Origin of the sequence: Escherichia sp. SCLE84, from assembly GCF_012584495.1 — a bacterium.
GTDB lineage: Bacteria > Pseudomonadota > Gammaproteobacteria > Enterobacterales > Enterobacteriaceae > ECMA0423.
The window spans coordinates 57,672-283,800 of sequence record NZ_CP051430.1 but is presented as its reverse complement, the minus strand read 5'-3'; the positions used below and the strand labels follow the sequence as shown (position 1 = coordinate 283,800).

The following is a 226,129-nucleotide window of genomic DNA, read 5'->3' as shown; positions in this document are numbered from 1 at the left end:
AAATCACATAAATACCCCTTTAATGTTATAAAAATGATAATCAAAAAACAGCCCCCCTATTTCTGACACCTACAGATGGCAAGAAATAGCGCCTGCCAGGCGTCTTTTCCGGCCATTGTCGCAGCACTGTAACGCGTAAAATAGTGCTTTCTCTTACTCTTCTGGCTGGACCATGAGACTTCTGATTCTGACTCTTTCATTAATAACGCTGGCGGGGTGTACGGTTACTCGCCAAGCCCATGTGAGCGAAGTTGACGCGGCAACAGGTATTGTACGGTTAGTTTATGACCAGGCTTTTTTGCAGCATGCCCATACCGATCGTTATGTCAGTCGCGGGATCGCCGATCGCGCATGCCAGCAGGAAGGCTATACCCACGCGGTCCCCTTTGGTCAGCCAGTAGGCAACTGTAGCCTTTTTGCGGGTTCCTTATGTTTGAATACGGAATTCACTTTGTCATATCAGTGCCATCATTCCGCCTTCCCTGTCTTTCTCTAAATATTTTAATCAGCGAGGGGATCTTCGCTGATTAAAGAAATAGCGGTAATGCGTTTTATTCCCATTCGTATTTTTAATAATTGAAGTTTATATTTTACCTTTTGCAAATAATAAAATAACAAATTATAGTGACGCCACAGCAACAAATATAACCTTTGTGGAGCACTATCATGCTGAAACCAGAAATGATTGAAAAACTTAATGAGCAGATGAACCTGGAACTGTACTCTTCACTGCTTTATCAGCAAATGAGCGCCTGGTGCAGCTATCATACCTTCGAAGGTGCTGCCGCGTTCCTGCGCCGTCACGCCCAGGAAGAGATGACGCATATGCAGCGTCTGTTTGATTACCTGACTGATACCGGCAATTTACCGCGTATTAATACCGTTGAATCTCCGTTTGCTGAATATTCCTCACTTGATGAATTATTCCAGGAAACCTATAAACACGAACAATTAATCACCCAGAAAATTAACGAACTGGCTCATGCTGCAATGACCAATCAGGACTACCCAACATTTAATTTCCTGCAATGGTATGTTTCTGAGCAGCATGAAGAAGAGAAACTGTTCAAATCGATTATTGATAAATTAAGCCTGGCAGGCAAAAGCGGCGAAGGTCTGTATTTTATCGACAAAGAACTCTCTACCCTCGACACACAAAACTAATGCTCTCCGGCGGCAGGTTTACTGCCGCCGTTTCAAATCAGTGACGGCAAATCTTACTCTGATCGGTCGAAAAACCGTCTTTCGAAGGTATAAATTTGCCTTTTGCTGCCAGAAACGCTACCAGCTCTCCCGCTGTCATCCCTTCTGCCGAGCAGGTGTGAAAACGTGCCTGTTCACCAAAACGCGCTTTAATCGCAGCTTCCAGACTGGCATGCGTATATTGCTCGCCTGATTCAATCATCATATTTAACACTTCATGACCGTGAATAGAGTCCATCGTCCCTCCTCAAAAAAAGCCTAGCGTAGCGATTGCCGCTTATGAAGACTTTGCGCCAGCGCAGGACTGAATGCTTTTTATTGTACATTTATATTTACACCATATGTAACGTCAGTTTGACGAAGCAGCCGTTATGCCTTAACCTGCGCCGCAGATATCACTCATAAAGATCGTCAGGACAGAAGAAAGCGTGAAAAACAGAACCCTGGGAAGTGTTTTTATCGTGGCGGGAACCACAATTGGCGCAGGCATGCTGGCAATGCCGCTGGCTGCGGCCGGTGTTGGTTTTAGCGTTACGTTAATCTTGTTGATTGGGCTTTGGGCGTTGATGTGCTACACGGCGCTATTACTGCTGGAGGTGTACCAGCATGTTCCGGCAGATACCGGTCTGGGCACGCTGGCAAAACGCTATCTGGGACGCTACGGTCAATGGCTGACGGGCTTCAGTATGATGTTCTTAATGTATGCTCTGACTGCGGCATACATCAGCGGTGCCGGTGAATTGTTGGCCTCCAGCATCAGCGACTGGACAGGTATTTCAATGTCGGCAACCGCTGGCGTGCTGTTGTTCACTTTTGTTGCCGGTGGCGTGGTTTGTGTCGGAACTTCACTGGTCGATTTATTTAACCGTTTTCTGTTCAGCGCCAAGATTATTTTTCTGGTGGTAATGCTGGTACTACTGCTGCCGCATATTCACAAAGTGAATCTTTTAACCCTGCCGTTGCAACAGGGGCTGGCTCTGTCTGCAATCCCGGTGATTTTTACCTCATTTGGTTTTCACGGTAGCGTGCCGAGTATTGTCAGCTATATGGATGGCAACGTTCGTAAGCTACGCTGGGTGTTTATAACCGGTAGTGCGATCCCCCTGGTGGCATATATTTTCTGGCAGGTGGCAACGCTTGGCAGCATTGATTCAACAACCTTTATGGGATTGCTGGCTAATCATGCCGGATTAAACGGGCTGTTACAGGCATTACGCGAAATGGTGGCCTCTCCGCATGTTGAGCTGGCAGTGCATTTATTTGCTGATTTAGCCCTCGCCACGTCATTTCTCGGCGTTGCGTTAGGCTTATTTGATTATCTGGCTGATTTATTTCAGCGTTCAAATACCGTTGGTGGACGGTTGCAAACTGGTGCAATTACCTTTCTGCCGCCGTTGGCGTTTGCACTGTTTTATCCACGAGGATTTGTGATGGCGCTGGGTTACGCCGGTGTGGCGCTGGCGGTACTGGCATTGATTATCCCTTCGCTGTTGACCTGGCAAAGCAGAAAGCACAATCCTCAGGCGGGTTACCGGGTGAAAGGTGGTCGTCCGGCGCTGGTGGTGGTGTTTCTCTGTGGTATTGCTGTGATTGGCGTGCAATTTTTGATTGCGGCAGGGTTGTTACCAGAAGTGGGGTGATCAGATAGCCTCAAATTCCTTATTGGGTGCCAGAATTAACGCTGACACCCAATTTGACCTCTTAATGCAGGCAGCACTGCTTAAATTTCTTACCACTACCGCACGGGCAAGGATCGTTACGCCCCGGTTTCTCTTCTGCTTTGATCGGTTGCTGAACAGCTTTTTCCTGCGGATGCGCCATCCAGTACGCATGTAGATCAAGCTCCGCCAGTCGAATGGCATCTACGCTCTCTTCAAACGCTTCTGGCGACATTTTCTCTACCCGCTCGAAGTTTTCCTCAGTACCGTGCAGCGCAATCGCCTCCAGCGCTGGTTTTAACGAATCGGGCAACGTTGACCAGTCAGAAAGTGCCACGCCCCGCATATAGCCAAAGCACCACTCCTCAACAATCGTCAGCTCGCTGCCATCAACTTCTCGCAAGCCGAATAACGGCTCAAACTGCTCCGGGAATTCGTTCAGACGCTCTGCGGTATCGGCCATATGTTGAAAAGCCAGATTCATAAAGCGCGTCATCTCTTTCTCTGACGCCCAGCGCGGCACATAGTCAGCCCCACCCCACACGGCAACCAGCCACTGTTCCGGTTCAATCTCTTGCGGAGAACTCAACACCGCCGTCAATAAACCGTCCAGCTCCGCCACATCAAGGATGGCGTGGTCAGTGTTGTATTTGGTCAGAATATCGTCCAGCCATTCCAACTCACTTTCGTTTAACGGTCCCGTTTTCATACGCTTTTCCTTGTGGATCTCAACTCGCCAGCACCTATCTTACATGCCGGTCCGTATCAGAGATACTTTTTGAGTGGCTTTGCTGGTGATTAAAAATTAGGGAGGGTGTAACGACAAGTTGCAGGCACAAAAAAACCACCCGAAGGTGGTTTCACGACACTGCTTATTGCTTTGATTTTATTCTTATCTTTCCCATGGTACCCGGAGCGGGACTTGAACCCGCACAGCGCGAACGCCGAGGGATTTTAAAAACTATCAACCACCATTTATAAATCATAACCTTATGATTTTATTAACTTTGAAAATGGCTCTATACAACGCCATTTGAATCTATTGTCACTTTTTATCGCCACTTTTTACCCTCTATTGTCAAAAGGGTTCAATTCAACAGCAGCCTCTAAATGACCTGGAGCAAAATGCGCATAACGCATAGTCATTTTTATATCGCTATGCCCCAGTATTTTTTGCAACACAAGAATATTTCCGCCCCGCATCATAAAATGACTGGCAAACGTGTGACGTAGCACATGAGTTAATTGCCCATCAGGAAGCTCGATCTTCGCTCTCTTAATTGCAGCGTCAAAAGCCTCATAACATGGTGAAAATAGCGCTCCTCGTTTTTTAGGAAGCATAGCTTGCAATTGAGGTGAAATCGGTACAGTGCGGTTCTTCTTTCCTTTAGTTTTAACAAATGTGATTCGACCGGGCAGTACTTGAGATTGCTTTAATCCTTCTGCTTCACTCCACCGAGCACCAGTCGCAAGCCCAATACGGACAACAACCCCCAAATCTTTATTCCGTGACTCATCACACGCAATCAGAAGGCGTTCAATCTCATCTACATACAGAAACGCCAGTTCCTTTTCTTCCTCACGAAACTTGCGAATACCAGTCAGGGGGTTTTCACCAGACCACTCTCCAAGGCGCTTCAGTTCGGCAAAAACAGCATGTAGATATGACTGCTCGCGATTAACGGTTGCTTCACTAAGTTTTTTCTTCCCCTTGGGATTCCATTCTCCTGATAGCCTTCTTTCCCGATAAGTAGCAAACATATTTTTGTCAAACTGAGAAGCAAATGGATCTCCCAGCCTGGAACAAATCGCCTCAAGTTTGACTTTGCGCTCTGCACCAGAGGACAAGGTTTTACCGTACATCTCAAACCAACGAGCAATCAACTCAGAAAGACGAGGACCAGAACCATCTTGAAACTCGTCTCCAACTCTACTATTCATTAAACGGCGCTCATAAGAGAGCGCCTCACTTTTTGTCGCAAACTGTTTACGAATGCGTTTTCCCGATGCCCCGTAGGGATAACATTCGCAAAGCCATTTACCTGATGGAATCTTACGAACCGACATTTTAGTTACTTATCACATAAATCAAATGCAGCCTTAGTGACATCCCCCAGACTCTTTTTTAACCCTGGGGCGGCATCATTATCTAGCCAAAATGGATTATTGTTATCTAACGGTAACGCACCAAATGTTTTACCTTTTATTCGAGCCAAACCTGTAAGTGCATATAACTTATTATCGTCAAAATTCATCACATAAGGATTACCATCAAGACACTGTAATTGAACCTCATCAGTATTAAATGGCCATACCCCATTGAAACTCTCACGTTCAATAGTTTTAAAAGGCATTGCGACGGCGGAAAAAGAAAACATAGATAAAAAAGTAACTAATAGTTGAACCTTTTTTACTTTCATATCATTACCTCAATTTAGCTCAAGTAAGATTACAAATTAAAAAACGCCCTAGAAATGACACCGCCTACCAAAACCCCTACGCAGATAAAGAATATTATTTCTTTTGGATAAAGTCGGATTAATTCTGAAGCACGAAGTCGGACTTCTGGTAAGGTCGAACTCTCTGTGTGGCTTGATGCCGATTGTTGCTCTAACCACGACAATGCAGACTGTAACTGAGAACGAGTAAGATCGTTTAAACGTCCTGTACCGAAATTGATATGGCAATACCGCAGAAGTTTTTGTCGAAGTCCACAGTCTTCACTGTTACGTAGTAATAAACTTACAAGAGCCTTACAGGCATCATGATCTTTACATCGCTCAAGCATTGCATGCAGAAAACTCTCCGCTGTTTTATATTGATTTACTGTCATATCATCAATACCAGCTACACCAATCTCCGCATGTACTTTTTGCCAAATAATAAACGCTTCAGTATTGCTAGCTTCTGCAATAGCAGCAACCAAGCTATTTAGCTCCTTACGCTGAGCCTTAAGCAAAGGGCGATCGTCATCATCATTATTCGAAGGGATTGCGATATTTACGGTATGAGAACCATCATATCGCTCTATCTGAATATTCTTTTCGTGAAAATCACGCCCAGCAACGCGATTGTTTGAACCGTTTGAGTTGACGGCCATGTCACCTCCCTACTATCACCTACCCTTAGTTTCGTTATAGTCACGACCAGCGATACGGTTATTACCACCAGAAATATTTAACTCACGTCCTGATGGCTGAGTTTCCTTTTCACTGATCGCACCTTTTAAAGCCCCAATCACCGCGTTTTTCACATCTAACGAAGCTGCTCGAAAGCGAGTAATCAATTCCTGCTCATCATCGTTATAAGTTTCAGGTGAGTGAATTCCCAACACAACATACTGAACATCAAGGCCAAAACGAGACAGCGCTGCCAAATACGCAGCATCAGGAAAGCTATCTCCTTTCTCATATCTAAGCTGAGTTAGCTTTTTGACTCCACCAATGTCGCTCATGGCAACTTGACTAAGTCCCAATCTTTCCCTTTCCTCACGCAACCGCTGACCAATATCATTTTTCATACAAAAACCTTGACAGGTATCTTTTTTGATACCAAAATGATTTCACGAGCTATTAGATGATCACAATATACCACTATGAAACAAGTTCTTCACGATACCAGATCACGCATTCCGCGTAACACCGCCACAGGTCCAAGACTGGCACTTCGGCTGTCCCTCGAGGAGCGAGCCGTCATTGATGAAATGGCAGCTAAAGAACAACGCTCATCCTCTAACATGGCGCGCATGATCTTCCTTCGCGGCCTAGAGCTAACCCAGAAAGAACAAAACAAATCTTCCTGATCAGGAGGCTAGTGGGATGTCAGGTATAACCATCAATATCAATGTGAATGCCCCCTATGTATCCCTGCAGAAATATGCAGAGATAACAGGTATCCCTCTTAATACATGCAAAAAGATGTTGGCTGACGGTCGAATTATTATCCGCCCCAAACGCGCCAAAATGGAAAAGCCTGAAGTAAACCTTGTGGCGATGTTAAAAGACGCTTTGGCTAACAGCTAAAACAATGAACAGAGCACCATCATGAAAAAAAACGCTAATAATCCATACTCCAAATTTCGTAATGGCGTAGAACGCCATGTACACCACGTCGCTACCAGTGCATCACGTAGTAACAGTCGCTATAACCTGAACGAGACGCACGCAACACCGGATGGCCACGCTGTAAAACAAATCGGCGAACATGCCTGGCTGATTGAGAAAGCTGGAATCGTGGTCCACAAATGCCCACGCAATCCGTTTACCGGAAACCGCATTTTTGCATTGAACTGCGGCGACAATCACTTCGGGCAGGATTTCACATTATACGAAGCACTTCGCACGGTTGATCGTCTGCTTCGCGGGCAAAGTTTTATTAAACAGGCTGATTTTTAACAGGTGCTTTATGACCAAAGAGCATGCACAAGGTGTATTTATCCGTTTTATTGATTTTCGCGGTGAACTGTTATTACGCGCATCAGCCATTGACGGAGTTGTTCCATCCGAAAAAAACGCAGCTACTTACGTTTATCTGAACGGTACGCGCCTGACTGTGGAGCTTCCGTACCAGACCGTACGAGAAATCATTAGCGAAGCTGAAAAGGCACGTCAGGTTAATGGCGATGAACCCTATATCGAAATTATTTGTATGGATTCAGAAGCTGAAATTCAGAAAGCAGATTAAAGGGCGTTGCGATGGGCAAAGAATATAAAACTCTCATTAATAAAGCACTTGAACGATTTTATTTTCGCTTAAGTGCATCAGGCGCTCATGCTGAACGTGCAGCCCGTGACTCATTGACCAGGGCAATCCGGAGTTTGTATGACGTCGCTTTTTACGCTGATGATCTGGATGCACTTAACGAACTTTCCGAGCTGATCTGTGCCGCAGAATGCGGGGAACATATTGAACCGTATAAGCTGGGGAATATCGCATGAGTATATTTATCTCATGGCTTGTTCTGATTATTTCGGTGGCCTGCGCCATTGGGATTATGCGAATTATTCATTCAGTAAAAAAGATTGAACGCTTTTTCACTGACGAATAACAGCTTAAACAAAACACCAGATTAAACCCGAAAACCTGAAAACTATCCGCATTCGCGGAGGTATTCGCACACGTAAATAACGGAGATATAAAATGAACGCAAAAGAAGAAGGCATTATCGACACATTAAAAAAAATATCAGAAGCGGAAGATGAAATGGCTAAAGATGCCGTGAAGCGTAGCCAACATATGGCAGCACTTCACGCACTGACCATTGCAAAAATCACCGCTGACGCAGCCAAAATTATTGAGGAACAGAGCAAAGAAATCGACACTCTTAAAACACAGTCAACAGTTGCAGCCATGAATCCGTCCAGCATTGGACGCTGCATTTATATTCTTGGTTCAGCAATGATGCTGCAATACACCATTATTGCCGAACTGCACGGCAAATACCTGATAACGTCTTACCACACAAAAGAGTCAGAGCTTCTGACAAATCTCCGCCTGATAGAACGCTCTCAAGCTGTATTCATTGATGACGCGCAACGTGCCGTATTTAACGCATAGGGTTACTGGACAAAGGGGGCGCAATGGCAATTAAGCATTTTTCCGTCGTTCGCTTTACCTCCAGAGGGCGCGAATACGAGGTCGACGAACGCCTGATTACCACTATCGACAAACATCGTTCGGAAAAGGATGCACACCACATCTACCTCACTGACGGCACTTACTTCTGCGCCACCAACGTGGCGCGAGTAAATCTTATCCGACAGGTACAGGAGCCACGCAGATGACCATTCTGGACTACATCGCTACTCATCCGGGGTGTAGCGGCGGAGAGATCGCCGCAGCACTGAATACCCCAACCACAGCCATTAATGCTGAGTTACGCCGACTTTGGCGCGGCGGCTTAGTCATCAGAACAAACCGCAGCACAGGTGGTCGCGCTCGCAAAACAGGAGGCCAGGCTTCTTACCACGTAAACCCGATGCCGTTCGGGTGTAGCAATCCACTTACTCACATGTTTAACCAGCTACTGAAGGAAGCCAGAGCATGAGCACCATCAACCACCAGAAGCTACGCGAACTGGCATTTGCCCTGCAACGAATGGCAACGCCTCAAAAATTACTGGCATTTCGCGCAATGCTCTCGCCGTCTGCTGTGCTGGCACTGCTGGATGAGCTGGAGCACGCCAGAACCACGGCTCCTGCCATTCGCCTGACGCTCCATCATGAAATCGCTGATTTCTGCGCGACGTTGGAGGCGCCGGGCGAACCGGAAACGCCGGAAGCAATACAGCAAGAGCTGCTGCAACGCATTGACAAGGTTTTTGATTTTTTTCTGAACCAGTAAGAAACCAGAACATGCACACACAAAAAAACCGCTTGCCATGCCTCAATCGGTCAGGTTACATTTCCGCTGCACCTCATAAAACGGGTGCCGGGATTCTCAACCCGATACAGAGCAAAGCGCATAACCGCGCAAGCGGTTTTTTTGTGCGTACTGTATTGCCACGTCTTTTTCGCGTCAGAATTATGGCGGGGCGTACGGGGCCGACTTCGGTCGGGCCGGATTCTTTGCTCTCCGGTGTTGAGAACCCTGTACGTCTCGCCACCCCGAGATTCTCAACTCTGGATGGTGAGTTATTTCTATCACCGAGCAAAGAGGCCACACCATGGCAGACCGCAAACAGCACCGCGCTATCGCGGAGCGTCGTCACATCCAGACTGAAATCAACCGCAGACTTTCCCGCGCATCACGCGTCGCGCAAATCATGCACATCAATATGCTGCATGAGCGCAGCCACGCACTATCAAACATTTATTCCGCCTCTGTTTTCAGCTATCTGGCGGATGATCTGCACGAGCTTCAACAGCTCATCCAGCAGCAAAACAAACTCCATTAATTCCTGTTCCGGGCCTTTCCTGCACCTTGCGGCGGGAGGCCTTCGCACATCTGTAGTAAAGAGAATTGCAGCATGATTGACGCTCATGACTTCACAAGATGGGTGCGCACACAGGACACCCGTCTGGCTCCCGTTCTTCAGGGGTTATTTGATCTCTACATCCGTGGTCGTGACAACAGAGCACGCACCACAAAACCGGAGAATGCAGACACCCTTTATTTCACAGTAGACGACTGCTACCGCGTGGATTTCACACCACACGGACTGGCGTTGCACTGCCTGACACCGCACGGCGAATCACTGCTGGCGTATTACGACTCCCCGGCCTCCGTGTTTGCAGCAATGCTGGCGCATCGCACTGCTGGCGGGTGTGCCTCGCTGAGTGAATACACCGCTGAATTTAACCGCCTTTCCGCCCTCTTCTCGCAGGAGTGGCAGCGCGTGACGGGATACCAGCCATGAGTGCGTTTGCATGGAGCTGGAATGAACCACGACCAGCTATTGATCCGGCCAGATTTACGGAGCGCAGGCAGGAAACTGAAACCGACCTGCAACGCGCCATCCGTTACTACCTTGAGGCGGACAAAAGGGCACAGGAAGAACAGGAAGCGAAGGAAGAAGCCTTTTTCGCACAATCCGCCATGGGTAAAAAACTCATGGCATCCCTTGAGGAAGCCGGACAGCGTGAAAAGCTGGCACAGAGCATCATCAGTAAGCGCCGGGCAACAGAACAAGACCCGGTAGCCCGTGCCTTTGCCACACTGAAGGCGCTTCCCGTTTATCTGCGAGAACCTCTGAGCCGCCACCTCTCTTTCCTGCGCAAGAAGCAGGAAGCCGATCGTCAGAAAGGCAAAAAGAGCTGGCAGGCGGAACGCTATACACGCGGAACCCTGCGCAAAATATTCGAACGTCTGGATCGCACTGACGGGCGCTGGCTGACACCTGGTTATCGCTCCCTTGCCGGACGCGAACGCCTGGACGATTTGCTTTACCTGCCGCAGCTCAACAAACACCAGATACAGACGCTGGCCACCATGACGGCGGCGATGTTCAGCAGCACCTTCGAAAAACTCTGCGATGGCTTTGGCGCGACCGATGGCGAACTGACCATGGATGTAACGCTGAAGGCGTATCAGATGCTGGCCCGCATGGCGTTACACCTGCACATCATGCCCCCACATTATGACGCACTGACAACAGATAAAGACCGGAGGAACGAACCGGACACGGAGCTGCTGCCGGGCGCAATCCTTCGCCTGACCTGTACGGAATGGTGGAAACGCAAACTGTGGCTGTTACGTTGCGAGTGGAGAGAAGAACAACTCCGCGCCGCCTGTCTGGTTTCCAGAAAAACATCGCCCTATCTGAGCCAGGACGCATTAAGCGAGTTTCGCGCACAGCGCGAGAAAACACGCGATTTCCTGACAAGTTTCATGCTGGAAAACGAAGATGGGTTCACGATTGATCTCGAGACAGTGTATTACGCGGGAGTAAGTAACCCGGTTCACCGTAAGGCAGAAATGATGGCCACCATGAAGGGGCTGGAACTTCTGGCCGAAGCCCGTGGCGACAAAGCGGTGTTTCTGACTGTCACCTGCCCGTCAAAATACCACGCCACAACAGAGAACGGTCATCCGAATCCCAAATGGAACGGGGCCACCATGCGCGACTCCAGCGATTACCTGGTTAACACGTTTTTTGCGGCGGTCCGCAAGAAACTGAACCGCGACGGCCTGCGCTGGTATGGCATCCGCACGGTGGAGCCTCACCATGACGGCACCGTGCACTGGCATATGATGGTCTTTGCTCATCCGGAAGAAATCGACACTATTGTGTCCCACACCCGCGATATTGCCATTCAGGAAGATCGTCACGAGCTGGGTGATGATATTACCCCACGCTTTAAGGCGGAGTACGTCGACGGCTCAAAAGGCACACCGACCAGCTACATCGCCACCTACATCGGGAAAAACCTGGACAGCCGTGCCGTGGATGGCATCGACCCGAAAACGGGCAAGCCACGCGTTGACCACGAAACCGGAAAATCAATGGCCGAGAGCGTGGAACGCGCCATCGGCTGGGCGCGCCTTCACCGGGTCCGCCAGTTCCAGTTCTTTGGCATCCCCTCCCGCCAGGTATGGCGTGAACTGCGCCGCCTTGCCAGCCAGATGGCACGCAACCCAGAAGGCCCGCAACGGCTGAAGGATGACGCAATGGATGCGGTTCTTGCCGCCGCTGATGCCGGATGTTTTGCCACCTACATAGAGAAACAGGGCGGCGTACTTGTTCCACGCAAAGACTACCTGATTCGCACCGCCTACGACCTCGCCGATGAGCTGAACGATTACGGCGAACAGAGCGTACAGATTTACGGGATCTGGTCACCACTCATCGGGGAATCCTCCCGTGTGTGCACGCATCCGGATAACTGGAAGCTGGTAAGACGCAAACCGGAAGCGGAAGACAGTGCCCGCGAAAATGGTTTTGACCTTCAGGGCGGCCCTGCCGCCCCTTGGACTCGTGGCAATAACTGTCCCCGTGTACAGGAAACGGACAACAACGGGACAGAACAGCCGGAAGAACGGCCAGCACCGTGGCCGCAGCTCCCTGACGGCGTTGAAGTGAACGAATGGATGCGCTCACTGAAACGGCACGAACGCCGGGCGCTGATGCGTTCGCTTCGTGACAAACAGGCAAAAAACAGCAGTGATGAAATGCAGAGCTGGACACAGAGCCGCAAACAGCAGCGGCCTTTGCCTGATAACCACGAATTACTCGCTAAAGAATGGCGGGAATCTGCCGAATCTCTCGGCCTGCATATCGGTGAACAGCAGATGCAGCACCTGTTACGAGGCGGCAGTCTGTACGTTGACGGCAGCATCATTGCACCGCAGGGATTTGAAATTGTACGCAAACCAGATACCCGACCGGACAGCCGAATCACGCAGCTCTGGCAGCGCCTGAGCCGTAATCACGGCGTAAACAGCACGGAAATCCGCCATAACCCGGTTTCCAGCTATCTGAAACAGCTCGGGGCATCAGACCCTGAAGCCGCTGCACGCCTGGCATCCACAATTCAGCAGGACCAGAACACCATGAAAACTCCCGTTACCGTGCTTTCTGACATGCTGCGCGCCATCCGTGACGCAGAGCACGCACAGAGAATCAATGAAACCACTGAACGCGCACGTCACAAGGCGGGTCTGTTGCAGGACAAAGGCAATAGCGAGAAGAAAAAATAACCAAGAAAGAAATCATCAATTGTATGAAGCAAGAATTCAAGTACCAGCCGATTGCGTTAATGCTCTTGCTGTTGGTGCTTGTGATACAGTTAATGATACGGAATGGAAACGAGCACCATATAGCGCCATTGGGCCAGGCAGAAGTCCTGGCGTGATGAAACCGGATTTAGTTGCGTTTGGTGGTGACACAGACGAGTACTTTCATGTTTTAGGTAAAGGTAAGAAGCCTGTAATCATACCCCAGCTAGGAACAAGCTTTGCCTCTCCTTACGCCTTACGAGCAGCTGTTGGTGTTCGGGCAATTTTAGGGAACGATTTGAGCCTACTAGCAATCAAAGCTTTGTTAATTCATGCGTCAAAACAGCTTGATCATCCTTGTACAGAAGTTGGCTGGGGAAAACTTCCTGAAGACTTGAACGACATTATAGTCAGCCCTGATGGTGTTGCCCGTATCGTCTACCAAGGTGAATTGAAACCAGGAAAATACTTACGCGCTCCTCTTCCAATACCTGAAGGTGGCTTGAAAGGTAGAATAAACTTAGCGGCAACTTTCTGTTATGCAACAACCACTGATCCACAAGACCCAGCTTCCTATACAAAAGCTGGTTTGGAAGTGACATTCCGGCCAAATGATTCAAAAATCAAAGACGGAAAACAAAATGCTGAAACCAAGGGATTCTTTGAACTGGCCAAATATTCAACTGAAAGTGAGCGACGTTCTGACATGGGCAAATGGGAGACCGTCTTACATAATTCGAAGAACATGCTAGGTTCAACTCTAAAAAATCCTGTATTTGACATTCATTATAACGCTCGTGAGGCCGGTGCAAGCATAGCCAGCCATAAGGCAGAAAAAATCAAGTATGCTCTTATAATTACCATTAAGGCATCAAAGCACCAAGACCTGTATAACGAAATTTTACGTACTTATAATCAGGTGCTCGTGCCAATTCAACCGCAAACATCAATTCCTATTCGTTCGTAATCCTTCAAGACATAATGCCCCTCAATTTGAGGGGCATTTCTTTGCACAAAAGCGCACAAATTTGCACAATTTTTTTGAACGACTTTTTGCCCTTCCGGCCCGCATGGCGGCTGGATCGGTCAAGGATCCGTGCGTGCACAAAAAAACGCGCTTTTTCTGCGCGCAGGTGACGGGGGAACAGCCCGCGTTTCAGGGGGTAAATAGCGTCCCCTTAACGATGTCGCAGCGACACGACAGAATGGCCGTATTTCTCACGCTGAGCGTGAAAAATACGTGAGGGATTCTGATTTGATGGGGTGAAAGGTAAGGCCGTCAAAATCGCACTGAGGCGGCGAGAACATGCAGTCAACGCGGTGGGATTGCGTAAGAGTCTGACCGTCGATGGTGGCGATAAGCTGGAAGACGTCGTGAAATTATCTGACTGATACAGGAGCTGGAGAGTCGGGGCATAAATTTTTTATGCCCCGGCGAAGCAGCAGACAAGCGAAGCGCGTCAGGATGTGGGCTGAGTGTCCAGCAGTGCGTAAGGGTTAAAGCGGATCACCTCTTCGCCAAGCCAGTCATTGATATGCTTCATGGCCTCCATTACGGGCATCAGCTCGTTAATTGCATAAACCCGCGCTGCCTTCTCCACATCACCAAACGCACTTTTTTCGCCCGGCATCGCCCCCATCAGTTGCGGCGGAACGCGGTGCGCAGCCAGCACATCATCACGGGATGCCGCCTTAACATTCATGAACTCATCCTTTGCGGTGATCTGCTGGAACGGCAAAATTTGCACCCCCTCTTTGCCCCCGTTGGGCGCATGAATGAGCACGTTTTTAAACGCACCACCACCACGCGCACCCTGTAGCGTTTCTTTCAGGGAGTCCATGCTTTCGCGGTTTACCTGCGCTGCACCGATGTAGATGATGCACCCGGCGTGGGATCCGTTGTCGTAATACAGTTTTCTGAACATGTCCGCCGAATGAGACAGGCTGGCCGAGAGTAATGCGCCGAGATATTCCGGCATGCCGTAGATTTCCTGGTTAATGTCAGGATTCATCAGGTGACACACTTTGCCAGGGCGAAACTGAAACGCGTCCTTGCCATCCTGCACATACCACCATGATTCAAGATCGCTTCCGCGTCGCATGTATTTCGCCAGGGCGTGCCGTAATTTAAGCGGTTCGCCGAGCATATTGCTTCGAAGCTCAAGAAATGCGTTACCGAACACAAACCAGTCCAGCGCCAGCGCCGAGAAATCCTGCCGGGAAAGCAGCGGGTGCGGGATGTAGCAACCGAGTAATACATTGCGCTTAAAGTAAAGCGCAGACTGATGCCAGGACGTTTGCCGGGCAGCTCTTGCCAGACCGTACCAGTCCACCGGGGTTTCATACCACCGACCGTTATCAGCACAGTACATATTGTCCAGCAGGTCATGCCCGGTCAGGCGGTAAGGACCATCAAATGTGAATGCACTGAGCGATGATTCTTTCCTGAGCGCATCAGCGAGATCAATGCGTGAACTCATGCGCACTTTTTTATTTTTTCTGCTCATCAGAACTCCATAACCGTGAAACGCTCGTTTTCTCCTTCGCCGCCAATCGGTTCGTTAATGACAGCAAGCATGGTCGCCCACGCAAGGTCGCCGTGGCTGATCCCCCTCGCGCGGTCCGTTTCGTAAGTGATAAAGCCGCCCGGTGTTTTCACCTTACGCACGGCGTTAAAGGCCGCGACCAGTTCGCGTTCGGCGCGATCGTATTCCCACCGCCCGGCACGCATTATTTGCAGCATTTTCAGTACCAGCGACCGTTTTGATGACAGCGTGAAGGTGTACGGAATAGCAGCAGGGAAAAACCGTTTCACTATCTGATAAACAGCCTCCCCGTTCCCGCCCGTCACATCAATGCCGATGTGTTCCACGTTGTAGCGACACGTGAACTCTTCAATGACTCTGGCCTGTTCTTCAAACTCCAGCCCCTGAACGCGTCGCGTCTCCACCGTTCGAAAACGGCCACCAGGAACAGCCGGAGGAACCACCACGGACACCGCGCCGCTGTCGCCGTTGCCACTGCTGCCGTTTGCGTCATACCCAATCCATACCGGACGATTTCCCATCGGGCGGGGAGCAAAAGGTTTCCAGTCTTTCCAGTCGTCGTATCCGTCAACGCCGCAGCCAATCAGGATATTCAGGTTAAATGCCGATTCCCCTTCGCGGACAAACTCACACATGTAGAGATTGAGGAACTCGTCTTCGGTGTTTTCATCGCGGATTTCGTCAATATCGGTGTGTTTCCAGCCGTGATTAACCACATCTTCCAGCGTGACAATCTGCCGCCATGTCCGGTCAGGGCAGATAAGTCCGTTATGCAGCGTTTTCCAGTCCACAGAAAAACGCTGGCGTTTATGCGAGGCCTTTTTCTCGTTCCAGCGGTCGCCGTTCCAGTAGGCGTATGCCTCGTGCGTTTCGGTGGATGGCGTGGAGAAGTAGGTGCGCCGCAGTCCGCTGAGGGTTGCCATAGCGCCAGCCACCTTGCGCAGTTCAGCAAAGCGACTGACCCAGAAAAATTCATCAAAATAAAAATTGCCCGTATAGGACTGTGCCGACGCAGCAGAAGTGCCGAGAAAATGCAGCTCTGCGCCGTTGGAGAGGATGATTTTATCGCCCCCTTTCAGCTCCACATCAACTTCAGCCGCGGCCTTCTGAATAATGCTTTTAAACTGGAACGCCTGACGACGCGACGCAGACAAAAAAATCTGGTTACGCTGGTAAGGTTGCGCCACATCGTCACGCAGCGCCATCAGCAGCGCTTCCTGTGCAAAATACCAGGTCGCCCCAATCTGTCGGGATTTCAGGATCATCCTGTTACGTATCCCGGCTTCCCTGCAAAGGGTCAGGGAGTCAAACCAGCCCCGCTGATGCCACTCCAGCCTGCTGATGATTTTTTCCCGCAGTGCGGCAATCTGTTCCGGCGTGAAATGATTTTTGAGTTTTTTCGCCCGGCCTTTCTTTCCTGCGGCCATCACATCCGGCTGGCCATCATGCAGCTTTTTAAGCTGCCGGGTCAGCAGGTCTATTTCCTTAAAGTCACCGCCTGTTTTATTCTGTTTTTCAGTAAGCTGGATGAGGCGCGCATCAATGGACTGCGTGACACGCTGCACGGGTGGCGTTTCATCCCACTGGTCGCGTTTTTTCCACGCATAAATCGTGTTCGGGTTTATTCCCATCAGACGTGATATTTCTGCGGGCGGATAACCCTGCCAGTAAAGTTGCCGCGCACGCTGGCGCACAAAAGCGTCCTGAATCATTGCTCCCCCTGAGTAATTACAGGAAGATTACCCGCGCGCGAAACCGTTCTCCTTAACCCCCTGTTCTGGCCGTTTTCTTACAACAAAAGCCCTTTGTATCAGCCTGTTACGCTTTGCCATCATGACTGAAGAACCAGTCAGAGGGGCAAAAACTATGGCTAATGAAAAAAAAGACATCCCGCAAAAAGTTTCGCGTGGCTGTCTCCGGATCAACTGTTGATGGCCGCGAAATCAGTCCGGTACATCTGCGTGAAGCCGCCGAGAACTTCAACCCGGATGTTTACGCTGCCCGCGTGAACGTTGAGCACTATCTCTCGCCATGCCCGTCAAGCGAATTTTCCGCAATGGGCGATGTCACCGCGCTGAGTACGGAAGATATTACGGAAGGCCCGCTGGCCGGACGTACTGCGCTGTATGCAGAAATCGAACCGACCGAGCGCATGAAGCAGCTTGTCGCTGACGGCAAGAAAATCTATTCCAGTATCGAACTGCACCCGCAGTTCTCCGTTAACGGGCGCGCCTATCTGGTCGGGCTGGCGATGACCGACACCCCGGCAAGCCTGGGCACTGAGCGCCTGAAATTCACGGCACAGCAACGTCAGGCGGTGATGACGTTCAACAGTGTCCAGGGTGAAGCACCGCTTATCTCCGAAGCCATCGAGTCTGAAATCATCGAAATGGCAGAACAACGCCAGGAAGAAGGCACCCAGTGGTTTAACCGCGTAATGGGGATTATTGGCCGTGGCCGCAAAGCGGATGACGCCAGTTTCTCCCGCATTCAGGAAGCGGTGGAAGGCGTCGCAACGTCACAGGCCGACATTATCGACCGTTTTAATGCACTGGAAACCCGCCATCAGCAGGACAGCCAGAAAATCACTTCACTGACCACAGAGCTGGCAGCACTGAAGGAAAAACTGCGCACGCAGGACGGCGATCCGCAGAACCGGTTCACCGCAACGGGCGCAGCCTCCGACCAGCTGGCTGACTTCTGATAAGACAAAGGAGCAAATTTTTTATGAATCTGGTGATGTCAGATATTACCCGCAACAAGCTGGGTTGCTATATGGCGCAGCAGGCGTCGCTTAACAATATCCCGGTTTCCGCACTGGTATCGCGATTTACCGTGGAACCCTCGGTACAGCAGCGTTTTGAAAACGCCTCAAAGGAAAGCACCGAATTTACAAAAAGAATTAACGTGATCGGCGTGACCGACCAGAAAGGCGAAAAAATCCTCCTGGACACCACCGGGCCAATTGCACGCACGAATACCAGTTATGACGGAACAAAACGCCGTAACCCGAATAACGTGGTTGATCTGAAAAACCGCAAATACCAGTGCGAACAGGTGAACTACGACACGTTTATTTCGTATCCGCAGCTTGATGCCTGGTCGGCACACCCTGATTTTCAGTCCCGCATCAGCGCACAGATTGCCCGACAGGTGGCGCTTGACCGCATCATGATCGGTTTCAACGGCACGTCTCACGCGGATGAGTCCAACTTCAGCACCAACAAGCTGCTTCAGGACGTTAACGTGGGATGGCTGGAGCACATCAGAACCGACGCCAGCGAACGCGTTATGAATGACGTGACGCTGACCTCCCGCAACATGGACAACACCGTGGCGCACGCGGGTAAGTATGCGAACGCTGATGCACTGGTACAGGACGCGCGTTCATCCCTGCTGGATGAATGGCACAAGGAAGCTGACGACCTCGTGGTGATTATGGGGCGCAATCTGTTTAACTCGCTGCGTCTGCCCGTGCTGAACAGCATCAGCGGCCAGAATCCCAATGCGGAATTACTTGCCGGGCAGCTCATCCTGTCATCGCGCACCATTGGCGGGCTGGGCGTGTTCCTTGCGCCATTCTTCCCGGATGCAACGATGCTGATCACCTCGTTCAACAACCTGTCGATTTACTGGCAGAAAGGTTCAATGCGTCGTCTGATGAAAGACGAACCGGAATACAACCGCATCGCCACCTACCAGTCCATCAATGACGCTTATGTCGTTGAAGACTATGGCAAGTGCGCGATGGTCACTGGCCTGAAGTTCGCCGACAGCTAATCAACTCACGGCGGGAATCATGCCCGCCTGTAACGGAGAGAAAAAATGATTACTCCTGCACAGCAACACTGGCAGAACGTGATGGCACAGCGCGCAGGCCGGGCGAATGAAGGCGTGGACCACGCCGCGCGTACCGCGCATGAAGAGGTGCTGTATCGTCTGCGTCTGGCACAGGCCCGGCTTAAGGGCGTACAGGCCAGAAGCGCGAAAGCCGCCATCAAAAAAGAGTTGTTGCCGGACTTTTCCGGCTGGATTGAAGGAACGCTGGAGGCTGACGGCGGGCAGCAGGATGAAGTGATTGCCACGCTGATGGTGTGGGCAATTGACTGCGGCGATCTTCCGCTGGCGCTGCGTATTGGTACGTATGTGGTCCGTCACAACCTCATCATGCCGGATAACTTTGGACGTACTGCTGCCACGGTACTGACCGAAGAAATCTGCAACCCGGTACTGACGCAGGCCGGGACGGATGCCGACGCGGATTTATCCGCCTTTATCGAACCACTGGATACCCTCCGGGAGATTGTCACCGACCAGGACATGCCGGACGAAGTGCGCGCCAAATTATGCAAAGCGTGCGCCTTTGCCCGTCGTGGTCTGAGTGATGCGGACGGCATGGCCCTGTCACTGAAGCTGCTGCGCGAAGCAATGCACCTGAACCCGAACGCAGGTGTGAAACGCGAGATTGCAACCCTTTCCCGCGCCCTGAAAAAAGCCGATTCCGCAGCCGCACCAGAAGACGCCAGCGCACAGCAGACGCAGGACGAAAGCAGCAAAAGTAAAAAGACAACGCGGAAGCCTGCAACACGAAAAACCACCGCGACGCAGAAGGCGAAGCGCGGTTAACGACTGACCCCGTCAGCGGGCGGCGTGCGCGGTGTTCCGGTTTGACTCCGTGACCGTTTACACCGCGCACCCACCGCCCGATTTTTTTCAGGAGTGAACCCCATGAGTATGGTTGCCAGAAATGAACCCGGACCCGCAGAGGACGACATCACCGATACCGATGATGGCGATACCCGCATTTCAGCGGGTGCATTCTGGCCGGATATTGTGCTGCGCGAGCTGCGTCTGGCGGTACGACTGCCGGGCCGCGTGACCACCTCCCGCCTGCTGCATACTGCCACCGGGGCTGTGGCACACGTTACCCGCGAGCTGGAAGCATGGCAGCAGGAACAGCAGGCAGCTGGCCATCAGACGCTGGCCGATGTTCCGGCACCCGTAATTAACGGAGAAAGCGTCAATCTCTGGCACTGGCGCAATGCTGTTTATACCGCCACGCGCGCCCTGATTCTGGAGCGTTACCGCGATGCGGACACAACGGACAAGGGCGACCGCCGGGCGGACGCACTGGATATACAGACATCGGATTTGTGGCGCGATGTGAGCTGGGCCATCTCTGACATTCTGCGCCGCCCGCGAATCTTTGCGGAATTGTGCTGATGAAAGTGAAGGCACTGGAAAGCGACACCGTGGATTCGCTCTGTTTCCGGTACTACGGCACGACGCAGGGCGTCACCGAAAAGGTGCTGGATGCCAACCCCGGACTCTGTCAGCAGGTATTTCTGGACGCCGGGCAGGAAGTGGAGATGCCGGAGCCGGAGAAGAAGAAACGAGAAATGATTCAGTTGTGGGGGGAGTAGCAGTGAGCACCATTCAAACAGGGATCACAGAGCAGGTTATTGCGTGGCTCTTTGACCACCTGCCAACGGTGTATGCAGTAGGCGCGGCGGTCAGCATTTCCGCGCTGATGAGTCTTTATGACGGACGAACACTGGTTCAGACCGTAACGGGATCGCTGGCGTGCGGCGTTCTTGCCATGGCCGTGGCCGGGTCGTTGCGCTTCTTCGGGTTTCCTGAAGATGCCGTGACGTTTATCGGCGCATCAATCGGTTTTATGGGTGCAGAGAAAGCACGCGACAAGGTTATTGCGGCCTTTAATCGCAGGGTGAAGGAGAAGGACGAATGAGCAACACATTTAAATTCAGCAGCCGGAGCGAAAAGAATTTGCAGGGCGTAAATCCTGATCTGGTGAAAGTGACCCGACGGGCACTGGAAATCTCGGAAGTGGATTTTGGTATCACCGAAGGGTTGCGCAGCCGTTACCGCCAGAAGCAACTGGTGGCCACGGGTAAGAGCCAGACCATGAACAGCCGCCACCTTACGGGACATGCCGTGGATGTTGTGGCTTATATCGGTAGCCAGGTGTCATGGGAATGGCCGCTGTACGAAAAAATCGCAGCAGCATTCAGACAGGCCAGCCGGGAACTGAATATTCCGGTGGAATGGGGCGGCGACTGGAAGACCCTGAAAGACGGACCGCATTTTCAGTTACCACACGGAGCCTATCCGGCATGAAGCTCTGGCCCACGCTGGGCGTCGCTTTCCTTCTGATTGCTGGATGGGGAACATCCATGCGTCTGTCGTGGTCGCTGGGCCGGGAGAACGCCAGAAACGAAGCGCAGGCCAGCACCCTGAAAAGTACCGCCGACACCCTGAATATTATCAGCGCTGGGGTACAGGATATGCAGCAGGTGCTGGCGCAACTCCGCGTGGAAAATCAGCAACGCAATCAGGACGGAGAGGTAAGACGTGAACAGCTACGCAACGATATTGCAAAAGATGAATGCGCCCACGCTTTGCCTGACGCTCGTTTTACTGACAGGCTGCGCAGGCACGCAGAACGCGCCACGGCCAGCGCCGTCAGTCCGGCTTATACCGCAGACGCTGACCATACCGGTAACGCCTCCCCCCTTCCCTGATACTCCCACATGGGGAAATCTCGGTATATGGGGCGACCGCCTTCTGGATGCACTGGAAACCTGTAACGCGGATAAACGGGCCATTGAATTACTGGAACAGCGCAGGCTGCAACGACTGAACAACGAGGATAACAACCATGCTGAAAACTGATTCCCTGCGTGAAGCCATGACCCGTTCATGCCGATGGTGTCAGGCCAACCCGGAAAAATTCACCATTTTCGTGGAGAGCGGCAACATTGAAACGACCGGAGAAACCCCATCGTTTGTTTACCGCTATCAGATGGTGATGTTTGTCATGGATTACGCCGGGGAGCTGGATGACCTCACGCTGCCGCTGCTGGCGTGGTTATCCCAAAATCAGCCACAGTTGTTGCTCAACCCTGAGCGTAATCAGGACATCAAATTCTCCGCCGTTATCAATGACGATGACAGCGCCGATCTCCTGTTTACGCTCCCCTTGCGGGAACGCGTTCGCATCACGCGCAGCAGTCAGGGCACACCGCAGGCAGAACACCTGCCGGAGCCAAAACCCCGCCTGCCATCTTCCGAAGGCGACTGGTCGCATGTATTCCAGGATGTGACGTGGGGTGAAAGCGATGGATAAGGCATTCACCCGCGTGGATGAAACCTTTGAGGCCATCCGCGACAGCCTGAATCAGCAGGCCATCAATAACATCGCCAGAAAGCTGGCACAGGATTTACGTCGCACCCAGCAGGCACGTATCCGGTCACAGAAAGCGCCGGACGGGACCGCATGGGCACCACGCAGACGCCGCGTAACCCGGATACAGGAACGCATTCGCTTTATCTGGAATAACGAAGCACGCACGCTGAAAAACTGGCATCACGACACGGGGAAATACGGGCGAACCATCACCGGGTGGGATGAGGATAAAAACAACATCCGCACGTTTTACCGGGATGACATCGACCGCTTTCTGGAAATACGCACCCGGCGCATCAACCAGGACAGCACAAAGCGCGTCCCCATGTTCGTAAAACTGCGCACCGCCCGCTACCTGAAAGCCCGTGCGGATACTTCCGGTGTGACGGTGGGTTACAGCGGCGTGGCTGCACGTATTGCACGCGTTCATCAGTTCGGTGAGCGCGATCAGGTTGCGCCGGGCATTTTCACCGATTACCCGGTACGTGAGCTGTTGGGCATCAGTCAGGCAGATGAACGCCTGATTTATAACACGGTGCTGGGCCGGATTGCGGAGGCTGTACGGTGAGCGCAGAACTCATGCGACTGCTGAGCAATATCATCCGCACCGGGATCATCTCTGAAGTTGATGAGAAGTCCTGGCGCGTGCGCGTTCGCAGCGGCGAACTGGAGACAGGCTGGTTGCGCTGGAACACCACGCGCGCGGGAGCCTTCAATGTGTGGCTGCCGCCATCACCAGGCGAACAGGTGGTAATTGCCTGCATTGGCGGCAACCCGGAAACCGCCATGATAATTGGCAGCCTGTGGAGTGATGCCAATCCGGCCCCCGGCAAAAGCCTGAAAGAAATCGTGATCAGCGCGCCGGACGGCGCGGTGTTCCGCTACGACGCGGACGCAGGCGCACTGAGCGCCAGCGGCATGAAAACGGCCACTTTACAGGCATCCGTCAGCGTGACACTGGACACGCCCGTCGTGGAATGCACAAACCTTCTGAGAACGGCGACGCTTGACGTCACAAAAGGGGGAAAGATGAGCGGCAATATCACGCACAGCGGCGGCGATTTCACCTCAAACGGCATTACCGTGCATACGCATAAACACGGTGGCGTGAAAGGTGGCAGCGATTCGACAGGAGGCCCGCAGTGACAACCCGCTACACAGGAATGAACCCGGACGGAACGGGAAACCTGAACGATATGGAGCACCTGAAACAGTCAGTCAGGGACATCCTGACCACCCCACTGGCAAGCCGGGTTATGCGACGGGAATATGGCAGCCTTGTGCCTGATTTGATTGACGAACCCATGAATAACACCACGCGTCTGCAATGCATGAGTGCTGCCGTGATTGCGCTGACACGATGGGAACCCCGCATTGCCCTGGATGCCATCGACGTTGTCTGGAAAGCGGGAGGCCGCGCCGGGGTGACGCTGTCGGGCACTGTCATGCAGACCATGCAGAATGTTGAATTAACCATCACGCTGAGGGAGTAAATCATGCCCGCCGTTGACCTTTCACAGTTACCGGACCCCGCCATCATCGCGGAGCCTGACTTTGAGGCAATTCTGGCTGACACAAAGGCCATGATGATTGCGGCTTATCCCGCCGAACAGCGTGAAGCCGTTTCCGCCGCGCTGGAGCTGGAATCGGAACCCCTTAACGTTATCGCTCAAACCATGTCGTTTCGTGAAATGCTGTTACGCCAGCGGGTTAACGAGGGGGCACGCGCCTGCATGTTAAGCCACAGCGCCGGGACAGACCTGGACAACCTCGCGGGCAATATGAACACAAAACGCCTGGTTATCACTCCGGCAACGGATACCACCGACGCGGTGATGGAGAGCGACACCTCGCTGAGACTGCGGGCGCAGCGGGCGTACGACGGCCTGAGTGTTGCTGGCCCGTCAGGTGCATACGAGTATTTTGCACGCAGCGCCAGCGGTCTGGTGCGTGATGCGCGGGCTATCAGTCCGTCTCCGGCAAATGTGACGGTTTCCATTCTGTCCACTGAAGGCGACGGCACAGCAACGGAGGCGTTGCTTAATACCGTTCGCGCCGTTCTGAATGCAGAGGACACCCGCCCGGTGGCCGACCGCCTGACCGTACAGAGCGCCAGAATCGTGACATGGCGGCTGAATGCAAAACTGTACTTTTACCCCGGCCCGGAATCCGAACCTATTCTGGCTGCGGCGGAATCGTCGTTCAGGAAGTGGCTGGCTGAGCAGGGGCTTATCGGTCAGGACGTGGCGTTGTCCGCCATTGCTGCCGCACTGCATGTGCACGGTGTGCAACGCGTGGAGATAATCGAACCCACACAGAATATGGCCATCAGCGACATACAGGCGGCGCGCTGTGAGTCGTTCACCATCAGCGAAGGTGGGCGCAATGAGTAATTCACTGTTACCACCATCAGCCAGCAGTTTCATGCGTTGTGCCGAAGCTGTCGGAACGCGCATTACAGACATCCCGGTAGACCTCAACACGCTGTGGTCGCCGGACACCTGCCCGGTGCACCTGCTGCCTTATCTCGCCTGGGCATTTTCCGTTGACCGCTGGGATCGCAACTGGCCGGAAGAGACAAAGCGACAGGTGATTCGTGATGCATGGCTGATACACCGACACAAAGGGACCATCAGCGCACTGCGAAGAGCCGTAGAGCCTCTCGGCTACCTGATTGAAGTAAAGGAGTGGTGGCAACTCAACGAGGAGCCGGGAACATTTCGCATTGTTGTCGGAGTACTTGATCAGGGCATCACCGATGAAATGTATCAGGAACTTGAGCGCCTTATTGCGGATGCAAAACCAGTAAGTCGCCATCTGACAGGGCTGGCGATCAGCCTGAGTGTGAACGGAAATATTTTCGTTGGTACGGGATGCTATCACGGCGATGCCCTGACGGTTTATCCCTACACCCCGGAGTCCATTATTGTCGAAGGGGATTATTTCCCTGCCCCGGCCATTCATTTAATTGATAATCTGAGAGTAAACGCATGACAGTGAAATACTACGCCATTCTGACTAATCAGGGCGCGGCACGACTGGCTAACGCGACGATGCTCGGCAGTAAGCTGAATCTGACGCAAATGGCCGTTGGTGATGCAAATGGTGTGTTACCAACACCAGACCCTGCACAAACAAAACTGATTAACCAGAAACGCATTGCGCCGCTGAATCTTCTGAGTGTTGACCCTAACAATCAGAGCCAGATTATTGCGGAACAAATCATCCCTGAAAACGAGGGAGGATTCTGGATCCGTGAGATTGGTCTTTATGATGATGAAGGCGTACTTATTGCGGTGGCAAACTGCCCGGAAACGTACAAACCGCAGTTGCAGGAAGGCAGTGGACGCACCCAGACTATCCGCATGATTCTGGTTGTCACGAACACCGAAGCCATCACGCTGAAAATCGACCCGTCTGTGGTTCTGGCAACCCGCAAATATGTGGATGACAAAATCTCAGAGCACGAACAGTCACGACGTCACCCGGACGCCTCGCTGACCGCAAAAGGTTTTACTCAGTTAAGCAGCGCAACCAACAGCACGTCTGAAACACTGGCCGCAACGCCGAAAGCGGTAAAGATCGCGTATGACCTTGCTAATGGGAAATATACCGCACAGGACGCGACCACAGCACGAAAAGGCCTTGTTCAGCTCAGTAGCGCTACAAGCAGCACGTCAGAAACGCAGGCTGCCACACCAAAGGCAGTGAAGGCGGCATATGACCTTGCAGCAGGTAAGGCACCTGTCAGTCACACGCACCCGTGGAGCCAGATAACGGATGTGCCTGCAGCTTCACTGACGGTAAAAGGCACCGTGCAACTCAGCAGCGCCACTAACAGCACGTCAGAAACGCAGGCTGCCACACCAAAGGCTGTGAAGGCGGCATATGACCTTGCAGCAGGTAAGGCACCTGTCAGTCACACGCACCCGTGGAGCCAGATAACGGATGTGCCTGCAGCTTCACTGACGGTAAAAGGTACCGTGCAACTCAGCAGCGCCACTAACAGCACGTCAGAAACGCAGGCTGCCACACCAAAAGCCGTGAAGGCTGTATATGACCTTGCCAATGGAAAACAACCTGCCGACGCCACACTGACCGCACTGGCAGGCCTTGCCACTGCGGCAGACAAACTTCCGTATTTTACGGGGAATGATACAGCCAGCCTGACAACCCTGACTAACGTTGGACGGAATATTCTGGCTAAAGCAAGCACACAGGCGGTTATTCAATATCTTGGTCTGAGCGATGCAAGTGGATACGTTGGACGCTGGCTGAATACCAGGGTTTTCACCTCATCAGGTACATACACCCCGACGCCAGGAACAAAACGGATCAGGGTCACAATAACGGGCGGCGGTGGCGGAGGGGGCGGCTGCAAGGCTGCATCCAATAATGAAACGTTTTTCGGTGCTGGCGGTGGGGCCGGTGGAACAATAATTTCAATAATGACCCCGACACAGAATAGTTATCCAGTCACTATCGGCGCAGGTGGGGCCGGTGGTGTTAGTGCGACGAACGGCACCAGGGGCGGGAATAGCGTATTCGCATCGTTAATTGCTCCTGGTGGCGAAGGTGGCGGGAAAGTGGGTGTTACAAACACAAACGGCGGTAACGGAGGTGTGCCGAGTACTGGCGATATCCGCATCACTGGTGGAGATGGAGGCGACGGTCAGTCCGGAAATATCGGCGTCAGCGGTGAAGGCGGAACATCGTACTGGGGCGGCGGTGGACGTGCAGGCGCTGGCGGTGGTGTTATCGGTAAAGCATATGGTTCAGGCGGAGGTGGCGCATACGATGCCGGTTATAGCGGAACCAGTATGACGGGCGGGAAAGGCGCTTCAGGGATTTGTATTATCGAGGAGTTTGCATAATGAATACGTCATATGCAGTTATTGAAAATGGGATGGTTGTGAATGTCATTGTCTGGGATGGCGAGGCTGAATTCACAGTGCCGGATAATCAGCAGCTCATTAATATTTCTGATATCAGTGAGCAGCCCGGAATCGGCTGGGTGTATTCAGACGGGGGATTTACTGCGCCACCCACTCCGGAACGTTCTCATGATGAACTGGTAGCTGACGCTGAACAGAAAAAACAGTCGCTGTTAGACGCAGCAATGGTCAATATCAGCGTGATTCAGTTAAAGCTGCAGGCCGGGCGCAAACTGACGCAAGAGGAAACTACCCGACTTAACGTTGTGCTGGATTATATCGACGCTGTGACGGCAACAGATACCAGCACCGCACCGGATGTCATCTGGCCTGAACTGCCGGAGGCGTAGGCTATTCTCCTGCTCCCTGATAAGAAATTTTAATCTTCTCAGGAGGAATACGTTTTATCAGCTCCAGAGAAACACTTTCAGAAAGAACCGCTAATCTGACCATTAGCGGTTTTGCGTTAATCAGAACAGCCCTTTAACTGAACTGGCCGCGCTGTTAAGAGATGATGTCACCTTATCTTTGAAGCCGGACAGCATATCGCTGAACGATGAGGATTGCAGGCGTTCCCGCAAATCCTCATCACAGCGTTCAAGGGTTAGTGAAAATTCTATCTTTTTCGCCTTACCGTAGCGATCAAACTCGGAACGGGTCGTATTCGTTCCGGTCAGGACATACATGCCGTAAATCTGCCCGACGCCATCAATCAAAGGCCAGGGTCGTCCTGTATACGCCTGCGTGGTCAGCAGCGACAGCGACACTTCGCCACCTGTAATTTCAGGATAAAGCACACCAGAAAGAACGATGCGATCATCACCTGCACCGATATACTGCCAGCTTGCTGAACGGTTAACGCGTTCATTTTTCACATGCCGCCAGCTTTTGTTTTGCTGTAACTGCTGATGCGGCAGCGTGCGCAGCTCAAAAACAAACATGCCGTAGATCATCATCATGGCCATGACTCCTCAATCTTTATCGTAAAAACTGCCACGCCCGGCACGGGCGCGCCGTTCCATTTCTGCCCTGACCATTTCACCGACCAGTTTCGCCAGTTCGCGGGGATTCTGCGTAACAACGTTATGCAGATGAACATGAATTTCACCGCCAAATCCTGAGGCAACAGGTTCCCGGTTACGCGAAGGTGTTGGGGCTGATGCCACTGGCGATCGTATGGCCTCCGCCACCGGGCGGGAGCTGGCCGCAACAACAGGGACCAGCGCCGGAGGCAGCGGGGCCGGAACCACAGGCGTGATATTAATTGCGGGGGCAGGCTTACTGACCTGCGCAATCTTCCGCTCCTGCCACTCCCCACGAACGGCAAGTGCGCGGGGCAGGTTCTTAAAGACAATATCGCCGGGGCCAATGCGTTTTTTCGTCTCATCAACCAGCTTACCTGTGTTATCAGCAATTTTGCTGAGCCTGCGTAGCGTACCGGTATTGCTGTCTGTGAGCGGTTTATTATCTTTGGGTTTATCACCTCCGGTGCCATTGCCATTTTCTACAGGCTTCGGCGGATTGATTTTCGCCAGGTCCCCCTGAAGCAAGGCAACCTTGTCCTGGAGAATAGCCGCACGCTGTGCGTCTTCGATTTTCTTTCTCGCCCTTTCCGCTTCATCCGGAAGCACACCGAGTTTTTCAAGTATCCACGCCAGCGTATCCAGCAACATTTTTGCAGGCGTCAGAACAAGCTGTAACGCGCCACCAAGAACGTTACCGAATATCTCGCCAGCACTGGTACATTTATCCAGCGTTTCCTTGCTGGACTCCATCGGTGACAACAGCGATTTAAACCAGTTAAACACCTGGCTGATCCCGCTTCCGATTGCGTCAAAAACAGGACCAAACCGTTCAAAGGTTTCGCGCAACGGGGTCAGCCTTTCCATAATCCCGCTGAACACCCCGGCAAAAAATGCCCTGATGGGATCCCAGTATTTCCAGATGAGAACGGCAGCTCCGGCAAGCGCAGCCACGATAAGACCGACCGGACTGAACAACGCCCCGATAGCGCCCCCCAGTAACGAAACGGAACCCGTCACCATTCCCCATAGTGCTGGCAGGAGTCTGACAGCATTCATTGAACCAGTCAGGAGGGAAAAACCAAGACGCAGTTTTGCCAGTGGGCCAGCAAGCACACCAAGAGCAAGCGACAACGAGCCTACGGTTGCAGTCACTGCCAGCAGCGCACCGCCTGCAATCAGTAGCTGGCGCGTCAGTACAGGATGGGCCTGCGCCAGTGCCGTCACCTTTGAGACCACCCGCGTTAGCCACTGCGTGACAGAACGCAGCGGACCGTCAACCAGATCACTGATGCGAATACGAAGACCTTCCCATGCGCTGTCGAGATTTTTCAGGTCGCCATCAAGGTTGTCGGCCATAACCTTTGCCGTGCGTTCAGCCTCACCGCGTGCGCCCTTAAGTTCTTTTCTCAGTTTGGGTAAGGAACCGTCACCCGCCGCATCAACGAGTGCCATAAACGATGTGAAAGCCTCTTCCCCGGCGATGTCCTTAAAGAAGGATACCCGGTCAACTTCCCCGTATTTGCGGGTAGCTTTATAAAGGTCAGCCAGCAGATCTTCCATCGGGCGCATTTTGCCCCCGGCATCCGAGACGGACACGCCCAGCTCTTTCAGAGCTTCTGCCGCCGCCTTTGGCGGTGATGCCAGACGAGCCAGGCTGGCACGCATTGCCGTCCCGGCATCACTCCCTCTGATGCCCATATTCGCCAGCACGCCCGCCATCGCTGCGGCCTGCTCCAGCGATATTCCCAGCTTACCCGCCACCGGACCTGCATATTTCATGGTTTCGCCCAGTGCGCGAAGGTCAGTGTTGGTACGGGTAAACGCTGCGGTGAGTGTGTCACCGACCCGGTCCATCTGGTCAGCAGAAAGGCCGAACTGCGTCAGGATATTTGAGCCAATATCTGCCGTTTCGCCGAGATCCATACCGCCAGCCGTTGCCATGCTCAGTACGCCGGGAAGCGCAGCCTGAATGGCCTGCGGAGTGAAGCCAGCCATTGCAAGAAATGCCTGCCCACTGGCGGCATCGCCTGCAGTGAACTGCGTTTCAGAGCCAAGTTTTAACGCCTGCTCACGCAGCGCCTTAAACTGCGGGCTGTTTTTGTCGATTCGCGTCAGAGCCTGAACGCGGGACATCTCTTTCCCGAACCCAATCGCGGGCTGCAAAAAACGCCCGGCAGCATAGCCGCCCGCCGCTGCCGCACCTATAGCCAGTGCACCACCTGTTTTCAGTTTTCCCGCGGTTTCCTGCGCACGCGAATACCGCTCACGCGCCCGCGTTACACGCGCAAGCGCCTGCCGTTCGTGTTCAAGCTGGTTGTTGTACTGTTCGGTGCGTCTGATGGCCTGCTGGATGGTGTTATCGCTGCCTGTCAGGGAAATGCCGTGGCGTTTCAGCTCTCCGCCAAGCTCCCGCATTTTCTGAATTTCCCGTGTGCGCGATTCATTCAGGCGTTCAAGCCGGGTGCTTAACTGCTGCATCAGCTTTTGTTGTTTTTCGCTGAGCACTGTACCCGTACGTTGTAACTGATTAAGGGCGTTAAGCTGGCGTCGTGCTTTCACGATACCCGTATCCGCTTTACTGACAGCGTCGCGGGCGCGCTCAAATGATCGCGCCTGACGCTCGAGATTTTTGATCGCCCCCTGCGTTCGCTGGATGGAGTCACCAAACTGCCCCATCAGGCGGCGGGCGTTTTCGGCAGGCCGGGTCAGCCTGTCAACGGCGCTGAAAGCGACCCGGATATCAAGAGTCTTCATTATCTGCATTCCCGCTGCGAAGTGCCGCCCGCTCGCGCCAGCTAACCACTTCGCCGGGCGTCATCATGAAGATTTCGGCGGGCGACCAGTTAAAAATGGCGGCAATATCCGCCACAAAGTCTTCTATGTGCTCAAAGCACACAACCGTGATCAGGCTTCCGTCGCCTGTTCGTTCTTCCCGCCAGAGTCCGCACCACTCAAAAAATTTACGGCAACCACACATAACTGAATAAAGTCACGGGATGCCATTTTTTTGATCGTCACTTCATCCAGTCGCGGTGATGTCACGCGTGACAGCAGCGTAAACATGGATTCCGCTTTCAGATTCAGCACATCAGACAGCGACAAATCTCGCAGAGATCCAGCCTGCTCAATAGCCCCGGTGATCTCCACATACGTGATTTTTTCGCCGCCTCGCTCAATTGGTTGGGTAAGTTTTACGCCACGCTCACTGGTTTCTTTCACAGTGTCAGTAACTACCGTGTTATCGATGTTTTTCGTCTCTTTCATCAGGAAACTCCTTTCAGTCAGAGGCGACGCACTGCGCCGCCTGCATATTACTTATCAGCCAAGCCCAAGCGCGGAACGGATGCGATCGGGCACAATGTCCTTGCCGTCCTTCCGGTAAATGAAGTTCAGTAGGTCAATCTCCCACAACGGGCGATCGTTAACACTCAGCTTGTAGTAGGTGTTTTTAATGGCGTAAGTGTGTGATGTGGCTTCGCCCTGTTTGGCTTCCCCCATATCAATTTCCGTCACACGTCCGCGCATTTCGACTTCATACAGGTCGCTTTCTGCATCGGTGTAGTATTCACCCGCAAAACGCAGCAGCGTGCCGTCAATCGTGCCGCCATACTTAAGGAACAGCTCACGAACTGCGCCCCCCATGACAAAGCTCGCATCAAGCGCGGAGTCGTCCAGGCCGAGATCAATACTTACCGCCCCCATCATGCCACCACCCCGGTAGCTGTCGGTTTTGCGCGTCAGCTTAGGCAAAGTGACGGACGTCACCTTACCCACTTCGTTTTCACCATCCACAAACAGCGTAAAAAAGCGAAGATGTTTTGGCACAGCCATCAGGCACCTCCCAGCACCGCAAATGCGGGTTCAAAGTATTCATCAGTAAACGTCTGGTAAAGCTCCATGTCTTCCAGTGGCGGAACGGGCGTATATTTGTAGCGAATACGCACACGCCCCTGACGTAAATCCGTGGTGCTGTTATCCACCACGTCATACCAGCACTCCGCGCCAATCAGTTTCCCGGCAGTCACCAGTGAATCCAGTTTTGCCCTGATGGCACTGATAACATCCTTCACGTTCGCAGGCGTCAGTGGACTGTCGATGGTTTCAAACTGCGCTTCCGCAATTGAATCAGCCAGCACCTGTGCGGTTCGGGTATACACCTCAAAGATGTAGGCGTTCGTTTCCGGTGTGCGGTTGCCCCAGAAGCGGAACCCGTTGCGACGAATAATGGTCGTGATTTCTTTGTTGTTGAGGCTGTTGGCATCGCTGTCTTCGGCCTGCAACGACCAGAACACATGCCTCGACATCCCCAGCACATTTTTAACCGGAACGTTGGACAATGATTTGTGCCAGCCCTGCTCATGGTCAATGTACGCACGAAGGCCGCACGCATAGGCAGGCGCGGGGAACGTTTCGTTTTTGCCACTTTTCGGGTTGTAGGCGATGAAGTCCGGCCATAAGAGCATCACCTCACGTTCGTTGAATTTCTGGCGGTAGGTAATCGCCTCAGCCATCGTGTTACAGCCGTGACATGAGGCATACACAAACGCGCGCAGTTTACCTGCAATCACGCACAGGGATTTTGTTACAGCCTCCGTGTCCAGCTCCGGCGCGGCCAGAATACGCGGACGGTATCCGATGCTTTCATCCTGCTCTGCAACAAGCAGCGCATACATCCCCGTATAGCTGCCGTCATCCTCAGAACCACCGATAACCAGTTGATCCTGCGTCTTTCCGTCTTCTTCTTTGTGTTCAGCCACGCGAACGACGACCACCTTTGTGCTCACCTGGTCTGCGATGGCCTTAAGCGCACGATAAAGCGTCCCCGTTGTCCCGCATTTTCCCAGCACATCATTGACGCGGGTCAGCAGTGTGGGCTTGTTCAGCGGGAACAGCTCCGCGTCCGCATCATCCGCCGTTGCCACGATACCGATAACGCTGGAATCAACATCGTTAATCGCTGTTACCAGGTCGGTATTTTCCGTAACACGGGCACCATGAAAACGAGTTTCACTCATAGCTTCAGCCCCTTGTATCCGTTAAATGATTCGGCAACAATCATCACCCACCACGCGCGTAATCTCACCCCTGCGCCGTTCTCCCGACCCGGCGACAACAAAAAGCAGTAACCCCCTCTGCACGCACATGCGACCATGCCGCACAGGGAGGGAACAGATGACCGACACCACCATGCAATTGCTCAGTCAGGGCACAGACCCCGTGAAAATGCCAGATTTTGATATTCTCGCGGAGGGTAAAACGCTGTCAGGCGTGGCAGAGCGCCTGATGAGCCTGTCACTGACCGACAACCGGGGATTTGAGGCGGACCAGCTCACCATCACGCTGGATGATGCGGATGGTCAGTTGCAGCTACCGCCACGGGGCGCGCGCCTGACGGTTCTCATTGGCTGGAAAGGAGAACCGCTGACAGAAAAAGGCACTTACATTGTTGATGAAATCGCTCACGAAGGACCGCCGGACAGGCTGACTGTTTCAGCCAGAAGCGCAGATTTTCGGGATGAATTTAACGTTAAACGTGAAGTGTCCTGGCATGATGTGACCGTTGAGCGCGTGGTATCCGCCATCGCTCATCGGTACGGCCTGAAACCGCAAATCAGCGAAATGCTGATGGATATCGAAATCGACCACGCCGACCAGACCGAAGAAAGCGACATGTCCTTCCTCACGCGCATGGCGGAAATGCTGGGCGCAATCACCACGGTAAAAAGCGGTAACCTGTTATTCATCATGCCCGGCGGTGGCGTGAACGCACAGGGCCAGCCGTTGCCCTCGTTCGCCATCACACGCAGCAGCGGCGATCGCCATCAGTTCCGCATTGCTGACCGCGAAGCGTATACGGGGGTACGCGCTTACTGGCTTGATCTTAATTACGGGAAAAAGAAAAAAGTCAGCGTGAAACGCCGCAAACCGCCAAAACCCAAAAAGGAGAAAAGCAGCAGCCGTGAAGGTGATTATATGGAAGGCGCAGAAGGCAATGTGTTTGTGTTACGCAAGACTTATCAGAACGAGCAGGCAGCAAGACGCGCAGCGGCGGCAAAGTGGCAGCAGCTACAACGCGGAGCCGCATCATTTTCCATCACGCTGGCGCGTGGACGTGCAGAACTCTACCCCGAAATGCATGGCACGGTAACAGGATTTAAAAGCGAGATTGATAATCAGGACTGGATTATTGCAAAAGCCGAGCACACTATTGATGACAGTGGCTTTACCACACAGCTTGAGCTTGAAGCAAAAATCCCGGAATGGATAGCGGAAACAGAATGAGCAAATTAGATGTATTGACTCAAACCAGAACTGACACACTCACAGCACAGTGCCAGACCCAATCTGGTAGCCCGCTTTGTGCCTAGAGCAGGTGTTGCTTATGTAACAGTTAATCCACGGATAGTGGTCATGAATGCTGGTTGAAGTTGTATTGCCATGAGTGGTCAATTAGGGACTCACTTATTATCGCGTGCTCACCATTGATGGGTAAGATCATGCATTTCGGCTACTGTACTTCGCGAATCCTCCACACACAGGCAACACCTGATTTAAGAACAGAGGGAGATGATGACGCAAGGAAGATTTATTATCGTGCATGTGGCAGATGATCTTTTAGCTGCCGGAGTGATAAATTACACCTATTTTCGATAAGTGTTTTTGTTATAGAACATTAATTTCGTGGGAAACAATAAAGTGAAATTAGGAAGAAATGATAAGTGCTGGTGTAATTCAGGACTTAAGTATAAAAAGTGCCATCTTGGTCGAGACCGTGAAACTCCGGTATCCAAAGCCGAGGCACTGAAATTTTCAAAGTCTCTCTCGCAGAGAAAGGCATGTTATGCGCCAGCATCCATGCACGAAGATTGTGATAAACGCATCGTTCAGGCGCATACGATATCTAAGAGCAGTAGCCTTAAGGCGATCGCCGACTCCAGCAATCACGTCATGGGGGTGATAATGAACTTAGCAAGCCTGATGAGAAACAACGGAAAATGGCTTCCCGAGAAGATCGGTATCAATCAGGCATCCACTTTTACAGGATTTTGTGCAGTTCATGACAGAATCTTGTTTTCATGCCTAGAGAACGAAAAATTTACAGGCACGGACGAGCAGTGCTTTGCCTTAATGTTTCGTTCATTGTCTAAAGAAATTTACGCCAAAGAAGGGGGAGTGCTATCTTCCGATTTTGCTAAAAATGCCGATAAAGGAAAGCTACAAGTTGAACAGTATTATATTCAGAAATTAATCGACCAGCACCAAAGTGGCTTAAATGCAGCAATAATTGAATTAAATAATCTTAAAACTAGCCTCGACCGCATCCTACTTAGCAGGCAATTTTCAGAAATTGAAAGTGTTATCTTCACTTTTGCAGAGCCTTTACCAATTGTAGTTTCGTCAATTCTTTCACCGGAGAGGGATTTCGATGGGACCAAAATTCAGGATTTGAGCGATCTTACAGTGTCGGCGGAACAAGTATGTTTCAATGCTTTTTCCTGCGGAGGTAAGGGATATGTAGTGTTCAGTTGGCTGAGAACTTCAACAATTATCAGACGTTTTATACGGACACTAATTAAGATCCCGGCTAACAGGATGTTCAATACCCTTCTGTATTTTTTCTTCACAAAGGCCGAAAATACATATTCATCCCCTGAGTGGTGGGACAGGCTCAGTGATAAACAGCGAGAGAATATCGGCAACATGATTATGTCAGGGGTTGAATTTTTTGGCAGACCTACATCACAGGTTGATCATTCCGTTGATTATAACGCCGCTGCACTTGAAGAGATAACATGCAGCAACAACGAAATTTGCAGTTGAATGTTTACATGCTGTTAGAAAAAGCGGGCTGAACAATCATTTCGGGATTGTAACAGATAAGATGGCACTGCCCGCTTGCTTCCCGATATGTACCTCAGCCAATAAACTTATGTAAGCAACCGATTTCCATTTATGCGGAGGTTATCAAAGTTGTTGGAGTTGCGAACTTCCGCTCTTCGCACAAAGCGTACCGCTAGGTTTGATTGTATTCTGGCTGCGCAAACTGTCAGTTGGAGTCTGAGCTATTACAACTTAGAATAGCGGCAGCACCACGTTAAGGGAGGTCGCTATGTTCCGTTGTCCGCTTTGTGGCGCATCTGCCCGAATCCGCACCAGTCGTCCGGAAAACGATTCAAACACTGTGCGGCAAAAGTATTACCAGTGTAACAACCTGGAATGCGGCGTATGCTTCTCAACACTGGAAGCTTTCCATAAATTCACATCAAAACACGCCTCCGGCGTTCACTCTTCGGAAGGTATCCCGTGGCATGAGCTGCCAGCTTCACACAGGGGAAACAATCAGATGAGTTTGCCTTTACCTCAGAATTAACAGGCAGAATTGCCGGAGTAACAAAAAAACGATAGATTACCCGCGGGTGCCTTTCGGCTGATGGTCGGAGGGAATACCCGAAGGCCGGATGTGGAAAGGCCCCGGAAAACATTTCTGTTTAACCGAGGCCCTAACATATCTACCTTAAGCAAGTGATAGGTTAGCGCCTCTCCAACAAAGGAGCAAGCGCTATGTCGCAAAAATCGCTTACGGCCATCACGTTCTGCGTGACGGTAATCCTCATCATCTGGATGCTACACGGTTCGCTGTGTGAAATACGGATGAGCTTCTGGGGAGCGGAGTTTGCGGCGTTCTTACAGTGTAAGCAGTAAGGAAACCGCGACGGGGGAGCAATCCCCCGTCAATCGGTTGCTAAGGTTGGCTGAAGTGGCACCCTATCTCACAGACATGAACAACAAACCCGCAGCGTAAGAACTGCGGGTTTTCTTTTTGGAACTATCACTAGCTAGTGTACCGTTAACGGCACATAATGCTCGCACAACAAACCTGTTAAAAGAGATTACTCAGCATTCTCCTGCTTCCATTGCCGGATCATTTCATCGGTAACATCACCCTCATAACATACCACGTCATACCCTCCATTACGGCTATATGCACTGCGTCCACCACATCTACTACCATTCCTTGCATGATTATAAGGACACGCACAATTGCCTGGATAAGATTCAATGGATTCTTTAATTATTTCTTTTTTGATCTGAGCATCAGACTTTCCTGTTGCTGCATATCCACTAAAAGATACTAAACAAAGGCAGATTGCCATTAATAAACCACATCGCATACCGATACACTCTATTACTAACCAATCATAGCCCACATCATAAAATCGAGATGAGGAGCACAATACCTTTAACAAGAAGGTGTCATAACGATAATATGTCGTGCAATTCATCAAAAAAAAGATCTATATCAAAGAGATAGAACTCTTATCAGTGCTTCAGACATCGGCATTCGAGGCAGCAGAAAAACAGTAAATCTGACGAATTTGCCTTTTCCCAAGATGTTGTCAGATTAAAAAGATAGATTAGCGCAGGTACCTGTTGGGGGATTGCAGGAGGAAAAATGAAGTCGAGTGGAAAAATCCCAGAAAAATTTTTGTTTAACAGAGGTCCTGGTTCACTATACGAAATACGGAAGAGCTGCAGAAGAATTCTGCTTCATCCTTAGAGTTTAAACAGCACGTGCACTACCACTGTTTCTGCATATCGCCACACCATCGCCACTCTACCGCCATTGCACAAAATACAAATACGAAAAAACCACCCGAAGGTGGTTTCACGACACTGCTTATTGCTTTGATTTTATTCTTATCTTTCCCATGGTACCCGGAGCGGGACTTGAACCCGCACAGCGCGAACGCCGAGGGATTTTAAATCCCTTGTGTCTACCGATTCCACCATCCGGGCTCGGGAAGAAAGTGGAGGCGCGTTCCGGAGTCGAACCGGACTAGACGGATTTGCAATCCGCTACATAACCGCTTTGTTAACGCGCCAAATTCTTCAGGCCTTTCAGCCAGACATCCGCTTGACGCCGATGTCTTTTAAACTGGAGCGGGAAACGAGACTCGAACTCGCGACCCCGACCTTGGCAAGGTCGTGCTCTACCAACTGAGCTATTCCCGCATTCATCAAGCAATCAGTTAATCACTTGATTTTATTATCGTCTGGCAATCAGTGCCGCCGTTCGATGCGTTGCATTCTACTTACCTGGCGCGATGAGTCAACGATATTTTTCACCACTTTTGATCGTTTGCTGAAAATTACGCCGAAACGATCACTGATCAAGCAAATCTGCACGCGCAGCGCTCAAATATTGCAACATTGACCACAGAGTCAGTACCGCAGCCACAAAGAAAAGTGCAATACCGGCGTACTCAACCCAAATGTTCGGACGCCACAGCAGCCAGGCCAACGCCACCATCTGGGCAGTGGTTTTCACTTTCCCAATCCAGGAGACAGCCACGCTACTGCGTTTACCCAACTCCGCCATCCATTCGCGTAGCGCAGAAATAATAATTTCACGGGCGATCATCGTTGCCGCCGGTAGGGTCACCCACCAGCTGTGATAATGCTCGGTTACCAGCACCATGGCGATAGCCACGAGAACTTTATCTGCTACAGGGTCAAGGAAAGCACCAAACCGGGTACTCTGGTTCCAGCGGCGTGCCAGAAAACCATCGAACCAGTCAGTCACCGCCGCGACGCAGAAAATGAGCGCGGCGGCAAACGGCGACCAGGTGACAGGCAGATAAAAGACCAATACAAAGAATGGGATAAGGATGACACGGAACAGTGTAAGCAACGTAGGGATATTAAATTGCATAATGACGGGTAACTATCTGTTGTCAGTAAGATTACCCCTATGTTGCTACAGAGACATCAATGTTTCAACGACCAGAAGATCTTTTCTGCCAGACCTTGCGAAATACCCGGCACTTTTGCAATTTCCTCGACGCTGGCGTTACGTAAACCTTGCAAACCGCCCATATATTTCAACAACATTTGCCGACGTTTTGGCCCGACGCCTTCAATGGTTTCCAGGGAGCTGGTATTTTTGACCTTCGCCCGTTTTTTACGGTGCCCGCCAATCGCGTGATCGTGTGATTCATCGCGAATATGCTGGATAACATGCAGCGCGGGAGAATCTGGCGGCAAACTGAATCCCTCACCTTCCGGCTCAAAGAACAGTGTTTCCAGCCCAGCCTTACGATCTACTCCTTTGGCAACGCCAAGTAGCAGTGGATGATTTTTATCCCATGAGACATCCAGTTCGGCGAAGACATTTTTCGCCTGCGCAAGCTGGCCTTTGCCGCCGTCGATAAGGATCACATCCGGGATCTTACTGTCGTCAATGGCTTTACCATAACGCCGACGCAGCACCTGATTCATCGCCGCATAATCATCGCCCGGCGTGATGCCTGTAATGTTATAGCGCCGATACTCCGCACGCAGCGGGCCGTTAGCATCAAACACCACACAGGAAGCGACGGTTTGTTCGCCCATGGTATGGCTGATGTCAAAGCACTCCATCCGCTTCACTTCCGGCAATTTCAACACGCTGGCAAGCGCGGTCAGTCGCTGGTGAACGGTAGATTGCTGCGAAAGTTTGCTGGTTAAGGCCGTCGCCGCATTGGTGCGCGCGAGTTTCAGATAACGCGCCCTATCGCCGCGAGGTTTGGTTTGAACATTAATCTTGCGTCCCGCCAGTTCTGAAAGGGAATCGGCGAGCAGCGTTTTATCGCTAAGATTAAAATCGAGCAGGATCTCACCCGGTAAGGTGCGCATCTGGCTGCCTTGTAAATAGAACTGGCCTACGAAGGTTTCTACCACCTCGCTCAGTTCCGTACCGCCAGGCACTTTCGGGAAATAGCTGCGGCTGCCGAGCACTTTGCCCTGACGAATGAACAATACGTGGACACAAGCCATGCCCGCATCGAACGCCACACCAATAACGTCGAGGTCGTCGCCGGTATTGGAAACGAATTGTTTTTCGGTGACGCGTCGCACCGCCTGAATTTGGTCGCGAATACGTGCAGCTTCTTCAAACTCCAGATTCTGGCTGGCAGTTTCCATACGACTAATGAGTTGCGTAAGCACCTGATCATCTTTGCCAGACAAAAACAGGCGCACATACTCGACCTGCTGAGCGTATTCTTCTTCACTCACCAGTCCTTCAACGCACGGTCCCAGACAGCGCCCTATCTGGTATTGCAGACACGGACGCGAGCGATTGCGATAAACACTATTTTCGCACTGGCGAATGGGGAAAATCTTTTGCAGTAGCGCCAGTGTTTCACGTACGGCATAGCCATTCGGGAACGGGCCGAAATATTCACCTTTGGCATGCTTCGCACCACGATGCATCGCCAGACGCGGGTGGGTATCACCACTCAGGAAGATAAAAGGATATGATTTATCATCGCGTAGCAAAACGTTGTAACGCGGCTGATAGAGTTTGATGTAGTTGTGTTCCAGCAACAGCGCTTCGGTTTCTGTGTGAGTAACCGTTACATCAATTTGCTGGATCTGGGCGACCAGCGCTTCGGTTTTGCGCGAAGCGAGGTTGCTACGGAAATAGCTGGAAAGCCGTTTTTTCAGGTCTTTCGCTTTGCCGACATAGATAACCGTACCACCAGCATCGTACATGCGATAAACGCCTGGCTGGCTGGTTACGGTTTTTAAAAACGCTTTTGCGTCAAACTGATCACTCACTGACTTGATAATGTCTCCGCATTACACAGACCATGGCGAATTGCCAGGTGAGTCAGCTCAACATCGCCATGAATGTTTAGTTTACTGAACATACGATAGCGGTAGCTGTTCACCGTTTTCGGACTGAGATTGAGCTGTTCTGAGATCTCATTGACCTTCTGGCCCTTGGTGATCATCAGCATAATCTGCAATTCACGTTCAGACAAACTGGCAAATGGGCTTTCTGTTTTTTCTGGTTCGATCTGGCTTAACGCCATTTGTTGAGCGATGTCAGAAGCAATGTAACGCTGCCCTGAATAGACAGAACGAATCGCACTCACGACTTCCTGCGGAGCCGCGCCTTTGCTGAGGTAGCCCGCAGCACCGGCCTGCATGACTTTCGCTGGTAAAGGGTTTTCTGTATGGACGGTAAGCATGATGATTTTGACATCAGCTGTGGAACGCGCGATTTTACGCGTCGCCTCAAGACCGCCAATGCCCGGCATACTCATGTCCATTAGCACCACGTCAACGGCATTTGTCCGGCACCACTTAACGGCGTCTTCACCGCACGATGCCTCACCGACGACTTTTATACCCTTTATATCTTCCAGAATGCGTCGTATCCCTGCGCGCACCAGTTCGTGGTCATCAACAAGTAGAACGTTGATCAAAGGAATATCTCCAGAAATAGGGATAACGCTACTGATAGTTAGTCATTCGTATATTAGCGGTTTTTATTGCAACTTTGAAACGTTAAAAATGGTGGGTATTCGATTTTTCTCTCGTTTTTGTCAATTCGATTGTCCACAGTTATGGTCACGCCCGTCACCAACGGCTTACCGGATCGTTTCACAGTAAGCCCTACGATGAAATGTGACAAAAATTGACTTTATTCAGCAAAAATGAAAATCAGCCCGCTGAATATGTAACATTAATTAACCCGAACAATACGGGCAAAAAACATTCATGATAAAAATATTTATTGGTCATTATATTAACGTATTTTATAGCACTGCCGATATCACGCTCAAAAAACAACCACTGCTATTTTTAGCAAAGCTTATGGTATACTCCGCCGCCTTAACATTTTTCACCGCAAATTTTCATTGCAACATGACGAGGAAAATAAATGAGTACGCCTGATTTTTCTACTGCCGAGAATAATCAAGAACTGGCAAATGAAGTCTCCTGCCTGAAAGCGATGCTGACGCTGATGCTGCAGGCGATGGGACAAGCTGACGCGGGCCGCGTGATGTTAAAGATGGAAAAACAGCTTGCGCTGATCGAAGACGAAACCCAGGCTGCAGTATTTTCCAAAACGGTTAAGCAAATTAAACAAGCCTACCGTCAGTAATATAAAACCGGCTGAGAGCGTGCCTTTCAGCCGGTTTTTGCATCTGGCACGCAGAAAGAAAAGCGATCAAATTAAGCCAGTAGCGGCCGCGTAACAGGCCACCTGGGTCTTATTTGGTGCATTGATTTTTTTCTGCATGTTTTTCTGATGGAAATTGACCGTATTCTCAGAGATTGACAAAATCATCGCTATCTCTGCTGATGTCTTCCCTTCCGCCGTCCATTTCAGAATTTCTTTTTCGCGCTTGCTGAAATTCATCTCTGGCGTCATCACTATTTCATCATTTAAACGCATCAGAGCCATCAGACTTTCGCGCACCAGTAACTGCATTTTTAATTGCAGTTCATCACTAAGAATGGGTATTTCGCGAGCGCTGCAACGGGAAAAGGACAAAAAGCCCAACGCCCGATTTGGCAGCATTAAATACTGAGTGACACCGCGGCGTAAACCATGTGCGCGCGCGGCTTCCCATAACGGCTGTGCTTCGCTGAATAAGTCATCATTCCACATTAAATGGCCCTGACTAAAGTTTTCAGGGTTCAGCACCGGATCAATTGCGAGAAAATTTTTTGCCTGATAATAACTAACCCACGACTCAGGGTAATTGGTGTAGAAAGCCACTTTAGGTCGCGTGAATGGTACCGGGTGGCGAACACATAACGAATAGTAATCGTACTCCAGCTGCTGAGCCTGAAGCTCTATTTCATGGTAGACCTCTTCTGCGGCCTCCATCCTCTGAAAACGCAACAGCATCGTGCGACGCCAGCTGAAAAAATCCGTATCCTGCATAGTAAACCGCAACGCCCCTGAGAGTGAGTATCATTTATAATGATAATTCAAACTATCACATAAATAAGATTTATATATAATTTATATTATTCAGGCAATGAATTACTTTTGCAAGCCATCGCATTCTCTTATGTTATTAATGAGTTATGCTGATTTGTTAAGCAGTTTTATCACGCTTGAAATGGCGTCCCGCCCCGACAGGTGAATCGTCGGGGCTGATTTTTTCTTATTATTGCAGCAGAAACTTCTCGAGGAACTGGCGGGTGCGAGGCTGCTGGGGATCAGCAAATAACGCTTTTGCTGTCCCCTGCTCGACTATCCGCCCCTGGTCCATAAAAATCGCCCGGTCCGCAACATCCCGGGCAAAGCTCATTTCGTGCGTCACAATCACCATCGTGCGCTTTTCCTGCGCCAGCTGGCGGATTGTGTTCAGGACTTCGCCCACCAGCTCTGGATCCAGCGCTGACGTTGGCTCGTCAAACAAAATCACCTCAGGACGCATTGCCAGCGCACGCGCAATCGCAACACGCTGCTGTTGACCGCCAGACAAACGACGTGGATAGCTGGTTTCTTTACCGGCCAGCCCAACTTTCGCCAGCAGCTCGCGAGCGCGCGCCGTGGCCTCTTCTTTCGGTTCGCCTTTGACGATCACCGGCCCTTCAATAATGTTTTCCAGCACCGTACGATGCGGAAACAAATTAAAGTTCTGGAAGACAAACCCGACGTGCTGACGCAACTGGCGAATCAGCGATTTTTGCTGACTTAATGAACGTGCAGTATCAATAGTGATATCGCCAACGGTGATCGTTCCCGCTTCCGGTTGTTCCAGCAGATTTATGCTGCGTAGCAACGTGGTTTTGCCGGAACCACTCGGACCGATAATTGCCACCACTTCGCCAGGCTTTACCTCGAGGTCGATACCGTGCAGCACCGTCTGACCGTGAAATTTTTTCACCAGGTTCTTAACTTCAATGGCACTCATTTTGGTTCTCTCTCCTGGCGATTAAGTTGATTCTCAAAATGGTTCTGCAACGTCGATAATACTGTCGCCATGATCCAGTAGATGAGCGAAGCCGCCAGGTACATGGTGAACACCTCCAGCGTGCGCGAGGTAATCAACTGCGCCTGACGGAACAGCTCCGGCACCTGGATTGTCGCGGCCAGCGACGTATCTTTTACCAGACTGATAAAGCTGTTCGACAGCGGCGGCAACGCCACCCGCGCCGCCTGTGGCAAAATCGCGCGACGCATGGTCTGCCACGGCGTCATACCAATACTGGCAGCGGCTTCCCACTGACCTTTATCAATAGAAGAAATGGCGGCGCGCAGCGTTTCGGCGGCATAGGCGGCAGTGTTCAGCGACAGACCAATCATTGCTGACGGAATGGGATCTAATTCGATACCAAACTGCGGCAGGCCGTAATAGATCATAAACAGTTGTGCGATGAGCGGCGTACCACGAAAAATAGAGATATAAAAACGCGCCAGCCAGCGCACGGGCCAGATTGGCGACAGGCGCATCAGCGCGAGAATAAACCCGAGCAGTAAGCCAAAAAACATGCCGCCGATACTGAGTTGCAGCGTATACCCAGCCCCTTTCAACAGGAACGGCAAGGAATCAATAACCAGTTGTATACTTTCTTGCATGAGCGTTCCCGGAGCTAAACGTGGGGATGATAGGCGAACAGCGCAGGCGCGCCGCCGGTATGAATAAACAGAATCGGCCCTTCATCTTTGAAGCGTTTCTGACTGATACCGTCAATCAGCCCCGCCATCGCTTTTCCGGTATACACAGGATCAAGCAGAATGCCTTCCAGACGCGCCAGCAATTTCACTGCTTCCATGCCTTCGTCGTTCGGCACGCCGTAGCCAGGTGCAAAATAGTCATCCCAGAGTAAAATTTCCGCTGATGCGGTCAGCTCCAGTTCTTTCGCAATCGCCTGTTGTAGGTTAACCACTTTCGGCAATTGATCGGCAACGGAACGCGACACGGTCACGCCAATCAGTTCGCTTTCAGGCATCAGGTGTTCCAGCCCAACAGCCAATCCGGCGTGAGTTCCGGCACTGCCCGATGCGACCACCACCGACGAAATATTAACCGCCCCTTCACACTGTTGCGCGATTTCCAGCGCACTCTCCACATAACCCAGCGCGCCCAGAGCATTAGAACCGCCAACCGGAATGACATACGGGCGAAAGCCTTGTGCTTCGACTCGCGTCGCCAGCTCTTCCAGTTGGGCATTGGGATCGGTCAGTGCGTCGCACATTTCAATCTGGGTATTGAACAGATCCAGCAACAAACGATTGCCGTTGGTTAAATAGTTTTCTGCGGTTGTGCCAATAGGATTTTCCAGCAGCGCCACGCAGTGCAGACCGAGTTTCGCCGCGACTGCGGCAGTCTGGCGCACATGGTTAGACTGGATCGCGCCGGCAGTAATCAGCGTATCGGCACCTTCGCGCAGGGCATCTGCCGCGAGAAATTCCAGCTTACGTAATTTATTGCCGCCCATTGCCATGGGTGTGACGTCATCCCGTTTGATGAAAATTTCCCGTCCAAGATAATCAGAAAAGCGCGGCAGATATTCGAGCGGCGTTGGCGCGCCGATAAACTCCAACCGTGGAAAACGGGTTAAATTATGCAGTGGCATAACAGCCTCCGATGTGTGTTGTTGTGATTTTCTTATTATGCACGCTGAAAACGCGTAAATAAAAAAGGCGCTAGTGAAAGCGCCCTTTTTTGTCATTATGCTGATTATTTGGTCACATCAGCACCAAACCATTTTTCGGAAAGAGCTTGCAGAGTGCCGTCTTTTTGCATTTCCGCAATTGCATCATTCACCGCTTTCAGCAGGTCTTCATTTCCTTTACGCAGCGCCACGCCAGACTCCTGACGGGAGAATGCTTCACCGGTTACTGCCAGCGTATCGTTGGTTTTCTTCACCAGATCCAGCGCCGCCAGACGATCAACGAGGATCGCATCGATACGGCCTACGCGCAGATCCTGATATTTGGTCGGGTCATCATCATAGGTACGCACATCGACGCCCTGAACATTCTGCCGCAGCCACTCTTCATAGTTGGTGCCCAGACCGACACCCACTTTTTTGCCTTTCAGATCAGCAGCCGTTTTAATGGTGCCTTCGTTACCTTTTTTCACCAGCGCCTGAATACCGGAAATGGTGTAAGGGGTAGAGAAATCGTATTTTTTCTTGCGCTCGTCAGAAATGGTGACCTGATTAATCACCACATCAATGCGTTTAGAGTCCAGCGACGCCAGCATACCGTCCCATTTGGTCGGTTTTAGTGACGCCTCAACGCCAAGATGTTTTGCCAGCTGTTGGGCAAATTCCACTTCAAAACCGGTTAATTTGCCGTCATCCCCCTGAAAACTGAACGGCGGATAAGTTCCTTCCAGCCCTACCAGCAGCGTGCCGCGCTCTTTGACTTTATTAAGCAGACCTTCATCTGCAAAACTTTTAACGCTCATGCCCGCAACCAGCGCCACGGCCATCACACCCATCAATGCCTGACGTCCCAGATGTGCTAATTTCATATTCACCCCGAATGTTGTTATGTCTGTTTGCAGTGTAGAGCCATTGTTTGTAAACACAAAAACAACTCCGCTACATCTTATTCTTATTTAATATATATCAGAAGCAGGCAGGCTGGAGGATTTCTGCACAAGTCCGGTACACGTTTGACGCTGATAGTGTTGATACTTCCGTAATGCGATGCGGTAATTGTTGGTGCTGGTGGTGGGCAGCCACGGGGCGAGGATTTCATCAAGGAAACCGTCCTGCAGCTGATCGAGGGAAATATTTTGCTCGTGTAGATGATTCCCCAAACGGCGCAGACGAACGACATATTCACGCACCGTACCTGGGCTCATTTCAGTTTGCTCAAAAAGAAATTGCTTAAAGCCGATAATATCGAAAAAATCACTCTGCGTTTTGCAATGTAAATCACCGCAAAATCGGCACAATGCCGCCCATGATTGTTGTTCCACTTGCCAGCCATTTTCATCAAGCAGCGTGTCCAGGCGGGAAATCTCGATTTTATTCACTATTTTGCCGTCGCGAACTAAGGTAATGCGATCGAGTAATTTACGGCAATGCGCGCAATGGGTCTGGCTGTGTTTAAAGTCTTTAAGATAGCGGCTTAATGGCCGTCTTTTCAGGTGCTGCACCATCATTAAGAACTCCTGGTAGTCAAAATTAAAGTGCGGCATTTACTGACGTTATAACTTACCCAGTTTAGTGCGTAACCGTTTAATGGCCTGGCTGTGTAACTGACTGACCCGCGATTCCCCGACCTCCAGCACCGCGCCAATCTCTTTGAGATTCAGCTCTTCCTGGTAATAGAGGGTTAATACCAGTTTTTCGCGCTCCGGCAACGTTTCGATAGCTTCCATCACTCGCTGGCGCAGATTACTGTCCAGCAGTTGTTGTAGCGGGTTTTCTCGCTGATGATCATCAGTAACCAGTTCGATGCTATCGCCGTGCTCTTCGCGCCACTCATCGTAGGAGAAGAGCTGGCTGTTATTGGTGTCGAGCAACATTTGGCGATAATCGGCAATATCGATCCCTAAACGTTCCGCTACCTCAGTTTCCGTGGCGTTGCGGCCAAGTTCCTGCTCCAGTTGCCCTATTGCCTGTGCCACTTCACGCGCGTTGCGTCGCACGCTGCGCGGCACCCAGTCACGGCTGCGAAGTTCATCCAGCATAGCGCCACGGATACGCTGCACTGCGTAAGTTGTAAATGCCGTTCCTTGTAGGGCGTCATAGCGTTCGACGGCATTAAGTAACCCAATGCCGCCCGCCTGTAGCAGATCGTCAAGTTCCACGCTCGCGGGCAGTCGAACCTGCAGGCGCAATGCTTCGTGACGCACCAGCGGGACATAACGCTGCCACAGCGAGTGTTTATCCATTACACCTTCAGCGGTATAGAGTGAATTCACGATAAACAGCCCTGCGTTATATGAGTTATCGGCATGATTATCCGTTTCTGCAGGGTTTTTAATCGGACGATTAGTGGGTGAAATGAGGGGTTATTTGGGGGTTACCGGTAAATTCCATGCAGAAAAAACCCCGCCGGTGGCGGGGTTTGAGCGATAAGTGTAAATTAACGCAGCAGAGACAGTACGTTCTGCGTGGTCTGGTTAGCCTGTGCCAGAACAGAGGTACCCGCTTGTTGCAGGATCTGCGCACGAGACATGTTAGACACTTCGGTTGCGTAGTCAGCATCTTCTATACGGCTACGGGCAGAAGACAGGTTGTTTACGGTGTTGCCAAGGTTGGTGATGGCAGAGTCGAAACGGTTTTGTACTGCACCCAAAGAACTGCGCAACTTATCAACTTTTGCCAAAGCTTCGTCTAATTTGGATAATGGATTTGTGGTTGCTAAGGCTTTCAAATCTGAGGCACTGAGTTCAGCACCTTTGGTTGCCGTCTTATTCGTGATATTGGCTGTATAAACCTTATCATCTTCACGCATAATTGCCTGTGCAGAACCATCATTTTTTACTGCCCATTCAACTGCCTTACCATTAGGATCAGTAATAACAGACGTGTTACCTGTAGCGGCATCTACATTTACTGCAATGTAGGTGCCGTCTGATGTTTTAGCAGCAAATGAATTAGGTACAGGATTCCCTTGGGTATCTTGTACTTGGTGGACATCTAGGTTTTTTCCCCCAAAATAAACAGACATTGGTGCATCATTATAAGCTAATGCTTTACCCATTTTACCCGCAGCTAAATCAACTGATGTGGCAGAACCATTATCTTCAACAAATGCAGTTACACGACCACCAAAGTTTGCTAACTGAACATCCTTACCACCCACCTGAACTTTTTCATAACCTGTAGAGTTTTGTTTCAATAATGTAAAACCGTTCGTGTTGGTATTATTCTCTTGACCAACAAAATAAGTCTGCCCTTCCACCTGTACTTGATAAACTTTTGTTCCTGCAGTACCGGTCGCATCAGTTGTATCCTTTGTATCTTGTACATTACCGGTACCAAAATAAGTTTTAACATCAGCATTTTTATAATTGCTACCGAATGCTTTAGCACCTCCCACACTACCATCAGTTGCATTTACCTTAGTTAAGTTAGGAGCGGCTTCGCTCTTAAGTGCAACCGCAGAGGACATTGGAACTTTTCCTGGTGCTACGCTAAAGTTATCAAGCCCCAAGGTTTTAGCATCAATTTTATCAAGGGCAATCTCAATGGTTTCACCATCGTTCGCACCTACTTGAATTTTCATAGTCTGATCAGAAGCCAGAACTTTTACACCATTAAATTGTGTCTGGTTAGAAACACGATCAATTTCACTAAGGCGTTGTGTAATTTCATCCTGAATTGAATTCAGGTCGGAGTCAGAGTTTGTACCATTAGTGGCCTGTACTGACAATTCACGAATACGCTGTAAGTTATTGTTGATTTCAGAAAGCGCACCTTCAGTGGTCTGCGCAACAGAAATACCATCATTCGCGTTACGGGAAGCCTGAGTCAGACCTTTAATATTTGCTGTAAAACGGTTAGCAATCGCCTGACCTGCTGCGTCATCTTTAGCACTGTTAATACGCAGGCCAGAAGAGAGACGTTCAATGGCGGAGCTCAGAGAAGACTGAGATTTGTTCAGGTTATTCTGGGTCAACAGCGACAGGCTGTTTGTATTAATGACTTGTGCCATGATCTTTTCCTTATCAATTACAACTTGATGTTATTGGGCTGTTGCCCACGGTTTCTCACCGTACCCCTTGTATCGGCACCTGAATTTCGAACTTTAGAAAATTTTAGTTTCTCTCCTGTTTTTTCTTAACGGCTGAAATATCCGTAATATACAACTCTACTCTGCGCATCATCTTCGTGAATCAACTATTAAACTTTGCGCACAAATTGCCGATAACCCGCTTATCTACTGTTTGCAATCAAAAGGAATTAGGTATGGCTTCATTTACATCTCTTGGCGTTGGTTCGAATCTGCCGCTGGATACATTGCTAAACAACCTGACCATCGCTGAAAAAAAACGCTTAAACCCAATTACTCAGCAACAGAGTGACAATACCGCACGTCTGACAGCCTATGGCACATTAAAAAGTGCATTAGAAAAATTCCAGACTGCAAATACTGCGTTAAATAAAGCCGATCTGTTCAAAAGCACTACCGTTACCAGTAGCAATGAAGACCTTAAAGTTTCCACCGAAGCAGGTGCTGCTCCCGGTATCTATACCATCAGCGTAACCCAACTGGCGCAGGCGCAATCTTTACGAACTGATTCGCCGACAATCATTGCATCAACAAAAGATGCACTGGGTGATGAGTCATCAGATACACGCACAATAAAAATTACCCAAGACGGTCGTAAAGAGCCGCTGGAAATCAAGCTCAATAAAGATCAGACGTCATTGGATGAGATCAGCAAAGCCATTAACGATGCCGATAGTGGAATTTCCGCTAGTATCGTTAAAGTCAAAGATGGTAACTATCAATTGGTATTGACCGCCAGTGAAGGTCTGGCCAATAAAATGACCATATCTGTTGAGGGTGACAGTAAATTAAATGATCTGCTGGCTTATGACAGCAAGACCAACACCGGGAATATGAAGGAACTGGTTAACGCGCAAAATGCACAGCTAAACGTTAACGGTATCGATATTGAACGTTCAAGTAACAAAATTACCGATGCTCCTCAGGGAGTGACTCTCGATTTGACCAAAAAAGTCACTGACGTCCGGGTCACGGTGACAAAAAGCAACGATAAAGCAACCGAAGCAATTAAAGGCTGGGTGGATTCATATAACTCCCTCATTGACACCTTTAACACCCTGACAAAATATAAAGAAGTAGACCCAGGTGCTGAAGCACAAGATAAAAATAATGGTGCACTTCTCGGAGACAGCGTTGTACGTACAATTCAAAGCGGCATCCGCGCACAATTTGCAAACGGTGCCAGCGACGGTGCCTTCAAAACATTAAACGAGATCGGGATTAAGCAGGACGGCACGACGGGTAAGCTGAAAATTGATGATGATAAACTCAAAAAAGTCCTGAATGAAAATACAGCATCCGTACGTGAATTGCTGGTAGGCGATGGTAAAGAAACAGGAATTACCACCAAAATTGCCACCGAGGTAAAAGGTTACCTTGCCGATGATGGCATTATTGATAGCGCACAGGACAGTATTAACGCCACACTGAAAAAACTGACCAAACAGTATCTATCCGTCAGTGCCAGCATTGATGACACCGTGGCGCGTTACACTGCACAGTTTACGCAATTAGATACCATGATGAGCAAACTGAATAACACCAGTACCTATCTCAGCCAACAATTTACTGCAATGAGTAATTCCTGATCACGGAGGTCAGCATGTATACCGCGAGCGGCTCAAAAGCCTATGCACAAATTGGCGTCGAAAGCGCCGTAATGAGCGCCAGCCAGCAGCAGCTGGTCACCATGCTATTTGATGGAGTGCTGAGCGCACTGGTTAGAGCGCGCCTGTTTATGCAGGACAACAATCAGCAAGGCAAAGGCGTCTCTTTGTCAAAAGCGATCAACATCATTGAGAACGGACTGCGGGTGAGTCTTGATGAAGAGAGCAAAGACGAATTAACCCAAAACTTGATTGCTCTTTATAGCTATATGGTCAGGCGCTTGCTGCAAGCCAATTTACGCAACGATGTCTCCGCAGTCGAAGAAGTGGAAGCATTAATGCGCAATATTGCCGATGCCTGGAAAGAGTCGTTACTCTCCCCTTCTTTGATTCAGGACCCAGTCTGATGAACCACGCACCGCATTTGTATTTCGCCTGGCAACAACTCGTCGAAAAAAGCCAGCTCATGTTACGCCTGGCAACGGAAGAACAATGGGACGAACTCATCGCCAGCGAAATGGCGTATGTTAATGCGGTGCAGGAGATTGCACATTTGACTGAAGAGATTGACCCGTCCACCACGATGCAGGAGCAGCTCCGCCCGATGCTGCGCCTGATTCTCGACAACGAAAGCAAGGTAAAGCAGTTATTACAGATTCGGATGGATGAACTGGCGAAACTGGTCGGTCAGTCATCGGTGCAAAAATCGGTGTTAAGTGCCTATGGCGATCAGGGCGGCTTTGTGCTGGCTCCGCAGGATAACCTCTTTTGAATCTGAATGAGTCGATGGCTCGCGAATAATCCGATTACGGCTACGCTTCTAATGTTCCCCTTGAATGGAGTCGAAGAATGCGTAATCCCACGCTGTTACAATGTTTTCACTGGTATTACCCGGAAGGCGGTAAGCTCTGGCCTGAACTGGCCGAGCGCGCCGACGGTTTTAATGATATTGGTATCAATATGGTCTGGTTGCCGCCCGCCTATAAAGGCGCATCGGGCGGGTATTCGGTCGGCTACGACTCCTATGATTTATTTGATTTAGGTGAGTTTGATCAGAAAGGCAGCATCCCTACTAAATATGGCGATAAAGCACAACTGCTGGCCGCCATTGACGCCCTGAAACGTAATGACATTGCGGTGCTGTTGGACGTGGTAGTCAACCACAAAATGGGCGCGGATGAAAAAGAAGCTATTCGCGTGCAGCGTGTAAATGCTGATGACCGTACGCAAATTGACGAAGAAATCATTGAGTGTGAAGGCTGGACGCGTTACACCTTCCCCGCTCGTGCCGGGCAATACTCGCAGTTTATCTGGGATTTCAAATGTTTTAGCGGTATCGACCATATCGAAAACCCTGATGAAGATGGCATATTTAAAATTGTTAACGACTACACCGGCGAAGGCTGGAACGATCAGGTTGATGATGAATTAGGTAATTTCGATTATCTGATGGGCGAGAATATCGATTTCCGCAATCATGCCGTGACGGAAGAGATTAAATACTGGGCGCGCTGGGTGATGGAACAAACGCAATGCGACGGTTTTCGTCTTGATGCGGTCAAACATATTCCGGCGTGGTTTTATAAAGAGTGGATCGAACACGTACAAGAAGTTGCGCCAAAGCCGCTGTTTATTGTGGCGGAATACTGGTCGCATGAAGTCGATAAACTGCAAACGTATATTGATCAGGTGGAGGGCAAAACCATGCTGTTCGATGCGCCGCTGCAGATGAAATTCCATGAAGCATCGCGCATGGGGCGCGACTACGACATGACGCAGATTTTCACGGGTACATTAGTGGAAGCCGATCCTTTCCACGCCGTGACGCTCGTTGCCAACCACGACACCCAACCGTTGCAAGCTCTCGAAGCGCCGGTCGAACCGTGGTTTAAACCGCTGGCGTATGCCTTAATTTTGTTGCGGGAAAATGGCGTTCCTTCGGTGTTCTATCCGGACCTCTACGGTGCGCATTACGAAGATGTCGGTGGTGACGGGCAAACCTATCCGATAGATATGCCAATAATCGAACAGCTTGATGAGTTAATTCTCGCCCGTCAGCGTTTCGCCCACGGTGTACAGACGTTATTTTTCGACCATCCGAACTGCATTGCCTTTAGCCGCAGTGGCACCGACGAATATCCCGGCTGCGTGGTGGTCATGTCGAATGGGGATGATGGCGAAAAAACCATTCATCTGGGAGAGAATTACGGCAATAAAACCTGGCGTGATTTTCTGGGGAACCGGCAAGAGAGCGTAGTGACCGACGAAAACGGCGAAGCAACCTTCTTTTGCAACGGCGGCAGCGTCAGCGTGTGGGTTATCGAAGAGGTGATTTAAATTCATCCCCGGCGGCAAGCCGGGGAGATTTCATTACGGCAGTGGCGTCGGTAACGGCGCTTTATCCAGCGCGGCGGCACACTCTGCTGTCGGGCGATCCACACGCTCCATCGTCATACCATCGTACTCAATGGTGTTACCATCACGCTCAACCTCGTACAGCTCACGTTTTACGGTAACGTTAGTGAGATCATCAGACATCAATGTCAACTTACCCGGTACGGCAATCACCCGCTGCCACTGACGGCAATCGAGGGTATCGCCCTCTTTAGTGACAATCAGGCTGCCTATTGCTTCCGGACTGACCAGCGCACGTTGCGGCCCTTTGGTCTGCCAGTAGCCCGCCAGCCAGTCCGGCGCGGGGGTTTTCACGACATTGTTATAGTTTTCGACTTCGGCACAGCCCGCCAGCAACATGAGCGCGCCTGCAATTGCGAGTTTTTTCATCATTCGTCCTGCATGAGAAGAAAAGAGGATTGTGGCATTAAAGCCCTGATGTCGCCAGCCTTTCCAGGTTCAGAGAGAAATTTGATCTAACTATTATTTTTGTGAATTATTACCCCGAAAATAAATTTGCATGGTGTATGATTCGCGACTCTTGTTTCAAACCTTCTGAGTTCAGAGGCTACATTCATGTCATGGCAGCAATTCAAACACGCCTGGTTGATTAAATTCTGGGCGCCCATCCCCGCGGTCATCGCGGCGGGTATTCTCTCCACTTACTATTTTGGCATTACTGGCACCTTTTGGGCTGTCACGGGTGAATTTACCCGTTGGGGCGGCCAGCTCCTGCAACTGTTCGGCGTCCATGCTGAAGAGTGGGGTTACTTTAAAATTATCCATCTGGAAGGATCGCCATTAACCCGCATCGACGGGATGATGATCCTCGGTATGTTTGGCGGCTGCTTTGCCGCAGCGCTGTGGGCCAACAATGTCAAACTGCGAATGCCGCGCAGCCGTATCCGCATTATGCAGGCCATCATTGGCGGCATTATCGCCGGTTTTGGCGCGCGTCTGGCAATGGGCTGTAACCTGGCGGCGTTCTTTACCGGTATTCCTCAGTTCTCGCTGCATGCCTGGTTCTTTGCCATCGCCACTGCCATTGGTTCATGGTTTGGCGCGCGCTTTACCCTGCTGCCCATCTTCCGTATTCCCGTGAAAATGCAGAAAGTTTCTGCCGCCTCACCGCTGACGCAAAAACCGGATCAGGCGCGGCGTCGTTTTCGTCTCGGGATGGTGGTCTTTTTCGGCATGCTGGGCTGGGCGCTGCTCACAGCGATGAACCAACCCAAACTGGGGCTGGCAATGCTGTTTGGCGTCGGCTTTGGTTTACTGATTGAACGTGCGCAAATCTGCTTTACTTCGGCGTTCCGCGATATGTGGATCACCGGACGTACCCATATGGCGAAAGCAATCATTATTGGTATGGCGGTGAGTGCCATCGGGATCTTCAGTTACGTACAGTTAGGCGTTGAACCCAAAATCATGTGGGCGGGACCAAACGCGGTAATTGGTGGTTTACTGTTTGGTTTTGGCATCGTGCTGGCTGGCGGCTGCGAAACCGGCTGGATGTACCGCGCGGTAGAAGGCCAGGTGCACTACTGGTGGGTCGGTCTGGGCAATGTGATCGGCTCAACGATTCTGGCGTATTACTGGGATGATTTCGCTCCGGCGCTGGCCACCGACTGGGACAAAATCAACCTGCTGAAAACCTTTGGTCCGATGGGTGGCCTGCTGGTGACATATTTGCTGTTGTTTGCTGCGCTGATGTTGATTATCGGCTGGGAAAAACGCTTCTTCCGCCGTGCGGCACCGCAGACTGCTAAGGAGATCGCATGAAAAATATCGTTCCTGATTACCGCCTTGATATGGTGGGTGAACCCTGCCCTTATCCGGCAGTCGCAACCCTTGAGGCGATGCCGCAGTTAAAAAAAGGGGAAATCCTGGAAGTGGTGAGCGACTGTCCGCAGTCGATCAATAATATTCCACTGGATGCGCGTAATCACGGCTATACGGTGCTGGATATTCAGCAAGACGGGCCGACCATTCGTTATTTAATTCAGAAGTAATCCCTCATTCCCGCTGTGACCCACAGCGGGAACATCGTTACCTTTGTATCACATAGATTTTACCCACCCCCTCTCCTATTCTTTTCAGTATGATCTCAGGAGGTTTCTATGTGTGGACGCTTTGCCCAATCCCAAACGCGTGAAGATTACCTTGCGCTTCTCGCGGAAGATATTGAACGCGATATTCCCTACGATCCCGAACCCATTGGCAGATACAACGTCGCGCCGGGAACCAAAGTTCTTCTGCTCAGTGAACGTGATGAACACCTTCATCTGGATCCGGTTTTCTGGGGATATGCTCCCGGATGGTGGGATAAACCGCCGCTGATTAACGCCCGCGTAGAAACTGCGGCCACCAGTCGTATGTTTAAACCGCTCTGGCAACATGGTCGGGCAATCTGTTTTGCCGATGGCTGGTTTGAGTGGAAAAAAGAAGGCGACAAAAAACAGCCTTATTTTATCTATCGCGCTGATGGGCAACCTATTTTTATGGCCGCGATAGGTAGCACACCATTTGAGCGTGGTGACGAAGCCGAAGGATTTTTAATTGTCACTGCTGCAGCAGACCAGGGTCTGGTAGACATTCATGACCGCCGCCCACTGGTACTGTCGCCAGAAGCTGCGCGGGAATGGATGCGGCAAGACATTGGCGGTAAAGAAGCCTCAGAAATCGCGGCCAGTGGCTGTGTGCCAGCAAACCAGTTCTCCTGGCACCCGGTATCGCGCGCGGTAGGTAATGTCAAAAACCAGGGCGCGGAGTTAATTCAACCTGTTTGTTGACATCCTCCACAGGCAAGAACGGCGTGCCCCGCCGCTAAAATGTTACGAGCGCCGTTTACATCGGCGTTCGCTGTATATCCACATACCTGGCATCTGAATTTACTTTGTGACAGGCGGTTTTCTTTCGCTGTATGACCACAGCACGCGCAACGCTGGCTTGTGTACGCTGGCGGAACAGCAAGCACCTGACCGCCACGCCAGAGCTGCTTGTACGCAAGCTGGCGGCGCATTTCATACCAGCCCTGATCCAGTATCGAACGGTTTAAACCTGATTTTGCCCGGACATTGCGCCCCGGCTGGCTGACCGTACCCGCTGCTGACTTTGACATGTTGCTGACCTTCAAATCCTCAATGACTATCATTGCGTGGTTTTTGCTGACGGTCGTTGTGACTTTGTGAAGGTAGTCCCTGCGGATATTTGCGATACAGGAATGCAGTCGCTGTATTTTGCGTTTCTGCTTCTGCCAGTTGTTGCTGAATTTGACCTTGCGGCTTAACTGTCGCTGAAGTCTCGCCAGCTTCTTCTGGTTTTTCTGAAAACTGTTTACAGGCTCAAAGACTGTGCCATCTGACAGCGTGGCGAGTTTAGCCACGCCAGCATCCAGCCCGACCATTGATGCTGAAGGGTGAACCGGAGTTGATACTTCACTTTCTGTCTGAATACTGATGTACCACTTACCGCAGGACTGGCTGACAGTGACATTTTTCACAACACCCGTGACCTGACGGCTGTTCCGGTAGCGCATCCAGCCCAGTTTCGGCAGAAAAATACGGCTGTTTTCCTGATCGAGCTTAACGCCCTGCGGGTAGCGGAATACATCATTCTGTCCCCGCTTTTTGAATCGGGGAAAAGCAGCCCGATTCTGGAAGAAGTTTTTGTAAGCCCGCTCAAGGTCTTTCAGTGACTGTTGCAATGGCTGTGACGGGGCATCTTTAAGCCATTGCGTTTCAGTGGCATTTTTCCACTCAACCAGCCAGGAAGCCATTTTCCCGTAAGGGATGTATTTATTACCGGCCTCATGATTCTCATTCTGACGTGCCAGAGCACGATTGAAAACGAAACGACATGCGCCTGCGAAGCGCCTCATTTCACGCTCCTGTTGACCACCGGGTCTTAACTGGAATTTAAATGCCTGTAGTCGTTTCACAGGCCAAATGATACTTTGGTCTGTGAAAAAAGAAACAGATATCTGGCGTGGAAGGCATTGTGTTTTCCTGATGCATGTTCACCTGGTCTTTGTCACCAGATACCGACGTCAGATTTTTGACCATGACGCGACAGAAAAACTACGCACTTACTTTTCAAATGTATGTGCTGATTTTGAAGCTGAACTGGTTGAAATGGATGGCGAACCAGATCACGTCCATTTGTTAATTAACTATCCTCCCAAACTGGCGATATCCAGTCTGGTAAACAGCCTCAAAGGCGTATCGGGTAGGTGACTGCGACGAGATCGACCAGATATTGCAGTCAGGTATTACTACAAAGGCGTTTTGTGGAGTGCTGGCTATTTTGCCAGTAGCTGCGGAGGTGCGCCAATATCCGTCATCCGCCAATACATTGAACAACAGCAAACACCTGGTTAGGTGGAAAACCGCGCCTTATATCCCTGCCCTGAAGGACGGGGTTTTACGGCGCACCGGATAAGCCTGGAGATTATCTACACCAGCATGGACATCATTGTACTATGCCCCGTACATGCCCCATCACATCCTCAACATCAAAGTATTAGAGCCTTGCAAACCATTATGCGTCTCAGTTTGTCTCATCTATCTTACGCAAAAAAAATAGAACTAATATCAAGCGGCGCTATATTGCGTATTAAATAAAACCACCTCAATTACATTAATAAATCCAAACAAACATCATGCAAATAATTTCCATGGTTATTTCTAGGCTATTTAAATTAAATAAATTATGAGTCAATCATAAATAACAACCTTTAATATGATTTGACTACCAAATTTATATTCGTTCACAAAATAGTCATGCATTGTGTGCAATAGAAACAGTTCAGATAAAGATAGGGATCTACTTCACAATTTAAATGAGAAACTAAAACTTACATCTTGAAATAATCTCATTGATTGGATGAATATTTATAGTGCAGTGACATCATTTTTAAATAATAGTTCAAATAAAAGGGCTCACGATGAAAAAATTAACAGTGGCAATTTCTGCTGTAGCTGCATCTTAACGTATAAACCAGATTTAATAACAACGAACTAGATTTAATAACAACGATATCCGTACCTATCCGGATATCTAATGTCATAAGCATCCCTTTAATTATCCCCTCAACCTCTTGTAACTTTCCCACTCTTGAACTCCACATAGTCCAAACGCCGGATGCAAAAAAATCACACGTGCATTTCTGAAATTGTGATGGAGGAAGATAGTATCAATTATATGTGCTTATAAACGTCCCCGATTAGCGCAGAAGTCACCGGATTGTTCAGGCTCCAATAGGTTGAGTATGCTGTATTTATTTTCCAAAATAAAAATCGATGCTGTTGCTCCTTCATAAAATACTTTTACTCTCTGGACGCTTTTCTTAGCTCTCTTGGTGTTATCTTAAAACGATTATGGAACCTTTCAGTAAAACGAGAAGGACACTTGTAACCATTTTCCCTGGCAATCTCGCTGATGGGTTTTACTGTCGTTTGTATAGCAGACAACGCATTATTTAACCTCACGTCGTCCAATATACTTTGAAAACTTACTCCCTCGCTTGCCAGACGGCGATGCAATGTGGAAACAGAAATGTAGAGATATCTCGCTACCTTGTTTGCTGTCCATTTTGTTCCAGGTTCGGATAGCATTAGGTTATAACAACGACTTATTAATGATTGTTTACTATCTGATAAAAGTAAACAATTAACATGATGTGCTCCTAATGAAAGTAGAACGCCCATTGCTAAGTGTTCCTGAATTTGCGTTGAGAAACCTCGGGAAATAGATGTTTTTAGTTGCTCCCAACAATATATTAACTCGGGATTCTGAGGTAAGCAGAAACCTGTCGTGTTACGAATTTGATCGGTTATCGCATAAAGATTTTGGAACTTTTCAATTAGATCAATGGGATAATAAAGCATTTCTGCAAGATAAAGACCTGCTTCTGGGTAATTCGCAATATAAAATTCATATCCACAGGGAAATAATATTATCTGATTATTATCAACAGTTAGACTATGCGTCTCCCAATTGATAACTTTTTTTCCCTGACGGATACGACATAAAGCTGGCATAAGAGGCTTAACCCTGTGAATCTCATGATGTTTATGCATCCGTATTTCTTCAATCTTTAGGTTAGTCCTATCTTTTGCCAGCATACTCTTATCCTACTTTACCTCATAAACGGGTATTATCTCAGCGGTTGCAATTTTATTGGCATTAAGCATATAACCAACTAACGCTCCGCTGGAATTAGAATCCACAGGAATCTTATCAGTTTTTAGAGCCCATATTTTAAACTGGTAATGATGGGGTTTATCTCCTTTGGGAGGACATGCTCCACCAAATCCCGCATAGCCAAAATCATTTCGGCCTTGGACAGCACCAGTCGGAAGTTTTGTACCATCACGTCTTCCTGCATCAGCGGGCAAATATGTTACCGTTGCTGGAATATTAGCAACAGTCCAGTGCCACCATCCGCTGCCTGTAGGCGCATCTGGATCATACACAGTTACGGCAAAGCTTTTGGTGCCTTCTGGAGCACCAGACCAGGTTAATGAGGGCGATGTATTACCCCCCTCACACCCAAATCCAGAAAATACATGAGACGTTGTAAGTTGCTCTCCTGTTTTTATTTCATTACTAGTGACCTGAAATGCTGCGGCCTGCGCAGAAAATGTTATGAATGCCAATACACTTGAAACGATAAGTTTTTTCATAAAAACCTCTTTGTTGTGACCTATCGTTATTTTATTTGATGTGCATTGATCTCATTATGCAAAAAGGCGCAATGATCGCGCAAATGCAATCATAATTATAAAGTTGCCCCGAACATTAGCCATAATATGCACAAATCAGATTCCTGTTATCTCAAGGATGATTATTTTTTAATTCGGTGCGCTTCGTGACAACAAGTTAATGACTAACACACCGGCACAAATCAACATCATGCCTATGATGGCTGGCAGGTCCAGTCGTTGGCCAAAAAATCCCCAGGAAAGCAAACTAATCAGAACGATACCGACTCCTGACCAGATAGCATAAGCAATCCCTGTAGGTATATAAGCCAGTGTCTGAGCTAATAACCAAAATGATGCACAATAGCAAATAATTGTGCCAACAGAGGGCCATAACCGTGTAAACCCCTCTGAAAACTTCATTAAGGTTGTACCAATGACCTCTGCAAGTATTGCGCCACCAAGATAAATATAAGGGTTCATAGCATATTCTTTCCTGTTCATACTGGAGAGAATTGTACTACAGTTTGAACACAACTCACCGTTTTCATCCTGGTGTATGTGTATCCAGGGGGCTCTGGCGTGGCAAGAGATAAAGGCAGGAACAATAATGATCAGAAGGAACCCCAGGCTAACAAAAGAGTTCACTCTTCCTATGAGCAAAGCGAAGACAAAACATATTATCGCGTTTACGGATCGTGGATGGCAGAAAACTTTCAGGATCAGGTATCCATTTTAAACCAGAAATTAAGTGAGTTTGCCCCATCCATGCCCCACGCGGGCAGATGGGATGTAATTAACAACAGGTTACAAAACCTACACCTGCATGGACATCACTTCCTGATACGCCGCCACCAGCTTATTACGCACCTGAATCCCCATTTGCATAGAAACTGAGGCTTTTTGCATATCGGTCATCACATCGTTTAACGCCACGCCGGGTTCACCGAGGGTGAATTTTTCTGCCTGCGTGCGGGCAGCTGTTTGTGTATCGCTAATGCGATCGAGCGCGGCGTGCAGCTGCCCGGCAAAACTAATGGTCGGTTGCGGCAGTGAATCCTGCGCACGCGCACTCATCGCCGTAGCCTGTAACAGGCTGATAACCCCTTCAATCCCCTGTATCGCTGACATTTTCGTCTCCTGGATAATTTCTGGTAGCAAAGCCTACCAGTAAGTCAATAAGACAAAGGCGCTAAATAGCAACAAAAAAACGGGTTTATTGGCGGATAGAAAAAAACGAAAGCACAAATAATGGCAGCGTCAATTTTTCGAGTTTGCTGACCCGGGAGTGAGTCTTGTTCCACTTTGCCAATAACGCCGTCCATAATCAGCCACGAGGTGCGCGATGAATGCGACTGCAGCCCAGACAAAATCTCTTGAGTGGCTTAATCGCCTGCGTGCGAATCCGAAAATTCCATTGATTGTTGCCGGTTCCGCGGCAGTGGCGGTCATGGTCGCACTGATCCTGTGGGCGAAAGCCCCCGACTACCGCACATTATTCAGCAATCTTTCCGATCAGGATGGTGGCGCAATTGTCAACCAACTGACGCAAATGAATATTCCTTACCGCTTCAGCGAAGCCAGCGGCGCTATTGAAGTTCCGGCAGATAAAGTTCACGAACTGCGTCTGCGCCTGGCACAACAAGGTTTGCCCAAAGGCGGCGCGGTCGGTTTCGAACTACTCGATCAGGAAAAGTTTGGTATCAGCCAGTTCAGCGAACAGGTGAATTATCAGCGGGCGCTGGAAGGCGAGCTTTCTCGTACCATCGCAACTATCGGCCCGGTAAAAGGGGCGCGCGTACATCTGGCAATGCCGAAACCGTCTTTATTCGTCCGTGAACAAAAATCCCCTTCTGCATCGGTGACGGTAAATCTGTTACCCGGCCGCGCACTCGATGAAGGGCAAATTAGCGCCATTGTGCATCTGGTTTCCAGCGCCGTTGCTGGTCTGCCGCCGGGAAACGTCACGCTGGTGGATCAGGGCGGACATCTGTTAACCCAGTCCAATACCAGCGGGCGCGATCTTAATGATGCTCAGTTGAAATATGCCAGCGATGTCGAAGGCCGTATTCAGCGGCGTATTGAAGCAATCCTGTCGCCTATTGTTGGTAACGGTAATATTCACGCCCAGGTCACGGCGCAGCTGGACTTCGCCAGTAAAGAACAAACGGAAGAACAGTATCGCCCTAACGGTGATGAATCTCATGCGGCGCTTCGTTCACGCCAGCTTAATGAGAGCGAGCAAAGCGGTTCCGGTTATCCGGGCGGCGTACCGGGGGCGTTGTCGAATCAACCGGCACCTGCGAATAACGCGCCAATCAGCACGCCTCCGGCAAATCAAAATAACCGCCAGCAGCAGGCGAGCACCACCAGCAATAGCGGGCCGCGTAGCACACAGCGGAATGAAACCAGTAACTACGAAGTCGATCGCACCATTCGTCATACCAAAATGAACGTGGGCGATGTGCAACGTCTGTCAGTCGCGGTAGTGGTGAATTACAAAACCTTGCCAGACGGTAAACCATTGCCTCTCAGCAACGAACAGATGAAGCAAATTGAAGATCTGACCCGCGAGGCGATGGGCTTTTCTGAAAAACGCGGTGACTCGCTCAATGTCGTTAACTCGCCGTTCAATAGCAGTGACGAAAGCGGCGGAGAACTGCCGTTCTGGCAACAGCAAGCGTTTATCGATCAGTTGCTGGCTGCCGGTCGCTGGTTGCTGGTACTGCTGGTGGCGTGGCTGCTGTGGCGGAAAGCGGTACGCCCGCAGTTAACACGTCGCGCCGAGGCGATGAAAGCTGTACAGCAACAGGCGCAGGCCCGTGAGGAAGTGGAAGATGCGGTGGAAGTCCGCCTGAGCAAAGACGAACAACTCCAACAACGACGCGCTAACCAACGTCTGGGGGCAGAAGTCATGAGCCAGCGTATCCGTGAAATGTCTGATAACGATCCGCGCGTGGTGGCGCTGGTCATTCGCCAGTGGATAAATAACGATCATGAGTAACCTGACAGGCACCGATAAAAGCGTCATCCTGCTGATGACCATTGGCGAAGACCGGGCGGCAGAGGTGTTCAAGCACCTCTCCCAGCGCGAAGTGCAAACCCTGAGCGCTGCAATGGCGAACGTCACGCAGATCTCCAACAAGCAGCTAACCGATGTGCTGGCGGAGTTTGAGCAAGAAGCTGAACAGTTTGCCGCACTGAATATCAACGCCAACGATTATCTGCGTTCGGTATTGGTCAAAGCTCTGGGTGAGGAACGTGCCGCCAGCCTGCTGGAAGATATTCTCGAAACTCGCGATACCGCCAGCGGTATTGAAACGCTCAACTTTATGGAGCCGCAGAGTGCCGCCGATCTGATTCGCGATGAGCATCCGCAAATTATCGCCACCATTCTGGTGCATCTGAAGCGCGCCCAGGCCGCCGATATTCTGGCGTTGTTCGATGAACGTCTGCGCCACGACGTGATGTTGCGTATCGCCACCTTTGGCGGCGTGCAGCCAGCCGCGCTGGCGGAACTGACCGAAGTACTGAATGGCTTGCTCGACGGTCAGAATCTCAAGCGCAGCAAAATGGGCGGCGTGAGAACGGCAGCCGAAATTATCAACCTGATGAAAACTCAGCAGGAAGAAGCCGTTATTACCGCCGTGCGCGAATTCGACGGCGAGCTGGCGCAAAAAATTATCGACGAGATGTTCCTGTTCGAAAATCTGGTGGATGTCGACGATCGCAGCATTCAGCGTCTGTTGCAGGAAGTGGATTCCGAATCGCTGTTGATCGCGCTGAAAGGGGCCGAGCAGCCACTGCGCGAGAAATTCCTGCGCAATATGTCGCAGCGTGCCGCCGATATTCTGCGCGACGATCTCGCCAACCGTGGTCCGGTGCGTCTGTCGCAGGTGGAAAACGAACAGAAAGCGATTCTGCTGATTGTGCGCCGCCTTGCCGAAACTGGCGAGATGGTAATTGGCAGCGGCGAGGATACCTATGTCTGATAATCTGCCGTGGAAAACCTGGACGCCGGACGATCTCGCGCCACCACAGGCAGAGTTTGTGCCCATGGTCGAGCCGGAAGAAACCATCATTGAAGAGGCCGAACCCAGCCTTGAGCAGCAACTGGCGCAACTGCAAATGCAGGCCCATGAGCAAGGTTATCAGGCGGGGATTGCCGAAGGTCGCCAGCAAGGTCATGAGCAGGGCTATCAGGAAGGACTGGCCCGGGGGCTGGAGCAAGGTCTGGCAGAGGCGAAGTCTCAACAAGCGCCAATTCATGCCCGGATGCAGCAACTGGTCAGCGAATTTCAAACTACCCTTGATGCGCTTGATAGTGTGATTGCTTCGCGCCTGATGCAGATGGCGCTGGAGGCGGCACGTCAGGTGATCGGTCAGACGCCAACAGTGGATAACTCGGCACTGATCAAACAGATCCAACAGTTGTTGCAGCAAGAACCGTTATTCAGCGGTAAACCACAGCTGCGCGTGCACCCGGATGATCTGCAACGTGTGGATGATATGCTCGGCGCAACCTTAAGTTTGCATGGCTGGCGCTTGCGGGGCGATCCCACACTCCATCCTGGCGGTTGCAAAGTCTCCGCCGATGAAGGCGATCTCGACGCCAGTGTCGCCACTCGCTGGCAAGAACTCTGCCGTCTGGCAGCACCAGGAGTGGTGTAATGACCACGCGCCTGACTCGCTGGCTAACCACGCTGGATAACTTTGAAGCCAAAATGGCGCAGTTGCCTGCGGTACGTCGCTATGGGCGATTAACTCGCGCTACCGGGCTGGTGCTGGAAGCCACCGGATTACAATTGCCGCTCGGCGCAACCTGTGTCATTGAGCGCCAGAACGGCAGCGAAACGCACGAAGTAGAAAGCGAAGTCGTTGGCTTTAACGGTCAACGGCTGTTTTTAATGCCGCTGGAGGAAGTCGAAGGTGTCCTGCCCGGCGCGCGTGTTTATGCCAAAAACATTTCGGCAGAAGGGCTGCAAAGCGGCAAGCAGTTACCGCTCGGTCCGGCGTTATTAGGTCGTGTTCTGGACGGCAGCGGTAAACCGCTCGATGGCCTCCCCTCCCCCGATACGACGGAAACCGGTGCGCTGATTACCCCGCCATTTAACCCGTTGCAACGTACACCGATTGAACATGTGCTGGACACCGGCGTGCGCCCAATCAATGCCCTGCTTACCGTTGGGCGCGGGCAGCGTATGGGGCTGTTTGCCGGATCTGGCGTTGGTAAAAGTGTGCTGCTGGGGATGATGGCCCGTTACACCCGCGCCGATGTCATTGTCGTGGGTTTGATTGGTGAACGTGGGCGTGAAGTAAAAGATTTTATTGAGAATATCCTCGGTGCTGAAGGGCGTGCACGCTCAGTAGTGATTGCCGCTCCGGCGGATGTTTCTCCTCTCCTGCGAATGCAGGGTGCCGCCTATGCCACGCGCATTGCCGAAGATTTTCGCGATCGTGGTCAGCATGTGTTGCTGATTATGGACTCCCTCACCCGCTACGCGATGGCCCAGCGTGAAATTGCGCTGGCGATTGGCGAACCACCCGCCACTAAAGGTTATCCCCCGTCGGTGTTTGCCAAATTACCGGCACTGGTCGAGCGTGCCGGAAATGGCATTAGCGGCGGCGGCTCGATTACCGCGTTTTATACCGTGCTCACCGAGGGCGATGACCAGCAGGACCCCATTGCCGACTCCGCGCGGGCAATCCTCGACGGTCACATTGTGCTGTCTCGCCGACTGGCGGAAGCCGGGCACTATCCGGCTATCGATATTGAAGCGTCGATCAGCCGCGCAATGACGGCGTTGATCAGTGAGCAACATTACGCGCGAGTGCGCACCTTCAAACAGCTGTTGTCGAGTTTTCAGCGTAACCGCGATCTGGTTAGCGTCGGCGCGTATGCCAAAGGCAGTGATCCGATGCTCGATAAAGCCATCGCCCTGTGGCCGCAGCTGGAGGGCTATTTACAACAAGGCATTTTTGAACGTGCGGACTGGGAAGCGTCTCTCCAGGGGCTGGAGCGTATTTTCCCGACAGTGTCATAACCCAGGAGATAACGGCAGATGGCAGAACATGGCGCGCTGGCGACCCTGAAAGATCTGGCAGAAAAAGAGGTAGAGGATGCCGCGCGCCTGCTGGGTGAAATGCGTCGCGGGTGTCAGCAGGCGGAAGAACAGCTCAAAATGCTGATCGATTATCAGAATGAATATCGCAATAACCTCAACAGCGATATGAGTGCCGGGATGACCAGCAACCGCTGGATCAACTATCAGCAGTTTATCCAGACGTTGGAAAAAGCCATTACTCAGCATCGCCAGCAACTTAATCAGTGGACGCAGAAAGTTGACATTGCCCTGAACAGCTGGCGAGAAAAGAAACAACGTTTGCAGGCCTGGCAGACACTGCAGGAACGGCAATCCACGGCGGCACTGCTTGTAGAAAACCGCCTCGATCAGAAAAAGATGGATGAGTTCGCCCAGCGCGCCGCCATGAGGAAACCTGAATGATTCGCTTAGCGCCCTTGATTACCGCCGACGTTGACACCACCACATTGCCTGGCGGCAAAGCCAGCGATGCTGCACAAGATTTTCTCGCGTTGTTGAGCGAAGCATTAGCAGGCGAGACAACTACCGACAAAGCGGCCCCCCAGTTGCTGGTGGCAACAGATAAGCCCACGACAAAAGGCGAGCCGCTGGTCAGCGAGATTCTTGCCGATGCGCAACAAGCGGATTTACTGATCCCTGTGGATGAAACACCGCCTGTCATCAACGACGAACAATCCACATCAACACCATTAACCACCGCTCAAACGATGACGTTGGCTGCGGTGGCTGGCAACAATACGGCAAAAGACGAAAAAGCGGATGATCTGAATGAAGACGTCACCGCAAGCCTGAGCGCCCTTTTTGCGATGTTGCCGGGTTTTGACAATACGCCCAAAGTGACTGATGCGCCGTCAACCGTGTTACCGACAGAGAAACCAACGCTCTTCACAAAACTGACTTCTGCGCAACTCACAACAGCACAGCCTGATGATGCCCCTGGCACGCCAGCTCAGCCATTAACACCGCTGGTAGCAGAAGCCCAGAGTAAAGCGGAAGTCATCAGCACACCGTCACCGGTGACCGCTGCCGCCAGCCCGCTAATTACTCCACACCAGACACAGCCACTGCCCACCGTCGCCGCGCCTGTGTTGAGTGCACCGCTGGGTTCTCACGAATGGCAACAATCATTAAGCCAGCATATTTCGCTGTTCACCCGCCAGGGGCAACAAAGTGCAGAGTTGCGTCTGCACCCGCAGGATTTAGGTGAAGTGCAAATCTCCCTCAAAGTGGATGATAACCAGGCACAAATCCAGATGGTTTCACCGCATCAGCATGTACGCGCCGCCCTGGAAGCAGCGCTGCCGGTACTGCGTACGCAGCTGGCCGAAAGTGGCATTCAGTTAGGGCAAAGCAACATCAGTGGCGAAAGCTTTAGTGGTCAGCAGCAGGCCGCTTCCCAACAACAGCAAAGCCAACGCACAGTAAACCATGAACCTCTGGCGGGGGAAGAAGACGATACGCTTCCGGTTCCCGTCTCTTTACAAGGGCGCGTAACAGGCAACAGCGGCGTTGATATTTTCGCCTAACGTCAGAGGTAGCACCGTAATCCGCGTCTTTTCCCCGCTTTGTTGCGCTCAAGACGCAGGATAATTAGCCGATAAGCAGTAGCGACACAGGAAGACCGCAACACATGACTGATTACGCGATAAGCAAGAAAAGCAAGCGATCGCTTTGGATCCAGATTCTGGTATTCATTACTCTCGCGGCCTGTGCCAGCGCAGGTTACAGCTACTGGCATTCGCATCAGGTTGCCGCTGAAGACAAAGCGCAGCAACGCGTCGTGCCCTCCCCGGTCTTTTATGCGCTGGATACCTTTACGGTCAATCTGGGCGATGCAGATCGCGTACTTTATATCGGCATAACCCTGCGCCTGAAAGATGAAGCTACCCGCTCGCGGCTGAGTGAGTATTTGCCGGAAGTCCGTAGCCGTTTGCTGTTACTGTTTTCGCGTCAGGATGCTGCCGTACTGGCGACAGAAGAAGGCAAGAAAAACCTGATTGCCGAGATTAAAACCACGCTTTCCACCCCGCTTGTTGCCGGGCAACCGAAACAGGATGTCACCGACGTGCTGTATACCGCTTTTATTCTGCGATAACGACATGGGCGATAGTATTCTTTCTCAAGCTGAAATTGATGCGCTGTTGAATGGTGACAGCGAAGTCAAAGACGAACCGACAGCCAGTGTTAGCGGCGAAAGTGACATTCGTCCGTACGATCCGAATACCCAACGACGGGTTGTGCGCGAACGTTTGCAGGCGCTGGAAATCATTAATGAGCGCTTTGCCCGCCATTTTCGTATGGGGCTGTTCAACCTGCTGCGTCGTAGCCCGGATATAACCGTCGGGGCCATCCGCATTCAGCCGTACCATGAATTTGCCCGCAACCTGCCGGTGCCAACCAACCTGAACCTTATCCATCTGAAACCGCTGCGCGGCACAGGGCTGGTGGTGTTTTCACCGAGTCTGGTGTTTATCGCCGTGGATAACCTGTTTGGCGGCGATGGACGCTTCCCGACCAAAGTGGAAGGTCGCGAGTTTACCCATACCGAACAGCGCGTCATCAACCGCATGTTAAAGCTGGCGCTTGAAGGCTATAGCGACGCCTGGAAGGCGATTAATCCGCTGGAAGTTGAGTACGTGCGTTCGGAAATGCAGGTGAAATTTACCAATATCACCACCTCGCCGAACGACATTGTGGTTAACACGCCGTTCCATGTGGAGATTGGCAACCTGACCGGCGAATTTAATATCTGTCTGCCATTCAGCATGATCGAGCCGCTACGGGAATTGTTGGTTAACCCGCCGCTGGAAAACTCGCGTAATGAAGATCAGAACTGGCGCGATAACCTGGTGCGCCAGGTGCAGCATTCACAGCTGGAGCTGGTCGCCAACTTTGCCGATATCTCGCTACGCCTGTCGCAGATTTTAAAACTGAAACCCGGCGACGTCCTGCCGATAGAAAAACCCGATCGCATCATCGCTCATGTTGACGGCGTTCCGGTACTGACCAGTCAGTACGGCACTCTCAACGGTCAGTATGCGTTACGGATAGAACATTTGATTAACCCGATTTTAAATTCTCTGAACGAGGAACAGCCCAAATGAGTGACATGAATAATCCGGCCGATGACAACAACGGCGCAATGGACGATCTGTGGGCTGAAGCGTTGAGCGAACAAAAATCAACCAGCAGCAAAAGCGATGCCGACGCGGTGTTCCAGCAATTTGGCGGTGGTGATGTCAGCGGAACGTTGCAGGATATCGACCTGATAATGGATATTCCGGTCAAGCTGACCGTCGAGCTGGGCCGTACGCGGATGACCATCAAAGAGCTGTTGCGTCTGACGCAAGGGTCCGTCGTGGCGCTGGACGGTCTGGCGGGCGAACCACTGGATATTCTGATCAACGGTTATTTAATCGCCCAGGGCGAAGTGGTGGTCGTTGCCGATAAATATGGCGTGCGGATCACCGATATCATTACTCCGTCTGAGCGAATGCGTCGCCTGAGCCGTTAGTGATGAATAACCACGCTACTGTGCAATCTTCCACGCCGGTTTCTGCTGCGCCACTGCTGCAGGTCAGCGGCGCACTCATCGCCATTATTGCCCTGATCCTCGCTGCTGCCTGGCTGGTAAAACGGTTGGGATTTGCCCCGAAACGCACTGGCGTTAACGGTCTGAAAATTAGCGCCAGTGCTTCGCTGGGCGCGCGTGAACGGGTTGTGGTGGTCGATGTGGAAGATGCACGGCTGGTGCTCGGCGTTACCGCAGGGCAAATCAATCTGCTGCATAAACTTCCCCCTTCAGCACCAACGGAAGAGATACCGCAGCCCGATTTTCAGTCGGTCATGAAAAACTTGCTTAAGCGTAGCGGGAGATCCTGATGCGTCGTTTGTTGTCTGTCGCACCTGTCCTTCTCTGGCTGGTTACGCCCCTCGCCTTCGCGCAACTGCCGGGTATCACCAGCCAGCCGCTGCCTGGCGGTGGACAAAGCTGGTCGCTCCCGGTGCAGACGCTGGTGTTCATCACCTCGTTGACGTTTATTCCGGCAATTTTACTGATGATGACCAGTTTCACCCGCATCATCATTGTTTTTGGTTTATTGCGTAACGCGCTGGGAACGCCCTCCGCGCCACCTAACCAGGTATTGCTGGGGCTGGCACTATTTTTGACCTTTTTTATTATGTCACCGGTGATCGACAAAATTTATGTCGATGCGTACCAGCCATTCAGCGAAGAGAAAATATCAATGCAGGAGGCGCTGGAAAAAGGGGCGCAGCCGCTGCGTGAGTTTATGCTGCGTCAGACCCGTGAGGCGGATTTAGGGTTGTTTGCCAGACTGGCGAATACTGGCCCGTTGCAGGGACCTGAAGCCGTGCCGATGCGCATTTTACTCCCGGCCTACGTGACCAGCGAGTTGAAAACCGCATTTCAGATAGGCTTCACGATTTTCATCCCTTTTTTGATTATCGACCTGGTGATTGCCAGCGTGTTGATGGCATTGGGGATGATGATGGTCCCCCCCGCCACCATTGCTCTGCCCTTTAAACTGATGCTGTTTGTACTGGTGGATGGCTGGCAATTGCTGGTCGGTTCGCTGGCGCAGAGCTTTTACAGCTAGAGAGGCAAAATGACACCTGAATCGGTCATGATGATGGGGACTGAAGCGATGAAAGTCGCGCTGGCACTGGCTGCCCCGCTGTTGCTGGTGGCGCTGGTCACGGGCCTTATCATCAGTATTTTGCAGGCCGCCACGCAGATCAACGAAATGACGCTGTCGTTTATTCCAAAAATCATCGCCGTATTTATTGCCATTATTATTGCCGGACCGTGGATGCTCAATCTGTTGCTGGATTACGTCCGCACCTTGTTCACTAACCTGCCGTATATCATCGGGTAGCCCGTACAATGATGCAGGTGACAAGCGATCAATGGCTTTCCTGGCTAAGTCTGTACTTCTGGCCGTTACTGCGCGTGCTGGCGCTCATTTCTACCGCGCCAATTCTGAGCGAACGCAGCGTGCCGAAACGGGTAAAACTGGGTCTGGCAATGATGATCACGTTCGCTATTGCCCCATCATTACCTGCCAACGATGTTCCTGTTTTTTCGTTCTTTGCTCTGTGGCTGGCCGTGCAGCAGATCCTGATCGGCATTGCGCTTGGTTTCACCATGCAATTTGCCTTTGCCGCTGTGCGAACCGCTGGCGAAATTATCGGTCTGCAAATGGGGCTGTCATTTGCGACGTTTGTCGATCCGGCCAGCCATCTAAATATGCCCGTTCTAGCCCGTATCATGGATATGCTGGCGTTACTGCTGTTCCTGACATTTAACGGTCATTTATGGTTGATTTCACTGCTGGTCGATACCTTTCACACCCTGCCAATTGGTGGCGAACCGTTGAACAGCAATGCGTTTCTGGCACTCACCAAAGCGGGGAGTTTGATTTTCCTTAACGGGCTGATGCTGGCGTTACCGCTCATTACTCTGCTGCTGACCCTGAATCTGGCATTAGGTTTACTGAATCGTATGGCCCCGCAATTATCCATTTTTGTTATTGGATTTCCATTAACTCTGACTGTCGGTATCTCTTTAATGGCGGCATTAATGCCGTTAATTGCGCCTTTTTGCGAACATTTATTCAGTGAAATTTTTAATTTGCTGGCTGATATTATTAGTGAATTGCCATTAATATAATTCCGTAACGTTTATCATGTTATCCTAAGGATTATCCGAAAAATAATACCTGCGAACATCTTCCAGGATACTCCTGTGGCGAAATATTTGTTTTAAGCTCACTCACATATCGCAACATTTACTTTACTTTAAGACAATTCCAGGCAAATTATACAACACTTTACGGGATAGTAAGTCCGCCTGAAAAATCGCGAGAGTGGCGCATTAGGTGACCCATGTTGTTCCGTTTAGTCATGATGAAATATTCAGGTAAGGGGAATTATCGTTACGCATTGAGTGAGGGTATGCCATGTCAACGATTATTATGGATTTATGTAGTTACACCCGACTAGGTTTAACCGGGTATCTGTTGAGTAGAGGGGTTAAAAAAAGAGAAATCAACGACATTGAAACCGTTGATGACCTTGCCATAGCTTGTGATTCACAGCGCCCTTCAGTGGTGTTTATTAATGAGGACTGTTTCATCCATGATGCTTCTAACAGTCAGCGCATCAAGCACATCATTAATCAACATCCCAATACGTTATTTATCGTTTTTATGGCAATTGCCAATGTTCATTTTGATGAATATCTATTGGTCAGAAAAAATTTATTGATCAGTTCTAAATCGATTAAACCGGAATCTCTCGACGATATCCTTGGCGATATTCTGAAAAAAGAGACAACGATAACCTCTTTTTTAAATATGCCGACGTTATCATTGAGCCGAACCGAATCGAGTATGTTGCGAATGTGGATGGCAGGTCAGGGAACCATTCAAATCTCTGACCAAATGAATATCAAAGCCAAGACCGTTTCATCGCATAAAGGTAATATTAAACGTAAGATCAAAACGCATAATAAACAGGTTATCTACCATGTCGTCCGACTGACGGATAATGTGACTAATGGTATTTTTGTCAACATGCGCTAACACATTCTGACTGGTGGTTTCCCACCAGTCAGGCTGAATAAGATTACTCTGCTTTCTCCACAAAGATACCGTCCTGATGCCCTGCTTCATTAAAGAACCAGATGCCGAGCGGGTAGTCTTCCAGCGAAACCAGGTACATTGTGCCTTCACTAAACTCCTCAACTGCCAGTACCACGCCAGGACGACGCGGACCGCCATCCGTTTTGACTGTTACCCGATCATTCACCTTCATCGTTTTCCTCCTGTGGCTTTGTGCCAGTGTAGAACAATTTCGTTTTTCTGGCAGCGCCAGGCGCGCGCGAGTGCTGATTTTCTCGACGGTCTATACTTAAGAGATGCCAGGCGGACTTAACGACTGGCGGCAACAACAGAGTAACGGTTGCGAGGAAAGATGATGAAAACCGCAAAAGAGTACAGCGATACCGCAAAACGTGAGGTCAGCGTCGATGTCGATGCCCTGCTGGCGGCGATCAATGAAATTAGCGAAAGCGAAGTTCATCGCAGCCAGAACGATTCTGAACACGTTAGCGTCGATGGACGTGAATATCATACATGGCGTGAATTGGCGGATGCCTTCGAACTGGATATTCATGACTTCAGCGTCTCTGAAGTGAATCGTTGAATGCACAATAAAAAAATCCCGACCCTGAGGGGGTCGGGATGAAACTTGCTTAAGCAAGAAGCACTTAAAAAATTCGTTACACCAGGAAATCTGATGTGTTCATCACCTTATCCGCAATTTTTTTCGCTGACAAGAAAATATTCGCGATATGAATGATTAACGCTACTTATGAATAGAAATGTGACGTGCGTCACCCCTTGGTGGCTCTGGCGTCAACGGGATCGCTCCCGAAAAAATCATCTTTGATTATTTGTGCTGTTTTGAGAATCATCCTGGTAAGGGGAGAACTGCGCGACCATGTTTTCAATTCAACAACCACTACTGGTTTTTAGCGATCTTGATGGCACCCTGCTGGACAGTCATAGTTATGACTGGCAACCGGCTGCCCCCTGGCTCAGCCGTTTACGCGAAGCGAATGTTCCCGTCATTCTCTGTAGCAGTAAAACTTCAGCGGAAATGCTGTACTTGCAAAAAACGTTGGGGCTACAAGGGTTACCACTGATTGCCGAAAATGGCGCAGTGATCCAGCTTGCTGAACAATGGCAGGATATAGACGGTTTTCCACGCATCATCTCAGGTATTAGCCATGGCGAAATCAGCCAGGTTTTAAATACGCTACGCGAGAAAGAACATTTTAAATTCACGACTTTCGATGATGTCGACGATGCAACCATCGCCGAATGGACGGGATTAAGCCGTAGCCAGGCGGCGCTGACGCAGCTGCATGAGGCGTCGGTAACGCTAATCTGGCGCGACAGTGACGAGCGTATGGCACAATTTACCGCTCGTCTGAACGAACTGGGCTTACAGTTTATGCAGGGTGCGCGCTTCTGGCACGTCCTGGATGCCTCTGCCGGAAAAGATCAGGCCGCCAACTGGATTATCGCGACCTATCAACAATTATCAGGCAAACGCCCAACCACACTTGGCCTGGGCGATGGGCCAAACGATGCGCCCTTACTGGAGGTAATGGATTACGCGGTGATTGTGAAAGGGCTAAACCGTGAAGGGGTGCATCTGCATGATGAGGATCCGACCCGCGTCTGGCGAACGCAGCGTGAAGGACCGGAAGGCTGGCGTGAAGGGCTGGACCATTTTTTCTCCGCTCGTTAAGCGTTATCGCTCGCGCATACCCGATTACGCCCGGCCTGTTTAGCGAGATAAAGCCGACGGTCAGCCAGTGACTGGAGTTGTTCAAAATCATAATCACCGGTTTCCTCGCTGCTACTTACCCCCAACGAGGCACTGATGCGTATCGTCGTACTCTTAGCAATCAACATCTCTTTTTCATTTAACTTCAGGCGAATACGTTCTGCGACTTCCGCAGCCTCCGTCAGACTCGCGCCTGGCAGAATCACACAAAACTCCTCACCACCGACCCGCCCGGCAACGTCCTGCGCACGCAAGGAACTGCTAATTAATCCGGCAGCATGAGAAAGAACACGGTCGCCCGCCTGATGACCAAAGCGGTCATTAATCGCTTTGAAATGGTCAAGATCGACCTGAATGACAGAAAAAGGATGTTGGTGCGTCTGACACATTTTCGCGAGCGGACGGGCTTTTTCGAACAGTGCGCCACGGTTATATAAACGCGTTAAGGTGTCGTGCCACGCCTGCCACTGCAACGAGCTTTGCAGAACATACATGTTGCTAACCATCCGGCGAATCACATACCAGGAGATGAGTAACATGGTGGTAAAGAGCGCCCACAGCAGGGTTAATGCAATGCTGATACTGCCGAAATCGCCGCGCACGCCTTCGCTTAACGTATGGACGCGCACCAGCACACCGTCGAAATGGTCCAGACGTTCCCAGCTAACATAGCGACTGTCCATACGAATGCCGCCCCGCGTGTCATGTTCCATTGCCTGCGCCAGCAAGGCCAGTTCACGAGGATCAAAAATATTCCCTGTTGGATGGTCAGGATTGGAAGAGGTCAAAAATCTCAGCTTACTGTCATAGAGCTGATACTCACCATCGAGGTTTTTATCGATGGCGTTTCTTAAAAATTGCTGCATAGTACGTACGGGAATACTCATCCCCAGCACGCCATACCAGTAGTTATTACTGTCTACCGGAACACTGACGGTAACCTGCGGTTCAGTATTGCTGGCGTGTTCCGGTTGCGAAGTGAACCAGCGTACCGCGCGGTGACGATTTTCTCGTTGTGAATGGCCGATAAACCAGGGTTGGGTGACATAGCCGTAATAACGCGTTGGAACATTGCGCGTAAACAAGGTCGGCTGCGTCGAAACGTAAAATCCGGCACGCGAGACATACATCGCCTGTTCAACCATCGACGAGGAGTTGTGCGCCAGTCGCAGCAAGTAACCAACTTCCAGTGCAGCGGTAATTTCATTGTCGAGGCTTTCATTTTCGCGAGACAGGAGATTTCCCTCGCTGACTAATGCATCCGATACGCCATTGACTGGCAGGGTGCGTCGTCGGTTGAGTTCGATTTTCCAGGCGTGCTCGTCGCGATGCTGTTCGAACTCGGTTACAGCATCACGCAGAGAGGTGAAATCCAGTGGCGCTACGAGAGCTTCGCGCATGCCATTACGCAAAAAGATCAGTTTGTCGACGTTATACTGCAAATGCTTATCGAGCGCGTTGGCTACGTTTTCCAGATGATTACGCTGGCTGGAGATATAGGCATCTTCCAGCACCACTACTTCACGCCAGGTGAGCAAGGTGGAAAAAAGCAATACCACGATAAAGCAGAGATTAACGACATGACCAGGCCCCAGGCGGCGTGCGAGTTTTTTCAACCAGCTCTGGTTTTCCATTTTTGTCTCGTGCTGCACCCTGACGACTCCCAACCTGCTTTTTTATGATTCTGGCATAACCTGGCGATAGCGTCGCATCAGGCAATTCAGTGCAGACACTGGCACACCCGACCGGATGCGACGTGAGCGCCACATCCGGTCGGGTGTTAATGATACCCTTTCAAACTTCTTCCGCAGGACGACTTCCCTCCCCTGGAACAAGCTCGGTTTCATGAAAAGCTTCCCGCTTGACCCCGTAACCGTCATACCAACGACACTCAACCATACCGCTGGAGTATCCGGTGACAATCATCCGCGGGCCGCCCTCTTTAACCGTAACTTCCTCACTAACCATAAAGCTCATACTCGCCTCCTTTTTTCGAGTGAAACTTGTTCACCTTAGTTGAAGATGGCGAATTTTGCATAATAGCCAGTGCGAGTATTAATGTGCCTGACCGCGTATTTTCGCTACGGCTTTCACTCCCAGCACCACGATGCCGCCGATGATAAATCCAAGAATCAGATTTAAAACAGTCGGTAATATCATCGCCACCACTGCACTTTGCTGCCCGGCGAAATGTTCAATGGCGTGATGCAGCGGCGCAATACCATGTACCACAATCCCACCGCCGACGAGGAACATCGCCAGCGTGCCGACAATCGATAACGCTTTCATCAGCCAGGGCGCGATAATCAATAATCCTTTACCTAATGCCTGCATCAGCGCGCTGGATTTTTCCGCCAGCCAATACCCCAGGTCATCAATCTTAACGATAACCCCTACCAGACCGTAGACGCCCACGGTCACTACCAGCGCGATGCCTGAAAGCACCAGCACCTGATTAAGCAACGGCGCTTCGGCCACAATCCCCAGCGTGATGGCGACGATTTCGGCAGACAATATAAAATCGGTACGAATCGCCCCTTTTATTTTGTCCTTTTCAAACTTCAGCGGATCCTGCGCCGCCAGCTTCTCCAGACGCTGCTGGCTCTGCGCCGGATCTTCTTTATGTTTACGCGCCTCCAGCATATGCAGCACTTTCTCTACTCCTTCAAAGCAGAGAAACGCGCCACCAATCATCAACAGAGGCGTAATCGCCCACGGGATAAACGCACTGATGATCAGCGCCAGCGGCACCAGAATCACTTTATTAATCAGCGATCCTTTCGCCACGCCCCAGACCACGGGAAGTTCCCGGTTGGCCCGCACGCCTGAAACTTGTTGCGCATTGAGCGATAAGTCATCCCCTAATACACCGGCGGTTTTCTTCGCCGCCAGTTTGCCCATCACGGAGATATCGTCCAGCAGTGTGGCGATATCATCGAGCAACGTCAGTAAACTACTCCCGGCCAAAAGCATTCCCTCTCATTTTTATTGTTGAAGGGTGTAAGTATGAAGCAAAAACGGCAGCTCTGATACTTGCTTCACAGGTCAACATTTTTTTAACAATCAAGTGCAATTATATCTCTCGCCAGCAGAATGATTTTCACGTTTACTATGAACCACCTTTTTATTTCCACCGTGAGGGATTATGCGTTTCCGCCAGTTATTACCGCTTTTTGGCGCGCTGTTTGCGTTGTATATCATTTGGGGCTCAACCTATTTTGTCATTCGGATTGGCGTGGAAAGCTGGCCTCCGTTAATGATGGCGGGCGTTCGATTCCTGGCAGCCGGTATTTTATTGCTGGCATTTTTACTACTGCGCGGACACAAACTCCCCCCGCTACGTCCGCTGCTCAATGCCGCGCTGATTGGCCTGTTATTGCTGGCTGTCGGTAATGGCATGGTGACGGTTGCCGAACATCAAAATGTTCCTTCCGGCATCGCCGCCGTAGTGGTTGCAACCGTGCCCCTCTTTACCCTGTGCTTCAGCCGCCTGTTTGGCATTAAAACGCGCAAACTGGAATGGGTGGGTATTGCCATTGGGCTTGCCGGAATCATCATGCTCAATAGCGGTGGAAATTTAAGCGGCAATCCGTGGGGCGCGATTCTGATTTTAATCGGCTCGATTAGCTGGGCGTTTGGCTCGGTTTATGGCTCGCGCATTACCTTACCTGTAGGGATGATGGCGGGTGCGATTGAGATGCTGGCGGCAGGCGTGGTGTTAATGATCGCGTCGATGATTGCAGGTGAAAAACTGACGGCGCTCCCTTCCCTTTCAGGCTTCCTTGCGGTCGGCTATCTGGCGCTGTTTGGTTCGATTATCGCCATTAACGCTTATATGTATTTAATCCGCAACGTCAGTCCGGCTCTCGCCACCAGTTACGCCTACGTTAACCCGGTGGTCGCGGTCTTGCTGGGTACGGGACTGGGCGGAGAAACGCTGTCGAAGATTGAATGGCTGGCGCTCGGCGTAATTGTCTTCGCGGTGGTACTGGTCACGTTGGGAAAATATCTCTTCCCGGCAAAACCCGTAGTTACGCCAGTTATTCAGGACGCATCAAGCGAGTAAATGAATCCCCTGCGTGTCGATCTGCGCGCTGGCACCTTCGCCGCAGATCCACTCTTCCAGACGCTCGCTAAGCGCTTCATCCGTCAGCTTCTCGCGCCCACGTAACGCGCACTCCCAGACAATCAATACGCGCCAGCCGAGTTCCTGCAAGCGACTGATATCGCGGCGATCGCGCTCAACATTTTTACCTATCTTCTCCAGCCAGAACTCGGTTCGAGTCGCAGGCACTTTAAACAGATAGCAGTGATGATGGTGCCAGAAGCAGCCGTGGGTAAATATCACGCAACAATATTCATCAACGACAAAATCCGGACGTCCGGGCAGACTGGCGTCCTGAACGCGAAACGCCAGGCCCTGCCCGGTTAACAGACTGGCGAGGCGCTTCTCAATCGCCGTATCACGCGTGGCAATCGCGCGCATATTTTTGCTGCGAGTGGCCTTATCGTGAACGTCGGCCATGTTGTGCCTCTTGCTGACGCAACGCCACCGCCTGTTTGATTTTTGGCTCAAGCAGTTTTGCCACCGCGGCAAAGACCGGCACGACCACCGAGTTACCGAACTGGCGATAGGCCTGAGTGTCCGAAACCGGAATGCGGAATTTCGCTTCTCCCGGCGCTTCAAAACCCATTAAGCGCGCGCATTCACGAGGCGTTAACCGACGTGGACGATGTTGCTGATTCTGCGGATCGTCAAAGTCTTTCTCACCTTTGGCCATATCCCAGCCGCGATCGATTAAAATTTCCGCGCCATCTTTGTAATAACGCGCAGACAGCGTACGGGTGACGCTTTGCGGATTGTTCGGATAAACCATTCCATAACCGAAGCCGTTACCGCGCGCCTGATGTTTTTTCGCATATCGATAGAGGTACTTCCACAGCACCGGCGTCAGGATATATTTCGCCTCGACCATCGGGTCCAACAGCTGCGCCAGCGTCACTCGCTGTGCAGGGAAACATTCGCTGATATCACGCAGAGTAAAATCGGCTTTCAGATTAAGATCGCGACGAAAACCCACCAGCACGATGCGTTCACGGTGCTGCGGCAGAAAATGTTTGCCATCGATGATTTTCGGATCGTCTGGCCCGTTATCTTCTGCATCAGCCACGTCATAGCCCAGTTCGTCCAGCGTCTGCATGATGATGCGGAACGTTTTACCCTGGTCATGGCTTTTCAGGTTTTTGACGTTTTCGAGCACAAACATCGCCGGACGACGCGAGTCGATAATGCGCACCACATCAAAAAACAGCGTGCCCTGGGTATCGCAGGCAAAACCGTGCGCCCGCCCGAGCGAGTTCTTTTTCGATACGCCAGCCAGCGAAAATGGCTGACAAGGGAAACCGGCCAGTAAAACATCGTGTTCAGGAATGTGTTGACGAATATGTTCCGCCGCCGCCTCATCACTCACGCCTTCTTTATGGCTGAGGGTGATGTCGCGGATATCTTCATTAAAATGATGCGTCGCCGGATCGCAATAATGGTTGGCTTTATAAGTGCGTACCGCATGTTTGTTCCATTCGCTGGTAAACACGCACTGTCCGCCAATCGATTCAAAACCGCGACGGATGCCGCCAATTCCGGCGAATAGATCGATAAAGCGAAACGCATAATGCGGATGATGTGCCGGTGGTTTGGGTAATAACGTTTGCAGATGGGCGAACTCTTTCTCACTTAAACGGTGCCATGCCGAGTCATTCGCCAGCGCACGTTTTAAAATTGCCGCGCTCCAGTGATTCTCACCTACACCATTAAGCTGCGCCACCAACGTTTTAACATCATAAATTTGCAGCAGTTTCTCCAGCATTGCCTGTGCGGCATTCCCGGTGCTGTATGAATCGGTTACTGATATATTTTCCTGCATAGATTTCACCGGCCATCTGAGATGGCCGACAGGTTAACATAATTACAGCCATTTAGGGCCACGCGCTCAGCCAGCGGATGAAAACGCATCTATCACCTTGTAATCGACACCTTCATTCTCCCCCGCCAGTTCGGCACTGAGCTTCGCCATAAACTCGACTAAAAAATGCGCGTTGTGCTGCGCCAGCTGCTTGCCTCTTGCGGTTTGCATGGTTTGCGGTAGCTTCAGCAACTTAGTCTGGAAATGATCCAGCGCGTAGCGTTTATCATCAAGCGGGCGATGCTGTGCGAACGGATCTTCACCATCAAACAGCGCCACGCCCAATGCCCCTGAAACGGCAAACACGCGCGCCAGGCCAATCGCCCCCAGGGCTTCCAGCCGATCCGCATCCTGGACAATTTTAGCTTCCGTTGTTAAGGGGGCGATTTGCGCGCTGAAACTGTGAGCGGCAATGGCATGACAAACGGCCTCGATTTTCTCCGCCGGAAATTGCTCGAACTCTTCACGGAGCAGGCGACGCGTCTCTTCTGCCGCCAGGATTGAAGAACGCTGCCTTTGCGGATGATTTTTCGCCAGGCTCACAATATCGTGAAAATAACAGGCGGTTAAAATCACCAGCATATCGACATCGTCATCTGCCGCCAGCTTCTGTGCCGTAGCCCAGACGCGGCGAAAATGACACACGTCATGGGCCGCGTCCTGGTGCTGATGATGGTTTTTCAACCAGTTTTCGAACTGTGCCTGCCAGTGTTGTAAGTCCATACGCGCTCCGTTGCCAAAGAGTCGCCACCTTAGCAGTTTTTATTCATAGCGTCTGCTACGTGCGGGACAAGGTCGGGTGTACCAGGCAATGCTGCCTAACAATGCCCCGACCAGAGCCATAAATAAAAATCCGACCAGTGCCCCTAACCACTTTCCCGCGGTAGAGCCTAAATCGCTTTCAAATCCCGACACGGGGGCATCGGGGATCCGGCTTATCACCCAGATGTAACGCGCCATTGCCCAGACGAAATAGCCACACCATGTATAGAAAGCCCACAAAGCCAGTTTGCCGCCAGGGCTGCGAGAGAGTCTCTCTTCCATCTTTGTCGAACCGTATTCCATTTTGAGATAACCCGGAAAATTCAGACTTAGTACTATTATGTGATAAAAGTCACATTTTTCCACATTGGATGAGCCAGTCAAGACTCAATCATTTTTTGAACAAATAGATAAATTTTGCGCAACGGCAGTGAATACAGGAAAAATCGTTTTGAGCGATTTTATTTATCTTTGATATCGGCTTTATTAATTCATTTAATCAATATATTAGCACTGATTACAATTATACCTTTTTATTATTCTGTGTCATGATGCTTCCGTTATTAGCCTTTTATCGTCTTGTTTATATTTTTTGGGCCGGCATGATGCCGGCTTTTTTTATGCCTTCATTAATGTGCGCCTGATCACACCAGCCGTTTGGCGCAACAATCATTGATACCCCCTATGTTTCCGCTCAACTCATAACATATTGATATACATTTATAATTTTCATGAATATTTATATTTAGAATTCATAATTCTGAATTATATTAAATAGATTAGAAATATTTTGAAATCTTTTAAATACATTTGTTACATGTAATCCTTAAAATAAAATGAACTTCATAGAATAGTATCCAAATGTGCTTTTTTTTGGATAACGGCACTTATTGATATATTCATGAAGATTATAATCACAAGGGAATACATAATGAAAAGAAAAGTTCTGGCAATGCTGGTCCCGGCGTTATTAGTTGCTGGCGCAGCAAATGCGGCTGAAGTCTATAATAAAGATGGTAATAAACTGGATTTGTACGGAAAAGTAGCGGGCCTGCACTACTTCTCTGATGATGCTGGCAACGATGGCGACAAGTCATATGCCCGTATCGGTTTCAAAGGTGAAACTCAGATCGCTGACCAATTCACTGGTTATGGTCAGTGGGAATACAACCTGCAAGCAAATGGCACAGAAGGCGATGGAGATAACTCTGCTACCCGTCTGGCTTTCGCAGGTTTAGGTTTTGGTCAGAATGGTACTTTCGATTATGGTCGTAACTACGGTGTCGTATATGACATCGAAGCATGGACCGATATGCTGCCAGAATTTGGTGGCGATACCTATGCTGGTGCCGACAATTTCATGAACGGTCGTACCAACGGTGTTGCAACCTACCGTAACAATGGCTTCTTTGGTCAGGTTGATGGCTTGAACTTTGCGCTGCAATATCAGAGTAATAATGAAAGTGGCAGTGACGGTCTCTTTGGCCAAGAAGGATCTGGCAGCGGAGATGGCCGTAGTCTTGCTAAAGAAAATGGCGATGGTTTCGGTATGTCTACTTCCTACGACTTCGACTTCGGTTTAAGTCTGGGTGCTGCTTACTCTAATTCTGACCGTTCCAATAACCAAGCTGCTCGTGGGTATGGAGATGGCAATCATTTCTATGGTAATAGCTATGCAGGTGGTGGTACTGCAGAAGCGTGGACTGTTGGTGCTAAATACGATGCCAACAATGTATATTTAGCAGCAATGTATGCAGAGACTCGCAATATGACCGCTTATGGTAGCAGCGACTCTCATTCAGCCGATGGGAAACTTGGCGGCGGTGGTATCGCTAACAAAACTCAGAACTTTGAAGTTGTTGCTCAGTACCAATTTGATTTCGGCCTGCGTCCTTCAATTGCTTACCTCCAATCTAAAGGTAAGGATTTAGGTGGTCAAGAAATGTACAACAATGGTAATTATCATTATACCAATAAAGATCTGGTTAAATACGTTGAGGTTGGTGCAACCTACTACTTTAACAAAAACATGTCCACCTATGTTGATTACAAAATCAACCTGCTGGACAACGACGATGACTTCTACGCAAACAACGGCATCGCTACCGATGATATCGTTGCTGTGGGCTTAGTCTACCAGTTCTAATCAGCCAACGTGCTGCGGCGTGTTACTGTAAAACTAAACACTAGCCTGAGTTCGTCCCTCATCGAATTCAGGCTTTTTTATTGGCATTTCATCTCCATCTGCGGCACACGCAATTGCCAATGCATATCGATACAGCACCTTACCCTGCCCCTCCTGGCACAATAACATCAACCAGCGACTCTTCAAACCAACACCCAAATGCATTTCTTTATGAATTAATCCGTAACAAACACGCTTCCCATAGAGAAATATTTGCAAAAATAGTGCATGAAATAATCTTTTCTCTACCAATCCGCGATATAAATATTCATCAGTACCACAATATTTCACAGCACTAAATCTCTCCCCGCCGCCCCGTACCTTTGATAATGGTCTAAAATCATTGAGGCCACTTGCGACGACGTTGCTCAATAAGGAAAATTTGGCGTGAATAGTATTCAACACCAGTGCAGCGTCATCATTACATACTTACACCCGCCGACTACCGCTTTCGATATATTGACTCAATTTTCCAGACTGGTTAAAAATAGCGACCAGCTCAGTCGCAAATATAGTGACTACCCTAACTAAGCAACAATAAGGAATACACTATGACTGTTCAAACAAGTAAAAATCCGCAGGTCGATATTGCTGAAGATAATGCATTCTTCCCTTCAGAATATTCGCTTAGCCAATATACCAGTCCCGTCTCTGATCTTGATGGCGTGGACTATCCAAAACCGTATCGCGGTAAGCATAAAATTCTGGTGATCGCCGCGGACGAACGTTATTTGCCAACCGATAACGGAAAACTGTTCTCGACCGGTAACCATCCGATTGAAACGTTGCTGCCGTTGTATCATCTCCATGCTGCAGGTTTCGAATTCGAAGTGGCGACCATTTCCGGTCTGATGACCAAGTTTGAATACTGGGCTATGCCGCACAAAGATGAAAAAGTAATGCCATTCTTTGAGCAACATAAATCGTTGTTCCGCAATCCGAAGAAACTCGCGGATGTTGTCGCCAGCCTCAACGCTGATAGCGAATATGCAGCAATCTTTGTTCCTGGTGGTCATGGCGCACTTATTGGTTTACCAGAAAGCCAGGACGTAGCTGCTGCTTTGCAGTGGGCAATCAAAAATGACCGTTTTGTTATCTCCCTTTGCCACGGCCCGGCGGCTTTTCTGGCGCTTCGCCACGGCAATAACCCACTGAATGGTTATTCCATTTGCGCATTCCCAGACGCCGCAGACAAACAAACGCCAGAGATAGGCTATATGCCGGGTCATCTCACCTGGTACTTCGGCGAAGAGCTGAAGAAAATGGGCATGAACATTATTAATGACGACATCACCGGGCGAGTACATAAGGACCGTAAAGTTCTCACCGGCGACAGTCCTTTTGCAGCGAATGCGTTGGGTAAACTGGCGGCGCAGGAAATGCTGGCAGCTTACGCGGGTTAATCCCTGTTACGTTTGAATGTAAGCGCTAATCAATCGCAGCCGCGTTAGTACTCACGACGTGGCTGCGTTTTTTCACGGTTAATTTATGGCGTACTGAAGCCCTATGTTAATTTCTTTGCGGTAACGTAATCCGGAACACATTATGCTTATTGAGATAGTGATACGTAGCACTTCCCCTATGTAATTCGGCAATCGCTTTGACTAAAGAAAGGCCTAGTCCCTGACCTACGGAATGACGCGAATTATCTCCCCGCCAAAATCTACGGAAGAGTTTTTCAGGCTCATGAATTTTCGTTCCAGGACTGGCGACATCAATATTAAGATAGCCGTTGGTATCAAGAAAACTGGTTATATGAATATGCGATTTTTCTGGTGAATATCTAATGGCATTAACAATAAGATTCGATAACATTCGTTGCAGTAAAATTTTATCCGCAAAGATTTGCTGATTGCACTCGACCTTAAAGCAAATCTCTTTCTCGTCTGAAAGGTATTCAAGATAATCCAACAAATTTTCGACTTCCTTATTGAGAGAAAGCGAGTCCAGTTTCACCAAAACATTGTTTTTATCTGCCCGGGCAAGAAACAGTATGTTCTCTGTTAACCGCGAAATATTTTCCAGCTCTTCAATGTTACCGGCAATTGTTTTTTGATATTCAGCGATACTTCTGGTTTGACTGAGCGTAACCTGATTCTGACCCAGTAATGCATTAATGGGCGTTCTAAGTTCATGAGCGAGATCGTCAGCAAATTGACTTAGGCGTTCAAAATCTTTGACTAAGGCTTGATGCATTTTATTCAACGCCTGCCCAAGAGGTTTTAGTTCTCTCGGTAATGCGCTAACCTCAACAGGCTCCCGGCTATCGTTATAATTCAGCGCTTCCGTTACACCACTCAACTTTTTGATCTCTCGTAATCCCGTTCTGATTAACAGCGGACTTAATACTGAGCAAAGTACAATGGCGACAATGCAAATTATAATGCTATTAATTTTATACTGTTCAAGCATGTTATGTCTGGCTGAAGCCAATTTAGCCACAGTAACCGTTAATGATGGCGAAACTTCATCAATATTAATTCGTAAAGCATCAATCTCAGTATCATTAATAATGCTTCTGTAAATGCCAGCTGCGCTGATTGTCTCACTAGCAGGTATGTTATTTAACATGTCATCACTGACATTTGTCCGGTTAACAATTTTATTGATGCTATCACCATGAATGATCAAGATATCCTGACTAACATCCATCATCCGGTTAAAGTATACAGGTAACGTATCTGGATTTACCCCATCAATTAACAACTGCTTGATCTGTGCTGTCCGGTTAATGAGTGTTGTATCATCGCGCCATTTCAACTCACTTGCCAGGCCATTATAGAGAGTCCAGACAATTCCAGCGCCAGCAACAGACAGCAGCAATATAAAAAGCAAGGTTAAACGGACGGTTATAGATAATCTTTTCATTATTTTTTTACCGCTACGAATGAATAGCCCATCCCCCGGATTGTGGCGATTAGCTTTTCAGGAAAAGGATCATCAACTTTTGCGCGGAGCCTGCGAATGGCGACATCCACCGTATTGGTATCACTATCAAAGTTGATTCCCCAAATTTCACTCGCAATAACCGTTCTGGGTATAATTTCGCCAGCTCTGGAGGCCAGTAGCCAAAGTAACTGAAACTCCTTGCGCGTCAGTGTAATACTGATATTGTCCCTGCTCACACTTTGACTTACAGAGTCCATTCTTAAGCCACTGATTTCTAATGTTGAATTCAAAGCGTGATGTTGCCTTAATTGTGCCCGAACCCTTGCCAGCAACTCAGAAAATGAAAAAGGTTTTACCAGATAATCATTTGCTCCACTGTCCAGCCCTCTGACTCTGTCATCGACAGAATCCCTTGCAGTAAGGCAAATAACAGGGGTTTGCTTTGCTGTTCTTAACGTTTGTAAGATCTGCCAGCCATCCATACCCGGAAGCATAATATCCAGAATGATCAATGCATAATCATCCTTCAGCGCAAGATAAAGCCCATCTCTGCCATCAGAAACGGCATCAATGACATAACCCGCTTCGGAAAGCCCCTGCGTTACCCACTCCTGGGTCCTTTGATTATCTTCAATAAGTAAAATCTTCATGAAAATAATATGCCATAAATCATATGTTATAGAAACAGCCTGGTTCATTACAAAATTGTAATGCTGCTGTAAGGTTACCCTGGCCGCTTTTTCGCTATCCTCAAAACTCATTCACATGACAAGGATATAAACATGTTAAAGCGTTATTTAGTACTCTCCGTAGTAACGGCAGCATTTTCATTACCTTCTTTGGTTTATGCCGCACAACAAAACATTCTTAGCGTGCACATTTTGAACCAGCAAACCGGAAAACCCGCTGCCGACGTGACAGTCACTCTTGAAAAGAAAGCGGACAACGGCTGGTTACAACTTAATACCGCCAAAACAGATAAGGATGGACGAATTAAGGCACTGTGGCCCGAGCAAACTGCAACTACGGGCGATTACCGTGTCGTATTTAAAACCGGGGACTATTTCAAGAAACAAAATCTTGAAAGTTTCTTCCCTGAGATCCCCGTTGAATTTCATATTAATAAAGTGAACGAGCATTATCATGTGCCTTTATTACTTAGCCAATATGGGTATTCAACCTATCGTGGCAGTTAATGCATAAATATGTAAAAGCAGATCTCTGCTACTGTTAGGGAGGACACTCCCTGACAGATTAACAGTAAACGGCTCTTGCTGGCTAACGACAAAAAAGTGTGATGGCTTATGAAAAAGAAGCAATTTTTAAAAGAATCAGATGTTACGGCCGAGTCGGTATTCTTTATGAAGCGTCGACAGGTGTTAAAAGCACTGGGCATCAGCGCAGCTGCACTTTCTTTGCCTCACGCTGCGCATGCCGATCTGCTTAGCTGGTTTAAAGGGAACGATCGCCCGCCCGCCCCCGCCGGAAAACCGCTGGAGTTCAGCAAGCCTGCCGCCTGGCAAAATAACCTGCCACTGACGCCAGTAGATAAAGTCTCCGGTTATAACAACTTCTATGAATTCGGGCTGGATAAAGCCGATCCCGCCGCTAATGCTGGTAGCCTGAAAACCGATCCATGGACACTGAAAATCAGCGGCGAAGTGGCAAAACCATTGACCCTCGATCACGATGATTTAACCCGTCGCTTCCCGCTGGAAGAGCGTATTTATCGTATGCGCTGCGTAGAGGCATGGTCGATGGTGGTGCCGTGGATTGGTTTTCCGCTGCACAAATTGCTGGCGCTTGCCGAACCCACCAGCAATGCGAAGTATGTCGCTTTCGAAACAATTTATGCACCGGAACAAATGCCAGGCCAGCAGGACCGCTTTATCGGCGGCGGGCTGAAATATCCTTATGTCGAAGGATTGCGTCTCGACGAAGCAATGCATCCGCTCACACTGATGACCGTGGGTGTTTATGGCAAGGCGTTACCGCCACAAAATGGCGCGCCGGTACGACTGATTGTGCCGTGGAAATATGGCTTTAAAGGGATTAAATCGATAGTCAGTATTAAGCTGACCCGCGAGCGTCCGCCAACCACCTGGAATCTGGCAGCGCCTGACGAATACGGTTTTTACGCCAACGTTAATCCGCATGTTGATCACCCGCGCTGGTCACAGGCTACCGAACGATTTATTGGTTCAGGCGGCATCCTCGATGTTCAGCGCCAGCCAACGCTACTGTTTAATGGTTACGCCGACCAGGTGGCATCGCTGTATCGTGGCCTGGATTTGCGGGAGAATTTCTGAATGCGTCTGACAGCAAAACAGGTGACATGGCTGAAAGTTAGCCTGCATCTTGCCGGATTGTTGCCGTTTCTCTGGCTGGTCTGGGCGATCAATCACGGTGGACTGGGTGCCGATCCGGTGAAAGATATTCAGCATTTTACCGGTCGCACTGCACTGAAATTTTTGCTGGCGACCTTGTTAATCACACCTCTGGCACGCTACGCAAAACAGCCGTTATTGATACGCACTCGCCGCCTGTTAGGCTTATGGTGCTTTGCCTGGGCGACACTGCATTTAACCAGTTACGCATTGCTGGAGCTGGGCGTGAATAATCTGGCGTTATTAGGCAAGGAGTTAATTACCCGGCCTTATTTAACGTTAGGAATTATCAGCTGGGTTATTTTGCTTGCTTTAGCGTTTACTTCAACCCAGGCGATGCAGCGAAAACTCGGCAAGCACTGGCAACAGTTGCATAATTTCGTCTATCTTGTCGCGATCCTGGCCCCAATACATTATCTGTGGTCAGTGAAGATTATTTCACCGCAACCGCTCATCTACGCTGGGCTGGCTGTACTGCTTTTAGCCTTACGGTATAAGAAGTTGCGTTCCCTTTTTAACCGGTTACGCAAGCAGGTTCACAACAAATTATCTGTATAACTTCATATTGCCGACAAAGTACGCGTTATCCCTGCCGGATGCGGCGCGAGCGCCCTATCCGGCCTACGCAGATCACATCAGGTTATGTTTCGTTTGTCATCAACCTCAAATTATCAATATAATTCATTTTATTTCAATAAGATAGATAATTACACCTGAGAAAACTATGCTCTCATCTCCTAAGAGTTGTTGCATTTTGCCATATGTTACAATATAACATTACACATCATATACAATGACTCTGGAGGAAACTGTTTTGGCGATTCGTCTTCACAAACTGGCTGTTGCTTTAGGTGTCTTTATTGTTAGCGCTCCTGCCTTTTCGCATGGTCATCACTCACACGGCAAACCCTTAACAGAGGTCGAACAAAAAGCTGCTAATGGTGTTTTTGATGATGCCAATGTACAAAACCGAACGCTCAGTGACTGGGATGGAGTCTGGCAATCCGTTTATCCTTTACTGCAAAGTGGCAAACTTGACCCCGTCTTTCAGAAGAAAGCGGATGCAGATAAAACTAAAACATTTGCTGAAATTAAAGATTATTATCACAAAGGTTATGCAACAGATATCGAGATGATTGGCATTGAGGACGGCATTGTTGAATTCCATAGAAATAATGAAACAACATCCTGTAAATATGATTACGATGGATACAAAATACTCACCTATAAATCAGGCAAGAAAGGCGTTCGTTACTTATTCGAATGTAAAGATCCTGAAAGCAAAGCCCCTAAATATATACAATTTAGCGATCATATAATTGCACCACGAAAATCATCTCATTTTCACATTTTTATGGGTAATGATTCACAGCAATCTTTATTAAATGAAATGGAAAACTGGCCAACGTATTATCCATATCAGTTGAGTAGCGAAGAAGTGGTCGAGGAAATGATGTCTCATTGAGTATTCTCATGATAACGCCTCGATGCCGCTTTAGTAAGTCATCATAACTGCCACTGGTCCATCCACAAACGCCACTGAACGCAAGCTAGCTACAGACACGCTCATCACTATGACGTGTCTGTATATTAATAAGCTAACCCGCATTGAGTTAACCAATAACGGATTCCATACACAATACGGCCAACAGAGAAAGATACCTGTGCTCACGCCATTGCTTATATTGGCTGGTTACAATGTGCACTATCAATTTTTTAAATAACAAATTCTTAAAACCACATCTGTATAAGGATTTTTTAAGGTTCGTGGGATAGCTTGACTGTAAAAATTACAGGAGCTACAAAAATGAACCGATTCTCAAAAACTCAAATTTATTTACATTGGATAACGCTGCTTTTCGTTGCAATAACCTATGCCGCGATGGAACTCCGTGGCTGGTTTCCTAAAGGTAGTAGTACTTATCTGCTGATGCGAGAAACACATTACAATGCGGGTATATTCGTTTGGGTGTTAATGTTTTCACGCCTGATTATAAAACACCGTTATAGTGATCCTTCTATTGTGCCACCGCCACCTGCCTGGCAAATGAAAGCGGCTTCGCTAATGCACATCATGCTTTATATAACCTTCCTTGCACTTCCTCTGCTGGGGATTGCTTTGATGGCTTACAGTGGAAAATCGTGGAGTTTCCTTGGTTTCAATGTGTCTCCCTTTGTTACCCCAAACAGCGAAATTAAAGCACTGATAAAAAATATTCACGAAACCTGGGCAAATATAGGTTACTTTTTAATCGCAGCTCACGCTGGCGCAGCACTCTTTCATCACTACATTCAGAAAGATAATACTCTGTTACGAATGATGCCTCGCCGCAAATAAGTCGATCCCCTGACAAGGAAATGTGAACCATGGACATCAACGCGTCATAAATGTTTACGCAAGTGCACAATGCACCCTTTCCACTATCAACAAGGAGGAGCAGAAACTGTGTAAATCGTACAATGGTAAGACTTATCAAAAATACAGGTTAATTTTGGTATTTAAACCTTTTTTACTTGTTAGTATGATACAAAGGCTTTCAAAAAAGCTGGGAAATTCAACAACTCTTGGAAATTATGGACTTTGTCCCGCGGCTTTAATCTGACGGCCGCGTTCCTTTTTTGACTCAATTATTGACCCCTTCTCTACGCAACTTCAGTTCCCACCACCAACTTTGCGGCAGTTTCATAGGATGAATGTCTAAAAGAATAATGGTGAGCGATAAGAAAACGACTGAATAACTGCACATTTTCGCTCGAAAGCTTCCTGTCAGATCCATAGCGAATCAAGTGCTGAATGTCACAGTATCGAACAGAAAACAGTGACGATCTAACCCTTCAAGAATATTCTACGATTGTTCTGTTTAGGAAAAGCAAGGCGGGAAGTTGGGAGATAAGTCTTTGATAAAGTGGCGGAGAGAGGGGGATTTGAACCCCCGGTAGAGTTGCCCCTACTCCGGTTTTCGAGACCATACGAAAGTATAATTAAATCAATGGGATAATCAGGTTTGAAAGAATATAAATCTCTCATGTGCACAACATCAAGGCCACGCGTAAAATAATGGTCATTTGGCAGTATCGTCAATTGCCCCAAGGGATATGCGAATAAAATCGCATATCCCAACACAGTTAAAACGCAGTTGGGTGAATGCCATTTTCATCGTTTGACCCGTATCATACACGGTATATCAGCGGACGATCCGCTGTCACCTTGCCCGCCTGTCACAACTGGTATCGCGAAGACGTTCAAGCTCTGCTTTTTGTAGATCGGTGATGAAAATTTTCATGTTACGTAGCATGATCCTCTGTCGTTACAAAATCAATCATCATCAATGATCACGGGTATATAATATTTTTTATTTCCGTATGCAAAATAAAGTTTTTCGTCTCCGCTGATGAAGTAAAATGCGGTCTTAGGTTCTGCTCCTGTGGGTAGTTTACTCACTACAGCTGCTGCGGGCGGGAGATGCCCATCATGAAATATTGATCGGGCAATCCTATCAGCCCCAACGTATTGCAGACCATTTGCAGCACCGTAGGGAAAGTCAATTTTTAGGCTAGAGGCGTTGTGATCGTAAATCTGCAAATAAGAATTTTCCTTGCGTTCTATATATGCGTCAGGAAATATTCCTCCGGGACTCCAAAATGCTAATTGACCGTTTTTTTTGACCCCGTCAACTGTAGTGGAATATATTCGGACAGAACGACCGAAGTATAAATCAAAGTCAGTATAGCATGATGCTGTATTTGTGTTGCCTGCTGAATTTTTCCCTATCTGGATATTGTTATTAAATGTCGCCGGTGAGTCAAACGTGGCACCCAACAAAAATGTCGCCAATTTTTTGAATTTGTTTTTTTCCAGAAATTCATTTTCCTTATCGAGTTTTGCGAATTTTGACGAGTCAAGACTGGCGGCTACCGCTGCTGCTGCTGCTGCGCTGTTCGCGCTGTTAGTTTCAGATGTGTGCGCCGCACTGGCGCTGGCGCCTGCTGCTGCAGCATTTTTCGCAGCCGATACTAGCTCTTGAATCTCCGCCAGCGCAACTGGTGTCATTTCGTCTGCGCTAAAATTGGTTAGATAGTCGTTTAATGTGCCGTCAACACTGTCCGGGTTAACGTTAATCACGCCGAGATATGCCGCACTGGCAGTGACAACGTAAACTCCGGGCTTCATATCAAATTTGTACTCACCCGCCGCGCCTGTTTCTTGCTCTACAACAGTGGTCATTACTACGCGTGAACTCGTGACCCGTGCTGTTAATACTAACTGAACGCCGACAACGGGCTCACCGAGCCCATTTGCGTATACACCCGATATTATTGCCATTTCATTTACTCCAGCGACAGTCGCGCAGAGAATCCGTTTTCAGCCAGCGTCAGCGTCAACGTATTGATTGTCCAGTCTCGGTCCTCCTCTGTCCCGAACCCTTGTGTTGTGACTTTGCATTCTGCAGTCAGCGATACTAAATCGAGCGTTGCTGGCGTTGTGTACGTCATGGAAAACTCTTTTTTAGCCGCACCGCCTTTTAGCCCCGGCGCGGCCTCTTTCGCTGCGTCGAGCGACGGCTCAACTGCCGGCCATTCAATGACAGGATCACCACCACTGCCTGTGCGCAGCTCCTTGATCTGCCCTGTTGCCGTATCGTGGTATTTGATCAGATATGTCGGCTCCGAATTTTCGCCACCTCCGCCACTATCGCCGTTTTGTCCATTTCTCGAATAACCCCAGCTGGAGTTATCACGACGCGTGAGCGTGTAGTGCTGAAGCGGTGCTCCGCTAACAGATTCGCCCGCGCCGCGCGGCAGGAATATCCAGTACCCGCCCGCGGGTTTACTCACCGCATCGAATCTCGTTGCGAGCCGCGACATCAGGTGCATATCTGACTCGCCGACCTGATCGAGTTGCGTGATAACATTGTCTGCAAACCGCTTTGATACGCGAGGTTTCAGCCCGTTATCGCTCGCTATTGTCGCAACGATATCGCTGACGGTGACGTCGCTCCATGAGCGCGTCTTTTTGCTCTGAACTGTCGGAGAGCCCTTTGCCGCGTTCATCGGAGCCGCTTTTGCTGTGAAATCAACTACCCGGGGTTCACCGCCACTGCTAGCACCGTCAACGATGTATATCCCTTTATCAATTATCTGATTACCGAAACCGAGCCCAATGCTAATTTTCACTCCACGGGCCGGAATTTTCAGAGTTTCAGAAACTATTGCTACGCGGAGTTCGTCTGTCTGTTTACTGGAGCCGCCGTAATCTGTCAGCGTGATATTGATTAACCCGTTTCTTATTTTATCCGTGATGTTTTTATTATCAGCAGATATATAAAAATTAGGTTTCCACGCCTCCACGCCAGTATTTACGTAATCACTCATTCATCAATCCCATAATTGCGTTTCTTTTTTAACCGGTTCTGGTTCGATTTCTGGTAAAACAATTTTTTCTCCAGCACGAAACACGGCACACATATCAGTTACGCCGTAATTCGAAACCTGATATAAAACAGTCTCTGTCGTTTTTGACGCTCTCCCGTAGACCGCAAAGCAGATTTGATCGAGACGGTCACCGTCCCGCGTCGTATATGTAATCATGATTATGATGCCTCAAATGGAATTATTTGCGTGGGTTATCGCTCTGTATATATGGTTAATGGCGAACCCGTTAATATCCATCATTTTATACGTAATACCGTTAGTAATTGCTCTAATAAGGGGACATAAAAGCTGCGCAATGGTCGTTATTCTGAATATATTATTCGGATGGATATTTTTGATGTGGATCATTCTGTTGCTGTGGTCCGCTCTCGGTGATAAAAAACCGCAAGAAGTTCAATCCAGCGAAGCTCCGTAATATTCGAGCGTGAGTGAAAAGTCCTGCGATTTTGGGGTCCCTCCTTTCAGAAAACTGTTTTGCGTTTCTGTTAACTCCCTGATAACCCAGTACCCCTTCACCTCCCCGGTCCCCAGCACCAGTTGCTGGGGTTCTCCCGAGTTCCCCAGTGCCCGCAAATCTGTTAACAAGCCAATGCCGCACCCATCAAGGAATAAGGCATTTATTTTCCCATCGATCGTGATTGTGGGGTTCGGTCGTCCGGTTATCTGCAATGCGTCGTTTTTTCCGAACCGTGTTTGCTGAGCCCAGCGCCAGGCGTCACTACGTTGCAGTTTGTTGTACGCTATTGTTGATATAGCAAAAATGAAATCACCCAAGCCGAGCATAATGTCCTCAGCACCGTTTGTTGCATCACTCATTGTCACCCCGCCGCCGCTGGTTTATCAAACATTGCACCACGGTTGTACGAACTCGCAACTTGTCTCAGCCCGTCGAGCACACCCGATGCAGCAGCCTGCTGTGTTGATTGTGGATCTGCCGCTCCGATAATATTGATTTCAATTTTATTGTTTTGCTCTGGCGCTGGAGTTGCGACTGCCTGTCTCAGCGCGTCAATATTCAACGTTGCTGAGTTTTGTGATTCAGGCGTTGAGTCTTTATTTATTAATCCAGTAAACGGGTTAGCAAACGAGAGCATTGATTCAGCCTGTGATTTTGCACGAGCAAGACGTTCAGGGTGTCGCATATTATCCACGGCGTCGTCGGCTTTTGCTTTTGCTACATTATCTGCTGCCAGTCCTGGGTTCGGTGAATATTTACCACCACTATCCATGAATTCCTGATACGCTTTATTATATTCTTCGTTATATACGTGCTGTTCCTCGTCTGTTTTCTCGTCCGGTATTAACCACTCCAGTTTTTTTACGACTGCCCAAATTATTTTTCCGAATTTAACGCACGCCTCGCCAAAACTGACTATCCCCTCCCAAAGTTTTTTCATGTTTTCTGGCTTAACCCATTCTTTAATACTATCAACAACCCCCCCTTGATTCTCTTTAAACCAGGATGCCAGCCCGTCTCGCATAGCGTCAAACGTCGGCGCGAGTTCCCCTCCGATTTTCCCGAGAGTATCTGCCAGCCCCGATGTGATTGCCCCCCACAGATTCGTGACGGATACGTGCGCGCGCGCTGCACCCTCAGCCCCTTCTTTCGTTAGCAGGTTTGATTTTTGAGCGTCCGACATAGTCTGCTCCCAGCTTTTACCAGTCGCACGCATATAGGTCATTATTTTATTAGCCTCCCCCCCCATTAGCTGATCAGCCAGACTCGCCGCCTGTTGATCATCCTTCATTTCAGAGATACGCCGCATAACTTCATTGAACTGTTTTTCTCGATCCCATTTAGCCATCCGTTTTTTTGTCAAGCCAATTTGAAACAGCATGGGGTTCAGGTTTTTTTCGTTTCCAACCTCCCCGATTTTATTAGTCAACTCCTCCGACAGATCTCCTACGTTTTCGCCATTCAGCCCTGCAGCTTTACCAATATTTTCCCACGCAGCGTATTTTTCGATGCCAACACCGTAGGACTTCGCCAGACCGAGTTTTTCTGACGTCTCTGCATTCATTGCCAGCGCGCCAGCAGCCGCGCCGCCGAGCAGACCCACGGCCCCCAGCGCCCCCCATTTGATACCTTTTCCTGTTGCCTTTATCGTTCTTGCAGCCGCTCGCCCTCCCCATTTTGCAGCCCCTTTTGCGCGCCCCGTCCACTTCTCCAGCCGCTGTTTTTTGGCGAGCTGAGTATTCAGAGCTTCCTGGTCCTGTGTTGTCGCTTTTATCCGACGGTCCAGCTTTTGATACTGAGCAGATAAATCAGAAACGTCTTTACCCGCCAGTTTCATTGCTGCGATTTTGTCTTTTAATTTATCCTGGCTTTTCGTTAATTTCCCGACAGTAGACGACGTCTGCCGAATTGCATCGTTGAGTTCTGTTGTACCGCGCCGAAACGACGGGTCTATTCGCCCCCCAAATACAACCTGCGTTTTAAAGTTTTGAGAAATAGCCATCGGTTTTCATGACCTCGTTTACATAGAAATTAAAAACCCGATACGGCAGGTCCATTTGCGTATCGGGCGGGATGGCAAGTTTTTTCGCAATAAACGGAATCAGAATTACTATATCTGATGTCGGTCTTTCGGGTGCTTTACCAGTTCGTTAAACGCGGCCTCCAGTTGATCGTAATCGCACGCGGGGAGCGCATATAAATCCTCTCTCTCCAGATTTGCCAGGCGCGCCAGCATTGTCGCTGTCCGCTCTTCAAGACCGCTTTTATCGTTACTGAACATAATGCGGTCGCGTAATTTTGGTTCGCGAATAGTAATTGTATCGCAGCTCTCGCCCTTAATAATAAATGGTCGAGAGAGCGTAATAGTCATACTGTCTAATAATGATTCCATCTTACTTACCTTTTAATATACATGAAGGATTCGAGCGACGCCCGCAAGAACATCAACACCATTGATAACGCGTTTCATTTTTGCAGGATGAATTTCGTAAATAATTCGTCCATTTTGAACTCGTTTATAATAGCTCGGCGCAATCGTTACTGATTGCCCCACTGACGATTTAGAATCAGTCCCCTGGGCATCATCAGTGATTGCTGTAATAAGCCCCTCATAGGTATCAATGCGCTCAAAGTTTATTCCGTAAGAGTCTGTGTACGCACTACGAATTTCAAACCGCGTCTTCACTCCCGGTATTAACCCGAAATAGCTCATAACAGCAGAATCAGAACCTGAAACTTTAAAACTGGCTGACATTTTCTCCATCCCCCCATCCAGAGTGATAGCTGTATCCATCGCGCCTGTTTTAAACTCGTCTTCGATTATTTTCATATCTACTGGAGTATATTCAGTACAATTTAAAACCCGTTCGCCCTGCACGAATAGCGCAAACGCGCGGTAAGCGTTGCTGTCTGACATATTTAATCTCCAAATTATCAGGCTGTTTCTTTAAAAAGGGAGGCCAGTGCCTCAACTGTATAGTCATTATTAATACGGTACATTAACGTAATTGTTTGTGCCGGAGATTTCGGACCAAAATCAACATTAATATAAAGATTGCCAGCGGCCAGACTTTCTTTTGTATTCAGCTCACCGTCTAACCACGCACGCCCTCCGTTAATCGCACCCTGCTCCTCTAATTTGTGCAGATATGCGTTTATCGACTCGACAACGTCTGTTCCGAGATGCAGGTCTATCGGGCGATCAATAAAATCTGTCATCATTGCCCGGGCTATAGAATCTTCAATTACGTCAGCTGTCCGACGAACGCATTCAAACGACCATTGTGGATCCAGACTGCACAGATAGTTACCCCAGTGCCGGAATCCATCGTAGCGAATAATGGTGCTGACCTGGCTGGCGTTCAGTAGGTTCGCTGTGCAGTTTGTCTCACCAATAATAAAATCGTCGACTTGTTCAAGCCCTGTTATTCCATAAATATTTTGATTCGACTTACTCCACCAAAACCCTTTTTCATTATCAATTCTGGCTCGTAAACCAGCGGCGATAGCTGAATATGGACGGGACAGATCACTGAGATCGCCAGCTGAAAACACACGCGGGCGTAGTATTTCCATGCGCGCGCTATATTTATGGCGGCGGTTAACGACGTCTGCGGGCGATGCCGTGCGTGGAGAATCAATATAGCCGACTCCACGTAATTTATTTGTGACTACCTCCAGCGCGGCAGCGACGTCGTCATTAGCACTGTAATCAGGTGCAATCAAAATTCGTGGAGTCACCTGGTTTATCTGTCCCGATGTTAACATAGCGTTAATGCCGTTGATTACGTTCTCACGCTCTTTTGTCGCGTCTGTGTTTTCGTCTACGCGAACAACAACAATTAGCGCATCTGTCTGATTTAAAATATCAGTGATGGCTGCGGGGAGAGTGCCTGCTGCACCCAGGAGCGCCGCTTTTTTCTGACTACCTGCAATTAGTGTGGGTATGTTGACTGGAAATGGAGCGTCAGAACCGCCCGTCAGGCTCGTGACGGGCATCTGATAAACAATTCCATCATTTTTACTGGCCTCATCCAACGCTACAAAAATATAATCCTCCGCGTTCCGTCCCTCATTGTGAGTCAGAACGTCTTGTGACAGCACCTCTGGCGTTGTTGTGCTATCTGTTCCGAGCGTTAATTTTATTGTCCCGTCCGGTAACGTGTTATATCCGTATTTAATTCCAGAAATGCCCTTCTTAATAATTTCAACTGCAAATTTATTTCCGTAACTCCCTGAATAAACCGGGAGAAATGTCACCACATTATCTGACAAGGGTGACCCCCATGTTAATGAAGCTCTTCCTCCCAGCCCAACATCCGGTGCAGTACCAACAATCCCGATAACCGAAATATCTACCGCGCTGATCTCTTTTGTGCCGTCGTCGTATTCAAGCGTGCGGGGGCCGTGCAAAAAATTAGTGCTCATTAATTTTACTCTCCTGATTCGATTATAATTGGAGCCACATATTCAGCAACATCACCAAATTCACCGCAAGCGGCGCGCTCGTATAACTCTCGGCCATATAATGTGGAGTCTGTTTTAGATGCAGTAAATAAAATAGCATTACCGATCCCTTGTATGTCACAGACAATATCAATACTGTTATTCGATGCGCTGGAATAGCGCTGTGTTTTTATATTTGAAAAGTTATCAATTGTTATCATTTGTTTTACGCTATCCTCGTGAAATTAGTTGCAAATTTGCCAGTATAGATATCTTCACCAGCCCCGGAAGATGGCTCATAGCTCTGGGGGATCAGTCCGCACAATTGCCAAATACCAGGCAATGGCTCACTTCCAAAAGTTAGCGTAAGCGTGGCTTCGCTCATAGAGCCGACACCTCCGGTATATTTCCATTGAATGCATGCAGGGGAAATTATCGAACCTTGTAACTGATCACCAGGTTTATAGTGCATTACAGTAGAGTTATCGAATGTAAATCCAGCATAAACAACTGAGCCGACAGCTGCAAACGCAGGCACCGCCGGTGCAGGGTCATCGTTAGCATCAATTAAATCATCAACGTCTTCTTTGGTGTAATAATTATCAAGATTTACGCCGATATTTTCTCGCGCCGTTTTTTGCGCCACCGTGCCTTTATCTTTAATTTCAGATAAATTTTTACCTATCTGCAAATATCGTTTATCGGCATCTGCCTGGCTCATTCCGCTACTGTTATCAATAACAACGTTAACAGTAGACGTGCTGGACACCGCGAGAGTGTATTTATACGTGATTGAAATCAGCGCGCCGTTGCTGTCCGTAGGTTTTAAAATATCCGGTGAACGTGCAACTGAGTACAGTTCCCCTTTATCTGTTAATATCCCCACCTCGCGGATGGTATAACCGCCGGTTTCCGGCGGTACGTACAGTGTAAAAATGACCTGATTACCGCTATTTTCTGACGATTTAATATCTCCGCGATACGTCTCGTGAATTAATGCCGTTCTGGCCGGGTCTGGTGTTACGTCGTCATTTCCGTTCGCGTCACCAATAACGAATTTATTTAGCACTACCGGCACGCCTGACGCCAGCGCCGCAGCTTCTAATTGCGCGCCACGGTCTGTCAGCACCGCATAAACTTGGCTCGCGTTAGCTTTCAGATTTGATTTTAATTTAGCCATTGGGTCCAATCTCCACTAACAGACTCACGATTGGCGAGCCTGATATATATAATCCGCCATTTAATTTCACGCCACCATCACCATCTGCCGGTATATTTACGCCTATTTTTGTGTAAGGAGTTCCAGCTATAAAAAATTCCCCTTCCACACCTGTTTCGAAATTTATTTCTTTTAATAAAGAGCAACAATTTTTTGCATCAAATATTTGTGCAATAAATGTATTCAATAGCTCTAAATCTAACCCCATATTTTTTAGCAGATATATTTTAATTGCGAATGTATACGGGTCGTCCCTGGGCGCGGCTTCGAACCACTCTCTTATTTTGCTCTCAAATCCAACTGTTAATAACGCTCGTTCAACAGCTCCACGCGTTCCGCGGTGCTTGTTCTGCCACGCAGCTGCTTTAATAATTTCGCGTTTTTGCTGCTCGCTCCAGTCGGGGTTCCAGTAGGTGACGGCGTATTCCCACGCAAGCCACGGCAACAGATTTGCAGGACACAAATCGGGATTCTTAATAATTCGAATATCGCCAGGCAGATCGCCGACGTGAGATAAAACGGCTTCCAGCGCTCTTTCTGGTGTTACTGCGTTAGGAGGCAGTACACTCTGGCTCGTCATTGTCACCCCATCTGTACGCTGAGTTTAATTTCGGTGCAATATGGTGCCTGTCCGACACCTGCAATGACGTCCTCTGTCGGCGATATCAGAATCACACGTTCGGTGCCGTCACGATGTATTGCGTCGTAAATTCCCGACAGGGCTGCTGTTGCCCCGATTTTATGTTGCGTGGTCACGTAGACCGCCAGGTCGCTCTGCGCGCCGTTGAGTAATACGTTCTGGTCGGGACCGAGCCCCGCTACGATAACGGCCTCAACCCGGTAATTCAGGTTCGACGCAGGTTTTACGGTCACGAAATCAGTTAGTGGCCGAGTGTCGTCAGGAGACAGGGCCGCATTCACTGTATTCAGTAGTGATTGCGGGGGTACACCGTCGCCTGTCCGGGACAAAACGTACATATCGACGTACCCTGGCTGAGTCACAGGCGGGCCGTATGCCTGCGCTGACAGAACATCGGGATCACTCGATAGCGCGAAATAGTTATACGCGTTTGTACTGCCGGCAGTATTACGCGCGTACCATGATAGTTGTATGCGATGACGATACTCGTCGTCACTCTCGTAAACCGCTTCAGTCGGGGGGACTGAGTCGGGATTAGCTGGCGTTATCAACAGCCGCAGGCAGTCAAAATTAGCGCCAATCTGGTCGAGGTCAGTCCCTTTTGCAAACGCGAGCAATACAGCGAGCATCCCCTGATTTACCCGAGCTGTAATAATGATTTCTCTGTATGCAACTATTTCCAGCAGTTTAACTGCCGGGTCTGACTCCAGGAGTGCGTTAAATTGTGGATATAATATCTGCAGCTCTGACAGTAGATTAGATTTAACATCTGAAAATAACGGGGTTTTAACGAATGCTGGCGGCGGCAGCAGACTCATATCAATAGTTTTCACTATCGAGTTCTGAACTGTTGATGTTATCAAAATATCAGCTCCATATTATTAAACTCTAATCGCTGTTGTGTTTCGATATCTGTTGCGATAATTAATATTGTTATTTTCCCGATATCCACTGCTAACACATTTATTCTGTCAATTCTGACGCGTGGTTCCCAGCGTGCTATTGCGCCAGCACTTTCCATGATTATCCGTATAGCCAGTGATGGATCTGTGGGATTATCAACGAGGTCAAATAATTTGCTCCCATATTCCGGCAGCATTACACGGGTTCCCAGCGGGGTCGTTAAAATATCAACGATAGACTGACAAATGTGGTCAACCCCGGATAAAGGTTTACCAGTGTTACGGTCCATTCCAAGCATATTTACGCCATTGGTTGGTTCGGTTGTTGTGTTTCCCCGTCCGGGCATGTATGAGTGTGTCCGTTATACGTTGTGCGGACTTCAGTTATTGTGCCTTGTCGATCCTGCACCTCTTGTCCTGCTAACACACTACCGCGAGTTGTGATATTACCTGTTCCACCGTTATCTCCAGTGACAGAAATATCGTTACGGAATGTCGCTAATTTATCTACAATTAATGTCTCGGTGATATGCGTTGGACCAGCTAGTGTTATCCCACCCGGAGCCCACGCACTGATTGTTTGAGCTGTCAGCGATATTCTGTTCGCAGCAGTAACACTAACAGAACTCGTTGCTATAACGTTCACTAAATCAGCATGTGCGTTAATTGTGTCTGTTGCTGTCACATTAATAATGTCAGCGTCTGCGTTAATTAATTTTCCACCGTGAATATTGACAACGTTTTCGCTATTAATAGTAACGTCTGCACGTCCGAATATTTCTATTTCAGACTCACCGAGTATTTTTACTACGCCGTCCGGTACGCCCTGCCATGTCAGAGTGTGATTTTTTGTGTTATACGTCATCGTAGCCCCGTCACAGTATGCAGTGACATGATCATGGGGGTCATTACTGGGCGGAGCTTTGTTGTCAATGTGCAGCCCGAGCATAACTACGCCGTTCCGCGTGTCCCCACCCTCAGAAACAACAGTAACGGGATCGCCCACTGATGGTGCGCTCCAGTCGACGCGTTCTGAGGTGGCGTGAGTAAACCACTGCAGCCAGCCTGACTGGTGTTCGCCACCAAATGAGACTCGGCAGCGGGGAGGATTCATTTTAACTGCAGCTATCGTGCCTCGTTTAACTGCGTCACGCAGCCTGCGCGCGTTCTCCGCTGCAGCATATTCATCGTCCGATTGGGCCATAGTAGTCGCCCTCATGTTCTGCGCCGATATCTGGCGCTATTCCGACATATAAATTTTTCAGGGTTCCCTGTGATGGGTAATCGAAAATATCGGGACCAACGCCGACAACCTGCGTGAACGACACGCACTGAACTGAATGCGAACCGACTGACTGCCCGTTTTTAATCCAGTCACACGGTTCCGCGTCGCTGAATTTTGCCGGTTTAGTTCCGGGACCGAACATTCGCCCATCAATCCAGCTCGTCATATAGAGCGCTGCATTCTGCGATTTCAGTCCGTACTGATCTGCAGCAAACTCACGCAGCAAATACAAATTACACGACAGCTCGACTGACTGAATTGAGCCTGGAACAGCTTCGTCACTCTGTGACCAGTTGCTGATTTCCAGGAACAGAGCTGGCGTTTCAAATCCTGCCGGAATTTCTGGATAAATGCCGAATGTTTTGATGAACGGTATTTGTAAAACCGCGCCTTTAACGCGATCAAGATATTCGTCAAATGCATCCAGCCCGCTCATAATCGTTTCCCTGTTTTTGGGTCTACGTGGACATTACCTTTCACTCGACCGCGTAAATCTTTCTCAAAAAAGCCCATAAAAACAGAGCCAATGTTTTCAAAAATATAATCATCGATAGCATCCTCCAGCGCGTCGTGCACAGGTACGCGAGCCTCTTCGATTCCTCCGCGAGCCAGCCGAATCCAGACACTTTTCGCACCGTAGCGCTTAGCTACGAATGAATCTGGCCAACTCATCATCGCCAGCCCTGCACTTTTGGGTGTAAAAGCCGCCCCTCGAGCGCCTTTTTTTGTTTTCAAAAATTGACCGGTCTCTGGATTGCGAGGCTGCTTCTGCTTCCTGGGATTTTGTAATCGCCCCTTTAGCTCAGATACACGGAAATCGTTCAGGCCGTACCAGAGTTTTACGCTACTCAGATCTCCTGCCCCTTCTTTTGTAAAATTGCGGCGCTTAATGAACGGTTTGATTCGTTTATTTACGGCCTTATGATTTTTAGCTGCCAGTGCAGTCAAAATCATTCCTGCTGAAATTCGGTGCATATGCTTTGCAGTTCGGTTCAGCGCTCTGTTGTATGCCATCAGCATCTGATGTTGCGTCGCGCTGATTTCGACTCTGAGCTGCTCCAGCGCCGAAACATCGATATCGAACATCTGCGCGTTACTACGTAAATCGGCCACGGTTCCCCCTTAAGTGGGACCGCGGTCCCACTTAGTATTTTGAATACTCGCTGTTTTCGCTGGACGTGTGAGGCTCTAAAAAAATATTCGTGAGACCGATGCCATCCGGTTGAGGCTCTTTAACCACGTAATCGGTCCAGTCAGACCAGGTAACAGAGCCGTCAGCAGCGATACTGCGCTGCTTTGGGACCTGGACAACGTCACGCGCAACAACGCCAGCGACGTCGTCTGAAAGCGCTGTCAGGCTCGTTACTGTACCGGTAATAAAACCAGCGTGAGGAATGTCAACGCGCGCGTAAGGCTCGTTGAAAATAGCGATAATAGGGTCGGTTTTACCGCGTAATTTAACGGGCCGTCCCCACTCACGGATCATCTCCTCGTCGCCAGCCCGGAGGTCATCGTAGTAGCTCATAGCGCGTAAACGTGATCAGCTGCGATGAGGTCTGCAACCTCCGGTGAATCAACAACAATTTCCCGGCCAGCAGCAACAATCTCGCGAACGCGACGCCCGTTCACGTAGTGATAAACGTCCAGCGTGTTACGCAGTCTGACGCGGCGCGTGGCGGGGGACAGTTCTGGTTGTGACGTCGTGCTCGCGATTGACGGTTGTTCGGCACCGTCACCATCATCTGATGCGCTTGCATTAGTGTCGGCATCACTCTCGTCGCCGGATTGCTCGTTCAGAATATCGAGCTCTGACTCAGCGCCGGCGACGATTGATTCCAGTTCCGCAATAGTCCCGCTACGCGGTAATTCGCGACCAAGCTGGGCGCTCAGATCATCGATGCGCGCCAGCAATTCTGTTTTTGTGCTCATGTTGATTCCTTAAAAAGAGCCTTTCGGCTCTTACGCGATTTTTACGACGACGAACGCATCAGCGTCCGTGAGCACCATTGCTGGCGCGGATTGAGTCATTGTCTGCGTCACTGCCGGATCACCGGTCGTCGTCCAGACTTTTGGATAGCGCGTGGCCTCGCAGATCCCCTCTTTCAGCGCGTCTTCGTCCTGAATCGCGCCATACGTGCGGAGTCCGCGATTTTTTGTGTTGCCCAGGATCATCGTGTTATCCGGCATATAACGCGTTTCAATGCCTGTTACAGGGTCAATATATTGCCCCTTGTAAACGAACAGCGCCGTGTCGCCGTAATAGCCCTTAAAGCTAACGACATCGCCCAGGTTTTTCAGCGCGACTTCGAGCTGGCTGTTTGAGCCACGGCGCGTATCCAGTGCCGTCCAGAATTTTTTAAAGCGCTTCAACTGCTTCCAGGCTTTACCGTCCATGATGATCACGTTAACAGCACCGGAGGCGAGGTCTGCATAGGATTCGATATCGTCGCTCGGGTCATACGTTTCCGCGTCCTGAGTAGACCAGGCTGTCGAACCGGACTGAGTGACGTTATTCGTCGCGCTGCGGCTCATATCGATCTCATAGGTCTCGATATTGCTGCCGGAGACTGTGTATTTACCGTACAGAACCGCCTGCACTGCCTGGAACTCTTCGAGCTGACTGATGCTGAGTTCCTCGTCGAGCAGGTTCTGCATGATGATTTTTGCACGACGTTCGACCGGCGTTTCCGGCTGACCAATTTGCTCACCGGCGGCGCGCTTAATGCTCATATTCGGATTGATCGTGTGTTTCGGCTTCGTGTAACCCGGTTTGAAATGGTTCGTTGAATAGCCGCGAGTGTGGTCAACTTTGCCGGTGATCATCGGCGCGCAATACACGGCCATGTTCACTTTTCCCGGGATTTTATCCAGAAAAACCTCTTCGCTCGTAAACGTGTAGGTCTCACGGAAAAACAGTCTTAAAAACAAAGGATTGAACTTAAATACCTGCTGTGTCGCGGTAATCAGTTCTGACGTAGTAAACGAATCGCTCATTTAGATATCCTGTATAAAAAAACCGCCCGGAGGCGGCTTGTTTTGAGTTTTTTTGCCATCAGCCGACGCTGACTGGCGTACCAGCAAACGCTGATTTGCGTTTAGCTACGTCGGTAACCGTACCCCAATTGATCGCCGTGTAACGGAACGAGCCTGATTTGTAGTACGAGCAGTCTGCAGAACTGGAACCCGTATTAACTGCGGTGGCTGTGAGGCCAATGGCCTTACCGACTGAACCGTCCCAGACTTTAAACGTGCCGGCGGTAGCGTCTAGCATAATCGGTGTCAGCCGGGGTACGTTGATCCCACCCTGAAAATGACCGACGGTCGTAACAACGAGATCAGGTCCCAGAATAAAATCATCCGGGCTATACGTTTCTGTGGTCATCATTCATCCCCTAAAATTGAACGCCCTGCCGCGACCAGCATCGAGACGTTTGCGGTTGTTCCTGTTGCCGTGGTGCTACCGGCATCCTGAATAGTCGCCGGTGATTCAGTGCTCATTAGTGTATCGAGCGCCGTTTCGGTCCGCGCCTGCGCCGTTTGCGGTGCTGCCGCGAGTACCAGCTGCGCCTGCTCGACGGTCATCCCGGGGACGCCAGCGAGCGCTTTTGCCTGCGCCTCGCGCCCAACAGCTTCGGGACAATTGATGATGGCCATCACGCGCGCCAGTTCGCTCGATGCGGCGTCCGCGCGAATCTGATCCGCGTTGGACTCAACCGGCGCGACCGTAGTCGTGGCCGCGGTCTGTTCTGTGGTCGTGGTCTCCGCCGTGGTTTCTGTACCTGGCATAAATCGCTCCATTTTTGGTTTCAGTGCGTCGGCCATCACTGCGATAGCGTCCGCGTAATTAACGAGTTGATCAGCGAGACCAGATTTAATCGCGTCCGCGCCGATAAATACTGCGGCCTCCGTGGCCAGCACCCTGGATTTTTTCAGACCGGTATAATCTGATACCTTTTGCGCGAACTGCTCGCGTGTGCTGTTAATACTCAGCTGGAATTCGTCGCGAACGTCGTCGGGCAACTGGGAATACGGGTTACCGTCGACCTTGTGCGCACCGGCGTAAATCAGCGTCACGTCAACGCCGGCAATCTCCAGTGCCTTTTCGACGCAGCGGTGGGCCATCAGGACGCCGATTGAACCAACCGTGCCGGTCTGCGTTATCAGCCGGCGCGAACACGCTGACGCCAGCAAATATGCGGCGCTGCAGGCCGTATCGCTGGCCAGCGCCCACACCGGTTTTTGCTCTCGCGCCCGGGCGATTAAATCAGCAGTATCAAACGCGCCGGCAACCTCCCCGCCTGGGGAGTCAATATCCAGCAAAATCCCCTTAACATCGGGGTCAGAAATCGCCTGCTGCAGGCGTTTTACGATTCCGTCGTAACCGCTCATACCGCTAACCGGATTGATATAACCCAATTTATGAACCAGTGTCCCCGTAACCGGCAGAACAGCTATACCACGCTCCACGCGGTACGATTTCTGACGTGTTCGCTCGCTGCTGTCCCACCCCATCGCGAGCGCGTTCATTTCGTCGCTGTTCATTACCTCTCCGGACGCTGTATCAATCAGTCGCCCGGTACCGAACCGGTCGCTCAGCGCTGAAAAAAACACCCGCGCGTAGGCGGGCTCCAGCAAAAGCGGTTGATTGAACGCCCTGGCGGCGAGGTGCGGAAAATTGTTCCACGGCATCAGTTACCTCCCCAGCCGTTATCGTTTGTATTTGAGGGGTGAGATACAGACCAGGACGGCTCGCTCAGCCCCATTTCACGCCGGCGCTGAATTTCGTATTCCTGCTGCTCCATGACCTCCTCGTAATCCTGTCCCTGCAGAGCCAGTTCGTTCTGATACGTGCTGAGGCCGGTTGTGATCCTCATGGCGCTCTCCTGAACCTCTTTCAGTCCGTCGATCGCCATTCGGCCAGCACCGATCCAGAGCGCGTTCGTCCAGGAGTTCCGCGCCTCATAAAACGACCGAACCGCGGAGCGAGGCAGAGTGATAATCCCGCGTGCCAGCGCCTCTTCAAACCAGCAGCAGAACATCAGCGAAGCCTGTCGCGCGGCGATAAAACGCCTGCGCCCCATAAAAAACCGCCAGCTCACGTTCGCGCTGGCCCGGGCGCTGGAGTAACTGACCTGGCTGTAGTCCCGGCTCAGCTCCTCGTATGACGCGCCGACGCCGGCGGCAACGTAACGCAGGAGTGATTTTTCCAGCGAACTGAAACCAGCGTCAGCGTTCTGAGCTGTCTGTAAACTGAGTTTGTCGCCGGGATGCAGGTGAGGCACTTTCACGCCACCGAGCTTGATATTTGCGCCGTTGTAGTACGTCACGTAACTCTGAATAAACGAATTCAGTGGATTCGCGTCAATATCAGTACCCGCGCCGGCGATATATTCAAACGCCTGCTGACTGTCGAGCTCTGATTCGATTGTCGCGGCATACATGGCCTTAACAATCGCGCTCTGCAGCTGTGTTTGCTGCAGCGTATCGAGCATTTTCAGGCGTTCCATTACGCTGTAAAAAATGTTGTCCCCGCGGGTCTGTCCGTCCTCGAGCGGCTCGAATATGTGGATGAATGCGTGTCTGCCGCTGCTGAGCTGTGCGGGGATACGCCGGCATTTACCGACTCCGCCGAGGGGGTAGGTATCCTCGGCTATCCAGTACCCGACCGCGGCCCCGTTTTTATCGATATCAACACCGGCGCGGCGAAATTGGGTGTCAGCTGCGTAACCCGGATTTCGAATTCGTTTTGGTGAGACCATTTTGAATCGCGTCCGAAAAACGCTGCCGGCACTACTCTCCCAGACTGGTTGTACGCAGGTTTCACCGTTAAACGCGTGAGTGGCCACACCCTCGCGGATCATCATTGTGAACGTCCGTTTCCGTTCGATATCAATAGTGCAGTGAGGGTCCTCGGCGTATTCAGTCCACGCTACCTCGACGTCACGCGCCAGCGCCCTGGCGTCCTCGCGAGATATGCCGAGGTAACGCCAGTTAGGGCGATAACTCAGTTTAAACAGATTGCCGACGATATGATCCTGGTGCAGCTGCACGGCGTTCGACGCGACGCCGTTATTGCGAACGAGATCGTCTGCTCGCGCGTTACCGCGATAAAAATTAGGCAGCAGTGCCGCGTCGGCACTTTGCTGTGGTGCATTCCAGTCAATCAGCTGGCCACCGAAGCCGGGACCGCCGCCGTTATACCCCGCGTAACGGCGTAGTGGCGTTTTACCGTCAGGCCCGAGCAGCTGCTGAGCAGTCATAATCGAACTCCCACGGGACGGCGGCGTCCCGTACTCAGACCGAGCTGTGATTTCAGCTCGATAATGTACGTTCGGAGCTGTTCAATACTCGCCTGGGAGTACTGATAGCTCCGGTTATTTCCCGCTGAATCGCCGTGAGACAGCGATACAGTCGATCTACCCGTTAATAATTTGTGCAGGGCAATTTCAGCTTCCAGCAACCGTTCTGTTAAAACCTCGCGCGACGTCATGAGCTTCCTCCAAGCATTCGGGCCATCTCCTCGAGAGACAGTTTGTTTTGTGATTTTTTCCGTTGCTCAGCGAGCGTCTCGAGATTGAGCTGGAAACGAATTTTACTGATACGCAGCGCTGCCAGCCCGTACACCCAACAGTCGAGCGCCTCATTTCGCCGGCCCTGGTTGTCCCAGCGATAAACGACGCGACCGTTAATGAGTTTTGGGATCAGAACTTCGGAGACGAGCTGTTTTGCTTCTGTTGTGCCGAATATTTCGTCGTCGTTGGGAAAATGAATCGCGCCTGGTGTCGCCGATTTGGGGTCGGGTTCCAGCGGCAGACGCATCGCGAGCAGGTCTTTTGCCGTATCAGTACCGATTAACGACAAATAAACTTTATTCGCGTTACGTGTACGCGGCATATTAACGACTGGCTGGCCGTATGAGCTCGCGCCTTTAATTGGAATGACCCACAGCGGACCGAGTTTCAGCGAGCGGTTATAAACGACCTGCGCATCTATGCCGCCGGTATCCCACGCCCAGCGACTGACGCCGATTGTGGTCCCGTCACTGCGCCGATATTGTTTGCGAATAACACCATCAACACGCTGCAGTGTGTCCTCCTCGTCGTAGCGACCGAGGACGATTGTTTTATCAATCAGCCAGCACTCTTCCTCCGCTCCCCAGCCCCACACGTAACACTCGTAGCGCCCGGACGTTTGAGAGTCGATGCCGCCGGTTATATAAACAACACCGTCAGGAACCTGGCTGGCATATTGTTCCCGGCGATTAACGAGAATATCGTGCTCCAGCTGCTCGCTGGCCACGTCGCTCCAGAGTTCGCCGAGCGTCGTGTTATGAAACGTCTTCTCTTTGAGCGGGTCGCCTTTCGCTTTCAGCCACTCGCTGACAATCTCGCCCCAGCCGTCGAGGTTTAGTGAATACAGGGCGTTTATCACGATCGCCGCGTGTTTCGGCGCGCGAACGACGCCACCGTCGTGATCAAAAAAATGGATTCCGTCCTGGGTCCAGGTGCAGTCTTCAGCTATCCAGCGCCCCGCGAGCTCCATTTTTTCGAGATCGCGATAGTAAAAATGCTCCGGGCAGTGGCAGCACTGATAATACGCGGACGACGATTTCGCCTCATTTGTTTGCAGGCTGTCATCCCACTTGAGACCGTATTCGATACCGTCGAAACCAAATACCAGGACCTGCTCTTCACCACAGTGAGGGCATTTCAGGTAAAAACGAAACGTCAGATCGGCAGCGTCTTCAAGCATTTCGATATGACTTTTGCCGGTGACTGTCGGTGTCGAACCGAAAATCGCCTTCGGATACGCTGCCCCTTTAATTCGAACGAGCGCCAGCTCGATGGGCGAGCCCTCGCCTTTACCTTTTTTAGCAACCTCCAGAGGCCAGCCGTCGACCTCGTCACCCTCGACAACCTGTTTCGTTAGTCGCCGGAAATTTCCTGGCGTACTCGCGCCGCGAAAATCGATAATCGCGCCGTTCATTTCTTTACGCTGGAGATTGTTACGCTCGTTGCTTTTATCCCAGTCGGGGAAAATTTTCTGAATAATCGGCATTTCGGCGATCGCTGGATCAACCTCATCGGCAACGAATCCATCCGATTCGTCATCGATAGGCTGATAGACCACGGCACTACGTTTTTTGTGCTCAGCGAAATAGAGCAACGCCGCCACGAGTATTTTTGTGTAGCCGAGACGAGCTGATTTGCGAACGGACACGATTTTTATCGCGTCGTTCGTCATCATATTCAACATCACAATCTGGACCGGCTGAGTCGTCCAGTGGCCAGCAATATGGCTGGAGCCTTCGGGGAGGTAAAAATATTTATCAGCCCACTCAACCCCCGTCATCGGTATCGTCACGCGCAAGGGATTCAACCCTGTCGAGATCGCGTTCGATAGCGCTGACATCGTAATCGCTGAAGTCGACTCGTATGTCTGCCAGTTCATTCAGGGCTATCGCCAGCTCCTCTCGTAATACACTGCTCGCCTCCTGCGGCATCTCCGGCCAGACCTTTTTCAGGCGTGGTGGCCACGATTCAACGCGGGTACGTAATTCGACTGCGACACGAGATACAGCGACGCTGATTAATTCAATCGGCGCGTAGCGTTTAGCTAGGATGCGCCGTTTTACTCGGGCCATCAGGATTCGCTCCTGTCGTTCCTCGTTTTTCAGCCACTGCTCGCGATTTTTTTCGGGAGAATTGTCCCCCACTTCCGGTTCGTCAGTACCAACTGTGTCACGTCTATTACTCCGGAGATAATGAATATAGAAATGGCGCCAGGCGTCTAGCTCCCAATCACCACGTCCTTGTGGGACTGGTGCTCCCGGAAGTTTTGCGAGATCGCGCAGACGACGATCTGATAGCAGTAAATGTGCTGCGACCTCAGCCTGACTTGCCATTAAAAATCCTCACCGGAACCGGAAATACACAATATGAAAAAATACTAAAAATGAGTGAGTTTTTGCGCGTCTACCGACCCTCGGTGTTTTGAATTTCGGAAAGGACCCGCGACCAGGGGGGCTATATCCCTTTCAGGACAGGAATCGGGGGCTCGTATCAGGTTCATCAAACTCGACTGTAGCCTCGCGGCGTACTTGTTTGCATACATCAGCTTTGTGTATCTGATTATCAGCGTAAGCTTTCACTTTGGCAGCGAGCCATCCTTTTGCGCTGTATCGATAGACTACCGAACAAAGTTTTCCCTATGTGTATATATCTTGAAATTATTGATATTCTTACAGAAAAGCAACAACCATGAGCACACAAAAAAAATGAACAAAGAAAAAATCGAAGCCTTAATGAGCGTAATATTAAAAGAAGCTGACCCCAAAAAATTTCCTGAGAAGTTATCAGAGGACGCCATCGTATCTTTTTATCGTGCGAACTCCTCTTACCTACATTGTCCAACTTTAAGAGAATGGTTAAGCGGCGAAGCAGAGCCTTCAGATGAGATACTTGAGGAGATTATGATTAAGAACAACTGGCGCGCAACTAAATGGTCAAATCAGTTACCTTAACCTGTTGAATGTGTGCCGCCTTGAAACAAAAAAGCGGCCTCTCGTTTAAGTAAACGTTTCTTTCATCAGCCACCAGCTCTTTGGCACATTGCGCAGTTGTTTTTTATACGTAGGCGAGCTGTTGCGAAGCTCAGTCCCTGCGCGTCAAACCATTCTTTCGGTGATACACATGATTTGACGTACTCGGACAGGAACCGCTTCTGAAGCTCAAGCCCAGTCCCGGTTAGCTCATGTAATTAAATCCTACTGTATTCTCATGGTGCCCAGATGTCGTCTATGCTTTTAACTCGAACATTCAATGAAGAGAAATGCTCTATGGTTATTGGTATGCAGGAATCAAAAAATTGCCCTGTATGCGGCTCTGATGCCACATGGACAAATCACGATACGTGCTGGAAAATTCATTGCAGTGGTTTTTGCGGTGATTTTTTAATCACAACCATTACGATAAATTATCTGAAGGGCGATGCACTAAGGCGTCTTGATGCCATCGATCTATTAAAAGAGCCAACAACACTCAAGACACCTTTAACAAACAAAATCCTTGCTGAATATGCTCGTACAAAACATCCCGTGCACATCTTTGAAGGCCACTATCCGGGCTATTAGTCAGTGCTAGTAACTTTCGAAATAGGAGAAATTTTAGATGTGTGATAATTCATCTCGTCGATAGTCTGAGGAATTAACTCACTCGCGCCATTTGCAACTGCAACGCGATAATGCGGTCCATTCCATCGACTAAAATCGGAGCGTTCATAAATTACTACCTCATCCCCCACAGAAACCCTTAACTCCGTGCTACCTACGGGTTCAATAGCGGAATTAGAATAAATGTCTTCAACACGACCGTGAAAAGGCCCACCAACGAACAAAAACTGTGACATATAATTTCCTATTAAAAAATACCCAGTTAAATCGGCATTTAAAAATATGTCATATTTATGATTCTGTCTTTAGCACCTTTGTGTGGTCAGGTTGCCTGGGGCCAAATGACCAATCGTCAATTCATTAAGATAAATTACCCTATTTTCCAACGGGGCATGAAGCCACTGCCCCGGTTGAATCAATACAACCACCGTTCGCTGTTGTAATCTTCGTACCCGGCGCGATCGTCACGTGTTTAATACTGCTGTCGTCAGCGCGAGTCGCTTCGGTGTATGTCGAATGTGTGCAGCCTGCCAGCGTGAAGAACGCGACAGCTAAGAGAAGTTTTTTCACGTTTTACCTACGCTTCTGAGATAGATTTCTCAGCATTCACGAATGGAAGTGATTGTGGAACATCAGTTTGGCCTGCTGGCCAGCGGTAGCCTGTTACGCGGGAACGAGGAAAAGCATTGATATTTACTTCATCTGCCTGGTTACCACCCAAAATCATTAAATCCCCGGCAGCATTTTTCCCGACAACAAAGCCAACGTGACCACCGCTAGACCGAGACAGAATAGCAATGCATCCATAGGCGGGTTCCTTCAGTTCATTACCCCAATCGAGATAAGAATTCGCAGACTCAAAACGCGTTGAGCGAATACCTACACGTTCCAGCATTGCTCCGGTGAAGGCAGCGCACCACGGGGTTTCATCATCCTTAATGCCGCCGCGTTTGATATCTTTCCAGTACTGCACAATTTCTGCAGCATGTTGCTTCCCTTTCATTTCCCGAATGCCGAGATTTTTTCGTGCCTCAATTAGCCATTTAGGATCGGTCATTACCTATCTCCTGTTATTTTTGAAATATTCCCTCGTGCCCGCCAGACAGCAATACAGATGGTGAGATTGAGAAAGAACTCTGCGGGATCAACCTGCGTATATTTCCCGTAAAAAATTCGTAGGGCTATCCACGCAGCAGACAGAATCGCCAGGTAAGCAGTTAGTGAGATGAAAAAACGATAGCGGCCTGTTTTTTGAAAAAACATCAACCGCAGTGCCAGCATCAGACAGATAATTGCATTGGCATTAATGAGGACAGAGTGCAGGGTCATTATTTCATCCCCTTATCTGATTTCCATAAACGAGCTTGTGACATGATCCGCAACAGTGATGTAACGCTGATTACTGATGCAACCAGTGCACCAATGGCGGGAGAGACTTTTACTGTTACGGGAGGGTTCAGGTGACTCAGCACCGCGTTCAGAATACCGGTAATGATGGCTGACGCTGTCTCAGCGCAATACACACCGCCAACAAACGAAATGAGTGCGAAAATAACCTGCTTCCAGAATCGATGCTGCCCGGACGACAACACATAGAGAGCTGCGCCAGCCAGCGCACAGATCATCACTGCAGGTGTTGCCTCAGGAAATAACGCAGCAAACGTCACCCCCGCCGAGCCAGCAGCAACGCCAGCGGTTAGAGGTTCAGACATGATTTTTCCTGATTCAGAAACGACAAAACCCCGCCGTGGCGAGGTTCTTAGAAATTTGGCAACATACCAAATTAGCGTTAAATATGGTCTATTTTGTTCGGTTTTGCAAGCATTATACGCAAACATCGTCTAAATGGTTCGGATAGTGATGCAAAGTTGCAAGAAGTGCCATTTCATCAAGTGCTCTCACCGCCTCTTTCATTCCTGCCCAGTGCGGGGAGTATGTTTCGCACCAGGTGGAACGAGAAACAGACAACATTCCAGCTAGCGCAGACCCGGCCATCTCCTTAAAATCCTCGCGTTTATTTGCTGCTGCAACCGCCTGCACGGACAACCACACCAACGAAAGCAGGCGCTTAACTACTTTTCTCTGAGTTGACGCGGGGATGTGTCCTTTATAGCGACTCCAGACAGCCTCACAAATAGCTGTTTGGTGTTTGAATGCCAGGTTACCACCGTAGCAATAACGCAACCACGCTTGCTGACTTGCATCCAGCGAGTTCACAGAACGCCGCCAGGATGAATCAGCAAATTCAAAATCATTCATCGGCGGCGCGGGGCGACGTCTGCTAAAACTTTCCAGAGCGTAAACTGGCGTAACCAGAGCATCAACGGTCCGGTCCTCCAGTTGCACACGATGAATATGTTTGCGTGGGTATGCGTTTTTATCTGCCGGTGGGTGCTCACACAATGCTTCCAGTTGCCCCTTAGAACCACCAGACAAATCCCGCAATGCAGCGCGCAGTTTTATGCGGGTATATTCCAATAAATACTCGTTACTCATCAGATAAACTCCTCATCGCGCCAGATAGCCAGTGTTCTGAAAACTCCCTCAGCGTGCATCAACAACAATGAGTCGTGCTCGTAATCCGTTTTTGTACGTCCGTCGATGGCATCGTGACACGCACTACAGGCGATAGCGCCCTGCATATCGTGAGGTTTGATGGCTGTGCCGCACGTTCCGGCGAGACGATAATGAGCCAGTACGCTGGTTTCAGGATTGTGATTGCACACACCGGGGATACGCACAGTACAAGCGCGACCACGTGCAGCTTTTCTCAGGTCGATTTTTTTCATGATGTGTAATCCAGCAGCTGCGCGGCAGCATTTTCAGCAGCCTCCTGAGAGGCAAACGTGCGGAACAAAATATAATTCCACAGCACATCTAAAACGGCTGAATACAGTTGACCGAACTCAAGATCGTCCATCGCAGCAAACGAGATTGAACGAGGTACGCGCATCAAACTGCCGTCTGGCATCTGATGAACGTCATAAAACCCAGCTTCCATAATCGCCCATGCGCGAAACGCCTCGAACGACTTCACCGCACTGATATTCCCCGCGCGCTTTTCCGACTCATCGAGAAGATACTGATCAGCCAGCTCTGCCATGACATCACCGTGTCCACCGTAATACGCCAGTAACTTAACGTAGCCGTGAACCAGTTCGCGCTCCGCAGGAGAAATAGCCCCTCCGGACGGATGCCAGTAATCAAAGCCCAGGTTGAGAAGTGAGAAAAATTTACGGTGAAACGCGGGATTGCGTGCCTGTTTGAAATCTGCATACACAACAGCACCTGGTTTGACTCGTTCAGTCAACCAGCGTTGCGTGTCTGGTGTCGCGGGTATTAGCGAACCGCCGGATACCCTGATAAATGAATGCTGCGCCATGGTTAACTCCAGGTGGCGCGGCAGTGTTCAGAAAATGGTGCCGGGTGTTCAATCCAGCACCGATATTATACCGTGTTTTACGCGTCAGGGGGTGTAATAGTATATCCAGCTATTTCTGCCAACTCGAGAAACGCCATCAGGCTGGCAATCCGTTCATCATCGGTCAGAACACGCACACCAACGATGTGTCCGTCCTTACGCTTGATAACAGCCCGGCATGTTTCCGGTAGTTCGCCTATAGATTCTTGAATATTCATGTCTTCCCCCTAACGCCATTACCTGTACATTTATACAGTATTTTATGGCATTTGTCATAACGCCAGATACAATGAGGGAATAATGAACAATTATATTCACGTCGTGAATTTTATTAAACGGTTTTATAGGAGATTAAACCGTTTATGGTCATTATTTATCACTCCTGTAAATTGAAATTAACCATTTTCTAATCGTCGACGCTGCAGGTGGGTCAGAGTATTTCGCCACAAAAATACCGGATATGTATTGCACACCACGCGATAATGGCGCTGTCGGGTTTTCAGTAAAAAAACGATCAGCCAGTTCAATGGCTTCGCTTTTTAATCTGTGCTGTGGTCGTCCTCCGCCCTTAGTGCCAAGGTAGCGCGCCAGTTGTTTGAAACGGTAGGCGATGATCAACGGTCGCATCATCATATTGAAAAAATCGCGGGCATCGTTGTCAGCGCCTTGCGCTATCAACAGTGCAAAAAACAGATACGGGATTGTGTACACTTCAGGAGATATACGAACCCGTTCACAAGTTGGTGGAGCCAACTCAATAAGTAAGTCAGCCAGCGGATTCCCCTTTTCTCCACGTTTGTAATAGCGATACAGCGGCCCGATATCAAGTTCACTCACGTCGATTTCAGGATGCCCGGCAACGGCTGTACGTATCTCTTCTGCCAGAGCGTCAAATATTGCCCCGGTCCGCTCAAGATAGAGCCTCCGGGTCGAGCCGCGATCATCCAGAGCTCGTAACATATCTAATCGGCTAACGAAAGTTTCAGGCCAGTCCTCATAGAAGGTTTTCATAATTACCTCGAATAATAAAAACTGCATTATTTGCAAAATTTATTATTCGTTTTCACATCGCAGGGTTCTATAAAAAAGAAAACCCGCCGAAGCGGGTTAGTTATTCATTTGCACCAGATTATGAGGCCATACCGTAGGCTTTTTTATGCATCCCATGGTCATAGCCCATATTATATGCTTCAAAAGCATCTTTATGACGGACATGCCCAGCCTGGCTTTCGGGTAAATCACCTAAAACAGAGTCATCAACCGCACGCGGAACGCCGATTAATGCATGCCACATACCTTTATCATAGGCACATCCACAACACTTGTGCCGCCCAACGTTACCCTGATTTGCAGAAAGAACATCAAACATACTGTCGTGACGATGTGACTTTTTACAGATGTGTTTCATTCATTGACCTATATCATTTTCGGTAATGAATGCTTTACACGGGATCCCGGTTGAGGTAATCTCCCAAACCGAGATCTCAACGAAAGCATTAACCGATGTTTTTGTATGGCCCTGACAGTTGGCGCTGTCAGGGCTTTCCCTTTGATGCGACTCTAAAAACTTCGCAACCTCCAGATCCTATCCAGGACCAAGAAAAACTTCAATGAAAAGATCAAGTTAGATCTGTATTTTTTTACAGATGTAATAAATCACACATGTAATAGCCTTCCCTTTCCGTTCTCATTTGGCCTCTTGTGGCATCCATTTTTTTAAGAAACATATGGACGCCTAAAAAACCACTAATGTCATGATTATCATGTATGTTTTTACTGGAAACATTGAGCCATCCACAATGCAGCGTAAAAAGCAAGCAATTCACAAGATTTTAAAGTGATTTATCTGGAAGACTTTACTACTAACAGTTAATATCGTACCAGAAGTGCAGAATTTGCACTTTCACAGGAAAGTGGTACGGAACATGTTGTCTATATTTCGACCAACAATCGTAATGCAGTAACTGGAGGAGCTATGGCTACCAACCCAAGAGAGCACGCCCGGCGAGTGCTGGACACGTTCTGGTGCGGGCGTGGTTTCCCTGTTGATCCAGCGAAAATTGCTCACGACATGGGATTAGATGTTTTTATTACCGATCTTCCTGGGAAAGTTTCTGGCGCACTGATTAAACAAAAAGATCAAGATCCAGCGATCTTTCTAAACAGTGATGACAACAAAGTTCGTCAACGTTTTTCATGTGGGCATGAGTTGGGGCATTACATCGCCCGGCAAGCATCGCATAGTGATGAATATGAGTACGTTGATTTACGTGGCGAAACCGCAAGCGCCGGAACGCATCCTGATGAAATTTTTGCGAACAAGTTCGCAGCAGAACTTCTGATGCCGGTTGATGAGGTCAGAAAACTGCACGCTGACGGCCAACCAAGTTATATAATGGCGCATTATTTTGGCGTATCTGACGATGCGATGACTTATCGTTTAAAGAACTTGAGGTTGGGGTAACGCTTTAGAATGCCATCGGATGACGATTTTAACAGCCGTTTCAAACAGGAAGTTGCACGCCGACTGAAGGATTCCCTCAACCTACACCGTCAGTTAGCAGAAGAGGTTGAGCCGGAGGACGATGAAACTCCGGTTCAGTCCCCTGATGAAACTTCACCTCTGCAAAAGATTTCGCACGACCCCAAAAAACCATCTGTCCGTATTCACGGAATAGCCAGAAAAAGAGCTGCCGAAGCTCGCAAAATGGCTGTAGCTGCGTCTAGCAAAAGAACTCCAACTGCTACACCATCTCAACAAGTCACCCGTACTGAGAGTAAAATCTTGACCGAGTTCACATCTGTGAAACAGGTGAGTTCACTTGATACCGAGCATGAGCGCAAACAACTCAACAACAAAGATTTTGAAGCTGAAATCGCTCTAAAAAAACGCTACGGAAAATGGTTCCTGATAATCCTTGCTTGCCAACTTCTGATAATGAATGGGGTATTTATTGCCGACGGCGCAGGTAAGCTGGAATTTGAGGATTTAACACTACAGTTGTACATGGGCGGTACTTTGACAGAGGTATTCGGCCTCGTGCTGGTCGTGACAAAATACCTTTTTAAACGCAAGTAAATGGCCGCTATGGAACATACCCCCTCTGGTTTACCTCGCGTTTCCTAGGCCATCTCCAGCGCTTTTATAGTCAGCCTGCTGCCCGGTGAGAACGACATTGCCCATCCCACGGGCTTTCTTGCGAACAAATCAAGTACTACTGCGAGGTATCCCCATCGTTTACCTGTCCAGATATACGTCACGTATCCACACCACACTTGATTTGGCTCTGTCACGGCGAACTGCCCGTTTAGGATAGTTAGGGATAGCAACATGTTCATGACCATCATGCCTATACCGGTGACTCGGCTGCTGGCAACTGATCAGTCCCAACTCTTTCATAAGTCTGTCAGCAAGCCAGCCCCCATCTGACAGCCTCACTGGGTTGCCATTGTGGCGATGCATCTTGCTCCTGCCAAACCATGGCTGATGCCATGTAGTTCAAGTACCTGACAGCGCAATACAGCCCGTCTGCCGTCTGGTTTTCTAGAACGGTTTTTCCAGTATTTGTAGCTACTGCGATGACCCCCGAACACCTGGCAGAGAGTGACCACAGATAACGCCCCCTGAGTTTCCCGATTATCGAGAACTGTTCAGGGAGTCCGACATCAAGAGCGCGGTAGCTTTTTCTTTAGCTCACGTATTTCGATTTGTTCCGGAGTTATCGGGGAGGCTTTTGGTGTTTTTCCCTGACGCTCATCACACGCAGTTGTTTGCCCCATCTTGTCATCGTGGAAAGGCCGACATCCATAGCTTTGGCGGCATCTGCCACTGTGTTGTTCTGGTCAACAACCAGTTGAGCGGATTCGTGTTTGAATTCAGAACTAAAATTTCTTCTTTTCATTTGCGCACCTGTATTGTTCTGAGGTGAGCATATCACCTCTGTTCAGGTGACCAAATTCAGTAAACCACTACAGCATTGCAAAGTTAAAAAATACAATACCCGTTGTTTGCTCATAGTAGTTTGTGGACGGTTATGAGCTGAAAAGCTCCTAAAACATAATGATTACTTTATTTATAATCTCCAAACGTTAATATTGTGCAATGTGAAAAAAATTGTTATTATTATAGTAGGGGTCGTTAAGCATTACTGTTTTAAATTTTTGCTAATGATTTTCAAGAAAAATATCTTCTGTCATAATAATGTTATTTATCTTTGTATATTTATAATTTCACATAGCAAGAGGTTGCCGTGGACGTCAGAAAAGATTTTGAAGATGTGTCATCCATTATTTCAAGATTGTTATCATTCTCTCAGCAATTTAATGAAAACAATTCTACCTGGAGTCATCTTAAAAATAATGAAGATTTCAGGTTTATATCTAAAATACCACAAACCAAACGCTATAAGGTTGAGCTATTATATAGCACAGGTAGAGACATGGCTATATATATGGCCGAAACACTTGCTGAAATAAATTATGATTTTGGCAAATTCCCAACATTGACCTCAGTTGTTGAGGGGTTTGATGATTCATGGGTTTTTGGTAATTATCCTGAAGACATACCTGATGTGGCTATTCAAATATGCAAAGAACACGATGTTAATCTATGGTCCGTTGACCAAATGTATCATCTGTTCAAAAAACAAGAGAAATTACTTTCAGCTATACGAGTTACGCTCGATGTACTCAAGCGTAGTAACTTATATAAATTAGAAAACGGGATTGACATTATGAGTGAAAAAAATCAAATAATAAATGTTTCTGGGATCTCGACATCAAGCATTAATATAAACTCAGATGGTGCAACAGCGACTGTAAGTCAAACTTATAATGAACCATCAATTTTCAATGATATGGTGAATGCAATAAAAAATGCAGGACTTGATAGTGAAACAGAGAAAGAATTAATTGATAATACTCAAGCTCTAGCAGTAGCTCATGAGAATGGATACTTTTCGAAAGCTTATAAAGATTTTATGCAAAACATATCTGCACACATTACCGTTTTTACCCCCTTCTTATCTGGTTTAGCTGCATTATTGTCCTAAAGCAATTTAGATGCCTGCATTTTTGCAGGCGTCAAATTTATGAGGGAATTATCGAGTGTACACATTGTATTGTCGATGTCTGCTCTTCGCTATCCTTCTGTAAGCAAATAAATGCCAGCTCTGTACCGGATACAGTCATTATTTTTATAAATAGTGAATAATTCCGCACTAAAATTAAGGTCTACTTTTTACCATAAAAAAATAAAATCCTGTAGGACACTATCAGTTCTCTGGGGTATAACGATATAAAATATGTTCATGATAGTGCAGGTTCGTATATTAAGTTCAGCAGCGAAAACATGCCTTACAGGTTTCCGGTTTTGGGAGCGTCGTTACAGGATCCTGTGCATACCGTTCCCATCTGTTGAATTAAAGGTTTCACAGCCTTTGCCGATATCACCTTTTACCTTGCCTGTGATGCGTTCAGTGCTCAGCGTTGTTTACTGTAGCTCTCGGAACTGATTACAGACCGCGTCTTAAAAACCAATCCTTACTCTAAAGGGAATTCATGAGATTAAAATACTCAGTACTCTTACTCGCCATTGCCCTTACAGGCTGTGATAACAAAAAAGATGAGATCGGTTGTTCTTCGGAAATGACCCAATCAGCTCTCATGGATTTATTAAAAAAATCTGCTTATGAAGGACTCTCTGAACAGGTCGATAAATACCCTGATGTCACTAATCAGACCAAACGAAGCACACTGGACAAGATCAAACTAGCCGTCTCTGAAATCTCCACAACATCAAGTGACACGGGCAGCACAATGAAAACTTGTGAAGGGACCGTGACGATGACTCTACCTGCGAACGAGTACGTCCAGCTTTCTGATGCTTACAGAAAGAATTTTAATCGTAATCTCGATAAGCAAATGGAAAATCTGTTTTTGGAGAACAACGCAAACGCCTTTTCAAAACGTATCACCTACACCGTGCAGGCGACCGACGATCAGAAAAACGTTTTTGTAAAAACCTCTTCTGATAATCCGATATCAGTGGGCGCCGCTTTACTGACATCGCTTTCCATTATCAACCCGATCGTTGAGCAGCAGAAAATCCAGCAGGCTAAGGATGCCCAACAGAGTCAAATTGAAGCGGAACAACAGGTGCAACTCAGGGCACAGGAACAGGCCAGGTATGAGGCGGAGAAGCAAAAAGAGAGGCAGGCACAACTTCAGCCGCAAAAATCTGAAAGCCTTGATCAGTCCCGAATGGCATTTGCAAATGCTGACTCTGATTTGAATACCGTCTGGAGCAAGTTAACCCCGGCGAAGAAAAAAGAGTTGCTGCCTTCTCAGCGCCAGTGGATCAAAACTAAGGATGCTATGTGCGGTAAAGTTTCAATGCAGGGAACAGATGCTGAAGTCAAGAAAATGGTCGACTGCCAGACGCAAATGACCCTTTCAAGAATCGCTTTCCTCAGAAACCAATAACTGAAGTTTCCTTCAAGCTGGCGCCTGGTGTTAACCTGGTGCCAGCTTAGTCATCAAGTACATACGTTACAGTTTTACATGGGCGGTACTTTGACAGAGTATTCGGCCTCGTGCTGGTTGTGACTAAATACCTTTTTAAGCGCAAATAGAGTATAACCGCGCCAAACATTCAACCTGTCAAAATGCTGAATCAGCAACAGATACAGCCGACTTTTCCCCCATTAGCATCAATTTATCCAGCGTCATACTTCGCAGGTTGTCGCTGTGGATCACCAGATACCCTGCCCGCTCAGCGATCTCTTTGAAAGCGTCAAAAGTCATCAGATGTTCGCCTTTGGCAACATGGCGCATCCTGGTCACTTTTCCATTTTTGATAGTGGTGATAAAAGAAAAATCTGGAATGGTTGGCTGCTTTTCATCGAGCAGCAGGCAGTGGATGTATTCAATCGCTTCTAACATTTGCGCCTGTGACAGTTGTTCTATGTGAGAGACGGCGAAGCGTTGATGAATCATGGTATAAGCATCGGGATACATCATGCCTTTCTTGCCGACCAGCATATTAACGGCATCACGTAAGGGGGTGCGGTCATCGGTGGTTGTACTCCGCCTCTCTGGACGCTGGCTAAAATAGCAATCTTCAAGCTTTTCGAAAACTTCCCAGGCCTGTTCTGTTTCCAGCATTTTGGCATGGCGAGCTGCGCCGCGTTCTGTCCAGAGGATGAGAGAGCGGACATTTCTGGCGATTTTCACAGGAGGTCTTAAAGACATGCTGTGCTTAAATTCGCGCAACTCCTCACCTTCGAGCAAAAAGTAATGCTTCCCGACCACGAATCGCTCTGAGTTCCGGTTATGGTTTTTACGAATGTAATCCGGCTCTGTGCCATAGAGGTTCGCGAGTAATTCGGTGGTGAGGACGGGAAGTTGGTTGTGGATAATCGGGGAGATGGCTGCTGCGGATACTTGAGTTGTCATAGCGATTTCCTTTTAGTCGGATAATCACCCCCCTCAGGTGCAAATCTTTGGGTGGTGAGACATGCAGGGTTTGCACTACCGGCTAAAAGGACCCGGCGAGCCTTTCGACTCCCCTACACGCCCCACCATAAATCGCGGATGTGGCTGTGCGCACGACAATAAAAAAGACGCTGGCGCGTCGTTGTCGCCTTTTAGATATCCGGGGTGCAAATCCCGGCAACCGATTTTGCGGCTGCGCGGAAACTATAGCCCCGGGCTTTTTCTAAGTCAATTCAATCAACTTCAAACCTCCGGTGTTCACATTCCATACACTCAACGGGAACATCATCGCGATGCAAGTCCACATATCCGACCCGCTTATACAACTCAATAATGTCCGGTAACGTGACCAGATGTTTTTCCGGTTCCAACACCTCAGCCTTGGTTACTTTGTAATCTGAAATATAGAGCACTATCCGCCCGTTCCGTGGTAACTCCAGTTTATCGCCAAACATGTCCTTTCCCTCCGGGAAACCAATGATATTGACGATATTACACCCACAACGATTCGTTTTACGTCACTCCGCAATCACCATACATACGTACCAATCCGTACATTCCCACCACAAAAATGGCATTCGGCGGGCACTGGTAATGGATTTTTAACGCGTGCTATTGCCTTGCGACGTATTTTCAATTCACTCATACAGCCTCCCTGCTCTCAAACGGGCGAATATTTGTTGGTTCTCCACACGGAATGGCCCAACCCAGCCAGGTGAATATTTTCAGGTCACACATCGCGTCATACTGCTCACCGGGGATAATGTCGATCATGCTGCATACAATTTCGTATTGATCATTAACGGCACTCAACGCCACTTTGTCGTTAATAAATCGTGGAATAAATGCGAGTAAAATTTCGTTCATTTTTCTCGTTCCCCTCTCCAGTAATTCAGTCGGTCCCTGAAAAACTCCCGGTAATTATCAGGAGTATTTTTCAACGCCTCTGTAACCGTGCCGCGTGGTATTCGTTTTTCGTATAACTGGCGAATCAGCCCGGCGGCGCGCAAATCGTAATGTTCCAGTATTTGATACTCCTGCGGCCATGCTGCCCTGTTGTGTGGCAACCCAGCCGGGAGATAATCTGCGCCAGTCATTATTTTTTGCCCTTCTTCCTGATGGGCTTCACGGTGTCGAGTAACAACCGGGTGCTGCCTGATGCGCCTAAGCGGTAACCTGTTTTTTTATCGTAGTTCTCCCTTACACCCGCAGACCACGCAGTCGCTGTTTCGCGGAGTTTTACTGTGCGCTCGCCAGTATTTTTAATAACAACGCCGGTATGTGTTTTGGCGGTCCCTGAGGTTATTTCTGCCGGGCGAATAACTGCTACGTGCTCAGGTTTTGCAATTACCACAACGTCAGTGTTTTTAGGTGGCGGGCAATATGTCGAGCGGGTACGTGCTCGCGCGGCTGCGTTCATGTGCCACAGAATTGAATCCAGGTAGTTTTTACCGTCGTCACTATAGTGTGCACTCGTGTGGTTAATTAATTGGGTCATTGGTCTTTCCTCGGTTATTTCACGCTGGTCAGGCGTGGTTAAAATGGGTCCGTATTAAAGTTTTTGTTTGAACACCGTTTTTCACGTTTTCTCGGTTGCTCTGCCTCCTTCTGGATGCGTATTTTTTCGCGCGCTACGTGTTGATCAACTGGCAGGAAATGCCCATTCCTGAATTCCTGATAAATAATTTCACCTGCCCCGCCAGAACGGTTTTTACCAATAATCACCTCAGCGATACCCTTTGCAGGTGAATCAGGTGTGTAAACGTCATCGCGATACAAAAACAAAATGCTGTCAGCATCCTGCTCAACACTGCCGGAATCGCGCAGGTCCGACATCACCGGGCGACGCTGGCCAGCAGGTCGAGAATCCACCTGGCGGGAAAGCTGGCTAAGAGCAAAAACAGGGGTATGCAGACGCATGGCCATAGTCTTCATGTTGCGGGAGATATGCCCCACAGCGAGATCGTGGCGCTCGGCCTTCGGTTTTTTGATCAGGCCCATGTAATCAACACCAATCAGCTTCAGGTGCGGATAACGGCGTTTATGAGTCTCTGCAATGGCGCGGATCTGCTCAATCGTCAAATCAGTGGCATCAACAATCCAGATATCGCGATCCTGCATGATTGCAAGCGCGGCGGTTAATCGAGACCAGTCCTCATCGTCCATTTCTTTTGGATTACGCAGACGCGATGAGGACATATTCCCAGCCCCGGCAACGGTACGTTCAACAATCTGCTGAGCGCCCATTTCCATGCTGAAAAACAGTGCGCCGCCACCATCTGCGGTAACGCCATCGATAATCTTCAGGGTAAATTCCGTTTTCCCCATGCCTGGACGACCGGCAACCACAACAAGGTCGGTCATGTTGATACCGCCCAGCGCCGCGTCCAGATCATCAATACCGGTTTTTAACAGCGCTTCCTGTGCATCTCCTGACATGCGTTTTCCCACAATGTCCATGTAAGTTGGAAGTAAATCACTTATATGAACCGGTTGGACTGCCCCCGAATCAGCACTCATGTCCAGTAACTGTGTCACCGTATTTTCAACAACAAGATCCCGCTGCATTTGATTTACTGCTTTGTTAATCCCGTCTGCGCCGGCTTGTAGTAATTCAGCCATCGTTCGGCTTCGCCAGGCTGCGACCATCTTTTCGGCGTACCCTTTCAGGTTCGGAACTGTCGCTGGTTGGTTACAGATTTCAGCAAGATTTGCCAGTGTTCCCTGTCCGCCTATTGCTTCGCTGATATACATCAGGTCAATCAGACCACCGCTCAGCGCTTGTTTTTTTATCTCGCAAAAAACTGAACGGTAATAACCCACGCTAAAAGCGGCCTCCGGAGTGGTAGCGATTACGTCAAAAGCATCAGGTGTAGCGCCGCCATTCATCAGTCCAGCAAGAACAACGGATTCAAGCTCTTGTGTTGAATACATAAGAGATTTCATAGCGCCCCCTCCCTGGTTTTACGCAGAGTTTCTGGCTTCATCAGGTAATCAAACCCTGCCCGCCAGCCGTCGCGATATTCGCCGCCGAAATAGAAGTCTGGGGCGTTATCGCGGAATTTTTCGAAGTAGCCGATAAATGCGCCAAGAGTTTGCGTGCGCATATGCGCCAGCAGGCGCAGGATTGCCCGACGGCGGTCAGTATCAATTTCAGCGACAGGTAGCAGGTCGCCCAGAATCTCGTTGTAGCCCTTCACCACTTCAGCAGGGTCAATGGCAGCCTCAGTAGTGGCCCACGTCTCGGCGTCAGCCAGGTATCCGTCAAACCGGTTTACGCGGCAAATGTTCGCAGGTTTCGGCACGCTTCCGCTACGACGGCGCCATGTCGCAATAACCCAACGAATTACTAACTGAATTTCAGCCACGCTGTAACCAGCGCGGGTGGTGGTGGGAGTCAGCAGCATGACAAACGGTTTAACGTCGCGGCAGCGGGTACCGATTTTCTCGTTGTAGTAGTTCAGAGCTTTTTGAGCATCAGCGAGAATGATTTCCTCGCCCTCCCCCTTTTGGGGGTAAGGGGGATCTTTTATCTCTGTAGTACTCTCTGTTGTATTCTCTGTAAGAGATTGGGTCATTTTGACCTTAGCGCATGGGTCAACTTGACCTGATGCTTGGGTCACATTGACCTCTTCGATTGGGTCAACTTGACCTAATCGATTGGCCACAGGGAATGTTGTCTCTTCAATCTTACATAACTGGGCATAATTGATTGAATACCACTTGGTTTTATCCCAGGCATCACTGTTAAAGTTCCCAGTAAATACCACATTCAATTTTTCCAGATTGGCCAGCACGCGTTTTATTGTCGACTCGCTCCAGAACGGGAATTGTTCTTGCCAATCGGTCACACTGTTGTACACCCAGTGGCGATTTTCGAAGAAATTTTGAGATGAATTCAGCCAGTAGTGGATTTGCTGTAGAACGATGGCTTCATTCAACCCTATAGTGCATGCCAACGTGGGCAGGACCTGAAGGGGGTTTTCGTTAATCAGCAAACGACTCATACTCAGATCTCCAGAGCTTCGGCTATCTGACGACAACCGGCTTCATAGTCCGCATTGCTCAGCCCTTTGTCGCGCAACTCGACCTTCCTGGATTCATACTGCTCCCACACCGAAAGCGCGGCAGCCATACGCCCATCAAAAATAGGTTGGATCTCTGCAACATGTGCCGGGCGCCCATTCAGGTGCCAGCCGTTACGCCAGGTAATGCGGTCAATATGTCTTAACATCGGTCTTTCCTCGGTATAAGTTAAACGCTGGTCAGGCGCTCATGCATGATGGCCTTGCGCAGTGCTCATCACTGCCCCTCGCGTCGCTACCAGCGCCGCTATTGCTTCGTCAATTTCCTGAATAGTTATCTCTGGCGCGAAGTGGAGATGTACAGCGTTAATCGCTTCCACCCCTTCTTTTGCCGCCAGCGTTGCCAGCAAAACGGGATCGCCCGGCGACTCCAGACGCGCCCGCCGTTCTGCGGGTAGCACGGCTTTCATCACACTGGCCAGCACCTGAGTTTTTCGGCGCGCCGCCGTTGTCTCGCCACGTAACCAGCGAAAGATTTTCTGCCGATTGTTGTTGATGGCTCTCCAGTCCACATTGCCGTCCGCGTCCTCAAATTCATGTAGTCTCAACTCATCATTGCGTCCCTGACTGAACCAGGCCCGGCAGATTTCAATCGTGACGAGTTCCTGCCCTGCCCTTGCCGCCCAGGTCAAAATCTCTTTTTGTAATTCCTCTGGGTTTTCCATAGCGTCTCCTGTCGCTAAAAATTGATTACGCTTAATCAGATGTAATAAGCCGCCCTTTGCTAAGCTTTTTCATGTTTTGGAACATCGTAAAAAGTCGGGTCATATTTCAGTGCTCCGTTAGTGATATGGTCGAGTCGAGCAGCTCGCTTTTCAGGAACTGTTGCCCCCCAACGAGTAACCGCCACTTGAGATATACCCAGCACCTTGGCTGTGGCTGTCTTTGAACCAAAAAAACTAATAACCGTCTCTGTTTTCATAATCCCTCCACGTAACTTTTGTTAGCAACATAAATACTAACTAAAGTTATGTCAAGTTAACTTATATTATGAGGATGAAGAATTTGATGCTTAGCGACCGTTTATCTCAAAGACGCAAACAGCTTGGTCTAACCCAACAACAGCTTGCTGATATGGTTGGAAGATCGAGTGTGAGCGTTTTTAAATGGGAAAGCGGACAAAATGAACCAAAAGGTCAGAACTTGCTGGCTTTGGCCAATGCACTTAAGTGTTCTGCCACATGGCTGCTTTTTGGTGACGAAGACCAGGCGCCAACTCCGGTAGACGAATTACCAACAGAGCTGGATTCACGTCAAAAAAGATTGTTAGAGTTATTTGATTCATTACCCGAGTCAGAAAAAGAAAAGCAACTAATTGAATTAGAAGATAAAGTTGAAAACTTTAATCGTTTATTTGAAGAGTTACTGGTTACCAGAAAGAAACTAACCCCCACCAAAAAATAAAATAAAGGCAATGTTTTCAATGCATTGCCTTTATTTTTACCCCAAATACTAACTTTTGTTATAAAACACCTTGCACATAAAATTACCTTTAGTTATATTCATTCCATCAACAACGCTTACCCAGCGGCAGTTGTTCAGAAACACGTTCTGACAGCCGGAAAGACGGCACCAAATTTTGCGCGTCGGCGCCAGTACGATGACAGAGGGAAAGACTTCGCCGGCATATGGCACATGTGTCGAAGCGGTCTGGATGGAAGCGGAGCCTTAACGCGTTGTCTCCATAGCAGGTAGCCGGAATGTGCAAGCCACAGCCAGGTATGAGCGATTGATTCACCATCAAGGCGATACGGTGTGACCACCAGGGAAGAGTCCTGGCTACAACACGAGAGCGCACTTCATCGACTCAACTTTGAGCTTTGTCGTTAAATTTTGAAATGGCGGAGTGCGCTCCCGGTTGTGGTGAACAGGTGTTTAACGGGAACTCCCTGCCCGTTACCCGGTTCGATTCCGGGCGCCCATCATCAATTTGCTGTGTTTAGTCTTTGCCCAGTCCGCACGATGGGCCATTTTTTCACACAGCCAGGTTTTATCGCTGTGCCTGAGTCCCCAACAGGAGAGGCCAAACCCGCAGCGTGACACCAGGGAAAGACCGGAGGAAGTACCACGCCTGACCAGCGTTGACCATGAGCCTGACCAGCTCAAAACAGGAAAGACCAGCCCCGTACGGTCGTGATGGAAACATAACGACACCGGAAACGTAACCGGCACCCTTTAGATAGCAAAAGACCCGCACAAGGCGGGCCAGTTACCCCGAACGGCGACCAAACCATTCGGATTTATCACAAGTGACCAAACTTGTGATGAGGAAAGACCAACGACACTGACGCTATGGAAGCTGATCAATATTCGCTGATCGGTCCCGAGTATACATCACCAAGGAGTCGCTATGGAAGCGCACACCACTATCCCCGTAAAGCTATATGTAAATTATGCATTCCCAACCTCAACTTTCTGTCCTGGGGAAATCTTAGTTGCAACCGTTGATATGTCTAAAGGTTTTCCAGACAGGTACATCCTTCTGGAAAGCCGCGAAATTGAAATTACCGTCAACCAGCCCCAGCCAATCGACATCATCGGTTTACAGGTTGAGCAGCTGCGTGAGCAAAAACAGAAAACAGCCGCCGACGCCCAACAGCGTATTGCTGCTATCGATGACAAAATCCAGCAGTTACTTTGCATCGAATACACGCCAGATACCGATGAGCTCCCCTACTAAAAACCACTGACCTGTAATGAGGAAAGACCAATGACCATTTTTAACGGCTTGTTAGAAGCGAAAAAAGGCGCGCTCAAAAACGGCGCGATCCCGGCGCTGGCCATCGCCATCGACGCCCCTAACAAAAAAGTTGCCGAGAACATCATCATCGGCAAATTGTGGGAAGCCTACCCTGACCACGGCGACAACTATTTCAAACCTACAATCTGGGAAGATGCCCCGGGCCAACCGCGCCCAGGCGTCGGCGAGTTCGACGAGGCGTTTGCCGCCGAGCACGTTTTTGACGGTGAAAAGTGGGCCGCTAACACACCGGTTGTGTCTGACACTGACGACGATTCAGACTGTGGCGCCACAGCTGACGATATGACAAAACTGCCGCCACGTGAACGTTTCGCAATGGTTCTGCTGTTCAGCCACAACACAAATGAGATCGACAGTGAAATGCTCTCGCAAACGCGGGAATATCTGGAGATGCTCGACAATGGCGATATCGACAGCGAAGACGAGGTTGACGCGCTCAACCGCTCAATTCTCGACGCTATGCAGGCGTGCAAACCGATCGAGCATATGCATATGACCGGGCTGAACAATCTGGTTCACGCGATTTTAATTAACTGTGAGCAGGAGCCAAACCCCACTAACTGGACTATTGCCAAATTTATTAAAAAGTGGGTTGAGAATCCCGGCAAACGTGATGAGTTATTGCCGGAGGCGGCAACGGAAGCCGCGCCAGCGCGTCCGTACAAACAGACTCACGCCACACTGGATCGTGAAATTGCCTGCGCTCTGTTACCCGTTGGCCCGGAAAAAATCACCCCCAGCGTTCTGAAAGCGGCAGACGAAATAATCAGCCAGGACCGGGAGGATTTTAAACGCTGGTCAATGGCCCTGCGCACAACGGATCAGATCCTTGCCTATGACCGCGCATCAGTATTCGGTGTTATTCAGAGCGCCCCCGCAAAAGACACGTACCACTTCCCGCAATCCCTGCGCAGTCACATCGACAACTGGCTGCACGCTAACGGGCAGCGTGATGCAAATGCTGTTGCAGAGAAGCCAAAGGAAGCAGCACCAAAGGATGATGTAAAAGTCACCAACCACGGCGGCGGGCGATTCTCAATTGATGGGATGATGTCAGAAACACCCTCAAATCATGGTGAAAAAAGCGAAGCTGCAAATGCTGGAGAACGTAGTTTGCAGCAGTTGCGTGAGCAGTTTGTCACGCCTCGCCATGTGTATGACGTACCTGAAAATAACGCCGTATCACAGAGGGAACCTGCAGCAATTACCCCGACAGAAGAGACTCCTCCACAAGAAAAACTTAGCGAGCAGGTAAAAGACCTGGTGCAAAACGTTGACGCGCTGGTTGAGCGGATCCATACCGAAGAGCACAAGCGGCAGAATGCAATCTCAGCTATCGAAACGGAGTTAAAGGACTCCGGCGACACGGATAACCTGGCATTGTGGAAGAACGTATTCAAAACCGATGAGCGCTTCACCAGTGCTTTCTCTCAGAACGGCGGCGGCACATCCATCAACGGCACTTATATAGCGATGAAAGCGACTCGCGAATTTGGGCCGTTTGGTATTGGCTGGGGTGTAGAGGTGGTGGAAGAGCGTTTTGATAAAGGCGCACCGATAGTTCGCAAAAAACAGGTTGGTGAAAAAATAGAATGGGATCTGATTCAAGACGGTGTTGGCGGGTACCTATGTGAAATGCACCACACCATGAAAGTTAGAGTCTGGTACATGTTGAATGGTGTTCGTGGTGAGTCTGAGGCTTACGGTTGCACCCCGTACATCTACGATACTAAACATGGACCAACAAGCGACGGCGAAGCGCCGAAGAAATCCTGGACGGATGCTGTTAAGAAAGCGCTATCCCCTCTCGGATTCAGCGCCGATATTTTCATGGGCCTGTACGACAATCCGGAATACCGCCAGAGGAATAAAGCTGAGTTTGATATCAAGAATGCCAGCGAGAATGCGGAAGATGCTACCCGTCTGCGTAAGGAACTGGATGAGAAGCTTATCAACGTTGCCAATACGCTGGCCGCCGCAGTAACCACCAACGAAGTAAACAAGGTATTTGGCCTCATCGCCCGCGAAGTGGATGTACACCGGAAAGCAGCGGAAGCCAAAGGCGATAAAGAATATTCATCGTATCTGGGATCACGTCTGCGCCGTATCACCGACATTAAAACCGAACGCCTCGCCGCTCTCGCCGCCGCACAGGAGCAAACAGCATGAGCACCGCTATCGCTATTGCAAAAGAATACGCCAGCCTGATTGACCTGCTGGAAACCACCGACGAACTGACGCCAGAGATGATCGCCGACACACTTGGAGGTATGCAAGGAGAACTGGGAGACAAACTGGACGCCATGATGGTCATCTGCCGCAATTTACAGGGCAATGCCAGTACCTGTGCTGAAGAAATGTCTCGCCTGGCTACCCGTAAGACGTCCTTTGAAGGCAAGGAAAAAGCAATTCGGAAGCATATGCTCACCTGCCTGCAAGCTGCTGGCCTGGATAAACTGAAAACCGCAAAAAACACATTTACTGATGCACAGGGGGCTATCCGGGTAATTATCGATAGCAAAGATAAGATCCCGGATGAGTATGAAGGCGTGTCACTTGTTGATGTAGAAACGGTTATTACACCAAACAAGCGAGCCATTAAAGAAGTGATTGAATCTGCGGAGGCGGTTGCCGCCGAAATACTAGCGCGTGGAGAAACACCACCTGCCGAATTACTTAACCCGGTACCAGGCGCACATCTGGAACGCGGCGAACGTTCGCTGAGGGTACGCTAATGCTTAAACTCACATTAAAGCGTGGTGACGCGGTTCACCTGGTACTTGCCGATGGTACCAATGGCATTATTGAAGCACGGAGTCGCTGCGAACTTGGGCTACACCTGCCAGAAAACATTAAGGTCACGCGGGAGAAATCGGCATTCCCCCCACCAGAACTGATTACGCCTAATCAGAAATAAAAACTCACCATCGCTAGCATTGCGATTCACCAGACCCAGGAGGATCACAATGCTGCGATGGCAACCGGGAGCAACTCTGCTCTCCGCATTTGATATCAAAATTGGCCGACTGTCGGCCAGCGTCAGGAAACAGACTTTGACCGAGTCTGATATTGCCCGTGCCTGCAAGGCGGCAGATGACCTGATTTACCGCATTATGAGGAAAGACCATGAACGACCTGCTAACAGACCAGGAACTGGTTGAACTGACCGGTTACCAGTTCCCGTCAAAACAATGCGGTGCCCTGACCCGTGCCGGGATCTCTTATGTAAAACGCCGCGACGGGCGACCTCGCGTCACGTGGACGCATGTAAACGCCGCGCTGTCCGGAGCCAGACCCGCGCAGATAGCCGAAGAAGAACAACCTAATTTTGATGCAATCTGATGAGCAGAACACGAAAAAGCGCGGAAGATAATAAGCTGCCACCCCGCGTTTATAAAAACAAATACAGCTATTATTTCAAACCAACGCCCCGAGAGTGTATTACGCTGGGTAAAATTAATGATCTGTCAATTGCTCAGGTATGGGTGAAATACGAAGAGATCCTGAATGATGCTATTGATGTCATGACGTTCAGTAAACTCTGGAACAAATTTCTCAACAGCACCTACTATCTGGAACTCGGTCAGCGTACACAAAAGGATTATCTGCAGCACCAGAAGAAATTACTCGCCGCGTTCGGGAAAATGAAAGCCGACAACATAAAACCTGCTCACGTGCGGCTGTATATGGACAAGCGGGGGCTGAAAAGCAAAACACAGGCGAACCATGAAAAAGCCAGTATGTCGCGAGTATTCCGCTGGGGATACGAACGCGGATACGTAAAAGGGAATCCATGCCAGGGCGTCAGTAAATTTTCCCTCAAGCCCCGCGACTACTATTTCACGGACGAGGAATATATCGCAATTTATCAGGAGGCATCTCCCGTTTTACAGTGCGCGATGGAGATCGCCTATCTGTGCGCCACGCGGATCGGCGATATACGAAAGCTGACGTGGGATCAGGTAATGAGTAAGGGGTTGTTTATCCAACAGGGTAAGACTGGCAAAAAGCAGATCAAACAGTATTCAGAGCGACTGACGTTCGCACTTGAGCAGGCGAAATCGTTGGGAGGACAACATTTCGTGGTCTGTAACAAATATGGCGGGCAATACAGCTATACCGGATTTAACGATATCTGGCGTAAAGCCAGGGCGGCGGCAAGTGAAAAGCTGGGCTACCCGATTACGGGAACGTTTCACGATTTAAAAGCGAAGGGGATCTCAGACTACGACGGAAGCAGTAAAGAAAAGCAGTTGTTCTCTGGTCACAAAACAGAGGCGCAAGTGCTGACGTATGATCGCAAACCCGCAGTAACTCCAACTCTGGATATTCCGGTGCTGGATGTCACAGTTCTGAGCAGAAACCCGTGACGGTCTAATTCTAAGTGAATATTCTAAGTCCGTTCTAACAGGGGGATCGACGGTGAAAAGTGAGTGACGTAAGTCATTGATAAAGTGGCGGAGAGAGGGGGATTTGAACCCCCGGTAGAGTTGCCCCTACTCCGGTTTTCGAGACCGGTCCGTTCAGCCGCTCCGGCATCTCTCCGTTCAGATGGTTGCCATGATGCCAGGAAATTTGGCATTTTAACAGTCCCTGTCCGTGCAATTTTGTTCAAGTGACGAGTTTGCGAGCAAAACGATGATTAAGTGGCCCTGGAAAGTACAAGAATCAGCACATCAAACTGCCCTTCCCTGGCAGGAAGCACTATCGATCCCCCTTTTAACGGGTCTGACGGAACAGGAACAAAGCAAATTAGTCACTCTTGCCGAACGTTTTTTACAGCAAAAGCGGCTTGTTCCTTTACAGGGCTTTGAACTGGATTCATTAAGAAGCTGCCGGATAGCACTTCTATTTTGCCTACCCGTTCTGGAGTTAGGACTGGAATGGCTGGATGGTTTTCATGAAGTCTTAATTTATCCTGCGCCATTTGTGGTCGATGATGAATGGGAAGACGATATCGGTCTGGTGCATAACCAACGTATTGTTCAGTCAGGTCAGAGCTGGCAGCAAGGGCCTATCGTTTTGAACTGGTTGGATATACAAGATTCTTTTGATGCTTCTGGTTTTAACCTGATTATTCATGAAGTCGCTCATAAGCTGGACACCCGTAACGGCGATCGCGCCAGCGGAGTTCCCTTTATTCCGTTGCGTGAGGTTGCTGGCTGGGAACACGATCTTCATGCTGCAATGAACAACATTCAGGAAGAAATCGAATTGGTTGGCGAGAATGCGGCGAGCATTGATGCTTATGCTGCCAGTGATCCTGCTGAATGTTTTGCCGTACTTTCTGAATATTTCTTTAGCGCCCCAGAACTTTTTGCTCCTCGTTTCCCTTCATTGTGGCAACGTTTCTGCCAATTTTATCAACAAGATCCTTTGCAGAGACTGCATCACGCTAATGATACAGACTCGTTTTCGGCGACGAATGTTCATTAATTAACAACTTTGCAGATTAATTAACCATTTGAAATGACTTATGAAATTTAGTGTTGACAGACAAGGTACCGCTAAGTAATATGCGCCCCGTTCACACGATTCCTCTGTAGTTCAGTCGGTAGAACGGCGGACTGTTAATCCGTATGTCACTGGTTCGAGTCCAGTCAGAGGAGCCAAAATCTAAAAATTCGCTTTTTTAGCGCAATGTCACTGACCTTAGTTGAACATTGCTTTTTAACGGATAGCGGTTTTTTAACATCTTAAGCGCCCTCGACCTTTATGGTTGAGGGCGTTTTGCTATGAACGCCATCACCATTTTCCCCTCGATTATAAAACTTGAGTTATTCAGTAGTCTCCCCTCTTGCAACTCACACCCAAAACTGCCTAACGAAAAGTTATTAATTTTCAATCATATTGCTATCAGGATTTACATTTTTTCGCTGTGCTAGAAAGGGCGCATTTATGTTAGCTCGTTCAGGGAAGGTAAGCATGGCTACGAAGAAGAGAAGTGGAGAAGAAATAAATGACCGACAAAGATTATGCGGGATGGGAATTAAACTACGCCGCTTAACTGCGGGTATCTGCCTGATAACTCAACTTGCGTTCCCTATGGCTGCGGCAGCACAAGGTGTGGTAAACGCCGCAACCCAACAACCAGTTCCTGCACAATTCGCCATTGCAAATGCCAATACGGTACCCTATACCCTTGGAGCGCTGGAATCGGCCCAAAGCGTTGCCGAACGCTTCGGTATTTCGGTGGCTGAGTTACGCAAACTCAACCAGTTTCGTACGTTTGCTCGAGGTTTTGATAATGTCCGCCAGGGTGATGAACTGGATGTCCCGGCACAAGTTAGTGAAAATAATTTAACCCCGCCACCGGGTAATAGCAGTGGCAACCTTGAGCAACAGATAGCCAGTACTTCACAGCAAATCGGGTCTCTGCTCGCCGAAGATATGAACAGCGAGCAAGCGGCAAATATGGCGCGTGGATGGGCCTCTTCTCAGGCTTCAGGCGCAATGACAGACTGGTTAAGCCGCTTCGGTACCGCAAGAATCACGCTGGGCGTGGATGAAGATTTTAGCCTGAAGAACTCCCAGTTCGATTTTCTCCATCCGTGGTATGAAACGCCTGATAATCTCTTTTTCAGTCAGCATACTCTCCATCGTACTGACGAGCGTACGCAGATTAACAACGGCTTAGGTTGGCGTCATTTCACTCCCACATGGATGTCGGGCATCAACTTCTTTTTCGACCACGATCTTAGCCGTTACCACTCCCGCGCCGGCATTGGCGCGGAGTACTGGCGCGACTATCTAAAATTAAGCAGTAACGGCTATTTGCGACTGACCAACTGGCGCAGCGCACCTGAGCTGGACAACGATTATGAAGCCCGCCCGGCCAATGGCTGGGATGTACGCGCAGAAGGCTGGCTACCCGCCTGGCCGCACCTTGGCGGTAAACTGGTCTATGAACAGTATTATGGCGATGAAGTGGCCCTGTTCGATAAAGACGATCGGCAAAGTAATCCTCATGCCATAACCGCTGGACTTAACTATACCCCCTTCCCGCTGATGACCTTCAGCGCGGAGTAACGCCAGGGTAAACAGGGCGAAAATGACACCCGTTTTGCCGTCGATTTTACCTGGCAACCTGGCAGCGCAATGCAGAAACAGCTTGACCCGAACGAAGTCGCTGCACGGCGTAGCCTTGCAGGCAGCCGTTATGATCTGGTGGATCGCAACAACAACATCGTTCTGGAATACCGCAAAAAAGAACTGGTTCGCCTGACCCTGACAGACCCCGTGTCAGGGAAGTCAGGAGAAGTGAAATCATTGGTTTCGTCGCTACAAACCAAATATGCCCTGAAAGGCTATAACGTCGAAGCCACCGCTCTGGAAGCTGCCGGTGGCAAAGTGGTCACAACGGGTAAAGATATTCTGGTTACCCTGCCGGCTTACCGGTTCACCAGTACGCCAGAAACCGATAACACCTGGCCGATTGAAGTCACCGCCGAAGATGTCAAAGGCAATTTGTCGAATCGTGAACAGAGCATGGTGGTCGTTCAGGCACCTACGCTAAGCCAGAAAGATTCCTCGGTATCGTTAAGTACCCAAACATTGAACGCGGATTCCCATTCAACCGCCACACTGACTTTTATTGCGCATGATGCAGCAGGTAATCCTGTTGTCGGGCTGGTGCTCTCGACGCGTCACGAAGGTGTTCAGGACATCACCCTTTCTGAATGGAAAGATAATGGTGACGGAAGCTATACCCAGATCCTGACCACAGGAGCGATGTCTGGCACGCTGACGCTGATGCCACAGCTGAATGGTGTGGATGCGGCTAAAGCCCCCGCCGTGGTGAATATCATTTCTATTTCGTCATCCCGAACTCACTCGTCAATTAAAATTGATAAAGACCGTTATCTCTCCGGCAATCCTATCGAGGTGACGGTAGAACTGAGAGATGAAAATGACAAACCTGTTAAGGAGCAAAAACAGCAACTGAATAACGCAGTCAGCATCGACAACGTGAAACCTGGTGTCACTACAGACTGGAAAGAAACCGCAGATGGCGTCTATAAGGCAACCTATACCGCCTATACCAAAGGCAGTGGGCTTACTGCGAAGCTATTAATGCAAAACTGGAATGAAGATTTGCATACCGCTGGTTTTATCATCGACGCCAACCCGCAGTCAGCAAAAATTGTGACATTATCTGCCAGCAATAATGGTGTGCTCGCCAATGAGAATGCAGCAAACACCGTCTCGGTCAATGTCGCTGATGAAGGAAGCAACCCAATCAATGATCATACCGTCACGTTTGCGGTATTAAGCGGATCGGCAACTTCCTTCAACAATCAAAACACCGCAAAAACGGATGTTAATGGTCTGGCGACTTTTGATCTGAAAAGTAGTAAGCAGGAAGACAACACGGTTGAAGTCACCCTTGAAAATGGCGTGAAACAAACGTTAATCGTCAGTTTTGTCGGCGACTCGAGTACCGCGCAGGTTGAGCTGCAGAAGTCGAAAAATGAAGTGGTCGCTGACGGCAATGATAGCGCCACAATGACCGCGACAGTCCGGGATGCAAAAGGCAACCTGCTCAATGACGTCAAGGTCACTTTCAATGTTAATTCAGCAGAGGCGAAACTGAGCCAAACAGAAGTGAATAGCCACGACGGGATCGCCACAGCTACGCTGACCAGTTTGAAAAATGGTGATTATAGGGTTACGGCCTCTGTGAGCTCTGGTTCTCAGGCTAATCAACAGGTGATTTTTATCGGTGATCAAAGTACTGCTGCCCTGACCCTCAGTGTGCCTTCAGGTGATATCACCGTCACCAACACAGCTCCGCTACATATGACTGCAACCTTGCAGGATAAAAATGGCAACCCATTAAAAGATAAAGAAATCACCTTCTCTGTGCCAAACGACGTCGCAAGTCGGTTCTCGATTAGCAACAGCGGAAAAGGCATGACGGATAGCAACGGGACTGCAATCGCCTCCCTGACCGGCACGTTAGCGGGCACGCATATGATCACGGCTCGTCTGGCTAACAGCAATGTCAGCGATACACAGCCAATGACGTTTGTGGCCGATAAAGACAGAGCGGTTGTCGTTCTGCAAACATCGAAAGCGGAAATCATTGGGAATGGCGTGGATGAGACGACTCTGACAGCAACAGTGAAAGATCCGTCGAATCATCCGGTGGCGGGAATAACGGTGACCTTCACCATGCCACAGGACGTTGCGGCAAACTTTACCCTCGAAAATAACGGCATTGCCATCACCCAAGCCAATGGGGAAGCGCATGTCACGCTCAAAGGTAAAAAAGCGGGTACGCATACGGTTACCGCAACGCTGGGTAATAACAATACCAGTGATTCGCAGCCGGTAACATTTGTGGCGGACAAAACCTCGGCTCAGGTTGTCCTGCAGATGTCAAAAGATGAGATCACAGGTAATGGCGTCGATAACGCAACGCTAACTGCAACGGTTAAAGATCAGTTCGACAATGAGGTGAATAATCTTCCGGTAACATTCAGCTCAGCCTCTTCAGGACTCACCCTGACCCCGGGAGTAAGTAATACCAATGAGTCTGGCATCGCGCAGGCCACTCTCGCAGGCGTTGCCTTTGGTGAGCAGACGGTCACTGCATCACTGGCTAATAATGGTGCCAGCGACAACAAAACTGTGCATTTTATTGGCGACACAGCGGCGGCAAAAATTATCGAGTTGACGCCTGTCCCAGACAGCATAATCGCCGGTACCCCGCAGAACAGCTCCGGCAGCGTCATCACCGCCACAGTCGTTGATAATAATGGCTTTCCGGTGAAAGGTGTGACTGTGAACTTCACCAGCAACGCAGCGACAGCCGAAATGACGAACGGCGGTCAAGCCGTGACGAACGAACAGGGTAAGGCTACCGTCACTTATACCAATACCCGCTCCTCGATAGAATCAGGAGCGAGACCGGATACCGTTGAGGCCAGTCTGGAAAATGGTAGCTCCACGCTTAGCACATCAATTAATGTCAACGCTGATGCGTCTACGGCACATCTCACCTTGCTACAGGCACTTTTTGATACAGTCTCCTCAGGCGACACTACCAATCTGTATATTGAGGTGAAGGATAATTACGGCAACGGAGTACCCCAGCAGGAGGTAACCCTCAGAGTATCACCAAGTGAAGGCGTGACCCCCAGTAATAACGCTATATATACTACCAACCACGACGGCAATTTTTACGCAAGCTTTACCGCTACAAAAGCCGGGGTTTATCAAGTGACGGCAACCCTCGAAAATGGCGATTCGATGCAACAAACAGTGACCTATGTGCCGAACGTCGCGAATGCCGAAATCACGCTGGCAGCCTCGAAGGATCCGGTGATTGCCGACAATAACGATCTCACGACACTAACAGCAACAGTCGCTGATACAGAGGGCAATGCGATAGCCAACACTGAAGTAACATTTACTCTGCCGGAAGATGTGAAGGCGAACTTCACGCTGAGCGATGGCGGTAAAGCGATTACTGATGCTGAAGGCAAAGCGAAAGTCACGCTGAAAGGTACAAAAGCAGGCGCTCATACTGTTACAGCATCGATGACTGGCGGTAAGAGTGAGCAGTTGGTGGTGAACTTTATTGCGGATACGCTCACTGCGCAGGTTAATCTTAACGTTACCGAGGACAATTTTATCGCTAATAACGTCGGGATGACCAGGCTGCAGGCAACAGTGACTGATGGAAACGGCAACCCGTTAGCCAATGAGGCGGTGACATTCACGCTACCGGCAGATGTGAGCGCAAGCTTTACTCTCGGACAAGGCGGTTCCGCCATTACTGACATCAACGGCAAGGCTGAAGTTACACTGAGCGGTACAAAATCCGGCACCTACCCCGTGACAGTTAGCGTGAACAATTATGGTGTCAGTGATACGAAACAGGTGACGTTGATTGCCGATGCTGGTACCGCAAAACTAGCCTCCTTAACCTCTGTATACTCATTCGTCGTCAGCACGACTGAGGGCGCGACCATGACTGCAAGCGTCACTGACGCTAACGGCAACCCGGTAGAAGGCATAAAAGTTAATTTCCGCGGAACCTCCGTCACGCTAAGCAGCACCAGCGTTGAAACTGATGATCGGGGTTTCGCTGAAATTCTTGTGACAAGCACCGAGGTCGGACTGAAAACAGTTTCAGCCTCTCTGGCAGATAAACCTACTGAAGTCATCTCGCGATTACTGAATGCCAGTGCAGATGTTAATTCTGCGACGATTACCAGTCTGGAGATACCTGAAGGTCAGGTAATGGTCGCACAAGACGTAGCAGTTAAAGCTCACGTTAACGACCAGTTTGGCAACCCGGTTGCGCATCAACCCGTGACATTCAGTGCAGAGCCATCCTCGCAAATGATCATTAGCCAGAATACGGTTTCTACTAATACGCAGGGTGTAGCCGAGGTCACCATGACGCCCGAAAGAAACGGTTCGTATATGGTGAAAGCATCCCTGGCGAATGGAGCCTCACTTGAGAAACAACTGGAGGCTATTGATGAAAAACTGACACTCACGGCGTCCAGTCCGCTTATCGGTGTCTATGCCCCTACAGGTGCTACTCTGACGGCAACGCTAACCTCTGCAAATGGCACTCCAGTGGAGGGTCAGGTCATCAACTTTAGCGTAACGCCAGAAGGGGCGACGTTAAGTGGCGGAAAAGTGAGAACTAACTCTTCAGGTCAGGCTCCAGTCGTTCTGACCAGCAATAAAGTCGGTACATATACGGTGACTGCATCGTTCCATAACGGCGTAACAATACAGACACAGACAACCGTGAAAGTCACTGGCAACTCAAGCACCGCCCATGTTGCTAGCTTTATCGCTGATCCATCGACTATCGCCGCCACCAACACTGATTTAAGTACCTTAAAGACAACGGTTGAGGATGGCAGTGGTAACCTGATCGAAGGTCTCACTGTGTACTTCGCCTTAAAAAGCGGCTCTGCCACATTAACGTCATTAACAGCGGTGACCGATCAAAACGGAATCGCGACAACAAGCGTGAAAGGAGCGATGACAGGTAGCGTCACGGTAAGCGCAGTCACGACCGCTGGTGGAATGCAAACAGTAGATATAACGCTGGTGGCTGGCCCGGCAGACACCTCGCAGTCCGTCCTTAAGAGCAATCGGTCATCACTGAAAGGGGACTATACCGATAGTGCTGAGCTACATCTTGTTTTGCACGATATATCAGGCAATCCGATCAAAGTTTCTGAAGGGATGGAATTTGTGCAATCAGGTACTAACATGCCCTATATAAAAATTAGCGCAATTGATTACAGTCTAAATATCAACGGTGATTACAAAGCCACTGTTACAGGCGGCGGAGAGGGTATCGCAACGCTGATCCCTGTATTGAATGGTGTTCATCAAGCTGGTCTGAGTACCACAATACAATTCACTCGCGCAGAAGACAAAATAATGAGCGGTACAGTATCAGTCAATGGTACTGACCTACCGACAACTACATTCCCTTCGCAGGGGTTCACCGGGGCGTATTATCAGTTGAATAATGACAACTTTGCCCCAGGAAAAACGGCGGCTGATTATGAGTTTTCAAGCTCTGCCTCCTGGGTCGATGTTGATGCTACAGGTAAAGTGACATTTAAAAATGTCGGCAGCAATTGGGAAAGGATTACGGCGACGCCAAAATCAGGAGGCCCTAGCTATGTATACGAAATCCGTGTGAAGAGTTGGTGGGTGAACGCCGGCGAGGCTTTCATGATATACAGCCTTGCTGAAAATTTTTGCAGCAGCAATGGCTACACGCTCCCCAGAGCAAACTATTTAAACCACAGTAGTTCCCGAGGCATCGGGTCACTGTACAGTGAATAGGGAGATATGGGGCATTACACGACTGAAGCTGGTTTTCAATCAAATATGTATTGGTCATCTAGTCCCGCAAACTCAAACGAACAATACGTAGTTTCCCTGGCAACAGGTGATCAAAGCGTATTTGAAAAGCTTGGGTTTGCTTATGCGACATGTTATAAAAACCTCTGATTTTCCGTTATAATTTCTTAAAGAGTGCTCCATTCGGAGCACTCTTTTTTACATTCCCTCTATAGAGCTTGCCCTTCTCTCACAGAAAATGAATAAATAAAAATGCTGCACCGCAAGAATCGCGTTCGGTGTGACTATGATCGTATCCGGTGAGTACTGCTTTGATCCAAAGGCTGGTTTTCTGTGATGATTGACCAGCCTCAGAGTATTGATGACACCACCGTTCATAACAGATCGGCATTACTATGCATAAGTACTGTCTCATATTCTCGCCAAAACACTTTTTAATGCCTTTGCGAATTCATCCAGACTTATATTGTCAATTTTTTGCCCAACGACGACTGACTCCGAAACATCGGCCATTGCGGGCCATCGCGTTTTGTAATCAGCATAAATTGCAACAACGGGGGTATTATAGGCACTTGCCATATGTAATATTGAGGTGTCAGGAGTTATTGCGATATAAGCATCTTTTATGATTGCTGCTGAACGTTTAATCGAGGGTGATAAGGATAAACGGTAGACATTATTATAACAATCCACTAATACCCTGGCTTTATCTTCCCCTTTTGGTCCATGAACGATCACTATTGGTATATCTGTTTCACTTTGAATTTTTGCTATTAGATTTTCTGCAATCGATAGTGAAAATGTACGTTCCTGCGAGCTACCTTCTAAATTAAGCGCAATGTAAGATCCTAACGATCGCATTTCCTCGCGTACCTCATCGAGTACATCCTCACTTAGTGGCAATTCATATATTGGCCTGACTGCTGGAAAACCCGCCTCACGCATCATAAATGCCCATGTCATGGGTACGGGAGCCCGGAGATTCTGATCCATCCGGGACGCGTTCTTACACACAGGGGAATAGCACTTCATGGTTAAACCAACAACCTGAAAATTCGTTTTTGCTTTCAACTGACTGATAAATAACATCGTTTTCAGGTTCTTTTTACGCATCGCCTCTATACAAAGATCCGGCGTACCGTATTGCTGTGTTATGTTCTTCGCTAAATCTTTTATTTCTTTTAATGTTGCGTGATCCTGCATAGTCATTGTGACTAATGTTAATTTAGTCTGTTCAAGTTTGAGCGCATTAAAGACTTCTAAATTAATTGTCGACGTAACAATTAATAGATGCTTAATTTTATGCAATTCAAGCGCCCGAATAACAGGAAAGATGGCCATAGCATCGCCAATCTGATCGGGAATATGGATGACAACAAAGTCTGTTTTTTCAATATTGAAATTATAAGCTTTATAATCGTAGTAACTAAATGCAATACGTCTCAACAATGATGCTAAAAACATACCTAACCTCGCCTCCCTACTGGTTATAATGCAATGCAGTCTATCAGACTCATCAGGGTGCCATTTTGTGCATATGCGGACTTTTATGTTTCATATCTCGAACCTGTGGGTCCTCTGCTTAATCCTTAAACAACACCAGCAACTCCTGCGCTTTCATCTTCCAGCGAATTTTTCATGTTGCCGCTAATCAGCCATAAAATCATTTGCAGATGCGCTCTGTCGAGGTAGTCTCATAAGGTTCGTTTATAGATCGACGGCAATGTGAGTTACCTTTTCCATACTAATTATAAAAAGACAGTACAAACAGGATCATTATGGACTCCACGCTCATCTCCACTCGTCCCGATGAAGGGACGCTTTCGTTAAGTCGCGCCCGACGAGCTGCGTTAGGCAGCTTCGCTGGTGCCGTCGTCGACTGGTATGATTTTTTACTCTATGGCATCACCGCCGCACTGGTGTTTAATCGCGAGTTTTTCCCGCAAGTAAGCCCGGCGATGGGAACGCTCGCCGCATTTGCCACCTTTGGCGTCGGATTCCTTTTCCGTCCGCTCGGCGGTGTCATTTTCGGTCACTTTGGCGACCGACTGGGACGTAAGCGCATGTTAATGCTGACCGTCTGGATGATGGGCATCGCGACAGCCTTGATTGGTATTCTTCCTTCATTCTCGACCATTGGGTGGTGGGCACCTATTTTGCTGGTGACACTGCGTGCCATTCAGGGATTTGCCGTCGGCGGCGAATGGGGAGGCGCGGCGTTGCTTTCCGTTGAAAGTGCACCGAAAAATAAAAAAGCCTTTTACAGTAGCGGTGTACAAGTTGGCTACGGTGTAGGTTTACTGCTTTCAACCGGACTGGTTTCATTGATCAGTATGATGACGACTGACGAACAGTTTTTAAGCTGGGGCTGGCGCATTCCTTTCCTGTTTAGCATCGTACTGGTACTGGGAGCATTGTGGGTGCGCAATGGCATGGAGGAGTCCGCGGAATTTGAACAACAGCAACATTATCAAGCTGCCGCGAAAAAACGCATCCCGGTTATCGAAGCGCTGTTACGACATCCCGGTGCTTTCCTGAAGATTATTGCGCTACGACTGTGCGAATTGCTGACGATGTACATCGTTACTGCCTTTGCACTTAATTATTCAACCCAGAATATGGGGTTACCGCGCGAACTTTTCCTCAATATTGGTTTGCTGGTAGGTGGATTAAGCTGCTTGACAATTCCCTGTTTTGCCTGGCTTGCCGATCGTTTTGGTCGCCGCAGGGTTTATATCACAGGTGCGTTAATCGGAACGTTGAGCGCATTTCCTTTCTTTATGGCGCTTGAAGCACAATCTATTTTCTGGATAGTTTTCTTCTCCATAATGCTGGCAAACATTGCGCATGACATGGTGGTGTGTGTGCAACAACCGATGTTTACCGAAATGTTTGGTGCCAGTTATCGCTATAGTGGTGCTGGAGTCGGTTATCAGGTCGCCAGTGTGGTTGGCGGTGGATTTACACCTTTTATTGCCGCTGCACTCATCACTTACTTTGCCGGGAACTGGCATAGCGTCGCCATTTATTTGCTGGCTGGATGTCTGATTTCCGCAATGACCGCTTTGTTGATGAAAGACAATCAACGCGCTTGATAGTCTGGCGAAGATCATCCGATCTTCGCCTTACACTTTTGTTTCACATTCCTGTGACATACTATCGGATGTGCGGTAATTGTATGGAACAGGAGACACACATGAATAATAAGGGCTCCGGTCTGACCCCAGCTCAGGCACTGGATAAACTCGACGCGCTGTATGAGCAATCTGTAGTCGCATTACGCAACGCCATTGGCAACTATATTACAAGTGGCGAATTACCTGATGAAAACGCCCGCAAACAAGGTCTTTTTGTCTATCCATCACTGACCGTAACCTGGGACGGTAGCACAACCAATCCCCCCAAAACGCGCGCATTTGGTCGTTTTACTCACGCAGGCAGCTACACCACCACGATTACTCGCCCTACTCTCTTTCGTTCGTATCTTAATGAACAACTTACGTTGCTGTATCAGGATTATGGTGCGCATATCTCTGTGCAACCCTCGCAGCATGAAATCCCTTATCCTTATGTCATCGATGGCTCTGAATTGACACTTGATCGCTCAATGAGCGCTGGGTTAACTCGCTACTTCCCGACAACAGAACTGGCGCAAATTGGCGATGAAACTGCAGACGGCATTTATCATCCAACTGAATTCTCCCCCCTATCGCATTTTGATGCGCGCCGCGTCGATTTTTCCCTCGCACGGTTGCGCCATTATACCGGTACGCCAGTTGAACATTTTCAGCCGTTCGTCTTGTTTACCAACTACACACGTTATGTGGATGAATTCGTTCGTTGGGGATGCAGCCAGATCCTCGATCCTGATAGTCCCTACATTGCCCTTTCTTGTGCTGGCGGGAACTGGATCACCGCCGAAACCGAAGCGCCAGAAGAAGCCATTTCCGACCTTGCATGGAAAAAACATCAGATGCCAGCATGGCATTTAATTACCGCCGATGGTCAGGGTATTACTCTGGTGAATATTGGCGTGGGACCATCAAATGCTAAAACCATCTGCGATCATCTGGCAGTGCTACGCCCGGATGTCTGGTTGATGATTGGTCACTGTGGCGGATTACGTGAAAGTCAGGCCATTGGCGATTATGTACTTGCACACGCTTATTTACGCGATGACCACGTTCTTGATGCGGCTCTGCCGCCCGATATTCCTATTCCGAGCATTGCTGAAGTGCAACGTGCGCTTTATGACGCCACCAAGCTGGTGAGTGGCAGGCCCGGTGAGGAAGTCAAACAGCGGCTACGTACTGGTACTGTGGTAACCACAGATGACAGGAACTGGGAATTACGTTACTCAGCTTCTGCACTTCGTTTTAACTTAAGCCGGGCCGTAGCAATTGATATGGAAAGTGCAACCATTGCCGCGCAAGGATATCGTTTCCGCGTGCCATACGGGACACTACTGTGTGTTTCAGATAAACCGTTGCATGGCGAGATTAAACTTCCCGGTCAGGCTAACCGTTTTTATGAAGGCGCTATTTCCGAACACCTACAAATTGGCATTCGGGCGATCGATTTGCTGCGCGCAGAAGGCGACCGACTGCATTCACGTAAATTACGAACCTTTAATGAGCCGCCGTTCCGATAATAAGTTCTGAACCTTCTTATCAGAAATAGATGTGAAGGATTAAGTAAGACATCTGGCAAATAGCCTGCAATAAACGCGGGCTGTTTGCTTCCTTGGGCAAATGCGAGTTTCATTATCGTCTTAATGATTTCCGCATATTAAAAGCAAGTATGCTTTAAAAACATAATTATAAAAAATCCCGCCAACAACATTAGTATTTATAAAACAAAATATAAGATTATGGCTTTAGAATATTTTTATTTCTAATAGACGAGATTTTTCCTGTTATGATATAATATGCCGAATTAACACATGTTAACGATTTACCTGTAATGTAAATAAATTTTCGAGGAGATCATTCCAGTGGGACGTAAATGGGCCAATATTGTTGCTAAAAAAACGGCTAAAGACGGTGCAACGTCTAAAATTTATGCAAAATTCGGTGTAGAAATCTATGCTGCTGCCAAACAAGGTGAACCTGATCCAGAATTAAACACATCTTTAAAATTCGTTATTGAACGTGCAAAGCAGGCACAAGTTCCAAAGCACGTTATTGATAAAGCAATTGATAAAGCCAAAGGCGGCGGAGATGAAACGTTCGTGCAGGGACGTTATGAAGGCTTTGGTCCTAATGGCTCAATGATTATCGCCGAGACATTGACTTCAAATGTTAACCGTACGATTGCTAACGTTCGCACAATTTTCAATAAAAAAGGCGGCAATATCGGAGCGGCAGGTTCTGTCAGCTATATGTTTGACAATACGGGTGTGATTGTATTTAAAGGGACAGACCCTGACCATATTTTTGAAATTTTACTTGAAGCTGAAGTTGATGTTCGTGATGTGACTGAAGAAGAAGGTAACATTGTTATTTATACTGAACCTACTGACCTTCATAAAGGAATCGCGGCTCTAAAAGCAGCTGGAATCACTGAGTTCTCAACAACAGAATTAGAAATGATTGCTCAATCTGAAGTTGAGCTTTCCCCAGAAGATTTAGAAATCTTTGAAGGGCTTGTTGATGCCCTTGAAGATGACGACGATGTACAAAAAGTTTATCATAACGTCGCAAATCTCTAATTATCTTTTAAAGAAATCTGTCTTTACGGCAGATTTCTTTAATCTCATATAACCCTTATAAAAAATATAATGTTCAACTCGTCATATTGATTATAAAAAATCCCCGTTCCCAGAGAAATAATATTTATTAAAATTCCAGTTCTTCTTTTTCTGATTACAGAAGGCAAAGTGGCAATAACGCATAGTTTCCCGATAAAGACGCGATAGCGACATCCCGCATAAGGCATTTTTCTCTTTATCTTTGTACGGTACTTCATGGAACAGAGTTTTTGACCTTGCGAATCGTGATGTCTGTTGGGGGCAACTTGCTCACTGAAGCGTGAGACTCGATTAAGCGCACGAAACACAGAAATCAAAAAACCCGGTCACTTTTTTACAAGGTAACCGGGTAAAAATAATTTTTATTTTTTAACTGTTTTGAGACTCATAGAGATATCTCAAAACTAAAATTTGGCTCCTCTGACTGGACTCGAACCAGTGACATACGGATTAACAGTCCGCCGTTCTACCGACTGAACTACAGAGGAATCGTGAGAACGAGACGAATATTAGCGATGCCCACCCATAATGTCAAAGCCTGTTTTTTAAATTTGAAATCGTTTGCTGAAATAATCTGCATTTTGTCGTTTATTCCGACACAGCTGGCTTTTTTTCACACTTTTGCGGTTCGGATCGAGGGTATTTCCACAGCCAACGTCCAGTAACCATTCGCCAGTAAAACAGCACGGCCCGCACAGCCCAGTCGGCAAACATTCCCATCCAGACACCAACCACACCCCAGCCAAGCATGATGCCCAGCACATAACCGACGACAACCCGGCAACCCCACATGCTCAACATAGAAACCCACATGGCGTAACGGGCATCGCGAGCACCTTTAAATCCAGCGGGTAGCACCCATGAGGCGGACCAAATAGGCATAAATAAAGCATTTAGCCAAATCAGAATCACAACGACATGTTTAACCTGTGGATCCTGGGTGTAAAACGATGCCATAACCCCGGCAAAGGGAGCCGTTAGCCAGGCGATGGCCGTTAATCCAAGAGTGGAAAGCCAGAACACATGCCGCAACTGAATCTCTGCTTGCGCTATCTGCCCTACCCCCAACCTTCGGCCTGTAATGATCGTAGAAGCAGAGCCGAGCGCACTTCCGGGTAAGTTGATAAGAGCCGCAATTGAAAACGCGATAAAATTTCCGGCAATAACACTGGTCCCCATCCCGGCAACGAACATTTGGGTTAATAACCGACCACTGGTAAATAACACTGATTCGACACTCGCTGGAATACCAATCCCCATGACTTCCCAGATAATGCTAAAATTCAGCGGTTTAAAATAGCTCTTTAACGAAATCCTTAGCGCAGGATTAAAACCAATCGCCAGCACCCACAAAATTGCAACTGCGCCAATATAACGAGAAATGGTTAAACCCAACCCAGCCCCGACAAATCCCAGTCCCGGCCAGGAGAAAAGGCCGTAAATCAATATGCCGCTAATAATAATATTAAGAATATTCAGGCTACCGTTAATCAGTAGCGGTATTTTCGTATTCCCTGCACCACGAAGTGCCCCGCTACCAATCAAAGTGATGGCAGCTGCTGGATAACTGAGTGCCGTCAGCTCCAGATAAGTCAACGCCAGTGCTTTAACTTCTGTCGTGGCATCACCCGCGACGAAATCAATAATTTGTTCGCCAAAATGATGAATAAGCGTTGCCAACAGTACGGCAAACAACGTCATGATCACCAATGACTGCCGCGTCGCCACCCTCGCTCGTCGTCGATCCCGCTTACCGAGACTAAATGCCACAACGACAGTAGTACCAAGATCGATAGCAGCAAAAAAAGCCATAATGACCATATTGAAGCTGTCCGCCAATCCCACGCCGGCCATCGCATCTTTTCCCAGCCAGCTGACCAGAAAAGTGCTCAGGACACCCATCAACAGGACACAAGCATTCTCCATGAAGATAGGAACAGCAAGCGGGGTTATCTCGCGCCAGAACAACACTTTGTAGCTCTTGCGTTTAGCGTGCCAGCGAGTGCCGTGAACAACCTGGCGTAAAGCAGAGGAGATATTCAAAGCCGACCTTAATTGCAGAAAGTGAAACCACATTTCAAATAATGAGGGAGAATCAGCAAAGCTGCAAAGATTTTCGCCAACAAATTGTCTGCAAATGCAACAAACTGTTGATAGAAACGGCAAACAGTTGGGGAATTTAAAAATCGGGTTTGACAAAAGATTTTTCGCCGTTAAGATGTGCCTCAACAGCGATTCCTCTGTAGTTCAGTCGGTAGAACGGCGGACTGTTAATCCGTATGTCACTGGTTCGAGTCCAGTCAGAGGAGCCAAATTTCTGAAAAGCCCGCTTTTATAGCGGGCTTTTTGCTATATCTGATAATCAATTTCCTCTTCACTGTTTTCCATCACCTGCCGCTTGATATCCTCAACTGACAGTCCTGCATTACAAAGTTCCAGAAAGCGCCAGACATAGTTACGCTGAAGTTGTCCTCGCTTCAGTCCCAACCAGACAGTATTAGCATCGAAAAGATGCCGCGTATCCAGACGGATTAAATTCTCTTCCTCTTGTTCGCCGCTGGATTGTTCGGCAACTAATCCGATCCCAAGCCCAAGAGCAACATAGGTTTTAATGACATCAGAATCCTGCGCACTTAATACAATATCTGCCAGCAAACCTTTGCGGGCAAATGCGTCATCAATACGTGAGCGCCCCGTAATCCCCCGTCGGTAAGTGATTAACGGCCACTTCGCTATTGATTCCAGCGTCAATGGTGTAATTTGCGTTAAGGGATGATCGAGTGGAACAAGCAAACTATGGTGCCAACGAAACCACGGGAAGGCGACGAGCTGCGGGTCATTACTCAAACGCTCGCTGGCGATACCAATATCAGCTTCGCCATTTTGCAACAACGTCGCAATTTCCTGTGGCGTCCCCTGGATTAGCTCGAGCCGAACCTCCGGGAAAAGTTCGCGAAAAGCTTTAATGACCTCTGGCAAGCTATAACGTGCCTGAGTATGCGTCGTTGCAATAGTGAGAACGCCAGACGTATCGTTGGTAAACAGGTCTGCAAGCCGACGAACATTACTGGCTTCATTCAGAATACGTTCTGCAATGACCAGTAATGCTTTGCCCGGTTCAGTCATGCCCAGCAGTCGCTTACCCCGTCGAACAAATATTTCGATGCCAAGTTCATCCTCCAGTTCCCGAATATGACGGCTGACGCCTGACTGTGAGGTAAAAAGCATATTCGCAACCTCTGTCAGGTTGTAATCCTGACGTGCAGCCTCGCGGATTATCTTTAGTTGTTGGAAATTCACGGTAAACTCCGGGCAGTTCAGATTTCCCGTTATTGTTAAAGTCTAATGCCCGGCATAACAAATAATAAAAACCCGCATCTTATTCCATCCCGATATAACACTTAGCTCACCAATTGCCACTGCCTTTTTTCCATCACTGGAGAACTAATCACTGACATTAACAACTCTTTCACTGCCTGTGCCTGTGGCGATAAGTTCGCTCTGGCGGGTAAATTTAATGACAAAGAGAGACTCATGGAAGGAGTGGTAATGCGTGACATCCACCCATTTACTGCGCCACATAACGAACGCGCGGCCGATTCGGGTAATACTGCAACGCCCATGCCGCTGGCAATCGCTGCGGTAAGCGTGGCAATAGACTCAATTTCACCAATAACTTTTGCCGTGAGTCGCCGTAGGGAAAAAGCCTCATCAACACGAAGTCTAATAGCACTGTAATCACTGGGGAGAAAGAGGTTCATTTTCGCAATAGCATTCACATCAACGCTTTGCCCCGGGCAATCTTGAGTTCCTACCAGAAAAAGATCTTCTTTCAGCAAAGCCTGACTGGATACACCAGCCACAGGGGAATGCTCATAAATCACCGCCATATCGAGTTGGTGATTTATCAATTTTTCGTTAAGCACTGCACCACTATTTTCATGAAGATAGATAACGATCTCCGGAAATTCAGCGCGAACCGCCTGTAATAAGGGCATGGTGATGGATGACGCAGCGGTTCCTGGTGCAAAGCCAATCGAGACTTGCCCCGATAATGCCTGACCAACGTTATGCACCGCCAGTTGGGCCTGTTCACACTGACGTAAAATGGCCCGCGCATGGGTATAGAGAATTTTTCCGGCGTCTGTTGGCGTAACGCCCCGCTTTGTACGGATCAAAAGTTGTTGATTTAACTCACCTTCCAGTGTGGCAACCTGCTGGCTGAGCGCTGGTTGTGCGATATGCAATACTTCAGCAGCCTGGGTCAGGCTACCAATATCTACAATTTTTACGAAGTATTTCAGGCGTCTGAAGTTCATGTTGCCTCCGGTTTTTAAGAATCGGCCCAAGTGCCGCCATTACTTACAACCAGATTGCAAGATGCTTGCCAGTTTTATTTTGGCGTTGATGTACAAGCTAACCAACTGTCAAATAAGAGATTATGATAGATTCGTCATTTGCTCCTTTAATCAGCTGTCGCGTTCCCCTGCCCTATAAAAGGAGGGTATGCACCACGATGGTTCATTACCCAATAAGATTGAAAGCTCACCACTTTGTTGAAATTGACAGCAAACAAACAAAAAAATGCATTTCACCCTTTGACATCACCATGCACTGCCATTAATATGCGCCCCGTTCACACGATTCCTCTGTAGTTCAGTCGGTAGAACGGCGGACTGTTAATCCGTATGTCACTGGTTCGAGTCCAGTCAGAGGAGCCAAATTCAAAAAAGCCTGCTTTCTAGCAGGCTTTTTGCTTTCTAATTACCAACGCTCTTAAAACATCTGTCTTGAACCAGAACTAATTTGCACAGGCATTCCCGATCGACGTTGCAACGCAGCATTTGCGCGATTTACATCAACTTCTTGCCCGCTGATAAACGCCCGCAAAGATGGGGTTACCGGCAATGGCACTTTTCGGTCAGACTCATATTCTGCACGATTGCGCGACAACGGCTCATGAACTTCCAGCCAGTTCGAGCCATCTGGTTCAGTGGTGTATTTTACTGGCTGGTCGATAATTTGCACACGCGTCCCAACAGGAACATTATCAAACAGATATTTGATATCGTCATTGCGCAGACGAATACAGCCCTGACTTACCCGGAGCCCAATACCAAAATTGGCATTGGTACCATGGATGGCATACAACCTGCCAATATAAATCGCGTACAGCCCCATGGGATTATCGGGACCCGCAGGAACAAATGCGGGCAAACTCTCCCCTCGTTTCGCATATTCGCGCCGGGTGTTCGGCGTTGGTGTCCAGGTTGGAGCTTCTTGTTTACGTTCAACGGTAGTCACCCAGTTACGCGGGGTTTCTCGCCCAGCCTGGCCGATACCAATAGGAAAGACTTCCACAGTATTACTGTCTGGTGGGTAGTAATAAAGACGCATCTCAGCGACGTTAACCACAATCCCTTTACGAACAGTGGCGGGCAAAATCAGTTGCTGCGGAATGGTGAGTTGCGAGCCAGACTTCGGCAAGAAAACATCAGCGCCCGGGTTCGCTTCCAGCATGTTACTTAACCCTTGCCCGTATTGTGCGGCAAAAGTCTCCAGCGGCTGGGTATTGTGATCAGGAACAGTTACAGTAAACGACTGCCCCACTAAACGGCTACCCTCTGGAGGTAATGGATAAGTTACCGCCAGGCTAGTATGGCTGGCAAAAAGCAGAGCAAATGAGCAAAGAATATTTACACGACGCATCATGTCCCTTTCCTAAGTCGCGAAAGCTATCCGTTAAGTATAGCTTTTATCAGACTTTTCGTTTTTAACTGTTCAAATCAGAAGTCGTATTCCCCGGTAGAACAATATTACTGGCAGCAAGTTCGCCCATGTTGTTATATATCGCACAGGCAGCTTCGATGATGGGCATCGCCAGAGCTGCGCCACTCCCCTCACCTAAACGCATCTCCATATTGAGATAAGGCTCCAGCCCCAAATGCGACAGCGCTATACGCGCCCCTTTTTCTGCCGACAGGTGAGAAGGAATGAGATACGGTTTGATTGCAGGAGACATCTGGCAGGCTGCGAGCGCAGCAGCATAAGAAAGAAATCCATCCAGCAACACGGGTAAACCGCAGGAAGCAGCGCCTAACATCACGCCAGCCATTCCGACCAAATCAAATCCACCCACTTTTGCCAGGACATCAACGCCATCCTGCGGATTTGGTTGATTCAACGTAATCGCCCGGCGCACAACATCAATTTTATTAGCCAGTTTATCTGTCGGCAGGTTTGCGCCAATCCCAACCACTTCTTCAGGAGTTCGGCCAGTGATTGTGCTGACGATTGCCGCTGCCGGTGTCGTGTTTGCCATCCCCAGTTCACCTACACCAAACAGCGTGACACCGTTTTTTGCCAGCTCCCGCGTATAACATATGACGTCCAAAAGCAACTTTTCAGCCTGACGGCGACTCATTGCCGGAGCTGAAGCAATATTGCCACTACCTCGAGCAACACGCATGTTGATAAGCCCGGGGATAGGCTCAGCAGTATCAATACCAACATCAATTACGTGGACGTTAGCGCCCGCTTGTGCTGCCAGCACACACACGCCGGTTGTTCCGCGGGTCATATTTTCAGCCTGAATGGCTGTCACTTCTTTTGGGGAAATAGCGACCCCTTCCTCCCAGACGCCGTGATCGGCACACATGACCAGTACCGCTTTTTTGCCCACATGCGGAACGCCATTCAACCCCGGCATTCCTGCCAGTTGTATGGCAAGCGCCTCCAGCCTTCCCAGGCTACCAACAGGTTTGAGTAACCCGTCAATATGCCGTTGTGCACGCGACATCGCGGCAGGATCGATGGCAGGGATCGTATTCAGTAAATCGGCAAGTGTTTGCATGTTACGTCCCTTTATAGCAGTGCCAGCAGGAAGACCAGTTCACCAAGCTCTATGGCTGCTCCCAGCGTATCGCCGGTTTGCCCGCCCAGCGTACGTTTGAGAAGCTGACCGAGGATGAAAATCGCCACCATCGTCACCACCATAGCAGCCACACCATGCATACCCGGCAATAATACGGCAGCAAAAATAGCGGCTAAGCCGAGTGTGACGCAGGTTTGTCGCCCATCAATTTTGCCAATGAACACATTGCCAAGTCCTTCTTCCCGGGCATAACGATGACGATACATCAATAATGCGGCAGTCCCGCGGCTGACCGCACATGCTGCCGCCAGCGATGCAAGGATCGGTTCGCCACGCAGAGCCAACTCGCTTAACACCAGAATCTTTGCCAGTACAACAAAAATCAATGCCAGACCGCCGTGGGTGCCTAAACGGCTATCACGCATGATTTCCAACATGCGATCGCGGCTACGTGCAGAAAATACGCCATCACAGGTATCGGCGAGGCCGTCCAGGTGGAATCCCCCGGTCATCAGCGCCAGCACAAGCACGCTAAACAGTGCCGCCAGTGGTACGCCACACCATGCCTGCAGCACCGTGAAGACCAGCCCGCTAATCGCGCCAAGCAATAATCCAATTAAAGGAAAAGTAATAATACCGCGAGAATAATGCTCGAAATCCAGTCCCTGGGACCAGCGACGCGGTACAGGCAGACGCGTAATAAATGAGAGCATCGCCCAAAATAATTTACTCATTTGATTTTTACTCCAATACCCGAAACCACCAGCCATACTTCATTAGCCGCAGCGGCCAGCTGCTGATTTACCCGCCCGGCAATATCACGAAAATGACGTGCCAGACGACTCTCCGGCACAATCCCCATTCCCACTTCGTTAGTCACTAATACAACCTTTGCGGGGCAACGTTGGCAGGCAGCAATCAACGACTGAATCTCAGCATTAATCGCCTGTTCCATCGCCTGATAATCCCATTCATCAGGGTCTTTATCGCCGCCATAATCAAACAACAGATTAGTCACCATTGTGGTAACGCATTCCAGCAACACAGCTTCATGCGGGTTAATGTCTGCATGAATTAATTCATCAAGATGTTGCCAGCGCTCCACCGTGCGCCAGTGCGCCGGGCGGCCTTGCCGATGATGTTCTATCCGTGCAGCCATCTCATCATCAAGGATTTGCGAGGTGGCGATATACAGAACCTGTGAAGAGTCCCCAATAAGCGCCTCTGCGTGGCGACTCTTCCCGCTCCGTGCTCCACCTGTCACCAAAATCATCATACCGACTCCTGATTCAATTGTATGATGGTATTCATTGAACAGAACAATGGATCCCCCACCGTTGCTGACCGTAAAACATTTACGCGATTAATACTGCGCGTAATATAATTAAAAATCCAGCATTCTCAATCCATTACGAAAGAAGATGGCATTGTGGAATAGCCAGACTTCCTCGTGTTAACGTCCGATCATTGGAGTAGTCACCAAAGCAGATTTAGCCAGCATGGAACAAATATCTTTGGTGAAATGTTGGTTACGGGAAGCCGGAGCGCACAACGTGTTAGTAACCAATGCGGTTAATAACCATGGAGTTACAGAACTTTTTGCCTTGCTGCATACAGAAGATGTCTGTCGCTAATTTCGACAGGTTCTCAGATGAGAATGATGACGGTGATACACAGAAAAGAATCAATGAGCAATGAGGGTTGCCGGGCAACCCTCATTGAATAAAACAGGAATTACTTCGCTTCGCCGTTTTTCATTTCGCCCATAGCTTTCAGCTTTTTGGAGATATCGCGGCGTTCTTTGGAGAGCTCGGCATTTTTGATGATGTAATCGTCAACACGATCTTCATAGTCACCTTTCATGCTGGCGATGATGCCCTGGATTGCTTCAACGCTCATCCCCGGCTTGATGTAATCGCTCAGGTTGTCCAGCAGCAGGACGCGCTTCTGGTTGTCACGGATCTTTTTCTCAACGTCCTGAATTTCACGTTGCAGTTTGTTCTTACGACGGAACAGACGAACAAATTCCAGTACGTCCTGGAATGAAGGCTTGGTAGTTTCCATTTTTATACCCCTGATAATGTGAGAGTCGGATTCGTTTAAGCAACCGCTATTCGTTAGGGCTAACATTACTCATAGCTGCCGCAGATGACAATGCTTTTATCCCTTTTCACTATCATACCCTTTATCCTTGCTGAATCGAAGCAGCAGCAAGATGATTCTGAAGTTCAGGAATTATTTGCGCAAGGCCCGGCAAATCAGATTCGATAGCAACTCAAGCTGATGTGCCGTCTCCATGTTCAGCCACACATAACCATAGATTGGTGTTTCCACAACCTTCAGGTCATGGTGGTTATTGAGCAACTGACGCAGCTCTTCCACAGCATCGTTCAATTTTTCCGTATTGGCAAAAACCGGCTGCGGATTACCTTCGTACAGCGCATGAACAAGGCTCAGCAGTATTTGCTGCATCATATGCTGGGTATCACGAAGTTTTTGCGCGTTCAATAACACGAAATGGCTGGGGCGCGTGGCCCAGTACGCATTGATTTGCAACTCCAGCATACAAACCAGATTGCGATTAATGGTCTGGATACCTTCATATATCGATTTTGGAATACGAGTTTCTTTGCTGGCGGGCGCAATCAGCCCACGCATTTTCACGGCATCGGTCAAGAGTTTTTGTAGATGGCTTTCCAGACGTGGGCGTTCGAGTAAGTTCGGTGAGAATGCAGATTGATAGACCCGATTATACTCGGTCAGACTTTTCGCCAGTTGAATGCGCCAGTGGATGAACGCCCGTTGTGGCCAGATACCGGTAAACAACATTGCCAGTAAAGAGCCGAGGATCACATCGCCGCTTCGCCATAACGCCGTATCAATTTCACCTGTCGGGGAACCAACAACAATTGCCAGCGTCACCCCAATCAATAATCCTTGATACGGTTTCTTGCCCAGCGCCAGCCAACCGCAAAGAAACATCGCCGCCGCGCACCAGACTAACATCAGCGGTAACGAAATTAACTCCAGCTGCAGAGCGATAAGACCTAAAATCGAACCCAACACCGTACCGCCAATACGTTCGAAGGCGCGAGGGACAACGTTACCCCAGAACGAGATTGGCCCCATAATCACCACCATGGTGACCAGCGGCCAGGTGCTTTCCGGGATAGTAAACAGGCGGATAATGAGAAAAGTGAGCAGGAATGCCAGCGCGACCCGAGTACCATGCACAATGCGGTAATGGCGGTATACCCGGATTTCAAACGGGCTTAATGACTTATCGGCACGCACGCAGAAACTCCGTAATGAAGATTAAAAGCGCTCATAACTCATCTGTCGGCCAGAAGGCGCGCCTCTGAATTATCCGACGGACAAACCGGGAACAGTGTAATTTCCCGGCAGGAGCGAAAAAATTGAAAGGCGCATCTTACTCTTTTCGCTTTCAAAAAAAAGAGTGGTCATCGCGTCAACACACCGCCCTGAGATGAATTAGTGATGTTTTGGCTGCACCGCAACATACATTTCGATATCCCAGTACCCATCTTCCGCGCCATTGTTCAAATAAACCTCGAAGCAGGGCTTTGGTAACATTTCATAAGCACTGTCCTGCAAGAGGCTATTAAAGAACTGATACCAGGGTTTAGCAAAATCATCACCGACTACACGAGCTACCGCCACCGCATACTGACCACCTGAAATTTCTGTCAGAATGACGCCCTCACTGTTTTCGGGAAGCGTAAAGTAACCCGGCACCGTCACGACGGTGTCGCAGCGTAATTTTTCGGCGGGTGTTTCATCTGGATTGTCGTAATAGATAGCAACCCACTCCTTCGGCACAATATTTTTACTATCTACCCACATCATCAACTGCTCAAAACCTTTCTTTACCGTCTGTTCCCACGGGCCAACGAGATGGAAACCTGCAACGGTACGTTTATCTTCCTGCTTAATCTCGTAGTTCATGACGCCCCCATTAATACTGTTTTTATATACAGTATAGTTGCAAAATTAAAACCACAAGGAATGAGTGTTGATTATGCGAGCAGACTCGCACTCCTGCCAGTCTGCTGCAAAAGAAAGGTCAGGCCTTATGGTGGAAATAATCACTCAGGCGGGAAAACATGCTGCCTTCCCCGACAGATTCCAGGGTAACCAGCGGCCAGTGCGCCACCTGTTTATCACGGTCGTAAAGTTCAATTTCCCCTACCCGCTGATGGGCGCTAATTGGCGCGGTGAGCTCTTTACCATCAAGGGTATATTTGGCTTTGATATGTGGAATTTCGGCTTTCGGTAGTACCATCCAGAACTCTTGTTCTGTTCCCAGGGCGATATTTTCTTTATCGCCATACCAGATGCGTTCCGTACCGACCTTTTTCCCACGGTGCAAAATTTGCACCGTAGTAAAGTTTTGTTGCCCCCAACGCAGTAATTTTCTTGCCTCTTCCTCACGACCTTTTGCACTGTCAGCCCCCATTACCACTGCAATGAGACGACGCTGCCCATCTACAGCCGAAGCAATGAGATTAAACCCGGCACCAGAAGTATGACCCGTTTTCAGGCCGTCAACATTCATGGTTTTATCCCACAATAACCCGTTACGGTTTTGCTGAGTGATACCGTTCCAGGTGAGGCTTTTCTCACTGTACATATGATAAAACTCGGGCTCGCCGTGGATGATAGCGCGAGAAAGCACAGCTAAATCATAAGCCGAGCTATGCTGGCCAGGTGCATCCAGACCATGCACTGTTTCAAAATGCGTATCCTTGAGATGCAGCTTCTCGGCATAGTTGTTCATCATTTCAACAAACTGCCGTTGCCCACCGGCAATATAGTCAGCCAGTGCAACACAAGCGTCATTTCCGGAATCCACAATTAAACCACGGCTTAAATCACGTACCGATACGCGATCGCCCTCTTTCAAAAACATCAGTGAAGAACCGACAAACACCGGATTATCTTTCGCCCACGCATCGCGCCCCACGGTGACAATATCGTCTGGCGTAATGCGATGACTATCGATAGCGCGATCCACGACATAACCCGTCATCAGCTTTGTCAGGCTGGCGGGATTGCGCTGTTGATGCTCATTACCCGCGGTGAGGATCTGTCCGGTGGTGTAATCCATCAGTACCCAGGACCCGGCATGAATCTCTGGAGGCTGAGGTGAAAAAGGAATGTTTTCCGCCGCAAAACCAGACGATAAGTTAAAAACGAACAAAGAAGCAGCAATAATAAGTCGGCGTTTCAACAGCAAACCCTCAGGAGTTTCAAATAGCTGTTCTTTTTACGGAAATACTTATGAACTGGCTGGAATAAAGTGCAAGAAAATGTGACTACCCTCTCATTTTTATCTGACATGATCTTGTGGCGCTAAAGCTGATTAGTACGGTGATATTTGATACTCTGGCAGACAGCAGAAATAACGGATTTAACCTAATGATGAATGACGGTAAGCAACAATCTACCTTTTTGTTTCACGATTACGAAACCTTTGGCACGCACCCCGCGTTAGATCGCCCTGCACAGTTCGCAGCCATTCGCACCGATAGCGAATTCAATGTCATCGGCGAACCCGAAGTCTTTTACTGCAAGCCCGCGGATGACTATTTGCCCCAGCCTGGAGCAGTATTAATTACCGGTATTACCCCGCAGGAAGCACGGGCGAAAGGAGAAAACGAAGCCGCGTTTGCCGCCCGTATTCACTCGCTTTTTAACGTACCGAAGACCTGTATTCTGGGCTACAACAATGTGCGTTTCGACGACGAAGTCACACGCAACGTTTTTTATCGTAATTTCTACGATCCTTACGCCTGGAGCTGGCAGCATGATAACTCGCGCTGGGATTTGCTGGATGTTATGCGTGCCTGTTATGCCCTGCGCCCGGAAGGAATAAACTGGCCTGAAAATGATGACGGTCTACCGAGCTTTCGCCTTGAGCATTTAACCAAAGCGAATGGTATTGAACATAGCAACGCCCACGATGCTATGGCTGATGTGTACGCCACTATTGCGATGGCAAAGCTGGTAAAAACGCGTCAGCCACGCCTGTTTGATTATCTCTTTACCCATCGCAATAAACACAAACTGATGGCGTTGATTGATGTTCCGCAGATGAAACCCCTGGTGCACGTTTCCGGAATGTTTGGGGCATGGCGCGGCAACACCAGCTGGGTGGCACCGCTGGCGTGGCATCCTGAAAATCGCAATGCCATAATTATGGTGGATTTGGCAGGAGACATTTCGCCATTACTGGAACTGGATAGCGACACATTGCGCGAGCGTTTATATACCGCAAAAACCGATCTTGGCGATAACGCCGCCGTTCCGGTTAAGCTGGTGCACATCAATAAATGTCCGGTGCTGGCCCAGGCGAATACGCTACGCCCGGAAGATGCCGACCGACTGGGAATTAATCGTCAGCATTGCCTCGATAACCTGAAAATTCTGCGTGAAAATCCGCAAGTGCGTGAAAAAGTGGTGGCGATATTCGCGGAAGCCGAACCGTTTACGCCTTCAGATAACGTGGATGCACAGCTTTATAACGGCTTTTTCAGTGACGCCGATCGCGCAGCAATGAAAATTGTGCTGGAAACCGAGCCGCGTAATTTACCGGCACTGGATATCACTTTTGTTGATAAACGAATTGAAAAACTGTTGTTCAATTATCGGGCACGCAACTTCCCGGGGACGCTGGATTATGCCGAGCAGCAACGCTGGCTGGAGCACCGCCGCCAGGTCTTCACGCCCGAGTTTTTACAAGGTTATGCAGATGAATTGCAGATGCTGGCACAACAATATGCCGATAACAAAGAGAAAGTGGCGCTGTTAAAAGCGCTTTGGCAGTACGCGGAAGAGATCGTCTAATTTGAAGCCTCCGCCGCTGGTACGGCGGAGGTCAATGTTGAGTCAGGCTTTTTGAACGGTGATACTCCACGCTGCATCGCCAATCTGCTGATAATCGGTGATGGCATGCCCTTCTTCTGCCGCCCACTGTGGGATTGCTTCAGTTGCCTGGGTGCAATCAAACTCAATTACCAACTCATCGCCGCTGGCCATTTCTGCCAGTGCTGCTTTTGCTTCTATGAGTGGAAACGGACAGACCTGCGTCACCACATCCAGCTTTTTAATCGCCATCTTTACACCTTACTTAATTTGCCGCAGCAGTTGCCAGTCGCGCCTTACGCTGCGGTCGAACATACACAAGCCAGGACGCAGTCCAGACTCCGAGAATCATAAATACAAGGCCAATCCAGCCCTGCCAGGTCATCATTGCAGTCATAACCAGTCCATTACCGATAGAGCAACCACCTGCAATACTGGCACCGAAGCCCATCAGTACACCACCTAACCCGCTACGTAATGTTGTTTGTGCATCAGCTGCGCGAACGCGGAACTCACGGCTCGCTTTGGCTGCAATAAATGACCCCACGAAGATCCCTAACACCAGGAAAACGCCCCAGTTAATGTATTTCACGTCACCCGCGACCAGAAATTGCAGAATATTGGCCGTTGGGGAAGTGATTCCTAACCCAAACATGCGTCCGGTTGCTTCACTCAGGGGCCAGGCTAAAAGCGCAATCAAACCGATGAGTACAGCAGTGACAAAGGGATGCCAGCGTTTTTCAAACAGAATATGAGCGATCCCGGTTCGGCGCGGCGGTAAGGTCGCGACTTTGAGTTTTGGCTTCTTCAACTCTTTCATCACCACCAAGAGCGTTATCACCAGCAAAACGGTAACCAACGGCCACACAGACAAATTAAAAGTCTCAGCAATAGAGTTATGTTCAGTACTGTAGTGCTGCAAGGTTTGATTTAAACCACTGGCATGTGGAGAACGCATCACCGCACTCATCACCATATAAGTGAAAAGCGCGATCCAACTGCCGATCAATCCCTCACCCGCGCGATACCAGGTCCCGGTGGCACATCCACCCGCCAGAACAATTCCCAGCCCGAAGATATACCCACCTATAACAGTACCAAGCCACGGGAACGCCCCGGCTTCGTAAGTCAGTAGGCCCGCCTGAATTAACGCAAAAACCCCCACGCTTTGTACCGAAATTGCAATCAGCAAGGCGTAAAACATGCGATTATTTTTCGCGATATACATATCGCGAAAACCACCTGTCAGGCAAAAACGCCCACGCTGCATGACAAATCCCAGCAGAGCACCACAAATTAGCCCGCTTAATATCATTGAAAACATAAATTAATTAACCAGATGAATGTTAATGAGGAAATTATTCATGACTGGTGGAATGCAGACCAATAACCAAATTCTCTAAATTAGAACAAATGGTTATTAATGAGGATGTCGATAAAAAAGAATAAAAAAACCGGAGCCAAATATTCATTCGACTCCGGTTTATTATTAGAAAAGATGATTATGCTACGTCTTCGTACTGCGGAACCGGGTTACGGAAGCTCTTGGTGACGCAAGCCAGGTAAATCAGACCGATAGCAGCCCAGATCAGACCCAGAACCATTGAGCTTTCTTCCAGGTTAACCCACAGCGCACCAACGGTCAGCGCACCACACATCGGCAGGAACAGATACTGGAAGTGATCTTTCAGCGTCTTGTTACGCTTCTCACGGATCCAGAACTGCGAGATGACCGACAGGTTAACGAAGGTGAACGCCACCAACGCACCAAAGTTAATCAGCGCCGTAGCCATTACCAGGTCGAAGTTGATTGCCAGCAGGGCAATCGCGCCAACCAGGATGATGTTCATTGCCGGAGTACGCCATTTCGGGTGTACATAACCGAAGAAGCTTTTCGGGAATACGCCGTCACGACCCATTACGTACATCAGACGCGCAACACCTGCGTGCGCCGCCATACCGGACGCCAGTACGGTAATGGTGGAGAAGATCAGCGCACCAACCTGGAATGCTTTACCTGCCACGTACAGCATGATTTCAGGCTGTGACGCATCCGGATCTTTAAAGCGAGAGATATCCGGGAAGTACAGCTGCAGGAAGTAAGTTGCAAAGATGAAGATCATGCCGCCAATCAGCGCGGTCAGGAAAATCGCACGCGGGATTACGCGCTCTGCATCTTTGGTTTCTTCCGACAGGTTGCTGATGCCGTCAAAGCCGGTAAAGGAGAAGCACAGGATTGTCGCCCCGGTAATCATCGGGATAACATGCGCATCGCCAGACCAGAACGGACGAGTGCTCGCCAGCGTACCAGCGCCTTCACCTTCAAATACGCCATAAACAACCATGCCCAGAATCACCGCGATCAGCACTACCTGCAACACGACGATTACAGTGTTGAAGTTCGCTACGGATTTCAGACTACGCAGGTTAAAGGCGGTCATAAAGGCCACCAGCGCCACCACAAACATCCACGATGGGATGGAAGGCACCAGAGCTTCAAAATAAATTTTCGCCAGCAGAATGTTGATCATCGGCGCGAACAGATAGTCGAGCAGAGAAGACCAACCCACCATAAAGCCAACCGTCGGGCTAATGGATTTCTGGGCGTAAGTGTATGCAGAGCCAGCAGAAGGATAGCGGCGAACCAGCTTCCCGTAGCTCAGAGCCGTAAACAGGATTGCAATCAATGCGAACGCATAGGCTGTCGGCACATGACCATCCGTGAGGCCTGAAACGATACCAAAAGTATCAAACAGCGTCATCGGCTGCATATAGGCAAGACCCATCATTACAACCGGAACTAACGTAAGCGTTTTACGCAATTCCACGCGAGAGGTGTTTGGAGTAACGTTATGCGACATGGTCATTCTCCTTTACGGTGATAACCGTCGCGTAAGCAAAAAATTGCCCCATTTTTTTGGATTCCTCAGCGACAACAACTGTCGATTTTTAGTAAATATCTATCCGGTACGAAGCCCGGCCTCTTGGTATGAATGATTGGTTTGAAGCAAAAAATAACCGACGCTGATGAAACGTCGGTTTTTAGTCATTTTTTGACAGCGGCGCATTGTGCCTAAATGGGGGGGAAATGACAAGAGAATGAGAGGCTTGTCATAATAATTTTTCTTTAAATGGCTGATTTTCCGTCATCAGATTTTACATAAACACCGGCGATCGCACTATTTGCTAAAATTTCATCCCGCCACCAGCCGCTGGCAAGCCCTGCGGTCTGTTCGTTCCAGCCAATCCAGACGGGTTCAAAGAGAGTTTGGGCGACCACTTTCTTCTCTATTAACGCGCCACTATCGAGAAAACGTTGTGCCAGATAACGGGGTAAATAGCCGCAGCCGAGGCCGCTAATTTGCAGCTCCAGCTTGGTTTTAAAATCGAAAACGGTAATGGCTTCTTGTTCGTCGAGAAGTTGTGAGGCCGTAGAAGCGCCTGCCTGCGCAGTATCCCCCACCACAATCGCCCGATATCGCTTAATAATACGACGGTTTAACGGCTCTTCTTCCAGGGCTAACGGATGATGAGGCGCGACCGCAAAGACTTGTTCCAGATCGCCCAACCGTGAAAAACCAAACTCACTGGAAGATGGTGGCTCATGCATCGCGCCAACAATAATATCCGCTCGCCCCTGAGTCAGGGCATCCCAGGAACCACCGAGTACGCCATTGATAAACTTCAGGCGCGTCACGCTATGATGTTGATAAAAAGCTTCAATCAGTGGCGCAAGCAGAGAAAAAGGAAACGTGTCGTCCACGCCAATCACCAGCTCGTTTTCCCAGCCTTCATGCAGTTTGATCGCCTGCTTTTCCAGTTCTCGCACGGTATGCAGAACTTCCCGCCCTTTCTCTAATAACATTTTTCCGGTACGGGTGAATTTAGCGCGGTGACCGCTACGATCAAGCCATTGAATATTAAGGTCGCTTTCCAGCTTGTGAACGGTGTAACTCAGAGCGGACGGCGTCTTATAGAGTTTGGCCGACGCCGCCGCAAAACTGCCTTCTTTTTCTAAAGCATCGAGGATCATCAACACATCCAGCAGTGGTTTCATACACGCCCCCTTGCAGTGCATGCGGCGTCCTGCTGGCGTGATCGTTTACTCCAGCGGCATTACCAGCGGATCGGGATACTGGTATTCAAATCCCAGTTCATTACAAATCCGACTGCCATCAATAATCTTACCTTTGCCGCTGTCCAGACTATTTCTGAACTGCGGAGGCTCCAGCCCCAGTAAACGGGCCATCTGCGGATAGAAAACATTACGCGCAGGGTGAGCTGGCGCACATATATTATAGATGTGTCCGCCTTTAGGTGCCTGTAACAACAGAGTGATAGCGCCAATAACATCTTCTAAATGGACTAAATTAACACCATGTTCACCATCAGGCGCGGTTTTTCCGGCAAAGAAGCGTCCGGGATGACGTCCCGGTCCGACCAGCCCCGCAAGACGCAGAATATCGACCGAAGTACCGGGTAAATTGTGCAGCCAGTCTTCGAGTTCTTCTAATACTCGTCCACTGTTGGTCACCGGATTACGCGGGGTGGTTTCTTTCACCGTGCCTTGCGCGTCGCCATAGACAGATGTTGAGCTGGTGAAAATAATGCGGGGAATACGATGGGCCAGCGCGCTATCCACTAACTCTTGTACCGCTTGTAAATAGAACTCATCGCCGGGGCCGCTACGACGTGCCGGAAGCGTAATGACCAGCGCATCGACATCCATCAGGGCATCCAGATCGTCAGAATCGCAAACTAACTCAGGCTCCATGCGAAGCAGATAGCTATCAATGCCACTCATTCGGGACGCTTCGACACCATCTTGTGTGGTTTTACTCCCGGTGACTTGCCAGCCTCGCGCTGAAAGTGACATCGCCAGCGGCATGCCTAACCACCCTAACCCGACAATTGCGACCTTTTTCATCCGTTATCTCCTGATACACCTTAGATCTATAAGGCTACGCTAGCGTATCAAAACTGACAATTCATTCTATGAATGAATCTGTTCAATAATGATAACGACATGCTGCAATGAGCAGTGAATCGTCGGTAACCGCGTATACCAGACGGTGCTCCTCTGTAATGCGTCGGGACCAGAAACCTGACAAATTATGTTTCAGGGGTTCTGGCTTCCCCTTACCTTCAAATGGCGTTCTGCGGGTATCTTTGATAAGTTCATTGATCTTTTTAACAATTCGCTTATCTGTTTCCTGCCAGTACAGATAATCATCCCATGATTCCTCAGACCAGATTAGTTTCACTCAATAATGTCCTTTTCTGTTCCTTTGCCTGATTTCAGGCTATCGATTGAGTCCATCAATCTCCGGGCGTTAGCGGGGGAACGCAGTAGATAAGCCGTCTCTTCCAGCGAGTTGTATTCTTCGAGTGACATCAGAACACAAGCCTCTCCATTCTGACGAGTAATAAGGATCGGGGCATGATCTTCAACGGCTTTCATCATTGTTGCCGACAAATTCTGACGCGCTTCGCTGTAGCTAATTGTACGCATGTCAATCTCCTCTTTTGTACAGTTCATTGTACAATGATGGGCGTTAATTAACTATTTATTAATTAGTTTGTAGATCAAGGTATTGTCAGTGAGACGAAAATCCAGGCTTCGCTATTTTTGGTGCCGTCAGCTTAGAGGACAGTCCTCTTAGCCCCCTCCTTTCCCCGCTCATTCATTAAACAAATCCATCGCCATAAAATATATAAAAAAGCCCTTGCTTTCTAACGTGAAAGTGGTTTAGGTTAAAAGACATCAGTTGAATAAACATTCACAGAGACTTTTATGACACGCGTTCAATTTAAACACCACCATCATCACCATCATCCTGACTAGTCTTTCAGGCGATGTGTGCTGGAAGACATTCAGATCTTCCAGTGGTGCATGAACGCATGAGAAAGCCCCCGGAAGATCACCTTCCGGGGGCTTTTTTATTGCGCGGTTGATAACGGTTCAGACAGGTTTAAAGAGGAATAACAAAATGACAGACAACTCTCGTTTACGCATAGCTATGCAGAAATCCGGCCGTTTAAGTGATGACTCACGCGAATTACTGGCGCGCTGTGGTATTAAAATCAATCTTCACACCCAGCGCCTGATCGCGATGGCAGAAAACATGCCGATTGATATTCTACGCGTACGTGACGACGACATTCCCGGTCTGGTAATGGATGGCGTAGTAGACCTTGGGATTATCGGCGAAAACGTGCTGGAAGAAGAGCTGCTTAACCGCCGCGCCCAGGGTGAAGATCCGCGCTACTTTACCTTGCGTCGTCTGGATTTCGGCGGCTGCCGCCTTTCGCTGGCAACGCCGGTTGATGAAGCCTGGGACGGCCCGCTCTCCTTAAACGGTAAACGTATCGCCACCTCTTATCCTCACCTGCTCAAGCGTTATCTCGACCAGAAAGGCATCTCTTTTAAATCCTGCTTACTGAACGGTTCTGTCGAAGTTGCCCCGCGTGCCGGACTGGCGGATGCGATTTGCGATCTGGTTTCCACCGGTGCCACGCTGGAAGCTAACGGCCTGCGCGAAGTCGAAGTTATCTACCGCTCGAAAGCCTGCCTGATCCAGCGCGATGGCGAAATGGAAGAATCCAAACAGCAACTGATCGACAAACTGCTGACCCGTATTCAGGGTGTGATCCAGGCACGCGAATCAAAATACATCATGATGCACGCACCGACCGAACGTCTGGATGAAGTCATCGCCCTGCTGCCAGGCGCCGAACGCCCAACTATTCTGCCGCTGGCAGGTGATCAACAGCGTGTAGCGATGCACATGGTCAGTAGCGAAACCCTGTTCTGGGAAACGATGGAAAAACTGAAAGCGCTGGGTGCCAGTTCAATCCTGGTCCTGCCGATTGAGAAGATGATGGAGTGATCGCCATGAGCTTTAACACAATCATTGACTGGAATAGCTGTACTGCGGAGCAACAACGCCAGCTGTTAATGCGCCCGGCGATCTCCGCTTCTGAAAGCATTACCCGCACCGTTAACGATATTCTCGATAACGTGAAAACGCGTGGCGATGAGGCCCTGCGGGAATACAGCGCGAAGTTTGATAAAACCACGGTTACCGCGCTGAAGGTGTCTGCTGAGGAGATCGCCGCCGCCAGCGAACGCCTGAGCGACGAGCTAAAACAGGCGATGGCGGTGGCAGTAAAGAATATTGAAACCTTCCACACTGCGCAAAAACTGCCGCCAGTAGATGTAGAAACTCAGCCAGGCGTACGTTGTCAGCAAGTCACGCGCCCGGTGGCTTCGGTAGGTTTGTATATTCCTGGCGGCTCCGCCCCGCTCTTCTCAACGGTATTAATGCTGGCAACTCCGGCGCGTATTGCGGGCTGTAAAAAAGTGGTGCTGTGCTCACCGCCGCCGATTGCCGATGAGATCCTTTATGCGGCGCAGCTGTGCGGTGTGCAGGACGTGTTTAACGTCGGCGGCGCACAGGCCATTGCCGCACTGGCGTTTGGTACGGAATCTGTGCCGAAAGTGGACAAAATCTTCGGGCCGGGTAACGCCTTTGTCACCGAAGCGAAACGTCAGGTGAGCCAGCGTCTGGACGGTGCGGCTATCGATATGCCCGCAGGCCCGTCGGAAGTGTTGGTCATTGCCGACAGTGGCGCAACGCCGGATTTCGTGGCTTCTGATTTGCTTTCTCAGGCTGAACACGGCCCGGACTCACAGGTGATTTTACTGACGCCCGATGCTGATATGGCGCATCAAGTTGCCGAGGCCGTCGAACGCCAGTTGGCAGAACTGCCGCGTGCCGAAACCGCCCGTCAGGCACTTAGCGCCAGCCGCCAGATCGTGACTAAAGATTTAGCGCAGTGCGTAGAGATCTCCAACCAGTACGGCCCGGAGCACCTGATCATTCAGACCCGCAACGCCCGTGAACTGGTCGATAGCATTACCAGTGCCGGTTCGGTATTTCTTGGTGACTGGTCACCGGAATCGGCAGGTGATTACGCCTCCGGCACCAACCACGTTCTACCGACTTACGGTTACACCGCCACCTGTTCCAGCCTCGGGCTGGCAGATTTCCAGAAGCGCATGACCGTGCAGGAACTGTCGAAAGAAGGCTTTTCTGCGCTGGCTTCGACCATAGAAACACTGGCCGCCGCCGAGCGCCTGACCGCCCATAAAAATGCCGTTACTTTGCGTGTTAACGCCCTTAAGGAGCAAGCATGAGCACCGTGACTATTACCGATTTAGCGCGTGAAAACGTCCGCAACCTGACGCCGTATCAGTCGGCGCGTCGTCTGGGCGGTAATGGCGACGTCTGGCTGAACGCCAACGAATATCCCACAGCCGTGGAGTTTCAGCTTACTCAGCAAACGCTCAACCGCTACCCGGAATGTCAGCCGAAAGCAGTGATTGAAAATTACGCGCAATATGCAGGCGTAAAACCGGAACAGGTGCTGGTCAGCCGTGGCGCGGACGAAGGTATTGAACTACTGATTCGCGCTTTTTGCGAACCGGGTAAAGACGCCATCCTCTACTGCCCGCCAACGTACGGCATGTACAGCGTCAGCGCTGAAACCATTGGCGTCGAGTGCCGCACAGTGCCGACGCTGGAAAACTGGCAACTGGACTTACAGGGCATTTCCGACAAGCTGGACGGCGTAAAAGTGGTCTATGTTTGCAGCCCCAACAACCCGACCGGGCAACTGATCAACCCGCAGGATTTTCGCACCCTGCTGGAGTTAACGCGCGGTAAGGCGATTGTGGTTGCCGATGAAGCCTATATAGAGTTTTGTCCACAGGCATCGCTGGCTGGCTGGCTGGCGGAATATCCGCACCTGGCTATTTTGCGCACACTGTCGAAAGCTTTTGCTCTGGCGGGGCTTCGTTGCGGATTTACGCTGGCAAACGAAGAGGTCATCAACCTGTTAATGAAAGTGATCGCCCCCTACCCGCTCTCGACGCCGGTTGCCGACATTGCGGCCCAGGCGTTAAGCCCGCAGGGAATCGTCGCTATGCGCGAACGAGTGACGCAAATTATTGCAGAACGCGAATACCTGATTGCCGCACTGAAAGAGATCCCCTGCGTAGAGCAGGTTTTCGACTCCGAAACCAACTACATTCTGGCGCGCTTTAAAGCCTCCAGCGCAGTGTTTAAATCTTTGTGGGATCAGGGCATTATCTTACGTGATCAGAATAAACAACCCTCTTTAAGCGGCTGCCTGCGAATTACCGTCGGAACCCGTGAAGAAAGCCAGCGCGTCATTGACGCCTTACGTGCGGAGCAAGTTTGATGAGTCAGAAGTATCTTTTTATCGATCGCGATGGAACCCTGATTAGCGAACCGCCGAGTGATTTTCAGGTGGACCGTTTTGACAAACTCGCCTTTGAACCGGGCGTGATCCCGGAGCTGCTAAAGCTGCAAAAAGCGGGCTACAAGCTGGTGATGATCACTAATCAGGATGGTCTTGGAACACAAAGTTTCCCGCAGGCGGATTTCGATGGCCCGCACAACCTGATGATGCAGATCTTCACCTCGCAAGGCGTACAGTTTGATGAAGTGCTGATTTGTCCGCACCTGCCCGCCGATGAGTGCGACTGCCGTAAGCCGAAAGTAAAACTGGTGGAACGTTATCTGGCTGAGCAAGCGATGGATCGCGCTAACAGTTATGTGATTGGCGATCGCGCGACCGACATTCAACTGGCGGAAAACATGGGCATTAATGGTTTACGCTACGACCGCGAAATCCTGAACTGGCCGATGATTGGCGAGCAACTCACTAAACGAGACCGTTACGCCCATGTAGTGCGCAACACCAAAGAGACGCAAATTGACGTCCAGGTGTGGCTGGATCGCGAAGGTGGCAGCAAGATTAACACCGGTGTTGGCTTCTTTGATCACATGCTGGATCAGATCGCCACCCACGGCGGTTTCCGCATGGAAATCAACGTCAAAGGCGACCTCTATATCGACGATCACCACACCGTCGAAGATACTGGTCTGGCGCTGGGCGAAGCGCTAAAAATCGCCCTCGGAGACAAACGCGGTATTTGCCGCTTTGGTTTTGTGCTACCGATGGACGAATGCCTTGCCCGCTGCGCGCTGGATATCTCTGGTCGCCCGCACCTGGAATATAAAGCCGAGTTTACCTACCAGCGCGTGGGCGATCTCAGCACCGAAATGATCGAGCACTTCTTCCGTTCGCTCTCTTACACCATGGGCGTGACGCTACACCTGAAAACCAAAGGTAAAAACGATCACCACCGTGTAGAGAGCCTGTTCAAAGCCTTTGGTCGCACCCTGCGCCAGGCCATCCGCGTGGAAGGCGACACCCTGCCCTCGTCGAAAGGAGTGCTGTAATGAACGTGGTGATCCTTGATACTGGCTGCGCCAATTTGAACTCGGTGAAGTCTGCCATTGCGCGTCACGGTTATGAACCCAAAGTCAGCCGTGACCCGGACGTCGTGTTGCTGGCCGATAAACTGTTTTTACCCGGCGTTGGCACCGCGCAAGCAGCGATGGATCAGGTGCGTGAGCGCGAGCTGTTTGATCTCATCAAAGCCTGTACCCAACCGGTGCTGGGCATCTGCTTAGGGATGCAACTGCTGGGGCGGCGCAGCGAAGAGAGCAACGGCGTCGACTTGCTGGGCATCATCGACGAAGACGTGCCGAAAATGACCGACTTTGGTCTGCCGCTGCCGCATATGGGCTGGAATCGCGTTTACCCGCAGGCAGGCAACCGCCTGTTTCAGGGGATTGAAGACGGCGCGTACTTTTACTTTGTTCACAGCTACGCAATGCCAGTCAATCCGTGGACCATCGCCCAGTGTAATTACGGCGAACCGTTCACCGCGGCGGTACAAAAAGATAACTTCTACGGCGTGCAGTTCCACCCGGAGCGTTCTGGTGCCGCTGGCGCTAAGTTGCTGAAAAACTTCCTGGAGATGTGATGATTATTCCGGCATTAGATTTAATCGACGGCACTGTGGTGCGTCTCCATCAGGGCGATTACGGCAAACAACGCGATTACGGTAACGACCCGCTGCCGCGCTTACAGGATTACGCCGCGCAGGGTGCCGAAGTGTTGCACCTGGTGGATCTGACCGGGGCAAAAGATCCGGCAAAACGTCAAATCCCGCTGATTAAAACCCTGGTGGCGGGCGTTAACGTCCCTGTACAGGTTGGCGGCGGCGTGCGTAGCGAAGAAGACGTGGCGGCGTTACTGGAAGCGGGCGTTGCGCGCGTGGTGGTCGGCTCCACCGCGGTGAAATCACCAGAAATGGTGAAAGGCTGGTTTGAACGTTTCGGTGCCGATGCCTTAGTGCTGGCGCTGGATGTCCGTATTGACGAGCAAGGCAACAAGCAGGTGGCAGTCAGCGGCTGGCAAGAGAATTCGGGCGTTTCACTGGAACAACTGGTGGAAACCTATCTGCCCGTCGGCCTGAAACATGTGCTGTGTACCGATATCTCGCGCGACGGCACGCTGGCAGGTTCTAACGTCTCTTTATATGAAGAAGTGTGCGCCAGATATCCGCAGGTGGCATTTCAGTCCTCCGGCGGTATTGGCGACATTGATGATGTCGCTGCCCTGCGTGGTACTGGTGTACGCGGCGTAATAGTTGGTCGTGCATTACTGGAAGGTAAATTCACCGTGAAGGAGGCCATCGCATGCTGGCAAAACGCATAATTCCATGTCTCGACGTTCGTGATGGTCAGGTGGTGAAAGGCGTACAGTTTCGCAACCATGAAATCATTGGCGATATCGTGCCGCTGGCAAAACGCTACGCCGAAGAAGGTGCAGACGAACTGGTGTTCTACGATATCACCGCTTCCAGCGATGGCCGTGTGGTAGATAAAAGCTGGGTATCTCGCGTGGCGGAAGTGATCGACATTCCGTTTTGTGTGGCGGGTGGGATTAAGTCTCTGGAAGATGCCGCGAAAATTCTTTCCTTTGGCGCGGATAAAATTTCCATCAACTCGCCTGCGCTGGCGGATCCGACGTTAATTACTCGCCTGGCGGATCGTTTTGGCGTGCAGTGTATTGTGGTCGGTATTGATACCTGGTACGACGGCGAAACCGGTAAATATCATGTGAATCAATATACCGGCGACGAAAACCGCACTCGCGTCACTCAGTGGGAAACGCTCGACTGGGTACAGGAAGTGCAAAAACGCGGTGCCGGAGAAATCGTCCTCAACATGATGAATCAGGACGGCGTGCGTAACGGTTACGACCTCGAGCAGCTGAAAAAAGTACGTGAAGTTTGCCACATCCCGCTGATTGCCTCCGGTGGCGCGGGGACCATGGAACACTTCCTCGAAGCCTTCCGCGATGCCGACGTTGACGGTGCGCTGGCAGCTTCCGTATTCCACAAACAAATAATCAATATTGGTGAATTAAAAGCGTACCTGGCAACACAGGGCGTGGAGATCAGGATATGTTAACAGAACAACAACGTCGCGAACTGGACTGGGAAAAAACCGACGGACTGATGCCGGTGATTGTGCAACACGCGGTATCCGGTGAAGTGTTAATGCTGGGCTATATGAACCCGCAAGCCCTGGACAAAACCATCGAAAGCGGCAAAGTCACCTTCTTCTCGCGCACTAAACAGCGACTGTGGACCAAAGGCGAAACGTCGGGCAATTTCCTCAACGTAGTAAATATTACGCCGGACTGCGACAACGACACGTTACTGTTGCTGGCGAATCCCATCGGCCCGACCTGCCACAAAGGCACCAGCAGCTGCTTCGGCGACACCGCTCACCAGTGGCTGTTCCTATATCAACTGGAACAACTGCTCGCCGAACGCAAATCTGCCGACCCGGAAACCTCTTACACAGCCAAACTGTATGCCAGTGGCACCAAACGCATTGCGCAGAAAGTGGGTGAAGAAGGGGTGGAAACCGCACTGGCAGCGACAGTACATGACCGCTTTGAACTGACCAACGAGGCATCTGATTTGATGTATCACCTGCTGGTGTTGTTGCAGGATCAAGGGCTGGATCTCGGAGAAGTGATTGATAATCTGAAGAATCGGCATTAACGCGTTGGCCCCCGCAGCAACGGCGGGGGTAGCATCTCTCAGGATTTGCTTTCCAGCAATGTAGTGTAGAGATTGACATAGGCGTCAATCATATGGTCGGCAGTAAACATCTCTTCAAAACGACGACGCGAGTTTTCGCCATAGCGGTTGGAGGTTTCCTCGTTATTCCAGAGCTCATTCATCGCCTCCACCAGCGCCTGGCTATCATTCGGCGGAATCACGCAACCACTCACTTTGTCCTGGTTAATGAAAGAGGTACCTGTACCAATCTCACAAGAGATCAGTGGCCTTGCGAAGCGTGCGCCTTCCAATAACGTAATACCAAACGCCTCAGAGCGCAGATGCGAGGGGAATACCACGCCCCGGCAGAGCTGGAAGAGAATGTACTTATCTTCGTCGTTGAGCATGCCGGTAAACATCACATTGCTCAGCCCGCGCTGCTGCGCTTCACGCCGCACTTCCGATTCCAGCGGCCCGCCCCCTACAACCACCACTGGCAGTCGGCTACGCTCAGCGGCATCCATCAGAATATGCAGCCCTTTGTAGTAGCGGAAAGTGCCGACGAAGAGAAAGAACTTATCGCCGACAGTTTCCCGCCAGTGCGCGACCCTCTGCGGATCGTGCTGCACGTCCTGCTGTTCCAGACCAAACGGGATCACCACCGTTTTATCCAGATATTTTTTCAGGGTCTGGCTGGAAGCCACATAATTGGGCGACGAGGCAACGATGCAATCTACGCCGCTGAGAAATCGCTCCTGCAGCGGCTGGTACAGCTTCATTAACCGTTTTTGTTTCACTATATCAGAGTGATAGGTCACCACAGTCCTGGCGTCAGGCCGCGCCGAAAGATGCAGCATATCCATAAAGGGAAACGGAAAATGGTAGTTGATGATATCGTAGTCATCTTTAATCAGCTTAAAACGCTTTAACGCTTTCAGCGAAAACGGCGTGGAGGCAATTTCAAAAAGCTGTTTATTATAAATGACCCGATGATCTTCGTAAGCGACAGGACCTGTATCTTTGTCCGGGCTAAAAGTGAAAACATCGGCTGCGATTCCCCGGCGGGCGCAGCCCTGACTTAGCTGATAAATTACCTGCTCAATACCGCCGTAGGTATCGGGATAGTAAGTCTTATAGACGTGTAGAACTCTCAACTGACACCCTTAGAGTAATTTATAGGCGTTAATGGTCTGTGTCGCACAGTTCTCCCACGAAAACTGTTTCGCCTGAGCAAGACCGCGCGCGGTGGCGATTTCCCGCCAGCTATCATCTTGCAGGCTCTGCAAAATTTGCGCGCTAATCGCGTCTATATCATTAGGATCGGCAACGAGGCCGGCATCGCCAACAACCTCAGGCAAAGAGGTGACATTGGAGCATACTACCGGCACACCGCAAGACATCGCTTCAAGAATAGGTAAACCGAATCCCTCGTAGAAGGAGGGATAAACAAAGACTCTGGCCGCTGCGTACAGATACGGCAGGTCTTCATCCGGAACATATCCGAGGTAACGGATCCAGCCTTCCCGAGTACCGAGCTCGACTAACTGCCACAGCACATCGTCTTCCCAGCCGCGATAGCCGCTAAGGATTAGCGGATAGCGCATGCGGATCTCCATCGGTAGCAGCTGATAGGCATGCAGCAGGCCTCGGATATTTTTACGTGGCTCCATAGTGCCGATATATAGCGCGTAGGCCTGCCACGCCAGCTGATATTTCTGCAGTACCGGCAGACACTCTGCCGGGCTGCGTGGGATATAGTCACTGCTGCAGGCTAGCTTGGTGGTTACGATCCGCTCCTCCGGATAGTTGAACAAGCGGATAATTTCACTGCGCGAGAAATCAGAAACGGTCAGGATCAGCTTTGCCGAATCCAGACTCTCATGCAGGGACTTCTCCATATAGCGAACCCGATCTTTTGGATGATATTCCGGGCAGGTAAAAATGGATATGTCATGAAACGTGGTCACGGCGCGTTCCAGTTTATGCGGCAGATAAAAATTGGGGCCATGGTAGATATAATCCTTATAGTCGCGCAATGCCCACGCCTGGCGCCGCGGATGCAGCAAGCGATAAGCCTCAATCAACAGCGTCTGTCGGCGTAGAAACGCCGACAGACGACCATGATTGCTGGCTTTGGTATCGCTTTTATTCTCCACCAAAGGGATCTGTTCTATAAACGACGCACCGTGAAATAGCTTTAATTCTTCAATTTCGCGGGCGACCGCCAGCCGCTTAACCAGCTCCAGGGAATACCGACCGATGCCCGTTAATGGGTATTTAATTGGCTCAGTAGCAAAAATAATTTTCATAATAAATGACACATTATCTAACCCCTCTTGTATTCAAAGGCAAAAAATACAAGAGAGATATTTTTATTTAAAATATTTAGCTTTAGCTAAGCCTTGACACATATTAACCAGACGGCGTGAAACAGCTTGATAATCATGTTGTTCCCGCCATGCATCGGCACGTTGTTGAGTCCTGGTTGCCCAAGAGTTCTGTTCACGGATGGAATTCAGGATCCGGTCAATCCCCTGACTGATATCATCGACGCTGCATCCATCAAATTTAAAGACGGCATCGTCCAAATCATCAAATATCGCCAGGGGCGTTACCGCAACAGGTTTTTGAGTCGCCATACCATAACGTACCGCCCCGCTAGCAGACTCCCCAGTATTCTGATAAGCAAAAATCAGAAGATCGGCTTCTGAAAGCAACCGCAGACTCTCCGCATCAGGTAGGAAATCATTATGCATCTCAATCAGATCGGTAACACCTAACCGCTGAGCAGCAGCTTTAAGCTCTGCCACCAGATCGCGTGACTCCCCAACAGGATACTCTGCGTTCACCAGTCGTAAACGAACCGGTTTACCGGCTTGCTTGAGTCTATGGACGGATTCTACTAGTTCCATCAGGCCCTTATGCGGTAAGCAGAAGCCATAGCTCGCAATTAGCGGTAAAGACTGCTGTTGACGTGTGACGCTCGCTGCGGAGTAGTTGATAACACCGTGCGGGAATAAAGCAACATTCGCAGTTAAGCCTAAATCTTTAAGGCGGTTCATATCGGCAATCGAATGCACCAACAACCGGTCGCAAAGTGCCAGCGCCTCTTTCATTTCAGCAAGACGGAAATTCCAGCTCGGCTCTTTTTCCAGCGGATCCACAGTTGAGTGCATCGTCATAACAACTGAACGACCGGCGTCATGCTGGCGACGAATAAACACCGACAGTTCTCGATGATTAAAGAATCCATAGTTGAATTGGATCACAATGACATCGAGTTTCAGAGCATCAATGTGTGGCTGGAGGTTTTCCAGATAGTTGCTCTCTTTACCTACAATCCAGTTGCGAAGTACAAACTCTTCGTCTGCACACACAAGATCGCCAGCGCTGACCTGGGGAGCAAAAACAACATCCGCGCCATGAGGTGCGCTTTCCACCAGATGCTGGGAATAGGTTGCGATCCCACATTTCGTGTTCCAGGTCGTCAACCAGCCAATGCGCGCCCGATGCTGTGCAATATCAATATGCGCACGCAGAGTCTTGACCGCCTGGCAAGAACGATCAGCCACCGCTTTCCAGGTAAACTGCTGCAGAAGAAGCTCGCGACCAGCATTGGCCATGTCACGCAGCACTGATTTATCGGTTGAGGCTGCCGCTTTTAATGCATCTGTTAAGTTGTCAATATCCACACTGGCCCAGGCTGAGGAAAACAGACCAAAGTGCGTTTTTACCCGAGTGAACTGATAGTCAACCAGCCATGAATTTTGTGAATTAACAAAATCAAGTTGCCCGCTCCAATTGGTGACGATAGCCGGTAGCCCACTCAGCATTGCTTCAGCAATAGGTAAACCAAAGCCTTCAGCGCAACCTGGAGCAACCAAAACATCACAGCTTTCATAAAGCCCTTTAAGCTCGGTGGCTGATATATCCTCTTTGATCACTTCAACTTTGGGATAGTCTATGAATTGAGCCTGGGCCTGAGCCAGCCATGCGTCAATTTCATTGTGCGGATTGTTAAAAGTCTTAATGATTAAGATAACATTGTCACGACGAGTGAACGCCTTCCCCCAAGCCTGAAGCATTGCCTGTATCCCTTTGCGTGGGAAACAAGAAGAGACGTGCAGGAAACGGAATGTTCCGTGATCCACATCTTTTGTCGTCTCGGCTGGGATATTGAGCCAATGGTCACAGCCATTGCCAACAACAAATGCGGGCACATTCAGTCCGTTATCAATCAATATTTTACGAACATGTTCCGAAGTACACAGCACTCCGTCAAGTTCCCGATTAAATTCATTGATCCACGGTTGCGGAAAGCCCGTTTCTTCCCAAGCATAACAATGAAGGAATTTTACTTTGGCATCCATTTTGGTAACCCGCGGTGGATAGATATTTCTGCTAAGAATATCTATCTTTTCGTTACTCTTGCGGGTCTGACATTGATTATAAAATGCCAGAAGATCACTATTTTCCGACTGTGCCATAAAGGAGGCATCTGGGGCAAAATCACCCGGTCCTTCAGTGGAATGCAATAAGACCTCTACACCATCGGCTGAGAGTGCCCGGGCAAATTCGCGGTTGACCAACGCCAGACTATATGAGCTATCGAATGGGCCTTCCACACGCCAGTTCAGCGATTTATCGTCGATTTGATAAAGTTCTGCCGTTTTCAGATTGTAATCAATGGCCGTTGCGCACAAGCGCAGATCGCGGTCATCTGGCTGCCCTTGTGTGATAGCAAGGATCTTCTGAATCAAAGCTTCAGGCAAAACCTGCGCAGTACCGGTGTCTTCTACCGCGATCTTTTCGAAAGCCTCCAGAGCAGTCACCGCAGCTTTATCCCAAGAGAAATTACGCGCTTGCTGCTGCGCCATTTCTTTCAGACGCGCGAGGAAGGTATCATCAGTCAAACATTGCGCGATCTTATCCCTCATGGAAGAGACAGAATACGGGTCGAATAATGCCTCAGGATTACCGATGACTTCAGGAATACTGGTGACATTTGAGCCAATCACCGGCGCACCGCACGACATTGCTTCCAGAACCGGCAACCCAAAACCTTCATGTAGTGAAGCAAAGATGAACAGCTTACATAGGCGATAGAGCTGGATCAGCTCATCTTCCGGCACATAACCAGTGAGTACCAGTTCGCCTTGCTGTAAACCATTACCTGACGCAAGGGATTCCAGATACTGACGATCACCGATGGAAAGCTTACTGACGATAACCAGTTGATGACTGCGACGTAAGGCATCACTGAGCCCGGCATAGGCCTCAATCAACCGTTTAAAGTTTTTCCTTGAGTCAAATCCTCCGGGCGCATACAACATGAACTCGCGCTGAATACCGTAATGGCCAAGGACGGTCTCTTTTTCGCTCGCTGTCACCTCCGCCATACAAAACTGAGAATCGACTGCGGCTGCAATATTCTGCACATGATCGCCCTGTAAATGCAGATGCTCGATCGCTTCCTGTGCGGTATAAGCAGAGTTAGTCAACAAAAGGTCAGCGTTTTTTAACCACTCAACTTTCTGTAAGTAGTAGGGTTTGTATACATCGTCCTGCAGATAGGTTTCCGCCTGCACGAGGGGGATAAGATCGTGGTGCAGTACGGCTACTTTATACTGACGACTAAATTTGTGTACCGATGTAGCCGCATCGTCGACATGACCTTCAAACAAACTCGTAATGAAAACGACATCTGGACACAATGATTCAAGAAACGCTTCCCGAATCAGTTCTGCGCTCTCCCGACGCCATTCATTACCTTGGTCCATCGCACGAACAGGGCCTACGGCATGCCATACGACTATATTTTCTGCCGGCAGGAGATCGGCAAATTGCGCCTTAATATCCGCAATCGACTCATCCAGCATGGCGGATAGCGCGATGAAAATCTCATGCCGGCTGTTATTTCTGATTATGCCTCTGGCGATTGCGATACTATAACGACCGATGCCACGAAAGCGGCTTTCCGTCTGTGCGCCTTGTAAATCTATGACAATACGCATCGTTATTTCTCCGTATTTTTATTTTTTAATTCGTTATAAATACTCATCGCGCGACTTGTCATTTCTTCAGTACCCACATCATATCTTCTGGACTGCATCATCATCGTGTCAGATTGCACCAGCATTACGCGTTGGAACAAACGTTGTAGCAATGTATAGCAGCCAGTTTTTCTCAGAACCTTAAACAGATAAACCTTAGACTTAGGGTAACGATGGAAAAAGACCAGCGAGAGCGCCATCCCTTTGCGCAATATTTTTTTCGCAGCCCTACGGGCTCGCACTTTAGCCCCTTCCTGACGTAATAATTGACGTTGCAAAGACAACCAGCGTAGTGGTTGAGTAATACGCCATGAACGACTGTTATGTAAATCCGCCATTTGCTGATGAAGCTGATGGTTCTGAACGATGACATGACTCAGATCGTCAACCTCACCTTGCAACGTCTGAATAGTCTCTGACATTTGGCTTATCTGTTGCATATAGGTTTGGTTCAACGTCTCCAGCCGTGAGACAACGGACGAAAACTGTTGGCGCAAAATCGCATCGTAACGGTTGCTCAGAGCATCCAGCGTCAGACCGTACTGCTGGGTAAACAGGGTGTCAAAGCGTTCAAGAATATCTGTTGGCGCTGCTTTCTGACCAATGATGCTGTAGTCGGGGCTCACCCCTTTGAGTACATCGACCAAATTAACGGCTGCATCCGGAGATTGAAGAATCTCTTTTTCCTGCAGACGAACGGTAATTGCTCGGTTAAAACCATAATGAATAGGTAAAAACTCAAGCAGTGGCGGTGGCAGAGGGTGATTATGCGTTGGATCCATATAAAATGAACAGGTGCCGACGCTTACATTCTCCGGGTTCGGCGTTTCGAGGATCAGCAAACCACCTGGTTTCAGCACCCGTAGGGTATGCATGACGAGCTGCTGCAGGACCTCAAACGGCAAATGCTCAGCAATATGAAAACCGGTCAACGCTATCAGGCTCTGATCCGCCTGACTTTGCAAAAACTGCAGACAATCCATTTTCTGCACATTCAGTCCGGCCTCCCTGGCGCGCGCCAGCATGCCATCATCGAGATCGACGCCGATGTTCGCAATGCCATTTTCATTCAGGATCTCCAACCATTCGCCACGTCCGCAACCAATATCCGCAATCACGCCATCAGGATAAACGTCCTTCAGACCTGCAAGAAAAGGTAAATAAAAACTCAAGCGGCGCTTGATTTCTTCAACCGAACCTCTGTGTCGTTCTTCAAATGAACGATAAAACGACGAACCCATTAAGAAATCTCCAGTTCAGGCGGCAACCAGGACACGCCTACAAACTCTTGTTGTTCCGTGTTAACGACGTTGAATACCACGGCCAGATCGCGCCATTCATAGTTTTTGCCGAGGTGCGTACTGGAAGTATGCAACGCGACAGCGACAGAATAGGAGCCAACCCCCAATCTCGCATCGAAAGAAAATAAGAACGAACGCTTTTCTCCTTTTTTCAGGGAGGTGAGTGTCTGATTGAGATGGTACGTATTGGTCCCGAAAATCGGCTGTCCAAGTCGATCCTTAATCATATATCCGACAACAAGCTCAGGAATATCGTCCTTGACCTCAACGTTGACCTGCAAGCTGACACGATGCCCTACCGAAACAAATTCAGTCACATTGCCCTGTTCATCGAGAAGATGAACCTCAGAGATAGTCACCTCACCAGTGCCTGAAACAGTTTGCGTTTTACCATTATGCTCAACTTGTTTAATGGACTGATTTTGTTTATCGGCCAGAAGCGCATTGTAATAATCCATCACTGCTTCAGGTTCACCTTCCATTTCAATTTGGCCTTTATTCAATAAAATGGCCCGGTCGCAAATGCTTTGGATCGCTTGTTTATCATGGGATACCAGCAACAGCGTGGTCCCTTCCTGACGAAATTTTCGAATACGCTCAAAGCTTTTATGCTGGAAATATGCATCCCCAACAGATAATGCCTCATCGATAATTAGCACATCAGGACGGATAGCCGTCGCTACACTAAAAGCTAATCGAACTTGCATCCCACTGGAGTAGACGCGCACAGGCTGATCGATATAGTCCCCAATCTCAGCAAACTCTTCAATTTGCGGCATCAGTTCAGTTATTTTCTCTGACGATAACCCCAACAGTTGCCCAGACATATAAACATTCTGCCGGCCAGTGAAATCAGAATGAAACCCCATCCCCAATTCGAGTAATGCAGCGACACGTCCGGAGATTTCAATTTCTCCAGTCGTCGGCCTGGACGTCCCGGTTATGAGTTTAAGCAGGGTACTCTTGCCTGCACCGTTGATACCGATAATACCGACAGCCTCGCCCGGAGCGACTTCGAAATTAATCTCGCGGAGGATCCATTTCAAGTTATGGCGTTTGGTATTCAGAGGGGATAACCATTCGATCAGTCTCCCGGTCTTTGAGTGATACTGGCGATACGCCTTACCGACATTATTTACTCTGATATAACTCATTATAATTCATCCACCATATCCGCCGCATGCTTGCGGAACATCCTGAAACCGATGACACAGAAAATAATGGCGAGAGCCAATACTGGCCATAGCGAATACCAGTTGGGGGCCAGATGATAGGCGAAGATGGACTGATAAGATTGCATGATCCGAGTCATCGGGTTATACATCATCAGATTTTTTGCCCATGCAGGTAATGAATTCAGTACATAAACAATGGGTGTGAACCAAAACCAGAATTGCAGCGCAACGCCAACCAGTTGCCCCACATCCCTGAAAAAGACGTTCATGACACCAAGGATCATCCCCAGCCCACCGGCAAACAGGATCTGCAAAAGCAGGACCGGTATCACCGAGAGAAAGAGCCAGCCGGGGAAGTTACCGGTGACAATAATAAAAATTAGAAACAGACTGAAAATAATCGCGAAATTTAGCACCGCCGATAACGTCACGATGATCGGCAGACAGATTTTCGGAAAACTGAGTTTCTTGATCAGATTAGCATTGTTAATAAATACGCTCTGACCTTTATCCAGCATCTCAGTAAATAATCCCCAGGTCAGTACCCCGGAACAGAGATAAATACTATAGGCAAACGACCCGGTATTATCGGGCATTCTTGCCTTCATCACCTCGGAAAAAACCAGGGTATAGACCAGAATCATAGAGAGCGGTTGTAAAACGAGCCATAGTGCGCCCAGCATACTAGTTTGATAACGCGCCTGAAAATCACGTTTAACACTGCTCCAGATAAATCCCCGATAACGATAAATCGTCGTTAGTAAATCTCTCACCTTATTCCCCGCTTAACAGGTGTAACAGCTCGGTCGTTTTTTCATTCATAAGCGCCACATCAGCTCTGGACTCAACGTTCAGACGCACCACCGGCTCGGTGTTAGACGTGCGCAGGTTAAAGCGCCATTCAGGGTATTCAATACTGATCCCGTCCGTTGTGTCGATGTGTGCAGCCGCCGGCTCATACTGCGCCCGGATGCGGGCGATCGCCTCAGCCGCATTCCCTAGCTTGCGGTTGATCTCTCCCGACGCAGGGAACGCCATCTGGCGGTCCGCCACAAGCGATTTCAGCGAGCTGTTCTTCAGACACAGCAGCTCCGCCACCAGCAGCCACGGGATCATCCCGCTGTCGCAGTAGGCGAAATCGCGGAAGTAATGGTGCGCACTCATCTCCCCGCCGTAGATAGCGTCTTCCTGACGCATCCGCTCCTTGATGAACGCATGCCCTGTCTTCGACATCACCGGCTGGCCACCGTTGCGGGTCACGATGTCTACCGTGTTCCACGTCAAGCGCGGGTCGTGAATGATTTTCGCTCCCGGCTGCTTCTGCAGGAACGCCTCAGCCAGCAGGCCGACAATGTAATATCCCTCGATAAACGACGCCTCGTCATCGAACAGGAAGCAGCGATCGAAGTCGCCGTCAAAGGCAATCCCCATGTCGGCCTGATGCTCGCGCACCGCGTCGGCGGTATCCTGGCGGCACTCCGGCAGCAGCGGATTCGGAATACCGTTAGGGAAATGGCCATCCGGCTGGTGATGCACCTTGATAAAGGTTACCGGCACCCCAGCCGCCGCGAAGCGTTTCTCCACCTCATCAATCACGTGCCCCGCAGCCCCGTTTCCGGAGTTCACCACCAACTTCAGTGGACGGGTGAAGTTCGCGAAGTCCACGTAGCTCATCAGATGGTCAACATACTCCTTCAGTACCGATATCTTGCTCAGGGTCCCGCGACGCGCCGGGTCCACTGGCGGGAACTGGTTTTCCTCCGCCAGGCGCTGGATATCCCGCAGGCCGGTGTCGCCGCTGATGGGCTTCGCATTCTCGCGCACCAGCTTCATGCCGTTGTAGTTCATAGGATTGTGGCTCGCTGTCACCTCGATGCCTCCATCTACCCCGAGGTGGAAGGTAGCAAAGTAAATCTCTTCGGTACCGCTCAGTCCGATGTCCAGCACGTCGGTACCGGCATCCATTAGCCCGCGGGCCAGCGCCAGCTTCAGCGACTCGCTTGTGAGGCGCACATCGCCCCCCACCACTACCTTCTCGGGTTTCAGAAATTCGCCGTAGGCGCGACCGATACGGTAGGCAATGTCCTCGTTCAGTTCCTCACCCAGTTCACCACGGATGTCATATGCCTTAAAACAAGTTAACTGTGTCATTCTGCATCTTGTCCCGAAAATAATTAGCAACGACCATACTGGTCTTTAATACGAATAATGTCGTCCTCGCCAAGGTACGCCCCCGACTGGATCTCCAGCACTTCCAGCGGAATACAGCCAGGGTTTTCCAGGCAGTGCTCGGCGCCAATCGGAATAAAGGTGGACTGGTTCTCGGACAGCAGGAACTGCTTACCGTTGACCGTCACCTGACCGGTGCCGGCGAGAATAACCCAATGCTCGGCGCGATGGTGGTGCATCTGCATCGAGAAGGCACCGCCTGGTTTCACCGTTATGCGGTTGACGTTGAAGCGCGGGGTCTGGACCACTACGTCGCAACGGCCCCAGGGGCGGTAAATCTCACGGTGGCGCTTGTACTCGCTGCGCTGGTTCTGCTTGAGGAACTCGACCGCCTTCTTCACGTCCTGGGAACGCTCGCGATTCATCACCAGCACGGCGTCCTTAGTGCTGACAATCACCAGATTCTCTACGCCAATGGCCGCCACTAGCTTCTCGTCGCTGTTGATGTAGCAGTTTTCGCTGTTGTGTACCCACGCGTCGCCACTAAGGACGTTGCCCTGCTCGTCTTTCGGGCTGACCTCCCATAGTGCGGACCAGGAGCCAACGTCGCTCCAGTCAGCATCGAGACCGACCACCACCGCATCAGCGGTTTTCTCCATAACGGCGTAGTCCACGGACTCATCCGGGCACTCGCAGAAAATATCATGTGGGATATTGATGAAATCGCTGCCATTATCGGCGGCATTCACCGCAGTCTGGCAGGCTTCCAGGATATCCGGACGGTATTTGGCCAGCTCGATGAGGTATTTCTTGGCGCGGAACATAAACATGCCGCTGTTCCAGTAGTACTCCCCGGAGGAGAGGTAAGCCTCGGCGCGCTCGCGATCAGGCTTCTCCACAAAGCGGGCCACCTGGTACGCGGAATGGGCACTATTGCTGAGCGCCACGCCGCGCTGAATGTAACCGTAGCCAGTTTCCGGGGCATTCGGCACGATACCGAAGGTGACCAGATGACCTTCATCAGCATACTGCTCGGCGACCCGGATAGCGTCGTGGAAGGCCGACTGGTTATTGATGATGTGGTCGGCGGCGAGAACCAGCATCAGCGGGTCGTCACCGTAGCGGGTGGCCTGAAGGGCCGCCAGGGCGATGGCCGGCGCGGTGTTGCGCCCGACTGGCTCAAGTATAATGTTATTCGACAGCTTATTTAGCTGGCGCAGCTGTTCAGCCACCAGGAAGCGATGCTCTTCGTTACAGATGACCATCGGTTCATGGATTTCAAGACCCGAGAGTCGGGTGATGGTTTCCTGCAGCATGGAGTTCTGCCCGAACAGGCGGAGGAACTGTTTCGGATAAAGCTCGCGTGACATCGGCCAGAGACGACTGCCGGTACCACCAGCCATAATTACAGGAAGTAACATAATGAAATCCTTAAATAAATAATTGTTTTATTTTACTATCAATCAATCGACCAACGGGTTGAATGGCCTTTTTCAGGTACGCTACCGCCATTGGCTATCGCAACCAAAATGCGTAGTGCTCCAGGCTAAACGCCACCCTCTTTCGCTTCAGACTGTCGGCAGCCCCTTCACTCAGCGGTCTCAAAAACCATCCTTACGGAACGGGCATCCTGAAAACCTAAAAGCAGAGATATGTCTCAGGGCATATCTCTGCTTTTAATATGTATCTGTTCCTCACCAGGCCACGAAACGCCCCACAATTTCCACATTTGCCGCCAGAGTAACCATCAGGACCTTCTCATTTACGCGGGGCAAAACACATGCTCTCACCGCCATCAAAAAAAACGAATCAAGTGATTTACCGATGCCAGCAACCATCAGAAAGGAGCATTTACGATACGAGGAAAGATAAGAAGAGACATCGTATTCGCCGCCAGAGAAGCAGCGCGCGTTCGGGCTTGACAGCTCTTTGCACACGACGACGGCGTTATGTTGCGACTGGTGGGATAAACGACTCATGCCTCTACACTGCACATTCCACAAAAAAATCTTCGCAGATTATAGCGTTGCATGCTGGGAAAAAAAATATAAAAGCCGACTAATTAATGGATTACTCAAATAATACACATCTTAAACATTTACCAAACCAATTAATTATAATCAATTGATATATAAGTAAAAATGAAGAAAGGCATGACATTTTTTGCCTGGTTGCTAAATAATCTGCTGATAAAAAAAACAGATTTGTACAAAATTACGCCATGTTCGCTGTGAGTAATCCCGTTTTGCGAAGGTACATACTAACCAATGAGGTGCCTGATTTGATGTATCGCCTGCTGGTGCTGTTGCAGGTTCAAATTCTGGATTTAACAACAGTGATAGTGATTCTGCGCACGCGGCATCAGTGAGTTGCGGGGTAGGTGGATGTGATGTTGCTGTCACTTCCGGCAACAACTCATCCGTCATTGCCCGGTGTGCAGGTTTATCGTGCCTACAAATTTTCTCAACATATGTAAGCTGGATAAGATACGCCGGCATCGCATCCGACAAAAAAAACGGGCACGGTGTGACCACCCTGCCCGCTTTCTTTAAGCTCAAAAATCACTTCGCGTTGTAATTACGCAGCGCGTTACGCCCCAGTACAATACCCGCGCCAACCATGCCGCCCAGCAGCACCGCCAGAATCAAAGTGATTGCCTTCTTCGGGCTATCACGACGAATGGGTAACGTAGGTTTCATCACATAGCGGTAAGCGTGAATATCAAGATCATCAACCTTTAAGCTTTCGATATCCAGCAGGTTTTGACGAGTCTGATAGTAGGTTGACGAGAACACCAACGGACGGCTCGCTTCGTGCTTAACCATCGACTCCAGTGCATCACTCCCCAAAAGGAACATGGTATCCTGGGTCACGTCCTGTGTCTGCTGAATCTGCGGCTTTGTCACCTGCGCCTGATTCGCATACTGCAACGCTTCCTGAATTTGACGAATACGCAGCTCTTTTTGCTCCTGAGCGACCACTTCCTGGGTCTTCAGAGAATCCTGTAAGTTTTTCATACGCAGCGCGATGTTGTCTTTCAGATCTTTTTCAAGTTCATCATTTACCTGGTCGTCAACTTGCTGGATATATTGAGCCAGCTGTTTCTGCGCAGCTTCAGGCGATTGCCCAACATAAGACACCGCTAAAGGTAATGACTGATTTTTTACAGTAGGTTCAATAGTCAGTTTTTCAGGTTCTTCCTGATTATCAAGCGTTTCTGCTAATGCAGAAAATGTCGTGCTGAAGCGACCAATTAAAATCGACTGGATCTCAGACACTTTCGGCGCGGCTGAACCATAAATCACATTTATGGCATTGTTATAACCAGCGATTTGCCCCACATCAGGTTGAGTAACGATAGCTGTGGAAGTCCATTTTTCTTTGGCAACGACCAGATATCCTATTGCCAGGACAATAGCGACAATGACAGAAATGATGATTGTCATCTTGCCACGCCATAGTTGCACCAGTAAATCAATCAAATCAATCTGTTCCGGGTCAAGGTTTTGCCCAGAAACATTATTATTTTCTACTCTCATCATTACCCTAACGGACGATATAATTTTAGGTCTGCATAGTGTAGTGATAATCTTAGTGAATACTATAGGATAAATGATAAAAACAATGAATTATTGCACGGGTTACAAAAGACAATCAGGGCGAAACCGCCCTGATCAGAGAAGATTAGTCGCTGCCAAAGAGATCTCGTGTGTAGACTTTGTCTGCCACATCCTTAAGCTCTTCTGCCATACGGTTGGAGATAATGACGTCGGCTTGTTGTTTGAAGGTGGCGAGATCACGTTCCAGGCGAGAGTTGAAGAATGAGTCTTCTTTCATCACCGGCTCGTAAATGATCACTTCAACGCCTTTCGCTTTGATACGTTTCATAATCCCCTGAATGGAAGACGCACGGAAGTTATCTGAACCGCTCTTCATAATCAGACGATAAATACCCACCACTTGCGGTTTGCGTGACAAAATGGCATCGGCAATAAAATCTTTACGCGTGCGGTTAGCGTCTACGATTGCCGAGATCAGGTTATTCGGCACAGACTGGTAGTTCGCCAGTAACTGCTTGGTATCTTTCGGCAGACAATAACCACCATAACCAAACGACGGATTGTTGTAATGGTTGCCAATACGCGGATCGAGACAAACGCCTTCGATAATCTGGCGAGTATTCAGACCTAAACTTTCTGCATAGCTATCCAGTTCATTAAAGTATGCTACGCGCATCGCCAGATAGGTATTAGCGAAAAGTTTAATCGCTTCTGCTTCAGTGGAGTCGGTAAACAGGGTTGGGATATTTTGCTTAATCGCGCCTTCCTGTAATAACGCAGCGAAACGTTCTGCGCGTTCTGAACGCTCACCGATGACAATACGTGACGGATGAAGGTTATCGTAAAGGGCTTTACCTTCACGGAGAAATTCCGGAGAGAAAATAAGGTTATCGATACCCAGACGTTCTTTAATTGATTTGGTGAAACCTACCGGAATTGTAGATTTAATCACCATTACCGCGTTGGGATTAATTTCTGTCACATCACGGATGACCGCTTCGACGCTTGAGGTATTAAAATAATTTGTTTTCGGGTCATAATCGGTAGGCGTGGCAATAATAACGTAATCGGCATTTTTATACGCGTCATACTTATCTGTCGTAGCGCGGAAATTGAGATCTTTAGTCGCCAGATACTCTTCAATCTCCTTATCAACAATCGGTGACTGCTTCTTGTTAAGCATGTCCACTTTGGCCTGAACGATATCCAGTGCAACCACTTCGTGATTTTGCGCAATCAGAATACCATTTGAAAGACCAACATAACCTGTTCCTGAAATTGTTATTTTCATTAGCTCTGACTTCTTCCGGTTAAACATTTAGAGTGGTCATTAATCCACCACCACAACTTCATCTACTTCGGGATTTTTAACTCTGATGCAGATGAACTGTCAAGGCAGCGATCTTGTTGTGCGGCGCTGTATTATATCGCGTTTTTAACTATAAATTATAAAAAAAGGCCATAACCTGCCGCTTTGTATAATAAAAAAGCCCGGAGGTTTTCTCCGGGCCTTGCATTGATTAATTGATTTAAATCAGATTAATCCAGCCATTCGGTATGGAACACACCTTCTTTATCAATGCGCTTATAAGTATGCGCACCGAAATAGTCACGCTGTGCCTGGATCAGGTTCGCAGGCAAAACAGCGGCACGGTAGCTATCATAATAAGCAACCGCAGCGGCGAAGGTAGGAACCGGGATACCGTTCTGTACTGCATAAGCAACGACATCACGCAGCGCCTGCTGGTAGTCATCGGCAATTTGCTTGAAGTACGGAGCCAACAGCAGGTTAGCGATCTGCGGATTTTCGGCATATGCATCGGTGATTTTCTGCAGGAACTGCGCACGGATGATGCAGCCAGCACGGAAAATCTTCGCGATTTCACCGTAGTTCAGATCCCAGTTGTACTCTTCAGACGCAGCACGCAGTTGAGAGAAGCCCTGAGCGTAAGAAACGATTTTGCCCAGATACAGCGCACGGCGAACTTTTTCGATGAACTCAGCTTTGTCGCCTGCTGGCTGCGCTTGCGGACCAGAAAGAACTTTAGATGCGGCAACACGCTGATCTTTCAGAGAAGAGATATAACGTGCAAACACAGACTCGGTAATCAGCGACAGCGGTTCGCCGAGATCCAGCGCGCTCTGGCTGGTCCATTTACCGGTACCTTTGTTTGCTGCTTCATCCAGAATCACATCAACCAGGTAGTTACCGTCTTCATCTTTTTTGGTGAAGATATCTTTGGTGATGTCGATCAGGTAGCTGCTCAGTTCACCGTTATTCCATTCGGTAAAGGTCTGTGCCAGTTCTTCGTTGGTAAGGTTCAGGCCACCTTTTAGCAGAGAATAGGCTTCGGCAATCAGCTGCATATCACCGTATTCAATACCGTTGTGAACCATCTTCACATAGTGACCTGCGCCATCGGCACCAATATAGGTAACGCATGGCTGCCCGTCTTCAGCCACTGCGGCGATTTTGGTCAGGATCGGCGCAACCAGTTCATAGGCTTCTTTCTGCCCACCAGGCATAATGGAAGGACCTTTCAGCGCGCCTTCTTCACCACCAGAGACACCGGTACCAATGAAGTTAAAGCCTTCAGCAGAAAGCTCACGATTACGACGAATGGTGTCCTGGAAGAAGGTATTACCACCATCAATGATGATGTCACCTTTATCGAGGTATGGCTTGAGGGAATCAATAGCAGCATCCGTGCCTGCACCTGCTTTCACCATTAACAGGATGCGACGAGGCGTTTCCAGAGATTCAACGAACTCTTTCACCGTATAGTAAGGAACCAGTTTCTTGCCTGGATTTTCGGCAATCACTTCTTCGGTCTTTTCACGGGAACGGTTGAAAATAGAGACGGTATAACCACGGCTTTCGATGTTGAGCGCAAGGTTGCGCCCCATCACTGCCATACCGACGACGCCGATCTGTTGCTTTGACATTGTTTACTCCTGTCAGGGAAATTAGCCACGAGGGGCAGTTATGCGATGAATTCTGTTAAATGGGATTAAGCTATATACTCGAAATTTTCTTTAAATAAGAAAATAACATAATACATTAAACTAAGAGTACAATGACCTTATATAATCAGCTATTTCCTTGCCTTTATCGAACTCAATCTTATAATAGGGATTAGGTTTAAAATTATGAATAGATTTTAACAAATCACCTATCTCATTGTAATCCCAACAAACTAACAAATAATGATTACGCTCCATATAAGTAGCTATATCGACTTGGTGTTTATCTATACGTTCAAGATTAGGAACAGCTATAATTTTCTTCCCTTTTTCTAAGAGCTGATATAGTGTCCCAGCCCCAGCATGGGTAATTATTACATCCGCGTCATTATAGAAAACGTCAACATCATCCCTAAAAGAAAAAAAAGCACCACTTTTGGGTATATAATTACCATTTGCGATTTGAAAATTAACATTGTACTTTTTATTCTCATTAAAGTACTGATCGATATTTTCAATCATAGAATCAAATGAGGTCGTCCCTACAGTAACAAAAATTCTCATAACCTGCCTGAATAAATTGCTTTAGGATATAATTCCAAGAGTGACTTATTTTGAATATAAAATTTATTAGACAATCGATACATTATTCTTCCGGATAAAGAATATGTTGTAAATCTTGACCAAGTTTCAATATAAATTACTTTTGTTCCAACTAATTTTGCTGCCAGCGTTGCTGCAATCGCAATTCCTGGTCCAGTTGTAACGATCACCTTAATATTCTTTTTGCGTAAAATAGAATATGTTTGTTTGAAAATTATTAGGGGACCTATGTTTTTCAATAAAGATAACCAACTATATTTATCTCTAAATTCTATAGTTTTATTATGCCTACAGGACCAATGAGGGTACTTTGTAGAATCAGATAAAGTTATTGCTTCAAAATCCTCGAGGTTGTTAAGTATTATAGGAGCAAGTCGATTCATTTGAGCAGCATGCCCACCTTCACCATAAACAAATAATATATATTTTTTATTTAAAGACATTTGTTAATATCCTTTTAACATTTGATTCGCCGTAAACGTCATTAACTATATTGCTATTTCTTTTTAATATTTTATTTAAATGGGTAATATTAATTTTTTGAAAATTTTCAATTTCTCTAGCTATAGATTGAGAGTCATAGTTTTCAATAAAAGAGAATGTCAAACCATGTTGTCTAATTTCATAGAATGCTGGAATTTTCGATAATATACAATAAACACCAGATGACATAGCTTCTAATGGTACTAAACCCAGACTTTCACTTTCGGAGGGATAAACTAACACATTAATAGTTTTATACCACCTTGCTAATTCATTATGATTCATGGGGCCTAGAAATTCAATATCACAATCCTTAGCTAATTTATAAAGATAATCTTTTTGCTCACCATCACCGACAATGCTTAATTGTACGTTTTTTAATTGTTTAATGGCATTTATTATAAGATCTACGTTTTTTGATTTAACCAATCTACCTGCAAATCCAATTTTTACAGACTCATCATGTACGGGAAAGAAGGTTTTATATTTGAAACATTTTTTAACACCACCAGAAGGATAAACAATAACTTTGCTTATATTAATATTATAGTGTTCACATAAATATTTAGCATATTGTTGAGAGGGACATAATATTAATAAGCTATGTTTAAATAATGTTACGGTAAATACATTTTTTATCTTATGGAATATAAAACTTCTTCCTTTGAGGTATTTGACATCTCCACCATGCACATGACTTATTACACGCAATCTTCTGCCTAAAAAAATGGCACATATAACAGGAAGCGATATATGAGAAACATAATGGCAATAGATATAATCATATTTTTTAAAGTTCAAATAAAGGAACGCTCGTATATAAAAAAGCATATAACTTAAGAGTTTGGATATTCGACCTTTGCATTTCCTTTTTCTGACACAGAGCTCAACATCATAGCCAATATCAGATAACTGATTTGCAATTGTTTCAACAAATATTCCAAAACTCGGTTCCTTTTCGGAAGGATACATATTGCTCAATAATAAAATTTTCATCCTTACTCCTTTGTATAATTTTTGTATTTCGGATGAAAGTTAGTAATAATGCGCCCTAATAAATTAGCGAATGGAATAAATATTGGTTTCATAGATGGACTGTATGCACCCTCAGATTTCATTGTTCTATAAAATGCATTTTCATCTTTCCATATGTCATAGAAAACTTTGTACGTTAAAACATCATTAGCTCTTTGTTTAATTAGATAATTAAATATATTTCTCGACGCAAAAACTGGGAAAACACTCTTAAAACATGAATTCATTACTATAGCCCCCGTAGTAATATATCGAAGACCTCGACCATATAAAAACTCGTAATACGTAATTTTTTGCAATGAATCAATACATTCTACTTTAGAAACCTTTTTTAAAAAATCAGCATATACATAATCAAATTGTTTGGCATTGAGTTTTCTATATCGTTTCCTCAGTAACATTTTCGCATCGACAAAAGATGATGTAATTGATGGAAATAATTTATAAAACTCCCCTTTTTTACCACCAAAAGTCATATAGACGCCGCGCTGCAGCACATCTCCAAGATATCCATCTAACGCTATTGTATTACTTTTGGATAAATTATGTACGTAATTATAGTTAGCAAAAAATTGTGTGTTATAAGACTTCACGCTTCCTTTGAATAATAATTCACATATCCTCTCATCACTTTCCGTGACTTTATTAACTCGAAAACCAAATGAGTGATGAGGTATTTTTTTATGCGCTGCAAGAGTCTTCCCGTTTCTTACATCTGCAGAACCTTTTGGCCCCCATGTGTAAGCAAATTCTGGTTCTGATACAATTAATAATAAGCGAGAATCAAATCCTGCAGATATTGCAATAGATTGTATCGATTTATGTGTTGTTAAAATTAACTTTTTGGCTTCATTAATAACATCGAATGGTAATTCAGTATTCATGACTTCATAACCATTTTCGTAAACACCTAACTTACCATCAGTACAAGTAATAACATCACCTGGTAATATGCGATAAACATTCTTATATATTGTATATTTACCAAACAAATGACCTTGAGCGTTTAGAATATCATTAAGCTCATGATCAATCTCATTTGTAAATACACATGGTGATGGGGATAAAGCTAGTTTATTATCTTTTATATAATAATAATGAGGTGAAAGTGCAAATGGGTCTGTAAAAACAAACATTTCACTCTTTGTTTCATAGATACAAATAAATACTCCAGCAATAATACGCTTTTGTACATCGCTAATATTATTTTTTGAATCCAGAGTATCTTTCAGCCATTCTATATTATTCCTTTCATAATTTTCATTTATAAACCAACCAGAAACATAGATATTGCTTTTTTCAGATTTGATTACAGGACAATGATCCCAATCGTTTGGATCAAAATAAATGCTAACCGAATTACCAATTATTACGTCGGTAATAAGTTTTTTATTCTTGTTTAATACATAATTTAATTCACTTGGTAGTTCTGTATTTATTGTTACAAAAGACATTTTTCAACCTCATTTAAAACCTTATTAATAATATAATATCGGATCGAATATGATATAAAAACAATAGAGCATAATAAAAACATAGTTAGTGTCGTATTTTTCAAGTCTATTATCTTTAATATGTAGTAAACTCCAACAAAAAAGATGAAACTTAATGAATTCAGTATTAGTGAAATATTTTCTTTCCCAACCAAATTAATTAGTGTTGTTTCAAGAATAGTATACTGCCCCATAAATATAAAAAGAGACAAACTCAACCCAATATAAATGATATCTACTATAGATGATGTTCTATTTGTCAAACATCCATATGCAATCATAATAATAACACCTAACAGCATTATACATGCCACCCGATTTTTAAACCTAGCAGATTCTTTTAAAAATTCGCCTCGATCATTATTATATAAACTCTGAATATCTACAATTTTCATATTCAACATAGCACGCGGGAATACCGTAATAATTCCAGCGGTTGTGATCATTAGTGAAACTGCTTTAGTTATTACCGGACCAACTAGTGATAAACTGGCTATAGGAAGAAAATAAAGTATACCTGAAGAAACTAAATTTGAATGACCAATAATAAAAGCCTCTCTAAGTTTTATAGTTTTCCCATTATCAACAAAACAGAAAAATGCTGTAAGTAAAGATTGAATAATATATAAAGAACCAAGCAGTATAATTATATTTATATCTTTGATAAATAAAAAAACAAATGGGGGAAGAATAAAAATCACTTCATTAATTGCGCCAATCAAAAAATTTTTTTTAACTATTATCATATAACGTATGATTTGATTCATTGTCAAACCAATTGACATTAATAACAACCCTATTATGCCTAACCTTGTAACTTCCCAAAAAGAAAAAACGATAATCCCTCCAGCAATACTACTTAGAATAATAGCTATGGATGCAATTTTAATGTAATTAACAATTCCGAATTCAGAACCATACTTGATTATTACAGTTCCGACACCCACCCCACCAATCATAGACATTACTATAGCATAAGAATACGCAGAGGAAAAAAAAGCAAAATACTCTGTTGTTGTTACATGTGATATTATATAAAAAAGTACTACCCTATTAGCCCCCGGTAATACAGTAAATGCCAAAACAGATAATTTCAAAATATATGAGATTATTTTTCCTTTCTGTTTAAAATTCATTTTTTCTCGCCAATGACTTATAAATTATTGTAAGATTTTTATAAATAAACATGACTATAAAAAACTTTATCAAAATATAGCAAAATACTTCAAATCCATCTCTAACCCAAAAAAATAAGTACCCAACACTACTTAGTAATATTATTTTCCAATAGAGATTGGAGGAGTGAGAAAATGATCTATCAAAAACAAACAATATAACCCCACTAATGAATCCACCTACCCAATAGAACCAACTACCAAACATTATTAAGGATGTTCCTAAAAAAGTTGGCGACATAGTTAAATTAGTGTCTAAAGATAGAACTTCAGTAGTATAAAAATATCCGTTGTTTAAAACATTTATCGGTTTATCTTCCCATAGAAATCTTGGGATGATAATAGAAAACTCATTAAAAAAAGTTGACAGGTATTGAGGTTCAATTAGTCTCTTATCTAGTGCTTCATTAATATTTATCACAGCATGCATTGGTGAAAAAGATTCGAATGCAAATAATATTACTTCCATTCCTCCATTCATAATAAAATTTATAGCATCAGTGATATTATTTGCATAACGATATAGTTCTAATATCATTAATGTGAATACACCACAAACGATAATCAATGCCAGAAACTTCTTTGTGATATGTTTGAAATATAGAGCCAAGTAGATAAGTGAAAATATTCCAGCTGCTAGAACATTTCTAGACCCCCCTATCACAACATAATAAATCAAACCGCAAAACACACTTAATAATAAACATATAATTAAGCTAATCTTAGAGGGTTTTGATATATAAATAAGGATTAATGCTGGTATGTATGCATACATTAATATTATAGATAATCCGCCACCTGTGTTGGCTGTTAATCGGTCATTATATGATAATCCTAGTGCAATTCCATTTTGTAGTACGTAAGATAAAACGCCCAAGAAATATAACATCAGTAATAAAACATATCCAGAACCAATTATCACGCCATTTAATATAGGTTCACGTATTTTAAAAATAGAGGATAATGTCCTATAAGTAATAATAATTAATATTAGCAAAATTGATGTTTGCAGGAAAGAAAGCCCCTCATCTGAATCCAGTTCAATATGATAAAATCCATCTTTAGTTAAAAAATAAAAATAATGGCAGACCACATAGAAAAAAATAAAACAAGAGTAATAAATCCCATACCTGTTATATTTCCTGCCTACTAACGCTATAAATAATACGAATAAAACCAGTAAAGTTAGCATTGTTTACTCTCAAAGTAATCGCACTCAATTAAAATGGCATTTCTATGGCTTCTCAATTATTATAACACCATAAATCTAAATCAATGAAGACTTCTTATATTAATGAGCCAACATATATAATTGATATTTAATATCTTAAGTAGAGTTAGGAGCCTTATAATTGGTCACATCGAAAATATCATTATTTTAACATACGCTACCGCCCCTGGCTTTACAGCTACCAGAGCACTGCATGCATGCCTACGATGTGACGAGCGTTACCCACTCGCGCTAAACCCGAAAAATTCAAACGCTAATTGTCTTACCAATCCGCTCTGGAAACAAGGAAAATCCTGGAAAACTTTGACTAAAATCCTATTGCTAACTCGTTGTTATTCTGATTGTTTATATAAAACAACGGCAGGAAAATTCGCAACAAATTACTTTCGCCACGAATCTTCACTGCCGTTATAATTTTCTTATCAACCGTTACATCCGGTCAGATTTTCATTATTCGCTTAACAGCTTCTCAATCCCTTTACGGAACTTCGCCCCTTCTTTCAGGTTGCGTAGTCCATACTTCACAAATGCCTGCATATAACCCATTTTTTTACCGCAGTCGTAGCTGTCACCTGTCATCAGCATAGCATCAACGGACTGTTTTTTCGCCAGTTCAGCGATGGCATCAGTCAGCTGAATACGCCCCCATGCACCTGGCTGCGTGCGTTCAAGTTCCGGCCAAATATCGGCAGAAAGCACATAGCGACCAACGGCCATGATGTCTGAGTCCAACGTCTGCGGCTGATCCGGTTTTTCGATAAATTCAACAATGCGGCTGACTTTACCTTCACGGTCCAGTGGTTCTTTGGTCTGGATGACCGAGTATTCAGAGAGGTCACCCGGCATACGTTTTGCCAGCACCTGGCTACGACCCGTTTCGTTGAATCGTGCAATCATGGCAGCAAGGTTGTAGCGCAGCGGGTCGGCGCTGGCGTCGTCGATCACAACGTCTGGCAGCACCACGACAAATGGATTGTCACCAATGGCAGGCCGCGCACATAAAATGGAGTGGCCTAAACCTAAAGGTTCACCCTGACGCACGTTCATAATGGTCACGCCCGGCGGACAGATAGATTGTACTTCCGCCAGCAGTTGACGCTTCACGCGCTGCTCAAGGAGAGATTCTAATTCATAAGAGGTGTCGAAGTGGTTTTCGACCGCGTTCTTGGACGCGTGAGTTACCAGGAGGATTTCTTTGATCCCTGCAGCCACAATCTCGTCAACAATGTACTGAATCATTGGCTTGTCGACGATCGGTAGCATCTCTTTGGGAATCGCCTTAGTGGCAGGCAACATATGCATCCCAAGACCCGCTACAGGAATAACTGCTTTTAAATTCGTCATTATTTCATCCACCTGTAAAATGGTTGCTGAATTATAGCTTGTTCGATTTTTTTCGCCAGCATCAATTACCCTGAATTGATTACTGAATTACTTGTGATGTTACGCCGCTTCGTTGTGGATTGCAGTAGCATTGTTCCTAAGTATGGCTCCATTTTTCCAGGAATGGTCGCAAATCTACTCCCTCCGTTCCGGCAATCTAAAGTTAATCTTTTCCACATTAACAATATGGTGATTAATCCTGTCGATATCGACGGAGCTTTGTCCTTTCTCATTCACCGCATGAACATTTGCAAGAGACAGCAGTGTTTCTTTTTTCGCCATAAAAATGCCGCGAACGTCTTTGCGCATGTCAAAGTTCATGCTCAATGCTGGTCCAACAGAGGATTCCTGCATCACCTTGATATTTCGCATAAAAAGGTGTTGCGGTTTGTTGTGTAACTCCAGCGACGCACGCTTCATCTCAATGTTAGTCAGCGCCACAAAGGAGACAGCATTCCCGGCGGAGATTTGGATGCCGCGCAATTTATAAGCAAGATGGGTGTTATCCATTTGAATATTATTCACTCGGAAATTTTGCGGTATCGAGAGATATTTGCCTTTAATTACCCCATAGCCGATTAACATCCCGGCGCTATTAATCATTTCAATATTATCAATCACGAAATTGTCACAACCGTAAATAGCAACTGTCGCGTTATCAATGCCTGCTTTCTTACTGAAATCCGGCGTGATATTGCGGGCTTTGATATTACGAATAACAAAATGTTTACCATTTTCAACATGGATCAACTGCCGACAATCCGATCCCGTGATATTTGCCACGACAAAGTTTTTCACTGCCTGGTCTTCCGGGTAGTTATTATCATAAGTACTCCCCGCAAGGCCTATGCCAATGCCCCAGTTGATTTTGCCATTAGTACAGTTGATGCGCTCGATGACATGGTCGGAGATCAAAATATCATGGTCGTTAATCGCCACGTTCCATTCAATGGCATCGCCCTGTAAATCACTAAATTTACAGTTGGTGATGTTGGCACCGATTATCTGGTTATGAAATCCCTGGCGTAAGATGGCGTAATTAGCGTGGCTGACAGTGAGGTTATCGATGGTCAGGTTGCGCATGACCCGTTTGTTTTTGCCGCCGATATAAATCTGCGTTACCGGGCCAAAGCCGCTCATCGCCAGACCTTTGATGGTGCAGTCAGAGCCGCGCACATCCAGGGTGATGTTATGCATACTGCCGCCCTCCTCCCCTGTCACCTGGCTGCCGTCCTGTAAGACAAATCGCCCTCTGCCGTTGCCGCGCAAGTTTCCAAGAATGTGTAACGTTTTACCGGGAGGGATAAAGATGCCGGTGTTGATATTGTCACAAACCAATCCGCCAGGCACGACGACCGTTTGCCCTTCGCTGAAGGCTTGTTTAAATGAGGCGATCCAGTCGTGAGGGTTGTAGTCGTTAATGTTAACGCTTTGTCGGGCGGGAAGTGCGCGAGCGAAAGGGGTATGGAGGAAGGCAAGCGCGGAGCTTGCCGTCAGGAAGGTGCGTCGGGAGAGTGTTTTAAATTGCATGCGTTCTCCTCTATAAAGCTTGCAGCAAGCTGGCAAGTTCTCGATTAATCACCTGCTGGTTAAAATCGTGTTCGACTTTTTCGCGAGCACGTTTGATAACCGGAGCCAGTTCGTCGGTGTCCAGTTGGCTAAATGCCGCCAGGCGTTGCGCCAGTGCGCGAGCATCGTTCTCAGGCACCAGCCAGCCGGATTTATCGGCCTCCACCAGTTCCGGTATTCCGCTATGCAGAGTAGAAACCACCGGAATGCCGACCGCCATCGCTTCCATCAGCGCTACCGGAATGCCTTCCATATCGCCATCCGCGCCCGTTACCGATGGCAACAGGAAGACATCCGCGTCGTCGAGCATCGCTTTCACTTCATGGCTCGGTTTAAAGCCCGGCATCTCCACCACATCTTCCAGTTGATATTGTTCGATGAGGGTGCGCAGGCGTCTTTCCCACGGGCCAATGCCGAGGATGCGATAGCGAAATGCCACGCCCTGCTCTTTCAACTGCCGACAGGCTTCGATCGCCACATGCAGGCCTTTTTTCTCGGTTAAGCGTGCGACGGAAATGATTTCCAGCGGCGTTGCGGGCGCTTTCACCGGACGCGGGCTAAAGCGCGTCATGTCCACGCCCATACGCGATACGGCGATTTTTTCTCTGGGGCAGCCCATTTTTTGCAGCCTTCCGGCCCACAGATCGCTTATCGGTAACATCAGGTCGCCACGGCGAAACAGTTGTTGATATTCGGGAGTGTAGTGGTTGAGCACTTCCCGACTGGAGATATCAATACCGTGGAAGATGGTGGCAATTTTGCCGCGAATGACACCCAGTTCGCGTAGTTTTGCTGCGGTTACCCCCGCTGGACCAAAATGAGCGATAAAGACATCGGCATGTAACGGTGTTGCGACCTGACCACAAATGGCAGACAAAATCAGGTTTCGCGACTCAGCACCATAGCGTTTGAGGTTGAGCGCCTGCCAGGTATTTTTACGATGAATGCCGCGTAAGGTCTGGCTGGCGCGGTGGCGCAGTTTCGCAACTTTGCCTTGTGGTTCGTCCTGTAACCAGCGGGTTCTGGCGGCAAGGTTGTATTTCGTCCATGCCGCGTGGGTATTCTGGGTGTCGCCTTTTTGCAGCGCGACAATCTCCACCTCAAAGCCCATATCAATAAACGCGGTAATTTGGTTGAGGACGAAGGTTTCCGACGACAGCGGAAATTTCAGTAAAAAGAAGCCGACCTTCATTTCACCTCCCCGATGCGTTCCAGTACAGACTGCACCATCTGCATTCCCGTCTGACGTTCGCGACTGACGGCTTCGTTAAGTCGCGCGTTCAGCGCCGGAAGTTGGCCTAAGGTATCCGCAACCATCGCTTGCAAGCTGCCGTCCAGTAAATGACGGATATCAATCGCCATCTCTGGCAGCCCCAGCTGCTGCATAATCCCGGCGGATTTATGTTCGTAGTTGATGGCAATCGCCGGAGTGGCAAAGTTCATCGAGATAATGGCTGAGTGTAGGCGCGTACCGACGGTGAGTTCACAGGCACCGAGAATTTTGCCCATTTCCAGATCGTTGAGTTCATCCATCACCACGTGGTAACGGGCAGGATCGCTGATATGCTGGCGCAGGTTGAGCGCCACCATGCGGTCGTCTTTGTTATAGCTGTCGATGCCCGTACAGGTGGAGAGCGCAATCACCTGATACCCTTCATCGAGAATGCGATTGACCACCCCGGCAAAGGCTTTTTCATACGCTTGCTGAGTGGTGCCGAGACGTTTGTCGAACGGTGCCAGTTCGCGCAGGGTAATTGCCACCGTTTTCTGTTGTGCGGCAACGTCCAGCCAATGTTGAACGGCATAGCTGGCGGTGAAGTCTTCTGTGTGGTGATCGACCAGCCACGCGGTATCGACGCCATGTTCCACTTTTGCGGTAGTGATATTGCTGCGTTTCATCAAATCAAGGCTGACCGATTCGCGCAGGATCAGCGAGTCACAGTGACCAAAGACGTAGTTCGCCAGTTGGTTAAATTGCTCATCCTGGAAGGGGCCGACGCTGTGACCAATCATAAACAGCGGCTTTTTCGCCATAAACGTGCAAAGCGCATGTTCAAACTGCGGCACGCCGTAGAGATCGACAAAAAACGATCCTCCGACCTGAATAATGGCGTCGTAACCTGAGAGCAGGCGCACGAAGTCGGTGAATCCCTGGGCGATGGCGATATTGCGCAGCTTGCCAGTGTCGGTGACGCGTGAGAGCAATACCTGGTGCTGATAGCGGCGACGGAGGACTTTTTTAACGCGCCCGACAACGCCCGCCGCGCTGTTGTGTTGTTTCATTTGCAGGAACAGCGGATCGCCCATTACCGGGCGGTTGAGCAGCCAGGAAGAACTGACCGGATAGCGGCTCATCACGTCCACTTCGGCGTGTGGATTGAGGATGTTGATGGCATCAAGTAAGCCGCGCAGGATGGCGCTGTCGCCACGATTGCCGCAAGTGTGGTTGCCCAGAATAAGTAATTTCATTTTTTCCTCATAAATTTGATGCCAGGTGAGGCTGCGTTTGTTTTGTTCGTTGCCGCTTTTTGCCTGATGCGACGCTGACGCGTCTTATCAGGCCTACAAGACCCGAGCACAGAACCGTAGGCCGGATAAGGCGTTCACGCCGCATCCGGCATTCAGTGCCTGATGCGACGCTGACGCGTCTTATCAGGCCTACAGGTCCCGAGCACAGAACCGTAGGCCGGATAAGGCGTTCACGCCGCATCCGGCATTCAGTGCCTGATGCGACGCTGACGCGTCTTATCAGGCCTACAGGTCCCGAGCACAGAACCGTAGGATGGATAAGGCGTTTTACGCTGCACCCGGCAACCGTTGTCGGAGCCTAAAACAACCATTCACCCCGCCCGTAAAAGCATTTTCATTTTTTCGCTGCGACAAAACTGACGTTTCACTTCCACCACAAGTGGATGGCGCGACAGCACAATCATCACCACAAACGCCAGCACACCCGTGGCTATTTGCACCGCCAGCAGCATCCCCAGCGCCAGTTGCCCTTTCAGCACAATGCCCAGCGCATAACTGACCACCAGCGTCGGCAGCGAGAGATAAAACGGCAGCCATAAACTCAGGATGTACTGGCGATAACTGGAACCAAGAACCGGTTTAATCATCACGAAGTAACTCAGAATGGTGTTGATAATCTGCACCAGCAGGAAACCGAGCGTGACGCCGATTGCGCCCGCCATCTGCCCACCAATAACAATCGCCGGAATATACAGAAATGTTTTGAATACGTTGAATTTAAAGCTGATATCGACCCGCGCTTTCGCCATCAGCAGCGAACCAATCGGGTTACCTACGGAGCGCAGCAGACCCACCACACACAGCAATTGCAGCACCGGAATAATGCTGTTCCACTTCTCACCAAAGACCAGCGGTACAAAGTTATTCGACACCACCATCAGCCCGAGCAGCGCCGGAAAGTTGATAATCCCCACTACCGACAACAGCTTGTAGAAGTTAACGCGCAGCTTTTCGGCATCGTCCTGAATTTTGGCGAATGCCGGAAACAACACACGGGTGATGATCGGGTTCAGCTTCATCGGCGGCACAACGGCCACGTTGTACGCCAGGTTGTATCCCCCTGCCACGCCCGCGCCGAGAATACGCGCCAGCACCAGCGTTGAAAGGTTGGTATTGAGATAGTTGATGATGCTATCCGCCGTCAGCCAGGCACCAAAGCGTAAGTTCGGTGCCACCGACGCCAGCGAGAAGTGCAGACCGGGGCGATAAATTTTTCGACCAAAGTAGCCAAACAGCAGCGTTCTTACCGCACTATTGACCAGATAACCGAGGATCGCGGTCATCGCCAGCGGCCAGAAATGGGCGCTAACCACCGTAAAAGTGAAACCCGCCAGCACCGCGCTGGTTTCGATCATGCCGATTTTGTTGAACTCCAGCTCCTTCTGCATCAACGCGCGGAACTGTTGCCCGTGGGGGATCACCACAAACGCCAGCGACAATGTTTTAATCAACGGTGCCAGGTCCGGGTTGTTCAGCACGTCACCAATGAGATCACTCAACAAAAACACCGCCACGCACACCACAAGCCCCAGCCCAACGTTCAGCCAGTACAGCGTGGTGAGTTCAAGGTGGCTGATTTCTTTTCGCTGAATAATCGAGTTAGCGATACCGAAGTCAGAAAGCGTATCTGCCAGCGCGATAATCACCAGCGACACGGTAAGCAGGCCGAACTGGTGGTTGTCGATAATCCGCGCCAGCACGGTCATCTGCACCAGCCCGAGGCCGATGATGATCACCGTGGCAATCGCCGACCACTTCGCACCGCTGATGGTTTTTTCACGTAAGCTCATATCAATATGCCGCTTTGTTAACGAAGCCTTTGAATACCGTCAGGAAAACGATTTTGATATCGAACCAGACGCTCCATTCGCGGATGTACTCAAGGTCGAACTCGACGCGTTTTTCCATTTTCTCCAGCGTGTCGGTTTCGCCGCGCCAGCCATTAATCTGCGCCCAGCCAGTAATGCCCGGTTTCACTTTATGACGCAGCATGTAGCCTTCAATGAGCTGGCGATACTGTTCGTTATGCGCCACCGCGTGTGGACGTGGACCGACAATCGACATCCCCCCGGTCAGCACATTGATAAACTGCGGCAATTCATCCAGCGAGGTGCGGCGCAGAAAGTTCCCCACTTTAGTGACGCGCGGATCGTTCTGCGTCGCCTGGGTCACCACTTTGTCGTTCTCCATCACTTTCATGGAACGAAACTTCCACACTTTGATCGGCTTGCCATCCATGCCGTAGCGAGTCTGGCGGAAAATAACCGGCCCAGGTGAGCTCAGTTTCACCGCCAGCGCAATACAGCACAGCACCGGGGAGATCAGCAGCAGAATAAGCGTCGCCAGCACAATGTCTTCCGCACGTTTTATCAGGCGGTTAACCCCGGAAAGCGGCGTATCGTAAAGCGGCACCACCGGAACGCCGTTCATCTCTTCGAGACGTGAATGGAGAATGTTGAAGGTAAAGACATCGGGGATCAGCAGCACCGAACAGGTGGTGTCCGCCAGTTGATGGACCAGTTTTTTCACTCGCGCGCCGTCGCACATTTGCATCGCGATATAGACGTTATGAATCTTGCCCGCTTTCGCGTCCTCGACCAGCTGTTGCAGATTACCCGCCCAGTCGTTAGAAACGCCGCCCGGTTTTGGGTCGTGGTATACGCCCACCACTTCAAACCCTAACCACGGCTGATTACGGAAGCTCTCCATCAGCATTTGTCCGGCGGCTAAATCCCCCGCCACCGCGACCATGCGCTTGTTATAGCCATGATTACGCAGCCAGCCCGCCCCAATGCGAATACACGAACGGCAAACCACCAGTCCGATGCTGGTCAGCCCATACCACGCCAGCCAGATTTTCAGTTGCGTGTCGAAATCATTGTTGAACGCCACCAGTCCGGCGCTGAAAATCACGCTTAAGGTCCAGTTTTGTAGCAACAGGGCAAATTCTGTCGCTGCCCGAACACCGCGCCATGAGCGATAAAAATCGGTGATGCCGCCCAGCATCTGGAACACCACCAGCGTAATCAGCGCCACCAACAGGTGCATGTAGAGGAATGACAGTCCGCTGACTTCGCAAACCAGCCATAACCCGGCAAACATGATGGTGATATCTGAAAAGCGTTGCACCATAGAGATTAACGATGCATTGGTTTTCGCTCGCTCGCGCTTTTTTAGATTTGTCATCGTTGTTCCTGTTATTTGCCCCTTACCCGCAATGGGGTAAGGGAAGATCCGACATTACTCGTTCAGCAACGTCAGCAGAGTTCGCGTTCGCGCTTCCATCAGCGGCACATCACCGCGCGATTCCACATTCAACCGCACCACCGGTTCGGTGTTGGAGGAGCGCAGGTTAAAGCGCCAGTCGGCAAAGGTCATGCTGATGCCATCGGTGCGATCCACCGCCAGCGCCTCGCGGCTAAAATGCTGTTCGACGCGATTAATCGCCTCAACGGGTTGCGCCAGTTTGCTGTTGATCTCACCGCTTGCCGGAAACGCCGCCATCCGGTCGCGCACCAGTTCGCCCAGCGTTTTTCCTTTCAGGCACACCAGTTCGGCTACCAGCAGCCACGGGATCATGCCGCTGTCGCAGTAAGCAAAATCACGGAAGTAATGGTGGGCGCTCATTTCGCCACCGTAGATGGCGTCTTCCTTGCGCATCCGTTCTTTAATAAAGGCGTGTCCGGTTTTCGACATTACCGGGGTGCCGCCTGCGGCAGTCACCACATCAACGGTGTTCCAGGAGAGACGTGGATCGTGGATGATCTTCGCGCCGGGATTTTTTTTCGAGGAACGCTTCTGCCAGCAGGCCGACAATGTAGTAGCCCTCGATAAACTGCCCTTTTTCGTCAAACAGGAAACAGCGGTCAAAATCGCCATCAAAGGCAATGCCCATATCCGCGCCGTGTTTGATGACCGCATTGCGGGTGTCGTCGCGACATTCTGGCAGCAGCGGGTTAGGAATACCGTTGGGGAAATTCCCGTCGGGCGTGTTGTGCACTTTGATTAATTCCACAGGTGCGCCGAGGGCTTTAAAGCGGGCTTCGATGGCGTCCACCACCGGACCCGCTGCGCCATTCCCGGAGTTAATCACCAGCTTGAGCGGCGTGAGGTTTTTGACGTTGATATAACCGAACAGGTGATCAACGTAAGCGTCACGCAGGGTAATTTGCTGATAACGACTGCGTTTGGTTTCATCAACGGGAGGAAAGTCGTTGGCTTCTGCCAGACGCTGGACGTCGCGCAGTCCGGTATCACCGCTGATCGGGCGAGCCCCTTCGCGCACCAGCTTCATGCCGTTGTAATCCATCGGGTTATGGCTGGCGGTAACTTCGATGCCGCCATCCACGCCGAGATGGAACGTGGCGAAATAGATCTCTTCGGTGCCGGACATACCAATATCCAGCACATCGACGCCCGCATCCTGTAAACCTTTCGCCAGCGCCAGTTTTAAGGTTTCGCTGGTGAGGCGGACATCACCGCCTAACACAATGGTTTTCGGTTTGAGAAATTCGCCATAGGCGCGACCAATGCGCCAGGCAATATCTTCATTCAGTTCTTCGCCTAATTTTCCACGAATATCATAGGCTTTAAAGCAGGTTAATTTTTTCATGTCGTTACCCTTTTTCAGGCAATAGTTGGCCCTGACCGAAACGGCCAATTTTATTTTTGTCGTTATTTACACCGCGGTTTCGCATTCATTGCCTGATGCGACGCTGCCGCGTCTTATCAGGCCTACAAAACCGAACCGTAGGTCGGATAAGGCGTTCACGCCGCATCCGACAAACAGCGCCTGATGCGACGTTTACACCCGTCCGTAGCGATCCGCGAAACGCACCACATCATCCTCTTCGAGATAAGAGCCGGAGCGCACTTCAATTAAATCGAGCGGAATTTTCCCCGGGTTTTCCAGGCAGTGCGTCGCCCCCAGCGGAATATAAATGGACTCGTTTTCACCAAGCAGTTTGATATCACCGTCAATGGTGACTTTTGCCGTTCCCGCGACAACCACCCAGTGTTCCGCACGGTGATGGTGCATCTGTACCGACAAGCCTTCGCCCGGTTTCACGGTGATGCGTTTCACCTGGTAGCGGTCGCCTGCGTCGATAGAGTCATATTTGCCCCACGGGCGATAGACTTCGCGATGCACCCGATGCTCATGGCGACCATCGGCTTTGATCTGCTCGACCACTTTTTTCACATCCTGCACCGCGTTACGGTCGGCAATCAGCACCGCATCTTTGGTCTGCACCACTACCAGATCTTTCACCCCGACGGTGGTGACCAGGCCAGATTCGGCATACACATAGCTGTTTTCAGTTTTGTGATTAATCACATCGCCATGGCAAACGTTGCCCTCGGCGGTGTGGGCACTGATCTCCCATAAAGAGGACCAGGAACCGACATCGCTCCAGCCCGCATCCATCGGCACCACAACGGCATCTGCCGTACGTTCCATGACCGCGTAATCCACCGACTCTTCCGGGCAGGCGAGAAACGCTTCTTCATTCACGCGAATAAAATCGAGATCCGGATCGACGGCGCTCATCGCTTTTTCGCAGGCATCGAGGATATCCGGGCGATATTTTTTCAGTTCTTCGAGATAGCGTCCGGCGCGGAACAGGAACATGCCGCTGTTCCAGTAATATTCGCCGCTTGCCACATAGGCCTGGGCGGTTTCCAGATTCGGTTTTTCGACAAACTGCGCCACTTCAAAGGCCACCGTATCCTGCTCACCCGCAGACACTTCACCGCGACGAATATAGCCATAACCGGTTTCTGGTAGATCCGGCACAATGCCGAAGGTCACCAGCTTGCCCGCTTCGGCATATGGCATGGCATTACGCACGGCGGCACGGAACGCGTCTTCATCGGCAATCACATGATCCGCCGCCAATACCAGCATTAACGGGTCGCTCTCCGGGCTATGACGTTTTGCCGCCAGCGCCGCCAGTGCAATGGCAGGTGCAGTGTTACGCCCTGCCGGTTCGAGAATAATGTTCTCGGTGAGTTTGTTCAGTTGACGCAGCTGTTCCGCGACAATAAAGCGGTGCTGCTCATTGCAAATCACCACCGGGCTTTCGCACTCCACGCTGTTCAGGCGGCAGATGGTGGTTTGCAGCATGGTGAGATCGCCTTTCAGGCATAAAAACTGCTTGGGGTAAAGTACGCGGGAAAGCGGCCATAAGCGGCTACCGAAGCCACCTGCCATCACAACTGGATAGAGTTTCGACTGCGCCATAATTATCCCCGAATATCATTTATAAATTGACGTAACACGTTCTCTTTATCGAGTGTGCGTTCGGCATATTCACGTGCCACCGTGTTGTGTTTGGGCAGCAGGAGCGCCTGACGGATCCCCGCCACCAGCGCCTCGACCGATTCCGGTTCTACGCAAACCGCAATGCCCGGAAAGGTTTCGCAAAGCTGCCCCAGTTCTGTGTGGGCCTCTGCGGTAATCACCGCGTTACCGCCTACCGCCAGAATATTGGTCAGTTTCGACGGCAATACGGCATCTGCCGCGCCGCGTTTTTGCACCACCAGATGGCAATCGCCCATCTTCAGCAGTGCGGGTAAAGCGTCATACGATTGCAGCGGGAAAAATTGCATGTTGCGCAGTCCACGCTGCTGCGCCATTTTTTCCAGCCGCGCTTTGCCGCCGCCCTGCCCGACAATGGCAAAAATCAGCGGTTCATCGCGCAGACGATCGGCAGCTTCAATAACGTTTTCCAGCCCCTGCTTTTCACCAATATTGCCGGAGTAAAGAATGATTTTTTTGTTATCCGGCAGGTCAAGCTGGTTACGAAGGGCATCAACATCGGCGTCTGCGACATGCTGAAAACGGGCGATTTCCGACCAGTTGGGGAAGAAGATGACGTTTTCTGCCGCCACGCCTTTTTCGATAGCTTTATTCATCATCGAACGCGAAATCGTGGAGACGTTATCGACGTTATGCAGTCCGCTACGTTCGAACGCCGTCGCCAGCTGTGCCACTTTGCCGCCTTTGCCTTTTCCGGCAAGGCCCAGCCCCAGCATGGCGTCCACTTCGTAATCCTGAATATGAAGCACGGTACGCGCACCAGAGAGTTTCGCCAGCAGGCGCATTCCCGGCGTACAAAACAGCGTTGGCACTACGCCGATAATGCGATCCGGCTTCCAGCGACGTTGCGCCATCAACGGGAAAAAACTGCTGACGGCAAAACTGCCGAGATGCAACAGGCGTTTCAGGGTGCTCGGCTGTTTTGGCACGTACAGCGGGCAGCGCCACACCGTGGCGACCCCCTCTTCTCGTTTGTACCGCCAGGCGGAATAGTTCTCGCCCACCTGCCACTGCGGGTAGTAAGGCGGTGCGGTAATGACCCGCACCTCATGACCTTGTGCCGCCAGCCATTCCACCATCTCGCCGGTGTATTTGCCGATGCCGGTTAACTCCGGCGAGTAGTTAATGCCGTAGACCAGTATTTTCATAATCCGGGTACTCCGGCACGCTTCTCAGCGAGAAAATAGGCGCGGCTGTTAGCGTGAACATTGTCACTGGCGAGCAGTGCATCCGGCGTCAGCCAGCGGTAATCGTCATGCTGCTCATCCGGCAGTAACAGCTCTTCTTCCGATACTCTGAAGCGAAAACCGAGCACCACATAGTGAGTGGAGAAATCCGTGCCGGAGAAGTTATCGTCATAAAAGTGCTGCCAGACACCGTAAAACTGGCCTGCTGTTATTGGCAGACGCAGCCCCAGTTCCGCCATCGTCAGCCGCTCAAATGCGGCCTCCAGCGTTTCGTCTTTCCGCACGCGCCCTCCCGGCACAAACCAGTAACCCTGCGCCGGGCGGTTGGTTCTTTTGCCAAGCAGAAACTCGCCGCGACTGTTCTCGACAATAAAGTCGAGAGAGACAAGCGGGGTGGAGCGCACTACCGTGGCAAAGTCTTCCTGACGTAAAAACATCATTACCCCCGAAAGCGGTCTTGATTCTCAAGGAACCACTGGTAAGTGCTGGCAAGCCCCGCTTCCAGTGAGATTTCGTGATACCAGCCAAGCTGATGCAGGCGCGTCACATCCAGCAGTTTGCGCGGCGTACCATCCGGTTTGCTGGCATCAAAAACCACCCGACCTTTGTAACCCACCACTTTGGCGATGGTTTGCGCCAGCTCGCGGATAGTGCAGTCAACGCCCGTGCCGACGTTAATGTGCGACAGCATCGGCTGGGTGTTCTCCAGCCAGACTTCGTGCGCCAGCTCCATGACATGAATGCTCGCCGCCGCCATATCATCGACGTGCAGAAATTCGCGCATCGGTGTGCCGCTGCCCCACACCACCACGTCCGGCGCATTCTGTGCCGTCGCCTCGTGGAAGCGACGCAGCAATGCTGGGATCACATGCGAATTACTCGGGTGGAAGTTGTCATGCGGCCCGTACAGGTTGGTCGGCATGACAGAGCGGTAATCGCGTCCATACTGGCGGTTGTAAGATTCGCACAGTTTGATCCCGGCGATTTTGGCAATGGCATAAGGCTCGTTGGTCGGCTCCAGCGTACCCTGCAACAGCTCGCTTTCTGCCATCGGCTGTTTTGCCAGTTTCGGGTAGATGCAGGACGATCCGAGAAACAGCAGTTTGTTCACGTCGTTCTGATGCGCGGCGTGAATGATGTTGCTCTCAATCATCATGTTCTGGTAGATGAAATCCGCCGGATAGGTGTTGTTGGCAACAATGCCGCCCACTTTCGCCGCCGCCAGATAGACCTGGTCAATGCTTTCGCTGGCAAAGAAATCATGCACCGCGCGGCTGTCCAGCAGGTTCAGTTCATCGCGGGTACGTAATACCAGCTCCACATCACCGCGCTGTTCGAGCTGCCGCTTGATGGCAGAACCGACCATCCCGCGATGACCAGCGATAAAAATGCGTTGTTTACTCATGCTTATGACTCCAGCGCGATCGCCACGTCGTAGCCGTGAGATTTCAGCAGAGAGTGTTTTTTCGCCGCTTCGAGGTCATTAGCCACCATTTCAGACACCATCTCTTTGAGGGTGATTTCCGGTTTCCAGCCTAGTTTTTCGTGCGCTTTGGTCGGGTCGCCGAGCAGCGTTTCAACTTCCGCCGGACGGAAGTAACGCGGGTCAACGGCGATAATCACATCGCCCGGTTTAACGCCCGGCGCGTCATGCCCGGTGACGGAAACCACAATGCCCTTCTCTTCAACGCCCGTGCCTTCAAAGCGCAGTTTGATGCCCAGCTGTGCTGCCGCCATTTCCACGAACTGACGTACGGAGTACTGAACGCCGGTCGCGATAACGAAATCTTCCGGTTGTTCCTGTTGCAGCATCATCCACTGCATTTTTACGTAGTCTTTGGCATGGCCCCAGTCACGCAGGGAATCCATATTGCCGAGGTACAGGCACGACTCCAGCCCCTGGGCGATATTGGCGATTGCGCGGGTGATTTTGCGGGTAACGAAGGTTTCGCCGCGGCGCGGGGATTCATGGTTGAAGAGAATACCGTTACAGGCGTACATGCCGTAGGATTCGCGGTAGTTAACGGTGATCCAGTAGGCATACAGTTTGGCGACCGCATACGGAGATCGCGGGTAGAACGGCGTGGTTTCTTTCTGCGGAATTTCCTGCACCAGACCGTACAGTTCAGAGGTGGAAGCCTGATAGAAACGGGTTTTCTTTTCCAGACCGAGGAAGCGGATCGCCTCCAGCAGGCGCAGCGTACCCATCGCGTCGACGTCAGCGGTATATTCCGGTGACTCAAAAGAAACCGCAACGTGGCTCATTGCGCCCAGGTTGTACACTTCATCCGGCTGCACTTCACGCAAAATGCGCGTCAGGTTGGAGGTATCACTCAGGTCGCCATAATGCAGATGGAATTTCGGGTTGCAGGTGTGCGGATCCTGATAAATGTGATCCACGCGCTCGGTGTTGAATGACGATGCACGACGCTTAATACCATGCACCTCGTAACCTTTTTCCAGCAGAAACTCTGCCAGGTAAGAACCGTCTTGTCCGGTTACACCGGTGATGAGAGCGACTTTTGACATGTCTTATTCCTCTGTATTTTTTGAATTTATTCAGTTTCAACGCGTTCGCGTATCACCACTGCGGGATTCCCCCGGCAAACCACATTTGCCGGAAGCGATTTAAAAACACTGCTTCGCGCCCCCACGACGGTGCCGTCGCCGATAGTGACGCCAGGGGCAACAAAGACATCGGTTGCCAGCCAGCATTTCTCGCCAATCACAATAGGCGTGGCGTTAATGGTGAAATGTTGACTTGCATGGTCGTGGCTCCCGGTGCATAAATAACTTTTTTGCGATATCACCGAATGTGCGCCAATGGTTATTTCACCGAGGGTATATAAATTGACCTCATCGCCGACCCACGCGTAATCACCTAAGGTTAATTTCCACGGATAGGTAATTTTTACTGACGGCCGAATAACTACGTTTTTTCCTATTTTTGCGCCGAATAAACGTAATAAAAATGCCCGCCAGCGATACAATACTTGTGGCGACCAGGCAAATAATGTTGCCTGTACTGCCCACCACAATTGCACTTTAATAGCGTTGCCACCCCGGAACCCTTTCGGCACCGAGAATCCACTTAAATCCTGCATCGTTTTCCCTTATATTCAGCTTTTGTTATATAAGGCTTTCGTCTTTGAGGTAGTACGCTGGCGTAAATGCCAGGATAATTCTGCCCAGAAGCCAGGCACATGTAATATTTGCCGTTGGACTTTTTTCGCGTCAGCACACAACTCCATATTATTGGTGGTAGATACCCCACCCATAGAAAATTCAGACACCAGGCCATTGAGTTTTTTAAATGCATAACCTGCTTTATACATTTTGGCTGCCAGCGCGTAATCAGAAGAAACTTTATATTCCAGGTCATAACGCCATTTTTTCAAACCGGATACTGGGAAAAATATCGCCTGATGACTGGCGGGCAGGCTGTGATAAATATACCAACCCGGTTTGGCGCTACGTTTAATTTTATGCCCGTCGCCAAAATCCAGCAGCGCATCGCCGGTGATCATCACGTTATCTTTTTGCATTTTTAACTTACGGACAAAATATGCGGCATCCTGATGAAAAATATCGCCCGAGTTGAGAAACAACGCGAACTTGCCTTGTGCCATCGCAATGCCCTTGTTCATGGCGTCGTAGATACCGTTATCTGGCTCGCTGACAAAGCGTAGGTTATAGATACCATTGAGATTTTCCAGATACTCACGGGTGCCGTCATTGGAGCCGCCATCGACAACAATCCATTCGAAGCTGATATCGTCCGCCTGCGCCAGATGCGCCAGCGAGGCATGTGTTTTGACTATCCCTTCGAGGTTACGAAACGCGACAGTGATTATGCTAAGCAACATGTTCTTATTCTTACCTCGTAATATTTAACGCTTTTCGCAAAATAAACGGACAGACGATTAAAAATGCATATTCCGGGCTAAATATCGAACCGGTAAAAAACAGCGATACCGGAGTAAAAAGATATAATTGCACGCGAAAATTGCGGTTATCACCAAAAGCGTTGATCATCATTTTTATCACTTTCCCCATGTACCACAGCGATAAAAACACCGCGAACCAGGAAAAATAAATAATCAGCAGATACAAACCATTGTCTATGGTTTTTCCGACATCCGCACCGTTAAATATTCCGAATGATGCGACATATTCATAAAGTGAGCCAAATCTGACTACACCGTCAATATGGGTCAAAGAATAACCGACCATCACCAGCGGACCGACAATACGATAATACGATGACGATCCTTCCGTACCTAAATCGCCCAGACGGGTGGAAATATAAGGAAACGCGATTACCACACCAACCAGGAATACAGCCAGAGAAATCAATGCTAACGGTAACTTTTTCTTAATCGCCTCTTTATTCAGATATTGGAATGCCCACTCCAGCAAATAAAACAGGATAAAGGTCATAACCCCTGAAAACGATCCGGATAATATTATCCCTGCGAGAATCATAGCATCGGTTTTAGGCGTTTTGATACCAAACTGTTTGATGCTGAGCCAAATTGAGATTAATGCCAGAGCGAAAAATGCCGGTTCGAAATAAAGTGCTGTCGTACGCTTACCGCCGAATTTAATGAAATTCAGTACATAGCTGTTGCTGTAAATCAGATATTTCGAAATCGACTCCATAATACTGCTGCCGCCGGTGAGGATAATTTGCGCCATCTCCACCGCCGCCAGCGCCACCACCAGCCCGACCACCAGATAAAAGAAACGTAATATCTTGCGATGGTTGTGTGGCGAAATTGTTTTAAAACGAATACTCCACACCATGCCAATAATGATCACAATATAGACAAACAGCATGGTTGAAGTGACGTATTTACCGGCATCCAGCGACTGACCAAACAGGTAGTTAAACGCCGTGAGTCCCGCACCAATCCCTAAGGCAATCATCAATTTTTTAACGCTGATGCGTTCTAAAAACAGCAGTAACAAGACAGGTAAAAAAGTGACGATAGTGATGGGGAAACTTTCGCCAAGCTGGGCGATTTTGACGTTAACCAGCAGGTAGATCAGCGGCAGCAGCAGGTAGCTACAGATTCTGATAGAAGTTGACATACTCCTCCAGCATCTGTTGTCCACTGTAGGCGGCGCGGCTGCGTTGGCTGAACTCAGCCAGCGTGGTACCAAATATCGCCTGCGCGATTTCCGGTTTGCTTAACTGCACCAGTTGCAGCACCTCTTCTTCACTGACGGTTTTACCGCCGGATTTTTGCAGCACTTCACGCGCCGCATCGCTATGGGTGGCAATCACCGGCACGCCAATCGATAGCGCCTCACACAAAATCAGCGGGTAGTTATCGACGCGAGAACTGAACACCAGCGCATCCATCTGATTGAGCGCGCTCATCAGCTTACGTTTGTCGGTTTCAAAGCCGTGATTAACCACGTTGCCAGCGGTGAACGGCGAGAACTTACCGAAGGTATGCAGTTCAATTTTGTCGCCCAGCGCCATCATCTCACGCACCAGTTGCTGGTTAGTCTTGCCGTCGTAACGCAGGTCATGCGCCACCACCGCGATTTTCGGCTTGCCCTGGGTTTCGCGCACCGGAGGCAAGTCCGCCAGAATCGCTTCGGTTGCCATATCAATACCATTATTGATAATCCGGCAACGCCCTGGCCCGTACAGACTATTGAAAGCGTCAGCCACATGCTGGCTGGGGGAAATAAACTGACAGCCCAGCGCCAGCATCTCACGAAATAACTGGCGTTTGCCCGCCACCAGCTGGTGCGCGCGATCAATCTTCACCGGCGGATAGTTATTTAAGGTCGGGCATTTCTGGCAGCCCGTTTTCCAGCCTTCACAACCGTCGGTAAAGGCGCAGCGCCCGGTAACGCTCCAGTGGTCGTGCAGCGTCCAGACCAGAGTGACATCCGGTTTATGGTTTTTCACCTTTTCGCAAAAGCGCACCACGCTCTTAAGATTTAGCCAGTAGCTGTGCAGCACATGAAAATGCAGAACCACCGGCCCCGGGGTGCGAGTAATGGTGCGATATAACTCATTGAAATTGCCGAACAGATCGCGATTAAACAGACGAAACAACGCAATGTTCGCCATCGCGGTCATCCGCGGCGTATGTTTGATGACCTGCGGATAGTTCTGATGGCTGACGCTCTCTTTGCCGCCTTTGCCGTAACCGTAGACAAAATGTGACGCCAGCCCCTGTTGCAGCGCACGCTGGTGGAGATCTAACGCCACACCTGCTGCCCCGCCTTCCGCCAGTCGCACATTAAATTGCAGAATATTCATTTGATTACCTTCACTCGCGCTTTTTCTCCCACCACCAGCGCGTTGTCCGGGACAGAGTCGAGCACCACGCTGCCCGCACCCACGGTGACGTTGTTACCAAGGGTGATATCACCAAGAATAATGACGTTGGCACCGAGTTCGACGCCGTTGCCAATGTGTGGACATGCCATGTTATCGGCACCACGATTGCCGATAGTGACGCCGTGGCGAATGGTGAAATCATCCCCCGCTACCACGTTTTTATTGATCACTACGGCGTAACCGTGATGGATAGTGAAACGGCGACCAATGGTTGCGGCTGCCTGGATTTCATAACCGAAAAAGCATTCGGTGATAATGCGATACAGCACCAGCAGCGGGGCCGCCCAAATATTGTTGAGGACGTTCTTTTTGCGCCACACCGAACAAAAATGAGCGACGCGATAGGCTAGAACCATGCAGCACGGACGTAAACTCCAGCTGTTGGCGCGCAGATCTTCCAGCATCTTTAGCGCCCCCGAATACCATCAGCCAGACGTTTGCCGTTACGCACCGACAGCAGCGTCAGCAAAGTGCGCCAGGTCATACGTTTATTGCGGATCTGGTAGAGGGTAAACAGCTGATATTTTTTACTGGCGCGGTCGAATTTGTCTTTGTGCTTGCGGTAAAAGTGGAAGTATCCGGAGAATTTTTTCGGTGACGAGGTGATCTGCATTTCGCCGTGATTGATATGCAGGATCTGCGTCGCCTCTTCCACTTTCCACGGTTCGCCGTACTCCACCACCATCCGCAGGAAGATGTCGTAATCCTGTGCTGCTTTCAGTTCGGTATCGAACAAACACTCTTTGAAACGCCATGCCCAGGTAAAGACCTGATTGCCAATGATATTGCGTTTATAGAACAGGCGGCGTGAGTACGGCGATTTGGGATACAGTGGTAAGCTTGCCGGTTGGGAATAAACTTCTCCCTGGCATACGTAGTCGTTAGCGTACAAAAAGGCGTGAGTGACCAGTTGCTGTTTATGGGCGAGGAAGACGCTCAGACGGTTGGGTGTCCATTCGTCATCGTCATCGATCCCGGTAATGTATTCCCCTTGCGCCAGCATAATAGCCTGGTTACGTACCGCGCACGCCCCGCTGTTAATATCGTTGTGGATGTAAGTGATACGCGGATCGTTGAGGGCGGTGACGTACTGTTGCAGTTGTTCCCAGGAGGTGGAGCAATCATCCACGATGATCATCTCCCAGTTGCTGTAGTCCTGGCGCAGGACCGATTTTATCGCCCGAATCGCCAGTTGTTGGCGGTTCCAGGTTGGCATATAGATTGAGATCAGCGGATTATCTTTCATAGGTTGTTCTCCCGGCTTATGAGCTGGTTTGCTTGCCGGATGCGGCGTGAGCGCCTTATCCGGCCTACGGGGCGGTGCGAATGCAGGCGTCGTTATTTCGCATCCGACTTATATTCGTATTCGTAATAGCCATAATCCTGATACGCGCTGGCGCGGCGGAAGATGGAGTTCAGAATCACCCCTTTCACCGGAATACCGTTTTGCTCAAAGCGGCTCAGACTGGTTTCCACTTCTTTCAATGTGTTGACCGCATAACGCGCCACCATTAACGTGGTTCCAACATGACGACCAACAATTGCCGCATCGGTCACTGCCAGAATCGGCGGCGTATCAATCAACACCAGGTCGTAGTTTTTACTCGCCCAGTTCACCAGTTCGGCAAAGCGTTCGCTCATCAACAGTTCAGAAGGATTTGGCGGTACCTGACCGCGCGGGATCAGGTCAAATTTGGCAATAGAGGTCGGTTTAGCAGCGGTAGTAATATCGCCCTGACCAATCAGAATTTCCGACAGGCCATTGACGTTATTGGTACCCAACAGCTCGTGGGTGTAGCCTTTGCGCATATCGCAGTCGATCAACAACACCCGTTTATTGGTCTGACTGATCACCGCCGCCAGGTTGGCGCAGACAAAGGTTTTACCGATTGACGGGCTAACCCCGGTCATCATCAACACATTGTTCTGCGCCTGCATCATCGCGAAGTGCAAACTGGTACGCAGACTACGGATGGCTTCAATCGCCAGATCGGTTGGATTCCCCACCGCCAGTAGCTGGCTCTGTTTATAGCGTTTAATCCCTTTGATGGTTTTGACGCTATCGCGCGCTTTTTGCCATTCCGACAGCGGGATGCTGGCATAGACGCTGATACCGTGTTCTTCCAGTACTTGCGGGCTTTCGATGCCGCGATTAAACAACGAGCGCAGCAGCACACCCACGATAGAAAGCATCAGGCCGAGGATAATCGCGCCGAGGATAATCAGCCCTTTCTTCGGTTTTAACACGCCAGGCTGGGTGATTGCCGGGTCAACAATGCGCACATCGCCGACGGTACTGGCTTCGGTGATTTTCAGCTCCTGCTCTTTATTCAGCAGTTGCATATAGACCTGCTGCCCAGACTCGACATCGCGGGTCAGACGGACAATCTCCTGCTGGGTTTTCGGCATCGCCGTTACGCGACCGTTAAGTTTGGCTTTATCTTCTTCCAGCGCCTGACGTTTCTCCAGCAGCGTGCGGTACGCCGGGTGAACTTTGGTGTACAGCTTGGAGATTTCCGCCTCTTTAAAGGTCAGTTCGTTCAACTGCGCGTCGATGTTCACCATCGAATCGAGCACCGCTTTCGCTTCCAGCGGCAGATCAATAGAATCTTTATCCTGACGGAAGGCATTCAGTTTGTTTTCGGCAACATCAAGGCGGCTACGTACTTCCGGTAACTGTTGCGCGAGGAAGGCGAGGCTTTTCGACGCTTCCGCCGATTTGCGCTCAATATTTTGTTCCTGATAGTTACGAGCGATGCTGTTAAGAATGTCGCGGATCTGTTCGCGATCTTCACCGGTATAAGTCAGGCTCAGTACGCCTGCGTCTTTGCCGTTCTCCGTTACCGTCAGGCTGTTTTGCAGTTGATTGATCATCCCCAGCGTGGAGTATTTGGTGACGGTAAACTCACTGCCCGGGCGGGCGTGAATGGCTTCAACCATCAGCGTGACGCCTTCTTTTTTCAGTATCTGGCCCGCTTGCCCACGGGCGCTAAAGCCGCCATCGCTGCTCAGAGTGTAGTTTTTATCGTCCAGCACATTAAGCGTAAACACCTGATCCGCCATCTCTTTCGGGCGGTTAAAGGTAGTCACTTTTACCGTCTCGTTCTGACGCCCCATCAGGCGATCCCAGCCCGCACCGAAAATCGGGAACGTGTTTTTGCTCACCGCAATATCGAGGTCGAGATCGTCCACCGTTTTACCAAGCACCAGGCGCGAACGAATCAACTGGATCTCGGCATCCGATGCTGGCGGTTTGTTGGCTAATGCCGATCCGATATCCTGCACCAGCGAATTGCCGCTGCTTTGTTCGATTTGTACCAGTGCGTCGGCGCTGTATATCGGCGTGGCGAAGAAGGTGTAAACCACGGCACAGAGGGCGAATACGGCGGTGATGCCAATTACCCACCAGCGCGCTTCAATGACGGTGCCGACCAGGCGACCAATATCGATTTCATCACTGCCCGTTACCGGAGCGGCATGTTGTTTTACTTTTTCTGTCATTCTTATACCTGCTCTGCGTTCAATGCCTGCGCCCACTGGCGGGCAGACCGTTCAAGTAATGTGTACACCGCTGCAAACGTTTCCCGGCTTTTGCGATACGGATCGGGGATTTCACATTCGTTATCCCAGTGACCAAACAGCATCACTTTGCCGCGCATCTCAGGTGCCATCTCGCATAAGCGTTCGATATGGCGCTTTTCCATGGTCAAAATCAGGTCGTAGTTGCGACACAGGCTGCGGCTGATTTGACGGGCACAGTGACCTTCCAGAGACAGTTGATGTTCTGCGGCGACGCTGATAGCGGTAGGATCAGCGCCCTTACCGACCAGCGCGCCGAGTCCAGCGGACTCCACTTTTAGCTCCGGGTGATAACGTTGCAGTAAGCGTTCCGCCGTCGGGGAACGGCAAATATTGCCGACACAGACAACTAAGATGTTGTTAAACATGACGATTACCAGTTATGAATGTCGCTGGCTGTATCCGTCATGTAACGGACACCGCTAATAGTTGGCAGCAACTGATTGATCAGACGGTTCCAGCGGGAAACCGGGGCGGTGGTGACATACACCACGTCATAAGGTTGCAGGCGGAATTCTGTCGCCATCACCAGCGACGTCGCATCGGACATATCCAGCTGGTAGATATTGGCAATCTTGCCATTACGCCCGCCCTCGCCTTTCAGCGGACGAATGACAAAGATGCCGCTGGCGTTGGAGGTGGTCATGTCGATACCTTCGGCATTGCCCAGGGCTTCAGTCAGGGTCATGCCGCTAAAGTCCATTTTCAGGGTGCTCTGTTTCTTCACTTCACCCATCACAAACACTTTCAGATCATCATTACGCGGCACGTAGAGAATATCGCCGGGATAAAGCAGTCGGTTCTGATTGAGGTCGCCGTTTTGCATCAGCGCCTGCAAAGAAATGCGTTCTTCACGACCATTGTGTGTTAGCACCACGTTGCGCCAGTCAGCGGTGTCGGTCAGGCCACCTGCGGCGTTGATGGCGTCGAGAATGGTCAGTGGTACGTTGGTGATCGCCTGTTGACCGGATTTATTCACCTGTCCGGAGATATAGGCCTTTTGTGAGCGGAAGGCGGCGATATTAACGTCCACCTGCGGGTCAGCGATGTACGTCGCTAAGCGCCCGGTAATATCACTGCGGATTTCAGCGAGCGTTTTCCCGACTACGTGAACCTTGCCGATATACGGGTAAAACATAGTGCCGTCAGGCTGTACCCAGTTGCCGGTGTCACTGGAGCTGCGGTACTGACCGGCTGGCGTGGTGAGTTCCGGGTGATCCCAGACGGTGACATTCAGAACGTCGCCCGGCCCGACGCGATACTGGTAATTCGCGATCTCACTTTCCAGCGTCATATTGGGGCGCGCTACGTTGGGTCGTGGACGTAATTGATCAATCAGGCGCGGGGTCAACGGATAAACATTCACCATTTTGTCGAGATCGAAATCAGCGTCCTGCTGTTTGATGACGTCTTTGCCCATCGTCGACATATTGCTGCCCGGAAGTACTGTGCAACCGCTTATCAAGGTTACTGACACCAATAATGGCATCAATTTCATTTTGGATTTCATCATTGTTTATTTATCACTTTGGCAGAGTAATTATCCTGTGCACTATTAATAGCAATGTCGCCATGCACATTTACCTTGCAGTTAATTGAATAAAAATTTAACTGGCATCAGTCCTAAAAAAATTGATTTCATCCGCAGGCTATTGACAGAATAATTCAGACTGGTCTTTCAGGCATCCAGACACGCTACCGCCCCTGGCTTTTTAGCTACCAATACACTGATTTAGCTTAATTTTTCAAACCCTCTCTGCATACAATCGTTGATGAGAAAGGGTTATTGCGGAAATTAACTTCCGAATATAAGGTGACATTATGGTAATTGAATATTGGCTCTCCAATAATGCAGGAGGAAGTGTTACAGCTAACGGAATAGCAGGCAAGGTAACAATTCGGCAATTGGCTATTTTTAAGAATTATATTAAGTGTCATTCAATATGGTTTTTAGGAGTTTCTTTAGGTTGACAATATTTAATATTGCGCCTCCACATGCGATATTTCTTAAATAATGTTTTATTATTACCACTTTTAATTCAGGGATAATGTGAGGTTATTACCCTCAAATAATATGAGATAAATAGTGCTGCAACATTGCATTTTTGCCCCGATTTATCCATGATCGAATTGTGACATTTGTCATACAACGAATAGGTTTTGTACTTACTATGGAATGGATTGCCGATCCGTCTATCTGGGCCGGGTTAATCACGCTGATTGTGATCGAACTGGTCCTCGGCATTGATAACCTGGTCTTTATTGCCATCCTCGCCGAAAAACTACCGCCGAAGCAGCGCGACCGCGCACGGGTTACCGGGCTGCTGCTGGCGATGTTAATGCGCCTGTTACTGCTGGCGTCAATCTCCTGGCTGGTCACCCTGACGCAACCGCTGTTCAGCTTCCGCTCGTTTACCTTTAGCGCCCGCGACTTAATCATGCTGTTTGGTGGTTTCTTCCTGTTGTTCAAAGCCACGATGGAGCTGAACGAACGGCTGGAAGGGAAAGACAGCAATAATCCCACACAACGCAAAGGTGCGAAGTTCTGGGGGGTGGTGACACAAATTGTGGTACTGGACGCCATCTTCTCACTCGACTCAGTGATTACCGCCGTCGGGATGGTCGACCATTTACTGGTCATGATGGCCGCCGTGG

246 protein-coding genes, 8 tRNA genes, 9 pseudogenes and 1 other annotated feature (1 of these 264 running past the window's edge) are annotated in these 226,129 nt (G+C 49.2%); of the genes and pseudogenes, 109 read left to right on the top strand and 154 right to left on the bottom strand.

The features are described from left to right. The first annotated feature begins 172 nt into the window (after positions 1 to 172). Both HGD79_RS01560 and ftnA read left to right on the top strand, forming a co-directional pair. Complete coding sequence (locus HGD79_RS01560) at positions 173 to 496, top strand: YecR-like lipofamily protein (RefSeq protein WP_001237869.1); 324 nt, start codon at positions 173 to 175, stop codon at positions 494 to 496. Positions 497 to 666: 170 nt separating this feature from the next. Then, entirely contained in the window at positions 667 to 1,164 is a 498-nt protein-coding gene (gene ftnA / locus HGD79_RS01555; RefSeq protein WP_000917208.1) for a non-heme ferritin, read from the top strand. 37 nt (positions 1,165 to 1,201) lie between these two features. Here the strand turns inward: ftnA and HGD79_RS01550 are convergent, their stop codons facing one another. After that, positions 1,202 to 1,441 carry a YecH family metal-binding protein gene (locus tag HGD79_RS01550; protein ID WP_000377225.1) on the bottom strand — a complete coding sequence of 80 codons (240 nt, stop codon included), beginning with the start codon at positions 1,439 to 1,441 and terminating at the stop codon, positions 1,202 to 1,204. A 190-nt stretch (positions 1,442 to 1,631) separates the two neighbouring features. Between HGD79_RS01550 and tyrP the strand changes: the two genes are divergently transcribed. Continuing rightward, entirely contained in the window at positions 1,632 to 2,843 is a 1,212-nt protein-coding gene (tyrP, locus tag HGD79_RS01545; RefSeq protein WP_000797573.1) for a tyrosine transporter TyrP, read from the top strand. A gap of 61 nt (positions 2,844 to 2,904) precedes the next feature. Here the strand turns inward: tyrP and yecA are convergent, their stop codons facing one another. The 6 genes from yecA to HGD79_RS01515 all read right to left on the bottom strand — a co-directional run bounded on the left by yecA (position 2,905) and on the right by HGD79_RS01515 (position 6,608). Next, positions 2,905 to 3,570: a UPF0149 family protein YecA gene (gene yecA / locus HGD79_RS01540; protein ID WP_168848264.1), complete on the bottom strand. Its 666-nt coding sequence runs from the start codon at positions 3,568 to 3,570 to the stop codon at positions 2,905 to 2,907. Positions 3,571 to 3,926: 356 nt separating this feature from the next. Next, positions 3,927 to 4,928, bottom strand: coding sequence for a tyrosine-type recombinase/integrase (locus HGD79_RS01535; protein WP_001300279.1), 1,002 nt, complete (start codon positions 4,926 to 4,928; stop codon positions 3,927 to 3,929). A 5-nt stretch (positions 4,929 to 4,933) separates the two neighbouring features. Next, on the bottom strand, positions 4,934 to 5,281 hold the full coding sequence (locus HGD79_RS01530) for a DUF2511 domain-containing protein (RefSeq protein WP_000865208.1): 348 nt from the start codon (positions 5,279 to 5,281) through the stop codon (positions 4,934 to 4,936). A gap of 29 nt (positions 5,282 to 5,310) precedes the next feature. Beyond that, positions 5,311 to 5,961 (bottom strand): hypothetical protein, encoded by a 651-nt coding sequence (locus HGD79_RS01525; RefSeq protein ID WP_000290349.1) that lies wholly within the window; start codon positions 5,959 to 5,961, stop codon positions 5,311 to 5,313. 15 nt (positions 5,962 to 5,976) lie between these two features. Further along, the gene (locus HGD79_RS01520) at positions 5,977 to 6,381 is read right to left on the bottom strand and encodes a transcriptional regulator (protein ID WP_000786769.1); all 405 of its coding nucleotides are present in this window, start codon (positions 6,379 to 6,381) and stop codon (positions 5,977 to 5,979) included. An 89-nt stretch (positions 6,382 to 6,470) separates the two neighbouring features. Then, on the bottom strand, positions 6,471 to 6,608 hold the full coding sequence (locus tag HGD79_RS01515; protein ID WP_001673482.1) for a hypothetical protein: 138 nt from the start codon (positions 6,606 to 6,608) through the stop codon (positions 6,471 to 6,473). Between the two features lie 71 nt (positions 6,609 to 6,679). Between HGD79_RS01515 and HGD79_RS01510 the strand changes: the two genes are divergently transcribed. The 14 genes from HGD79_RS01510 to HGD79_RS26810 all read left to right on the top strand — a co-directional run bounded on the left by HGD79_RS01510 (position 6,680) and on the right by HGD79_RS26810 (position 14,408). Next, positions 6,680 to 6,883 (top strand): DNA-binding protein, encoded by a 204-nt coding sequence (locus HGD79_RS01510; protein WP_000014504.1) that lies wholly within the window; start codon positions 6,680 to 6,682, stop codon positions 6,881 to 6,883. A 21-nt stretch (positions 6,884 to 6,904) separates the two neighbouring features. After that, the gene (locus tag HGD79_RS01505) at positions 6,905 to 7,255 is read left to right on the top strand and encodes a DUF4761 family protein (protein ID WP_029364413.1); all 351 of its coding nucleotides are present in this window, start codon (positions 6,905 to 6,907) and stop codon (positions 7,253 to 7,255) included. A gap of 10 nt (positions 7,256 to 7,265) precedes the next feature. Then, a complete protein-coding gene (locus tag HGD79_RS01500; protein ID WP_000159462.1) occupies positions 7,266 to 7,544 on the top strand; it encodes a hypothetical protein in 279 nt (92 codons plus the stop codon). A gap of 11 nt (positions 7,545 to 7,555) precedes the next feature. After that, positions 7,556 to 7,798 (top strand): DUF4754 family protein, encoded by a 243-nt coding sequence (locus HGD79_RS01495; protein WP_000514277.1) that lies wholly within the window; start codon positions 7,556 to 7,558, stop codon positions 7,796 to 7,798. Next, complete coding sequence (locus tag HGD79_RS01490) at positions 7,795 to 7,908, top strand: hypothetical protein (protein ID WP_000021654.1); 114 nt, start codon at positions 7,795 to 7,797, stop codon at positions 7,906 to 7,908. Before HGD79_RS01495 ends, HGD79_RS01490 begins: the two co-directional genes overlap by 4 nt. A gap of 92 nt (positions 7,909 to 8,000) precedes the next feature. Further along, the gene (locus HGD79_RS01485) at positions 8,001 to 8,417 is read left to right on the top strand and encodes a hypothetical protein (RefSeq protein WP_168848263.1); all 417 of its coding nucleotides are present in this window, start codon (positions 8,001 to 8,003) and stop codon (positions 8,415 to 8,417) included. A 23-nt stretch (positions 8,418 to 8,440) separates the two neighbouring features. Continuing rightward, on the top strand, positions 8,441 to 8,644 hold the full coding sequence (locus HGD79_RS01480) for a hypothetical protein (protein ID WP_000985163.1): 204 nt from the start codon (positions 8,441 to 8,443) through the stop codon (positions 8,642 to 8,644). After that, on the top strand, positions 8,641 to 8,907 hold the full coding sequence (locus HGD79_RS01475; RefSeq protein WP_000153707.1) for a MarR family winged helix-turn-helix transcriptional regulator: 267 nt from the start codon (positions 8,641 to 8,643) through the stop codon (positions 8,905 to 8,907). Before HGD79_RS01480 ends, HGD79_RS01475 begins: the two co-directional genes overlap by 4 nt. Beyond that, entirely contained in the window at positions 8,904 to 9,203 is a 300-nt protein-coding gene (locus tag HGD79_RS01470; RefSeq protein WP_000104296.1) for a hypothetical protein, read from the top strand. Before HGD79_RS01475 ends, HGD79_RS01470 begins: the two co-directional genes overlap by 4 nt. A 322-nt stretch (positions 9,204 to 9,525) precedes the next feature. Next, positions 9,526 to 9,756: a hypothetical protein gene (locus HGD79_RS26475; RefSeq protein ID WP_000775058.1), complete on the top strand. Its 231-nt coding sequence runs from the start codon at positions 9,526 to 9,528 to the stop codon at positions 9,754 to 9,756. 72 nt (positions 9,757 to 9,828) lie between these two features. Further along, positions 9,829 to 10,218 (top strand): hypothetical protein, encoded by a 390-nt coding sequence (locus tag HGD79_RS01460; protein ID WP_000564228.1) that lies wholly within the window; start codon positions 9,829 to 9,831, stop codon positions 10,216 to 10,218. After that, positions 10,215 to 12,998, top strand: coding sequence for a replication endonuclease (locus tag HGD79_RS01455; protein ID WP_032267970.1), 2,784 nt, complete (start codon positions 10,215 to 10,217; stop codon positions 12,996 to 12,998). Before HGD79_RS01460 ends, HGD79_RS01455 begins: the two co-directional genes overlap by 4 nt. Then, complete coding sequence (locus HGD79_RS01450) at positions 12,925 to 13,983, top strand: S8 family serine peptidase (protein WP_247653385.1); 1,059 nt, start codon at positions 12,925 to 12,927, stop codon at positions 13,981 to 13,983. The genes HGD79_RS01455 and HGD79_RS01450 overlap by 74 nt, the downstream gene beginning before the upstream one ends. A 296-nt stretch (positions 13,984 to 14,279) precedes the next feature. Next, a complete protein-coding gene (locus tag HGD79_RS26810; RefSeq protein ID WP_262220551.1) occupies positions 14,280 to 14,408 on the top strand; it encodes a hypothetical protein in 129 nt (42 codons plus the stop codon). 68 nt (positions 14,409 to 14,476) lie between these two features. Here the strand turns inward: HGD79_RS26810 and HGD79_RS01445 are convergent, their stop codons facing one another. Further along, positions 14,477 to 15,523: a phage portal protein gene (locus HGD79_RS01445; protein ID WP_000087812.1), complete on the bottom strand. Its 1,047-nt coding sequence runs from the start codon at positions 15,521 to 15,523 to the stop codon at positions 14,477 to 14,479. Then, a complete protein-coding gene (locus HGD79_RS01440; RefSeq protein ID WP_000613781.1) occupies positions 15,523 to 17,274 on the bottom strand; it encodes a terminase family protein in 1,752 nt (583 codons plus the stop codon). The genes HGD79_RS01445 and HGD79_RS01440 overlap by 1 nt, the downstream gene beginning before the upstream one ends. 161 nt (positions 17,275 to 17,435) lie before the next feature. On the opposite strand from HGD79_RS01440, the gene HGD79_RS01435 reads away from it, so the two are divergent. From HGD79_RS01435 to HGD79_RS01360, 16 genes and pseudogenes are all read left to right on the top strand, one after another. Then, complete coding sequence (locus HGD79_RS01435) at positions 17,436 to 18,266, top strand: GPO family capsid scaffolding protein (RefSeq protein WP_168848262.1); 831 nt, start codon at positions 17,436 to 17,438, stop codon at positions 18,264 to 18,266. 23 nt (positions 18,267 to 18,289) lie between these two features. After that, positions 18,290 to 19,342 carry a phage major capsid protein, P2 family gene (locus HGD79_RS01430; RefSeq protein WP_001055112.1) on the top strand — a complete coding sequence of 351 codons (1,053 nt, stop codon included), beginning with the start codon at positions 18,290 to 18,292 and terminating at the stop codon, positions 19,340 to 19,342. A gap of 45 nt (positions 19,343 to 19,387) precedes the next feature. After that, positions 19,388 to 20,188: a phage terminase small subunit gene (gene gpM / locus HGD79_RS01425; RefSeq protein ID WP_168848261.1), complete on the top strand. Its 801-nt coding sequence runs from the start codon at positions 19,388 to 19,390 to the stop codon at positions 20,186 to 20,188. Between the two features lie 102 nt (positions 20,189 to 20,290). Then, positions 20,291 to 20,785: a head completion/stabilization protein gene (locus tag HGD79_RS01420; RefSeq protein WP_168848260.1), complete on the top strand. Its 495-nt coding sequence runs from the start codon at positions 20,291 to 20,293 to the stop codon at positions 20,783 to 20,785. Next, entirely contained in the window at positions 20,785 to 20,985 is a 201-nt protein-coding gene (locus HGD79_RS01415; RefSeq protein WP_000864913.1) for a tail protein X, read from the top strand. Before HGD79_RS01420 ends, HGD79_RS01415 begins: the two co-directional genes overlap by 1 nt. Before the next feature lie 2 nt (positions 20,986 to 20,987). Continuing rightward, positions 20,988 to 21,311 carry a phage holin family protein gene (locus tag HGD79_RS01410; RefSeq protein WP_000104350.1) on the top strand — a complete coding sequence of 108 codons (324 nt, stop codon included), beginning with the start codon at positions 20,988 to 20,990 and terminating at the stop codon, positions 21,309 to 21,311. Next, positions 21,308 to 21,700, top strand: a complete 393-nt coding sequence (locus HGD79_RS01405) for a M15 family metallopeptidase (protein WP_000072327.1) — start codon at positions 21,308 to 21,310, stop codon at positions 21,698 to 21,700. The genes HGD79_RS01410 and HGD79_RS01405 overlap by 4 nt, the downstream gene beginning before the upstream one ends. Beyond that, positions 21,697 to 22,104: a DUF2570 domain-containing protein gene (locus HGD79_RS01400; RefSeq protein WP_000780572.1), complete on the top strand. Its 408-nt coding sequence runs from the start codon at positions 21,697 to 21,699 to the stop codon at positions 22,102 to 22,104. The genes HGD79_RS01405 and HGD79_RS01400 overlap by 4 nt, the downstream gene beginning before the upstream one ends. A 137-nt stretch (positions 22,105 to 22,241) precedes the next feature. After that, entirely contained in the window at positions 22,242 to 22,709 is a 468-nt protein-coding gene (locus tag HGD79_RS01395; RefSeq protein WP_000920602.1) for a phage tail protein, read from the top strand. Then, positions 22,702 to 23,337 (top strand): phage virion morphogenesis protein, encoded by a 636-nt coding sequence (locus tag HGD79_RS01390; RefSeq protein ID WP_000356367.1) that lies wholly within the window; start codon positions 22,702 to 22,704, stop codon positions 23,335 to 23,337. The genes HGD79_RS01395 and HGD79_RS01390 overlap by 8 nt, the downstream gene beginning before the upstream one ends. An 11-nt stretch (positions 23,338 to 23,348) precedes the next feature. Next, entirely contained in the window at positions 23,349 to 23,915 is a 567-nt protein-coding gene (locus tag HGD79_RS01385) for a phage baseplate assembly protein V (RefSeq protein ID WP_077248893.1), read from the top strand. Continuing rightward, a complete protein-coding gene (locus HGD79_RS01380; RefSeq protein ID WP_000213447.1) occupies positions 23,912 to 24,262 on the top strand; it encodes a GPW/gp25 family protein in 351 nt (116 codons plus the stop codon). The genes HGD79_RS01385 and HGD79_RS01380 overlap by 4 nt, the downstream gene beginning before the upstream one ends. Before the next feature lie 3 nt (positions 24,263 to 24,265). Beyond that, complete coding sequence (locus HGD79_RS01375; RefSeq protein ID WP_001111925.1) at positions 24,266 to 25,162, top strand: baseplate J/gp47 family protein; 897 nt, start codon at positions 24,266 to 24,268, stop codon at positions 25,160 to 25,162. Further along, positions 25,155 to 25,763: a phage tail protein I gene (locus HGD79_RS01370; protein ID WP_029364295.1), complete on the top strand. Its 609-nt coding sequence runs from the start codon at positions 25,155 to 25,157 to the stop codon at positions 25,761 to 25,763. Before HGD79_RS01375 ends, HGD79_RS01370 begins: the two co-directional genes overlap by 8 nt. Then, positions 25,760 to 27,643, top strand: a complete 1,884-nt coding sequence (locus HGD79_RS01365; RefSeq protein WP_168848259.1) for a tail fiber protein — start codon at positions 25,760 to 25,762, stop codon at positions 27,641 to 27,643. Before HGD79_RS01370 ends, HGD79_RS01365 begins: the two co-directional genes overlap by 4 nt. A gap of 59 nt (positions 27,644 to 27,702) precedes the next feature. Then, a pseudogene (locus HGD79_RS01360) lies at positions 27,703 to 28,053 on the top strand (tail fiber assembly protein); the annotation flags it as partial. Positions 28,054 to 28,173: 120 nt separating this feature from the next. Here the strand turns inward: HGD79_RS01360 and HGD79_RS01355 are convergent. From HGD79_RS01355 to HGD79_RS01330, 6 genes are read right to left on the bottom strand one after another with little or no spacing between them, the layout of a single operon-like run. Then, complete coding sequence (locus HGD79_RS01355) at positions 28,174 to 28,662, bottom strand: phage tail protein (protein ID WP_000979954.1); 489 nt, start codon at positions 28,660 to 28,662, stop codon at positions 28,174 to 28,176. 12 nt (positions 28,663 to 28,674) lie between these two features. Further along, positions 28,675 to 31,482: a phage tail tape measure protein gene (locus HGD79_RS01350; RefSeq protein ID WP_168848257.1), complete on the bottom strand. Its 2,808-nt coding sequence runs from the start codon at positions 31,480 to 31,482 to the stop codon at positions 28,675 to 28,677. Continuing rightward, entirely contained in the window at positions 31,469 to 31,624 is a 156-nt protein-coding gene (locus HGD79_RS01345) for a GpE family phage tail protein (protein ID WP_000333494.1), read from the bottom strand. Before HGD79_RS01345 ends, HGD79_RS01350 begins: the two co-directional genes overlap by 14 nt. An 8-nt stretch (positions 31,625 to 31,632) precedes the next feature. Then, complete coding sequence (locus tag HGD79_RS01340; protein ID WP_029364400.1) at positions 31,633 to 31,992, bottom strand: tail protein; 360 nt, start codon at positions 31,990 to 31,992, stop codon at positions 31,633 to 31,635. Between the two features lie 54 nt (positions 31,993 to 32,046). Then, positions 32,047 to 32,559, bottom strand: a complete 513-nt coding sequence (locus tag HGD79_RS01335) for a phage major tail tube protein (protein ID WP_000290450.1) — start codon at positions 32,557 to 32,559, stop codon at positions 32,047 to 32,049. Further along, the gene (locus HGD79_RS01330) at positions 32,559 to 33,743 is read right to left on the bottom strand and encodes a phage tail sheath family protein (RefSeq protein WP_029364402.1); all 1,185 of its coding nucleotides are present in this window, start codon (positions 33,741 to 33,743) and stop codon (positions 32,559 to 32,561) included. Before HGD79_RS01330 ends, HGD79_RS01335 begins: the two co-directional genes overlap by 1 nt. Positions 33,744 to 33,900: 157 nt before the next feature. Between HGD79_RS01330 and HGD79_RS01325 the strand changes: the two genes are divergently transcribed. The 4 genes from HGD79_RS01325 to HGD79_RS01310 all read left to right on the top strand — a co-directional run bounded on the left by HGD79_RS01325 (position 33,901) and on the right by HGD79_RS01310 (position 37,431). Then, positions 33,901 to 35,010 (top strand): contractile injection system protein, VgrG/Pvc8 family, encoded by a 1,110-nt coding sequence (locus tag HGD79_RS01325; protein ID WP_021525649.1) that lies wholly within the window; start codon positions 33,901 to 33,903, stop codon positions 35,008 to 35,010. Between the two features lie 399 nt (positions 35,011 to 35,409). Further along, positions 35,410 to 36,549, top strand: coding sequence for an SEC-C domain-containing protein (locus HGD79_RS01320; RefSeq protein ID WP_001317900.1), 1,140 nt, complete (start codon positions 35,410 to 35,412; stop codon positions 36,547 to 36,549). Positions 36,550 to 36,838: 289 nt separating this feature from the next. Continuing rightward, positions 36,839 to 37,099 carry an ogr/Delta-like zinc finger family protein gene (locus HGD79_RS01315; protein WP_000488107.1) on the top strand — a complete coding sequence of 87 codons (261 nt, stop codon included), beginning with the start codon at positions 36,839 to 36,841 and terminating at the stop codon, positions 37,097 to 37,099. 191 nt (positions 37,100 to 37,290) lie between these two features. Then, entirely contained in the window at positions 37,291 to 37,431 is a 141-nt protein-coding gene (locus HGD79_RS01310) for a Hok/Gef family protein (RefSeq protein WP_000078920.1), read from the top strand. 188 nt (positions 37,432 to 37,619) lie between these two features. On the opposite strand, the gene HGD79_RS01305 is transcribed toward HGD79_RS01310, so the two are convergent. The 7 genes from HGD79_RS01305 to uvrY all read right to left on the bottom strand — a co-directional run bounded on the left by HGD79_RS01305 (position 37,620) and on the right by uvrY (position 41,984). Then, on the bottom strand, positions 37,620 to 37,901 hold the full coding sequence (locus HGD79_RS01305) for a hypothetical protein (RefSeq protein ID WP_001303543.1): 282 nt from the start codon (positions 37,899 to 37,901) through the stop codon (positions 37,620 to 37,622). Positions 37,902 to 38,439: 538 nt separating this feature from the next. Further along, a tRNA-Leu gene (locus HGD79_RS01300) sits at positions 38,440 to 38,526 on the bottom strand. Positions 38,527 to 38,538: 12 nt separating this feature from the next. Then, positions 38,539 to 38,612 (bottom strand) — tRNA-Cys (locus tag HGD79_RS01295). A 54-nt stretch (positions 38,613 to 38,666) separates the two neighbouring features. Further along, positions 38,667 to 38,742 (bottom strand) — tRNA-Gly (locus HGD79_RS01290). Between the two features lie 151 nt (positions 38,743 to 38,893). Further along, positions 38,894 to 39,442: a CDP-diacylglycerol--glycerol-3-phosphate 3-phosphatidyltransferase gene (pgsA, locus tag HGD79_RS01285; RefSeq protein WP_001160187.1), complete on the bottom strand. Its 549-nt coding sequence runs from the start codon at positions 39,440 to 39,442 to the stop codon at positions 38,894 to 38,896. A gap of 56 nt (positions 39,443 to 39,498) precedes the next feature. Further along, positions 39,499 to 41,331 (bottom strand): excinuclease ABC subunit UvrC, encoded by a 1,833-nt coding sequence (gene uvrC / locus HGD79_RS01280; RefSeq protein ID WP_001283424.1) that lies wholly within the window; start codon positions 41,329 to 41,331, stop codon positions 39,499 to 39,501. After that, a complete protein-coding gene (uvrY, locus tag HGD79_RS01275) occupies positions 41,328 to 41,984 on the bottom strand; it encodes a UvrY/SirA/GacA family response regulator transcription factor (RefSeq protein WP_000611335.1) in 657 nt (218 codons plus the stop codon). Before uvrY ends, uvrC begins: the two co-directional genes overlap by 4 nt. 141 nt (positions 41,985 to 42,125) lie before the next feature. On the opposite strand from uvrY, the pseudogene HGD79_RS26935 reads away from it, so the two are divergent. The 3 genes and pseudogenes from HGD79_RS26935 to yecF form a co-directional block, all read left to right on the top strand. Beyond that, positions 42,126 to 42,197: pseudogene (locus tag HGD79_RS26935) on the top strand (transcriptional regulator); the annotation flags it as partial. Between the two features lie 82 nt (positions 42,198 to 42,279). Next, positions 42,280 to 42,456: a protein YecU gene (gene yecU, locus HGD79_RS01270; protein ID WP_000590347.1), complete on the top strand. Its 177-nt coding sequence runs from the start codon at positions 42,280 to 42,282 to the stop codon at positions 42,454 to 42,456. Next, positions 42,443 to 42,667: a DUF2594 family protein YecF gene (gene yecF / locus HGD79_RS01265; protein ID WP_000106474.1), complete on the top strand. Its 225-nt coding sequence runs from the start codon at positions 42,443 to 42,445 to the stop codon at positions 42,665 to 42,667. Before yecU ends, yecF begins: the two co-directional genes overlap by 14 nt. A gap of 66 nt (positions 42,668 to 42,733) precedes the next feature. Here the strand turns inward: yecF and sdiA are convergent, their stop codons facing one another. The 8 genes from sdiA to HGD79_RS01225 all read right to left on the bottom strand — a co-directional run bounded on the left by sdiA (position 42,734) and on the right by HGD79_RS01225 (position 50,152). After that, complete coding sequence (gene sdiA / locus HGD79_RS01260) at positions 42,734 to 43,456, bottom strand: transcriptional regulator SdiA (RefSeq protein ID WP_001154279.1); 723 nt, start codon at positions 43,454 to 43,456, stop codon at positions 42,734 to 42,736. 229 nt (positions 43,457 to 43,685) lie between these two features. Continuing rightward, the gene (gene tcyN, locus HGD79_RS01255) at positions 43,686 to 44,438 is read right to left on the bottom strand and encodes an L-cystine ABC transporter ATP-binding protein TcyN (RefSeq protein ID WP_074526519.1); all 753 of its coding nucleotides are present in this window, start codon (positions 44,436 to 44,438) and stop codon (positions 43,686 to 43,688) included. After that, a complete protein-coding gene (gene tcyL, locus HGD79_RS01250; RefSeq protein ID WP_001158220.1) occupies positions 44,435 to 45,103 on the bottom strand; it encodes a cystine ABC transporter permease in 669 nt (222 codons plus the stop codon). Before tcyL ends, tcyN begins: the two co-directional genes overlap by 4 nt. Positions 45,104 to 45,117: 14 nt before the next feature. Then, positions 45,118 to 46,104: a D-cysteine desulfhydrase gene (gene dcyD, locus HGD79_RS01245; protein WP_001128215.1), complete on the bottom strand. Its 987-nt coding sequence runs from the start codon at positions 46,102 to 46,104 to the stop codon at positions 45,118 to 45,120. Between the two features lie 104 nt (positions 46,105 to 46,208). After that, entirely contained in the window at positions 46,209 to 47,009 is an 801-nt protein-coding gene (gene tcyJ / locus HGD79_RS01240) for a cystine ABC transporter substrate-binding protein (protein WP_001295643.1), read from the bottom strand. A gap of 87 nt (positions 47,010 to 47,096) precedes the next feature. Then, the gene (fliZ, locus tag HGD79_RS01235; protein ID WP_001301374.1) at positions 47,097 to 47,648 is read right to left on the bottom strand and encodes a flagella biosynthesis regulatory protein FliZ; all 552 of its coding nucleotides are present in this window, start codon (positions 47,646 to 47,648) and stop codon (positions 47,097 to 47,099) included. Between the two features lie 45 nt (positions 47,649 to 47,693). Next, a complete protein-coding gene (gene fliA, locus HGD79_RS01230; RefSeq protein ID WP_001087467.1) occupies positions 47,694 to 48,413 on the bottom strand; it encodes an RNA polymerase sigma factor FliA in 720 nt (239 codons plus the stop codon). Between the two features lie 164 nt (positions 48,414 to 48,577). Beyond that, a complete protein-coding gene (locus tag HGD79_RS01225; RefSeq protein WP_168848256.1) occupies positions 48,578 to 50,152 on the bottom strand; it encodes a flagellin in 1,575 nt (524 codons plus the stop codon). Positions 50,153 to 50,406: 254 nt separating this feature from the next. On the opposite strand from HGD79_RS01225, the gene fliD reads away from it, so the two are divergent. The 4 genes from fliD (at position 50,407) to amyA (ending at position 54,174) form a co-directional block, all read left to right on the top strand. After that, positions 50,407 to 51,819: a flagellar filament capping protein FliD gene (fliD, locus tag HGD79_RS01220; protein WP_000146098.1), complete on the top strand. Its 1,413-nt coding sequence runs from the start codon at positions 50,407 to 50,409 to the stop codon at positions 51,817 to 51,819. 14 nt (positions 51,820 to 51,833) lie between these two features. Continuing rightward, positions 51,834 to 52,244, top strand: coding sequence for a flagellar export chaperone FliS (gene fliS / locus HGD79_RS01215; protein WP_000287768.1), 411 nt, complete (start codon positions 51,834 to 51,836; stop codon positions 52,242 to 52,244). Beyond that, a complete protein-coding gene (fliT, locus tag HGD79_RS01210; protein WP_001015023.1) occupies positions 52,244 to 52,609 on the top strand; it encodes a flagella biosynthesis regulatory protein FliT in 366 nt (121 codons plus the stop codon). Before fliS ends, fliT begins: the two co-directional genes overlap by 1 nt. Positions 52,610 to 52,686: 77 nt before the next feature. After that, the gene (gene amyA / locus HGD79_RS01205) at positions 52,687 to 54,174 is read left to right on the top strand and encodes an alpha-amylase (protein WP_001245699.1); all 1,488 of its coding nucleotides are present in this window, start codon (positions 52,687 to 52,689) and stop codon (positions 54,172 to 54,174) included. A gap of 33 nt (positions 54,175 to 54,207) precedes the next feature. On the opposite strand, the gene yedD is transcribed toward amyA, so the two are convergent. Further along, on the bottom strand, positions 54,208 to 54,621 hold the full coding sequence (gene yedD / locus HGD79_RS01200) for a lipoprotein YedD (protein WP_001295642.1): 414 nt from the start codon (positions 54,619 to 54,621) through the stop codon (positions 54,208 to 54,210). Between the two features lie 186 nt (positions 54,622 to 54,807). Between yedD and yedE the strand changes: the two genes are divergently transcribed. The 3 genes from yedE (at position 54,808) to HGD79_RS01185 (ending at position 57,023) form a co-directional block, all read left to right on the top strand. After that, positions 54,808 to 56,013 (top strand): selenium metabolism membrane protein YedE/FdhT, encoded by a 1,206-nt coding sequence (gene yedE, locus HGD79_RS01195; RefSeq protein WP_000118910.1) that lies wholly within the window; start codon positions 54,808 to 54,810, stop codon positions 56,011 to 56,013. Continuing rightward, positions 56,010 to 56,243, top strand: a complete 234-nt coding sequence (gene yedF, locus HGD79_RS01190) for a sulfurtransferase-like selenium metabolism protein YedF (RefSeq protein ID WP_000790504.1) — start codon at positions 56,010 to 56,012, stop codon at positions 56,241 to 56,243. The genes yedE and yedF overlap by 4 nt, the downstream gene beginning before the upstream one ends. A gap of 108 nt (positions 56,244 to 56,351) precedes the next feature. Further along, positions 56,352 to 57,023 carry an SOS response-associated peptidase gene (locus tag HGD79_RS01185; RefSeq protein ID WP_000334586.1) on the top strand — a complete coding sequence of 224 codons (672 nt, stop codon included), beginning with the start codon at positions 56,352 to 56,354 and terminating at the stop codon, positions 57,021 to 57,023. Here HGD79_RS01185 and HGD79_RS01180 read toward each other — a convergent pair. Beyond that, positions 57,008 to 58,171, bottom strand: a complete 1,164-nt coding sequence (locus tag HGD79_RS01180; protein WP_000826451.1) for an RNA-guided endonuclease TnpB family protein — start codon at positions 58,169 to 58,171, stop codon at positions 57,008 to 57,010. The two genes, HGD79_RS01185 and HGD79_RS01180, sit on opposite strands and share 16 nt — an antisense overlap. 7 nt (positions 58,172 to 58,178) lie before the next feature. On the opposite strand from HGD79_RS01180, the pseudogene tnpA reads away from it, so the two are divergent. After that, positions 58,179 to 58,610: pseudogene (tnpA, locus tag HGD79_RS01175) on the top strand (IS200/IS605 family transposase). A gap of 948 nt (positions 58,611 to 59,558) precedes the next feature. Here the strand turns inward: tnpA and HGD79_RS01170 are convergent. From HGD79_RS01170 to emrE, 3 genes are all read right to left on the bottom strand, one after another. Continuing rightward, positions 59,559 to 60,356 carry a helix-turn-helix transcriptional regulator gene (locus tag HGD79_RS01170; RefSeq protein WP_000879833.1) on the bottom strand — a complete coding sequence of 266 codons (798 nt, stop codon included), beginning with the start codon at positions 60,354 to 60,356 and terminating at the stop codon, positions 59,559 to 59,561. Positions 60,357 to 60,365: 9 nt separating this feature from the next. Further along, positions 60,366 to 60,917: a Raf kinase inhibitor-like protein YbcL gene (gene ybcL / locus HGD79_RS01165; RefSeq protein WP_000734031.1), complete on the bottom strand. Its 552-nt coding sequence runs from the start codon at positions 60,915 to 60,917 to the stop codon at positions 60,366 to 60,368. 168 nt (positions 60,918 to 61,085) lie between these two features. Beyond that, complete coding sequence (emrE, locus tag HGD79_RS01160; RefSeq protein WP_001070441.1) at positions 61,086 to 61,418, bottom strand: multidrug efflux SMR transporter EmrE; 333 nt, start codon at positions 61,416 to 61,418, stop codon at positions 61,086 to 61,088. Positions 61,419 to 61,598: 180 nt separating this feature from the next. On the opposite strand from emrE, the pseudogene HGD79_RS26930 reads away from it, so the two are divergent. Then, a pseudogene (locus HGD79_RS26930) lies at positions 61,599 to 61,715 on the top strand (integrase); the annotation flags it as partial. A gap of 36 nt (positions 61,716 to 61,751) precedes the next feature. Here the strand turns inward: HGD79_RS26930 and fliE are convergent. Continuing rightward, complete coding sequence (fliE, locus tag HGD79_RS01155; protein WP_001274292.1) at positions 61,752 to 62,066, bottom strand: flagellar hook-basal body complex protein FliE; 315 nt, start codon at positions 62,064 to 62,066, stop codon at positions 61,752 to 61,754. A gap of 214 nt (positions 62,067 to 62,280) precedes the next feature. Between fliE and fliF the strand changes: the two genes are divergently transcribed. The 14 genes from fliF (at position 62,281) to rcsA (ending at position 73,644) form a co-directional block, all read left to right on the top strand. Further along, a complete protein-coding gene (fliF, locus tag HGD79_RS01150; protein WP_139496432.1) occupies positions 62,281 to 63,939 on the top strand; it encodes a flagellar basal-body MS-ring/collar protein FliF in 1,659 nt (552 codons plus the stop codon). Next, entirely contained in the window at positions 63,932 to 64,927 is a 996-nt protein-coding gene (fliG, locus tag HGD79_RS01145; RefSeq protein WP_000067950.1) for a flagellar motor switch protein FliG, read from the top strand. Before fliF ends, fliG begins: the two co-directional genes overlap by 8 nt. Then, on the top strand, positions 64,920 to 65,606 hold the full coding sequence (gene fliH / locus HGD79_RS01140; RefSeq protein ID WP_001282706.1) for a flagellar assembly protein FliH: 687 nt from the start codon (positions 64,920 to 64,922) through the stop codon (positions 65,604 to 65,606). Before fliG ends, fliH begins: the two co-directional genes overlap by 8 nt. Next, positions 65,606 to 66,979 carry a flagellar protein export ATPase FliI gene (fliI, locus tag HGD79_RS01135; RefSeq protein ID WP_000213294.1) on the top strand — a complete coding sequence of 458 codons (1,374 nt, stop codon included), beginning with the start codon at positions 65,606 to 65,608 and terminating at the stop codon, positions 66,977 to 66,979. The genes fliH and fliI overlap by 1 nt, the downstream gene beginning before the upstream one ends. An 18-nt stretch (positions 66,980 to 66,997) precedes the next feature. After that, positions 66,998 to 67,441, top strand: coding sequence for a flagellar export protein FliJ (gene fliJ, locus HGD79_RS01130; protein ID WP_000807587.1), 444 nt, complete (start codon positions 66,998 to 67,000; stop codon positions 67,439 to 67,441). Further along, on the top strand, positions 67,438 to 68,565 hold the full coding sequence (locus HGD79_RS01125) for a flagellar hook-length control protein FliK (protein ID WP_000620091.1): 1,128 nt from the start codon (positions 67,438 to 67,440) through the stop codon (positions 68,563 to 68,565). Before fliJ ends, HGD79_RS01125 begins: the two co-directional genes overlap by 4 nt. Positions 68,566 to 68,669: 104 nt before the next feature. Then, positions 68,670 to 69,134, top strand: a complete 465-nt coding sequence (gene fliL / locus HGD79_RS01120) for a flagellar basal body-associated protein FliL (protein ID WP_000133124.1) — start codon at positions 68,670 to 68,672, stop codon at positions 69,132 to 69,134. Between the two features lie 4 nt (positions 69,135 to 69,138). Next, positions 69,139 to 70,143, top strand: coding sequence for a flagellar motor switch protein FliM (fliM, locus tag HGD79_RS01115; protein WP_001295641.1), 1,005 nt, complete (start codon positions 69,139 to 69,141; stop codon positions 70,141 to 70,143). After that, the gene (gene fliN, locus HGD79_RS01110; protein ID WP_139496433.1) at positions 70,140 to 70,553 is read left to right on the top strand and encodes a flagellar motor switch protein FliN; all 414 of its coding nucleotides are present in this window, start codon (positions 70,140 to 70,142) and stop codon (positions 70,551 to 70,553) included. The genes fliM and fliN overlap by 4 nt, the downstream gene beginning before the upstream one ends. A gap of 2 nt (positions 70,554 to 70,555) precedes the next feature. Next, positions 70,556 to 70,921, top strand: a complete 366-nt coding sequence (fliO, locus tag HGD79_RS01105; RefSeq protein WP_021562270.1) for a flagellar biosynthetic protein FliO — start codon at positions 70,556 to 70,558, stop codon at positions 70,919 to 70,921. After that, complete coding sequence (gene fliP, locus HGD79_RS01100; protein WP_001253450.1) at positions 70,921 to 71,658, top strand: flagellar type III secretion system pore protein FliP; 738 nt, start codon at positions 70,921 to 70,923, stop codon at positions 71,656 to 71,658. The genes fliO and fliP overlap by 1 nt, the downstream gene beginning before the upstream one ends. Positions 71,659 to 71,667: 9 nt before the next feature. Further along, positions 71,668 to 71,937 carry a flagellar biosynthesis protein FliQ gene (gene fliQ, locus HGD79_RS01095; protein ID WP_000187358.1) on the top strand — a complete coding sequence of 90 codons (270 nt, stop codon included), beginning with the start codon at positions 71,668 to 71,670 and terminating at the stop codon, positions 71,935 to 71,937. An 8-nt stretch (positions 71,938 to 71,945) separates the two neighbouring features. Then, positions 71,946 to 72,731: a flagellar biosynthetic protein FliR gene (gene fliR, locus HGD79_RS01090; protein WP_000983976.1), complete on the top strand. Its 786-nt coding sequence runs from the start codon at positions 71,946 to 71,948 to the stop codon at positions 72,729 to 72,731. 289 nt (positions 72,732 to 73,020) lie between these two features. Next, positions 73,021 to 73,644, top strand: a complete 624-nt coding sequence (gene rcsA / locus HGD79_RS01085; RefSeq protein ID WP_000103994.1) for a transcriptional regulator RcsA — start codon at positions 73,021 to 73,023, stop codon at positions 73,642 to 73,644. 43 nt (positions 73,645 to 73,687) lie between these two features. Here the strand turns inward: rcsA and dsrB are convergent, their stop codons facing one another. Then, positions 73,688 to 73,876, bottom strand: coding sequence for a protein DsrB (dsrB, locus tag HGD79_RS01080; protein ID WP_000867217.1), 189 nt, complete (start codon positions 73,874 to 73,876; stop codon positions 73,688 to 73,690). Positions 73,877 to 74,038: 162 nt separating this feature from the next. Here dsrB and yodD point away from each other — a divergent pair, with 162 nt between their 5' ends. Together yodD and HGD79_RS01070 are read left to right on the top strand one after the other, a co-directional pair. Next, positions 74,039 to 74,266, top strand: a complete 228-nt coding sequence (gene yodD / locus HGD79_RS01075) for a peroxide/acid resistance protein YodD (protein ID WP_000844800.1) — start codon at positions 74,039 to 74,041, stop codon at positions 74,264 to 74,266. Positions 74,267 to 74,563: 297 nt separating this feature from the next. Next, on the top strand, positions 74,564 to 75,379 hold the full coding sequence (locus HGD79_RS01070) for a mannosyl-3-phosphoglycerate phosphatase-related protein (protein ID WP_000491501.1): 816 nt from the start codon (positions 74,564 to 74,566) through the stop codon (positions 75,377 to 75,379). On the opposite strand, the gene dgcQ is transcribed toward HGD79_RS01070, so the two are convergent. From dgcQ to HGD79_RS01055, 3 genes are all read right to left on the bottom strand, one after another. After that, positions 75,376 to 77,070: a cellulose biosynthesis regulator diguanylate cyclase DgcQ gene (gene dgcQ, locus HGD79_RS01065; RefSeq protein ID WP_021293342.1), complete on the bottom strand. Its 1,695-nt coding sequence runs from the start codon at positions 77,068 to 77,070 to the stop codon at positions 75,376 to 75,378. The two genes, HGD79_RS01070 and dgcQ, sit on opposite strands and share 4 nt — an antisense overlap. A gap of 142 nt (positions 77,071 to 77,212) precedes the next feature. Continuing rightward, on the bottom strand, positions 77,213 to 77,395 hold the full coding sequence (locus HGD79_RS01060) for a DUF2158 domain-containing protein (protein WP_000009306.1): 183 nt from the start codon (positions 77,393 to 77,395) through the stop codon (positions 77,213 to 77,215). A gap of 78 nt (positions 77,396 to 77,473) precedes the next feature. Then, positions 77,474 to 78,391, bottom strand: coding sequence for a DUF808 domain-containing protein (locus tag HGD79_RS01055; RefSeq protein ID WP_000922682.1), 918 nt, complete (start codon positions 78,389 to 78,391; stop codon positions 77,474 to 77,476). Positions 78,392 to 78,563: 172 nt separating this feature from the next. Here HGD79_RS01055 and yedA point away from each other — a divergent pair, with 172 nt between their 5' ends. Further along, a complete protein-coding gene (yedA, locus tag HGD79_RS01050) occupies positions 78,564 to 79,484 on the top strand; it encodes a drug/metabolite exporter YedA (protein WP_001212228.1) in 921 nt (306 codons plus the stop codon). Here the strand turns inward: yedA and vsr are convergent. From vsr to drpB, 4 genes are all read right to left on the bottom strand, one after another. Further along, positions 79,473 to 79,943: a VSPR family DNA mismatch endonuclease gene (vsr, locus tag HGD79_RS01045; RefSeq protein ID WP_000785994.1), complete on the bottom strand. Its 471-nt coding sequence runs from the start codon at positions 79,941 to 79,943 to the stop codon at positions 79,473 to 79,475. The two genes, yedA and vsr, sit on opposite strands and share 12 nt — an antisense overlap. Then, a complete protein-coding gene (dcm, locus tag HGD79_RS01040; RefSeq protein ID WP_001157252.1) occupies positions 79,924 to 81,342 on the bottom strand; it encodes a DNA-cytosine methyltransferase in 1,419 nt (472 codons plus the stop codon). Before dcm ends, vsr begins: the two co-directional genes overlap by 20 nt. 66 nt (positions 81,343 to 81,408) lie before the next feature. Further along, entirely contained in the window at positions 81,409 to 82,104 is a 696-nt protein-coding gene (locus tag HGD79_RS01035) for a phosphohydrolase (RefSeq protein WP_054626318.1), read from the bottom strand. 39 nt (positions 82,105 to 82,143) lie between these two features. Beyond that, the gene (drpB, locus tag HGD79_RS01030) at positions 82,144 to 82,425 is read right to left on the bottom strand and encodes a cell division protein DrpB (protein ID WP_247653393.1); all 282 of its coding nucleotides are present in this window, start codon (positions 82,423 to 82,425) and stop codon (positions 82,144 to 82,146) included. Positions 82,426 to 83,074: 649 nt separating this feature from the next. Between drpB and ompC the strand changes: the two genes are divergently transcribed. After that, positions 83,075 to 84,289 carry a porin OmpC gene (gene ompC, locus HGD79_RS01025; protein ID WP_168848254.1) on the top strand — a complete coding sequence of 405 codons (1,215 nt, stop codon included), beginning with the start codon at positions 83,075 to 83,077 and terminating at the stop codon, positions 84,287 to 84,289. A 33-nt stretch (positions 84,290 to 84,322) separates the two neighbouring features. Here ompC and HGD79_RS26465 read toward each other — a convergent pair whose 3' ends face one another. Further along, positions 84,323 to 84,733 (bottom strand): hypothetical protein, encoded by a 411-nt coding sequence (locus HGD79_RS26465; RefSeq protein WP_247653384.1) that lies wholly within the window; start codon positions 84,731 to 84,733, stop codon positions 84,323 to 84,325. A gap of 146 nt (positions 84,734 to 84,879) precedes the next feature. Between HGD79_RS26465 and hchA the strand changes: the two genes are divergently transcribed. Further along, a complete protein-coding gene (gene hchA / locus HGD79_RS01015) occupies positions 84,880 to 85,731 on the top strand; it encodes a glyoxalase III HchA (protein ID WP_168848253.1) in 852 nt (283 codons plus the stop codon). Between the two features lie 106 nt (positions 85,732 to 85,837). Here hchA and hprS read toward each other — a convergent pair whose 3' ends face one another. After that, positions 85,838 to 87,196 (bottom strand): two-component system sensor histidine kinase HprS, encoded by a 1,359-nt coding sequence (hprS, locus tag HGD79_RS01010; protein WP_168848252.1) that lies wholly within the window; start codon positions 87,194 to 87,196, stop codon positions 85,838 to 85,840. Beyond that, the gene (gene hprR, locus HGD79_RS01005) at positions 87,196 to 87,867 is read right to left on the bottom strand and encodes a response regulator transcription factor HprR (RefSeq protein WP_001339045.1); all 672 of its coding nucleotides are present in this window, start codon (positions 87,865 to 87,867) and stop codon (positions 87,196 to 87,198) included. Before hprR ends, hprS begins: the two co-directional genes overlap by 1 nt. A gap of 132 nt (positions 87,868 to 87,999) precedes the next feature. On the opposite strand from hprR, the gene hiuH reads away from it, so the two are divergent. The 5 genes from hiuH to HGD79_RS00980 all read left to right on the top strand — a co-directional run bounded on the left by hiuH (position 88,000) and on the right by HGD79_RS00980 (position 91,942). Then, on the top strand, positions 88,000 to 88,413 hold the full coding sequence (gene hiuH, locus HGD79_RS01000) for a hydroxyisourate hydrolase (protein ID WP_000920132.1): 414 nt from the start codon (positions 88,000 to 88,002) through the stop codon (positions 88,411 to 88,413). A gap of 108 nt (positions 88,414 to 88,521) precedes the next feature. Further along, positions 88,522 to 89,526: a protein-methionine-sulfoxide reductase catalytic subunit MsrP gene (gene msrP / locus HGD79_RS00995; RefSeq protein ID WP_000730130.1), complete on the top strand. Its 1,005-nt coding sequence runs from the start codon at positions 88,522 to 88,524 to the stop codon at positions 89,524 to 89,526. Further along, a complete protein-coding gene (msrQ, locus tag HGD79_RS00990) occupies positions 89,527 to 90,162 on the top strand; it encodes a protein-methionine-sulfoxide reductase heme-binding subunit MsrQ (protein WP_001240105.1) in 636 nt (211 codons plus the stop codon). A 256-nt stretch (positions 90,163 to 90,418) separates the two neighbouring features. Continuing rightward, entirely contained in the window at positions 90,419 to 91,069 is a 651-nt protein-coding gene (zinT, locus tag HGD79_RS00985) for a metal-binding protein ZinT (protein ID WP_001007759.1), read from the top strand. A 342-nt stretch (positions 91,070 to 91,411) separates the two neighbouring features. Beyond that, positions 91,412 to 91,942, top strand: coding sequence for a cytochrome b (locus HGD79_RS00980; RefSeq protein ID WP_001079074.1), 531 nt, complete (start codon positions 91,412 to 91,414; stop codon positions 91,940 to 91,942). A gap of 978 nt (positions 91,943 to 92,920) precedes the next feature. Here the strand turns inward: HGD79_RS00980 and HGD79_RS00975 are convergent. The 25 genes from HGD79_RS00975 to HGD79_RS26455 all read right to left on the bottom strand — a co-directional run bounded on the left by HGD79_RS00975 (position 92,921) and on the right by HGD79_RS26455 (position 112,630). Further along, complete coding sequence (locus tag HGD79_RS00975) at positions 92,921 to 93,928, bottom strand: prophage tail fiber N-terminal domain-containing protein (RefSeq protein WP_168848251.1); 1,008 nt, start codon at positions 93,926 to 93,928, stop codon at positions 92,921 to 92,923. A gap of 5 nt (positions 93,929 to 93,933) precedes the next feature. Then, entirely contained in the window at positions 93,934 to 94,977 is a 1,044-nt protein-coding gene (locus HGD79_RS00970; protein ID WP_139496435.1) for a late control protein, read from the bottom strand. A gap of 3 nt (positions 94,978 to 94,980) precedes the next feature. Continuing rightward, the gene (locus HGD79_RS00965) at positions 94,981 to 95,193 is read right to left on the bottom strand and encodes a tail protein X (protein ID WP_047621003.1); all 213 of its coding nucleotides are present in this window, start codon (positions 95,191 to 95,193) and stop codon (positions 94,981 to 94,983) included. A 237-nt stretch (positions 95,194 to 95,430) separates the two neighbouring features. Then, on the bottom strand, positions 95,431 to 95,853 hold the full coding sequence (locus HGD79_RS00955) for a phage tail protein (protein ID WP_244461835.1): 423 nt from the start codon (positions 95,851 to 95,853) through the stop codon (positions 95,431 to 95,433). Between the two features lie 2 nt (positions 95,854 to 95,855). Continuing rightward, positions 95,856 to 97,496 carry a hypothetical protein gene (locus HGD79_RS00950; protein ID WP_139496437.1) on the bottom strand — a complete coding sequence of 547 codons (1,641 nt, stop codon included), beginning with the start codon at positions 97,494 to 97,496 and terminating at the stop codon, positions 95,856 to 95,858. Between the two features lie 108 nt (positions 97,497 to 97,604). Further along, complete coding sequence (locus tag HGD79_RS00945; protein ID WP_000444666.1) at positions 97,605 to 97,886, bottom strand: phage tail assembly protein; 282 nt, start codon at positions 97,884 to 97,886, stop codon at positions 97,605 to 97,607. Between the two features lie 12 nt (positions 97,887 to 97,898). Then, a complete protein-coding gene (locus tag HGD79_RS00940; protein WP_039264464.1) occupies positions 97,899 to 98,411 on the bottom strand; it encodes a phage major tail tube protein in 513 nt (170 codons plus the stop codon). Between the two features lie 17 nt (positions 98,412 to 98,428). Then, on the bottom strand, positions 98,429 to 99,922 hold the full coding sequence (locus HGD79_RS00935; protein WP_168848249.1) for a phage tail sheath C-terminal domain-containing protein: 1,494 nt from the start codon (positions 99,920 to 99,922) through the stop codon (positions 98,429 to 98,431). Between the two features lie 5 nt (positions 99,923 to 99,927). After that, positions 99,928 to 100,161, bottom strand: a complete 234-nt coding sequence (locus HGD79_RS00930; protein ID WP_001559300.1) for a hypothetical protein — start codon at positions 100,159 to 100,161, stop codon at positions 99,928 to 99,930. A 5-nt stretch (positions 100,162 to 100,166) separates the two neighbouring features. Next, positions 100,167 to 101,120 carry a phage tail protein gene (locus HGD79_RS26460; RefSeq protein ID WP_224695425.1) on the bottom strand — a complete coding sequence of 318 codons (954 nt, stop codon included), beginning with the start codon at positions 101,118 to 101,120 and terminating at the stop codon, positions 100,167 to 100,169. Then, positions 101,113 to 101,739 (bottom strand): phage tail protein I, encoded by a 627-nt coding sequence (locus HGD79_RS00920; protein ID WP_139496439.1) that lies wholly within the window; start codon positions 101,737 to 101,739, stop codon positions 101,113 to 101,115. Before HGD79_RS00920 ends, HGD79_RS26460 begins: the two co-directional genes overlap by 8 nt. A gap of 2 nt (positions 101,740 to 101,741) precedes the next feature. Continuing rightward, a complete protein-coding gene (locus tag HGD79_RS00915) occupies positions 101,742 to 102,632 on the bottom strand; it encodes a baseplate J/gp47 family protein (RefSeq protein WP_224695426.1) in 891 nt (296 codons plus the stop codon). Positions 102,633 to 102,658: 26 nt separating this feature from the next. Then, positions 102,659 to 103,000 carry a GPW/gp25 family protein gene (locus HGD79_RS00910; RefSeq protein WP_047621011.1) on the bottom strand — a complete coding sequence of 114 codons (342 nt, stop codon included), beginning with the start codon at positions 102,998 to 103,000 and terminating at the stop codon, positions 102,659 to 102,661. A gap of 2 nt (positions 103,001 to 103,002) precedes the next feature. Then, complete coding sequence (locus HGD79_RS00905) at positions 103,003 to 103,905, bottom strand: phage baseplate assembly protein V (RefSeq protein ID WP_039264469.1); 903 nt, start codon at positions 103,903 to 103,905, stop codon at positions 103,003 to 103,005. Then, entirely contained in the window at positions 103,886 to 104,422 is a 537-nt protein-coding gene (locus HGD79_RS00900; RefSeq protein ID WP_139496440.1) for a hypothetical protein, read from the bottom strand. The genes HGD79_RS00905 and HGD79_RS00900 overlap by 20 nt, the downstream gene beginning before the upstream one ends. Next, entirely contained in the window at positions 104,419 to 105,099 is a 681-nt protein-coding gene (locus HGD79_RS00895; protein WP_168848248.1) for a hypothetical protein, read from the bottom strand. Before HGD79_RS00895 ends, HGD79_RS00900 begins: the two co-directional genes overlap by 4 nt. Before the next feature lie 31 nt (positions 105,100 to 105,130). Beyond that, a complete protein-coding gene (locus tag HGD79_RS00890) occupies positions 105,131 to 105,511 on the bottom strand; it encodes a hypothetical protein (RefSeq protein ID WP_168848247.1) in 381 nt (126 codons plus the stop codon). Further along, positions 105,508 to 105,915 (bottom strand): DNA-packaging protein FI, encoded by a 408-nt coding sequence (gpFI, locus tag HGD79_RS00885; RefSeq protein WP_039264474.1) that lies wholly within the window; start codon positions 105,913 to 105,915, stop codon positions 105,508 to 105,510. Before gpFI ends, HGD79_RS00890 begins: the two co-directional genes overlap by 4 nt. A 30-nt stretch (positions 105,916 to 105,945) precedes the next feature. Further along, complete coding sequence (locus HGD79_RS00880; RefSeq protein WP_168848246.1) at positions 105,946 to 106,980, bottom strand: major capsid protein; 1,035 nt, start codon at positions 106,978 to 106,980, stop codon at positions 105,946 to 105,948. A gap of 58 nt (positions 106,981 to 107,038) precedes the next feature. Beyond that, positions 107,039 to 107,371 (bottom strand): head decoration protein, encoded by a 333-nt coding sequence (locus tag HGD79_RS00875; RefSeq protein ID WP_042097817.1) that lies wholly within the window; start codon positions 107,369 to 107,371, stop codon positions 107,039 to 107,041. Continuing rightward, the gene (locus HGD79_RS00870; RefSeq protein ID WP_139496442.1) at positions 107,368 to 108,675 is read right to left on the bottom strand and encodes a S49 family peptidase; all 1,308 of its coding nucleotides are present in this window, start codon (positions 108,673 to 108,675) and stop codon (positions 107,368 to 107,370) included. Before HGD79_RS00870 ends, HGD79_RS00875 begins: the two co-directional genes overlap by 4 nt. Beyond that, positions 108,675 to 110,246 (bottom strand): phage portal protein, encoded by a 1,572-nt coding sequence (locus tag HGD79_RS00865; RefSeq protein WP_139496443.1) that lies wholly within the window; start codon positions 110,244 to 110,246, stop codon positions 108,675 to 108,677. Before HGD79_RS00865 ends, HGD79_RS00870 begins: the two co-directional genes overlap by 1 nt. Next, the gene (gene gpW / locus HGD79_RS00860; RefSeq protein WP_059245267.1) at positions 110,243 to 110,476 is read right to left on the bottom strand and encodes a gpW family head-tail joining protein; all 234 of its coding nucleotides are present in this window, start codon (positions 110,474 to 110,476) and stop codon (positions 110,243 to 110,245) included. Before gpW ends, HGD79_RS00865 begins: the two co-directional genes overlap by 4 nt. Beyond that, positions 110,473 to 112,350, bottom strand: a complete 1,878-nt coding sequence (locus HGD79_RS00855) for a terminase gpA endonuclease subunit (RefSeq protein ID WP_247653392.1) — start codon at positions 112,348 to 112,350, stop codon at positions 110,473 to 110,475. The genes gpW and HGD79_RS00855 overlap by 4 nt, the downstream gene beginning before the upstream one ends. After that, a complete protein-coding gene (locus HGD79_RS26455) occupies positions 112,325 to 112,630 on the bottom strand; it encodes a terminase small subunit (RefSeq protein ID WP_247653383.1) in 306 nt (101 codons plus the stop codon). Before HGD79_RS26455 ends, HGD79_RS00855 begins: the two co-directional genes overlap by 26 nt. Positions 112,631 to 113,263: 633 nt before the next feature. On the opposite strand from HGD79_RS26455, the gene HGD79_RS00845 reads away from it, so the two are divergent. Together HGD79_RS00845 and HGD79_RS00840 are read left to right on the top strand one after the other, a co-directional pair. Then, positions 113,264 to 113,509, top strand: a complete 246-nt coding sequence (locus HGD79_RS00845; protein ID WP_139496445.1) for a hypothetical protein — start codon at positions 113,264 to 113,266, stop codon at positions 113,507 to 113,509. A gap of 315 nt (positions 113,510 to 113,824) precedes the next feature. Continuing rightward, on the top strand, positions 113,825 to 114,118 hold the full coding sequence (locus HGD79_RS00840; RefSeq protein ID WP_039264476.1) for a hypothetical protein: 294 nt from the start codon (positions 113,825 to 113,827) through the stop codon (positions 114,116 to 114,118). Here HGD79_RS00840 and HGD79_RS00835 read toward each other — a convergent pair. The 10 genes from HGD79_RS00835 to HGD79_RS00790 all read right to left on the bottom strand — a co-directional run bounded on the left by HGD79_RS00835 (position 114,115) and on the right by HGD79_RS00790 (position 118,986). Beyond that, positions 114,115 to 114,393: a hypothetical protein gene (locus tag HGD79_RS00835; RefSeq protein ID WP_071791986.1), complete on the bottom strand. Its 279-nt coding sequence runs from the start codon at positions 114,391 to 114,393 to the stop codon at positions 114,115 to 114,117. The two genes, HGD79_RS00840 and HGD79_RS00835, sit on opposite strands and share 4 nt — an antisense overlap. A 341-nt stretch (positions 114,394 to 114,734) precedes the next feature. After that, complete coding sequence (locus HGD79_RS00830) at positions 114,735 to 115,214, bottom strand: TIGR02594 family protein (protein ID WP_139496446.1); 480 nt, start codon at positions 115,212 to 115,214, stop codon at positions 114,735 to 114,737. After that, complete coding sequence (locus tag HGD79_RS00825; protein WP_000172496.1) at positions 115,214 to 115,486, bottom strand: phage holin family protein; 273 nt, start codon at positions 115,484 to 115,486, stop codon at positions 115,214 to 115,216. The genes HGD79_RS00830 and HGD79_RS00825 overlap by 1 nt, the downstream gene beginning before the upstream one ends. Continuing rightward, on the bottom strand, positions 115,486 to 115,869 hold the full coding sequence (locus tag HGD79_RS00820) for a putative holin (protein WP_001294589.1): 384 nt from the start codon (positions 115,867 to 115,869) through the stop codon (positions 115,486 to 115,488). The genes HGD79_RS00825 and HGD79_RS00820 overlap by 1 nt, the downstream gene beginning before the upstream one ends. 112 nt (positions 115,870 to 115,981) lie before the next feature. Further along, on the bottom strand, positions 115,982 to 116,653 hold the full coding sequence (locus HGD79_RS00815; RefSeq protein WP_139496447.1) for a bacteriophage antitermination protein Q: 672 nt from the start codon (positions 116,651 to 116,653) through the stop codon (positions 115,982 to 115,984). After that, the gene (locus HGD79_RS00810; protein ID WP_000717782.1) at positions 116,653 to 116,946 is read right to left on the bottom strand and encodes a DUF1364 domain-containing protein; all 294 of its coding nucleotides are present in this window, start codon (positions 116,944 to 116,946) and stop codon (positions 116,653 to 116,655) included. Before HGD79_RS00810 ends, HGD79_RS00815 begins: the two co-directional genes overlap by 1 nt. Next, positions 116,943 to 117,539, bottom strand: a complete 597-nt coding sequence (locus tag HGD79_RS00805; protein WP_000057009.1) for a DUF1367 family protein — start codon at positions 117,537 to 117,539, stop codon at positions 116,943 to 116,945. Before HGD79_RS00805 ends, HGD79_RS00810 begins: the two co-directional genes overlap by 4 nt. A gap of 77 nt (positions 117,540 to 117,616) precedes the next feature. After that, the gene (locus HGD79_RS00800; protein ID WP_001025459.1) at positions 117,617 to 117,796 is read right to left on the bottom strand and encodes a hypothetical protein; all 180 of its coding nucleotides are present in this window, start codon (positions 117,794 to 117,796) and stop codon (positions 117,617 to 117,619) included. Positions 117,797 to 117,947: 151 nt separating this feature from the next. Continuing rightward, on the bottom strand, positions 117,948 to 118,589 hold the full coding sequence (locus tag HGD79_RS00795; protein WP_039264586.1) for a hypothetical protein: 642 nt from the start codon (positions 118,587 to 118,589) through the stop codon (positions 117,948 to 117,950). 118 nt (positions 118,590 to 118,707) lie between these two features. Continuing rightward, complete coding sequence (locus HGD79_RS00790) at positions 118,708 to 118,986, bottom strand: hypothetical protein (RefSeq protein WP_001559328.1); 279 nt, start codon at positions 118,984 to 118,986, stop codon at positions 118,708 to 118,710. Positions 118,987 to 119,553: 567 nt separating this feature from the next. Here HGD79_RS00790 and HGD79_RS00785 point away from each other — a divergent pair. Next, positions 119,554 to 120,042, top strand: coding sequence for an ImmA/IrrE family metallo-endopeptidase (locus tag HGD79_RS00785; RefSeq protein WP_000224749.1), 489 nt, complete (start codon positions 119,554 to 119,556; stop codon positions 120,040 to 120,042). A gap of 9 nt (positions 120,043 to 120,051) precedes the next feature. Beyond that, positions 120,052 to 120,657 (top strand): hypothetical protein, encoded by a 606-nt coding sequence (locus HGD79_RS00780; protein WP_085456282.1) that lies wholly within the window; start codon positions 120,052 to 120,054, stop codon positions 120,655 to 120,657. Positions 120,658 to 120,704: 47 nt separating this feature from the next. Here the strand turns inward: HGD79_RS00780 and HGD79_RS00775 are convergent. After that, a pseudogene (locus tag HGD79_RS00775) lies at positions 120,705 to 121,480 on the bottom strand (IS3 family transposase); the annotation flags it as partial. A gap of 348 nt (positions 121,481 to 121,828) precedes the next feature. Between HGD79_RS00775 and HGD79_RS00770 the strand changes: the two are divergent. Further along, on the top strand, positions 121,829 to 122,629 hold the full coding sequence (locus HGD79_RS00770; RefSeq protein WP_097341278.1) for a hypothetical protein: 801 nt from the start codon (positions 121,829 to 121,831) through the stop codon (positions 122,627 to 122,629). Positions 122,630 to 123,137: 508 nt separating this feature from the next. Then, entirely contained in the window at positions 123,138 to 124,061 is a 924-nt protein-coding gene (locus tag HGD79_RS00765; protein WP_001237643.1) for a lysozyme inhibitor LprI family protein, read from the top strand. 177 nt (positions 124,062 to 124,238) lie between these two features. Here HGD79_RS00765 and HGD79_RS00760 read toward each other — a convergent pair whose 3' ends face one another. The 10 genes from HGD79_RS00760 to HGD79_RS00720 all read right to left on the bottom strand — a co-directional run bounded on the left by HGD79_RS00760 (position 124,239) and on the right by HGD79_RS00720 (position 130,079). Beyond that, positions 124,239 to 125,033, bottom strand: coding sequence for an ORF6N domain-containing protein (locus HGD79_RS00760; RefSeq protein WP_089638956.1), 795 nt, complete (start codon positions 125,031 to 125,033; stop codon positions 124,239 to 124,241). A 272-nt stretch (positions 125,034 to 125,305) separates the two neighbouring features. After that, positions 125,306 to 125,527, bottom strand: a complete 222-nt coding sequence (locus HGD79_RS00755; protein WP_000466604.1) for a hypothetical protein — start codon at positions 125,525 to 125,527, stop codon at positions 125,306 to 125,308. A gap of 187 nt (positions 125,528 to 125,714) precedes the next feature. Continuing rightward, positions 125,715 to 125,939 carry a hypothetical protein gene (locus HGD79_RS00750; protein WP_001002789.1) on the bottom strand — a complete coding sequence of 75 codons (225 nt, stop codon included), beginning with the start codon at positions 125,937 to 125,939 and terminating at the stop codon, positions 125,715 to 125,717. Next, positions 125,936 to 126,169 carry a hypothetical protein gene (locus HGD79_RS26445; RefSeq protein ID WP_000145212.1) on the bottom strand — a complete coding sequence of 78 codons (234 nt, stop codon included), beginning with the start codon at positions 126,167 to 126,169 and terminating at the stop codon, positions 125,936 to 125,938. The genes HGD79_RS00750 and HGD79_RS26445 overlap by 4 nt, the downstream gene beginning before the upstream one ends. Next, entirely contained in the window at positions 126,169 to 126,570 is a 402-nt protein-coding gene (locus HGD79_RS00745) for a hypothetical protein (protein ID WP_000192614.1), read from the bottom strand. Before HGD79_RS00745 ends, HGD79_RS26445 begins: the two co-directional genes overlap by 1 nt. A gap of 38 nt (positions 126,571 to 126,608) precedes the next feature. After that, positions 126,609 to 128,018, bottom strand: a complete 1,410-nt coding sequence (locus tag HGD79_RS00740; protein ID WP_247653382.1) for a replicative DNA helicase — start codon at positions 128,016 to 128,018, stop codon at positions 126,609 to 126,611. Next, on the bottom strand, positions 128,015 to 129,079 hold the full coding sequence (locus HGD79_RS00735; RefSeq protein ID WP_139496449.1) for a replication protein RepO: 1,065 nt from the start codon (positions 129,077 to 129,079) through the stop codon (positions 128,015 to 128,017). The genes HGD79_RS00740 and HGD79_RS00735 overlap by 4 nt, the downstream gene beginning before the upstream one ends. A 2-nt stretch (positions 129,080 to 129,081) precedes the next feature. Next, complete coding sequence (locus tag HGD79_RS00730) at positions 129,082 to 129,306, bottom strand: hypothetical protein (protein ID WP_000943913.1); 225 nt, start codon at positions 129,304 to 129,306, stop codon at positions 129,082 to 129,084. Positions 129,307 to 129,345: 39 nt separating this feature from the next. After that, positions 129,346 to 129,822, bottom strand: a complete 477-nt coding sequence (locus HGD79_RS00725) for a toxin YdaT family protein (protein WP_139496450.1) — start codon at positions 129,820 to 129,822, stop codon at positions 129,346 to 129,348. A gap of 59 nt (positions 129,823 to 129,881) precedes the next feature. Further along, positions 129,882 to 130,079, bottom strand: coding sequence for a Cro/CI family transcriptional regulator (locus HGD79_RS00720; RefSeq protein ID WP_000846364.1), 198 nt, complete (start codon positions 130,077 to 130,079; stop codon positions 129,882 to 129,884). 86 nt (positions 130,080 to 130,165) lie between these two features. On the opposite strand from HGD79_RS00720, the gene HGD79_RS00715 reads away from it, so the two are divergent. From HGD79_RS00715 to HGD79_RS00685, 8 genes are all read left to right on the top strand, one after another. Continuing rightward, complete coding sequence (locus HGD79_RS00715) at positions 130,166 to 130,561, top strand: helix-turn-helix domain-containing protein (protein WP_021560868.1); 396 nt, start codon at positions 130,166 to 130,168, stop codon at positions 130,559 to 130,561. Positions 130,562 to 131,507: 946 nt separating this feature from the next. Continuing rightward, on the top strand, positions 131,508 to 131,837 hold the full coding sequence (locus HGD79_RS00710) for a hypothetical protein (protein ID WP_139496451.1): 330 nt from the start codon (positions 131,508 to 131,510) through the stop codon (positions 131,835 to 131,837). A gap of 30 nt (positions 131,838 to 131,867) precedes the next feature. Next, positions 131,868 to 134,087 carry a hypothetical protein gene (locus HGD79_RS00705; RefSeq protein ID WP_168848245.1) on the top strand — a complete coding sequence of 740 codons (2,220 nt, stop codon included), beginning with the start codon at positions 131,868 to 131,870 and terminating at the stop codon, positions 134,085 to 134,087. After that, positions 134,084 to 134,653, top strand: coding sequence for a siphovirus Gp157 family protein (locus HGD79_RS00700; protein WP_139496453.1), 570 nt, complete (start codon positions 134,084 to 134,086; stop codon positions 134,651 to 134,653). Before HGD79_RS00705 ends, HGD79_RS00700 begins: the two co-directional genes overlap by 4 nt. Then, positions 134,653 to 134,835 (top strand): hypothetical protein, encoded by a 183-nt coding sequence (locus HGD79_RS00695; RefSeq protein ID WP_000916333.1) that lies wholly within the window; start codon positions 134,653 to 134,655, stop codon positions 134,833 to 134,835. Before HGD79_RS00700 ends, HGD79_RS00695 begins: the two co-directional genes overlap by 1 nt. A gap of 49 nt (positions 134,836 to 134,884) precedes the next feature. Beyond that, on the top strand, positions 134,885 to 135,079 hold the full coding sequence (locus HGD79_RS26440; RefSeq protein ID WP_071819446.1) for a hypothetical protein: 195 nt from the start codon (positions 134,885 to 134,887) through the stop codon (positions 135,077 to 135,079). Next, entirely contained in the window at positions 135,045 to 135,260 is a 216-nt protein-coding gene (locus HGD79_RS00690; RefSeq protein ID WP_076796145.1) for a DUF4224 domain-containing protein, read from the top strand. The genes HGD79_RS26440 and HGD79_RS00690 overlap by 35 nt, the downstream gene beginning before the upstream one ends. After that, positions 135,260 to 136,288, top strand: coding sequence for a tyrosine-type recombinase/integrase (locus tag HGD79_RS00685; protein WP_000091777.1), 1,029 nt, complete (start codon positions 135,260 to 135,262; stop codon positions 136,286 to 136,288). Before HGD79_RS00690 ends, HGD79_RS00685 begins: the two co-directional genes overlap by 1 nt. An 85-nt stretch (positions 136,289 to 136,373) precedes the next feature. Here HGD79_RS00685 and HGD79_RS00680 read toward each other — a convergent pair. Continuing rightward, positions 136,374 to 136,463: transfer RNA gene (locus HGD79_RS00680), tRNA-Ser, on the bottom strand. Positions 136,464 to 136,556: 93 nt separating this feature from the next. On the opposite strand from HGD79_RS00680, the gene mtfA reads away from it, so the two are divergent. From mtfA to yeeJ, 3 genes and pseudogenes are all read left to right on the top strand, one after another. Continuing rightward, entirely contained in the window at positions 136,557 to 137,354 is a 798-nt protein-coding gene (gene mtfA / locus HGD79_RS00675) for a DgsA anti-repressor MtfA (RefSeq protein ID WP_001392298.1), read from the top strand. A gap of 100 nt (positions 137,355 to 137,454) precedes the next feature. Beyond that, positions 137,455 to 137,530, top strand: a tRNA-Asn gene (locus HGD79_RS00670). Between the two features lie 313 nt (positions 137,531 to 137,843). Beyond that, a pseudogene (gene yeeJ / locus HGD79_RS00665) lies at positions 137,844 to 144,920 on the top strand (inverse autotransporter adhesin YeeJ). A gap of 261 nt (positions 144,921 to 145,181) precedes the next feature. Here yeeJ and HGD79_RS00660 read toward each other — a convergent pair. Further along, positions 145,182 to 146,234 carry a glycosyltransferase family 9 protein gene (locus HGD79_RS00660; protein WP_000477891.1) on the bottom strand — a complete coding sequence of 351 codons (1,053 nt, stop codon included), beginning with the start codon at positions 146,232 to 146,234 and terminating at the stop codon, positions 145,182 to 145,184. Positions 146,235 to 146,548: 314 nt separating this feature from the next. Here HGD79_RS00660 and shiA point away from each other — a divergent pair, with 314 nt between their 5' ends. From shiA to HGD79_RS00645, 3 genes are all read left to right on the top strand, one after another. After that, positions 146,549 to 147,865, top strand: coding sequence for a shikimate transporter (gene shiA / locus HGD79_RS00655; protein WP_000378571.1), 1,317 nt, complete (start codon positions 146,549 to 146,551; stop codon positions 147,863 to 147,865). 101 nt (positions 147,866 to 147,966) lie between these two features. Further along, positions 147,967 to 149,421, top strand: a complete 1,455-nt coding sequence (amn, locus tag HGD79_RS00650) for an AMP nucleosidase (RefSeq protein WP_168848244.1) — start codon at positions 147,967 to 147,969, stop codon at positions 149,419 to 149,421. Between the two features lie 342 nt (positions 149,422 to 149,763). Further along, positions 149,764 to 150,480: a YebC/PmpR family DNA-binding transcriptional regulator gene (locus tag HGD79_RS00645; protein ID WP_000532923.1), complete on the top strand. Its 717-nt coding sequence runs from the start codon at positions 149,764 to 149,766 to the stop codon at positions 150,478 to 150,480. 451 nt (positions 150,481 to 150,931) lie between these two features. Here HGD79_RS00645 and HGD79_RS00640 read toward each other — a convergent pair. Then, a tRNA-Asn gene (locus HGD79_RS00640) sits at positions 150,932 to 151,007 on the bottom strand. A gap of 100 nt (positions 151,008 to 151,107) precedes the next feature. After that, positions 151,108 to 152,595: a toxic metabolite efflux MATE transporter YeeO gene (gene yeeO, locus HGD79_RS00635; RefSeq protein WP_023142104.1), complete on the bottom strand. Its 1,488-nt coding sequence runs from the start codon at positions 152,593 to 152,595 to the stop codon at positions 151,108 to 151,110. Between the two features lie 160 nt (positions 152,596 to 152,755). On the opposite strand from yeeO, the gene HGD79_RS00630 reads away from it, so the two are divergent. Continuing rightward, positions 152,756 to 152,831: transfer RNA gene (locus tag HGD79_RS00630), tRNA-Asn, on the top strand. 37 nt (positions 152,832 to 152,868) lie between these two features. Here the strand turns inward: HGD79_RS00630 and cbl are convergent. Further along, complete coding sequence (gene cbl, locus HGD79_RS00625; protein ID WP_001011030.1) at positions 152,869 to 153,819, bottom strand: HTH-type transcriptional regulator Cbl; 951 nt, start codon at positions 153,817 to 153,819, stop codon at positions 152,869 to 152,871. 101 nt (positions 153,820 to 153,920) lie between these two features. Further along, the gene (gene nac, locus HGD79_RS00620; protein WP_001011461.1) at positions 153,921 to 154,838 is read right to left on the bottom strand and encodes a nitrogen assimilation transcriptional regulator NAC; all 918 of its coding nucleotides are present in this window, start codon (positions 154,836 to 154,838) and stop codon (positions 153,921 to 153,923) included. Positions 154,839 to 155,164: 326 nt separating this feature from the next. On the opposite strand from nac, the gene HGD79_RS00615 reads away from it, so the two are divergent. After that, positions 155,165 to 155,240: transfer RNA gene (locus tag HGD79_RS00615), tRNA-Asn, on the top strand. Positions 155,241 to 155,295: 55 nt separating this feature from the next. Here HGD79_RS00615 and ldtA read toward each other — a convergent pair. From ldtA to cobU, 4 genes are all read right to left on the bottom strand, one after another. After that, positions 155,296 to 156,231 carry a L,D-transpeptidase gene (gene ldtA, locus HGD79_RS00610; RefSeq protein WP_021542152.1) on the bottom strand — a complete coding sequence of 312 codons (936 nt, stop codon included), beginning with the start codon at positions 156,229 to 156,231 and terminating at the stop codon, positions 155,296 to 155,298. 61 nt (positions 156,232 to 156,292) lie between these two features. Next, positions 156,293 to 157,372, bottom strand: a complete 1,080-nt coding sequence (gene cobT / locus HGD79_RS00605) for a nicotinate-nucleotide--dimethylbenzimidazole phosphoribosyltransferase (protein WP_021542153.1) — start codon at positions 157,370 to 157,372, stop codon at positions 156,293 to 156,295. Positions 157,373 to 157,383: 11 nt separating this feature from the next. Further along, complete coding sequence (gene cobS / locus HGD79_RS00600) at positions 157,384 to 158,127, bottom strand: adenosylcobinamide-GDP ribazoletransferase (protein WP_001537221.1); 744 nt, start codon at positions 158,125 to 158,127, stop codon at positions 157,384 to 157,386. Next, complete coding sequence (gene cobU / locus HGD79_RS00595) at positions 158,124 to 158,669, bottom strand: bifunctional adenosylcobinamide kinase/adenosylcobinamide-phosphate guanylyltransferase (RefSeq protein ID WP_000973159.1); 546 nt, start codon at positions 158,667 to 158,669, stop codon at positions 158,124 to 158,126. Before cobU ends, cobS begins: the two co-directional genes overlap by 4 nt. Before the next feature lie 166 nt (positions 158,670 to 158,835). On the opposite strand from cobU, the pseudogene HGD79_RS00590 reads away from it, so the two are divergent. Continuing rightward, positions 158,836 to 159,027, top strand: a pseudogene (locus tag HGD79_RS00590) (EutP/PduV family microcompartment system protein); the annotation flags it as partial. 100 nt (positions 159,028 to 159,127) lie between these two features. On the opposite strand, the gene HGD79_RS00585 reads toward HGD79_RS00590, so the two are convergent. The 4 genes from HGD79_RS00585 to dacD form a co-directional block, all read right to left on the bottom strand. Further along, on the bottom strand, positions 159,128 to 159,457 hold the full coding sequence (locus tag HGD79_RS00585; protein WP_000450409.1) for a DUF496 family protein: 330 nt from the start codon (positions 159,455 to 159,457) through the stop codon (positions 159,128 to 159,130). 171 nt (positions 159,458 to 159,628) lie between these two features. Continuing rightward, positions 159,629 to 160,687, bottom strand: a complete 1,059-nt coding sequence (locus HGD79_RS00580; protein WP_001200891.1) for an FUSC family protein — start codon at positions 160,685 to 160,687, stop codon at positions 159,629 to 159,631. A 198-nt stretch (positions 160,688 to 160,885) separates the two neighbouring features. Next, entirely contained in the window at positions 160,886 to 161,359 is a 474-nt protein-coding gene (sbmC, locus tag HGD79_RS00575; RefSeq protein ID WP_001105382.1) for a DNA gyrase inhibitor SbmC, read from the bottom strand. Positions 161,360 to 161,477: 118 nt separating this feature from the next. Beyond that, a complete protein-coding gene (gene dacD, locus HGD79_RS00570) occupies positions 161,478 to 162,644 on the bottom strand; it encodes a serine-type D-Ala-D-Ala carboxypeptidase DacD (RefSeq protein ID WP_001296209.1) in 1,167 nt (388 codons plus the stop codon). Positions 162,645 to 162,832: 188 nt separating this feature from the next. Between dacD and sbcB the strand changes: the two genes are divergently transcribed. Further along, positions 162,833 to 164,260, top strand: coding sequence for an exodeoxyribonuclease I (gene sbcB, locus HGD79_RS00565; RefSeq protein WP_000980581.1), 1,428 nt, complete (start codon positions 162,833 to 162,835; stop codon positions 164,258 to 164,260). A 42-nt stretch (positions 164,261 to 164,302) separates the two neighbouring features. On the opposite strand, the gene tsuB is transcribed toward sbcB, so the two are convergent. The 8 genes from tsuB to yefM all read right to left on the bottom strand — a co-directional run bounded on the left by tsuB (position 164,303) and on the right by yefM (position 169,790). Beyond that, positions 164,303 to 164,530, bottom strand: a complete 228-nt coding sequence (tsuB, locus tag HGD79_RS00560; RefSeq protein WP_000985273.1) for a thiosulfate utilization sulfurtransferase TsuB/YeeD — start codon at positions 164,528 to 164,530, stop codon at positions 164,303 to 164,305. Between the two features lie 13 nt (positions 164,531 to 164,543). After that, the gene (gene tsuA, locus HGD79_RS00555; protein ID WP_023568741.1) at positions 164,544 to 165,602 is read right to left on the bottom strand and encodes a thiosulfate utilization transporter TsuA/YeeE; all 1,059 of its coding nucleotides are present in this window, start codon (positions 165,600 to 165,602) and stop codon (positions 164,544 to 164,546) included. 178 nt (positions 165,603 to 165,780) lie between these two features. Then, complete coding sequence (gene plaP, locus HGD79_RS00550) at positions 165,781 to 167,139, bottom strand: putrescine/proton symporter PlaP (protein WP_000019197.1); 1,359 nt, start codon at positions 167,137 to 167,139, stop codon at positions 165,781 to 165,783. Beyond that, entirely contained in the window at positions 167,129 to 167,191 is a 63-nt protein-coding gene (gene yoeI / locus HGD79_RS00545) for a membrane protein YoeI (protein ID WP_010723108.1), read from the bottom strand. The genes plaP and yoeI overlap by 11 nt, the downstream gene beginning before the upstream one ends. Before the next feature lie 214 nt (positions 167,192 to 167,405). Further along, entirely contained in the window at positions 167,406 to 168,335 is a 930-nt protein-coding gene (locus HGD79_RS00540) for a LysR substrate-binding domain-containing protein (RefSeq protein WP_168848243.1), read from the bottom strand. A gap of 45 nt (positions 168,336 to 168,380) precedes the next feature. Further along, positions 168,381 to 169,205, bottom strand: a complete 825-nt coding sequence (locus HGD79_RS00535; protein ID WP_000754763.1) for an SDR family oxidoreductase — start codon at positions 169,203 to 169,205, stop codon at positions 168,381 to 168,383. 82 nt (positions 169,206 to 169,287) lie between these two features. Beyond that, positions 169,288 to 169,542: a type II toxin-antitoxin system mRNA interferase toxin YoeB gene (yoeB, locus tag HGD79_RS00530; RefSeq protein WP_000767829.1), complete on the bottom strand. Its 255-nt coding sequence runs from the start codon at positions 169,540 to 169,542 to the stop codon at positions 169,288 to 169,290. Then, positions 169,539 to 169,790, bottom strand: coding sequence for a YoeB-YefM toxin-antitoxin system antitoxin YefM (yefM, locus tag HGD79_RS00525; protein ID WP_001259255.1), 252 nt, complete (start codon positions 169,788 to 169,790; stop codon positions 169,539 to 169,541). The genes yoeB and yefM overlap by 4 nt, the downstream gene beginning before the upstream one ends. A 282-nt stretch (positions 169,791 to 170,072) precedes the next feature. Here yefM and hisL point away from each other — a divergent pair, with 282 nt between their 5' ends. From hisL to hisIE, 9 genes are all read left to right on the top strand, one after another. After that, positions 170,073 to 170,123: a his operon leader peptide gene (hisL, locus tag HGD79_RS00520; RefSeq protein ID WP_001364200.1), complete on the top strand. Its 51-nt coding sequence runs from the start codon at positions 170,073 to 170,075 to the stop codon at positions 170,121 to 170,123. After that, positions 170,099 to 170,222: a sequence feature (His leader region), on the top strand. Its footprint overlaps the gene before it by 25 nt. A 46-nt stretch (positions 170,223 to 170,268) precedes the next feature. Next, a complete protein-coding gene (gene hisG / locus HGD79_RS00515; protein ID WP_000131756.1) occupies positions 170,269 to 171,168 on the top strand; it encodes an ATP phosphoribosyltransferase in 900 nt (299 codons plus the stop codon). Positions 171,169 to 171,173: 5 nt separating this feature from the next. Continuing rightward, positions 171,174 to 172,478 (top strand): histidinol dehydrogenase, encoded by a 1,305-nt coding sequence (gene hisD, locus HGD79_RS00510; protein WP_001386882.1) that lies wholly within the window; start codon positions 171,174 to 171,176, stop codon positions 172,476 to 172,478. Beyond that, the gene (gene hisC / locus HGD79_RS00505) at positions 172,475 to 173,545 is read left to right on the top strand and encodes a histidinol-phosphate transaminase (protein WP_000108972.1); all 1,071 of its coding nucleotides are present in this window, start codon (positions 172,475 to 172,477) and stop codon (positions 173,543 to 173,545) included. Before hisD ends, hisC begins: the two co-directional genes overlap by 4 nt. Further along, positions 173,545 to 174,612 carry a bifunctional histidinol-phosphatase/imidazoleglycerol-phosphate dehydratase HisB gene (gene hisB, locus HGD79_RS00500; protein WP_000080085.1) on the top strand — a complete coding sequence of 356 codons (1,068 nt, stop codon included), beginning with the start codon at positions 173,545 to 173,547 and terminating at the stop codon, positions 174,610 to 174,612. Before hisC ends, hisB begins: the two co-directional genes overlap by 1 nt. Beyond that, entirely contained in the window at positions 174,612 to 175,202 is a 591-nt protein-coding gene (hisH, locus tag HGD79_RS00495) for an imidazole glycerol phosphate synthase subunit HisH (protein WP_001103560.1), read from the top strand. The genes hisB and hisH overlap by 1 nt, the downstream gene beginning before the upstream one ends. Further along, positions 175,202 to 175,939, top strand: a complete 738-nt coding sequence (gene hisA / locus HGD79_RS00490) for a 1-(5-phosphoribosyl)-5-[(5-phosphoribosylamino)methylideneamino]imidazole-4-carboxamide isomerase (RefSeq protein WP_000586445.1) — start codon at positions 175,202 to 175,204, stop codon at positions 175,937 to 175,939. Before hisH ends, hisA begins: the two co-directional genes overlap by 1 nt. Further along, on the top strand, positions 175,921 to 176,697 hold the full coding sequence (hisF, locus tag HGD79_RS00485) for an imidazole glycerol phosphate synthase subunit HisF (RefSeq protein ID WP_001493162.1): 777 nt from the start codon (positions 175,921 to 175,923) through the stop codon (positions 176,695 to 176,697). The genes hisA and hisF overlap by 19 nt, the downstream gene beginning before the upstream one ends. Continuing rightward, on the top strand, positions 176,691 to 177,299 hold the full coding sequence (hisIE, locus tag HGD79_RS00480; RefSeq protein WP_063074567.1) for a bifunctional phosphoribosyl-AMP cyclohydrolase/phosphoribosyl-ATP diphosphatase HisIE: 609 nt from the start codon (positions 176,691 to 176,693) through the stop codon (positions 177,297 to 177,299). Before hisF ends, hisIE begins: the two co-directional genes overlap by 7 nt. A 38-nt stretch (positions 177,300 to 177,337) precedes the next feature. Here hisIE and wbdC read toward each other — a convergent pair whose 3' ends face one another. From wbdC to HGD79_RS00435, 9 genes are all read right to left on the bottom strand, one after another. Continuing rightward, on the bottom strand, positions 177,338 to 178,453 hold the full coding sequence (wbdC, locus tag HGD79_RS00475; RefSeq protein WP_001264404.1) for an N-acetyl-alpha-D-glucosaminyl-diphospho-ditrans,octacis-undecaprenol 3-alpha-mannosyltransferase WbdC: 1,116 nt from the start codon (positions 178,451 to 178,453) through the stop codon (positions 177,338 to 177,340). 9 nt (positions 178,454 to 178,462) lie between these two features. Next, positions 178,463 to 179,608 (bottom strand): glycosyltransferase family 1 protein, encoded by a 1,146-nt coding sequence (locus HGD79_RS00470; protein WP_000691215.1) that lies wholly within the window; start codon positions 179,606 to 179,608, stop codon positions 178,463 to 178,465. Between the two features lie 63 nt (positions 179,609 to 179,671). After that, positions 179,672 to 183,313: a glycosyltransferase gene (locus tag HGD79_RS00465; protein ID WP_001223551.1), complete on the bottom strand. Its 3,642-nt coding sequence runs from the start codon at positions 183,311 to 183,313 to the stop codon at positions 179,672 to 179,674. A 2-nt stretch (positions 183,314 to 183,315) separates the two neighbouring features. After that, positions 183,316 to 184,593, bottom strand: a complete 1,278-nt coding sequence (locus HGD79_RS00460; protein ID WP_053263894.1) for a methyltransferase domain-containing protein — start codon at positions 184,591 to 184,593, stop codon at positions 183,316 to 183,318. Further along, on the bottom strand, positions 184,593 to 185,807 hold the full coding sequence (gene wzt / locus HGD79_RS00455; RefSeq protein WP_000120464.1) for an O8 family O-antigen export ABC transporter ATP-binding subunit: 1,215 nt from the start codon (positions 185,805 to 185,807) through the stop codon (positions 184,593 to 184,595). Before wzt ends, HGD79_RS00460 begins: the two co-directional genes overlap by 1 nt. Continuing rightward, entirely contained in the window at positions 185,807 to 186,601 is a 795-nt protein-coding gene (wzm, locus tag HGD79_RS00450; protein ID WP_001308747.1) for an O8 family O-antigen export ABC transporter permease subunit, read from the bottom strand. Before wzm ends, wzt begins: the two co-directional genes overlap by 1 nt. Position 186,602: 1 nt before the next feature. Further along, positions 186,603 to 187,979: an O9 family phosphomannomutase RfbK gene (rfbK, locus tag HGD79_RS00445; RefSeq protein ID WP_001392324.1), complete on the bottom strand. Its 1,377-nt coding sequence runs from the start codon at positions 187,977 to 187,979 to the stop codon at positions 186,603 to 186,605. Positions 187,980 to 188,002: 23 nt separating this feature from the next. Next, a complete protein-coding gene (locus HGD79_RS00440) occupies positions 188,003 to 189,418 on the bottom strand; it encodes a mannose-1-phosphate guanylyltransferase/mannose-6-phosphate isomerase (protein WP_032221134.1) in 1,416 nt (471 codons plus the stop codon). A 273-nt stretch (positions 189,419 to 189,691) separates the two neighbouring features. Further along, entirely contained in the window at positions 189,692 to 189,976 is a 285-nt protein-coding gene (locus HGD79_RS00435) for a hypothetical protein (RefSeq protein ID WP_000088887.1), read from the bottom strand. 248 nt (positions 189,977 to 190,224) lie between these two features. Between HGD79_RS00435 and HGD79_RS26435 the strand changes: the two are divergent. Further along, positions 190,225 to 190,365 (top strand): annotated as a pseudogene (locus tag HGD79_RS26435) (hypothetical protein); the annotation flags it as partial. A 193-nt stretch (positions 190,366 to 190,558) separates the two neighbouring features. On the opposite strand, the gene wzzB reads toward HGD79_RS26435, so the two are convergent. The 30 genes and pseudogenes from wzzB to wza form a co-directional block, all read right to left on the bottom strand. Next, positions 190,559 to 191,536 carry an LPS O-antigen chain length determinant protein WzzB gene (gene wzzB, locus HGD79_RS00430; protein ID WP_001392322.1) on the bottom strand — a complete coding sequence of 326 codons (978 nt, stop codon included), beginning with the start codon at positions 191,534 to 191,536 and terminating at the stop codon, positions 190,559 to 190,561. Positions 191,537 to 191,681: 145 nt separating this feature from the next. Next, positions 191,682 to 192,848 carry a UDP-glucose 6-dehydrogenase gene (gene ugd, locus HGD79_RS00425; RefSeq protein ID WP_000704798.1) on the bottom strand — a complete coding sequence of 389 codons (1,167 nt, stop codon included), beginning with the start codon at positions 192,846 to 192,848 and terminating at the stop codon, positions 191,682 to 191,684. A gap of 248 nt (positions 192,849 to 193,096) precedes the next feature. Further along, on the bottom strand, positions 193,097 to 194,503 hold the full coding sequence (gene gndA, locus HGD79_RS00420) for an NADP-dependent phosphogluconate dehydrogenase (protein WP_001774540.1): 1,407 nt from the start codon (positions 194,501 to 194,503) through the stop codon (positions 193,097 to 193,099). Between the two features lie 120 nt (positions 194,504 to 194,623). Then, entirely contained in the window at positions 194,624 to 195,085 is a 462-nt protein-coding gene (gene pssE, locus HGD79_RS00415; RefSeq protein ID WP_032221137.1) for a PssE/Cps14G family polysaccharide biosynthesis glycosyltransferase, read from the bottom strand. After that, positions 195,082 to 195,567: a PssD/Cps14F family polysaccharide biosynthesis glycosyltransferase gene (pssD, locus tag HGD79_RS00410; RefSeq protein WP_032221139.1), complete on the bottom strand. Its 486-nt coding sequence runs from the start codon at positions 195,565 to 195,567 to the stop codon at positions 195,082 to 195,084. The genes pssE and pssD overlap by 4 nt, the downstream gene beginning before the upstream one ends. After that, positions 195,554 to 196,603, bottom strand: coding sequence for a glycosyltransferase family 4 protein (locus HGD79_RS00405; RefSeq protein ID WP_168848242.1), 1,050 nt, complete (start codon positions 196,601 to 196,603; stop codon positions 195,554 to 195,556). Before HGD79_RS00405 ends, pssD begins: the two co-directional genes overlap by 14 nt. 2 nt (positions 196,604 to 196,605) lie before the next feature. Further along, the gene (locus HGD79_RS00400) at positions 196,606 to 198,096 is read right to left on the bottom strand and encodes a hypothetical protein (protein ID WP_032221143.1); all 1,491 of its coding nucleotides are present in this window, start codon (positions 198,094 to 198,096) and stop codon (positions 196,606 to 196,608) included. Continuing rightward, positions 198,084 to 199,271: an O8 family O-antigen flippase gene (wzx, locus tag HGD79_RS00395; protein ID WP_168848241.1), complete on the bottom strand. Its 1,188-nt coding sequence runs from the start codon at positions 199,269 to 199,271 to the stop codon at positions 198,084 to 198,086. The genes HGD79_RS00400 and wzx overlap by 13 nt, the downstream gene beginning before the upstream one ends. After that, complete coding sequence (locus HGD79_RS00390) at positions 199,261 to 200,502, bottom strand: WzyE family oligosaccharide polymerase (protein ID WP_032260458.1); 1,242 nt, start codon at positions 200,500 to 200,502, stop codon at positions 199,261 to 199,263. The genes wzx and HGD79_RS00390 overlap by 11 nt, the downstream gene beginning before the upstream one ends. Before the next feature lie 489 nt (positions 200,503 to 200,991). Further along, on the bottom strand, positions 200,992 to 201,885 hold the full coding sequence (gene galF, locus HGD79_RS00385) for a UTP--glucose-1-phosphate uridylyltransferase GalF (RefSeq protein WP_000183060.1): 894 nt from the start codon (positions 201,883 to 201,885) through the stop codon (positions 200,992 to 200,994). Between the two features lie 174 nt (positions 201,886 to 202,059). Then, the gene (gene wcaM, locus HGD79_RS00380; RefSeq protein WP_139496457.1) at positions 202,060 to 203,454 is read right to left on the bottom strand and encodes a colanic acid biosynthesis protein WcaM; all 1,395 of its coding nucleotides are present in this window, start codon (positions 203,452 to 203,454) and stop codon (positions 202,060 to 202,062) included. 10 nt (positions 203,455 to 203,464) lie between these two features. Beyond that, on the bottom strand, positions 203,465 to 204,685 hold the full coding sequence (gene wcaL / locus HGD79_RS00375; RefSeq protein ID WP_139496458.1) for a colanic acid biosynthesis glycosyltransferase WcaL: 1,221 nt from the start codon (positions 204,683 to 204,685) through the stop codon (positions 203,465 to 203,467). Further along, positions 204,682 to 205,962 (bottom strand): colanic acid biosynthesis pyruvyl transferase WcaK, encoded by a 1,281-nt coding sequence (gene wcaK / locus HGD79_RS00370; RefSeq protein ID WP_001718493.1) that lies wholly within the window; start codon positions 205,960 to 205,962, stop codon positions 204,682 to 204,684. The genes wcaL and wcaK overlap by 4 nt, the downstream gene beginning before the upstream one ends. 371 nt (positions 205,963 to 206,333) lie before the next feature. Next, a complete protein-coding gene (wzxC, locus tag HGD79_RS00365; RefSeq protein WP_139496459.1) occupies positions 206,334 to 207,812 on the bottom strand; it encodes a colanic acid undecaprenyl disphosphate flippase WzxC in 1,479 nt (492 codons plus the stop codon). A gap of 1 nt (position 207,813) precedes the next feature. Beyond that, the gene (wcaJ, locus tag HGD79_RS00360; RefSeq protein ID WP_000183124.1) at positions 207,814 to 209,208 is read right to left on the bottom strand and encodes an undecaprenyl-phosphate glucose phosphotransferase; all 1,395 of its coding nucleotides are present in this window, start codon (positions 209,206 to 209,208) and stop codon (positions 207,814 to 207,816) included. A 54-nt stretch (positions 209,209 to 209,262) separates the two neighbouring features. Then, positions 209,263 to 210,634: pseudogene (gene cpsG / locus HGD79_RS00355) on the bottom strand (colanic acid biosynthesis phosphomannomutase CpsG). Positions 210,635 to 210,826: 192 nt separating this feature from the next. Then, the gene (cpsB, locus tag HGD79_RS00350; RefSeq protein WP_168848240.1) at positions 210,827 to 212,263 is read right to left on the bottom strand and encodes a mannose-1-phosphate guanyltransferase; all 1,437 of its coding nucleotides are present in this window, start codon (positions 212,261 to 212,263) and stop codon (positions 210,827 to 210,829) included. 2 nt (positions 212,264 to 212,265) lie between these two features. After that, positions 212,266 to 213,489, bottom strand: a complete 1,224-nt coding sequence (wcaI, locus tag HGD79_RS00345; RefSeq protein ID WP_032179527.1) for a colanic acid biosynthesis fucosyltransferase WcaI — start codon at positions 213,487 to 213,489, stop codon at positions 212,266 to 212,268. Continuing rightward, complete coding sequence (gmm, locus tag HGD79_RS00340; RefSeq protein WP_032179528.1) at positions 213,486 to 213,965, bottom strand: GDP-mannose mannosyl hydrolase; 480 nt, start codon at positions 213,963 to 213,965, stop codon at positions 213,486 to 213,488. The genes wcaI and gmm overlap by 4 nt, the downstream gene beginning before the upstream one ends. Positions 213,966 to 213,967: 2 nt before the next feature. Continuing rightward, entirely contained in the window at positions 213,968 to 214,933 is a 966-nt protein-coding gene (gene fcl / locus HGD79_RS00335) for a GDP-L-fucose synthase (protein WP_000043595.1), read from the bottom strand. 2 nt (positions 214,934 to 214,935) lie between these two features. Further along, positions 214,936 to 216,057, bottom strand: coding sequence for a GDP-mannose 4,6-dehydratase (gmd, locus tag HGD79_RS00330; protein WP_000048188.1), 1,122 nt, complete (start codon positions 216,055 to 216,057; stop codon positions 214,936 to 214,938). 26 nt (positions 216,058 to 216,083) lie between these two features. Beyond that, positions 216,084 to 216,632: a colanic acid biosynthesis acetyltransferase WcaF gene (gene wcaF / locus HGD79_RS00325; protein ID WP_001153581.1), complete on the bottom strand. Its 549-nt coding sequence runs from the start codon at positions 216,630 to 216,632 to the stop codon at positions 216,084 to 216,086. Between the two features lie 15 nt (positions 216,633 to 216,647). Further along, on the bottom strand, positions 216,648 to 217,394 hold the full coding sequence (gene wcaE, locus HGD79_RS00320) for a colanic acid biosynthesis glycosyltransferase WcaE (RefSeq protein WP_000927046.1): 747 nt from the start codon (positions 217,392 to 217,394) through the stop codon (positions 216,648 to 216,650). Between the two features lie 10 nt (positions 217,395 to 217,404). Further along, a complete protein-coding gene (wcaD, locus tag HGD79_RS00315) occupies positions 217,405 to 218,622 on the bottom strand; it encodes a colanic acid polymerase WcaD (RefSeq protein WP_000107788.1) in 1,218 nt (405 codons plus the stop codon). Then, positions 218,597 to 219,814 carry a colanic acid biosynthesis glycosyltransferase WcaC gene (gene wcaC, locus HGD79_RS00310; RefSeq protein ID WP_001023912.1) on the bottom strand — a complete coding sequence of 406 codons (1,218 nt, stop codon included), beginning with the start codon at positions 219,812 to 219,814 and terminating at the stop codon, positions 218,597 to 218,599. The genes wcaD and wcaC overlap by 26 nt, the downstream gene beginning before the upstream one ends. Continuing rightward, entirely contained in the window at positions 219,811 to 220,299 is a 489-nt protein-coding gene (gene wcaB / locus HGD79_RS00305; protein ID WP_000888729.1) for a colanic acid biosynthesis acetyltransferase WcaB, read from the bottom strand. Before wcaB ends, wcaC begins: the two co-directional genes overlap by 4 nt. A 2-nt stretch (positions 220,300 to 220,301) precedes the next feature. After that, positions 220,302 to 221,141, bottom strand: coding sequence for a colanic acid biosynthesis glycosyltransferase WcaA (gene wcaA, locus HGD79_RS00300; RefSeq protein ID WP_000654503.1), 840 nt, complete (start codon positions 221,139 to 221,141; stop codon positions 220,302 to 220,304). Between the two features lie 92 nt (positions 221,142 to 221,233). Beyond that, on the bottom strand, positions 221,234 to 223,396 hold the full coding sequence (gene wzc, locus HGD79_RS00295; protein ID WP_168848239.1) for a tyrosine-protein kinase Wzc: 2,163 nt from the start codon (positions 223,394 to 223,396) through the stop codon (positions 221,234 to 221,236). A gap of 2 nt (positions 223,397 to 223,398) precedes the next feature. After that, a complete protein-coding gene (gene wzb / locus HGD79_RS00290) occupies positions 223,399 to 223,842 on the bottom strand; it encodes a low molecular weight protein-tyrosine-phosphatase Wzb (protein ID WP_000482918.1) in 444 nt (147 codons plus the stop codon). 5 nt (positions 223,843 to 223,847) lie between these two features. Then, a complete protein-coding gene (gene wza / locus HGD79_RS00285; RefSeq protein WP_000978094.1) occupies positions 223,848 to 224,987 on the bottom strand; it encodes a polysaccharide export protein Wza in 1,140 nt (379 codons plus the stop codon). 308 nt (positions 224,988 to 225,295) lie between these two features. On the opposite strand from wza, the gene HGD79_RS00280 reads away from it, so the two are divergent. Further along, the gene (locus HGD79_RS00280; protein WP_162829205.1) at positions 225,296 to 225,445 is read left to right on the top strand and encodes a hypothetical protein; all 150 of its coding nucleotides are present in this window, start codon (positions 225,296 to 225,298) and stop codon (positions 225,443 to 225,445) included. A 200-nt stretch (positions 225,446 to 225,645) separates the two neighbouring features. Beyond that, positions 225,646 to 226,129 carry the 5' end (the start) of a TerC family protein gene (locus tag HGD79_RS00275; protein ID WP_001721560.1) on the top strand. The gene runs 1,100 nt beyond the window's last position, so 484 of the gene's 1,584 nt are visible here — the first part of the coding sequence; the start codon lies at positions 225,646 to 225,648; its stop codon lies off the right edge, out of view.

Coding starts and splice junctions, on each gene's coding strand:
- HGD79_RS01560 (WP_001237869.1), top strand. CDS start 173: ATGAGACTTCTGATTCTGACTCTTTCATTAATAACGCTGGCGGGGTGT.
- ftnA (WP_000917208.1), top strand. CDS start 667: ATGCTGAAACCAGAAATGATTGAAAAACTTAATGAGCAGATGAACCTG.
- HGD79_RS01550 (WP_000377225.1), bottom strand. CDS start 1,441: ATGGACTCTATTCACGGTCATGAAGTGTTAAATATGATGATTGAATCA.
- yecA (WP_168848264.1), bottom strand. CDS start 3,570: ATGAAAACGGGACCGTTAAACGAAAGTGAGTTGGAATGGCTGGACGAT.
- HGD79_RS01535 (WP_001300279.1), bottom strand. CDS start 4,928: ATGTCGGTTCGTAAGATTCCATCAGGTAAATGGCTTTGCGAATGTTAT.
- HGD79_RS01530 (WP_000865208.1), bottom strand. CDS start 5,281: ATGAAAGTAAAAAAGGTTCAACTATTAGTTACTTTTTTATCTATGTTT.
- HGD79_RS01525 (WP_000290349.1), bottom strand. CDS start 5,961: ATGGCCGTCAACTCAAACGGTTCAAACAATCGCGTTGCTGGGCGTGAT.
- HGD79_RS01520 (WP_000786769.1), bottom strand. CDS start 6,381: ATGAAAAATGATATTGGTCAGCGGTTGCGTGAGGAAAGGGAAAGATTG.
- HGD79_RS01515 (WP_001673482.1), bottom strand. CDS start 6,608: ATGCGCGCCATGTTAGAGGATGAGCGTTGTTCTTTAGCTGCCATTTCA.
- HGD79_RS01510 (WP_000014504.1), top strand. CDS start 6,680: ATGTCAGGTATAACCATCAATATCAATGTGAATGCCCCCTATGTATCC.
- HGD79_RS01505 (WP_029364413.1), top strand. CDS start 6,905: ATGAAAAAAAACGCTAATAATCCATACTCCAAATTTCGTAATGGCGTA.
- HGD79_RS01500 (WP_000159462.1), top strand. CDS start 7,266: ATGACCAAAGAGCATGCACAAGGTGTATTTATCCGTTTTATTGATTTT.
- HGD79_RS01495 (WP_000514277.1), top strand. CDS start 7,556: ATGGGCAAAGAATATAAAACTCTCATTAATAAAGCACTTGAACGATTT.
- HGD79_RS01490 (WP_000021654.1), top strand. CDS start 7,795: ATGAGTATATTTATCTCATGGCTTGTTCTGATTATTTCGGTGGCCTGC.
- HGD79_RS01485 (WP_168848263.1), top strand. CDS start 8,001: ATGAACGCAAAAGAAGAAGGCATTATCGACACATTAAAAAAAATATCA.
- HGD79_RS01480 (WP_000985163.1), top strand. CDS start 8,441: ATGGCAATTAAGCATTTTTCCGTCGTTCGCTTTACCTCCAGAGGGCGC.
- HGD79_RS01475 (WP_000153707.1), top strand. CDS start 8,641: ATGACCATTCTGGACTACATCGCTACTCATCCGGGGTGTAGCGGCGGA.
- HGD79_RS01470 (WP_000104296.1), top strand. CDS start 8,904: ATGAGCACCATCAACCACCAGAAGCTACGCGAACTGGCATTTGCCCTG.
- HGD79_RS26475 (WP_000775058.1), top strand. CDS start 9,526: ATGGCAGACCGCAAACAGCACCGCGCTATCGCGGAGCGTCGTCACATC.
- HGD79_RS01460 (WP_000564228.1), top strand. CDS start 9,829: ATGATTGACGCTCATGACTTCACAAGATGGGTGCGCACACAGGACACC.
- HGD79_RS01455 (WP_032267970.1), top strand. CDS start 10,215: ATGAGTGCGTTTGCATGGAGCTGGAATGAACCACGACCAGCTATTGAT.
- HGD79_RS01450 (WP_247653385.1), top strand. CDS start 12,925: ATGAAACCACTGAACGCGCACGTCACAAGGCGGGTCTGTTGCAGGACA.
- HGD79_RS01445 (WP_000087812.1), bottom strand. CDS start 15,523: ATGAGCAGAAAAAATAAAAAAGTGCGCATGAGTTCACGCATTGATCTC.
- HGD79_RS01440 (WP_000613781.1), bottom strand. CDS start 17,274: ATGATTCAGGACGCTTTTGTGCGCCAGCGTGCGCGGCAACTTTACTGG.
- HGD79_RS01435 (WP_168848262.1), top strand. CDS start 17,436: ATGAAAAAAAAGACATCCCGCAAAAAGTTTCGCGTGGCTGTCTCCGGA.
- HGD79_RS01430 (WP_001055112.1), top strand. CDS start 18,290: ATGAATCTGGTGATGTCAGATATTACCCGCAACAAGCTGGGTTGCTAT.
- gpM (WP_168848261.1), top strand. CDS start 19,388: ATGATTACTCCTGCACAGCAACACTGGCAGAACGTGATGGCACAGCGC.
- HGD79_RS01420 (WP_168848260.1), top strand. CDS start 20,291: ATGAGTATGGTTGCCAGAAATGAACCCGGACCCGCAGAGGACGACATC.
- HGD79_RS01415 (WP_000864913.1), top strand. CDS start 20,785: ATGAAAGTGAAGGCACTGGAAAGCGACACCGTGGATTCGCTCTGTTTC.
- HGD79_RS01405 (WP_000072327.1), top strand. CDS start 21,308: ATGAGCAACACATTTAAATTCAGCAGCCGGAGCGAAAAGAATTTGCAG.
- HGD79_RS01400 (WP_000780572.1), top strand. CDS start 21,697: ATGAAGCTCTGGCCCACGCTGGGCGTCGCTTTCCTTCTGATTGCTGGA.
- HGD79_RS01395 (WP_000920602.1), top strand. CDS start 22,242: ATGCTGAAAACTGATTCCCTGCGTGAAGCCATGACCCGTTCATGCCGA.
- HGD79_RS01390 (WP_000356367.1), top strand. CDS start 22,702: ATGGATAAGGCATTCACCCGCGTGGATGAAACCTTTGAGGCCATCCGC.
- HGD79_RS01385 (WP_077248893.1), top strand. CDS start 23,349: ATGCGACTGCTGAGCAATATCATCCGCACCGGGATCATCTCTGAAGTT.
- HGD79_RS01375 (WP_001111925.1), top strand. CDS start 24,266: ATGCCCGCCGTTGACCTTTCACAGTTACCGGACCCCGCCATCATCGCG.
- HGD79_RS01370 (WP_029364295.1), top strand. CDS start 25,155: ATGAGTAATTCACTGTTACCACCATCAGCCAGCAGTTTCATGCGTTGT.
- HGD79_RS01365 (WP_168848259.1), top strand. CDS start 25,760: ATGACAGTGAAATACTACGCCATTCTGACTAATCAGGGCGCGGCACGA.
- HGD79_RS01355 (WP_000979954.1), bottom strand. CDS start 28,662: ATGATGATGATCTACGGCATGTTTGTTTTTGAGCTGCGCACGCTGCCG.
- HGD79_RS01350 (WP_168848257.1), bottom strand. CDS start 31,482: ATGAAGACTCTTGATATCCGGGTCGCTTTCAGCGCCGTTGACAGGCTG.
- HGD79_RS01340 (WP_029364400.1), bottom strand. CDS start 31,992: ATGAAAGAGACGAAAAACATCGATAACACGGTAGTTACTGACACTGTG.
- HGD79_RS01335 (WP_000290450.1), bottom strand. CDS start 32,559: ATGGCTGTGCCAAAACATCTTCGCTTTTTTACGCTGTTTGTGGATGGT.
- HGD79_RS01330 (WP_029364402.1), bottom strand. CDS start 33,743: ATGAGTGAAACTCGTTTTCATGGTGCCCGTGTTACGGAAAATACCGAC.
- HGD79_RS01325 (WP_021525649.1), top strand. CDS start 33,901: ATGACCGACACCACCATGCAATTGCTCAGTCAGGGCACAGACCCCGTG.
- HGD79_RS01315 (WP_000488107.1), top strand. CDS start 36,839: ATGTTCCGTTGTCCGCTTTGTGGCGCATCTGCCCGAATCCGCACCAGT.
- HGD79_RS01310 (WP_000078920.1), top strand. CDS start 37,291: ATGTCGCAAAAATCGCTTACGGCCATCACGTTCTGCGTGACGGTAATC.
- HGD79_RS01305 (WP_001303543.1), bottom strand. CDS start 37,901: ATGCGATGTGGTTTATTAATGGCAATCTGCCTTTGTTTAGTATCTTTT.
- pgsA (WP_001160187.1), bottom strand. CDS start 39,442: ATGCAATTTAATATCCCTACGTTGCTTACACTGTTCCGTGTCATCCTT.
- yecU (WP_000590347.1), top strand. CDS start 42,280: ATGATAAAAATATTTATTGGTCATTATATTAACGTATTTTATAGCACT.
- yecF (WP_000106474.1), top strand. CDS start 42,443: ATGAGTACGCCTGATTTTTCTACTGCCGAGAATAATCAAGAACTGGCA.
- sdiA (WP_001154279.1), bottom strand. CDS start 43,456: ATGCAGGATACGGATTTTTTCAGCTGGCGTCGCACGATGCTGTTGCGT.
- tcyN (WP_074526519.1), bottom strand. CDS start 44,438: ATGAGTGCCATTGAAGTTAAGAACCTGGTGAAAAAATTTCACGGTCAG.
- tcyL (WP_001158220.1), bottom strand. CDS start 45,103: ATGCAAGAAAGTATACAACTGGTTATTGATTCCTTGCCGTTCCTGTTG.
- dcyD (WP_001128215.1), bottom strand. CDS start 46,104: ATGCCACTGCATAATTTAACCCGTTTTCCACGGTTGGAGTTTATCGGC.
- tcyJ (WP_001295643.1), bottom strand. CDS start 47,009: ATGAAATTAGCACATCTGGGACGTCAGGCATTGATGGGTGTGATGGCC.
- fliZ (WP_001301374.1), bottom strand. CDS start 47,648: ATGATGGTGCAGCACCTGAAAAGACGGCCATTAAGCCGCTATCTTAAA.
- HGD79_RS01225 (WP_168848256.1), bottom strand. CDS start 50,152: ATGGCACAAGTCATTAATACAAACAGCCTGTCGCTGTTGACCCAGAAT.
- fliD (WP_000146098.1), top strand. CDS start 50,407: ATGGCTTCATTTACATCTCTTGGCGTTGGTTCGAATCTGCCGCTGGAT.
- fliS (WP_000287768.1), top strand. CDS start 51,834: ATGTATACCGCGAGCGGCTCAAAAGCCTATGCACAAATTGGCGTCGAA.
- fliT (WP_001015023.1), top strand. CDS start 52,244: ATGAACCACGCACCGCATTTGTATTTCGCCTGGCAACAACTCGTCGAA.
- amyA (WP_001245699.1), top strand. CDS start 52,687: ATGCGTAATCCCACGCTGTTACAATGTTTTCACTGGTATTACCCGGAA.
- yedD (WP_001295642.1), bottom strand. CDS start 54,621: ATGAAAAAACTCGCAATTGCAGGCGCGCTCATGTTGCTGGCGGGCTGT.
- yedE (WP_000118910.1), top strand. CDS start 54,808: ATGTCATGGCAGCAATTCAAACACGCCTGGTTGATTAAATTCTGGGCG.
- yedF (WP_000790504.1), top strand. CDS start 56,010: ATGAAAAATATCGTTCCTGATTACCGCCTTGATATGGTGGGTGAACCC.
- HGD79_RS01185 (WP_000334586.1), top strand. CDS start 56,352: ATGTGTGGACGCTTTGCCCAATCCCAAACGCGTGAAGATTACCTTGCG.
- HGD79_RS01170 (WP_000879833.1), bottom strand. CDS start 60,356: ATGCTGGCAAAAGATAGGACTAACCTAAAGATTGAAGAAATACGGATG.
- ybcL (WP_000734031.1), bottom strand. CDS start 60,917: ATGAAAAAACTTATCGTTTCAAGTGTATTGGCATTCATAACATTTTCT.
- emrE (WP_001070441.1), bottom strand. CDS start 61,418: ATGAACCCTTATATTTATCTTGGTGGCGCAATACTTGCAGAGGTCATT.
- fliE (WP_001274292.1), bottom strand. CDS start 62,066: ATGTCAGCGATACAGGGGATTGAAGGGGTTATCAGCCTGTTACAGGCT.
- fliF (WP_139496432.1), top strand. CDS start 62,281: ATGAATGCGACTGCAGCCCAGACAAAATCTCTTGAGTGGCTTAATCGC.
- fliG (WP_000067950.1), top strand. CDS start 63,932: ATGAGTAACCTGACAGGCACCGATAAAAGCGTCATCCTGCTGATGACC.
- fliH (WP_001282706.1), top strand. CDS start 64,920: ATGTCTGATAATCTGCCGTGGAAAACCTGGACGCCGGACGATCTCGCG.
- fliI (WP_000213294.1), top strand. CDS start 65,606: ATGACCACGCGCCTGACTCGCTGGCTAACCACGCTGGATAACTTTGAA.
- fliJ (WP_000807587.1), top strand. CDS start 66,998: ATGGCAGAACATGGCGCGCTGGCGACCCTGAAAGATCTGGCAGAAAAA.
- HGD79_RS01125 (WP_000620091.1), top strand. CDS start 67,438: ATGATTCGCTTAGCGCCCTTGATTACCGCCGACGTTGACACCACCACA.
- fliL (WP_000133124.1), top strand. CDS start 68,670: ATGACTGATTACGCGATAAGCAAGAAAAGCAAGCGATCGCTTTGGATC.
- fliM (WP_001295641.1), top strand. CDS start 69,139: ATGGGCGATAGTATTCTTTCTCAAGCTGAAATTGATGCGCTGTTGAAT.
- fliN (WP_139496433.1), top strand. CDS start 70,140: ATGAGTGACATGAATAATCCGGCCGATGACAACAACGGCGCAATGGAC.
- fliO (WP_021562270.1), top strand. CDS start 70,556: ATGAATAACCACGCTACTGTGCAATCTTCCACGCCGGTTTCTGCTGCG.
- fliP (WP_001253450.1), top strand. CDS start 70,921: ATGCGTCGTTTGTTGTCTGTCGCACCTGTCCTTCTCTGGCTGGTTACG.
- fliQ (WP_000187358.1), top strand. CDS start 71,668: ATGACACCTGAATCGGTCATGATGATGGGGACTGAAGCGATGAAAGTC.
- fliR (WP_000983976.1), top strand. CDS start 71,946: ATGATGCAGGTGACAAGCGATCAATGGCTTTCCTGGCTAAGTCTGTAC.
- rcsA (WP_000103994.1), top strand. CDS start 73,021: ATGTCAACGATTATTATGGATTTATGTAGTTACACCCGACTAGGTTTA.
- dsrB (WP_000867217.1), bottom strand. CDS start 73,876: ATGAAGGTGAATGATCGGGTAACAGTCAAAACGGATGGCGGTCCGCGT.
- yodD (WP_000844800.1), top strand. CDS start 74,039: ATGAAAACCGCAAAAGAGTACAGCGATACCGCAAAACGTGAGGTCAGC.
- HGD79_RS01070 (WP_000491501.1), top strand. CDS start 74,564: ATGTTTTCAATTCAACAACCACTACTGGTTTTTAGCGATCTTGATGGC.
- HGD79_RS01060 (WP_000009306.1), bottom strand. CDS start 77,395: ATGAGCTTTATGGTTAGTGAGGAAGTTACGGTTAAAGAGGGCGGCCCG.
- HGD79_RS01055 (WP_000922682.1), bottom strand. CDS start 78,391: ATGCTTTTGGCCGGGAGTAGTTTACTGACGTTGCTCGATGATATCGCC.
- yedA (WP_001212228.1), top strand. CDS start 78,564: ATGCGTTTCCGCCAGTTATTACCGCTTTTTGGCGCGCTGTTTGCGTTG.
- vsr (WP_000785994.1), bottom strand. CDS start 79,943: ATGGCCGACGTTCACGATAAGGCCACTCGCAGCAAAAATATGCGCGCG.
- dcm (WP_001157252.1), bottom strand. CDS start 81,342: ATGCAGGAAAATATATCAGTAACCGATTCATACAGCACCGGGAATGCC.
- HGD79_RS01035 (WP_054626318.1), bottom strand. CDS start 82,104: ATGGACTTACAACACTGGCAGGCACAGTTCGAAAACTGGTTGAAAAAC.
- drpB (WP_247653393.1), bottom strand. CDS start 82,425: ATGGAAGAGAGACTCTCTCGCAGCCCTGGCGGCAAACTGGCTTTGTGG.
- ompC (WP_168848254.1), top strand. CDS start 83,075: ATGAAAAGAAAAGTTCTGGCAATGCTGGTCCCGGCGTTATTAGTTGCT.
- hchA (WP_168848253.1), top strand. CDS start 84,880: ATGACTGTTCAAACAAGTAAAAATCCGCAGGTCGATATTGCTGAAGAT.
- hprS (WP_168848252.1), bottom strand. CDS start 87,196: ATGAAAAGATTATCTATAACCGTCCGTTTAACCTTGCTTTTTATATTG.
- hprR (WP_001339045.1), bottom strand. CDS start 87,867: ATGAAGATTTTACTTATTGAAGATAATCAAAGGACCCAGGAGTGGGTA.
- hiuH (WP_000920132.1), top strand. CDS start 88,000: ATGTTAAAGCGTTATTTAGTACTCTCCGTAGTAACGGCAGCATTTTCA.
- msrP (WP_000730130.1), top strand. CDS start 88,522: ATGAAAAAGAAGCAATTTTTAAAAGAATCAGATGTTACGGCCGAGTCG.
- msrQ (WP_001240105.1), top strand. CDS start 89,527: ATGCGTCTGACAGCAAAACAGGTGACATGGCTGAAAGTTAGCCTGCAT.
- HGD79_RS00980 (WP_001079074.1), top strand. CDS start 91,412: ATGAACCGATTCTCAAAAACTCAAATTTATTTACATTGGATAACGCTG.
- HGD79_RS00975 (WP_168848251.1), bottom strand. CDS start 93,928: ATGGCAATAATATCGGGTGTATACGCAAATGGGCTCGGTGAGCCCGTT.
- HGD79_RS00970 (WP_139496435.1), bottom strand. CDS start 94,977: ATGAGTGATTACGTAAATACTGGCGTGGAGGCGTGGAAACCTAATTTT.
- HGD79_RS00965 (WP_047621003.1), bottom strand. CDS start 95,193: ATGATTACATATACGACGCGGGACGGTGACCGTCTCGATCAAATCTGC.
- HGD79_RS00955 (WP_244461835.1), bottom strand. CDS start 95,853: ATGAGTGATGCAACAAACGGTGCTGAGGACATTATGCTCGGCTTGGGT.
- HGD79_RS00950 (WP_139496437.1), bottom strand. CDS start 97,496: ATGGCTATTTCTCAAAACTTTAAAACGCAGGTTGTATTTGGGGGGCGA.
- HGD79_RS00945 (WP_000444666.1), bottom strand. CDS start 97,886: ATGGAATCATTATTAGACAGTATGACTATTACGCTCTCTCGACCATTT.
- HGD79_RS00940 (WP_039264464.1), bottom strand. CDS start 98,411: ATGTCAGACAGCAACGCTTACCGCGCGTTTGCGCTATTCGTGCAGGGC.
- HGD79_RS00935 (WP_168848249.1), bottom strand. CDS start 99,922: ATGAGCACTAATTTTTTGCACGGCCCCCGCACGCTTGAATACGACGAC.
- HGD79_RS00930 (WP_001559300.1), bottom strand. CDS start 100,161: ATGATAACAATTGATAACTTTTCAAATATAAAAACACAGCGCTATTCC.
- HGD79_RS26460 (WP_224695425.1), bottom strand. CDS start 101,120: ATGGCTAAATTAAAATCAAATCTGAAAGCTAACGCGAGCCAAGTTTAT.
- HGD79_RS00920 (WP_139496439.1), bottom strand. CDS start 101,739: ATGACGAGCCAGAGTGTACTGCCTCCTAACGCAGTAACACCAGAAAGA.
- HGD79_RS00910 (WP_047621011.1), bottom strand. CDS start 103,000: ATGCTTGGAATGGACCGTAACACTGGTAAACCTTTATCCGGGGTTGAC.
- HGD79_RS00905 (WP_039264469.1), bottom strand. CDS start 103,905: ATGGCCCAATCGGACGATGAATATGCTGCAGCGGAGAACGCGCGCAGG.
- HGD79_RS00900 (WP_139496440.1), bottom strand. CDS start 104,422: ATGAGCGGGCTGGATGCATTTGACGAATATCTTGATCGCGTTAAAGGC.
- HGD79_RS00890 (WP_168848247.1), bottom strand. CDS start 105,511: ATGAGCTACTACGATGACCTCCGGGCTGGCGACGAGGAGATGATCCGT.
- gpFI (WP_039264474.1), bottom strand. CDS start 105,915: ATGAGCACAAAAACAGAATTGCTGGCGCGCATCGATGATCTGAGCGCC.
- HGD79_RS00880 (WP_168848246.1), bottom strand. CDS start 106,980: ATGAGCGATTCGTTTACTACGTCAGAACTGATTACCGCGACACAGCAG.
- HGD79_RS00875 (WP_042097817.1), bottom strand. CDS start 107,371: ATGATGACCACAGAAACGTATAGCCCGGATGATTTTATTCTGGGACCT.
- HGD79_RS00870 (WP_139496442.1), bottom strand. CDS start 108,675: ATGCCGTGGAACAATTTTCCGCACCTCGCCGCCAGGGCGTTCAATCAA.
- HGD79_RS00865 (WP_139496443.1), bottom strand. CDS start 110,246: ATGACTGCTCAGCAGCTGCTCGGGCCTGACGGTAAAACGCCACTACGC.
- gpW (WP_059245267.1), bottom strand. CDS start 110,476: ATGACGTCGCGCGAGGTTTTAACAGAACGGTTGCTGGAAGCTGAAATT.
- HGD79_RS26455 (WP_247653383.1), bottom strand. CDS start 112,630: ATGGCCCGAGTAAAACGGCGCATCCTAGCTAAACGCTACGCGCCGATT.
- HGD79_RS00845 (WP_139496445.1), top strand. CDS start 113,264: ATGAACAAAGAAAAAATCGAAGCCTTAATGAGCGTAATATTAAAAGAA.
- HGD79_RS00840 (WP_039264476.1), top strand. CDS start 113,825: ATGGTTATTGGTATGCAGGAATCAAAAAATTGCCCTGTATGCGGCTCT.
- HGD79_RS00835 (WP_071791986.1), bottom strand. CDS start 114,393: ATGTCACAGTTTTTGTTCGTTGGTGGGCCTTTTCACGGTCGTGTTGAA.
- HGD79_RS00830 (WP_139496446.1), bottom strand. CDS start 115,214: ATGACCGATCCTAAATGGCTAATTGAGGCACGAAAAAATCTCGGCATT.
- HGD79_RS00825 (WP_000172496.1), bottom strand. CDS start 115,486: ATGACCCTGCACTCTGTCCTCATTAATGCCAATGCAATTATCTGTCTG.
- HGD79_RS00820 (WP_001294589.1), bottom strand. CDS start 115,869: ATGTCTGAACCTCTAACCGCTGGCGTTGCTGCTGGCTCGGCGGGGGTG.
- HGD79_RS00815 (WP_139496447.1), bottom strand. CDS start 116,653: ATGAGTAACGAGTATTTATTGGAATATACCCGCATAAAACTGCGCGCT.
- HGD79_RS00810 (WP_000717782.1), bottom strand. CDS start 116,946: ATGAAAAAAATCGACCTGAGAAAAGCTGCACGTGGTCGCGCTTGTACT.
- HGD79_RS00805 (WP_000057009.1), bottom strand. CDS start 117,539: ATGGCGCAGCATTCATTTATCAGGGTATCCGGCGGTTCGCTAATACCC.
- HGD79_RS00800 (WP_001025459.1), bottom strand. CDS start 117,796: ATGAATATTCAAGAATCTATAGGCGAACTACCGGAAACATGCCGGGCT.
- HGD79_RS00795 (WP_039264586.1), bottom strand. CDS start 118,589: ATGAAAACCTTCTATGAGGACTGGCCTGAAACTTTCGTTAGCCGATTA.
- HGD79_RS00790 (WP_001559328.1), bottom strand. CDS start 118,986: ATGAAACACATCTGTAAAAAGTCACATCGTCACGACAGTATGTTTGAT.
- HGD79_RS00785 (WP_000224749.1), top strand. CDS start 119,554: ATGGCTACCAACCCAAGAGAGCACGCCCGGCGAGTGCTGGACACGTTC.
- HGD79_RS00780 (WP_085456282.1), top strand. CDS start 120,052: ATGCCATCGGATGACGATTTTAACAGCCGTTTCAAACAGGAAGTTGCA.
- HGD79_RS00765 (WP_001237643.1), top strand. CDS start 123,138: ATGAGATTAAAATACTCAGTACTCTTACTCGCCATTGCCCTTACAGGC.
- HGD79_RS00760 (WP_089638956.1), bottom strand. CDS start 125,033: ATGACAACTCAAGTATCCGCAGCAGCCATCTCCCCGATTATCCACAAC.
- HGD79_RS00755 (WP_000466604.1), bottom strand. CDS start 125,527: ATGTTTGGCGATAAACTGGAGTTACCACGGAACGGGCGGATAGTGCTC.
- HGD79_RS00750 (WP_001002789.1), bottom strand. CDS start 125,939: ATGAACGAAATTTTACTCGCATTTATTCCACGATTTATTAACGACAAA.
- HGD79_RS26445 (WP_000145212.1), bottom strand. CDS start 126,169: ATGACTGGCGCAGATTATCTCCCGGCTGGGTTGCCACACAACAGGGCA.
- HGD79_RS00745 (WP_000192614.1), bottom strand. CDS start 126,570: ATGACCCAATTAATTAACCACACGAGTGCACACTATAGTGACGACGGT.
- HGD79_RS00740 (WP_247653382.1), bottom strand. CDS start 128,018: ATGAAATCTCTTATGTATTCAACACAAGAGCTTGAATCCGTTGTTCTT.
- HGD79_RS00735 (WP_139496449.1), bottom strand. CDS start 129,079: ATGAGTCGTTTGCTGATTAACGAAAACCCCCTTCAGGTCCTGCCCACG.
- HGD79_RS00730 (WP_000943913.1), bottom strand. CDS start 129,306: ATGTTAAGACATATTGACCGCATTACCTGGCGTAACGGCTGGCACCTG.
- HGD79_RS00725 (WP_139496450.1), bottom strand. CDS start 129,822: ATGGAAAACCCAGAGGAATTACAAAAAGAGATTTTGACCTGGGCGGCA.
- HGD79_RS00720 (WP_000846364.1), bottom strand. CDS start 130,079: ATGAAAACAGAGACGGTTATTAGTTTTTTTGGTTCAAAGACAGCCACA.
- HGD79_RS00715 (WP_021560868.1), top strand. CDS start 130,166: ATGCTTAGCGACCGTTTATCTCAAAGACGCAAACAGCTTGGTCTAACC.
- HGD79_RS00710 (WP_139496451.1), top strand. CDS start 131,508: ATGGAAGCGCACACCACTATCCCCGTAAAGCTATATGTAAATTATGCA.
- HGD79_RS00705 (WP_168848245.1), top strand. CDS start 131,868: ATGACCATTTTTAACGGCTTGTTAGAAGCGAAAAAAGGCGCGCTCAAA.
- HGD79_RS00700 (WP_139496453.1), top strand. CDS start 134,084: ATGAGCACCGCTATCGCTATTGCAAAAGAATACGCCAGCCTGATTGAC.
- HGD79_RS00695 (WP_000916333.1), top strand. CDS start 134,653: ATGCTTAAACTCACATTAAAGCGTGGTGACGCGGTTCACCTGGTACTT.
- HGD79_RS26440 (WP_071819446.1), top strand. CDS start 134,885: ATGCTGCGATGGCAACCGGGAGCAACTCTGCTCTCCGCATTTGATATC.
- HGD79_RS00690 (WP_076796145.1), top strand. CDS start 135,045: ATGAACGACCTGCTAACAGACCAGGAACTGGTTGAACTGACCGGTTAC.
- HGD79_RS00685 (WP_000091777.1), top strand. CDS start 135,260: ATGAGCAGAACACGAAAAAGCGCGGAAGATAATAAGCTGCCACCCCGC.
- mtfA (WP_001392298.1), top strand. CDS start 136,557: ATGATTAAGTGGCCCTGGAAAGTACAAGAATCAGCACATCAAACTGCC.
- HGD79_RS00660 (WP_000477891.1), bottom strand. CDS start 146,234: ATGTTTTTAGCATCATTGTTGAGACGTATTGCATTTAGTTACTACGAT.
- shiA (WP_000378571.1), top strand. CDS start 146,549: ATGGACTCCACGCTCATCTCCACTCGTCCCGATGAAGGGACGCTTTCG.
- amn (WP_168848244.1), top strand. CDS start 147,967: ATGAATAATAAGGGCTCCGGTCTGACCCCAGCTCAGGCACTGGATAAA.
- yeeO (WP_023142104.1), bottom strand. CDS start 152,595: ATGTGGTTTCACTTTCTGCAATTAAGGTCGGCTTTGAATATCTCCTCT.
- nac (WP_001011461.1), bottom strand. CDS start 154,838: ATGAACTTCAGACGCCTGAAATACTTCGTAAAAATTGTAGATATTGGT.
- ldtA (WP_021542152.1), bottom strand. CDS start 156,231: ATGATGCGTCGTGTAAATATTCTTTGCTCATTTGCTCTGCTTTTTGCC.
- cobT (WP_021542153.1), bottom strand. CDS start 157,372: ATGCAAACACTTGCCGATTTACTGAATACGATCCCTGCCATCGATCCT.
- cobS (WP_001537221.1), bottom strand. CDS start 158,127: ATGAGTAAATTATTTTGGGCGATGCTCTCATTTATTACGCGTCTGCCT.
- cobU (WP_000973159.1), bottom strand. CDS start 158,669: ATGATGATTTTGGTGACAGGTGGAGCACGGAGCGGGAAGAGTCGCCAC.
- HGD79_RS00585 (WP_000450409.1), bottom strand. CDS start 159,457: ATGGAAACTACCAAGCCTTCATTCCAGGACGTACTGGAATTTGTTCGT.
- sbmC (WP_001105382.1), bottom strand. CDS start 161,359: ATGAACTACGAGATTAAGCAGGAAGATAAACGTACCGTTGCAGGTTTC.
- sbcB (WP_000980581.1), top strand. CDS start 162,833: ATGATGAATGACGGTAAGCAACAATCTACCTTTTTGTTTCACGATTAC.
- tsuB (WP_000985273.1), bottom strand. CDS start 164,530: ATGGCGATTAAAAAGCTGGATGTGGTGACGCAGGTCTGTCCGTTTCCA.
- tsuA (WP_023568741.1), bottom strand. CDS start 165,602: ATGTTTTCAATGATATTAAGCGGGCTAATTTGTGGTGCTCTGCTGGGA.
- plaP (WP_000019197.1), bottom strand. CDS start 167,139: ATGTCGCATAACGTTACTCCAAACACCTCTCGCGTGGAATTGCGTAAA.
- HGD79_RS00540 (WP_168848243.1), bottom strand. CDS start 168,335: ATGAAACCACTGCTGGATGTGTTGATGATCCTCGATGCTTTAGAAAAA.
- HGD79_RS00535 (WP_000754763.1), bottom strand. CDS start 169,205: ATGAAAAAGGTCGCAATTGTCGGGTTAGGGTGGTTAGGCATGCCGCTG.
- yefM (WP_001259255.1), bottom strand. CDS start 169,790: ATGCGTACAATTAGCTACAGCGAAGCGCGTCAGAATTTGTCGGCAACA.
- hisG (WP_000131756.1), top strand. CDS start 170,269: ATGACAGACAACTCTCGTTTACGCATAGCTATGCAGAAATCCGGCCGT.
- hisD (WP_001386882.1), top strand. CDS start 171,174: ATGAGCTTTAACACAATCATTGACTGGAATAGCTGTACTGCGGAGCAA.
- hisC (WP_000108972.1), top strand. CDS start 172,475: ATGAGCACCGTGACTATTACCGATTTAGCGCGTGAAAACGTCCGCAAC.
- hisB (WP_000080085.1), top strand. CDS start 173,545: ATGAGTCAGAAGTATCTTTTTATCGATCGCGATGGAACCCTGATTAGC.
- hisH (WP_001103560.1), top strand. CDS start 174,612: ATGAACGTGGTGATCCTTGATACTGGCTGCGCCAATTTGAACTCGGTG.
- hisA (WP_000586445.1), top strand. CDS start 175,202: ATGATTATTCCGGCATTAGATTTAATCGACGGCACTGTGGTGCGTCTC.
- hisF (WP_001493162.1), top strand. CDS start 175,921: ATGCTGGCAAAACGCATAATTCCATGTCTCGACGTTCGTGATGGTCAG.
- hisIE (WP_063074567.1), top strand. CDS start 176,691: ATGTTAACAGAACAACAACGTCGCGAACTGGACTGGGAAAAAACCGAC.
- HGD79_RS00470 (WP_000691215.1), bottom strand. CDS start 179,608: ATGAAAATTATTTTTGCTACTGAGCCAATTAAATACCCATTAACGGGC.
- HGD79_RS00465 (WP_001223551.1), bottom strand. CDS start 183,313: ATGCGTATTGTCATAGATTTACAAGGCGCACAGACGGAAAGCCGCTTT.
- HGD79_RS00460 (WP_053263894.1), bottom strand. CDS start 184,593: ATGGGTTCGTCGTTTTATCGTTCATTTGAAGAACGACACAGAGGTTCG.
- wzt (WP_000120464.1), bottom strand. CDS start 185,807: ATGAGTTATATCAGAGTAAATAATGTCGGTAAGGCGTATCGCCAGTAT.
- rfbK (WP_001392324.1), bottom strand. CDS start 187,979: ATGACACAGTTAACTTGTTTTAAGGCATATGACATCCGTGGTGAACTG.
- HGD79_RS00440 (WP_032221134.1), bottom strand. CDS start 189,418: ATGTTACTTCCTGTAATTATGGCTGGTGGTACCGGCAGTCGTCTCTGG.
- HGD79_RS00435 (WP_000088887.1), bottom strand. CDS start 189,976: ATGAGTCGTTTATCCCACCAGTCGCAACATAACGCCGTCGTCGTGTGC.
- wzzB (WP_001392322.1), bottom strand. CDS start 191,536: ATGAGAGTAGAAAATAATAATGTTTCTGGGCAAAACCTTGACCCGGAA.
- ugd (WP_000704798.1), bottom strand. CDS start 192,848: ATGAAAATAACAATTTCAGGAACAGGTTATGTTGGTCTTTCAAATGGT.
- gndA (WP_001774540.1), bottom strand. CDS start 194,503: ATGTCAAAGCAACAGATCGGCGTCGTCGGTATGGCAGTGATGGGGCGC.
- pssE (WP_032221137.1), bottom strand. CDS start 195,085: ATGAGAATTTTTGTTACTGTAGGGACGACCTCATTTGATTCTATGATT.
- pssD (WP_032221139.1), bottom strand. CDS start 195,567: ATGTCTTTAAATAAAAAATATATATTATTTGTTTATGGTGAAGGTGGG.
- HGD79_RS00405 (WP_168848242.1), bottom strand. CDS start 196,603: ATGAAAATTTTATTATTGAGCAATATGTATCCTTCCGAAAAGGAACCG.
- HGD79_RS00400 (WP_032221143.1), bottom strand. CDS start 198,096: ATGTCTTTTGTAACAATAAATACAGAACTACCAAGTGAATTAAATTAT.
- wzx (WP_168848241.1), bottom strand. CDS start 199,271: ATGAATTTTAAACAGAAAGGAAAAATAATCTCATATATTTTGAAATTA.
- HGD79_RS00390 (WP_032260458.1), bottom strand. CDS start 200,502: ATGCTAACTTTACTGGTTTTATTCGTATTATTTATAGCGTTAGTAGGC.
- galF (WP_000183060.1), bottom strand. CDS start 201,885: ATGACGAATTTAAAAGCAGTTATTCCTGTAGCGGGTCTTGGGATGCAT.
- wcaM (WP_139496457.1), bottom strand. CDS start 203,454: ATGCAATTTAAAACACTCTCCCGACGCACCTTCCTGACGGCAAGCTCC.
- wcaL (WP_139496458.1), bottom strand. CDS start 204,685: ATGAAGGTCGGCTTCTTTTTACTGAAATTTCCGCTGTCGTCGGAAACC.
- wcaK (WP_001718493.1), bottom strand. CDS start 205,962: ATGAAATTACTTATTCTGGGCAACCACACTTGCGGCAATCGTGGCGAC.
- wzxC (WP_139496459.1), bottom strand. CDS start 207,812: ATGAGCTTACGTGAAAAAACCATCAGCGGTGCGAAGTGGTCGGCGATT.
- wcaJ (WP_000183124.1), bottom strand. CDS start 209,208: ATGACAAATCTAAAAAAGCGCGAGCGAGCGAAAACCAATGCATCGTTA.
- cpsB (WP_168848240.1), bottom strand. CDS start 212,263: ATGGCGCAGTCGAAACTCTATCCAGTTGTGATGGCAGGTGGCTTCGGT.
- wcaI (WP_032179527.1), bottom strand. CDS start 213,489: ATGAAAATACTGGTCTACGGCATTAACTACTCGCCGGAGTTAACCGGC.
- gmm (WP_032179528.1), bottom strand. CDS start 213,965: ATGTTTTTACGTCAGGAAGACTTTGCCACGGTAGTGCGCTCCACCCCG.
- fcl (WP_000043595.1), bottom strand. CDS start 214,933: ATGAGTAAACAACGCATTTTTATCGCTGGTCATCGCGGGATGGTCGGT.
- gmd (WP_000048188.1), bottom strand. CDS start 216,057: ATGTCAAAAGTCGCTCTCATCACCGGTGTAACCGGACAAGACGGTTCT.
- wcaF (WP_001153581.1), bottom strand. CDS start 216,632: ATGCAGGATTTAAGTGGATTCTCGGTGCCGAAAGGGTTCCGGGGTGGC.
- wcaE (WP_000927046.1), bottom strand. CDS start 217,394: ATGTTGCTTAGCATAATCACTGTCGCGTTTCGTAACCTCGAAGGGATA.
- wcaD (WP_000107788.1), bottom strand. CDS start 218,622: ATGTCAACTTCTATCAGAATCTGTAGCTACCTGCTGCTGCCGCTGATC.
- wcaC (WP_001023912.1), bottom strand. CDS start 219,814: ATGAATATTCTGCAATTTAATGTGCGACTGGCGGAAGGCGGGGCAGCA.
- wcaB (WP_000888729.1), bottom strand. CDS start 220,299: ATGCTGGAAGATCTGCGCGCCAACAGCTGGAGTTTACGTCCGTGCTGC.
- wcaA (WP_000654503.1), bottom strand. CDS start 221,141: ATGAAAGATAATCCGCTGATCTCAATCTATATGCCAACCTGGAACCGC.
- wzc (WP_168848239.1), bottom strand. CDS start 223,396: ATGACAGAAAAAGTAAAACAACATGCCGCTCCGGTAACGGGCAGTGAT.
- wzb (WP_000482918.1), bottom strand. CDS start 223,842: ATGTTTAACAACATCTTAGTTGTCTGTGTCGGCAATATTTGCCGTTCC.
- wza (WP_000978094.1), bottom strand. CDS start 224,987: ATGATGAAATCCAAAATGAAATTGATGCCATTATTGGTGTCAGTAACC.
- HGD79_RS00280 (WP_162829205.1), top strand. CDS start 225,296: ATGGTAATTGAATATTGGCTCTCCAATAATGCAGGAGGAAGTGTTACA.